The organism is Kitasatospora sp. GP82, from assembly GCF_029892105.1.
Taxonomy (GTDB): domain Bacteria; phylum Actinomycetota; class Actinomycetes; order Streptomycetales; family Streptomycetaceae; genus Kitasatospora.
Genome location: NZ_JARZAJ010000002.1, coordinates 1 through 225,211 on the forward strand (window position 1 = coordinate 1; position 225,211 = coordinate 225,211).

216 protein-coding genes, 6 tRNA genes, 1 other RNA gene, 4 pseudogenes and 1 riboswitch are annotated in these 225,211 nt (G+C 70.3%); of the genes and pseudogenes, 120 read left to right on the plus strand and 107 right to left on the minus strand.

Annotated elements, in window-relative coordinates; translation table 11 throughout:
• Positions 1-172: 172 nt before the first annotated feature.
• From P3T39_RS01600 to P3T39_RS01610, 3 genes are all read right to left on the minus strand, one after another.
• Complete coding sequence (locus tag P3T39_RS01600; RefSeq protein ID WP_280695417.1) at positions 173-466, minus strand: 2Fe-2S iron-sulfur cluster-binding protein; 294 nt, start codon at positions 464-466, stop codon at positions 173-175.
• A gap of 101 nt (positions 467-567) precedes the next feature.
• Positions 568-1,587 carry an NAD(P)/FAD-dependent oxidoreductase gene (locus P3T39_RS01605; RefSeq protein WP_280695418.1) on the minus strand — a complete coding sequence of 340 codons (1,020 nt, stop codon included), beginning with the start codon at positions 1,585-1,587 and terminating at the stop codon, positions 568-570.
• Positions 1,588-1,731: 144 nt separating this feature from the next.
• Complete coding sequence (locus P3T39_RS01610; protein ID WP_280695419.1) at positions 1,732-2,664, minus strand: 2-dehydropantoate 2-reductase; 933 nt, start codon at positions 2,662-2,664, stop codon at positions 1,732-1,734.
• An 897-nt stretch (positions 2,665-3,561) separates the two neighbouring features.
• On the opposite strand from P3T39_RS01610, the gene P3T39_RS01615 reads away from it, so the two are divergent.
• Positions 3,562-4,410, plus strand: coding sequence for a LuxR C-terminal-related transcriptional regulator (locus tag P3T39_RS01615; RefSeq protein ID WP_280695420.1), 849 nt, complete (start codon positions 3,562-3,564; stop codon positions 4,408-4,410).
• Positions 4,411-4,680: 270 nt separating this feature from the next.
• Here the strand turns inward: P3T39_RS01615 and P3T39_RS01620 are convergent, their stop codons facing one another.
• Together P3T39_RS01620 and P3T39_RS01625 are read right to left on the minus strand one after the other, a co-directional pair.
• The gene (locus tag P3T39_RS01620) at positions 4,681-5,865 is read right to left on the minus strand and encodes a thiolase family protein (RefSeq protein ID WP_280695421.1); all 1,185 of its coding nucleotides are present in this window, start codon (positions 5,863-5,865) and stop codon (positions 4,681-4,683) included.
• Between the two features lie 123 nt (positions 5,866-5,988).
• Positions 5,989-8,952: a LuxR family transcriptional regulator gene (locus P3T39_RS01625; RefSeq protein WP_280695422.1), complete on the minus strand. Its 2,964-nt coding sequence runs from the start codon at positions 8,950-8,952 to the stop codon at positions 5,989-5,991.
• A gap of 138 nt (positions 8,953-9,090) precedes the next feature.
• Here P3T39_RS01625 and P3T39_RS01630 point away from each other — a divergent pair, with 138 nt between their 5' ends.
• Both P3T39_RS01630 and P3T39_RS01635 read left to right on the plus strand, forming a co-directional pair.
• Positions 9,091-9,453: a nuclear transport factor 2 family protein gene (locus tag P3T39_RS01630; protein WP_280695423.1), complete on the plus strand. Its 363-nt coding sequence runs from the start codon at positions 9,091-9,093 to the stop codon at positions 9,451-9,453.
• Between the two features lie 123 nt (positions 9,454-9,576).
• Complete coding sequence (locus tag P3T39_RS01635; protein WP_280695424.1) at positions 9,577-11,433, plus strand: prolyl oligopeptidase family serine peptidase; 1,857 nt, start codon at positions 9,577-9,579, stop codon at positions 11,431-11,433.
• Positions 11,434-11,453: 20 nt separating this feature from the next.
• Here the strand turns inward: P3T39_RS01635 and P3T39_RS01640 are convergent, their stop codons facing one another.
• From P3T39_RS01640 to ffs, 10 genes are all read right to left on the minus strand, one after another.
• On the minus strand, positions 11,454-12,239 hold the full coding sequence (locus P3T39_RS01640; protein WP_280695425.1) for an SURF1 family protein: 786 nt from the start codon (positions 12,237-12,239) through the stop codon (positions 11,454-11,456).
• A gap of 200 nt (positions 12,240-12,439) precedes the next feature.
• Positions 12,440-13,474, minus strand: coding sequence for a hypothetical protein (locus P3T39_RS01645; protein ID WP_280695426.1), 1,035 nt, complete (start codon positions 13,472-13,474; stop codon positions 12,440-12,442).
• Between the two features lie 277 nt (positions 13,475-13,751).
• Complete coding sequence (locus tag P3T39_RS01650) at positions 13,752-14,273, minus strand: SigE family RNA polymerase sigma factor (RefSeq protein WP_280695427.1); 522 nt, start codon at positions 14,271-14,273, stop codon at positions 13,752-13,754.
• Positions 14,274-14,505: 232 nt separating this feature from the next.
• Positions 14,506-15,558 (minus strand): aspartate-semialdehyde dehydrogenase, encoded by a 1,053-nt coding sequence (locus tag P3T39_RS01655; RefSeq protein ID WP_280695428.1) that lies wholly within the window; start codon positions 15,556-15,558, stop codon positions 14,506-14,508.
• Positions 15,555-16,835, minus strand: a complete 1,281-nt coding sequence (locus P3T39_RS01660) for an aspartate kinase (RefSeq protein ID WP_280695429.1) — start codon at positions 16,833-16,835, stop codon at positions 15,555-15,557. Before P3T39_RS01660 ends, P3T39_RS01655 begins: the two co-directional genes overlap by 4 nt.
• Positions 16,836-17,137: 302 nt before the next feature.
• Positions 17,138-17,812, minus strand: coding sequence for a DUF5063 domain-containing protein (locus tag P3T39_RS01665; protein WP_280695430.1), 675 nt, complete (start codon positions 17,810-17,812; stop codon positions 17,138-17,140).
• Positions 17,805-18,404 carry a recombination mediator RecR gene (gene recR, locus P3T39_RS01670; RefSeq protein WP_280695431.1) on the minus strand — a complete coding sequence of 200 codons (600 nt, stop codon included), beginning with the start codon at positions 18,402-18,404 and terminating at the stop codon, positions 17,805-17,807. The genes P3T39_RS01665 and recR overlap by 8 nt, the downstream gene beginning before the upstream one ends.
• Positions 18,405-18,583: 179 nt before the next feature.
• Complete coding sequence (locus tag P3T39_RS01675) at positions 18,584-18,925, minus strand: YbaB/EbfC family nucleoid-associated protein (protein WP_280695432.1); 342 nt, start codon at positions 18,923-18,925, stop codon at positions 18,584-18,586.
• A gap of 72 nt (positions 18,926-18,997) precedes the next feature.
• The gene (locus P3T39_RS01680; protein WP_280695433.1) at positions 18,998-21,217 is read right to left on the minus strand and encodes a DNA polymerase III subunit gamma and tau; all 2,220 of its coding nucleotides are present in this window, start codon (positions 21,215-21,217) and stop codon (positions 18,998-19,000) included.
• A 68-nt stretch (positions 21,218-21,285) separates the two neighbouring features.
• An RNA gene (ffs, locus tag P3T39_RS01685) (signal recognition particle sRNA small type) lies at positions 21,286-21,382 on the minus strand.
• A gap of 129 nt (positions 21,383-21,511) precedes the next feature.
• Here ffs and P3T39_RS01690 point away from each other — a divergent pair.
• Both P3T39_RS01690 and P3T39_RS01695 read left to right on the plus strand, forming a co-directional pair.
• Positions 21,512-21,599, plus strand: a tRNA-Ser gene (locus tag P3T39_RS01690).
• Positions 21,600-21,699: 100 nt separating this feature from the next.
• Positions 21,700-22,980, plus strand: coding sequence for a site-specific integrase (locus P3T39_RS01695; RefSeq protein WP_280695434.1), 1,281 nt, complete (start codon positions 21,700-21,702; stop codon positions 22,978-22,980).
• A gap of 60 nt (positions 22,981-23,040) precedes the next feature.
• On the opposite strand, the gene P3T39_RS01700 is transcribed toward P3T39_RS01695, so the two are convergent.
• Complete coding sequence (locus P3T39_RS01700; protein ID WP_280695435.1) at positions 23,041-23,364, minus strand: hypothetical protein; 324 nt, start codon at positions 23,362-23,364, stop codon at positions 23,041-23,043.
• Positions 23,365-23,428: 64 nt separating this feature from the next.
• Complete coding sequence (locus P3T39_RS01705) at positions 23,429-23,845, minus strand: hypothetical protein (protein ID WP_280695436.1); 417 nt, start codon at positions 23,843-23,845, stop codon at positions 23,429-23,431.
• Positions 23,846-24,135: 290 nt separating this feature from the next.
• Here P3T39_RS01705 and P3T39_RS01710 point away from each other — a divergent pair, with 290 nt between their 5' ends.
• The 12 genes and pseudogenes from P3T39_RS01710 (at position 24,136) to P3T39_RS01765 (ending at position 30,335) form a co-directional block, all read left to right on the plus strand.
• Positions 24,136-24,354: a hypothetical protein gene (locus P3T39_RS01710; protein WP_280695437.1), complete on the plus strand. Its 219-nt coding sequence runs from the start codon at positions 24,136-24,138 to the stop codon at positions 24,352-24,354.
• On the plus strand, positions 24,351-24,521 hold the full coding sequence (locus P3T39_RS01715) for a hypothetical protein (RefSeq protein ID WP_280695438.1): 171 nt from the start codon (positions 24,351-24,353) through the stop codon (positions 24,519-24,521). The genes P3T39_RS01710 and P3T39_RS01715 overlap by 4 nt, the downstream gene beginning before the upstream one ends.
• On the plus strand, positions 24,518-24,988 hold the full coding sequence (locus P3T39_RS01720) for a hypothetical protein (protein ID WP_280695439.1): 471 nt from the start codon (positions 24,518-24,520) through the stop codon (positions 24,986-24,988). Before P3T39_RS01715 ends, P3T39_RS01720 begins: the two co-directional genes overlap by 4 nt.
• Positions 24,985-25,188, plus strand: coding sequence for a hypothetical protein (locus P3T39_RS01725; protein ID WP_280695440.1), 204 nt, complete (start codon positions 24,985-24,987; stop codon positions 25,186-25,188). Before P3T39_RS01720 ends, P3T39_RS01725 begins: the two co-directional genes overlap by 4 nt.
• A 227-nt stretch (positions 25,189-25,415) precedes the next feature.
• Positions 25,416-25,781: pseudogene (locus tag P3T39_RS01730) on the plus strand (DNA cytosine methyltransferase); the annotation flags it as partial.
• Between the two features lies 1 nt (position 25,782).
• Positions 25,783-26,247, plus strand: coding sequence for a hypothetical protein (locus P3T39_RS01735; RefSeq protein ID WP_280695746.1), 465 nt, complete (start codon positions 25,783-25,785; stop codon positions 26,245-26,247).
• Between the two features lie 23 nt (positions 26,248-26,270).
• On the plus strand, positions 26,271-26,429 hold the full coding sequence (locus P3T39_RS01740) for a hypothetical protein (protein WP_280695748.1): 159 nt from the start codon (positions 26,271-26,273) through the stop codon (positions 26,427-26,429).
• 65 nt (positions 26,430-26,494) lie between these two features.
• Complete coding sequence (locus tag P3T39_RS01745) at positions 26,495-27,424, plus strand: mucin-2 (RefSeq protein ID WP_280695441.1); 930 nt, start codon at positions 26,495-26,497, stop codon at positions 27,422-27,424.
• Positions 27,421-28,104: a hypothetical protein gene (locus P3T39_RS01750; RefSeq protein WP_280695442.1), complete on the plus strand. Its 684-nt coding sequence runs from the start codon at positions 27,421-27,423 to the stop codon at positions 28,102-28,104. Before P3T39_RS01745 ends, P3T39_RS01750 begins: the two co-directional genes overlap by 4 nt.
• Positions 28,101-28,535, plus strand: coding sequence for a hypothetical protein (locus P3T39_RS01755; protein ID WP_280695443.1), 435 nt, complete (start codon positions 28,101-28,103; stop codon positions 28,533-28,535). The genes P3T39_RS01750 and P3T39_RS01755 overlap by 4 nt, the downstream gene beginning before the upstream one ends.
• 83 nt (positions 28,536-28,618) lie before the next feature.
• A complete protein-coding gene (locus P3T39_RS01760; RefSeq protein WP_280695444.1) occupies positions 28,619-29,446 on the plus strand; it encodes a hypothetical protein in 828 nt (275 codons plus the stop codon).
• 109 nt (positions 29,447-29,555) lie between these two features.
• Positions 29,556-30,335, plus strand: coding sequence for an AbiV family abortive infection protein (locus P3T39_RS01765; RefSeq protein WP_280695446.1), 780 nt, complete (start codon positions 29,556-29,558; stop codon positions 30,333-30,335).
• A gap of 238 nt (positions 30,336-30,573) precedes the next feature.
• Here the strand turns inward: P3T39_RS01765 and P3T39_RS01770 are convergent, their stop codons facing one another.
• Entirely contained in the window at positions 30,574-30,834 is a 261-nt protein-coding gene (locus P3T39_RS01770) for a hypothetical protein (protein WP_280695447.1), read from the minus strand.
• A 165-nt stretch (positions 30,835-30,999) separates the two neighbouring features.
• Here P3T39_RS01770 and P3T39_RS01775 point away from each other — a divergent pair, with 165 nt between their 5' ends.
• The 12 genes from P3T39_RS01775 (at position 31,000) to P3T39_RS01830 (ending at position 39,930) form a co-directional block, all read left to right on the plus strand.
• Positions 31,000-31,239 carry an HNH endonuclease signature motif containing protein gene (locus P3T39_RS01775; RefSeq protein WP_280695448.1) on the plus strand — a complete coding sequence of 80 codons (240 nt, stop codon included), beginning with the start codon at positions 31,000-31,002 and terminating at the stop codon, positions 31,237-31,239.
• 219 nt (positions 31,240-31,458) lie between these two features.
• Positions 31,459-32,052, plus strand: a complete 594-nt coding sequence (locus tag P3T39_RS01780) for a hypothetical protein (protein ID WP_280695449.1) — start codon at positions 31,459-31,461, stop codon at positions 32,050-32,052.
• Positions 32,053-32,072: 20 nt separating this feature from the next.
• Positions 32,073-32,558 (plus strand): hypothetical protein, encoded by a 486-nt coding sequence (locus tag P3T39_RS01785; protein WP_280695450.1) that lies wholly within the window; start codon positions 32,073-32,075, stop codon positions 32,556-32,558.
• Positions 32,527-34,083, plus strand: coding sequence for a terminase TerL endonuclease subunit (locus tag P3T39_RS01790; RefSeq protein WP_280695451.1), 1,557 nt, complete (start codon positions 32,527-32,529; stop codon positions 34,081-34,083). The genes P3T39_RS01785 and P3T39_RS01790 overlap by 32 nt, the downstream gene beginning before the upstream one ends.
• 12 nt (positions 34,084-34,095) lie before the next feature.
• Positions 34,096-34,251, plus strand: a complete 156-nt coding sequence (locus tag P3T39_RS01795) for a hypothetical protein (RefSeq protein ID WP_280695452.1) — start codon at positions 34,096-34,098, stop codon at positions 34,249-34,251.
• A complete protein-coding gene (locus P3T39_RS01800; protein ID WP_280695453.1) occupies positions 34,248-35,510 on the plus strand; it encodes a phage portal protein in 1,263 nt (420 codons plus the stop codon). The genes P3T39_RS01795 and P3T39_RS01800 overlap by 4 nt, the downstream gene beginning before the upstream one ends.
• 5 nt (positions 35,511-35,515) lie before the next feature.
• Positions 35,516-36,211: an HK97 family phage prohead protease gene (locus P3T39_RS01805; protein ID WP_280695731.1), complete on the plus strand. Its 696-nt coding sequence runs from the start codon at positions 35,516-35,518 to the stop codon at positions 36,209-36,211.
• Between the two features lie 103 nt (positions 36,212-36,314).
• Positions 36,315-37,682: a phage major capsid protein gene (locus P3T39_RS01810; RefSeq protein WP_280695454.1), complete on the plus strand. Its 1,368-nt coding sequence runs from the start codon at positions 36,315-36,317 to the stop codon at positions 37,680-37,682.
• Positions 37,683-37,749: 67 nt separating this feature from the next.
• Positions 37,750-38,046 (plus strand): hypothetical protein, encoded by a 297-nt coding sequence (locus P3T39_RS01815; RefSeq protein ID WP_280695455.1) that lies wholly within the window; start codon positions 37,750-37,752, stop codon positions 38,044-38,046.
• Between the two features lie 5 nt (positions 38,047-38,051).
• Positions 38,052-38,546, plus strand: a complete 495-nt coding sequence (locus tag P3T39_RS01820; RefSeq protein ID WP_280695456.1) for a hypothetical protein — start codon at positions 38,052-38,054, stop codon at positions 38,544-38,546.
• 20 nt (positions 38,547-38,566) lie between these two features.
• Positions 38,567-39,451: a hypothetical protein gene (locus P3T39_RS01825; protein WP_280695457.1), complete on the plus strand. Its 885-nt coding sequence runs from the start codon at positions 38,567-38,569 to the stop codon at positions 39,449-39,451.
• Positions 39,448-39,930: a hypothetical protein gene (locus tag P3T39_RS01830; protein WP_280695458.1), complete on the plus strand. Its 483-nt coding sequence runs from the start codon at positions 39,448-39,450 to the stop codon at positions 39,928-39,930. Before P3T39_RS01825 ends, P3T39_RS01830 begins: the two co-directional genes overlap by 4 nt.
• A gap of 358 nt (positions 39,931-40,288) precedes the next feature.
• On the opposite strand, the gene P3T39_RS01835 is transcribed toward P3T39_RS01830, so the two are convergent.
• On the minus strand, positions 40,289-41,032 hold the full coding sequence (locus P3T39_RS01835) for a hypothetical protein (protein WP_280695459.1): 744 nt from the start codon (positions 41,030-41,032) through the stop codon (positions 40,289-40,291).
• 59 nt (positions 41,033-41,091) lie between these two features.
• On the opposite strand from P3T39_RS01835, the gene P3T39_RS01840 reads away from it, so the two are divergent.
• The 13 genes from P3T39_RS01840 (at position 41,092) to P3T39_RS01900 (ending at position 52,254) form a co-directional block, all read left to right on the plus strand.
• A complete protein-coding gene (locus P3T39_RS01840; protein ID WP_280695460.1) occupies positions 41,092-41,295 on the plus strand; it encodes a hypothetical protein in 204 nt (67 codons plus the stop codon).
• Positions 41,288-42,262, plus strand: a complete 975-nt coding sequence (locus P3T39_RS01845) for a phage tail tube protein (RefSeq protein ID WP_280695461.1) — start codon at positions 41,288-41,290, stop codon at positions 42,260-42,262. Before P3T39_RS01840 ends, P3T39_RS01845 begins: the two co-directional genes overlap by 8 nt.
• Before the next feature lie 10 nt (positions 42,263-42,272).
• Positions 42,273-42,701, plus strand: a complete 429-nt coding sequence (locus P3T39_RS01850; protein WP_280695462.1) for a hypothetical protein — start codon at positions 42,273-42,275, stop codon at positions 42,699-42,701.
• Positions 42,702-42,748: 47 nt separating this feature from the next.
• Entirely contained in the window at positions 42,749-42,904 is a 156-nt protein-coding gene (locus P3T39_RS01855) for a hypothetical protein (RefSeq protein WP_280695463.1), read from the plus strand.
• On the plus strand, positions 42,897-43,367 hold the full coding sequence (locus P3T39_RS01860) for a hypothetical protein (protein WP_280695464.1): 471 nt from the start codon (positions 42,897-42,899) through the stop codon (positions 43,365-43,367). Before P3T39_RS01855 ends, P3T39_RS01860 begins: the two co-directional genes overlap by 8 nt.
• 72 nt (positions 43,368-43,439) lie before the next feature.
• The gene (locus P3T39_RS01865; protein WP_280695465.1) at positions 43,440-45,776 is read left to right on the plus strand and encodes a phage tail tape measure protein; all 2,337 of its coding nucleotides are present in this window, start codon (positions 43,440-43,442) and stop codon (positions 45,774-45,776) included.
• Positions 45,777-45,793: 17 nt separating this feature from the next.
• Positions 45,794-49,246 (plus strand): hypothetical protein, encoded by a 3,453-nt coding sequence (locus P3T39_RS01870; protein WP_280695466.1) that lies wholly within the window; start codon positions 45,794-45,796, stop codon positions 49,244-49,246.
• A gap of 12 nt (positions 49,247-49,258) precedes the next feature.
• The gene (locus tag P3T39_RS01875) at positions 49,259-49,798 is read left to right on the plus strand and encodes a hypothetical protein (protein WP_280695467.1); all 540 of its coding nucleotides are present in this window, start codon (positions 49,259-49,261) and stop codon (positions 49,796-49,798) included.
• Positions 49,791-50,207 (plus strand): hypothetical protein, encoded by a 417-nt coding sequence (locus P3T39_RS01880; RefSeq protein WP_280695468.1) that lies wholly within the window; start codon positions 49,791-49,793, stop codon positions 50,205-50,207. The genes P3T39_RS01875 and P3T39_RS01880 overlap by 8 nt, the downstream gene beginning before the upstream one ends.
• Before the next feature lie 54 nt (positions 50,208-50,261).
• The gene (locus P3T39_RS01885) at positions 50,262-50,693 is read left to right on the plus strand and encodes a DUF1003 domain-containing protein (protein WP_280695469.1); all 432 of its coding nucleotides are present in this window, start codon (positions 50,262-50,264) and stop codon (positions 50,691-50,693) included.
• Positions 50,693-51,634, plus strand: a complete 942-nt coding sequence (locus P3T39_RS01890) for a glycoside hydrolase family 25 protein (protein WP_280695470.1) — start codon at positions 50,693-50,695, stop codon at positions 51,632-51,634. The genes P3T39_RS01885 and P3T39_RS01890 overlap by 1 nt, the downstream gene beginning before the upstream one ends.
• Positions 51,635-51,661: 27 nt before the next feature.
• Positions 51,662-52,009 (plus strand): hypothetical protein, encoded by a 348-nt coding sequence (locus tag P3T39_RS01895; protein ID WP_280695471.1) that lies wholly within the window; start codon positions 51,662-51,664, stop codon positions 52,007-52,009.
• Positions 52,006-52,254 carry a hypothetical protein gene (locus P3T39_RS01900; protein ID WP_280695472.1) on the plus strand — a complete coding sequence of 83 codons (249 nt, stop codon included), beginning with the start codon at positions 52,006-52,008 and terminating at the stop codon, positions 52,252-52,254. Before P3T39_RS01895 ends, P3T39_RS01900 begins: the two co-directional genes overlap by 4 nt.
• Positions 52,255-52,331: 77 nt before the next feature.
• Here P3T39_RS01900 and P3T39_RS01905 read toward each other — a convergent pair whose 3' ends face one another.
• Together P3T39_RS01905 and P3T39_RS01910 are read right to left on the minus strand one after the other, a co-directional pair.
• Positions 52,332-52,856, minus strand: a complete 525-nt coding sequence (locus P3T39_RS01905; protein WP_280695473.1) for a GNAT family N-acetyltransferase — start codon at positions 52,854-52,856, stop codon at positions 52,332-52,334.
• Positions 52,841-54,103, minus strand: a complete 1,263-nt coding sequence (locus tag P3T39_RS01910) for an XRE family transcriptional regulator (protein ID WP_280695474.1) — start codon at positions 54,101-54,103, stop codon at positions 52,841-52,843. The genes P3T39_RS01905 and P3T39_RS01910 overlap by 16 nt, the downstream gene beginning before the upstream one ends.
• Before the next feature lie 490 nt (positions 54,104-54,593).
• On the opposite strand from P3T39_RS01910, the gene P3T39_RS01915 reads away from it, so the two are divergent.
• The 5 genes from P3T39_RS01915 to P3T39_RS01935 all read left to right on the plus strand — a co-directional run bounded on the left by P3T39_RS01915 (position 54,594) and on the right by P3T39_RS01935 (position 57,680).
• Positions 54,594-55,043 (plus strand): ATP-binding protein, encoded by a 450-nt coding sequence (locus P3T39_RS01915; protein ID WP_280695475.1) that lies wholly within the window; start codon positions 54,594-54,596, stop codon positions 55,041-55,043.
• A gap of 50 nt (positions 55,044-55,093) precedes the next feature.
• Positions 55,094-55,609, plus strand: a complete 516-nt coding sequence (locus tag P3T39_RS01920; RefSeq protein ID WP_280695476.1) for an NUDIX hydrolase — start codon at positions 55,094-55,096, stop codon at positions 55,607-55,609.
• 257 nt (positions 55,610-55,866) lie between these two features.
• On the plus strand, positions 55,867-56,106 hold the full coding sequence (locus P3T39_RS01925; RefSeq protein WP_280695477.1) for a hypothetical protein: 240 nt from the start codon (positions 55,867-55,869) through the stop codon (positions 56,104-56,106).
• 89 nt (positions 56,107-56,195) lie between these two features.
• Complete coding sequence (locus P3T39_RS01930) at positions 56,196-57,056, plus strand: cupin domain-containing protein (RefSeq protein WP_280695478.1); 861 nt, start codon at positions 56,196-56,198, stop codon at positions 57,054-57,056.
• A 318-nt stretch (positions 57,057-57,374) separates the two neighbouring features.
• Positions 57,375-57,680: a DUF6087 family protein gene (locus P3T39_RS01935; RefSeq protein ID WP_280695479.1), complete on the plus strand. Its 306-nt coding sequence runs from the start codon at positions 57,375-57,377 to the stop codon at positions 57,678-57,680.
• Positions 57,681-57,782: 102 nt separating this feature from the next.
• On the opposite strand, the gene P3T39_RS01940 is transcribed toward P3T39_RS01935, so the two are convergent.
• Positions 57,783-58,049, minus strand: coding sequence for a winged helix-turn-helix domain-containing protein (locus P3T39_RS01940; protein ID WP_280695480.1), 267 nt, complete (start codon positions 58,047-58,049; stop codon positions 57,783-57,785).
• A gap of 303 nt (positions 58,050-58,352) precedes the next feature.
• On the opposite strand from P3T39_RS01940, the gene P3T39_RS01945 reads away from it, so the two are divergent.
• Positions 58,353-58,745, plus strand: a complete 393-nt coding sequence (locus tag P3T39_RS01945) for a hypothetical protein (RefSeq protein ID WP_280695482.1) — start codon at positions 58,353-58,355, stop codon at positions 58,743-58,745.
• Between the two features lie 1,039 nt (positions 58,746-59,784).
• On the opposite strand, the gene P3T39_RS01950 is transcribed toward P3T39_RS01945, so the two are convergent.
• On the minus strand, positions 59,785-60,174 hold the full coding sequence (locus P3T39_RS01950) for a hypothetical protein (protein WP_280695483.1): 390 nt from the start codon (positions 60,172-60,174) through the stop codon (positions 59,785-59,787).
• 59 nt (positions 60,175-60,233) lie between these two features.
• Between P3T39_RS01950 and P3T39_RS01955 the strand changes: the two genes are divergently transcribed.
• Together P3T39_RS01955 and P3T39_RS01960 are read left to right on the plus strand one after the other, a co-directional pair.
• Positions 60,234-61,658 (plus strand): SWIM zinc finger family protein, encoded by a 1,425-nt coding sequence (locus tag P3T39_RS01955; protein ID WP_280695484.1) that lies wholly within the window; start codon positions 60,234-60,236, stop codon positions 61,656-61,658.
• Entirely contained in the window at positions 61,655-64,279 is a 2,625-nt protein-coding gene (locus P3T39_RS01960) for a DUF6493 family protein (protein ID WP_280695485.1), read from the plus strand. The genes P3T39_RS01955 and P3T39_RS01960 overlap by 4 nt, the downstream gene beginning before the upstream one ends.
• A gap of 368 nt (positions 64,280-64,647) precedes the next feature.
• Here P3T39_RS01960 and P3T39_RS01965 read toward each other — a convergent pair whose 3' ends face one another.
• Positions 64,648-64,950 carry a hypothetical protein gene (locus P3T39_RS01965; RefSeq protein WP_280695486.1) on the minus strand — a complete coding sequence of 101 codons (303 nt, stop codon included), beginning with the start codon at positions 64,948-64,950 and terminating at the stop codon, positions 64,648-64,650.
• Positions 64,951-65,684: 734 nt separating this feature from the next.
• Positions 65,685-66,482 carry a maleylpyruvate isomerase family mycothiol-dependent enzyme gene (locus P3T39_RS01970; protein WP_280695487.1) on the minus strand — a complete coding sequence of 266 codons (798 nt, stop codon included), beginning with the start codon at positions 66,480-66,482 and terminating at the stop codon, positions 65,685-65,687.
• 524 nt (positions 66,483-67,006) lie between these two features.
• Here P3T39_RS01970 and P3T39_RS01975 point away from each other — a divergent pair.
• Positions 67,007-67,351 carry a hypothetical protein gene (locus P3T39_RS01975; protein ID WP_280695488.1) on the plus strand — a complete coding sequence of 115 codons (345 nt, stop codon included), beginning with the start codon at positions 67,007-67,009 and terminating at the stop codon, positions 67,349-67,351.
• Positions 67,352-67,824: 473 nt separating this feature from the next.
• Positions 67,825-68,730, plus strand: a complete 906-nt coding sequence (locus tag P3T39_RS01980) for an oxidoreductase (protein WP_280695489.1) — start codon at positions 67,825-67,827, stop codon at positions 68,728-68,730.
• A 466-nt stretch (positions 68,731-69,196) separates the two neighbouring features.
• Here P3T39_RS01980 and P3T39_RS01985 read toward each other — a convergent pair whose 3' ends face one another.
• Positions 69,197-69,916, minus strand: coding sequence for a TetR/AcrR family transcriptional regulator C-terminal domain-containing protein (locus P3T39_RS01985; protein WP_280695490.1), 720 nt, complete (start codon positions 69,914-69,916; stop codon positions 69,197-69,199).
• A gap of 109 nt (positions 69,917-70,025) precedes the next feature.
• Here P3T39_RS01985 and P3T39_RS01990 point away from each other — a divergent pair, with 109 nt between their 5' ends.
• A complete protein-coding gene (locus P3T39_RS01990; protein WP_280695491.1) occupies positions 70,026-71,105 on the plus strand; it encodes an alpha/beta hydrolase in 1,080 nt (359 codons plus the stop codon).
• A gap of 329 nt (positions 71,106-71,434) precedes the next feature.
• On the opposite strand, the gene P3T39_RS01995 is transcribed toward P3T39_RS01990, so the two are convergent.
• Positions 71,435-73,891, minus strand: a complete 2,457-nt coding sequence (locus P3T39_RS01995) for a sodium-translocating pyrophosphatase (protein WP_280695492.1) — start codon at positions 73,889-73,891, stop codon at positions 71,435-71,437.
• Positions 73,892-74,231: 340 nt separating this feature from the next.
• On the opposite strand from P3T39_RS01995, the gene P3T39_RS02000 reads away from it, so the two are divergent.
• Positions 74,232-74,714 (plus strand): inorganic diphosphatase, encoded by a 483-nt coding sequence (locus P3T39_RS02000; RefSeq protein WP_218205006.1) that lies wholly within the window; start codon positions 74,232-74,234, stop codon positions 74,712-74,714.
• 460 nt (positions 74,715-75,174) lie between these two features.
• Here the strand turns inward: P3T39_RS02000 and P3T39_RS02005 are convergent, their stop codons facing one another.
• A complete protein-coding gene (locus P3T39_RS02005; RefSeq protein ID WP_280695493.1) occupies positions 75,175-75,837 on the minus strand; it encodes a response regulator transcription factor in 663 nt (220 codons plus the stop codon).
• Positions 75,837-77,042: a sensor histidine kinase gene (locus P3T39_RS02010; RefSeq protein ID WP_280695494.1), complete on the minus strand. Its 1,206-nt coding sequence runs from the start codon at positions 77,040-77,042 to the stop codon at positions 75,837-75,839. The genes P3T39_RS02005 and P3T39_RS02010 overlap by 1 nt, the downstream gene beginning before the upstream one ends.
• Positions 77,043-77,175: 133 nt before the next feature.
• Between P3T39_RS02010 and P3T39_RS02015 the strand changes: the two genes are divergently transcribed.
• A complete protein-coding gene (locus P3T39_RS02015) occupies positions 77,176-77,925 on the plus strand; it encodes an ABC transporter ATP-binding protein (RefSeq protein ID WP_280695495.1) in 750 nt (249 codons plus the stop codon).
• Positions 77,922-80,252: an FtsX-like permease family protein gene (locus P3T39_RS02020; RefSeq protein ID WP_280695496.1), complete on the plus strand. Its 2,331-nt coding sequence runs from the start codon at positions 77,922-77,924 to the stop codon at positions 80,250-80,252. The genes P3T39_RS02015 and P3T39_RS02020 overlap by 4 nt, the downstream gene beginning before the upstream one ends.
• A 297-nt stretch (positions 80,253-80,549) precedes the next feature.
• Here the strand turns inward: P3T39_RS02020 and P3T39_RS02025 are convergent, their stop codons facing one another.
• From P3T39_RS02025 to P3T39_RS02050, 6 genes and pseudogenes are all read right to left on the minus strand, one after another.
• Positions 80,550-81,185, minus strand: coding sequence for a hypothetical protein (locus tag P3T39_RS02025; RefSeq protein WP_280695749.1), 636 nt, complete (start codon positions 81,183-81,185; stop codon positions 80,550-80,552).
• 46 nt (positions 81,186-81,231) lie between these two features.
• The gene (locus P3T39_RS02030) at positions 81,232-81,855 is read right to left on the minus strand and encodes a PASTA domain-containing protein (protein ID WP_280695498.1); all 624 of its coding nucleotides are present in this window, start codon (positions 81,853-81,855) and stop codon (positions 81,232-81,234) included.
• Positions 81,855-82,529 carry a SigE family RNA polymerase sigma factor gene (locus tag P3T39_RS02035; protein ID WP_280695499.1) on the minus strand — a complete coding sequence of 225 codons (675 nt, stop codon included), beginning with the start codon at positions 82,527-82,529 and terminating at the stop codon, positions 81,855-81,857. Before P3T39_RS02035 ends, P3T39_RS02030 begins: the two co-directional genes overlap by 1 nt.
• Before the next feature lie 245 nt (positions 82,530-82,774).
• Positions 82,775-83,543 (minus strand): annotated as a pseudogene (locus P3T39_RS02040) (GNAT family N-acetyltransferase).
• A 222-nt stretch (positions 83,544-83,765) separates the two neighbouring features.
• Positions 83,766-84,179 (minus strand): DNA-binding protein, encoded by a 414-nt coding sequence (locus P3T39_RS02045; RefSeq protein WP_280695500.1) that lies wholly within the window; start codon positions 84,177-84,179, stop codon positions 83,766-83,768.
• Complete coding sequence (locus P3T39_RS02050) at positions 84,161-84,445, minus strand: hypothetical protein (protein WP_280695501.1); 285 nt, start codon at positions 84,443-84,445, stop codon at positions 84,161-84,163. Before P3T39_RS02050 ends, P3T39_RS02045 begins: the two co-directional genes overlap by 19 nt.
• A gap of 593 nt (positions 84,446-85,038) precedes the next feature.
• Between P3T39_RS02050 and P3T39_RS02055 the strand changes: the two genes are divergently transcribed.
• Both P3T39_RS02055 and P3T39_RS02060 read left to right on the plus strand, forming a co-directional pair.
• The gene (locus tag P3T39_RS02055; protein WP_280695502.1) at positions 85,039-85,254 is read left to right on the plus strand and encodes a type II toxin-antitoxin system VapB family antitoxin; all 216 of its coding nucleotides are present in this window, start codon (positions 85,039-85,041) and stop codon (positions 85,252-85,254) included.
• Complete coding sequence (locus P3T39_RS02060; protein WP_280695503.1) at positions 85,251-85,673, plus strand: PIN domain nuclease; 423 nt, start codon at positions 85,251-85,253, stop codon at positions 85,671-85,673. The genes P3T39_RS02055 and P3T39_RS02060 overlap by 4 nt, the downstream gene beginning before the upstream one ends.
• Before the next feature lie 391 nt (positions 85,674-86,064).
• Here the strand turns inward: P3T39_RS02060 and P3T39_RS02065 are convergent, their stop codons facing one another.
• Positions 86,065-86,985, minus strand: a complete 921-nt coding sequence (locus tag P3T39_RS02065; protein WP_280695505.1) for a CAP domain-containing protein — start codon at positions 86,983-86,985, stop codon at positions 86,065-86,067.
• Between the two features lie 187 nt (positions 86,986-87,172).
• Between P3T39_RS02065 and P3T39_RS02070 the strand changes: the two genes are divergently transcribed.
• The 3 genes from P3T39_RS02070 (at position 87,173) to P3T39_RS02080 (ending at position 90,814) form a co-directional block, all read left to right on the plus strand.
• Positions 87,173-88,792: a sigma-70 family RNA polymerase sigma factor gene (locus P3T39_RS02070; protein ID WP_280695506.1), complete on the plus strand. Its 1,620-nt coding sequence runs from the start codon at positions 87,173-87,175 to the stop codon at positions 88,790-88,792.
• Positions 88,793-89,063: 271 nt separating this feature from the next.
• Entirely contained in the window at positions 89,064-90,056 is a 993-nt protein-coding gene (locus P3T39_RS02075; protein WP_280695507.1) for an ATP-binding cassette domain-containing protein, read from the plus strand.
• Positions 90,053-90,814: an ABC transporter permease gene (locus P3T39_RS02080; RefSeq protein ID WP_280695508.1), complete on the plus strand. Its 762-nt coding sequence runs from the start codon at positions 90,053-90,055 to the stop codon at positions 90,812-90,814. The genes P3T39_RS02075 and P3T39_RS02080 overlap by 4 nt, the downstream gene beginning before the upstream one ends.
• On the opposite strand, the gene P3T39_RS02085 is transcribed toward P3T39_RS02080, so the two are convergent.
• Positions 90,789-93,947 carry a BTAD domain-containing putative transcriptional regulator gene (locus P3T39_RS02085; protein ID WP_280695509.1) on the minus strand — a complete coding sequence of 1,053 codons (3,159 nt, stop codon included), beginning with the start codon at positions 93,945-93,947 and terminating at the stop codon, positions 90,789-90,791. The two genes, P3T39_RS02080 and P3T39_RS02085, sit on opposite strands and share 26 nt — an antisense overlap.
• 219 nt (positions 93,948-94,166) lie before the next feature.
• On the minus strand, positions 94,167-95,675 hold the full coding sequence (locus tag P3T39_RS02090) for an alpha/beta hydrolase (protein WP_280695510.1): 1,509 nt from the start codon (positions 95,673-95,675) through the stop codon (positions 94,167-94,169).
• Between the two features lie 112 nt (positions 95,676-95,787).
• On the opposite strand from P3T39_RS02090, the pseudogene P3T39_RS02095 reads away from it, so the two are divergent.
• The 4 genes and pseudogenes from P3T39_RS02095 to P3T39_RS02110 all read left to right on the plus strand — a co-directional run.
• Positions 95,788-96,000, plus strand: a pseudogene (locus P3T39_RS02095) (MerR family transcriptional regulator); the annotation flags it as partial.
• A 238-nt stretch (positions 96,001-96,238) separates the two neighbouring features.
• Entirely contained in the window at positions 96,239-96,919 is a 681-nt protein-coding gene (locus P3T39_RS02100) for a hypothetical protein (RefSeq protein WP_280695511.1), read from the plus strand.
• Positions 96,920-97,034: 115 nt separating this feature from the next.
• Positions 97,035-100,286: a cytochrome P450 gene (locus P3T39_RS02105; protein ID WP_280695512.1), complete on the plus strand. Its 3,252-nt coding sequence runs from the start codon at positions 97,035-97,037 to the stop codon at positions 100,284-100,286.
• Between the two features lie 200 nt (positions 100,287-100,486).
• On the plus strand, positions 100,487-101,602 hold the full coding sequence (locus P3T39_RS02110; protein WP_280695513.1) for a hypothetical protein: 1,116 nt from the start codon (positions 100,487-100,489) through the stop codon (positions 101,600-101,602).
• Positions 101,603-101,633: 31 nt separating this feature from the next.
• On the opposite strand, the gene P3T39_RS02115 is transcribed toward P3T39_RS02110, so the two are convergent.
• Together P3T39_RS02115 and P3T39_RS02120 are read right to left on the minus strand one after the other, a co-directional pair.
• Positions 101,634-102,221, minus strand: coding sequence for a hypothetical protein (locus tag P3T39_RS02115; protein WP_280695514.1), 588 nt, complete (start codon positions 102,219-102,221; stop codon positions 101,634-101,636).
• Between the two features lie 9 nt (positions 102,222-102,230).
• Entirely contained in the window at positions 102,231-103,109 is an 879-nt protein-coding gene (locus P3T39_RS02120; RefSeq protein ID WP_280695515.1) for a hypothetical protein, read from the minus strand.
• A gap of 212 nt (positions 103,110-103,321) precedes the next feature.
• On the opposite strand from P3T39_RS02120, the gene P3T39_RS02125 reads away from it, so the two are divergent.
• From P3T39_RS02125 to P3T39_RS02140, 4 genes are all read left to right on the plus strand, one after another.
• On the plus strand, positions 103,322-104,614 hold the full coding sequence (locus tag P3T39_RS02125; RefSeq protein ID WP_280695516.1) for an MFS transporter: 1,293 nt from the start codon (positions 103,322-103,324) through the stop codon (positions 104,612-104,614).
• Between the two features lie 75 nt (positions 104,615-104,689).
• Complete coding sequence (locus P3T39_RS02130) at positions 104,690-105,718, plus strand: permease (protein WP_280695517.1); 1,029 nt, start codon at positions 104,690-104,692, stop codon at positions 105,716-105,718.
• Positions 105,703-106,521: a TIGR03943 family protein gene (locus P3T39_RS02135; protein WP_280695519.1), complete on the plus strand. Its 819-nt coding sequence runs from the start codon at positions 105,703-105,705 to the stop codon at positions 106,519-106,521. The genes P3T39_RS02130 and P3T39_RS02135 overlap by 16 nt, the downstream gene beginning before the upstream one ends.
• 140 nt (positions 106,522-106,661) lie before the next feature.
• Complete coding sequence (locus P3T39_RS02140) at positions 106,662-107,918, plus strand: hypothetical protein (protein ID WP_280695520.1); 1,257 nt, start codon at positions 106,662-106,664, stop codon at positions 107,916-107,918.
• A gap of 16 nt (positions 107,919-107,934) precedes the next feature.
• Here P3T39_RS02140 and P3T39_RS02145 read toward each other — a convergent pair whose 3' ends face one another.
• The 5 genes from P3T39_RS02145 to P3T39_RS02165 form a co-directional block, all read right to left on the minus strand.
• Entirely contained in the window at positions 107,935-110,016 is a 2,082-nt protein-coding gene (locus P3T39_RS02145; RefSeq protein ID WP_280695521.1) for a transglycosylase domain-containing protein, read from the minus strand.
• Positions 110,017-110,176: 160 nt separating this feature from the next.
• Entirely contained in the window at positions 110,177-111,592 is a 1,416-nt protein-coding gene (locus tag P3T39_RS02150) for a DUF4407 domain-containing protein (protein ID WP_280695522.1), read from the minus strand.
• A 64-nt stretch (positions 111,593-111,656) separates the two neighbouring features.
• Positions 111,657-112,979 carry a hypothetical protein gene (locus P3T39_RS02155; RefSeq protein ID WP_280695523.1) on the minus strand — a complete coding sequence of 441 codons (1,323 nt, stop codon included), beginning with the start codon at positions 112,977-112,979 and terminating at the stop codon, positions 111,657-111,659.
• A complete protein-coding gene (locus P3T39_RS02160; protein ID WP_280695524.1) occupies positions 112,976-115,141 on the minus strand; it encodes a hypothetical protein in 2,166 nt (721 codons plus the stop codon). The genes P3T39_RS02155 and P3T39_RS02160 overlap by 4 nt, the downstream gene beginning before the upstream one ends.
• A complete protein-coding gene (locus P3T39_RS02165) occupies positions 115,138-115,905 on the minus strand; it encodes a hypothetical protein (RefSeq protein WP_280695525.1) in 768 nt (255 codons plus the stop codon). The genes P3T39_RS02160 and P3T39_RS02165 overlap by 4 nt, the downstream gene beginning before the upstream one ends.
• Positions 115,906-116,136: 231 nt before the next feature.
• On the opposite strand from P3T39_RS02165, the gene P3T39_RS02170 reads away from it, so the two are divergent.
• Positions 116,137-116,652, plus strand: a complete 516-nt coding sequence (locus P3T39_RS02170) for a hypothetical protein (RefSeq protein ID WP_280695526.1) — start codon at positions 116,137-116,139, stop codon at positions 116,650-116,652.
• 25 nt (positions 116,653-116,677) lie between these two features.
• Here P3T39_RS02170 and P3T39_RS02175 read toward each other — a convergent pair whose 3' ends face one another.
• Positions 116,678-117,418, minus strand: coding sequence for a Crp/Fnr family transcriptional regulator (locus P3T39_RS02175; RefSeq protein ID WP_280695527.1), 741 nt, complete (start codon positions 117,416-117,418; stop codon positions 116,678-116,680).
• A 192-nt stretch (positions 117,419-117,610) separates the two neighbouring features.
• On the opposite strand from P3T39_RS02175, the gene P3T39_RS02180 reads away from it, so the two are divergent.
• Positions 117,611-118,246 (plus strand): HhH-GPD-type base excision DNA repair protein, encoded by a 636-nt coding sequence (locus P3T39_RS02180; RefSeq protein ID WP_280695528.1) that lies wholly within the window; start codon positions 117,611-117,613, stop codon positions 118,244-118,246.
• 24 nt (positions 118,247-118,270) lie between these two features.
• Here the strand turns inward: P3T39_RS02180 and P3T39_RS02185 are convergent, their stop codons facing one another.
• The gene (locus P3T39_RS02185) at positions 118,271-118,480 is read right to left on the minus strand and encodes a KTSC domain-containing protein (RefSeq protein WP_280695529.1); all 210 of its coding nucleotides are present in this window, start codon (positions 118,478-118,480) and stop codon (positions 118,271-118,273) included.
• Positions 118,481-118,521: 41 nt separating this feature from the next.
• Here P3T39_RS02185 and P3T39_RS02190 point away from each other — a divergent pair, with 41 nt between their 5' ends.
• Positions 118,522-119,211, plus strand: coding sequence for a nucleotidyl transferase AbiEii/AbiGii toxin family protein (locus tag P3T39_RS02190; RefSeq protein ID WP_280695530.1), 690 nt, complete (start codon positions 118,522-118,524; stop codon positions 119,209-119,211).
• 51 nt (positions 119,212-119,262) lie between these two features.
• Here the strand turns inward: P3T39_RS02190 and P3T39_RS02195 are convergent, their stop codons facing one another.
• From P3T39_RS02195 to P3T39_RS02205, 3 genes are all read right to left on the minus strand, one after another.
• On the minus strand, positions 119,263-120,027 hold the full coding sequence (locus P3T39_RS02195; protein WP_280695531.1) for an SDR family oxidoreductase: 765 nt from the start codon (positions 120,025-120,027) through the stop codon (positions 119,263-119,265).
• A gap of 110 nt (positions 120,028-120,137) precedes the next feature.
• Entirely contained in the window at positions 120,138-121,184 is a 1,047-nt protein-coding gene (gene pyrB / locus P3T39_RS02200; protein ID WP_280695532.1) for an aspartate carbamoyltransferase, read from the minus strand.
• Positions 121,185-121,384: 200 nt separating this feature from the next.
• Entirely contained in the window at positions 121,385-121,906 is a 522-nt protein-coding gene (locus P3T39_RS02205) for a YbhB/YbcL family Raf kinase inhibitor-like protein (RefSeq protein WP_280695533.1), read from the minus strand.
• Positions 121,907-121,981: 75 nt separating this feature from the next.
• On the opposite strand from P3T39_RS02205, the gene P3T39_RS02210 reads away from it, so the two are divergent.
• From P3T39_RS02210 to P3T39_RS02230, 5 genes are all read left to right on the plus strand, one after another.
• Positions 121,982-122,695: a rhomboid family intramembrane serine protease gene (locus tag P3T39_RS02210; protein ID WP_280695535.1), complete on the plus strand. Its 714-nt coding sequence runs from the start codon at positions 121,982-121,984 to the stop codon at positions 122,693-122,695.
• A 95-nt stretch (positions 122,696-122,790) separates the two neighbouring features.
• On the plus strand, positions 122,791-123,966 hold the full coding sequence (locus P3T39_RS02215) for a hypothetical protein (protein ID WP_280695536.1): 1,176 nt from the start codon (positions 122,791-122,793) through the stop codon (positions 123,964-123,966).
• Between the two features lie 112 nt (positions 123,967-124,078).
• A complete protein-coding gene (locus tag P3T39_RS02220) occupies positions 124,079-124,546 on the plus strand; it encodes a hypothetical protein (RefSeq protein ID WP_280695537.1) in 468 nt (155 codons plus the stop codon).
• Positions 124,547-124,886: 340 nt separating this feature from the next.
• Positions 124,887-125,183 carry a type II toxin-antitoxin system VapB family antitoxin gene (locus P3T39_RS02225; RefSeq protein ID WP_280695538.1) on the plus strand — a complete coding sequence of 99 codons (297 nt, stop codon included), beginning with the start codon at positions 124,887-124,889 and terminating at the stop codon, positions 125,181-125,183.
• Positions 125,184-125,466: 283 nt separating this feature from the next.
• Positions 125,467-126,189, plus strand: coding sequence for a LytR C-terminal domain-containing protein (locus P3T39_RS02230; RefSeq protein ID WP_280695732.1), 723 nt, complete (start codon positions 125,467-125,469; stop codon positions 126,187-126,189).
• 91 nt (positions 126,190-126,280) lie between these two features.
• Here the strand turns inward: P3T39_RS02230 and upp are convergent, their stop codons facing one another.
• Positions 126,281-126,916 carry a uracil phosphoribosyltransferase gene (upp, locus tag P3T39_RS02235; RefSeq protein ID WP_280695539.1) on the minus strand — a complete coding sequence of 212 codons (636 nt, stop codon included), beginning with the start codon at positions 126,914-126,916 and terminating at the stop codon, positions 126,281-126,283.
• Positions 126,917-127,021: 105 nt separating this feature from the next.
• On the opposite strand from upp, the gene P3T39_RS02240 reads away from it, so the two are divergent.
• From P3T39_RS02240 to P3T39_RS02280, 9 genes are all read left to right on the plus strand, one after another.
• Positions 127,022-127,237 carry a hypothetical protein gene (locus tag P3T39_RS02240; RefSeq protein ID WP_280695540.1) on the plus strand — a complete coding sequence of 72 codons (216 nt, stop codon included), beginning with the start codon at positions 127,022-127,024 and terminating at the stop codon, positions 127,235-127,237.
• A 256-nt stretch (positions 127,238-127,493) separates the two neighbouring features.
• Complete coding sequence (locus tag P3T39_RS02245) at positions 127,494-128,027, plus strand: hypothetical protein (RefSeq protein WP_280695541.1); 534 nt, start codon at positions 127,494-127,496, stop codon at positions 128,025-128,027.
• A gap of 29 nt (positions 128,028-128,056) precedes the next feature.
• Complete coding sequence (locus P3T39_RS02250; protein ID WP_280695542.1) at positions 128,057-128,605, plus strand: nucleoside deaminase; 549 nt, start codon at positions 128,057-128,059, stop codon at positions 128,603-128,605.
• Between the two features lie 56 nt (positions 128,606-128,661).
• A tRNA-Ser gene (locus tag P3T39_RS02255) sits at positions 128,662-128,751 on the plus strand.
• Between the two features lie 123 nt (positions 128,752-128,874).
• Positions 128,875-129,051, plus strand: coding sequence for a hypothetical protein (locus tag P3T39_RS02260; protein WP_280695543.1), 177 nt, complete (start codon positions 128,875-128,877; stop codon positions 129,049-129,051).
• A gap of 468 nt (positions 129,052-129,519) precedes the next feature.
• Complete coding sequence (locus P3T39_RS02265) at positions 129,520-129,684, plus strand: hypothetical protein (protein WP_280695544.1); 165 nt, start codon at positions 129,520-129,522, stop codon at positions 129,682-129,684.
• A 64-nt stretch (positions 129,685-129,748) separates the two neighbouring features.
• The gene (locus P3T39_RS02270) at positions 129,749-130,042 is read left to right on the plus strand and encodes a Dabb family protein (RefSeq protein WP_280695545.1); all 294 of its coding nucleotides are present in this window, start codon (positions 129,749-129,751) and stop codon (positions 130,040-130,042) included.
• A 256-nt stretch (positions 130,043-130,298) separates the two neighbouring features.
• Positions 130,299-131,132, plus strand: a complete 834-nt coding sequence (locus P3T39_RS02275; RefSeq protein ID WP_280695546.1) for an RNA polymerase sigma factor SigF — start codon at positions 130,299-130,301, stop codon at positions 131,130-131,132.
• 248 nt (positions 131,133-131,380) lie between these two features.
• Positions 131,381-132,208, plus strand: a complete 828-nt coding sequence (locus P3T39_RS02280; protein WP_280695547.1) for an RNA polymerase sigma factor SigF — start codon at positions 131,381-131,383, stop codon at positions 132,206-132,208.
• Between the two features lie 47 nt (positions 132,209-132,255).
• On the opposite strand, the gene P3T39_RS02285 is transcribed toward P3T39_RS02280, so the two are convergent.
• Positions 132,256-133,149 carry a tyrosine-protein phosphatase gene (locus P3T39_RS02285; protein ID WP_280695548.1) on the minus strand — a complete coding sequence of 298 codons (894 nt, stop codon included), beginning with the start codon at positions 133,147-133,149 and terminating at the stop codon, positions 132,256-132,258.
• Positions 133,150-133,591: 442 nt separating this feature from the next.
• Here P3T39_RS02285 and P3T39_RS02290 point away from each other — a divergent pair, with 442 nt between their 5' ends.
• Positions 133,592-133,777, plus strand: coding sequence for a hypothetical protein (locus P3T39_RS02290; protein ID WP_280695549.1), 186 nt, complete (start codon positions 133,592-133,594; stop codon positions 133,775-133,777).
• A gap of 5 nt (positions 133,778-133,782) precedes the next feature.
• Here P3T39_RS02290 and P3T39_RS02295 read toward each other — a convergent pair whose 3' ends face one another.
• On the minus strand, positions 133,783-133,980 hold the full coding sequence (locus tag P3T39_RS02295; RefSeq protein ID WP_280695550.1) for a hypothetical protein: 198 nt from the start codon (positions 133,978-133,980) through the stop codon (positions 133,783-133,785).
• 197 nt (positions 133,981-134,177) lie between these two features.
• Between P3T39_RS02295 and P3T39_RS02300 the strand changes: the two genes are divergently transcribed.
• Together P3T39_RS02300 and P3T39_RS02305 are read left to right on the plus strand one after the other, a co-directional pair.
• Complete coding sequence (locus tag P3T39_RS02300; protein WP_280695551.1) at positions 134,178-135,146, plus strand: aldo/keto reductase; 969 nt, start codon at positions 134,178-134,180, stop codon at positions 135,144-135,146.
• 295 nt (positions 135,147-135,441) lie between these two features.
• Positions 135,442-135,768, plus strand: coding sequence for a hypothetical protein (locus P3T39_RS02305; protein WP_280695552.1), 327 nt, complete (start codon positions 135,442-135,444; stop codon positions 135,766-135,768).
• Here the strand turns inward: P3T39_RS02305 and P3T39_RS02310 are convergent.
• Together P3T39_RS02310 and P3T39_RS02315 are read right to left on the minus strand one after the other, a co-directional pair.
• A complete protein-coding gene (locus P3T39_RS02310) occupies positions 135,707-137,044 on the minus strand; it encodes an SPFH domain-containing protein (protein ID WP_280695553.1) in 1,338 nt (445 codons plus the stop codon). The genes P3T39_RS02305 and P3T39_RS02310 overlap by 62 nt on opposite strands.
• A 150-nt stretch (positions 137,045-137,194) precedes the next feature.
• A complete protein-coding gene (locus tag P3T39_RS02315; RefSeq protein WP_280695554.1) occupies positions 137,195-138,589 on the minus strand; it encodes an Ig-like domain-containing protein in 1,395 nt (464 codons plus the stop codon).
• Between the two features lie 44 nt (positions 138,590-138,633).
• On the opposite strand from P3T39_RS02315, the gene P3T39_RS02320 reads away from it, so the two are divergent.
• On the plus strand, positions 138,634-138,957 hold the full coding sequence (locus P3T39_RS02320) for a hypothetical protein (protein ID WP_280695555.1): 324 nt from the start codon (positions 138,634-138,636) through the stop codon (positions 138,955-138,957).
• A gap of 10 nt (positions 138,958-138,967) precedes the next feature.
• Positions 138,968-140,197, plus strand: coding sequence for a globin domain-containing protein (locus P3T39_RS02325; protein ID WP_280695556.1), 1,230 nt, complete (start codon positions 138,968-138,970; stop codon positions 140,195-140,197).
• Between the two features lie 53 nt (positions 140,198-140,250).
• Here the strand turns inward: P3T39_RS02325 and P3T39_RS02330 are convergent.
• The 3 genes from P3T39_RS02330 to P3T39_RS02340 form a co-directional block, all read right to left on the minus strand.
• Positions 140,251-140,326, minus strand: a tRNA-Arg gene (locus tag P3T39_RS02330).
• Positions 140,327-140,362: 36 nt separating this feature from the next.
• Positions 140,363-140,438, minus strand: a tRNA-Arg gene (locus tag P3T39_RS02335).
• A 131-nt stretch (positions 140,439-140,569) separates the two neighbouring features.
• Positions 140,570-140,660 (minus strand) — tRNA-Ser (locus tag P3T39_RS02340).
• A 220-nt stretch (positions 140,661-140,880) separates the two neighbouring features.
• Here P3T39_RS02340 and P3T39_RS02345 point away from each other — a divergent pair.
• A complete protein-coding gene (locus P3T39_RS02345; protein WP_280695557.1) occupies positions 140,881-144,408 on the plus strand; it encodes a PAS domain-containing protein in 3,528 nt (1,175 codons plus the stop codon).
• Between the two features lie 127 nt (positions 144,409-144,535).
• Here the strand turns inward: P3T39_RS02345 and P3T39_RS02350 are convergent, their stop codons facing one another.
• From P3T39_RS02350 to P3T39_RS02360, 3 genes are all read right to left on the minus strand, one after another.
• Entirely contained in the window at positions 144,536-146,197 is a 1,662-nt protein-coding gene (locus P3T39_RS02350; RefSeq protein WP_280695558.1) for a long-chain fatty acid--CoA ligase, read from the minus strand.
• Between the two features lie 345 nt (positions 146,198-146,542).
• Entirely contained in the window at positions 146,543-146,953 is a 411-nt protein-coding gene (locus tag P3T39_RS02355; protein WP_280695559.1) for an SSI family serine proteinase inhibitor, read from the minus strand.
• 250 nt (positions 146,954-147,203) lie between these two features.
• Entirely contained in the window at positions 147,204-148,175 is a 972-nt protein-coding gene (locus tag P3T39_RS02360) for a glycoside hydrolase domain-containing protein (RefSeq protein WP_280695560.1), read from the minus strand.
• Between the two features lie 128 nt (positions 148,176-148,303).
• Between P3T39_RS02360 and P3T39_RS02365 the strand changes: the two genes are divergently transcribed.
• Positions 148,304-149,236: an EamA family transporter gene (locus tag P3T39_RS02365; protein ID WP_280695561.1), complete on the plus strand. Its 933-nt coding sequence runs from the start codon at positions 148,304-148,306 to the stop codon at positions 149,234-149,236.
• A gap of 180 nt (positions 149,237-149,416) precedes the next feature.
• Here P3T39_RS02365 and P3T39_RS02370 read toward each other — a convergent pair whose 3' ends face one another.
• From P3T39_RS02370 to P3T39_RS02425, 12 genes are all read right to left on the minus strand, one after another.
• Positions 149,417-149,749 carry a hypothetical protein gene (locus tag P3T39_RS02370; RefSeq protein WP_280695562.1) on the minus strand — a complete coding sequence of 111 codons (333 nt, stop codon included), beginning with the start codon at positions 149,747-149,749 and terminating at the stop codon, positions 149,417-149,419.
• A gap of 426 nt (positions 149,750-150,175) precedes the next feature.
• Positions 150,176-151,540: an FAD-linked oxidase C-terminal domain-containing protein gene (locus P3T39_RS02375; protein WP_280695564.1), complete on the minus strand. Its 1,365-nt coding sequence runs from the start codon at positions 151,538-151,540 to the stop codon at positions 150,176-150,178.
• A gap of 319 nt (positions 151,541-151,859) precedes the next feature.
• Positions 151,860-152,474 carry an FMN reductase gene (locus P3T39_RS02380; RefSeq protein WP_280695565.1) on the minus strand — a complete coding sequence of 205 codons (615 nt, stop codon included), beginning with the start codon at positions 152,472-152,474 and terminating at the stop codon, positions 151,860-151,862.
• On the minus strand, positions 152,471-153,559 hold the full coding sequence (locus tag P3T39_RS02385; protein WP_280695733.1) for an LLM class flavin-dependent oxidoreductase: 1,089 nt from the start codon (positions 153,557-153,559) through the stop codon (positions 152,471-152,473). The genes P3T39_RS02380 and P3T39_RS02385 overlap by 4 nt, the downstream gene beginning before the upstream one ends.
• 221 nt (positions 153,560-153,780) lie before the next feature.
• Positions 153,781-154,965, minus strand: a complete 1,185-nt coding sequence (aroC, locus tag P3T39_RS02390; RefSeq protein WP_280695734.1) for a chorismate synthase — start codon at positions 154,963-154,965, stop codon at positions 153,781-153,783.
• Positions 154,966-154,967: 2 nt separating this feature from the next.
• A complete protein-coding gene (locus P3T39_RS02395) occupies positions 154,968-156,164 on the minus strand; it encodes a 3-hydroxybenzoate 6-monooxygenase (protein WP_280695566.1) in 1,197 nt (398 codons plus the stop codon).
• Positions 156,165-156,280: 116 nt separating this feature from the next.
• On the minus strand, positions 156,281-157,534 hold the full coding sequence (gene aroA, locus P3T39_RS02400; protein ID WP_280695568.1) for a 3-phosphoshikimate 1-carboxyvinyltransferase: 1,254 nt from the start codon (positions 157,532-157,534) through the stop codon (positions 156,281-156,283).
• A gap of 11 nt (positions 157,535-157,545) precedes the next feature.
• Positions 157,546-157,839 carry a transaldolase family protein gene (locus P3T39_RS02405; RefSeq protein WP_280695569.1) on the minus strand — a complete coding sequence of 98 codons (294 nt, stop codon included), beginning with the start codon at positions 157,837-157,839 and terminating at the stop codon, positions 157,546-157,548.
• Complete coding sequence (locus tag P3T39_RS02410) at positions 157,839-158,606, minus strand: SDR family oxidoreductase (RefSeq protein ID WP_280695571.1); 768 nt, start codon at positions 158,604-158,606, stop codon at positions 157,839-157,841. The genes P3T39_RS02405 and P3T39_RS02410 overlap by 1 nt, the downstream gene beginning before the upstream one ends.
• A gap of 170 nt (positions 158,607-158,776) precedes the next feature.
• Positions 158,777-159,265, minus strand: a complete 489-nt coding sequence (locus P3T39_RS02415) for an AtaL-like protein (protein WP_280695572.1) — start codon at positions 159,263-159,265, stop codon at positions 158,777-158,779.
• 193 nt (positions 159,266-159,458) lie between these two features.
• A complete protein-coding gene (gene wrbA / locus P3T39_RS02420) occupies positions 159,459-160,073 on the minus strand; it encodes an NAD(P)H:quinone oxidoreductase (RefSeq protein ID WP_280695573.1) in 615 nt (204 codons plus the stop codon).
• Positions 160,074-160,248: 175 nt separating this feature from the next.
• Positions 160,249-161,688 carry a multicopper oxidase domain-containing protein gene (locus P3T39_RS02425; RefSeq protein ID WP_348534298.1) on the minus strand — a complete coding sequence of 480 codons (1,440 nt, stop codon included), beginning with the start codon at positions 161,686-161,688 and terminating at the stop codon, positions 160,249-160,251.
• 393 nt (positions 161,689-162,081) lie between these two features.
• Here P3T39_RS02425 and P3T39_RS02430 point away from each other — a divergent pair, with 393 nt between their 5' ends.
• Positions 162,082-162,957 carry a shikimate dehydrogenase gene (locus P3T39_RS02430; protein ID WP_280695575.1) on the plus strand — a complete coding sequence of 292 codons (876 nt, stop codon included), beginning with the start codon at positions 162,082-162,084 and terminating at the stop codon, positions 162,955-162,957.
• A gap of 18 nt (positions 162,958-162,975) precedes the next feature.
• Here P3T39_RS02430 and P3T39_RS02435 read toward each other — a convergent pair whose 3' ends face one another.
• Positions 162,976-164,106: a transposase gene (locus tag P3T39_RS02435; RefSeq protein WP_280695576.1), complete on the minus strand. Its 1,131-nt coding sequence runs from the start codon at positions 164,104-164,106 to the stop codon at positions 162,976-162,978.
• Between the two features lie 398 nt (positions 164,107-164,504).
• On the opposite strand from P3T39_RS02435, the gene P3T39_RS02440 reads away from it, so the two are divergent.
• Positions 164,505-165,266: a ScbR family autoregulator-binding transcription factor gene (locus P3T39_RS02440; protein WP_280695577.1), complete on the plus strand. Its 762-nt coding sequence runs from the start codon at positions 164,505-164,507 to the stop codon at positions 165,264-165,266.
• Between the two features lie 62 nt (positions 165,267-165,328).
• Here the strand turns inward: P3T39_RS02440 and P3T39_RS02445 are convergent, their stop codons facing one another.
• Complete coding sequence (locus tag P3T39_RS02445) at positions 165,329-166,003, minus strand: ScbR family autoregulator-binding transcription factor (protein WP_280695578.1); 675 nt, start codon at positions 166,001-166,003, stop codon at positions 165,329-165,331.
• 172 nt (positions 166,004-166,175) lie between these two features.
• Between P3T39_RS02445 and P3T39_RS02450 the strand changes: the two genes are divergently transcribed.
• Positions 166,176-167,135: a ScbA/BarX family gamma-butyrolactone biosynthesis protein gene (locus tag P3T39_RS02450; protein ID WP_280695580.1), complete on the plus strand. Its 960-nt coding sequence runs from the start codon at positions 166,176-166,178 to the stop codon at positions 167,133-167,135.
• 199 nt (positions 167,136-167,334) lie between these two features.
• On the opposite strand, the gene P3T39_RS02455 is transcribed toward P3T39_RS02450, so the two are convergent.
• From P3T39_RS02455 to P3T39_RS02510, 12 genes are all read right to left on the minus strand, one after another.
• Positions 167,335-168,108: a glucose 1-dehydrogenase gene (locus P3T39_RS02455; protein ID WP_280695581.1), complete on the minus strand. Its 774-nt coding sequence runs from the start codon at positions 168,106-168,108 to the stop codon at positions 167,335-167,337.
• A gap of 51 nt (positions 168,109-168,159) precedes the next feature.
• Positions 168,160-168,879: an HAD family hydrolase gene (locus P3T39_RS02460; protein WP_280695582.1), complete on the minus strand. Its 720-nt coding sequence runs from the start codon at positions 168,877-168,879 to the stop codon at positions 168,160-168,162.
• A 157-nt stretch (positions 168,880-169,036) separates the two neighbouring features.
• Positions 169,037-169,168, minus strand: a complete 132-nt coding sequence (locus tag P3T39_RS02465; RefSeq protein WP_280695583.1) for a type II 3-dehydroquinate dehydratase — start codon at positions 169,166-169,168, stop codon at positions 169,037-169,039.
• Positions 169,165-169,791, minus strand: coding sequence for a shikimate kinase (locus P3T39_RS02470; protein WP_280695584.1), 627 nt, complete (start codon positions 169,789-169,791; stop codon positions 169,165-169,167). Before P3T39_RS02470 ends, P3T39_RS02465 begins: the two co-directional genes overlap by 4 nt.
• Before the next feature lie 68 nt (positions 169,792-169,859).
• Complete coding sequence (locus P3T39_RS02475) at positions 169,860-170,195, minus strand: hypothetical protein (protein ID WP_280695585.1); 336 nt, start codon at positions 170,193-170,195, stop codon at positions 169,860-169,862.
• Positions 170,196-170,387: 192 nt separating this feature from the next.
• Entirely contained in the window at positions 170,388-172,328 is a 1,941-nt protein-coding gene (locus P3T39_RS02480; RefSeq protein ID WP_280695586.1) for an anthranilate synthase family protein, read from the minus strand.
• 75 nt (positions 172,329-172,403) lie between these two features.
• The gene (locus P3T39_RS02485; protein WP_280695587.1) at positions 172,404-173,039 is read right to left on the minus strand and encodes an isochorismatase family protein; all 636 of its coding nucleotides are present in this window, start codon (positions 173,037-173,039) and stop codon (positions 172,404-172,406) included.
• A gap of 350 nt (positions 173,040-173,389) precedes the next feature.
• Positions 173,390-174,163, minus strand: a complete 774-nt coding sequence (locus P3T39_RS02490; RefSeq protein WP_280695588.1) for a 2,3-dihydro-2,3-dihydroxybenzoate dehydrogenase — start codon at positions 174,161-174,163, stop codon at positions 173,390-173,392.
• Positions 174,164-174,268: 105 nt separating this feature from the next.
• Complete coding sequence (locus P3T39_RS02495; RefSeq protein WP_280695589.1) at positions 174,269-175,492, minus strand: 3-deoxy-7-phosphoheptulonate synthase; 1,224 nt, start codon at positions 175,490-175,492, stop codon at positions 174,269-174,271.
• A 513-nt stretch (positions 175,493-176,005) separates the two neighbouring features.
• On the minus strand, positions 176,006-178,123 hold the full coding sequence (gene tkt / locus P3T39_RS02500) for a transketolase (RefSeq protein WP_280695590.1): 2,118 nt from the start codon (positions 178,121-178,123) through the stop codon (positions 176,006-176,008).
• A 387-nt stretch (positions 178,124-178,510) separates the two neighbouring features.
• Positions 178,511-178,598, minus strand: a tRNA-Ser gene (locus P3T39_RS02505).
• A 63-nt stretch (positions 178,599-178,661) separates the two neighbouring features.
• Complete coding sequence (locus P3T39_RS02510) at positions 178,662-180,314, minus strand: trypsin-like peptidase domain-containing protein (protein ID WP_280695591.1); 1,653 nt, start codon at positions 180,312-180,314, stop codon at positions 178,662-178,664.
• A gap of 218 nt (positions 180,315-180,532) precedes the next feature.
• Positions 180,533-180,679, plus strand: a riboswitch (TPP riboswitch).
• Between P3T39_RS02510 and P3T39_RS02515 the strand changes: the two genes are divergently transcribed.
• From P3T39_RS02515 to P3T39_RS02530, 4 genes are all read left to right on the plus strand, one after another.
• Positions 180,672-182,057 carry a cytosine permease gene (locus P3T39_RS02515; protein ID WP_280695592.1) on the plus strand — a complete coding sequence of 462 codons (1,386 nt, stop codon included), beginning with the start codon at positions 180,672-180,674 and terminating at the stop codon, positions 182,055-182,057. (Overlaps the previous riboswitch by 8 nt.)
• Before the next feature lie 133 nt (positions 182,058-182,190).
• On the plus strand, positions 182,191-183,000 hold the full coding sequence (locus P3T39_RS02520) for a glycerophosphodiester phosphodiesterase family protein (RefSeq protein WP_280695593.1): 810 nt from the start codon (positions 182,191-182,193) through the stop codon (positions 182,998-183,000).
• 360 nt (positions 183,001-183,360) lie between these two features.
• Complete coding sequence (locus P3T39_RS02525) at positions 183,361-183,792, plus strand: ATP-binding protein (RefSeq protein ID WP_348534299.1); 432 nt, start codon at positions 183,361-183,363, stop codon at positions 183,790-183,792.
• Positions 183,793-183,891: 99 nt separating this feature from the next.
• Positions 183,892-184,893, plus strand: a complete 1,002-nt coding sequence (locus P3T39_RS02530; RefSeq protein ID WP_280695594.1) for a DUF5926 family protein — start codon at positions 183,892-183,894, stop codon at positions 184,891-184,893.
• 229 nt (positions 184,894-185,122) lie between these two features.
• Here the strand turns inward: P3T39_RS02530 and P3T39_RS02535 are convergent, their stop codons facing one another.
• Entirely contained in the window at positions 185,123-185,863 is a 741-nt protein-coding gene (locus P3T39_RS02535) for a bifunctional DNA primase/polymerase (protein ID WP_280695595.1), read from the minus strand.
• Positions 185,864-186,455: 592 nt separating this feature from the next.
• Between P3T39_RS02535 and P3T39_RS02540 the strand changes: the two genes are divergently transcribed.
• Together P3T39_RS02540 and P3T39_RS02545 are read left to right on the plus strand one after the other, a co-directional pair.
• Positions 186,456-188,021: a PP2C family protein-serine/threonine phosphatase gene (locus tag P3T39_RS02540; protein WP_280695597.1), complete on the plus strand. Its 1,566-nt coding sequence runs from the start codon at positions 186,456-186,458 to the stop codon at positions 188,019-188,021.
• 303 nt (positions 188,022-188,324) lie between these two features.
• Positions 188,325-189,839: an aminopeptidase P family protein gene (locus P3T39_RS02545; protein WP_280695598.1), complete on the plus strand. Its 1,515-nt coding sequence runs from the start codon at positions 188,325-188,327 to the stop codon at positions 189,837-189,839.
• A gap of 60 nt (positions 189,840-189,899) precedes the next feature.
• Here P3T39_RS02545 and P3T39_RS02550 read toward each other — a convergent pair whose 3' ends face one another.
• Entirely contained in the window at positions 189,900-190,367 is a 468-nt protein-coding gene (locus tag P3T39_RS02550; RefSeq protein WP_280695599.1) for a rhodanese-like domain-containing protein, read from the minus strand.
• Positions 190,368-190,503: 136 nt separating this feature from the next.
• On the opposite strand from P3T39_RS02550, the gene P3T39_RS02555 reads away from it, so the two are divergent.
• Together P3T39_RS02555 and P3T39_RS02560 are read left to right on the plus strand one after the other, a co-directional pair.
• Positions 190,504-191,544, plus strand: coding sequence for a helix-turn-helix domain-containing protein (locus P3T39_RS02555; protein WP_280695600.1), 1,041 nt, complete (start codon positions 190,504-190,506; stop codon positions 191,542-191,544).
• 423 nt (positions 191,545-191,967) lie between these two features.
• Positions 191,968-192,921, plus strand: coding sequence for a nitroreductase/quinone reductase family protein (locus P3T39_RS02560; RefSeq protein ID WP_280695601.1), 954 nt, complete (start codon positions 191,968-191,970; stop codon positions 192,919-192,921).
• Positions 192,922-193,171: 250 nt separating this feature from the next.
• Here the strand turns inward: P3T39_RS02560 and P3T39_RS02565 are convergent, their stop codons facing one another.
• The 7 genes from P3T39_RS02565 to P3T39_RS02595 all read right to left on the minus strand — a co-directional run bounded on the left by P3T39_RS02565 (position 193,172) and on the right by P3T39_RS02595 (position 200,245).
• The gene (locus tag P3T39_RS02565; RefSeq protein WP_280695602.1) at positions 193,172-193,930 is read right to left on the minus strand and encodes a MerR family transcriptional regulator; all 759 of its coding nucleotides are present in this window, start codon (positions 193,928-193,930) and stop codon (positions 193,172-193,174) included.
• 552 nt (positions 193,931-194,482) lie between these two features.
• Complete coding sequence (locus P3T39_RS02570; protein WP_280695737.1) at positions 194,483-194,917, minus strand: PPOX class F420-dependent oxidoreductase; 435 nt, start codon at positions 194,915-194,917, stop codon at positions 194,483-194,485.
• Between the two features lie 53 nt (positions 194,918-194,970).
• Entirely contained in the window at positions 194,971-195,303 is a 333-nt protein-coding gene (gene trxA / locus P3T39_RS02575; RefSeq protein WP_280695603.1) for a thioredoxin, read from the minus strand.
• Positions 195,304-195,306: 3 nt separating this feature from the next.
• Positions 195,307-195,747: a MerR family transcriptional regulator gene (locus tag P3T39_RS02580; protein WP_280695604.1), complete on the minus strand. Its 441-nt coding sequence runs from the start codon at positions 195,745-195,747 to the stop codon at positions 195,307-195,309.
• A gap of 95 nt (positions 195,748-195,842) precedes the next feature.
• Positions 195,843-197,138 (minus strand): RNA polymerase sigma factor, encoded by a 1,296-nt coding sequence (locus P3T39_RS02585; protein WP_280695605.1) that lies wholly within the window; start codon positions 197,136-197,138, stop codon positions 195,843-195,845.
• Between the two features lie 1,322 nt (positions 197,139-198,460).
• Positions 198,461-199,309 (minus strand): ABC transporter permease, encoded by an 849-nt coding sequence (locus tag P3T39_RS02590; RefSeq protein WP_280695606.1) that lies wholly within the window; start codon positions 199,307-199,309, stop codon positions 198,461-198,463.
• 15 nt (positions 199,310-199,324) lie between these two features.
• Positions 199,325-200,245 (minus strand): ATP-binding cassette domain-containing protein, encoded by a 921-nt coding sequence (locus P3T39_RS02595; RefSeq protein ID WP_280695607.1) that lies wholly within the window; start codon positions 200,243-200,245, stop codon positions 199,325-199,327.
• Positions 200,246-200,389: 144 nt separating this feature from the next.
• Here P3T39_RS02595 and P3T39_RS02600 point away from each other — a divergent pair, with 144 nt between their 5' ends.
• Both P3T39_RS02600 and P3T39_RS02605 read left to right on the plus strand, forming a co-directional pair.
• On the plus strand, positions 200,390-201,571 hold the full coding sequence (locus tag P3T39_RS02600; protein ID WP_280695608.1) for a sensor histidine kinase: 1,182 nt from the start codon (positions 200,390-200,392) through the stop codon (positions 201,569-201,571).
• A 58-nt stretch (positions 201,572-201,629) separates the two neighbouring features.
• The gene (locus tag P3T39_RS02605) at positions 201,630-202,289 is read left to right on the plus strand and encodes a response regulator transcription factor (RefSeq protein WP_280695609.1); all 660 of its coding nucleotides are present in this window, start codon (positions 201,630-201,632) and stop codon (positions 202,287-202,289) included.
• 148 nt (positions 202,290-202,437) lie between these two features.
• On the opposite strand, the gene P3T39_RS02610 is transcribed toward P3T39_RS02605, so the two are convergent.
• Positions 202,438-202,617, minus strand: a complete 180-nt coding sequence (locus tag P3T39_RS02610) for a hypothetical protein (protein ID WP_280695610.1) — start codon at positions 202,615-202,617, stop codon at positions 202,438-202,440.
• A 697-nt stretch (positions 202,618-203,314) separates the two neighbouring features.
• On the opposite strand from P3T39_RS02610, the gene P3T39_RS02615 reads away from it, so the two are divergent.
• From P3T39_RS02615 to P3T39_RS02645, 7 genes are all read left to right on the plus strand, one after another.
• Positions 203,315-204,454 carry a cupin domain-containing protein gene (locus P3T39_RS02615; protein WP_280695611.1) on the plus strand — a complete coding sequence of 380 codons (1,140 nt, stop codon included), beginning with the start codon at positions 203,315-203,317 and terminating at the stop codon, positions 204,452-204,454.
• A gap of 101 nt (positions 204,455-204,555) precedes the next feature.
• Positions 204,556-206,331: an ABC transporter ATP-binding protein gene (locus tag P3T39_RS02620; protein WP_280695612.1), complete on the plus strand. Its 1,776-nt coding sequence runs from the start codon at positions 204,556-204,558 to the stop codon at positions 206,329-206,331.
• A 5-nt stretch (positions 206,332-206,336) separates the two neighbouring features.
• Positions 206,337-207,632, plus strand: coding sequence for a pitrilysin family protein (locus P3T39_RS02625; RefSeq protein ID WP_280695613.1), 1,296 nt, complete (start codon positions 206,337-206,339; stop codon positions 207,630-207,632).
• Between the two features lie 4 nt (positions 207,633-207,636).
• Entirely contained in the window at positions 207,637-208,980 is a 1,344-nt protein-coding gene (locus P3T39_RS02630; RefSeq protein ID WP_280695614.1) for a pitrilysin family protein, read from the plus strand.
• A 1-nt stretch (position 208,981) separates the two neighbouring features.
• Positions 208,982-209,164: a hypothetical protein gene (locus P3T39_RS02635; protein WP_280695615.1), complete on the plus strand. Its 183-nt coding sequence runs from the start codon at positions 208,982-208,984 to the stop codon at positions 209,162-209,164.
• A 32-nt stretch (positions 209,165-209,196) separates the two neighbouring features.
• Positions 209,197-209,754: a nitroreductase gene (locus P3T39_RS02640; RefSeq protein ID WP_280695616.1), complete on the plus strand. Its 558-nt coding sequence runs from the start codon at positions 209,197-209,199 to the stop codon at positions 209,752-209,754.
• A 113-nt stretch (positions 209,755-209,867) separates the two neighbouring features.
• Entirely contained in the window at positions 209,868-210,047 is a 180-nt protein-coding gene (locus P3T39_RS02645) for a hypothetical protein (protein WP_280695617.1), read from the plus strand.
• Between the two features lie 244 nt (positions 210,048-210,291).
• Here the strand turns inward: P3T39_RS02645 and P3T39_RS02650 are convergent, their stop codons facing one another.
• The 3 genes and pseudogenes from P3T39_RS02650 to P3T39_RS02660 form a co-directional block, all read right to left on the minus strand.
• Positions 210,292-210,705 (minus strand): YciI family protein, encoded by a 414-nt coding sequence (locus P3T39_RS02650; protein ID WP_280695618.1) that lies wholly within the window; start codon positions 210,703-210,705, stop codon positions 210,292-210,294.
• 12 nt (positions 210,706-210,717) lie between these two features.
• Positions 210,718-210,936 (minus strand): annotated as a pseudogene (locus P3T39_RS02655) (SDR family oxidoreductase); the annotation flags it as partial.
• Between the two features lie 62 nt (positions 210,937-210,998).
• Complete coding sequence (locus P3T39_RS02660; RefSeq protein ID WP_280695738.1) at positions 210,999-211,874, minus strand: hypothetical protein; 876 nt, start codon at positions 211,872-211,874, stop codon at positions 210,999-211,001.
• Between the two features lie 577 nt (positions 211,875-212,451).
• On the opposite strand from P3T39_RS02660, the gene P3T39_RS02665 reads away from it, so the two are divergent.
• Together P3T39_RS02665 and P3T39_RS02670 are read left to right on the plus strand one after the other, a co-directional pair.
• Positions 212,452-212,826 (plus strand): VOC family protein, encoded by a 375-nt coding sequence (locus P3T39_RS02665; RefSeq protein WP_280695619.1) that lies wholly within the window; start codon positions 212,452-212,454, stop codon positions 212,824-212,826.
• A gap of 298 nt (positions 212,827-213,124) precedes the next feature.
• Positions 213,125-213,538: a VOC family protein gene (locus P3T39_RS02670; protein ID WP_280695620.1), complete on the plus strand. Its 414-nt coding sequence runs from the start codon at positions 213,125-213,127 to the stop codon at positions 213,536-213,538.
• Between the two features lie 195 nt (positions 213,539-213,733).
• Here the strand turns inward: P3T39_RS02670 and P3T39_RS02675 are convergent, their stop codons facing one another.
• The 3 genes from P3T39_RS02675 to P3T39_RS02685 all read right to left on the minus strand — a co-directional run bounded on the left by P3T39_RS02675 (position 213,734) and on the right by P3T39_RS02685 (position 215,145).
• Positions 213,734-213,973: a hypothetical protein gene (locus P3T39_RS02675; RefSeq protein WP_280695621.1), complete on the minus strand. Its 240-nt coding sequence runs from the start codon at positions 213,971-213,973 to the stop codon at positions 213,734-213,736.
• Between the two features lie 127 nt (positions 213,974-214,100).
• Positions 214,101-214,322, minus strand: coding sequence for a DUF397 domain-containing protein (locus P3T39_RS02680; protein ID WP_280695622.1), 222 nt, complete (start codon positions 214,320-214,322; stop codon positions 214,101-214,103).
• Complete coding sequence (locus P3T39_RS02685; RefSeq protein ID WP_280695623.1) at positions 214,309-215,145, minus strand: helix-turn-helix transcriptional regulator; 837 nt, start codon at positions 215,143-215,145, stop codon at positions 214,309-214,311. The genes P3T39_RS02680 and P3T39_RS02685 overlap by 14 nt, the downstream gene beginning before the upstream one ends.
• Positions 215,146-215,270: 125 nt before the next feature.
• On the opposite strand from P3T39_RS02685, the gene P3T39_RS02690 reads away from it, so the two are divergent.
• The 3 genes from P3T39_RS02690 to P3T39_RS02700 are packed head-to-tail and all read left to right on the plus strand — an operon-like array spanning position 215,271 to position 216,072.
• Positions 215,271-215,573: a hypothetical protein gene (locus P3T39_RS02690; protein ID WP_280695624.1), complete on the plus strand. Its 303-nt coding sequence runs from the start codon at positions 215,271-215,273 to the stop codon at positions 215,571-215,573.
• A complete protein-coding gene (locus P3T39_RS02695) occupies positions 215,570-215,752 on the plus strand; it encodes a hypothetical protein (protein WP_280695625.1) in 183 nt (60 codons plus the stop codon). Before P3T39_RS02690 ends, P3T39_RS02695 begins: the two co-directional genes overlap by 4 nt.
• Before the next feature lie 14 nt (positions 215,753-215,766).
• On the plus strand, positions 215,767-216,072 hold the full coding sequence (locus P3T39_RS02700; RefSeq protein ID WP_280695626.1) for a hypothetical protein: 306 nt from the start codon (positions 215,767-215,769) through the stop codon (positions 216,070-216,072).
• 95 nt (positions 216,073-216,167) lie between these two features.
• On the opposite strand, the gene asnB is transcribed toward P3T39_RS02700, so the two are convergent.
• Positions 216,168-218,021 (minus strand): asparagine synthase (glutamine-hydrolyzing), encoded by a 1,854-nt coding sequence (asnB, locus tag P3T39_RS02705; protein ID WP_280695627.1) that lies wholly within the window; start codon positions 218,019-218,021, stop codon positions 216,168-216,170.
• Positions 218,022-218,464: 443 nt separating this feature from the next.
• Here asnB and P3T39_RS02710 point away from each other — a divergent pair, with 443 nt between their 5' ends.
• Entirely contained in the window at positions 218,465-219,160 is a 696-nt protein-coding gene (locus P3T39_RS02710; protein WP_280695628.1) for a PhzF family phenazine biosynthesis protein, read from the plus strand.
• Between the two features lie 162 nt (positions 219,161-219,322).
• Here the strand turns inward: P3T39_RS02710 and P3T39_RS02715 are convergent, their stop codons facing one another.
• The 3 genes from P3T39_RS02715 to P3T39_RS02725 form a co-directional block, all read right to left on the minus strand.
• Positions 219,323-220,981 (minus strand): LCP family protein, encoded by a 1,659-nt coding sequence (locus P3T39_RS02715; RefSeq protein WP_280695629.1) that lies wholly within the window; start codon positions 220,979-220,981, stop codon positions 219,323-219,325.
• Entirely contained in the window at positions 220,974-221,585 is a 612-nt protein-coding gene (locus tag P3T39_RS02720; RefSeq protein ID WP_280695630.1) for a DUF6542 domain-containing protein, read from the minus strand. Before P3T39_RS02720 ends, P3T39_RS02715 begins: the two co-directional genes overlap by 8 nt.
• Positions 221,586-221,907: 322 nt before the next feature.
• Positions 221,908-223,599 carry an alkaline phosphatase family protein gene (locus P3T39_RS02725; RefSeq protein ID WP_280695631.1) on the minus strand — a complete coding sequence of 564 codons (1,692 nt, stop codon included), beginning with the start codon at positions 223,597-223,599 and terminating at the stop codon, positions 221,908-221,910.
• 312 nt (positions 223,600-223,911) lie between these two features.
• Between P3T39_RS02725 and P3T39_RS02730 the strand changes: the two genes are divergently transcribed.
• Positions 223,912-225,117: an alpha/beta hydrolase gene (locus P3T39_RS02730; protein WP_280695632.1), complete on the plus strand. Its 1,206-nt coding sequence runs from the start codon at positions 223,912-223,914 to the stop codon at positions 225,115-225,117.
• The last annotated feature ends 94 nt before the right edge of the window (positions 225,118-225,211 follow it).

Sequence of the window (225,211 nt, forward strand, 5' to 3'; positions counted from 1 at the left end):
ACCTCACGCAGCTCGGCCGAAGCCGCAGCGTTCAGGAACGGCGTACGGTCCCCATAACCCACATTGCTCACTCGGTTCTGCATGATGCTCCCTTTTCTTGTGAATACGAACAGCCGACCAGGACGACTGGCGGCAGTCGGAGACGAGCCGGCCCCTTGTGGACCGTTTCCGGTCAGTCCGCGGCGCGAACGGTCGCTTCGCCCCACAGACGGCATTGGCAGGCCAGGCGGTAATTGCCGTCGCCCCGGCCGAGGTCTTCCAGGAAATCCAGCTCGTCGAGGTCCTTCTCCCCCAGCGAATCGAGGCCTTCCACGACCTCGACCACGCACGCGCCGCACGCTCCCGAGCGGCACCCGAAGGAAATCAATCGCTGCGGCGTCTCGTACTCGATGTCCGTCAGGGGTGAACCGTTCGGCAGCAGTATCTCGACGCCTTGCGGCAGCACTGTCAGTTTGTTGAAGGCCATCGCTCTAAAAGTCTCCTCTGGGCATGTCGAATTCCTCGCCTTTTCCGGGACGGGTTTTGAATCACCCCGGCCGGGGCGCCTGGCCGACGGCCCTCGTCCGCTCAGGCGGGGACAGCGGTGGGGACGAGCGCGGCGGCGGGGAAAGAGGTGTCGGAGGAGTGTTCCGGGGCGAGGCGCGAGCCGGGTCGCAGCGCCACGGCGGCGTGGTTCACCGCGGTGGCTGCTTCGCCGAAGCCGACGGAGATCAGGGGGACGCGGCCGGTGTAGGCACACCCGTCTCCCACGGCGTACACCTGGGGCAGGTCGGTCCGCATCGCGGCGTCGACCAGGACCTGGCGGTTCTCCAGCTGCACGCCCCAGTCGGCGATGGGGCCGAGGTTGGAGGAGAAGCCGAGCGCGGCGACCAGGCTCTGTGCGGGCAGCATCAGTGAGGTGTCACCGGCCCGCACCTCCACCTGCTCCAGCCGGACCGTGCCGTGACAGGCGGTCACCTGGGCGTCGGTGATGACGCGTACCGGCGCCGCGTACATCTGCTGCACGCTGTGCTCGTGGGCGCGGAACACGGCACGCCGGTGGACGACGGTGACGGACCGGGCGATCGGGACCAGTGCCAGCGCCCAGTCCACGGCGCTGTCCCCGCCGCCCACGATCACCACGTCGCGATCCTGGTGCTCTTCGAGACGGGGGACGTGGTAGGCCACGCCTCTGCCCTCGTACGGCAGTGAACACGGAAGTGTGCGGGGTACGAACCTGCCGAGCCCGGCGGCGATCACGACAGCACCCGCGTGCACCCGGCTTCCGTTGTCCGTGCCGATCGTCCACCCTGCGCCATCGGGTGTCAGGGTCGTCGCGGTCTGCCCGAGCAGGTAGCGCGGGTCGAAGGGCGCTGCCTGCTCGAGCAGGTTGTCGATCAGGTGCCGGCCCTTGACAGCGACGTGGCCGGCCACGTCGTACAGCCGCTTCTCGGGATACAACGCGGCGACCTGGCCGCCCGGTTGGGGCAGTGCGTCGATGACCGCGGTGGACAGGCCCCGGAACCCCGCGTAGTAGGCGCCGTACAGCCCGGCGGGGCCGGCTCCTACGATGGCGATGTCCACAGTGGACTCAGTGGGTCGGGCCACGCCCGTCTCCTTTGCTGTGCTGTCGGTTCCCTGTCTGCCCCGGCGCTGTCGGGAGGGCATGACAGCCTCCGTCAGCGGCGAAAGGCGCTCGGAGCGCTGCCACTGACGACCGCCGGTGCCCGGAGCACCTGCTGGGGTTCGGGTTCAGGAGGTTGTCGCGTCCCGCTGCGCTTCGCGCAGGCTCAACACCTCGTACAGGAAGCTGTTGACCGGGGTCGCTGTCGCGGTGCGGGCGCCGAGGCGCACCACCGCACCGGTCCAGGCCTCCAGCTCGGACGGGTTGCCGGCGCGGATGTCGCGTTGCAGGGAGGAGGTGCCGACGGCGGGCTGCTGGTCGAGGAAGGCCATCGTCGAGGGGACGATGTCGTCCGGCAGACGGATGTCCATGGCCTGTGCCACGCGCTGGATCTCGGTCATGCCGTCGACGAGCATCTGCCGTGTCCCCGGCCGGGAACGCAGCGCGCCGACCGGCGCGTCCGTCACGGCGCCGACTCCGCCGAACGGCACGACGAACAGGAACTTGGCCCACAGTTCGGCCCAGATGTCCTCGGCCACCACCGCGGTCACCGCCGCGTCGTCGAGCGCGGCGCGGAGCTGCTGGACGCGCGCTGTCGCGCTGTTGTCCCACTCCCCGAAGGTCAGCGAGCCCTGCCCGCCGACATGGTGAACCCGGCCAGGCCCGTCCAGGTACGTGATGATCTTCGCGATGCCGGGCACCACCGCATCCCGCCCGACCACCTCGGCGACCTCGGTCGGCGCCTCGACACCGTTCTGCAGGGGCATCACCGCCGTGCCTGACCCCATCAGCGGCTTCAACACCGTGAGCGCGGGTGCCAGTTGCCACGTCTTGACACACAGGAGCACGAAATCGACCTCGCCGATCTCCCGCGTGTCACCGGTCGCGTGCACCGGTGCCACGGAGAAGTCACCGGCGGGGCTCTGAACGGTGAGCCCGTCTCGGCGGAGCGCTTCGAGGTGCGCACCACGTGCGACAAAACTGACGTCGTGCCCGGCGGCGGCGAGACGGCCACCGAAATAGCCGCCGATACCACCGGCACCTATTACTGCAATCCTCACGGTACTTCCTCCGTCTTCCCTGTCGGTCCGGCACGCGACAGCAGCCCGCGCCCACCCTCGTGACGGCAGCTCCTGCCGCCCTCGTAACAGCACCCCGCAGTCCGTGACGGCCCGTGCGAGCCCACGGCCGGGTCTTCGACCGACCTCGTGATCACGCCGGAACACTCCGACCTGACGCACTTTCCGGGCTTGAGCTGTTTCGGTGGGACGCGACTCCAGTGCGCGCACTACTGTGCGATCGAGCCGAGCACAGCCCTCGTGAATCACGGAGTTCTCGTACGGCTACCCGGGGGTCAGGACGATGCGGGAGCGCTTCCCCACTGCGAGTCGGCCAGCACGCGCCCGGTGACTGGGTGGGCGGCCACGGCGCCCGAAGCGCTCCACGCAAAACCGGCCAGGGCCAGGGAGCAGACCGGTACGGCCACGACTGCGGTCAGGCGAGAAAACGTTAACTTACGCATGATCAGTCCCCGTGGGTGAGATTCGGCGGGCGTCTTTCCCGCAACGCCATCCTGCACACGCCCACAGGCTCGCTGCCAGCACGTCCACGTACACGAATATGCGGTGCACTGTTGTGAACCAAGATCGGGACCGTTCGGGATCGGACAAAGAAGGATGATCCGTTCCATTCAGGTCCAAGGCCGTTGCAACCGGCCGATTTTGACCCACAGAACCCGAGGCGAAAGGGCTGCCGTTCCGAAGTCTAGAGACATACGATGCATGATCATGCGCTGCACTCTTGTGAACCAAGAACAAGCCTGCCCAGATACGGACACTCCGGACGACCCCGAGCCCTCCGCGCTGTGCGAACGAGCGCTGCAGGTCTACCGAACTGCGGTAGCCGTACAGAGCATCCCCCGCTCCGAGACGCCCGACTGTCTGATCGCCCTGGGCCTTATGTCGGAGCTTCCGAACCGGCCCGGCCTCGCTTATCCGGTGCCGCCCTCCACCGCGTCGGGCTTTGTCCTCCGCCCGCTGGAGAAACGCATCGCGGCATACGAGGAGGAGGCCCAGTCCACCCGGGCCACCTTCGCCGCACTCGAGACCGTCTACACGGAGGCCAGGCGGCGTGAGAAACCCGGATACTCCCTGCTGCGGGGCGCCTCGACCATCAGTGACGTGCTCGCCGCAGCCGTCGACGCCTGCCGCACCGAGCTCCTCACCGCCCAGCCCGGCGGGAGCAGGTCCCCGGAGCTCCTGGAGCGGGCACTGGAGCGGGAGCTCCCCCGCCTGCGGGCAGGCATCAGCCAACGGACCCTCTACCAGCACGCGGTGCGCTTCGACCCGCCCACCGTGGCCTACATAGAGCAGATAACCGGCGCCGGCGCCCACGTGCGGACGGCGGCCGAGATCTTCGAGCGGCTCATCATCATCGACCGGGAGGTCGCCTACATCCCCGTCCAGGACGAGCGGAGCAGCACCGCCCTGGAGATCAGGCAGCCCGGAATCGTGCGCTACCTGGTCCAGGTCTTCGACCACCTGTGGGAGCATGCCGTGGCCATGAACGGATCCCTCCGCAGAAGCGCCCCGATCACCTGCGACGTCCAGCGCACGATCCTCCGTGCGGTCGTCTCCGGGGAGACGGACGAGAGCATCGCGCGGCGCATCGGCATGAGCCGGCGCAGCGTCGCCGAGCACGTACGCAAGGCCTCCGAGCAGCTCGGCAGCAACAGCCGGGCGCAGCTCGGCTATCTCATCGCCACAACCGGCTTACTCGACGCTCCGGCGCGCCGGAGCACCCCTTGAATGCCAGACCGGGCGGCGTTGCTTGAACGACCGGCGCGCCGGTAGTCCTGGACGACGCGGCCCTGGGTTCAAGTCACCCTGCCCGAAGCAGATCAGAGGCTCTGTCGGAGAGATCCGGCAGAGCCTCTGACGTCCTGCGGCCGGCGTCACCCCGCAGGCGCCGGACCTCGCCCGACAAGGACCTGGGGACGATCGAGAGCGAGGAGCTCCCCAAGAGCCCGAGCTGACCGCCCCGGGAGCAGGCGGAGGGCTACGCGCCGGCCGTCACGGTCATCGGACGGCCTCCAGGATGGTGGCGTTCGCCAGCCCGCCGGCCTCGCACATGGTCTGCAGGGCGTAACGGGCGCCGCGCTGCTCCATCGCGTTCACCAGGGTGGCCATCAGGCGGGTGCCGCTGGCGCCCAGGGGGTGGCCGAGAGCGATCGCGCCACCGTTCACATTGACCTTGCCCCAGTCCGCGCCGGTCTCCTGCTGCCAGGCCAGCACCACGCTCGCAAAAGCCTCGTTGACCTCGAAGAGGTCGATGTCCGCCAGTTGAAGCCCTGCTCGTCGCAGCACCTTCTCGGTGGCCGGCACCACCCCGGTGAGCATCAGTACGGGGTCGGATCCGGTGACGGCGAAGCTGTGCAGCCGGGCCCTGGGGCGCAGGCCGAGCCGGGCGGCGTGCTCGCTGGTGGTGATCAGGACGGCGGAGGCGCCGTCGTTGGTCGGGCTGCTGTTTCCCGCGGTGACGGACCAGTTGATCTGCGGGAAGCGCTCGGCATACGACGGGTCCACGAAGGACGGGCGCAGCCCGGCGAGCACTTCGGGCGTGGTGCCGGGGCGTACGGACTCGTCGGTGGCGACCGTCCCCGCCTCGGTCACGATCGGGGCGAGCTCGGCTGCGAAGCGGCCTTCGGCGTGCGCGCGGGCCGCCTTGCGGTGCGATTCGACGGCGAAGGCGTCGAGCTGCTCGCGGGTCAACGACCATTTGGCGGCGATGAGTTCGGCGCTGATGCCCTGCGAGATAAGCCCGTCCGGGTAGCGGGCGGCGACGCCCGGCCCGAAGGGGTCCGCGCCCGGCGGAACGTTGGACCACATCGGCACCCGGCTCATCGACTCCACTCCGCAGGCCACCACCAGGTCGTACGCCCCCGCGATCACGCCCTGGGCGGCGAAGTGCACGGCCTGCTGGGACGAGCCGCACTGCCGGTCCACCGTGGTGGCCGGGACGCTCTCCGGGAAACCGGCCGAGAGCAGGGCGTACCGGGTGGTGTTCATGGCCTGCTCGCCGACCTGGTCGACGCAGCCGCCGATGACGTCGTCGACGTGTGCGGGGTCGATGCCGGTCCGGTCGACCAGGGTGCGCAGGGTATGGGCGAGCAGCTGCACCGGATGGACTCCGGACAGCGCCCCGCCGGGCTTGCCCTTGCCGATGGGAGTGCGAACGGCTTCCACGATCACGGCGTCACGCATCAGGACCGCCTCCATGCAGCGGATCGGATGTTACGAGCAAGTAGGTTTGAAAACTGAACTCACTATACCGCCAGGGTTTGGAAAACAAACCCAACCGGCCAGGCCCTTCGCCCCGGCGCCCGTTCAGCGGACGTCCAGCACACCGTCCAGGTCGCCGAGCTCGGAACGCGAGGCCACCCCGAGCTTCGGATACGCCTTGTAGAGGTGGTGGCCGACCGTGCGCGGGCTGAGGAAGAGCTGAGCCGCGATGTCCCGATTGGTGAGGCCCTGGGCGGCGAGGCGGACGATCTGGAGCTCCTGCGGGGTGAGGGTCGCAAGAGGCCCGGCCACCGGACCGGCGGGGGCGGTGGAGCCGGTGGCGGTGAGCTCGGTACGGGCGCGGTCCGCCCAGGGGGTGGCGCCGAGCCGGTCGAAGATCTCCAGGGCGGCGGCGAGCCGGGAACGGGCTTCGGTCCGTCGCCGCTCACGGCGCAGCCACTCGCCGAACAGAAGTGCGGTACGGGCCTGTTCGAAGGGACGGTGGTCCCGCTGATGCAGATCGAGCGCGGACCGGTACGCCCACTCCGCCAACTCGTCGGGGCCGAGCAGCGCTTGGCAGCGCAGCACCAGCGACTGCGCCCAGGGCTGACCGGCAACGGCGGCCCAGCGCGCGAAACGCTCGTACGCCTCGGCCGCACGCTCCGGCTCGCCCAGCCGGACCGCCGCCTCGACCAGGTCGGGCACGGCCCGGGTGGCGGAGACATGGTGTCGGTACGGGCCGCCGGTGAGCCGCTCCAGCCGGTCGGCGGCGAGTCCCGCCCTGCCCTGCCCCAGATCGGACATGGCCAGCGCCCACTGCGCCCACGGATGACCGGCCGCCGGGGCGGCGCCGGGGCCGTCCAGCGCGGCCGCGGCCGACTCCGCACAGGACTCCGCGGCGCCGGCGAGCGCGGCCGAGTAGGCCAGCAGACTCTGCAGTTGACTGATCCACTGCCGCTGCCCGGTGTCACGGGCCAGGTCCAGGGCCTCGGTGGCCGTGACCTCGGCGTCCCGGTGCCGGCCGTGGAAGAGCTCGGCCTCCGCGAGGAAGTACAGCAGGGTCGGCAGGGGGCCGACGGCACCCTCGGCACGTGCCTCGGCGACCAGTTCGGCGGCGAGAGCGTACGTCTCCTCGTCCCGCCCGAGGATCAGGGTGGCCCCACAGACCTGAACCAGGTCGCGGACGGCGTCCACGCCCGCGCGGCGGGCCGCGGCGACGGTCTCGCGGACCGGCGGCAGAACCGGAGCCGGACGGCCGATCATCGGCAGCGCGGCGGCGAGCAGGTAGTGCGCCAACGGGGCGGCCGGGTCGTCCTTCGGCAGCTCCAGTGCGGACAACCGGTCGAGTACGGCCGCCAGTTGCTCCTCCCCCAGGTACCAGGCGGCATGGAAGGCCTGGAAGAGCATCCGGGCGGCGTGCGGCGCCTCGACCTCGGAAGCGGCCGCCTCCAGCAACAGCTCGTACGCCGCCGGGTACTCCCCGCGCCAGAACTGGGCGGTGGCCCGGACGTGATCCAGCAGCGCGATCACCCGGGGGTACCCCGGACCGGCGGCTCGGGACACATCGCCGGTACGCGCCAGCGCGCGCTCGGCCAGTTCGGCCGCCCGTTCCAACTCCCCCGCATCGGTGGCCGATTCGGCGGCCAGGACGAGGCGCCGGGTGGCGGCGGACCGGTCCGGGGTGAGCCGGGCGGCCCGTTCGTACGCCGAAGCCGCACCGCTGGGGCCGCCCCGGGCCCCGGACCGTACGGCCGTACGCTCCAGTGCGTCGGCGAGCTCGGCGTCGGGGCCGGTGGCGGCGAGGGCGAGATGCCAGGTTCTGCGGTCGCCGTCGCCCAGGGCCTCGCCGATAGCGCGATGTGCGGCCAACCGCTGCGGCAGCGGCGCTCGTTGGAGAACTGCGGCGCGCAGCAGCGGATGCCGGAAGGCCAGCCGCTCGTCCGCCGAGAGCCGGACCAGGCCGAGCCGTTCGGCCGGAGGCACACTGTCGGGGCCCGCCCCGAGGGCGGCTGCGGCGGGCAGTACGACCCGGAGGTCGCCGGTCTCCTCGGCCGCGGCCACCAGCAACAGGGTCTGGGTGGCGCCGGGCAGCCTGGAGACCTGTCCGTGGAAGGCGAGTTGGAGACGGCTGGTGAGCGGTACTCCGCCCACCGTGCCGGGCCGCTCGTCGGCGAGTGCGGCGGGCAGTTCGGTGAGCGCCAGCGGATTGCCGTGCGCCTCGGCCAGAACCCTTCGGTGAACGGCGGCGCTCCGGGCGGGATCCGCATCCCGAGGGCGCGCCGTCGGCAGCTCGGCGAGCAGAGCGGAGGCGGCGGACGGAGACAGCTTTCCGAGCGGCAGTTCGGCCAACCCCGGCGTCGGAAAGGCTCCTTCACCGTCGCGGGCCGCGAAGAGCAGGACCACACCCTCGGTACGCAGACGCCGGGCGGCGAGCAGCAGTGCCTCCGCCGAGGAGTGGTCGAGCCACTGGGCATCGTCGATCAGGCAGAGCAGCGGGCCCTCGGTGGCGAGTTCGGCGAGCAGAGCGAGGGTGGCAAGTCCCGTCAGCAGCCGGTCGGTTGGACGGATCGCTGGCCCGGCGGCCACCGAGGCGGAGGAGGCGGGCCCGCTCGCGGAGCCGGTGGCCCCGGACGCGGGACCGGGGCTCTCCTCGGTCAACCCGAACGCGGCTTCCAGTGCCCGGCGCTGCGGCGCGGGCAGGGCGGGCAGCCGGTCGAGCCCGGGAGCGAGCAGCAGGCTGAGTCCGGCGAACGGCAGGTCCGCCTCGCACTCGATCCCGGTGGCCCGGATCACCCGGAACGGCAACGGCGCAGGGGCCCCCGAGCCCGCACCGCTCGCCCGGTCCGGATCGGCCGCCGCACCCGAGGAGCCCACCGCAGCCCCGGCATCCGCCGGACATGAACCCGCTCCCCGCGAGAGAGCCGGCGCCGCCGACTCCGCATAGTCCAGCAATGCGCTCTTGCCGATGCCCGGTTCACCGCGCAGCACCAGCGCCCCGCTGCGGCCCGCCCTCGCCCCGTCGAGCAGCCGGTCGATGACCGCCTGCTCCTCCGCCCTCCCGTACAGCATGACCTGCACCCTACCTACGCCCCGCGGGCACGCTCGGCCGCGGTGACCTATGGCCGACTGATTCGGCACCGTGCCACTGCGCCATACCTTCGTCTCATCGGCGGAACACCCGCCCGAGAGAAGCGAAGGAGCAGGACCATGAGCGACCTCCAGCAGCTGGCCGAGCGCTACATCGCCGCCTGGAACGAGACCGACCAGCCTGCCCGCCGCAAGCTGATCGACGAGCTGTGGGCCGAGGACGGCCGCTACACCGACCCGCTGGTGGACGTCCAGGGCCGGGAGGCGATCGACGCGACCATCGGTGCGGTGCAGGCGCAGTTCCCCGGCCTGGTGTTCAGCCTCGGCCCGGTGGACGCGCACCACCACCTGGCCCGCTTCACCTGGGACCTCGGCCCGGCCGGCGGCGAGGCCCTGGTGGTCGGCTTCGACGCCGTGGCCGTGGACGAGGACGGCCGGATCACCTCGGTGCTCGGCTTCCTCGACAAGGTGCCGACCGCCTGACCATGCCCCCATGGCCCCATGCCCCCCTGCCCGCCGCCCCGCCGGACAGCGGGCAGGGCGGAGGCGGGCAGGGCCACTCCCGCAGCATTCCGCTCCGCGCCCGACATGAGGTTGGATGGGGAGATGAGCGAGGAGCAGAGCGCAGTACCGGCGTGGGAGCAGCGCTTCCGGGCAGCGCGGGTCACGCTGCCGGAGTGGGCCGATGATGCCGCTGAACGGGCCCTGTACGTGTCCAACACCACCGGCACGTTCGAGGTCTACGCCTGGGACCGGTCCACCGACCACCACCGGCAGGTCACCGACCGCCCGAACGGGACCACGGACGCCGAGCTGAGCCCGGACGGCGAGTGGATCTGGTGGTTCGACGACACCGACGGCGACGAGTTCGGCATCTGGCGCCGCCAGCCGTTCACCGGCCGCCCCGCCGATGGCTCCGCCGGGAGCCCGGGCGAAGGGTCCGCCGGTCTCGACGAGGAGGCAGTCCCCGGCGTGCCCGCCGCGTACTCGGCCGGTCTGGCGATCGGCCGTGACGGCACGGTGGCGGTCGGCACCTCCACGGACGACGACGGCACCACCGTCTACCTGCGCCGCCCCGGCGCCACCACCGTCGAGACGCTCTACCACCACGCCGAGTACGGCGGCATCGGCGACCTCTCCTACGACTCCGCGCTGCTGGCCGTCGAGCACACCGAGCACGGCGACGCGATGCACTCGGCGATCCGGGTGGTCCGCAGCTCCGACGGCTCCACCGTCGCCGAGCTCGACGATGTGACGGGCCGTCAGAATCCCTGCGGGGTGGCCTGCCTGGGCTTCGCCCCGGTCGACGGTGACACCCGGCTCCTGGTCGCCCACCAGCGGCGCGGCCGCTGGGAGCCGATGCTCTGGGACGTCGCGACCGGTATCGAGACCGAGCTGCTGCTCCGCGACGACCAGGGCCGGGAGTTCCCCGGCGACCTCTCCGCACAGTGGCGTCCCGAGGCGCGGGCGCTGCTGGTCGAGCACGAGTACGAGGCGCGCAGCGAGCTGTTCTCGTACGACCTGGAGAAGGGCGAACTGGTCCGCCTGGACACCCCGCGCGGCACCGTGGCGGGTGCGACCGCCCGTCCGGACGGGACGGTCGAGTTCCTGTGGTCCTCCGCCGCCGAGCCCTCCGCCGTGCGGTCCACCGCCGGGACGGTCGTGCTGCGCGCGGCCGGACCGGTGCCGCCCGGCTCGGTGCCGGTCGAGGACGTCTGGGTCGAGGGGCCCGGCGGACGGGTGCACGCACTGGTCCAACGCCCGGCCGGGGAAGGCCCGTTCCCGACCGTCTTCGAGGTCCACGGCGGCCCGACCCACCACGACAGCGACTCCTTCGCGGCCGGTCCGGCCGCCTGGCTGGATCACGGTTTCGCCGTCGTCCGGGTCAACTACCGCGGCTCCACGGGCTACGGCCAGGCGTGGACGGACGCACTGCGGCTGCGAGTGGGCCTGATCGAGCTGGAGGACATCGGCGCGGTCCGCGACTGGGCGGTGGAGTCCCAACTCGCCGATCCGGCGAAGCTGGTGCTCTCCGGCGGCTCCTGGGGCGGCTACCTGACCCTGCTCGGGCTCGGCACCCAGCCGGACAGCTGGACGCTCGGCCTGGCCGCCGTCCCGGTCGCCGACTACCTGACCGCGTACGCGGACGAGATGGAGGCGCTCAAGTCGCTGGACCGGACGCTCTTCGGCGGCACCCCCGACGAGGTCCCGGACCGCTGGCACGCCTCCTCCCCGCTCACCTACGTCGAGCAGGTCGAGGCACCGGTCTACATCAGCGCCGGGGTCAACGACCCTCGCTGCCCGATCCGCCAGATCGACAACTACGTGGCGCGGCTGGAGCAGCTCGGCAAGGTGCACGAGGTGTACCGCTACGACGCGGGGCACGGCTCCCTGGTGGTCGAGGAGCGGATCAAGCAGCTCCGGCTGGAGATCGACTTCGCCCTTCGGCACCTCGGCGGCTGAGCACTTCGAGCGGAGGCCGCTCAGTCCAGGGCCGGGTCCAGTCCAAGGGCCCGGTCCTGGAGCATCTCGGCCTCGCGGCGCACCAGGCGGAACCACATGAAGACCACGAAGCCCGCGAAGACGAACCACTCCAACGTGTAGCCGAGGTTCTGGAAGGCCCGCAGGCTGAGCCCGTCGCCGCCCTGCGGCTGGACGGTCGGCACGGCGGTGAGCCCGCTCGGCGCGGCGTCGGCGGCCACCCAACCGTCGTACGAGCGGTACGGCAGCACGTTGACCAGGGTTGCCGGGCTGATCGTGCCCAGCTGGCCGGACGGGAGCCCACCGGCCACCGCTCCGCCGCTGCCGCTGCTCTCCGGCGCCTGGAGCCGCCCGGCGACGGTGACCTGCCCGGACGGCGCCGCAGGAAGCTGGACCGACGCGTCCGGCGAGCCCGGCACCCAGCCGCGGACGATGGCCGCGGCGGGGCCGTCGGCGGTGCGCAACGGGGTGAGGACGTAGTACCCGTTCCTGCCGTCCACCGTGCGGTTGGGGACCAGCAGCTGGTGGGCGGGGTCGTAGCTGCCGGTGACGATGACCTCGCGGCCGACCGTGTCGGTACCGACCTGGTCCGCACCGCCGTGCAGTACGGAGGCCAGTGGGGCCGCCGTACCGGGGGCCTTCGCCGAGCTGCCGCCGTCCTTGTGGGTGGAGGCCCGGTCCTCGAAGCGGCCGAGCTGCCAGGAGCCGAGCCAGAGACAGACCGCGATGGCGACCAGGGCCACGACGGTGCCGCCCAGCCAGCGCGAAGTCAGGAGAAACCGGTACACGTCCCCCACGGTAACCAGTCCTCACACCCGACCGGCCCCCCGGGGTCGACCCGGCCACCCCGCGTCGCCCGGATCCGCCGGCCTCTCACCGGGGTGCGGAGCACCTGCCGGCACCGACTCGGAGTCCTCGCGACGACCGGCCCAGGCTCAAGCCGACCCCGGCACCGACCCGGCGCCGCCCCGGCCACCCTGTGGCCCGCTCACCCGCTGCCCGAAACCGTCGGCGTCCCGCTCGGCTGCGGGGTGGCTGCCGGGACCGCCTCGGGAGCGGCGCGGTAGACCGTGCCGGAGCAGGCGCCGCCCACCTTGGCCGTCGCGGCCGCGGGGTCGCCCGCCTGGGGGGTGTGCGCCAGCGTGATGCTCGCGGGGGCCGCGGGCGACGGAGAGACGCTGGGGCTCGGGCCGGTGCTGGGGGAGGCCGAGGCCGCGGGCGAGGCAGCGGCGTCCGGGGCGGCCGAAGCGGCGGTCTGCGGGGCAGGCGCCCCTGGGCTGGCGCCACCACCGGGGTTCGGGCAGGGTGCGTCCGGAACCCAGCCGAACCGCACCTGGTACCCGGCCTTCGGCGGCAGTACCAGCGGCCCGGCTCCGGCGACCGGGGCCGGCAGTCCGGACGCCGGGTCACCGGCGGTGTGGTCGACCACCTTCACCTTTGCCGGGTCGGTGCCCTCCGTCGCGCTCACCACGACGGCGCCGGGACCGGTCAGCTTGCAGCTGCGCCCGGAGACGTTGAGCACGGTGAACCAGCCGTACACCTTGCCGCTGCCGTCCGCCGTGCCGAGGTGCGAGCTGCCCTCCCCGAGGTCCGTCCTGACGCAGTCCGGCGCCGGCTCGACTCCGACGGGGCTGCCCACCGCCCCGGGAGAGGGGCTGGCGGCCGCGGAGCTGACCTCGGTGCCGGGCACGGCGCTGCCGGACCGGTCGGCGGAGCTGACCGGCCTTGGCAGGTGCGACCTGCCGGGAACGGTGTCCTCGGACGGCATGTCCGGGCTGTGGTGTTCGGCGTCGGCGATGGTCCGGCCGGCGGCGGGGCCTTCGGCGAGGTCGAGGTTCTGGACGCCCTTGATGGTCGGTACCGCCGCGGCGACGAGCAGCACCGCCGCGGCGGTACCGGTCCACACGTTGCGGTGCCTGGCGCGGCGACGCGGAACCGCCCGCCGGATACGCAGCAGCGCAGCCGGATCGGGCTGCACCCGGTCGACGGACTGGTGGAACCTCATCCGGAGCTGCTGCTCCATCAACTCCCCGGCCGGTTGGCCCGATTCCCGACCGGAATCGGCCGAATTCCGCCCTGCCCCGGGCAGTTCACGACCACAGTCGGTCAACTCCGAGTCACAGTTGGTCATTCCTCGGCCCTGGTCGGCCGACGCCCGCTCGCAGCCCCCGGGGACCGCCGGGATCCCGGGCTTGCCGTGGTCCGCCGAGTCGCACCGACCGTCCGTCAGCCCGTCCTGATCCGGCTCCTGCTGCCCCGGCGGCCGGCCGGCCCTCCCCCGCCGCTCCGGGCTCTGATCGTCAGTCATCCTCGGCCTCCATCAGGACCCGCAGGGCGGCCAGGCCGCGCGAGCCGTACGCCTTCACCGAGCCGAGGGAGATCCCCAGCACGTCGGCGACCTGCGCCTCCGTCATGTCCGCGTAGTAGCGCAGTACGAGCACCTCCCGCTGACGGCGTTGCAACCCCCGTAGCGCGGACTTCAGCTGATCGCGCTCCAGCGCATCGTAAGCGCCTTCTTCTGCACTGGCCATGTCAGGCATCGGCTTCGGCAGCAACCGCAGGCCGAGGATGCGTCGGCGCAGGGTGGAGCGGGAGAGGTTGACCACCGTCTGCCTGAGGTAGGCGAGGGTCTTCTCCGGTTCGCGGACCCGGCGCCGGGCGGCGTGCACCCGGATGAACGCCTCCTGGACTACGTCCTCACAGGTCGAGAGGTCGTCAAGAAGCAGAGCAGCCAGGCGCAGCAGGGAACGGTAGTGCGCCTGGTAGGTCTCGGTGAGGTGATCGACGCTGGCTCCCGCCGCGTCCTCTGCGGCCGTGCCCATCCGGCTATCGACCGGCCGCCCCGCTCGCGGTGGCAGAGCCACCACGGGCGCCATGGCCACCGCGGGCACCGCCAGCGCCACGGGAACCGCCCCCATTACGTTCGCCACGCCTGTTGGACACTCGATCCCCTGTCATGGTTGCCCGACCGAAGGCATATTCTCCCGCACACGCAGAATCCCCCTCCAGTGCCCCGGAGGGGGATCCGGACCGTCCGTTTCCGGACAGTGCGTCTCAGGCGGTGAACTCGGCCGCGACCAGCTCGGCGATCTGCGCGGTGTTCAGCGCGGCGCCCTTGCGCAGGTTGTCCCCGCAGAGGAAGAGGTCCAGCGCACTGGGATCGTCCAGCGATCGGCGGACCCGCCCGACCCAGGTCGGATCGGTGCCGACCACGTCGTTCGGGGTCGGGAACTCCCCGGCCGCGGGGTCGTCGTACAGGACGACGCCCGGCGCGTCCCGGAGGATCTCCTGCGCGTGCTCCTGGCTGACCTCGCGTTCGAAGACCGCGTGCACGGCCAGCGCGTGGGTGGTGATCACCGGGATCCGGACGCAGGTCGCGGAGACCTTGAGGTCCGGCAGGCCGAGGATCTTGCGGGACTCGTTGCGGACCTTGAGCTCCTCGGAGGACCAGCCGCCCTCCCCCAGTGAACCGGCCCACGGTATCGCGTTCAGCACCAGCGGCGTCGGGAACGGTCCGTTGTCGGCGATAACCGCGCGCAGGTCACCGGTCTGCTCGCCGACACCCGTGCCCGCCACCTGCTCGATCTGGTCGCGCAGCGCGTCCACGCCGGACTGTCCGGCACCCGAGGCGGCCTGGTACGAGGCCACCACCAGCTCCCTGAGCCCGTACTCGGAGTGCAGCGCGGCAAGGCCGCACATCATGGTGAGCGTGGTGCAGTTGGGGTTGGCGATGATGCCGCGCGGCCGGAGCCTGGCCGCCGCCGCGTTCACCTCGGGGACGACCAGCGGGACGTCCTCGTCCATCCGGAACGCGCCGGAGTTGTCCACCGCGACGACGCCCTTGGCGGCGGCGATCGGCGCCCACTGGGCGGAGACCTCGTCCGGAACGTCGAACATCGCGATGTCGATGCCGTCGAACGCCTCCTCCGAGAGCGCGACGACCTCGACCTCCTCACCGCGCACGGTCAGCCGGCGGCCGGCCGATCGCGGCGAGGCGATCAGCCGGATCTCGCCCCAGACGTCCTCCCGCGCGGAGAGGATGCCCAGCATCACGGTCCCGACGGCACCGGTGGCACCGACAACCGCGAGGTTGGGCTTACGGGTCATCGACCCGTCCCGCCGTAGACCACGGCCTCGTCGGTGGTGCTGTCCAGGCCGAAGGCGCTGTGGACGGCACGTACGGCCTCGCTCACGTCGTCGGCGCGGGTGACCACCGAGATGCGGATCTCGGAGGTGGAGATCAGCTCGATGTTGACCCCGGCCTCGGAGAGCGCCTCGAAGAAGGTCGCGGTGACGCCCGGGTTGGAGCGCATGCCCGCGCCGACCAGCGAGATCTTGCCGATCGCGTCGTCGTAGCGCAGCGACTCGAAGCCGATGCCCTCACGGACCCGGTTCAGCGCGTCGATCGCCCTCTGGCCCTCGGCCTTCGGGCAGGTGAAGGAGATGTCGGTGAGGCCGGTGGACGCGGCGGAGACGTTCTGCACCACCATGTCGATGTTGACCTCGGCGTCCGCGATGGCGCGGAAGATACGGGCCGCCTCGCCCGGCTTGTCCGGCACACCCACGACCGTGACCTTGGCCTCGGACGTGTCATGGGCGACTCCGGAGATGATCGCCTGCTCCATTTCGCCCCCTTCGGGCTTGGTCGGGTTGCTCCCACTCACAATCGTCCCCGGAAGTCCGGAGAACGACGAGCGTACGTGAATCGGGATGTTATAGCGCCGTGCGTACTCGACACACCGGTCGAGCAGCACCTTGGAGCCGGACGAGGCCAGCTCCAGCATGTCCTCGAAGCCGATCCAGTCGATCTTGCGGGCCTTCTTCACCACGCGCGGGTCGGCGGTGAACACCCCGTCCACGTCGGTGTAGATCTCGCAGACCTCGGCGTTCAGGGCCGCCGCGAGGGCGACCGCCGTGGTGTCCGAGCCGCCCCGGCCGAGGGTGGTGATGTCCTTGCTGACCTGGGAGACGCCCTGGAAACCCGCCACGATCGCCACATTGCCCTCGTCCAGGGCGGCGCGGATCCGGCCCGGCGTGACATCGATGATGCGCGCCTTGTTGTGCGTCGAGTCCGTGATGACACCGGCCTGGCTGCCCGTGAAGGACTGGGCGTCGAAGCCCAGCGTTTTGATCGCCATGGCCAGCAGCGCCATGGAGATCCGCTCTCCAGCGGTCAGCAGCATGTCGAACTCGCGGCCGGACGGAATCGGGGTTACCTGTTCCGCGAGTTCGATGAGCTCGTCCGTCGTGTCGCCCATCGCGGACACCACGACGACGACCTCATGGCCGGCCTTCCTGGCATCTACGATTCGGCGGGCAACGCGCTTGATGCCCTCGGCATCCGCAACGGATGAGCCGCCGTACTTCTGCACGACAAGGCCCACGTGCGCTCCTCGACTTGTGTCGTTCAGGGGGACTGGTGGCCCCTTCTGCGGTCCGAGCCAGTCTATCCAGCGGTTTCGGCGCCTCAGCCGCGTTCCGTATGATGAGACGTCGGTATCGAGTGCTGGTCAGCCCGTTTGGGCAGGTCTACGGATCCGCTCCCGGCGGCCCAGAAGAATTGCCGGAACCGCGGCCGATGGGCTCCGAATTTCCCGGCCGAAGAATTTTTGAATTCTTCGTCACAGTCCCGGCCACAGTCGTGGCCCGGCCCCGGCCCCGGCCGCAGTCCCGGCCGGGCGTGAGCTCAGAGCCCCAGTTCGGCCGCCATCAGGTCACCCGCCTGCTGCTCCAGCTGCTCGTCCGTCAGCCCGTCGTCATCCGTGTCCGCGCCGTCCGGCACCGCACCGATCGGGCTGTCCAGCCGGACGTGGGCGACCAGCGACTGCAGCGCCCGCAGCACCGCCGAGCAGGTCGAACCCCAGTTGGACAGGTACGAGAACTGCCACCACCACAGCGCCTCGCTGACCCGCCCCTCGCGGTAGTGGGTCAGACCGTGCCGCAGCTCGCTCACCACACCGGCCAGGTCGTCCGAGATCCGGAAGGCGTTCGGCTTCGTGGGCGGACCGTACGGGTCGAAGACCTCGTGGTAGACGTCGATCGGCGCGAGCAGCTCGGCGAGGCGCTCGCGCAGTTCGACGCCGTCCGGCTCGGGGCCGGTGTCCGGCTCGAAGCGGTCGTCGGGGAGGACGTCCTCGATCGCGCCCAGCCGGCCGCCCGCCAGCAGCAGCTGGGAGACCTCCAGTAGGAGCAGCGAGATCGCGCTGCCTGGCTCGTCGCCCTTGGCGACCTCGGTCACGGCCAGCACGAAGCTCTCGACCGAGTCCGCGATCTGCACCGCGAAGTCGTCCGGCGCCTCGGCCTGGGTGTGTGAGTCGATGGGTGGGTGGGCGTGCGGCTGGTCAGTGGTGTGGTCAGACATCGAGCAGTCGTCTCCCTTCGAAGGCCCGGCCGAGGGTGACCTCGTCGGCGTACTCCAAGTCCCCGCCGACGGGCAGACCGCTCGCCAGCCGGGTCACCTTCAGGCCCATCGGCTTGCACAGCCGGGCCAGGTAGGTGGCGGTCGCCTCCCCCTCCAGGTTGGGGTCGGTGGCCAGGATCAGCTCGGTGACCGTGCCGTCGGCGAGCCGACCGAGCAGCTCGCGGATCCGCAGGTCGTCCGGGCCGACGCCTTCGATCGGGCTGATCGCGCCGCCCAGCACGTGGTAGCGGCCGCGGAACTCCCGGGTGCGTTCGATCGCGACGACGTCCTTGGGCTCCTCGACCACGCAGATCACCGTCAGGTCGCGCCGCGGGTCCAGACAGACCCGGCACCGCTCGGACTCCGCGACATTGCCGCAGACCACGCAGAACCGGACCTTCTCCTTGACCTCCAGCAGCGCGTGCGCCAGACGGCGGACGTCGATCGGGTCGGCCTGAAGGACGTGGAAGGCGATCCGCTGCGCGCTCTTGGGCCCGACGCCGGGCAGCCTGCCCAGTTCGTCGATCAGGTCCTGAACCACGCCCTCGTACACTTCGCGCCTTCCCTCGATCAACTGACGGCTTCCGTTCCGGTGCCATCATCCAACGAATCGGGCGCCGGACACACCGTCCGACGCCCGACTCACCCATAAATCTCACAGCGCGGCTGCGGTTCTGCCACCTGCTCCGCACCGGCCGCCTGCGACAGCGCGCCAGTACCGGAACAGCAGGACTAGAACGGCAGGCCGGGGATACCGCCGCCGCCGAGGCCCTGGGTCAGCGGGCCCATCCGCTCCGCCTGGAGCTTCTGGGCCGCCGCGTTGGCGTCCCGCACGGCCGCCAGCACCAGGTCGGCAAGGGTCTCGGTGTCCTCCGGGTCCACCGCGGCGGGCGCGATGGTCAGCGCCACCAGCTCACCGGCACCCGTGACCGTCGCCTCGACCAGGCCGCCGCCGGCCGTACCGCTGACCTTCGTCTCGGCCAGCTCCCGCTGCGCCTTGCCGAGCTCCTCCTGCATCTTCTGCGCCTGCTTGAGCAGCTGCTGCATATTGGGCTGGCCACCACCAGGGAACACGGCTCACTCCTGCCTGTGCACGGAAACGTCGCCACGAGCCTACGCGCCACGGCCCGGCGCGCAGGTGCCTCCTCACCTGTTGTGGTGGATCTCCTCCAGGACCGTCGCCCCGAGCTCGCGGATGATCAGATCCTGGCCCGAGTAGACGTCCTCCTTGAGCTCCGGATCGTCGTCCTCGGGGATGTCGTCCTCGGGTGCCACCATCGGCGTCGGCGGGACCTGCGGCCGGGCCGCGGACGACTGCTGCACCTGCGACTGCGGGCGGGGTGCTGCGGGCGCCTGTACGGAGGCCGAGGCGGGCGCCTGTGCCGGGGCGGCCTGGACGGGCGACGCGGGGCCGGACGGCTGAGCGACGGGTGCCGGGGGCCTGGCCGCCTGCGGCGCACCGCCCCAGCCACCGCCACCGCCACCGCCACCGGCCTGCGGAGCGGGAGGCGCGTAGGAGGACCCGCCGCCCCCGGTACCGCCGGCGCCACCGGACGGATCGACGATGCACTCGATCCGCCAGTCCACCCCGAGGGAGTCGGCGAGCGCCTGCCGCAGTACGTCGTCGCTGTTGCTGCTGACGAAGCTGTCCCTGGCGCCCGCGTTGATGAACGAGACCTGGAGCACGCTGCCGTCGAAGCCCGCGACCTGGCCGTTCTGGCTCAGCAGGATCCAGGTGAAGCGGCGTCGGTTCTTCACCGCGTCCAGGATCTGCGGCCAGAGCTGGCGCACCTGCGCCGCGCCCTGCTGCGCTCCCGGCGAGGGCTGGCCGCCCGTCGGCTGCGGCGCAGCCTGCACCGGGGCCGGTGCCGGGACTGGAGCCGGGGTGGGAGCGGGAGCAGGCGGCGCGGGCGTCGGTTCGGGCGCCCCACCGGCGGGAGAGAAGCTGCGCGCGATCGGCCACGCGCCGGGCGCGGGACTCGCCTGTGCGGGCGCGGGCGTCTGCGCGACCGCTGCCGACGGCTGCACTGCGGGCGCGACCGGGGCCTGGGCAGCCGGAGCAGCCACCGCCTCGGCCGCCGCGCCCGGGGGCACCGCCGCTGCGGGCACGGCCGCCGAGGGCACGGCTGCGGTGGGCACGGCCGCAGCCGGCCCGGCTCCCTGCTGCATCGCGGCGAAGCCGCCGACCGGGGCCGCGAGTGCCCCCGCCGCCGCCCGCCGCTCCAGCTTGTCCAGGCGCGCCTGGAGCGACAGCTCGTCGTCGTACGCGCCGGGCAGCATCACCCGCGCACAGATCAGCTCCAGCTGAAGCCGGGGCGCGGCGTTCCCCCGCATCTCGGTCAAGCCGGTGTTGACGATGTCCGCGGCCCGGCTCAGTTCGGCCGCGCCGAACCGGTCGGCCTGCGTCTGCATCACTGCGACCCGGTCGGCGGGCGCGTCGATCAGACCCTTCTCACCCGCATCCGGGACTGTGGCGAGGATCACCAGGTCGCGCAGCCGCTCCAGCAGGTCCGTCACGAAGCGGCGCGGATCGTGCCCGCCCTCGACCACCCGGTCGACGACCTGGAAGACCGTCGCCCCGTCGTGCGCGGCGAAGGCGTCGATCACCTCGTCCAGCAGCGCCGAGTCCGTGTAGCCGAGCAGCGCCGTCGCCATCTGGTACGTGACGCCGTCGTCGCCCGCGCCCGCGAGCAGCTGGTCCATCACCGACATCGAGTCACGCACCGACCCGGCACCGGCCCGCACCACCAGCGGGAAGACCGAGTCCTCGACCTGGATCCCCTCCCGGCCGCACACCTGGGCCAGGTAGTCGCGGAGCGTGCCGGGCGGCACCAGCCGGAACGGATAGTGGTGGGTCCGGGACCGGATCGTCCCGATCACCTTCTCCGGCTCGGTGGTCGCGAAGATGAACTTGAGGTGCTCCGGCGGCTCCTCCACCACCTTCAGCAGCGCGTTGAAGCCGGCCGAGGTCACCATGTGCGCCTCGTCCAGGATGAAGATCTTGTACCGGCTGTGCACCGGCGCGAAGAACGCCCGCTCGCGCAGCTCGCGGGCGTCGTCTACACCACCGTGCGAGGCTGCGTCGATCTCGATCACGTCGATCGAGCCCGGGCCGCCCGTCGCCAGATCCCGGCAGGACTGGCACTCACCGCACGGTGTCGGCGTCGGGCCCTGCTCGCAGTTGAGGCAGCGGGCCAGGATGCGGGCACTCGTCGTCTTCCCGCAGCCGCGCGGGCCACTGAAGAGGTACGCGTGGTTGACCCTGTTGTTGCGCAGGGCCTGCTGGAGCGGAGCGGTCACGTGCTCCTGCCCGATGACCTCCGCGAAGGTCTCGGGGCGGTAGCGGCGGTACAGGGCTAGGGACACGCCACCGACGATATCGGGACGGACGGACAAACGCGTCGCCCTGCCGCTCTCGACCCCTCGCCCGCAAACGCAAGGACCCCTCGTGCACCCGCCAGAGCTCTCCTACCCTTGCTGCCTTCCGGCCCTGGGGGGGTTCAGAGAGATAACGCCACACGAGGGGCTGCCCCCAGAGTAGCGGATCCCAGCCCCACTCTCCGCACTCCGCTCCCATCTCCGATCCGCAGGCAGCCACCCGCGACCACCTGCGAGACAGCTGGTCGCGAGCACCCCTAAACATGTACTAAGCTCTCCCACGGAGGATTCGCCTAGAGGCCTAGGGCGCACGCTTGGAAAGCGTGTTGGGGGCAACCCCTCACGAGTTCGAATCTCGTATCCTCCGCCAGCACCACACAGGGGCTGACCTGCGAAAGCGGGTCAGCCCCTTGTGTTTGCCCGCCGAAATTACAGCACCGATGTCAGCACGGACCGGGTAGGTTCGTCACATGGCATCCATTCGCGTTCGCGAACGCAAAGACGGCGGCACCACCCACACGGTCACCTGGCGTGACGGCGGCGCCAGGACCGGCAAGCAGGAGTCCGAGAAGTTCGACGACATGAAGAGCGCCGAGCGCTTCCGTGACCTCGTGCAGGGGCATGGCGAGCAGTGGCCGCCCGGCTGGGTGAAGGGCAAGGGGTTCGTCGAGGAGCAGCCGGCCGAGCCCGAGCCGGATGTCGACCCCGAGACGATGTTCGGGGCGTACGCGCTCAACTTCGTCGACCTGCTGACGGGCGTTCAGGGCGGCACCAAGGCGAAGTACCGGCAGATGATCGAGTGCAACATGGTCCCGTGGTTCCGCGACTTCTCGGTCGCCGACGGGCCGGAGTCCATCACGGGCGACGCCATCAAGCTGTGGGTCAACGACCTCGAAGAGGGTCGGTGGGGACCATATCCGCCCGAGGGCGCTCGGAAGCGCCGCAAGTACCGGGCGAAGACCACCCGGGACAACCACGGCTTGCTGTCGAGCATCCTGCAGGCCGCCGTGCTGGGCGGGAAGCGCGCGACCAACCCGTGTGTGGGCACCCGGCTGCCGCGCGCGGACGACACCGACAGCGATGAGATGTGCTTCCTGGAGCACTGGGAGTACGCCCTCGTCCACAAGCACCTGAAGGCCGACGCCTCCGACATCGTGGAACTCGCGGCCGGGACCGGGCTGCGGTGGGGTGAGCTGACCGCTCTGCAGAAGCGGGACATAGTCCGCCGCAATGGCCGCCCCGCGCTGCGAATCCAGCGGACGTGGAAGCTCGACGAGCACGGCAAGCGGTACATGGGGCCGCCGAAGACCAAGCGGTCCCGGCGCACCCTCGTCCTGACACCCCGCCTGAGTGCGATCGTCCAGCGTGCCGCCCGGGGCAAGGCCACGGACGCGTTGCTGTTCCCGGCGCCCGAGGGGGGCGCGTGGCTGCCGGCGACGTTCCGCCGCCAGCGGTGGTTGCCCGCCATCGCGAAGGCCCAGCAGGAAGAGGGGCTGACCAAGACGCCGCGCGTCCACGATCTGCGCCACACGCACGCCTCGTGGATGATCGCCGCGAAGATCCCCCTTCCGGCGATCCAGGCGCGGTTGGGCCACGAGTCGATTCAGACCACGGTCGACCGGTACGGGCACCTGCTCGACATCCTCGACGACGAGGTGATCGCCGCCGTCGACCAGGCGTTCGCCCTGACCCGGTGTCCGGCCCCGGCTGATGTCCTGCTGGCCCGTGAGGATGTCGCCGCGGCGGCCTGACCCCGGCAGCACAGTGCCCCCCGGACCGTCGATCGGTCCGGGGGGCACTTGTGTGACGACTTACGCCGCAGGCAGGGCGAGGGGCTCACCCTTGATCAGGCACTCGATCTGACCGGCCAGCACATCCGCCGCCCGGTTGGCGTCGACCCCGTCGGCCATCCACGCCCGGATGTCCGCGGTGTGCCGCGCCAGGTGTTCGGCCGAGACGATCCGGGGGTCTCCCACGATCACCATCCGGCCATAGAGAACCACCAGCATGAGCGGAACACCGTCGTCGAGTTTCGCCAGCTCGTGGGTGACACTGTCCACGCAACCCCCTCTTTCGAGCAGCGCGCGGTCGGCCCCCGCGGCTGCGCCCACCTGCGCAAATGCCAGATCGACCATACGCCCGCGTTAACGCTCCGTGCGAGGATGATCTGATCTTGAAAGAGGCGTGTATCGGAGCTAACTAGGACTCTTCGGGCGAAGATTCGTTGAGCCTTGAACTGAGCGCTTCAATCACCGCGCGGGCGCGGGAGACGTCCCCCGGGGTCATGCCTTCGAGGTGGCCGAGAATCACCCGGACATCCTCGGGCAGCCCCGACAGCTCGGTGTTGGTGTACTGCAGCCACTGCTCAGCCGCGGCCCGCTTGACCTCCGGCAGAGGCCGCCGGAGCCCGACGGCGAGGCCGCGCAGGACTCGCGGCTCCGGCGCCCGGACGACGTTCCCCTTGACGAGCTTGTGCAGCCACGTGCCGCCGACCTTTGCGCCGGTCTCCGGGTCGATCGAGGCATCGCTCAACACCTGATAGGACATCCCCGGCTGGTCTAGAGCGGCACGCACAAGTTGCGTCAGGGCATCGCTGCCCGCTGTCCCGTTGGACATCCCCGGTTCCCTTCGCACGCTTCCCCCGGCGCCCTACGACGGCCCCGGAGTACTGGCGGTGGGTCTAGACAACTACCTACCGCGTTCGCGAACGAGGCTAACAGCCAACAACAGGTGATAACCACACGGGCTTGCGCCAATGTCGTGGCGGAGGCGTCGAACTTTGACGGACATACGCCAACATCCACGCCACATGCACGCATGCTCAAATCATTCGCGTTCGCGAATGCGTCGCTATAGTGTCGCGAAAGCGAACGGAAGTGACACGAACGGACGTGAAGGAGCCCGCATTGGCCCTGCTACACGACTACACCGCCGCCGCAGAGGCTCTGTCTCTGCCCGAGACGTGGCTGCGGCGGAACATCAACCGAATTCCCCACGAGAAGTACGGCAAGTACGTGCGTTTCGGACCCGAGCACCTTGAGGCGATCCGGGCCATGCACGCGGTAGTGCCAGCCGCCCAGCCCGCATGCGGCCCGGCCAGCCTGGTCCCGCGGGGTGCCCGATGACCCAGACCCAGCGCCGCACGGGGAACATCCGGATCAGCGCCGACCCGGCACTCGTCGAGGCCGTACTCGCCGCTCTCCGGGCAGACCCGGCCATCTCGATCGCCCGCGTCTCCAAGGCGCACCCGGAAGCCGACGGCCGCCAACGTCTGTACGTGCGGGTCCGATGATCCGCGCGTACCTGCACCCGGACGGCTACACGGTCCGCCTCGACGCCACCGACGCCGCCGAGCACCTGCTCGACCTGGTCGCGCTCGCCTTCGCCGAGGACGGGCAACACGTCGGCAAACTGCTTCGCACCCTCGCCGCAGCGGCGCAGCACCACCAGGCCCGGCGCGCCGACCCGTCGACCACCGATTACGGGCTCGACTCGGCCGGCGCCGCCCGCGACACCGCACGCGATGCCGCCCGCCACGGCCTGCGGTCCGCACTGTTGCGGCTGCGCCGCCGCGGTCGCCGCCTCGCCCTGGTGCAGCAGCGACAGGCCGCGCTGCTCGACCAGTTGCCCCCGCTCGACGGCCTACTCGCCGTCGACCTGTCCCACCGGACCGCGACCGCACTCGGCGACCGCCTGCGCGCCCTAGCAGCGCAAACGGTCGCCGGCCGCCGCGCCATCGAACTGGAGCACGAGAAGTGAGCAACGTCCGCGCCCTGGGGGTGCTCCCCCGGTCGGGCCGCCTGTTCATAGCCGAGGCTGCCGCCGCGGTGGACGTCGAGCAGGTACGGCAGGTCTGGCACGCCGCGCGCGCCGCCGGGGAACCCGGGTGGTACCTCGACCGGATCGCCGCCATCGGCCGCACCAGGTCCAGCGCCCGTACGGCCGGGGTCGCCGCGTGAACGGCCCGGCAGTGGTCGCGCTGCAGCTGGCCGTTGACGGCGGCGCCGTCCCGTACCCGCAGACGGTGGCCGAGCCGGGCCGACCGAGCGCCCACCGGTCCGCGACCGGGCCCGCTTCCGGCGTCGAACTGTCCGTCGTTCCTGGACAGTTGGACGCCCTGGACGCCATCGAGGCCGTGGACGGTCCCCGGATCGGGTCGCTGTGCACCGGTTACGGCGGGCTCGACATGGCGGTGCAATCCGTCCTCGGCGGCTCAGTGGCGTGGCACTCGGACATCGACGCCGGCTCGCGACTGATCCTCTCTCATCACTGGCCCGTAACGCCCAACCTCGGTGATCTGACGGTCGTCGACTGGGCCGACGTCGAGCCGGTCGACATCATCACCGGCGGATACCCGTGCCAGCCGTTCAGCACGGCGGGACGCCGGAAGGGAACCGAAGATGCCCGCCATATCTGGCCGTACATTGCCCACGCCCTCGGCGTACTACGACCCCGACTCGCACTCTTTGAGAACGTGTCAGGGCACCTTTCCTTGGGATTCGACGCCGTTCTCGCCGACCTTGCCCGTCTCGGGTGGGATGCGGAGTGGATCTGTGTTCGAGCGTCCGATGTCGGCGCGGCCCACCAGCGTCGGCGCCTGTTCATCCTTGCCTGGCCTGCTGCCAACCCCGACGGCGTCGTTCATCCAGGACGTGATCTCGCCCGAGCGCTGGGAGGCGCGCCGGGCCAGGATGCGCGAGCGGCACGGGAGCGGCGGCCACATGGGTCTGCCGTTGGGGCTGGCGGTGCGACTGCTGCCGAGCCCGACGGCATCGGAGCACACCGGCCCCGGGCACGCGGCGCAAGGCGGCCTCAACCTGCGAACCACGATCAGCCTGTTGCCGACACCTCGGGCAAGCGACGGAGTGCACGGCAGTCCCAACCAGCATGGCAGCCGGGGGGATCTGACCCTGTCGTCGGCGGCCTATCGGATTGGGGCCCGTACGGCCCGGCAGTTGCGCGATGGGAAGCGCTCACCCGACCCGCACCCCGGCCAACTGACGATCGGGGACGTCTGAGCCCGCACCTGGTCGAGTGGTTGATGGGCCTGCCCCAGGGTCATGTGACCGCCGTCCCCGGCCTCAGCCGTCCCGCGCAACTGCACGCGCTGGGCAACGGCGTGGTGCCGCAGCAAGGGGCGTACGCGCTGCGCCTGCTGCTGGAGCGCGCCGGGTTCACCGCGCGCCCAGCGGACGCCTGACCCCCTCCACTGCCACCTCTCCCTTTATCCGCCAATCCACCTGATTCTCAAGGGAGTTCACGCCAGTGACCTGGTTCAAAGTCGACGACACGGCCTACTCGCACCCGAAGCTGATCAAGGCCGGGAACGCCGCGCTCGGGCTGTGGCTGCGCTGCGGCGCTTACACCGCGCAGCACCTGACCGAGGGCCGTATCCCCGGCGTGGTGGCCGCCATGTTCGGCACCGGGCCGCAGGCCGCCAAGCTGGTCACGTCCGGGCTGTGGCACGAGAGCGGGCACGTCTGCCCGCAGTGCCCGGCCGTGGTCACGGGCGAGTACCTGATGCACGACTTCCTGCGCTACAACCCGACCCGCGCGAGCGTCGAGGGCAGCCGCAAACGCGAGGCGGACCGGAAGCAAAGGGGGCGCAATCGCCAGCGATCGGGGGCCGATTCGCCGGCCGATCCGCCTCCGTTCGGCGCCGATCCGGAGGCGGACGGCGACGAATCCGGTCCGGATTGGCCCCCGGATTCCGGCGAAAGCGCAGGTCACGGCCCGGTGTCCCAGGGGGACGGTCCGGGGGTGTCCCACCTGTCCCGGCCCGGCCCGACCCGACCCGTAGAGAGTGGTGGGGATAGTAGAGAGAGTTCAGGCCGTAGCGGGCCTGCGCCCGGACCTGCTCTCTGCGCTCTGCCCGCCGGCTGGGAGCCCGACGACGCGCTGATCGGCTGGGCGTCGGCGGCCGGTCACCTGCAGCGGCTGGGACTGGACGGCCTCGACTACGCCACGGCCAAGTGGCGCGCCCGCCGGGCTACCGGCCCGATGCGGAGCGTGCAGCAGTGGCGGCTCGACTGGCAGCAGTGGATCACCAGGGAGAGGCCCGAGGCGCCGGCCGCCGGCCGCCACCTGCAGGCCGTGCCGGGTTCCCGTCCTTCCCGCGCCGAGCAGCACGCCGCCGCGCTGCAGGCCGCCCTCGACGAGATGAACACCGCCAGCAACGAGGAGGACAGCGCGTGACCCGCGAAGAGTGCGCCGCGCTGCTCGCCTACGCCGGCCGCATCGACCCGCGCGCCGCCCTGCTCGACCCGGCGGAGACCGCCGGGCAGCTGGCCACCTGGTGCGAGCTGCTGCGCGACGTGCCCGCCACGGCGCCTGGCGGGTGGGACGCCGCCGCTGCGGTGCGCCGCCACGTCGAGTGCAGCCCGTACCCGGTTCTGCCCGTGGACATCACCCGCCCGTGGGCCGCCCACCGCCGGGAGCTGCTCGCCCGGCACACCGACCCGCGCCCGGCCGTCGACCCCGACGACGTCGCCGCCTACCAGGACGCGATCCGGGCGCAGCGGAACGCGGTCGCCACCGGGCAGGCGGCGCCGAGCGGCTCCCGGCAGCTGACCGGCGGCCCGCACCCCACGGTCGCCGCCCGCATCGCCGGCCGCGCGCTGCCCGCCGACGCCGCCGAAGCACTCGCCCCGTACCGGCCCGCCCGCGCCGCCCGCCAGGCCGCCGCAGCGGCGGGCAGGCCCGACGCCCTATCCGTGCCGTGCGGCTGGTGCCGCGCACCCGTCGGCGAGCAGTGCCGGCGCCGCACCAACGCCACCCCAGACCGGCCCGGCACCTGGACCCGCCGCCGCACCCCGCACCCGACCCGCACCGACGACGCCGCCGCCCGGCCCGCCCGACAGGAGCACGCCGCATGAGCACCCACCACCACACCGCCCCGCGCGGCCACGGCGCCGACGCCGAGGCCCTGCTGCACCTGATCGACCGCGCCGAGCGCGGCGCCCTGCTCCCGGCCGAGGCCGCGCTGCTGCGCGCCGGAGTCCGCGACATGGCCACGTACCGGGATTGGTGCACCGAGTGGTCGCGCCTCGCCGCCGAGGGCCGACGCCGCGCCCACCTGCTGCGGCGCGCCCTGCGCCGCGCGGTGGCACGGGCGCAGCGCGGCCGACAGGCCGAGGCCGAACTCGCCGCCTGGCACGCGGTGCTGGACGGCAAGCCCGTGCCGGTCCGGATCAGCCAGCAGGCGTACGAGCAGATCCTCGCCGCGCAGCTGCTGCACAGCCTGACCTTCGCCGACGCCGCCGACCGACTCGCCGGTCTCAACCCGCCGAAGCCGTCGGCCCGATGACCGGCCTGGGCGCCCCCGTACCTGCAAGAGGGGCGCCCAGGTCACCCAACTGCCCATGCACCGACGCCTGGAGAGAGCGCACCGTGTACCAGCCCGCCCAACTGCACCGAGCCGTCGCCCAGCTGCGCACCGTCCGCCAGGAGTGGGCCGCTTTGATGGTCGCGATCGAGACGCCGCCGCCCGCCGCGTGGCCGCCCGCGCAGCTGTCCACGCACCTGGCGCAGCAGCAGGCCGCCGACGACGCCGCGCTGCCGGTCACCGACCGGACGCCGCTCACCCTGCGCCAGCACCCCGCACCGGCCAACCTGACCGCCCTCGACGCCGCCGTGCGCGTCGAACGGATGCTGTTCGACCTCGCCGACACCCTCGCCGCCGCCGTGCAGCGCCCGATCGCCCGCCAGCTGGCCAGCAGCCCCGGCCGGGTGCCCGTGTGGGCCGACGATCCGGCCGACGCCGACGACCCGCGCCGCTGGCGCTACCCGAGCCCCACCGACCCCGGCAGTCGCCGCCACGGCGCGCACTGGGCCGCCGTGTGGGTCGAGGGCCGCCTGCTGGACGACGACACCGCCCCGGAGCAGCAGGCGGACTACACCGCACGGCCGGCCCTGTTCGGCCTGCTGCCGGGCCACCTGCGGCACGAGGCCGTGCGCGTCGCCGGGCAGTGCGAGCGCCTCGTGCTGCACGCCCTGCAGCTCGACCCGCGCTCGACCCCCGTCGAGGACCGGCCCTGCCCGTGGTGCGGCGGCGAGCTGACCGTGCACACCGCCCCCGGCGAAGCACCGAGGGCCACCTGCTCGACCGGCCCGTCGTGCACAGCGCCCGTGCCGGTCGACCCGGACGGGCTGCGCGTCTGGGGCATCACGGACCTGCCCGCGCTCGCTACCGCCCTGGCGAGCAGAGCGGCGGCCTGAGCCGCCCGGTGCGGTGCGGCGGATTCCCGCCGCACCGCCCGTACCGTTCGACGACATGTGGGGAGAATTCGGGTGCGCGCTGCTGGCATCCGGGCCCATCCTGAGACCCATGACTGCACCGATCCCAGACGCGCCTGAACTCCTCCGGATCATTCCGGCCGTGATCAATAATGCCGACGATCTCCTCGGTGATGCGAGGGTGCTCATGGAAGCCGGGCGAGTGCCGCGCGCCTACTCACTTGCCGTGCTGGCCCTCGAAGAGTTCGGCAAGGCAAACCTGTGCCTCTACGCGATCGGCGCTGGCCCCGGATTCGCACCGGAGTTCTGGAAGTCATGGCGCACGCACCCGAGAAAGCTGATCGAGAGTCTCGGCATGCAGTCGCTGGCGAACGGCCTCGGCGGCCAGACCGTCCAGAGTCGACTGGCCGAGATCGTAACGAACTCCAAGGGGACGCACGATCTGAAGCTGCGCGGCCTGTACGTCGATTACGACCAGGCGGGACAACTTCAGCTGCCGCAGTCCATCACCAGAGAGGCCGCCGAGGCCGTGATCGAAGTCGCGGCAGACGCCTCGGCGATGGCCCAGGTGTGGCTACAGCCAGACGTGCCCGAGGCATTGCTCAGCGTCGCCACACCCGAGACCCTGGACAGGGTCCGGGCCATGGCGGAGCAGGCCGCTCTAGCGGACCCCGAGGGCGCGTTCGAGCGGGCGCGCGAACTCCTCGCCCGCGGCACAGGTCAGCCATATGTTGCGGGCGAGGTCAGTCCATCGCCTGATCCCCTGGCCAACATCGTTACGGAGATGGCGGCAGCGATGGAGAGCTTTCAGGCCGAGCCCGCTCAACAAGAGGCTGACACCCGTCAGGCCCAGAAGCCCGACGACCAGTAGGCAGTAGAACGCTCTTGCGCCGTTACCTGTCCGTGATCTAAAGTTCGAAGCGCTTCCGGCGTGCCCGGAAGTCCATCGGCACCAGCCCCGCCTACCGGCGGGGCTGTTCGCGCTTCACGACACCATCGCAGGGCGCGCATGCACCTCGACCGGCCAACGCTGTTCGAGGGCCGCATCCACCAGTACATTCCGACCTTCGTCAAGGGCAGCCCGGAGCGTACAACCACCAACCTGCTGGCTACTGGTCGAAGTCCGTTCCCGTGACGTGCACGTTGTATCCGTCTCCCAGCCGGAATACGTTGCCGTGCCCGGGGACGTCCATCGCGGAGGGAGTCGAGACGGTGAACTGCGCAGTGACCTTGCACTCATGATCGGCGCGCCCATCGTTCCACGTCAGCTTCAGACCGGAGATCGTCGCCTCGTAGGTGTAGCTGCCGTCCGGGTTCGCCGTGGAATCGATTTCCGTGGCGATGCCCTGGCTGTTGAAGGTAGTGGACATGCGGTCTCCTCGAACTACTCGATGCGCTGCTATCACTAGAAGTAACGAGCATTGCGAGGTGATGTGACGATGCGTCGGCGTCCATGCCTGGTCTGCAGCGTGCTCACACGCAATCCGAGTCGGTGCGACCGGCATCAGGCCGAATGGCAAGCCAGACAAGACCAGTTGCGCGGCAGTGCCTCACAGCGCGGCTACGGCACCGCCTACCGCCGCACGGCCGCCGCCGTGCTGGCGAAGCACCGAGCGCAGTACGGCGGCTGGTGCCCCGGCTACGGCGTTCCTGCTCACCCAGCCGAGGACCTGACCGCCGACCACGTCCTACCGAAGTCGCGCGGCGGCGGCGACCAGCGTGAGAACCTCACCCCGCTGTGCCGCTCGTGCAACAGCCGCAAGCGCAACCGGTGACCCCCGACGGGTGACCCACGGTGACGGACACCCCGCCCGGTAGCCGCATACCAGGGGGTGGGTAGATGCCGCGGGGGTGATCATCTCCGGACCCTGCCCCCCGCCCCAAAACTTCCTGTACGGGTTCTGAGTGGATTTTTCGGGAACCGACAGATCCCGGCAGACGGCAGCACATCACGGCCGGTGGCCGTTCCACCTCGTTTGCGCCAGCATTGGAGTATGAGACTAGAAAAGAGTCGAAAAGCGCTGGAGCTAGCAGAACGCCATTACGGCCTGCTTGAAGATGCAGCGTCCGACAGCGAATTGTTCCGTGTCGAATTCATCTCCGGCATTGCCATGATTAGGCGAGTTGGATCAATCCTAAACGACGAAATCAGGGAATGTCATCCGCCCAATTCCGTTCTTGACTGGTGGAAGGGCACAAATGAAGACGTCTTGCTCAAATTCATCAAGGATGTACGGGATGACGAATTCAAGGCCGGACAGGATCGGAAGACCGCCCACCACTTCATCCACGTTTATGACAGCGCGGGAGCGACAGACTCAGCGAGCGTTGGAGTTGTGGCATCGGTAGACCTGACCATCAAGCGCAAAGATCAGCCCGACGAAGAGCTCTCCGTTATCAGCTCAGAACCAGAGCCGGAAGCCGAGTCAGCGGATATATCGCCGCCCGAACCTCCGTCGAGCCACCGAATTGAGTGGCATTTTGCGGGAGGCGTATACAAGGACAGGGAAGTTCTCCCCATTGTGCACGAGTACATTAACAAGATTTCGACTTTGATTGATCAGGCGGAGGGACGTCTTTCGAATTGAGCATGAGGGGCGGTGGTTCAGTGCCTGGACCGCTGCCCAAGCCGCCCGAGGAGCGGCAGCGCCGCAACGCCCGGGACCTGGGCGCCGTCACAGCGCCCACCGGGGAGGCACCAGAGCCGCCCGCCGACCTCGTCCCGGCCGCCACCGCCGGGTGGGCCGCGTACTGGGGCGACGTCGTCGCCGGGGCGATCCGGCCGAGTGACGCCTCACTGGTCGACCGCTGGGTGCGCAACCTCGACCGCTACCACCGAATGCTGAGCCTGGCCGACGCCGACCCGGTCGTGACCGGCTCGACCGGCCAACTCAAGCCCAACGGCCTGTACGCGCTCGCCTACCAGATCGAAGCGTCGATCAAGCAGGACGAGCAGCAGCTCGGCATCGGCCCCCTGAACCGGCTCCGCCTCGGCGTGAAGATCGCCGAAGCGCAGACGTCCTTGGCCGACCTGACGGCCGACGCGGAGGGGGGCGCCGACGATGACGACCCGCGCGCCTTCCTCACCGGCTGAGGTACTGCCCTGGCCGGCCGCAGTGCCCCGGCCGCTGTCCGCACCGCCGCTGACCACCGCGCGCAGCGACGGCCCGAAGGTCATCCGGTGGATCGAACGGCACTGCCGCTACGGGGAGGGCGACAAGTTCGGCCAGCCCGTCAAGCTGGAGCTGTTCCAAAAGCTCTTCCTGATCTGGCTGTTCGAGCTGAAGGCCGACGGCAGCCGCCGTTACCGGCGCGCGCTGCTGGAGGTCCCCAAGGGCAACGGCAAGACCCCGATAGCTTCATGGGTGGCCGCCTACCTGCTCGCGACGCAGCGGTCGGCGATCATCCCCGTGGCCGCTGCCTCGTACTCCCAGGCCGAGCTGTTGTTCGGCGACCTGCGGACCACGATCGCCGAATCCCCCACCCTGTCCGGCCTGTTCCACGCCTTCGAGGGCGAAGTGCAGGTCGCCGACGGCCCCGGCCGCGCGTACAAGATCGCCGCCGTCGCGGGCACCAACGACGGCCAACGGCCCTCGGCGTTCTTCGCCGACGAGATCCACGAATGGACCGGCAGCAAAGCGCGTGTGCACCTGGTCATCGCCAACGGCGCGGCCAAGCGCGCCGGTTCCGTCGTGGTCAACACGACCACCCCGGGCGCCGACCTGGACAGCATGGCCGGGCGGCTGCACGAGTACGGCCTGAAGGTCAACGCCGGCGAGATCCAAGACGACGAGATGCTGTTCGTCTGCTGGGGCTGCCCGGAAGACCGCTACGACCTCGACGACCACGAGCAGCTGCTGCAGGCGATCCGCGACGCCAACCCGGCCGCCGACAAGTTCCTGTCAGTGCCGGACGTCGCCGCCCGTTACTACCAGATCCCCCGGCATGAGTTCGCCCGCTACCACCTCGGCGTCTGGACCACGGTCGCTGAGCGGTGGCTGCCCACCGGGGCGTGGGAGGGGTGCGAGCAGTCCGGGCCGGTCCCGGACGGTGTCGAGGTCTGTCTTGGCTTCGACGGGTCCTACAACGGCGACAGCACCGCGTTGACGGTCGTCTCCTGTCCGGCCGACGACGGCGACCTGCCGCACGTGGACGTCGTCGAGGCGTGGGAGCGCCCCGACACCGTGGTCGGCGACTGGCAGGTGCCGATCCTCGACGTCGAGGCCGCCATCCGTGCCGCCTGCCGAAAGTGGACGGTAAGGGAGATCGTCTGCGACCCCTACCGGTGGGCGAGGACGTACCAGGTGTTGGAATCCGAAGGTCTGCCGATCGTGGAGTATCCGCAGTCACCGGCCCGCATGATCCCGGCGACGCAGAGGTTCTACGAAGCCGTCGCCAACCGGCAGTTGAGCCAGTCCGGTGACCCGCGCCTGGCCCGCCACATCGGCAACTGCGCGATCAAGACCGACGCGCGCGGCTCCCGCCTCACCAAGGAACACCGCCACAGCACGCGCCGGATCGACCTCGCGGTCAGTGTCGTGATGGCGCTCGACCGCGCCTGCCAGCCGCCCGAACTCCCACCGCCCGCACCCCAGTTCTTCAGCTGGGCCGACCTGTAGAGGGGGTGCCAGATGCGGTTCCGCATCTCCCGCAAGGCCCTGTCCGAGGTGCTCGACATGGCGGGTCTGGTTGCCCTCGACGCCGCCGCCTGGTCGTGGTGCACGACTGCCGGTCTGGTCGTTCTGGGCGGCGCCCTGCTGGTCGCCGGGGTCGTGATCGAACGGTGAGCCTGCTCCGGCGCGCGGCCCAGGCTCTGCCCGACCGACGGTTCTTCGCGCCCAGCGGGGCCGGAGACCCGTGGTCGATCCCCTCGAACGGGACGCTGGCCGCCTACACCCCGGCCGGTGTGCCGGTGACCGAGGACACCGCGCTGCAGCTGCTGGCGGTGTCCGCGTGCGTGCGGATCATCTCCGGTGCCATCGCGAATCTGCCGCTCTACTCGGTCCGCCAGCAGAACGACATCTTCGTGCGGGTCGGCAAGCCGCCCCTGATCGTCTCCGACCCCTTCGGCGGGCAGAACGACATCGCCGGCATCACCCGGCGGGTCGGTATCCGGCAGATGATGGTGAGCCTGCTGCTGCGCGGGAACGCCTACGCGCTGGTGACCGGCTGGGACAGCCGGATGCGCCCCGTGCGGTTGATGCCGCTGCACCCGGACACGGTTCGGGTCAGCCGGGACGGGACCCGCCGGGTGTACGAGGTCAACCGGCAGGAAGTGCCGCCCGGCGCCATGCTCCACATCACCGGCATGAGCCTGCCCGGCATGGACACCGGGCTCTCGGTCATCTCCTACGCCCGGAACTCCATCGGGCTGGGTTTGGCCGCCGAGCAGTTCGGCAGCCGGTTCTTCGGTGACGGTGCCCACCTGTCCGGCGTGATCGAGGTTCCCGGCGACCTCGACCCCGAGCGTGCCAGGCACCTGAAGGAGAGCTTCACCGCCAAGCACGGCGGTATCGCCAACTCCCATGCCATCGGAGTACTTTCCGGCGGCGCCAAGTGGGCGCCGATCTCCGTGTCACCCGAGGATGCGCAGTTTCTCGGCACGAGGGCCGCCCAGAACCTGGACATCGCGATGACCTTCGGTGTGCCCCCGCACATGTTGGGCCAAGTTGACCGAACTACCAGCTGGGGCACTGGAATTGAGCAGCAGTCCTTGGGTTTCGTCCGCTACACGCTCGCCGACTGGTTCGGCCTGCTGGAGGACGCCTGGTCGGCGATGCTGCCCGAACCGCAGCTCGCGCAGTTCGACGTCGACTCGCTGCTGCGCACCGACACCGCCGGGCGGTTCGCCGTCTACACCCAGGCCCGTACTGCGGGGCTGATGACCCGCAACGAGATCCGCGCGAAGGAGAACATGCCGCCGGTCCCGGGCGGCGACGACATCAGCGCCCCTCTCAACTCCTCCACCACCACGACCAAGGCGGATGCGGAAGACCCCGGCGCGCACACCGCCAAGGCCGACGCCGAATCAGGAAAGGAGCCGTGACCGTGATGGACCTGCGCGTGCGGGCCGAGCAGCCCGCCCAGGCCGAGCGCCGCTCGCTGCCCTTCTGTGGCGTCGAACTGCGGGCCAAACCGGACGGGACCGGCGGCGAGACGCTGCTGTTCGAGGGCTACGCCTGCATCACCGAAGCCCCTTACGAAATGCAGGACTGGCTCGGCCCGTTCGACGAGGTCGTGCGCTCCGGCGCCTTCCGGCAGACCCTCGCCGCGTGCGCGGATGTGCCGTTCCTCGTCAACCACAGCGGGTTGACCCTGGCACGGACGAAGTCGCAGACGCTGCGGCTGGCCGAGGACTCCACCGGCCTGCACACCTCCGCCGACCTCGACCCCGCATCCCCGCACGTGCAGGCCCTGCGCTCCGCGATGACCAGGGGCGACGTGGACGAGATGTCGTTCGGGTTCTGGGTGACGCGTCAGGTGTGGTCCCCCGACTTCACCCAGCGCGACATCCTCGAAGTCGACCTGCACAAGGGCGACGTCTCGATCGTGAATTTCGGCGCGAACCCCAACACGGCCGGGGCGCAGATGAATTCACGCGACCTGGCCGCGCACCTTGAGCGGCTCGACTCCGCCGAACGGCGCGAGGTGTTCGACCGGCTCGCCGCCGAGTTCGCCACCGGTCCCGCCGGCCCGTCCGCCGGGCTGGACGTGTTCGCCGCCCGCGCCCGGCTGCTCGACCTGTAGCAGCACCGCCTTACCGCCCACTCGACCGCGCACCCGCCGGCCGGGCGCTTCCGCCTGCCCGCGCGCAGGCGCACCCACCCCACCCAGCACCCAGGAGACACCGTTGTCAGCTCTGCTGATTCAGAACCTCCTTGAGCGGCGCGGCGTGCTCCGTAGCGAGCTTGACGACGTCCTCAAGGCCCCCACCGACGCCAAGCGCAGCCTGACGACCGACGAAGAGGCGAAGTTCGCCGAGTACGAGGCCGAGATCCGCGAGATCGACGAGCGGGTCAAGACGCTCAACGACCAGGCCCTGCGCGATGCGCAGGCCGACGAGATCGCCCGCCAGTTCGTGCCGCGCGCCCACATCACCAGCGAGCCGGCCGTCTACCGGTCCGGCCCGCGCGGTCAGTCGTACTTCAAGGATCTGCACCTGGCCACCCGCAAGGGCGACCGCGACGCCGCCGAGCGGCTGGAGCGCAACAGCCGCCAGGTGGCCGACGCCCGCGCCAAGGCCGACGGCGGCGCCGAGCAGCGCGCCATCTCCACCGGCATGGGCGGCGGCGGCGAGCTGGTGCCGCCCCTCTGGCTGGAGACCGAGTTCATCAAGTACGTCCGCCCGGGGCGCACCACAGCGAACCTGTGCCGTCAGGGGGAGGTGCCGCCGGGTACCGACGTCATCACCCTGCCGAAGATCAACAGCGGCACGGCCGCCGCCCCACAGGTCAACCAGAACACTGGCATCGTCCAGCAGGACCTGACCACGTCGAGCATCTCCAGCCCGGTGGTCACCATCGCGGGCGGGCAGACGATCAGTCTTCAGCTGCTCCAGCAGAGCCCGTTGAACATCGACGACGTCGTGCTGCAGGACCTCGCCGAGGACTACGCGATGAAGTACGACCTGCAGGTGCTCTCCGGCACCGGCACCAACGGGCAGGTCACCGGACTGCTCACCCTGGCCGGTACCACCACCGTCACGTGGACGTCCGCCACCCCGGCCGTTGCCGGGCCGAACAGCCTGTTCACGAAGATCGCCTCCGCGATCCAGGGCATCCACACCAGCCGCTTCCTGTCGCCCAACGCGATCATCATGCACCCGCGCCGCTGGTGGTGGATCGTCTCCGCCGTCGACACCGCCAACCGCCCGCTCGTCGTCCCCAACGCGATGAACCCGATGAACGCCCTCGCGGTGTTCGACGACAACGTCGCCCAGGGCCTGGCCGGTTCGATCCTGGGCCTGCCGGTCTACCTCGACCCGCTGCTGCCCACCACGCTCGGCGCCGGCACCAACCAGGACGAAGTGATCGTCGCCAAGATGGACGACCTCTGGTCGTGGGAGGGCAACGTCAGGGCCGAGACCTTCGAGCAGACCTACGCCGGTCAGCTCTCCGTCCTGTGCCGCCTCTACAACTACGCCTCGTTCCAGGCCGGCCGCTACCCGCAGTCCATCGCCACCATCTCCGGAACCGGCCTCATCGCGCCGACCTTCTAACCACCCCTCCCCGAGGCCCGGCCGGTCCGCCCCCGGCCGGGCCTTCCCCATGCCCAGGAAGGCCAGCATGTCCAACATCATCAACTACGCCAAGGGCCTGCTCACCGAGCTTGAAGGCGCCATCCGCAACGGCGAGAAGACCATCCAGGCGGACATCCGCGCCGAACTCTCCCGCATCCGCGAGGGCGTGCACCAGGCCATCGCCTCCGGCGCCGGGGTCGTGCCTGCCAGCGTCAAGCGCCTGTCCGACGCGCAGAGCGTCGAGGACACCGCCGCCAGGGACCTGCACGAGGTCGGCACGAAGCTCGACGCCGCGCTCGACACCGCCACGGCGAAGCCAGCGGCCGACCCCGCCGCAAAGTAGCCGCCGTGGCCGCAGAACTCGCCCGGCACCTGCGCCGGGTCCGCTCCCAGCAGCGGACCCGGCGCGGGCACGCCCAGCACCGTGGCCACGTCTCCGGCCCCCGGCGACGCAGCCGCCTGCACTCCCACCACCACAGGCGGGCCCACCACTCCAAGCGTCACCACCGCAAAGGCCCACGCCTGCACCACGTCAAGCACCGCGCCAAGGGCAAGCACCTCAAGCACCACCACCAGCTCAAGCACCGCCACCGCACCCACCTGCACCACCGCCGCCACGAGCGCCACCGCATCCGGCACGCCAAGCACCTGACCCGCAAGCGTCACAAGGCCGCTCACCGCCGTACCCTGCACCACCAACGGCTGCACGCCTCCCGCCAGCGGCACGCCCGCCGCCGGCACCTGCGCCACCACCGCAGCGCCCGCCACCAGCAGCACCACCGCAGCGCCCACCACCAGCACCGCAGCGGAGCCCACCACCGCCAACACCGCCGCTACCGCTGAACCGAAGGGGGTGACCGCCCATGGCGCTCATCTACTTCACCGGTCAGGACGTCGGGCTGACAGCCACCGTGCTGACCGACATCGGTCAGCCGGCGACCGGCGCCCTGGCCGTGGTGCTGACCGTCACCGACCCCACTGGGCAGATCACCACCCCGGCGGCCGGCCCCCAGGGCGGCGGCACCTACGCCGCCGTGGTGCCCGCCGTGGCCGCCCCCGGAGTGTGGCTGTACCGGTGGACCGCCACCGGCCCCGGCACCGGCTGGGTCAGCGAAGGTCAGTTCCAGGTCCGCGGCATGGGCCTCGAACAGATCGTCGACATCGCCAGCGTCCGCGCCCACCTCAACATCCCGCAGACCACCCAGACATCCGACGACGAGCTGCAGGGCTTCATCCTCGCCGCCGGTGAACTGGCCAAGGACGTCTGCGGCCCATTCGTCCCCGAGCAGCACACCCAGACCTTCGACGGCGGCACGGGCACGGTCGTCCCCGACTGGCACCCGGTCCTGTCCGTGCAGTCCGTCGTCGAGTACTACGGCCTGTACGGGTTCGCGCTGACCGAGCAGCCGCTCGGGTCGCAGATGAACGCGTTCTCCTACACCGTCGACTACCAGACCGGCGAGATCACCCGCAGGACGTTCGGCGCGCAGGCCGCCGTCTTCGCGCTCGGGTCCAAGAACATCCGGATCACCTACACCGCCGGCCGCACCACCGTCCCATGGTCCGTACGCCTCGGCTCACTTGAGCTGATCAGACACCTGTGGCAGATGACCCAGCAGGGCGGCCGGCCCCGGTTCGGCGGCGCCGCGATGGACGGCGGCGAAACGCACATCCCGATGGGCTTCGCGCTCCCTGACAGGGTCCTCGAACTCTGGGCCCCGTACCGCCGCGCGCCGGGGATCGCATGACGACCCCCATCGGTGCCGTCCCGGCCAGCAGCATCCCCGCCGCCCGCGCCTGGCTGTTCGCCCAACTGCAGGCCAACCTCGCCCCCGACCCGCTGTCCAAGTCGTCCGAGCTGCTCGTGTGCCTCGACGAACCCGGGCCGTACCAGCCCGACGACATCGTGAGCATCGGGGAAGTCCACCAGACCTACAGCCCCGAATCCGGCGTCGGCTCGGGCGGGGCGGGGTGGCTGCGCGAGGACTACCAGGTGCACATCACCGTGGACACATTCCGGGGTGGCGACGACCCCGCCGGAACCTTCGCCCGCGCCCGCGCACTGGCCGACCTGGTCGTCGCTGTCGTGCGCAGTGACCCGTCCCTCGGCGGCGCCGTCGACCGCGCCCGCCCCGCCAGTGCCACCCACACCGCCGGGTGGGACGACGAGCACCGGGGCCGGCACGTCTCGATCGAGATCGTCGTCGACTGCCTGAAGACGCTTTAGGCAAGGTTCAACCGACATCCCGCTCGTCGGACTCCGGCCCGCGAAGCACAACGACCTTTCGCCCAATCATCGTCAGCCGGTCATCATCGAACGGCGATGGAGGAGGCCGCCACCACATCACGACTGCCAGCACCCGTCGGCCCTTCCGCTCCTTTGAGCGCCTGGGGCGATTCCAAAACCCTTCCCACCACTTCAAGCGGTCGCCTGACTCCGACGGCATGACCGCACGGACCAAGCGGATGATGAAGAGGAGGAACAGGGCTGCCAGGGACAGCACGCAAACGGCTGGCCATGGCGTGTTCTGTGGAAGATCGATCGGAAACACGTGTCACCTTCGGTTAGGAAGGGACACCGGCCTTTATGCCGCCAGACAGAACCACCTGCGCGGCTGATCCCGGCGCCCCTGCGGACAGAACGTCAGCAGAGGTGCGCCTTGGGGCGCGCGAGGAATCACCGGGCCAGCCAGTCTTTCCGAGCCACAAGCACAAGCCCAGGTCCGGGGGTAGTGCGTCGGTCGCATCACGGCCCGACGCGGACGAACTGCTGGGATAGCTAGCAGGAGAAGCGCATACCGGACGTTGGCGAGCGCCTGCTCAATGCTGCGGGTGATGCCACCGGAGAACGGACCGTGGACGTGCCATTCGCTGGTGCCTTCGCTCGTCGAGCCAACCTCCGAAGCGGGCTCAACAGTCTGGAGAAGCCAAAGTGCGGCTTTGGTCGTGCTGTAACGCTTGCCCGACGCCGACTCAAGACCAGGCAGATCAATAGAGTCAGGACGGTCTGATCGTTCCTCGCCACCTGCCCCGCCGCTGACCTGGTGGTTGAGCCAGGCCTCGGTCTCATAAGCCCACACCCCAACAACACACCGGTTGGACGCAGTTGAGACGATCTGCCGAGCAGGGAAGTGCTCGGCGGCCACCTCACGCTGGTGCGCCAGGTCCATTGCCGTGGACCTGAGCAAATCTTGAAGGTGGTCCCGATCCTGTTGCGGCAGGGCCGCAACCCGCTGCACAAGCTTCGCAACCTCGCGCGGATGCAGATCGACGCCGGAGGCACCCAACAGCGCACCGAGCGCTTGAGTGTCAATCAGCGATAGCCCCATGCTCCGATGATACGCCCGGCCGCGCCTCGGACCGTCAGCTCTCTCTGAAACAGGTAGGCATGCCCTCATTTACCTACAGCGGGCCGGACGACGGCCGCTACTACCCGACGCTTGGCCTGGCTCCCGTGCCGGGCCGGGCCTACGACCTCGGCGCCGACCCCGGGGACGGCGCGTGGACGCCCGCCCCGCCCACGGCGACGGCCGCCACGACCGCACCGGCCGCGCCGGCCGCGCCGGGGAAGGAGGCACCAGCCAATGCCTAAGCCAACTCACCTCGCAGCGGTCGGAGTCGGGACCGAGGCCACCGCCACCCCCGGCACGCCGGCCCCGCCGTCCATGTGGGTGCCGTGGAAGACCTTCACCCCGAAAGACCTGGTCGGCAACCAGGAAGACAAGGGCATCCGGGGCGCACCGGTCGAGGTCTACGGCATCGTCCAGGGCCAGAAGGGCGCCCAACTCGACCTCGGCGGCGACGTCTTCGCCGACAGCATCGGGCACGTCCTGGCCGGCCTGCTCGGCGACATCGTCGTGACCGGTTCGGCCGCCCCCTACGCGACCGCGTTCGCCGCGCTCTGCACGGGCGACACACAGGGCGTCTCGAAGACCTGGACCGTCGTCGACCCGAACCTCGGCGCGTGGCAGTACCCGGGCGTCCGCCTGAACGAAATCAGCTTCAAATGGAACGCCGACGGGCTGTTCACCTGGACGGCGAAGGGCGACGGCTGGTCGTACACCGTGCTCGCCTCACCGCCCGCCCCGGCCCAGGGCGCGCTACGCCCGTTCGCCACCTGGGCCATCGTGACCAAGCTCGCCGGAACCCAAGTCGCCGTGCTCGATGGTGAGTTGACCATCAAGCGCAAGGTGGAGGTGATCAAGGCCGCCAACGGGACGCAGAACCCCTACAGCGTGTGGGGCGGCGACATCGGCGTCGAGGGCAAGCTGACGATGGTCATGGAGGACTCGACACAGCGCACCGCCTACCAGGCGTCCGCCGTGCAGAGCCTCGACGTGTCCTGCACTCAGGGCAGCGGCGCCGCAGCGAACGGGCTTGTCCTGCACTGCTCGCAGGTCTACTACCCCGAGGCGACCCCGTCGCCGAGCAAAGAGTACTGGGAGCTGCCCATCTCCTTCCGCGCCATCGCCAACGCCACCGACGCCGGCACGTCCGGCGGATACAGCCCGATCAAGGCCACCTTGACCAACGCCCTGCCCAGCGGCACCTACAAGTAGGAGACCACCAGTGAAGCGCGAAACCCTGACGGCGGGCGGCTGGGCCGACCTGCGCGACCCGGGCGAGATCCCCGAGCGGCTGCGCCGCCCGGTCCGCAAACTGCAGATGCTCATGGCCGGGAACCCGGCGTTCTCGACCGTGGTCGAGCACGCCGCCGACGGCGCCGCCCCGGCGGTCGACGAGAAGCAGGCCGCGCAGATGGCGGCGCAGATGGGCGAGGACGGTATCGACCTCGTGTTCCAGCTGCAGGACCGTTCCATCCTGCAGCGCGTCATGGGCTGGTCCTACGGCCCCGACGTGACGCTCGACGCCCTGCAGAACCTGCCCGGCGCCGTGTACGACGAGCTGAGCGAGCTGTGCAAGGACTCGGCGGCCGGCAGCGTCGACCTGCGCCCGACGATGGACGAGGCGTCCCCTATCGTGCCCTCTACCGCCTGAGGGCTGCGGTAGAGGGGCGTTTCGACTACCGCGCCGACCAGCTGCCGATGGAGCACTACCGCACGTGGCGGCTGTGCCAGGTCGTCGGCCCGCCGGATACGTGGCTGGACCTGCCCGCCGAACAGCTCGACTGGCTGCTCGCCGTCGACGATGCGGTCGCCCAGGCCCGCGCCAACGTGCAGGAGAGGGCGGGCAGTGGCTGAACTCGGCATCCACATCGAAGGGTTGGCCGAGCTGCACGCCGGTCTGGACCGGATGAGCCGCGACGTCGACCGCGCCACCGTCGCAGCGCTGAAGGCTACGCAGAACATCGCCAAGGGGAGCGTGCGGGCGCAGATGCGCGGCCGGCCCCGGTGGGACCACCGTGGCATGTCCGAACGGACCGGCGAGGCAGTCAAGTTGGGTCTGTCCCCGCACCACCAGCCGCGCGCGGGTGGGCCCGGGCGGCTGACCGGCACGCTCGCGAAGGGCGTCGGCGGCGTGCGCAAGCCACGCAAGACGCCCCAGGGATTCGCTGGCGGCGTCGGGGTCGGCGGGCAGGTCCGCAACCTCTACAAGGGCCGTACCGAAGGCCGCTTCCCCTACCTGAAACCCGGGATCGACAAGGCCACCCCGAAGTTCGGGGCGGTCTGGCTCAAAGCCTGGAACCGCGCCGTTCACCGCTGACCGGGTGCCGCCGCACTGCCCCGACTCGCTGACCAGAGACGGGGGTGAGCGGTCGTGCCGAGCTTGCCCCCGGTGTTCGTCGAGTTCCTCGGCAAGTCCGACGGTGTCCGCCGGGCGATGGCGGACGTCAAGCAGGAGACCAGCCGCACTGCGGCCGAGGGCGAGACCAGCTTTCAGCAGTTCGGGCGGGTCTCGGGCGCGGCCGTCGCCGGTATCGGCCTGGCCGCCGCAGGCGCCGCGGCGGGCGCGGTCAAGATGGCCGCCGACTTCCAGTCGCAGATGACGCGTGTCCGTACGGGCGCGGGCGAGACGGCCGCGAACATGGCGACGGTCTCGCAGGGCGTGCTCGCCATGGCCGGGCAGGTCGGCCAGTCCACCGGCGAACTCACGGCCGGGCTCTATCAGGTCGAGTCGGCCGGCTACCACGGTGCGGACGCCCTGAATGTCCTGAAGATGTCGGCGATGGGCGCCAAGGTCGGCGCGGCCGACCTGAAGACCGTGGCCGACGCCGTCACGACCGGGCTCAACGCCTACAAGTTGGGCGCCGGTCAGGCGGCCGAGGTCACCAACGCACTGGTGGCGGCGGAGGGCCAGGGCAAGACCACCATGGAGGAGTTGGCCGGGTCGCTGTCGACGATCCTGCCAAGCGCCGCCGCCGCGCACGTCGGGCTGCACGAGGTACTCGGCGCGATGTCGACCATGACGAGCCAGGGCACCCCGGCCGCCGTCGCCGCGACCTACCTCCGGCAGACCATCGGCGCCCTGGAAAACCCAAGCGGAAAAGCTGCCCAGGAAATGAAATCCCTGGGACTTTCGTCCGTCCAGGTCTCGCAGAACCTCGGCAAAAATGGGCTGGCGTCGACCCTGGAAATGCTCACCAACGCTATTCAGGCGAAAATGGGGCCCGCCGGAACGGTATTGATCGAGCATCTGCAGAAAGCGGCCAAGAATACCAGCGATTATCAGAAGGTCCTGGCGAACCTCGCGCCGGACCAGCAGACGTACATCGGTGCTCTCGCGACAATGGTCGGCGGCACCAAATCCATGCAGGCCGCATTGGAATTGACCGGCCCGCACATGGCGGATTTCAAGAACAACACCGCCGTCATCTCCGAGCACGTCAAAGCGGGCGGGAAAAACATTGAAGGCTGGGCCGATGTCCAGAAGAACTTCAATCAGAAGATGACCGAGGCGAAAGCCAGCCTTGAGGCCGTCGTCATCCAGATCGGGCAGTACCTGCTTCCCGTCGTAACGAAGATCATCGGCGGGATCGCCGAGTTCACGGGTTGGCTGGCCAAGCACCAGAGCGCAGCCGCGGCGGTCGCCGCCGTGATCGGCGGCATCCTGGTCGTGGCGATCGTCGAGGCCACGATTGCCGCCTATGCGTGGGCCGTCGCCCTGGAGATCAATCCGTTCACGTGGATCGTTCTCGGGATCGTCGCGCTGATCGCCGGAATCGTGCTTCTCGTCCAGCACTGGAAAACCGTGTGGGCGGCGATATCCGGTGTGGCGGGTGAAGTCGGCCATTTCATCGCCGGAATCTGGCGGTGGCTGGCGAAGGAGGCCGAGCACATATGGCGCGATGACATCGCCGGGCCGATCATGGAAGTTGTCCATTCTGTCGTGGGATTTTTCCGCAAATGGTGGCCGCTTCTGCTGGTCATTTTCGCGCCGCCGATAGCCGCGATCCTGGCTGTCTGGAATCACTGCCACAAGGAAATAGAGTCCGTGGCGCGGTCCGTCTGGGGGACCGTGACCGGCTTCTTTTCCGCGACCTGGCAGAAACTGTCGGAGGGGGCCGATTTCGCCTGGCGGTGGATCAAGAAACTGATCATCACGCCGATCACCGAGACCTGGCACGAGCTGGTGCACATCGGCGGGCAGATCTCCGACGCCGTGACTGACGCCGTGTCAGGTCCGCTGCGCGAGGTCGAGCACATCGGTGACCAGTTCCTCGACGTCGGCCACAACATCGTGATGGGCGTGGTCCACGGGATCGAGCGCGCCGAGCACTGGGTCACCGACAAAATCAAGAACTTGGCGGGCGACGCGCTCAACAGCGCCAAGAGCTTCCTTGGCATCAGCAGTCCTTCCAAGGTCATGGCCGACGAGGTCGGGCAGTGGATTCCGCACGGCATCGCCCAGGGCGTCGCCGACCACGCCCATGTGGCCGTCCGTGCGGTGGCCGCCATGTCCGCCGGGCTGTCCGCCCAGACCATCGCCCCGGGCCTTGCCTTCGCCAGCGCCCCCGGCGCGGCCGGGTACGGGGGCGGCGCCCAGGCGGCCGAGGTGACGACCGTCGTCAACCTCGACGGCGCCGAGTTGTTCCGGGCCGTCCAGACGCACGCCCTGCGCAACGACCGCCGCAACCCGAAGGCCGGTCTGATCTACGTCCGGACCGCCCACTGACCCAAGGAGGTACCCCGGTGGCGCAACTGACCGGCCTTGCCGACCAGTTCACCGGTCCCGCGCTCAATCCGGCGCTGTGGAACATGTCGGCCGCCGGGTCGACCGGCATCGCGGCGCCCGGCCGTGCCTACGTGACCGTGTCGGCCGCCTATCCGGCGCTCGGCTCGGGCACGTGGGACGCAACCCGGCAGGCCGTCTACGCCAAGGTCACCCCCGCTGCCGCCGGCAGCGGGGGCGCCGGGGTGCAGACCATCTTCAAAGTCCAGGTGGACGCCAACAACAGCGCGTACCTGATCTGCCAGCCCGGCGTGAACTTTCAGGCGTTCGTCTACAACGCCGGCACGGCGAGCGCGGTGAACCTGCCCGCCTACAGCCCGACTTCTCACGCCTGGTGGCGCATCCGGGAGACCGGCGGGAACTTCGTGTTCGAGGCGAGCCCGGACGGCTTCGCCTGGTCGACCCTGGCCACGCTCGCCCACACCTGGCCGGTGACCGCCGTCGCGTTCTTCTACATCGCCGGCACTTTCGACAACACCACCGGCGGCGCCGCCTACCTGGAGCACCTGAACACCCCGCTCGGCAGCGCGGGCGGCCTGCTGCCGTCCTGGCCGCGCATCAGCTTCGCCCTGGCGTTCAACGTCGGCGGCCCCCAGAGCGGCACCCCGTACTGGACCGACCTCACCGCCCGTCTGCGCGACACCTGGACCGCGACGCAGGGCGGGAGGCAGTACGAACTCGACGCCGTCCAGGCGGGAACGGCCACGTTCACGCTGGACAACACCGACGGCATGTTCGACAGCACCAACGCGGCCGGCCCCTACTACGGGGCCATCCGGCCGTTCCGCCGGGCCAGACTCACCGCCACCTGGCCGCCGAGCCGCAACATGCTGCCCCAAGGGCTGGCGAACGGCACCTCGACCGCCGACACCCAACTGACCACCGGCAGCCGGACCGTGGCCGCCGTCCCGCCCGCGCCGACCGGCCACACACAGGCCGTCGCCTGGAACTACCCGGCCGCCTCCGGCGCCTTCGCCCTCGGCCTCGGCGCCACCACGGGCGCGTTCTCCGTCGGCGACTCCGACGCCGTCCCCGTCATCGGGCAGCCCGGCCAAGTGACGGGCCAGCCATGGACGTTCAGCGTCTACGCCGCCGTTGCCGCCGGGGCACAGGCCGGATTGCAGCTGGGCGGCCGGATCAGCTGGTACCGGCAGGACGGCACCCGCATCACGCCCACCGACGGCGCCGCCGTCACGCTGCCGGTCGCCCCGGGGTGGGCGCGGATCACCCTGACCGCCACCGCCCCGGCCGGCGCGGTCTGGGCACGCCCCGCCGTCATCAGTCCGTCCGGCACCGTGACCACCGTCGCGAGCGTGGCCTACCTGACCGGCTGGCAGTTCGAGCAGGCTGCCGCCCCGACCCCGTGGACGGACCCCGGCACCACGTACCCGCTGTGGGGCGGCTACGCCGAAAGGTTCCAACAGCACTGGACCAAGGGCCCCGCCTACGGCACGGTGACCGTACCGTGCGTGGACGCCCTCGCCGGCCTCGCCCGCCTGCAGCTGCAGCAGAACTTCCTCCAGTCGCTGACCGCGCTCGGCCCCTCGTCGATGTACGCGTTCAACGAGCCTTCCGGAGCGGCACAGTTCGCGGACTCCACCGGCCACCGGCAGCCCCGGATGGCCATCGCAGCACCCGCCGGTCCGGGAAGCGCGACCGTCACGGCAGGCAACTCCGTGACGGGCGCGGGGTTCATCGGCGCGACCGGCCCCGTGGTCACGCTCAACAACCCCGCCTACGGGCAATTCAACAACCAGCCCGGCATGATGATCGGCGCCCCGTTCGCCGGTCCGTTCGGGCCGCCGTCGTCCGGCGGCTGGACACGGGTCCTGTGCTTCCGGACCACGACCAAGCCAAGCGTGGCGCCCATGATCCTGTGGGTGTCGTTCGCGCCGGGCGCCGTGTCCGGCGGGTCCGGCCCGAAGTCGTTTGTCGAGCTTTACATCGACACCTCGGGCATCGTGAACGGCGGGATCTGCAACGCGGACCGGTCGGCCAGCGGCTCGACCTACGTGTCCGACGTCATGGTCTGCGACGGGAACTGGCACATCGTCATCGCCCAACTCAGCCCAGACGGACAGACGTTGACCGTCGCCGTCGACAACTTCGGCTACATCGCGACCACGAGCGGGGACTTCCACACCTCCGGGTGCCAGTCCGACACGATCGGCGGCGTCGCCTCCGGCGCCTTCAGCCAGTCCCTGTACACGGGCGACATCGCCTACGCGGTCGAGTACCCGACCGCCATCGGCAACAGCGCGGCCTACGACCTGGGTTACGGCTTCGCCCTCGGCTGGTCCGGGGAGACCAGCGCGCAGCGCGCGCAACGTCTGCTGACGATGGCCGGGTATCCCGGACAGCTCGCCACGCTGGACACGCAGACCGTCATGGGCGCGGCGAACGTCGGCGGGCAGAACGCCGGCTCGGCGCTGCAGGTGGTCGCCGACTCGGAGGCCGGGCAGGTCTACGCGGACCCGGCCGGGACCGTCACCCTCGCGGGCCGCCGCTGGCGGTACCTGCAGACCACACCCGCCGTCATCTTCGGCGAGAACAGCGGCGCCGGGGAAGTCCCGTACCTGGGCGACGTCGAGGTCGACCTCGACCCCGACCACGTCTACAACACGGTCACCGTGACCAACCAGGTGGCCCCCAACGCGCAGCAGCGGCCCGACAGTTACGCCAGTAATGCGACCAGCCAGCAGGAGTACTTCCCGAGCAGTCTCGCCCGGACGATCAACGTGAAGGACCCGAACGAACCCGCCTACGCCACGGCCTATCTCGCCGGGCAGTACGCGGAGCCGCTGCCACGTGTCGCCCGGATCACCGTCGACCCCTCGGCGAACCCGGCCGTCTGGCCGGCGGTGCTCAGCCTGCAGTTCGGCACCAGGTCGCGGGTCATGCGGCGCCCCAACGCCGCCCCCGCGATCGGCCTCGACACCTTCGTCGAGCAACTGGAGTGGAAGGGGGACGACCAAGGGCGCCTGCAGCTCTCCCTCGAACAGTCCCCGGCCGCGCCGTACCAGAACTGGCTGATCGCCGCCGCACTGCACACGACCCTCGCCGCCCCGGCGACCGCCGGCGCCAGGACCATCACGCTCGGCGCGCTGAACGGCTCGGCCGCCAACCGGGCCGCCTCGGTGCTGCCCGGCGGCACGCAGCTGACTGTCGGATACGGCACCCCGGCGGCCGAGACCGTGACCGTGGCGCCCGGCGGCGTGGGCGCGACCAGCCCCGGCTACACGCAGGTGGTCGTCACCCTCACCGCCGCTCTGACCGGCAACCACGGCACCGGGGACGTGGTCTGCCAGCCCCTGCCCGCCGCCGTCACGCTGCCCGCCGCCACGACCTACCCGGCCAGCCTCGACCCGGCCGCCACCATCGCCGCCGCCGGCGGCCCCCGCGCCGCCTACTGACCGGAGCCGCCCATGGCCGGACTCGCCCTCACCACCCCCTACAGCTGGAGCGTGGCCGACGCGTTCACCGCCGCGATCGGCAACAGCGTCCGCGACCAGCTCACCTACCTGCAGAACCCGCCGAGTTTCGTCGGCACCCAGGGGACCTCCCAATCCCTCAGTAACCAGACGTGGACGCCGCTCGCCCTCGACACCAGCCAGACCGACCCGTACGCCGGGCACAGCACCAGCACCAACACCGCGCTGTACGTCTGCCAGCCCGGCGTACCCGGCTGGTACACCGCCTGCGGCGTCTACGCCCCGAGCGGCAACAGCGCGGGATTCCGGGCGGCGCGCCTGCAGGTCAACGGCGCATCGGTCCCGGGCACGGGCGCATACCTGCCAGCGAACGGAGGCGTCGAGATGGGCGTCGTCACCCCGGTCCGGGACGTGTACCTCAACGTCGGCGACTCAATCGCGGTCGCCGGCTGGCAGAGCTCCGGCGGCAGCCTCGGCACGGCCATCGACGGCGACCTTCGCTGCGGACTGTGGCTGAGGTTCTCCCATGCCTGAGCCGACGATCCTCGACCCCGGCCCGCCCGCCTGCGGCCACTGCGGCGCCCCAGCACTCGTGCAGTGGCAGCGCCGCCCCACCGACACCGAACTCGCCGACGTCGTCGCCGCCGAACAGGAACTGCGCACCCGCGCCGCCCAACTCGCCGACCCCGAGCGTCCCGTGACTTTCGGACCGATCCCGACGGCCGCCGACACGACGCTCGCCGTCCAGGCCTGCGCCGACCACGCGATCAACCTCGACACCGCCGCGAAGATCCACGCCGCCGACTGCCCCGCCCCGCACCCCGACCACCTACCGGCCTGCGGCTGCCAGCCCGAGCCGCACCCCGAGCCGGAACCGCACCCCGGCGCCCAGGTAGTCACCCTGCCGACCGGCTGGATCGTGCCCGCCCAACCCGCCCACTGACCGCACGCCCCCGGCGCCGCACCGGCCGGGGGCTTTCCCATACCCGGAGGCAATGTGGCCACCACCTTGCAGGACACCATCTCCGTCTCGCCAGCCACCGCCCACCCACAGGTCCCGCACCCGCACGAGTCACTGAACAACCGCCTCGGCGACCGAATCAGCTCCATGTTCGGATCGATGACGACGTTCTGGATACTCGTCGCCTGGCAGCTCGGCTGGATGACCCTCGCCACCGCCGGCGCCCCGCTTCTCAGCAAGGACCCATACCCGTTCACGTTCTGCCTGTTCCTCTCCAACCTGCTGCAGCTCTGGGCGTTGCCGGTACTCGGCAACACGCAGAACCGGGCCGACACCAAGCGCAACGCCAAGGCGGACGCCGACCACATCGCCCTCACCTACATCGCGGGCCTCGCCGACTCCATCGCACTCAAGGTCGGGGCCACCGTCCCCGCACAGCCCGCACCCACCGGCAAGGCGACCCTCTGATGGGCATCTACGGTCAGGACTGGTCGTCCTACCAGGACGACCAACCGGACGTGTCCGGCCTGTCATTCGCGTTCGTCAAGATCACCGAAGGGCTCGGCTACACCAACCCGCGCTGGGTCGCCCAGCGCGATCACGCCAAGGCCGCCGGCCTCGTGTGGGGCGGCTACCACTACCCGCACATGGCCAACTCCGTGCAGGGCGAGGCCGACCGGTTCCTCGCGCAGGTCGCCTGGCAGCCGGGCGACCTGATCATCCTGGACTGGGAGGGCTACGACCCCACCAACTCGACTGTCAGCCACGCCGACCAGCTGGCCTACAAGGACTCCTGGCTCCGGTACGTCAAGACGAAGATGCCCGACCACCCGGTCGGCCTGTACTGCAACACCGACTACTGGCGAAACGTCGACACCAGCAGCTACTACGCCGACTTCCTGTGGATCGCCACGGCCGGACGCGCCCCCGGCGACCCCGGCATCCAAGCACCGTGGCTGTTCCACCAGTACACCGACACCCCGGTTGACTCCGACTACTGCCACCTGGGCAGCACCGACGAACTCCACTCGTGGGCACTGTCGTTCACCCCCACCACCCAACCCACCCCGGCCCCGCCGGCAGAGGAGGACCCCTTGCCGTTCAGCGAGCAGGACATCCGGCGCTTCATCCACGAGGAGACCCTCAACACGGTCACCTCCATCCCCGCCCGCGACACCATCGCCTACGCCGTGCACTGGTGGCTCCACAAGGCGCTGACCGCCACCCCGGTCCCCGCCGTGGCCGGCCAGTCGTGGGGCGACCTGCTCCCGGAACTGACCGCTGCGCTCTCCCAGCTGCCTCCGGCGGCACTCACCCAGCTGCAGACCGCCGTGACCGCCGCCATCAAGGACGCCACGGTGCACGTGCAGGTCGACGTCACCGCACCGACCGCCCCCACCACTCACTGAACCCTGCACCCGCAAAGGAACCGTCCCGTGGCCACTCCCTCCGCCCCCGTCGAGACCAAGATCAGAGCAGCGACCGCCGTCGCCACTGTCCTCGGCCTGGTCGTCACCGTCCTCAACGCCGTCGGCACCAATTCGGCGCTGCTCGGCTCCACCCCGCCGTGGATACAGTCGATCGTCACCCTGCTCGCACCGCCGCTCGCGGTGTTCATCGCCGGGTGGATCGCCCCGCACACCCCCCGGCCCACCCCGGCACCCGCACCCGTCGCGGCCGTAACCGTCGTACCGGCGGCCGTCGCTACCGCCCCGGTCGTCCCGCAGGCGGTGGACCCGGCACCCGTGAGCGCCGTACCGCCTACCCCGCCGGCGGCCGGATGACCAGCCCCCCAGCCGATCTGCACGCCGCCCCCGACCCCGTCTACCGGGAGATCCAGGGCATCCGGGAAGCCCTGATCCGGGTCGACGGCAAGCTTGACGCCCTCGCCGAGCACAAGAGCCAGATCAACGACCACGAGACCCGGCTGCGCGCCCTGGAGGAACGCCGCCTCCCGCACTCCGCACTCAGCATCGCCTCCGCCGCAGCCGCCGCCATCGCCCTGATCTGGCAGGCCACTGGCCACTGAACACCACAGCGCCCCCGCACCGGCAACACTGCCGGTGCGGGGGCGCTCTTGTCGTTTACGCGCGGGCAAGCCGTATGTCAGTGCAGGTCCCGGAGCATGACCGCGTACTTGGGAGAGTCCGGGAACGGCTGCCGGTCGCCGACCTTGCGGTACCCCCATGACTCGTACAGAGCCTGAACCTTAGGGTGGTCCGGGTCGACCAGCAGTACGGCAAGGTCTTCGGGCCGACGGTCGATCAGCTCGTCGTGAAGCCGTTGCGATATACCGGTCTTGCGCCACCGGGGCCGCACCATGATCTCGGACAAGCCGAACGTGCTCGCCGCCGCTGGCGCCGGGTCGATGTGCTCGCGCCACCACTCACGACCTGCCCCGAGCGGAGCACCGTACGCGAAGCCGACCGGCTGCCCGTCGTCGAAGCCGACCACGCATGAGAACCCGTCCAGGCCCGACCAGTGGTCGACGAACCATGGGAAGCGCTGAATGAAAGGGTCGTCCATCTGATCGGCGTAGGCATCCGCATGGACGTCGAGCAGCAGTTGACGAAACTCGTTGGGCAGGTCGCCCGCGTGGTAGTGGCGTAGCTCAATCACGGTCGGCTCCATTCGCTTCGGAAGCGGTCAGCCCACTCTCGCGCAGTCGCTGAGTTCGGCGCCAGGGTGAACAGATCACGTTGGAAGTCGCCGAGCCGGGTCCGCAAGCGGCCCGGGATCGGTGCACCGGCCATCAGGTCGAAAACGCTCGACGCGGACGCTGTCGCCTGGTCGACGTCGCGTTGGTGGAGCTGTGCGAGGGCCAACCGTGCCATTGCTAGTGCCCGGTTGCGGCGGAACTGCTGGGGGATCTCTGCGAGTGCTCTGTGTGATGCCCCTTCGGCGCCCTCCGGATCACCGAGACGATCCCGGACGATCGCAGTGAGCGCGTGCAGCTCTGCTGGCCCGTAGAACGCCACCCACGAAGGCCGCAAAGTTGCCTGAGTCTTCGTCAGTGCTTCGGCCGCGTTTCCGATCGACCTAAGCGCCGCCTGCCGGTCGCCCCGGTTCGCGTGCCCGACCGCCGTCCTGGCGTGCCCGAGGGAGGCGAACAGCGGATCTCGACGAGTGATCCCGGTCGCCTGCGCGGCATGCGCCGCAGCCACCGCCTCGCCGTGCCGGTGTCGCTGGTGGGCGAGCATCGCGATCGAGTTCCACACCCGGAACTGTGCAGTTGGGTCCTGCGCAAGGCCGGCGAGCGTCATGCAGTGGTCGAGGTGCTGCTGCGCACGGTCGAGCTCGTGAGCGTCGATGCACGACCACGCGGCTACCGCCGTGTAGTCCGCCGCGACGCCAAACAGTCGGCGGCGCACGCGCTCACTGGCGCTGCCCTTCTGTTGAACGTCGAGAACCTGCCGGGCTCCGGCGAGCGCGGCCCGCTCCAGCGCCGCGTGGCCGCCCTGGTGGTCGTCGAGTGCATCCAGCGTTTCAAGCCCGGCACGCAGCCGATGAACGTCGGATGCGCCAACTGTCGCTCTGGAGACCAGGAGCGGGACGGCGACCGCTGCGGCGGCGGTCGGCCCGGACGTCAGGAAGGTGCGACGTCGCACGGGGACCTCCGGTGGTTCGGGGCGGTTGGCGCCCGGTGGGGTGAAGCCGAGTTCTTCGGCTGTGCACCCGAATACTGCCGTCAGCGCGGCTCTGGTTTTCGACTGGGGCCAGCGGGTCACACCGGCCAGCAGGTTGTGGATGGTCCGCTCCGAGACCGTGCCTAACTTCCCGGTGAGCCGCTGGATCTCATCGTTCATCAGGCGCACTAACTCGGCCTGCTTCAGGTCGAGATCAGCCATGCGGGCGCGCAGCGCGACGTTGTCACCCATGAGCCCAAAGTAGCGCCGTCATCACGCCACGCGCAGACAGCTGGGTAATCCCGAGGTCAAATCTTCCGATCGCCCGCGAGCAGAACACCCCGGCTTTTTCCTGACTGTCGTTGCCCTGACGGTCGTTGACTGGTCATGCCGCTCGGGACGACAGGCCGAAGCGCCGGGCCCTGTCGGGAAGCCACCAGGTGGCATAAACGCGGCGGTCTCGTCCCTGCCCCCGGCGGGGACGAGACTGCCGACCAGGTCAAGGGAGTTCGCCCATGTTCGCCGCCGTCGTCGATGTGCTGCCGCGCCGGGTGCCGGGTTCCACCGGGCACCTTGAGATGCGTCGGGCGCCGGCCGCCTACTACGGCGCACTGGCTACGTGGCAGTCGGCTCAGACCCTCGCGCTTTACGTGCCGGACGAGTCCCGGCCACGCGCTCGGGCTCGGGTCCTGTCGCAGCTCGCCGAGGGGCGACGCAGGCGAGCGGCGTATCGGGGCCAGCGGTGACCACCGCGACCGCCACGGCACCCATCGAGCGGTCGGCCGCGCGGCGCGTGGCCCGGCGTGATCTCTCCATGGGGCCGGGGGTTGGCTGCAGGGCCCGTGACTTCGTTTCTGACCGGCTGGGCGCATGGGGGCTGGCTCACCTCATCGACACGGCTGAAGGGCTCATCACCGAGCTTGTGAACAACGTCCATCGGCACACCGGTTGCACCCGCACCCGCGTGCTGCTGGACCTGAGCGGCCCTGTTGTACGCATCGGCGTCCGCGACTCTTCCGGGGCCTATCCGGTCCTGATCACGGCTGGCCCTGACGACGAGAACGGGCGCGGCATCGACATGGTCGCGAAGCTCTCGCACCGGTGGGGAATCGAGCTCGAACCTCGCGGCAAGGTCGTGTGGTTCGAACTCCGAACCGGTGACGGGCGCGGCGCCCACCAGGCCGCCGCGTAACAACCAGGCTCTCCCCACTGTGGGGAGGCCAACAGGAGAGGAAGACCACCATGACCCACGATGACAACTACTTCACCAACCCGCCCAGCTGTCGCCTCGGTGCACTCGCCGTCTTCCTGGACGAGAAGGAGGGCGACGACGCTGGTGTTCTCATCGTCCGCAAGGTCTACAAGGACGCGAAGGGCAACCCGTTCCCGTGGGGGCTCGTCGGCGGGTCCGTCCTTGGCCACGAGCGGATCAGTGACGGGTGGTCGCGCGAGATCGGCGAGGAGACCGGGTTCACGGACGTGGAGCCCGGCGAACTCCTGGTGGTGGACGACGTTCCCGCCTCGAACGGCTACGCGAAGGGCGTGAACTTCGTGTTCTTCGGCGGCCGGATCAAGGAAGGCACGCCGATCACGCTCCCGGCCGACGAGTTGTCGGAGTACAAGTTCGTCTCGCGCCGTGACTGGGCCGAGTACCTGAGCGCGCACGACGTGCGGCGCGTGGGTGAAGCGCTGAACGCCCTGACGACCGGCCACACCGTCTACCTGGTGCACGGGCACAAGATCGCAGCTGTCGCATAGCCGCCCAGAAGACTCCGCCCGACCCAGCAAAGCAGCGAGCGCGGCTCACGCGAAGCGCGCGACGCCACCAACCCCAGCGTACGGCGTGCCGTGCCTCCCCTAGCCATGACCAGGGCAGGCCCCAAGACTCCCGTTCCGGCGAACGGGCAAGCCGATCCATCGCCGGAACGGGGCGCCACCCGCTACGCCGAGCGGCGCAGCGGCAGTAACACCGGGCACGGCACCCGCCGTTCCCGTGGACAAGAGGAGGTAAGCACGTGAGCAAGTCCGTCGAGTTCAACCCGGCGTCGCACCCGGGCCTGGAGTGGTCGGTGGCGTCGTTCTCCCACCTGGACGACAAGGTGGAGTGCTTCGCGGTCGCCGACGCCGGTAACGGCCTGGTGGCGCTCGCCAACATCAACAACGACGGCGCCGTGATCACCGGCACCCCCGGTGAGCTGCGCAAGCTGCGCGACGCCTTCGCCGCCGGCCAGTACGACCGCCTGATCGGCGCCTGACGCACCAGCAAGTGAACGAGAGGCGACCGCCCCAATTGAGGTGGGGCGGTCGCCCCTCTTGCCCCACCTTACGAGAAGGGAGCGCCACCGTGCAGACTGCACTTTCAAGGCTGGTCACCGACCCGGACACCTTTCGGGCCGCGTGGCCCTCGGTGCCCACGGTGTACGACCGTGATGCGGCGGACCTGCAGCAGCTCGCCACCAGGCAGGCGGCCCGCGAGATCCTGGGCGACCCGGATATCCGTCCGGGCGGGTTCGGCATGGTCCGTGACGGCGTGCTGACCGCCGAGCGGCCGTCCGCTGACCACCCGACGGACACCCTCGTTCTCAACGGCCTGCACCGGTCCTACCCGCCGATCATGGAGTTCTGCAAGGAACTGTCATCCATGCTTGGCCACCCCGTGACGGGGAACTTCTACCTCACCCCGGCCGACAAGGCGCGGGGGTTCGGGTGGCACTGGGACTGTCATCACGTCTTCATCGCGCAGGCCGAGGGCGCGAAGGAGTGGCGGCTGTTCGCCCCGACGTTCGTCAACCCGCTGGAGCACCACAACTGGTCGAAGATCGGGTTCTCGCCGGAGGACAAGCTCCGATTCGCAGTGGACGCCCCGGACTTCTCGGTCACCCTCCGGGCCGGGCAGGTGCTGTTCATCCCGCGCGGGTGGGTGCATGCCGGGCAGAGCACCGAGGAACACAGCCTTCACATCACCTTCGGTGTGCAACTCCTGACGAGGCACTGGGCGTTGCGCAAGCTCTGGGAGCTGGGCGAAGACAGCGAGGCCCTGCGCGAGGCGCTTCCGCCGAACCTCGGTGGGCAGGACTTCACCAGGCTGGCTGGCGGACTGGTCGAGATGTTCCGCGACTCGCTGGCCGAGCTTCCGACCGATACGGTCGCTCTGCGGCTCCGCTCGGCACAGCGTCTCTCGGTGCTCGGCCAGGAACCCAAGTAGAGCGGCGGATCAGCGGAGCATGGCGGGGCGGAAGAACGGCGGAAAGCACCGTAGGCGGTGCCAGTGGTCCGGCTGTCAGCACTACGCGACTCTGCGGGACTTGGACACCGGAAAGGACTTCTGCCTTAGCTGCGCCCTCGCCATGCTCTACGCGGCGGAAGACCCGATCACCAACTTTCGGGAGTTCGACGACTCGACCGCGTACGCCGAGGCTCTGAGGAAGCGCCCAATCCTCGGGCTGTTCGGCTGGCCCGGCACTATCCCGCCGGACGACGCTGGCCGATAACCTCGGAGTGACGCCGAGCGAGAGGATCAGCCGTGCTCGAACCCGACGACGAACCCATGTCCGACTGGTACGCCGCGCGTGCCGACTGCACCCGGCCGCCGGGAACACGAGACGCACTGATACTCGCATCGGACGTACGACGGGGGCACCTGTTCCAAGACACCCCGCGCCTGGTGGTGGAGTGGGACGGTGGGCAGTGGCAGCCGGTAGGTGTGGCCGACACCTACGCCGACGCCTACCCGATGATCGTTCGGCGTGGTACCAGCTTCGCCCCACCTCAGGATGACACCCCTGTTGCTCTACTGCGCAAGGGCAACGGGCGGCACCGCAGGAACTAGGCGACTTGGACCCAAGCAGCGCGCGGTGCTTCCTGGGATTACGCCCTCGCTTTCGCTGCGATCCCCGGCCTCGTCCCGCTGCTGTTCCCGGCAGGGCGGGGCCTACTCGTTCCCGTCGACCTGGTCGACGCGCTCGGCGACGAACGTGCCTCGCTGCGGACGGGTATGAACCCACCCCTCGTCCCGTAGGTACTCGACTGCGTGGCGGGCCGTGTTCCGCGCGACGCCGTACGTCTGGATCAACTTTGCCTCGGACGGCACGCGACTTCCGACCTTGAGTTCGCCGGACCGGATAGCGCGGATGATGTCCGCTGCAATCTGCTGGTACGGGTGTTCCTCGGCGTCAGGGTCGATCGGAGTTGCGTCCATACGGAGAGGGTAGGGCGCCAAGAACGTCCCCGCGCGTTCTGGTACGAGCCTGAACGTACCTAGACGTACCTATAGGAGTTAGGTACGGTCGGTGACACAAAGAAACCCCCGGAAGCCGATTAGGGCCGGCGACCGGGGGCGAATCGTCGACAGCTTTAGGGAGCTGCCAACATGTCCGACCTTACATTCTGGGCCTGGTTCTACACATGCGCCGGAGCCTTGGTGCTCGCGTTCGCCTCGGCGCTATACCTGAGCGCAACGAACGCCCCCACTGGCCGCCACCGCGCTGGGGCATCTCGACCCATGCGGGTGGAGCTGGACGGGCTCCGCGTGCCGGCCTACTACCGCCGTACCCCGGAGCCGTTCCCGGCGACCGCGTCCGAGCTGAGTCCGGCGCCCGTCCACCTGCCGACTCCCGAGCGAACCCCGCCGGTCAGTCCGACCCGGCAGCAGATCGAGGCAAGGGTGATCAAGCGGGAGCAGCGGGCACGTCTAGTGGTCGAGCCGGTCGTCGAGCCGGCGGCTACCCCCGAAGCCGAGTACCGACCGATCACCGGCCGCGTGGTCCCGCTCTGGGACAGGACAGAGGAACGGCTGCGACAGGTACGACTCCAAGCCCTCACGGCATTGGCCGAAGGACTGCCCGATCCTGAGTACACATACGAGGGCGCGCACTGCCTCGGGGCGGTGGCGTGATGACCCTCGCCGCCACCAGGAAGCCCGCATGCGGCGCACCACGCCCCGGACAATCCGACGGCGCCCCGTGCAACCGTGAGCCGTTCCACCGGGACGACCACACGAACGCCCTCGGTGAGACGTGGCCCCGCCTCGCCCCGGTGCACTGCGCCCGGTGCGGCGCAGCCGTTCCCAAGCCAGCCCCGATCGGCTACCAGGAAGCCCCGAGCGGCCCCGGGCACACCCTGTGGGCTTGTTCGCCGACCTGCCCCGAGTAGCCCCCCGCCAGGCCAACCGACACAGCCCCGTCCAGCACCCGGGCGGGGCTTCGTGCATCCGGGGCGTGGGGGCTGCTTCGCACCAGAGGCGGCCGACTCTGCGCTACGGTGCGTCACGAGACCCATGGGCAGTGAGCGCCAAGCTCAGGCCGTGGCCTCATGATCATCTGTGTTGTCACGTCAGCACACGGGGGCATCCGGCAGCACTCGCCAGCATCGAGCAACATGCACACTGTGGCGGTTTGTCCGGATTCCGAGCATCGTCGCAGGTCAAATCTGGGCAAAAGACGAGTTCGAATCTCGTATCCTCCGCCGGCAGATGGCCCGGACCGCACAGCGGTCCGGGCCATCGTCGTTTCTGCTCCTGGGACCGCCGTCACTCCTGGTTGGCTGGTCGGCCTGCCCCCTACCGCCGGTCGCCAGCGACTGCCCGCCGGAAGTGGCACCAAGCGGGGCCCCGCGTCTGTCCCCTTCCTGATCGACCTGTCGGTACGGCTCGCACGGACGACTGTCAGCACTGTTGTCCGGGTCTCGATTTCGCAACTCCGGGTGTTCGCAGAGGCAATCACGCTGGACCATTGCCTTCCGCAACCGTTCGGTCGCCGACCGTGGGAGAAGTACATGGTGGTGCCGACGGGACGAACCGAGGGTGAGGCCCGTCCTGTTGTACCGATTCAATCCACCGCCAGGCTGGCCCGTTCCCCCACCGGGCTGGCTTCCCCCACCTGGCTGGCAACCCCCATCCAAGGCGCTTCAACGACGTAAACGACGTAACGTCATCGCTACAGAGCCTCGTCCCGGATCTCCTGCGCGGTCATGTAGAAGCGGGTGCTGAAGGAAGGCAGCACGCGGGCCAGCTCCTGGAACGCGACGGCCGGATCGCCGGCCTCGGTCTCCTCCAGGAAACGGACCAGCCGGCGGCGCAGCGCGTCCGCCAGGCCGAGCAGGCGCCGGGCGTCACCCTCCCAACGCTCCTCGGCCGGGACCGCTGCAACGCGTGCAGCAGGTGCAGCAGCCGGGATGACAGCAGCGGCGGGATCCGGCGCAGCAGCAGCAACGGGTGCAGCAGGATCCGGCTCGGGCGGTGCAGCGGCAGCAGCGCCCGGTGCAGCAGCGGGTGCAGCAAGTGCAGCGGCCTCGGCCTCACGAGCCTTGACGCGGGCCCGTTCCACCTTGCTCTTGCACGACTTGGCATCGCGTGCTGTCTGTGTCCTGATCTAGCGTTCCTCGCATGACGCAAGCCGCTCACATATACAGCTACCTGCGGTCCTCCGTGCTGGACGACCGGCGCGGGCGCCTCGGGCTGGAGACTTCCGGTGGGGCCACGCCGTTCGGCGAGGCCGCCCATCCCCGTTTCTTCGAGGGGATGCTGACGGCCCCTTCGGCCGCGGCCGCCGCGCTGTTGGCGGTCGCGGACGTGGCCGCCGCGCGCTACTTCCAGCCGCAGCTGCTCGCGTCGCTGGATCCGGTGGTCACCGCCAACGGCGATCGGCTGCGCTTCGAGTCCTTCTCCGGCTGCTGCGGTGTCTACGCCCGCCTCGACGTGCTCGAGTCCGGCGTCGACGGCGGCGAGATCGGGCACGGTACCACCAATGTCGACGTCAACATCCCGTTGCGGGACGCCCTTGGGCGGCTCGGCCCGGCCGAGCCGCTGCGGCTCGCGGTCGGTCCGGAGTCGCTGGAGGTCACCACGCTGGACGGGCCGCTGGTGGAGAAGAAGGTCCCGCTGCCGGACCGCTGGCTGCGCGGCTTCGCCGAGACGCAGGTGGTGGCCGCCGGCTTCGATCTGCGCGCCGAGCTTCCGGCCGCCGACGCGGTCCGCTTCCTGCGCACGCTGACGGCAGGCGGGCGCGATGCGACAGGCCCGACGCGGTGGGTCGTCCCGGCCGGGCGGCTGCTGCGGCCCACCAGCCGGCCCGTGCCGGGTGCGGTCTGCCTGCCGGGCGCGCAGCGGCTGGTCGCATTGCAGCGGGTGCTGCGCCACGCCCGCGGGCTGCGCGTCTACGGCCCGGTGCTGACGGCCGGGGACACCCGGCCGGCCAGCTCAGCCTGGGAGGTCGAGCTGCCCGGGATGCGGCTGACGCTCACCCTCTCGCCCGAGGCGGCCCGCGGCTTCTCCGGCGAGGGCGGCGTGCTGGACGCGCTGGCCTTGGCCGGCGGCGAGCAGGACGCGGACCTGGTCGCGGCGCTGCTGGCGTGGGAGCCGCGGATCGACGTGGCGGAGCTGGCCGAGCAGGCGGGTCTGTCGTCGCAGCGGGTCCGCGCGGCGCTCACCCGGCTGGGGACGGCCGGGCAGGTCGGTTACGACGCCGCCGAGGCGGCCTTCTTCCACCGTCAACTCCCCTACGACGCGGGCCGCGCCGAGGCCCGCAACCCGCGGCTGCGGGCCGCCCGCGCCCTGGTCGCCGCGGGAGCTGTCCACCCGGAGGCCGACGGCGGCGCACTGGTGCACGTGGAGGACCATGTGCAGCGGGTCCGACGTGCGGCGGACGGCTCGCTGGGGTGCACCTGCCTCTGGTGGGCCAAGTACCGGGGCGGGCGCGGGCCGTGCAAACACGTGCTGGCGCTCGGGTTGGCGACACAGGCCGCTGCCCCGAACAATGCGGCCCCGAACAATGCGGCCTCGAACGATGTGACGGAGGTTTCGGCGCGATGAGCCTGCTGGACTGTGTGGACCGCGGTGATGTCGACGGTGTGGTGGCCGCGCTCGCCGGGCTCGGCCCGGCGGAGCGCCGCGCTCTGCTGCCCGAACTCACGCGCCGCCAGAAGGAGCTCTCCGCCGACTGGTGGAAACGCTCGGAGGACTGCAGGCTGGCCCTGCTGGTGGCGGGGCTCGGCTGCCACACGGCGCCCTCCGCCGCGTTCTCCTGGGTGAGCGGCAGGCCCTTCAACACCCCCTACAGGGTCTGGGAGAAGCAGGCGGTCCTGGCCGTCGTCGGCCAGCACAGCCCCGAGTGGCAGGCGGAGGTGCTGCGCCGGATCGCCGAACGGCGTCCCGACGCCTGGGCCGACTCCGAGTACCTGGGGGTCGAGCGCCTCGCCCGTGCCACGGGCCAGCCGGTGCCGACCACGGACCGCGTGGTGGTGGCGTGGCAGCAGCACCACCACTGCGGGTGGACCGCATCCGACGCACAACTGCGCGGGCTGCTGCCCCGGCTGGCCCAGGAGCCGTCGACCCCGTCGATGGTCCTCGCGCTCTTCGACATCGTCGGCATCAGGCCGGTCGGGCTGAGCCCCTCACGCAACCAGCTGGGCCCGGCCTGGCGGGCCGTGATCCTCGGGCTGATCGAGGCCGGCGTGGTCGCGCGCGAGGAGATACTCGACCGCTGCCTGGCCCGGCTGGCGCGCGGCGGACGCCCCAGCGACCAGCGCGGCTTCCTGCATCTGCTGGAAGACCTCGCACCCACAACGCAGGAGAGCGCCCCCCGGATCCGCACCTACCTGCCGATGCTGGACGCCCAGTCCACGGTGGCCGCCCACGCCCAGGCGCAGCTCGCCGAGCTGGACGCCGCCGGCCTGCTCGACCTGGAGCACCTGGTGGAGGCCTCGGCCAGCGTCTTCTTCCGCAGCGAGAAGACGCTGCTGCGCACCCAGCTCGCCTGGCTGGACCGCTCCGGGCGGCGCTCCCCCGACTGGGCCGCGGCGGCCGTGCGCGGCGCGGCCCTGGCCTTCGGGAACGCCGACGCCGAACTGCACGAGCGGGCGCTCAAGCTGGCGGCCCGTCACCTTACGGCCGCCGGGCCGGCCCTGCTGCCCGAACTGCGGGCGGCGACCAAGCTGCTGGGCCCGGCGCAGGCCGCCCGCGCGGCAGCGCTCTTCGGTCTCGACGCGCCCGCCGGCCCGGACGGCACCGCGCCCTACGAGGAAGTGCCGCCGCCGATCCCCCCACGGGTGCCGCTGGCCGGTCCCCTGGACGGGCCGGTCGCGGTCGCGCAGGAGCTTGCCGCCGTGATGCTGGCAAGCGACGAGAATGTCGCCGCCTTCGAGCGCACGCTGGACGGCCTGGTCCGCGAGTCCTACCGGGACCCCGAGTCGCTCCGGGCAACACTGAATCCAGTACTGCGGGACCTCGCGTCGCGCGAATCGCTCAGGGGGGAGCGCACCTGGCTCGGGCGGGTGGCCGCCGCGGCCGTGGGGGAGGTCCCGCCGAAGCGGGCCCATGCCATGCTGCAGGGGGAGGACCCGCTCTGGGTGAACCCCCAGGAACGGTTCCGCACCGTGCTGGCGGCCCGGGTGCAGGAGGCCGCCGCGCTGATCGTGCTGCGACGAACGCCCTTCCTCCTCGCCACGCCCAGCTACGCCTACGGCGGGCTGGAGGCAGCCGCCCTGGTGGAGCGCCTCGCCGCGCTGGAAGCCGTGGACGGCCGGGCCGGCGCGGCCGACTTCAGCCAGGCACTGCTCCGCGTCCTGCCGACGGACGATCCTTCGGTGCTAGCAGCCGCCGGGCAGCTCCGCTCTGCGGAGGGCCGGCACCTGGCCCGGTGGCTGGCCGAGGGCGGGCTGCCCGGCCAGCACACCGAGCGGCTTCCCGCCGAGGGCCGCTCGCGACCGCTGGTCACCCAGCCCGGACTCGCACCCGAGCACCAGGCGCTCCTCCACCCGGACCTGGGCCGGATACTCGGGCCGCTGGTCGATCCGGAGGGACGCCGGGTGGCGTTCGCCGTCCGGGACGCGGTCACACCCCACGCGCTCGCGATGCTGCCGTGCCACCGTGAGGAGTTGGCGGCCAGGCTCGGCAACGCGATCCTCGACGCCCGCAAGTTCTACTGGCCGAAAGGCAAGGCGCTGCTGGCGCAGCTGGTCGAGGCAGGCGGCCCGGCCGGCCCCGCCGTCCACCTCACCCTCGCCTGCGCACTCGGCTCGGCCTCGGCGCCGGAACGCACCGCCGCCGTGGACGCGCTGCTGCTGCTCGCGGCCCAGGGCGCGCTCGACCCTGACCGCCTCGGCACCGATCTCGCCGAGACAGCCCGCAACGGCACGGCCCTGCTGAGCCGCGTGCCGCGCTCCCTGCGCCAGGCCGCCGACGCGGGCGCCTACGGGACGCTCTGGGCGGTGCTGCGCGCCGCGCTGCCGGGCATGCTGACCCCGGAGCCGGTACGCGGCGTGCCGGAGCTGCTGTCCCTCGCCGCCGACTGCGCCGCCCGCATCGGTGCCACCGGCCCGCTGCCGGTGGTCGAGGCACTCGCGGCCCAGCACGGCTCCTCCCGCCTGCTGAAGGAGGCCCGAACGCTGCACACCGTGCTCACGGCGGGCCCACGGGATCGCAACGGCGGGTAGTGGCGGTGACCACCCGGACCGGCAGGTTCTGAGGGCCTGTCACGACGCCCCGCCACCCGGCGGAGCGTCACCGGGCGGCAACACGTCGGGCGGCGCCCGGGCGTGGGGGATGTGTGGGGCCGTGCCCAGATAGAAGTGGCACACGGGCGGGACGAAGCTCACCAGGTGCCCGGCGCGGTTGCGCAGCCGCTCGAGGTCAGCGGCTTCGGCCTCGCAGGTGGTGCTGGAGCTGCGCTCTCGGATGGGCGGCGAGGGCGCTGTGACCAGGTGCAACGCGGATTGCTTGATGGTCCGTCAAGGGAACCGGCGGCGGTCGTCAAGGTTTCCGGCCGCTACCTTGATGCCCAGCCACGGGCTGGACGGGCGGCCTACCCGCGGGCGAGCCGGCGGCGGCGCCGGCGCTCGCGCAGGGTCCCGGGCCGGGGGTGCTCGGCGTCGAGCATCCGCTCCAGCCCCTGCTCGCGCTCGGAGGCGGCGTGGGGATCGGCGAGGTGGGTGACGACCAGGTCCTCGCCGTCGCGGGCCAGTCGGTGGCCGGCCGCGGTCAGCACGATGTGGAGCGCCAGGGCCTGGACCGAGGCGAGGGTGGGGCGCCGGGCTTGCTCTCCGCGGGTGCAGGTGTTGATGCTGAGCACGCTGGCGGACAGCAGCGCCCCGGCGCAGCCTGCCATCGCACCTGCACTCCGCCCGGGACCGCCCCGGCGACGGCCAGCCCGGTGCCATTCTGCAGTCCCCGAGGAGGAGCCGCCGATGGTCTCGACGAGGAACACACACTGCCATTCGCTGTGCTGCAGCTATTCGTGGCGATCGTAGCCTCGCGGCTGGAAGGCACCGGAGGCGTAGACCAGCAACAAGCCCAAAGCCGACATCACGCATTCAAGTTCAGTAGTCGCTCGTTTGTTGTTGAGGACCTATCGCCTGGTCCTCAACAACATGATGCGACAGGAGGTGGCATGGCCTACGTCCTGTCCTTGCGCCCACCAGGGGGGCCGCGAACGTGGACCGTGGTGGACTGCGCCTACAAGACGGTCCAGCCGGTGGGTACACCGATGGCGAGAGCAGAGGTCGCCGCTGAGCGGGTTGGGGAGGAGAGCAGCTACCTACGGCCTACCTGACAAATGATCATCTGGCGGGTTCGTGGGACCAGGAGCGCGGCCAGGGGCGCGACCCAGAACCGCCGGCTCGCTGGATACGGAGAGCGAGCCGGTCGGCGGTTGCCCGGCTATCGATGTACTCGTCTCTGATCGTGCGGAGGTCGTGAGTTCGAGCTCTGACCAGGTAGACGGTCGGCTTGGTGACGCCCCGAGGCCGCCTCGCGGGTTTGAGCCCGGTGCCGCGACTGACGAACCTGGCGAAGAGTCGTGTCCTACCGGCTCGAGGCGCGGCCAACCGCCCCCGCTACGTCCTACTCCTCCGGCTCCCAGGCGCGGAGCAGGTCGAGCAGCCCTGCGTCTCCGTCAACGTGCAAGGAGTCGGCCGGGATACGGTCGTACAAGTAGAGGACCAACTCACTGGCCGTACCATGGATGGAGGCGCCGGCTGCGTCCGAGTCCTCGCCGGTCGCGGCAGTGGGCGCGGGGATGCGGGTGGAGCGTGCGCCGTCGCCGTCGACCGTGAGGCGCCAGGAGCGGCCCTCGGCGGTGTGGAAGTCGAAGGCCGTGGGCTTGTGCGGCCAGGCGCTGGGCGTCGCGACGCAGGTGAACAGGAACTCCTCGACACCGTCGAGGGCGACCTCGGTCGGCAGCGGCTGCGGGGCGCCCGCGGCGAGCTGGGCGTCGTAGGTGTGCACCGCGCTCTCCTGGACCCGGTGCCGGGCGACTCCGCCGGAGGTCCGCGGCGTCTGCAGGGCACTCCACCACGCCCAGCAGCCGACGTCCGGGCCCGCCTCCCGCAGGGCGCTCAGCAGAAGCTGCGTCGACGCGGCCAGCCAGGCCAGCAGGGCCTCACGCTCCCGCGGCACTTCCAGAGCGGCGCGCGCAGCGGTGGCCTCGGCCGGGGGAGCGTCGGCAGGCCCCGCGCCGACGATGGCGGCCCAGAAACGGTCTCCCCCACCCAGGTGCTTCACCAGATCGAACAGCGTCCACCCGGGGCAGGTCGGCACCTGTGCGTCGAGACTGGGCGCGGCGGCGACCGCGGCGCGGAAGGCGGTCGACCGTTCATCGATCAGTCGCAGCAGGTCAGGGAACTCAAGATTCTTTTCCACGCCGGATGTCTATCACCGTGCTCCGGTGATCGGACAGCGATTTTCACAGTCGCCGCCGGTTGGCCATTGCGGACGTCCTCGCCTCCCACCGCTCGGGTGACAAGCTGCGCACTGCTGCGAGGACGCTGGTGGTGGCGGGACGCCAGGCGTCGTGCCTGTGGGTGCTCTGGCCTCGCCGCGCGGCCGGGCACCTCGGCGACGTGACGTCCACCCGGTGCGCGCGGTCATGCTGCCGCTCGATGTGATGGACGCGGAGGTCACGACGGCGGGGAGGACCGGTCGGGTCGGGAGTTCATGTCGCGCCAGGAGAACCGGCCGGGCCGGGTCCGGCGGGTCCAGCGCCGTCTGGGCGCTGGCGGGGGCCGGGGACACCAGCCACCCGGCGACCCGAGCTTCCACCGCAAGGCATCGCTGTTGCAATGGAACAAACGTCACGAACTGGGAAGACAGCCATTTCAGCCATGCGAACCGTTGATAGCCGGAGGAGCCCCCGCCGGGGCTCCGCGCGGCTGGCCACCGGCCAGATGAAACCACCCACCCGCTCGGCGACGTCCGTAGGCCCGCCCGCCTCAGTGGCCGCCGCCCAGCCGCCGGGCCAATACCCGGCCTCGCTCGGCCTGCACTGCTCCGGCCTTCCCAGTCGCATAGCGGAGGAGGCCGAACGGCGCGTGCAGCCGCAGTCGATCGACCACCAGGGAGCCGCCGTCGCCTCGGGCCCCGCAGTCGGACACCACATGTGGAACGGCCTCGACGACAACGACCAACGGGCCGTCGCCGCGATCGCCGCGTTCCTCCAGGACACGCCGGCGCCCCTGCCGAACTACCCGACCCGCAGTGACATCGCCGCGTTCCTCCGCGACCACAAGTGACGAGGACTGGCGGCGTGCGTTCCTGAAGCTCATTGTGGCGGGCGACGACCGAACTTGCCGGCACCCAAGATCGACAACCCCAAGATCATTCACGGAAGTGCGATCAGAGCCTTGAAAATCCCCACCCTGTACTCAGGTACGGGCCAGACCTGCTCGCCTCGATTCCCCACCCCCGGCGCGCCGGAGCGCCGCGTGTCGCGTCGGGGTGAGCCGTGTCTGGCCGGTGTGGGTGGTGATCGCCTTGCCCGGGTGCGGTGGAGCGGTGCCGCCGTGGTCTATCGCGTCACCAGGACGGGCGGCGCCGTCACCGGAACGACGTCCTGATCGAACGTCTCTCGGCAGGTCCAACGGCTGGGCGGTGACGGTTCGTTCCCGATTCGGATGTGACGCTTCGCCCAGCCCGTTGACCTGTCGCAGCACCCCGCGGTCGCCCATACTCCAGGACCTGACGAACCAACGGGTGAAGGAGCACGGTGAACACAGCGGCGGCAGCAGGGACCTGGAAGCTCGGGGATCTGGAGGTGAACCGCGTCGGCTACGGCGCGATGCGGCTGACCGGCAACGGAGTGAGGGGGAACTCCGACGGCACGCCGATCGACCGCGATGTCGCCGTTCGGCTGCTGCGCGACGCGTTCGAGCAGGGCGTCAACCACATCGACACGGCCGCCTTCTACTTCTCGCCGCTGCGGTCCGCGAACGAGCTCATCAACCGGGCGCTCGCCTCCTGGCGAGACGACGTGGTCGTGGTGACCAAGGTCGGCCCAGGGCGCGATCCATCCGGTGAATGGCTCCCCATGGCGCGCCCCGACCAGCTACGCGGCCAGGTCGAGGAGAACCTGCGCCAGCTCGGCCGCGACCACCTGGACGTGGTGAACCTGCGCTGGACCGGCCCCGAGACGGCCTCGATCGCCGAGCACTTCGGCGCCCTCGCCGAGCTGCGCGAAGCGGGCCTGGTCCGCCACCTCGGGCTCTCCGCCGTCCGGCCGGAGCACGTGGCCGAGGCCCGGACCATCGCACCCGTGGTCTGTGTGCAGAACTCCTACGGCCTGGACTGGCGCCGCGCCGACGAGAGCGGACTGGTGGACCTGTGCCAGGAACAGGGCATCGCCTTCGTCCCGTTCTTCGCCATCTCCGGCCTGCGACGAGAGGCGGCCGCAGCCCAGGAACAGGACGCGCGAGTCCACACGGTCGCCCGCGCCCACGGCGCGACGCCGTCCCAGGTACGGCTTGCCTGGACCCTCCACCGTGGTCCGCACGTACTGGCCATTCCCGGCACCACGAACCCGGCGCACCTCGCCCAGAACATCGCCGCCGGCGCCCTGCGCCTGACCGAGGAGGAGCTGACCTTCCTCGACAAGCCGGACGAGGGCGCCACCTGAGCCCCGACGAGTATCCGGGCCCCGGCCGGGGTTCAGACAGACAGGGTCTGAGCTGCGACGAAGCATCAACACGCTCGGACTCGGCACCGATAGGCTTCCTGCCAGTCCTTCCTCGAGGCACTGCGGTCGACTCCGGCCCCGGTTCTTGGTCTCAGTTTTGGTCTCATTCATCGCCGTTCAGGCCGGTTCAGCCGCCTACCCAGCGGCCGGAAAAACGCAGGTCAGGACGTGTGCGACCCTGCCGAACGGCACCCCGCAGAATTGGAAAGCGTGTTGGGGACAACCCCTCACGACTTCGAATCTCGCATCCTCCGCCTTCGCGAAGGCCCGGACCGCGTAGCGCCGTCCGGGCCTTCGTCGTTTCACCGCAGGCCGCACCCCCTCGCGGCCCAGGTGCTTGGGACCGCTGCGAACCCGTGGACCCGGCCGTCGGCACCGGCCAGGACGCTTTGGGAGCGAGACCTCGCTAGGCGCGGTCGATGAGGGTCTGGACGCCGTCGAGGATGCGGTCGAGGCCGAACTCCAGCGGGTCGACGGTGTCGGGTGCGAAGGCGCCGGCGGCGATGGCGCGGGTCAGGGCGGGGAAGCGGTCGGCGTGCCGGCCGAGCAGCTCGCCGGTGAGGCGGATCCACTCCTGGCTGTGCTCCTCGTCGAAGTCGAGCTGCTGCTGGACGAGGGTGCGCACGAGACCGGCGACGAGAACGAAGACCCGATGCTGCTGGGCCGCGGTCAGGCCAGCCGGCTCCAGGGCCGCGAGCGCCGCGTCGAGCCAGGCGAGCTGATTGGGACCCATGAGCTGGCGGCGCATCGCGGTAGCGGCCAGCAGCCAGGGGTGGGACCGGTGGATCTTCGCGGACCGACGGGCCCACTCGATGATCTGCGGCCGCCAGCCCTCTCCCACCGCCGACAGGTCGGGCGCCGGAGCGAGGACGGACTCGACCATCAGCTGGACCAGTTCGGCCTTGCCGGGCACGTAGCGGTACAGGGCCATCGCCGAGACGCCGAACTCGGCGGCGACCTTGCTCATGGCCACGGCATCCAAGCCCTCGGCGTCGGCGATGGCCACAGCGGCCTCGGCGATGCGATGCGGGGTGAGGCTCGGCTTGGGGCCGCGAGTCGGCTGGTCCTGCTCGCCCCACAGCAGCGCGACGCCCGCACGCAGGTCACGCGCCTTCTCCTTGGCCATGCGGCCCTCCGTCTCGACGGCTGTCGGCAGTACCGGTTGACACCGCCTCAGAACTGTATATACCTTAAACGCAACTGCTGATGAGATAAACAGTTTTGGGGGAACACTCATGCTCGGCGTCATCGTCACCGTCTCCGCCACCGCCCTCGCCGCACCTGTCGTCGCCCTGCTGGGCTACCGCCAGCTCAAGCGCAGCACGAACGCCAGGCGACTGCGTATTACGACCCCGAACGGCATCGACGAGTCCGGGTTCGTCCGCATCGGCGGCATCGACCAGTGGGTCTCCGTCCGCGGCGAGGACCTGCGCAACCCGGTGATCCTGGAGATTCACGGCGGCCCCGGCGCATCCAACCTCGTGTTCATCCCCTGCACCCGGGCCTGGGAGCGCCACTTCACGATCGTGCGGTGGGATATGCGCGGGACCGGCAAGACCTTCGCCGCCACCGGCCCCGCCGGGCAGGGAGAGATGAGCCTCGACCGGCTCCACCGGGACGCACTGGAGGTGACCGAGCACGTCCTCACCCGGCTCGGTGTCCCGAAGGTCCTGTTGGTCGCCAACTCCTTCGGCACAGTCCTCGGCCTGCGCCTGGCCCGCAGCCACCCCGAGCTGTACTCCGCGTACGTCGGAACCGACCAGAACATCATCGCGGCCGGACGTGACCGCTCGGCCTACCACACCCTGCTCGGCCGCCTGCGGAAGGCGGGCAAGCACAAGGAACTCGCCGCCGTCACCGCGATGGGCCCCGACGCCACGGCCTGGAGCGCACATCAGTGGGCGGAGTACGCCAAGATCGTCGTCACCACCGACCCGCTGACCTTCGACACCATGAAGACCGTGGTGGTCCGCTCGCTGTGGTTCTCTCCCCTGCACACACTGCGCGAGCTGCGGGCCTACCTGAAGGGCATGACCTTCTCGGAGCGACTCGGACCGCAGGCCACGGCTGTCGACGAGTGGGCCGAGGGCACCGCGTTCTCGCTCCCGTTCTTCGTCTTCCAGGGTGACAGCGACGTCCTCACGCCGCCCGAGCCGGCCCGGCGGTTCCTCGACGACGTGACCGCCCCGGTCAAGGACTTCGCACTCATCCGGAACGCCAGCCACTTCGCCTCCTTCCGCCACCCCGACCAGTTCCTCGACCTGATGCTCACCAGGGTCCGCCCGGCGATCACCCGCGAGCCGCTCGCCGGCTGAAGCACCGCTCGCCACATCGCGACACCCTGACCAAGGACAGCCGGCCGAGCCTGGTTGCAGTTCTGGTTGCATTCACCCCCGTCCAGCGCCGTTCAGAGCCCAGCCAGTGGACCGCTCCACCGCAGGTCAGGGCGCCTGCAGCCATGCCCGGACAGCCGGGCGAACAGTTGGAAAGCGTGTTGGGGGCAACCCCTCACGAGTTCGAATCTCGTATCCTCCGCCACGGCTGACCAGCCGAAACGAAGACCCCGATCGCGATGCGGCCGGGGTCTTCGCCGTTTCCTGGTCTCAGTGGTGCGCAGGCTTGCTCCCCGCACTCAGGATGCGGACTACGGGACGGGGGCGGGCTCCTCCGGCGCTCGGGTGTCAATGGATGTTTCGTCGGGGCCGACGGTGATGCTGCGGCGTTTGGAGATCCACACTGCGGTGATGACGACGGCCAGGGCCACCAGGGCGATAGTCAGCCGGAGGCCGAGGTTGGCGTGCGAGCCGAAGCCGAGTTTGACGATGGCTGGGGCGACCAGAAGGGAGACCAGGTTCATCACCTTCAGCAGCGGGTTGATGGCGGGTCCTGCGGTGTCCTTGAAGGGATCCCCTACGGTGTCACCGATGACGGTGGCGGCGTGGGCGGGGCTGCCCTTGCCTCCGTGGTGGCCGTCCTCGACCAGTTTCTTGGCGTTGTCCCAAGCGCCACCGGAGGTGGCCAGGAAGACGGCCATCAGGGTGCCGGTGCCGATGGCGCCCGCCAGGTAGGAGCCGAGCGAGCCGACGCCGAGGAGGAAGCCCACGGCGATCGGGGCCAGCACGGCGAGCAGACCCGGGGTGGCCAGTTCGCGCAGTGCATTGCGGGTGCAGATGTCCACCACCCGGCCGTACTCGGGCCGCTCGGTGCCGTCCATGATGCCGGGGCGGGTGCGGAACTGGCGACGGACCTCGTAGACCACTGCGCCGGCGGAGCGCGAGACGGCGTTGATGGCCAGGCCGGAGAAGAGGAAGACGACGGCAGCGCCGAGCAGCAGGCCGACCAGGTCGTTGGGCTGGTCGATGGCCAGGCTCAGGCTCGAGCCGTGGGCGGCCGGGCCGATCTGCGCCTCGGTGGTGTTGATGGCGTCGGTGTAGGAGCCGAACAGCGCGGTGGCGGCAAGCACCGCCGTGGCAATGGCGATGCCCTTGGTGATCGCCTTGGTGGTGTTGCCGACCGCGTCCAGCTCGGTGAGCACCTGCGCGCCGGCGCCGGTGACGTCGCCGGACATCTCGGCGATGCCCTGGGCGTTGTCGGAGACGGGGCCGAACGTGTCCATGGCCACAATCACGCCCACGGTGGTCAGCAGCCCGGTGCCGGCCAGTGCGACCGCGAACAGGGACAGGATCAGGGAGCCGCCGCCGAGGAGGTAGGCGCCGTAGACCGCGGCGCCGATGGCCACGGCGGAGTACACGGCCGCTTCCAGGCCGAGCGCGATACCGGAGAGCACCACGGTGGCCGGCCCGGTGAGTGAGGTCTTGGCCACGTCCCGCACCGGCCGGCGGGTGGTCTCGGTGAAGTAGCCGGTCAGTTGCTGGATGGCGGTGGCCAGCACGATCCCGATGGCCACCGCGGCCAGGGCGAAAAGCCGTGGGCTGCCCGCGTGCCGGGTGATCTCGGCCGGTACACCGTGCAGACCGGAGAAGTGGGCCGGTAGGAACGCGAAAACCGCGCCGGCCACCAGGGCGAGCGAGACCAGCGCGGAGGCGAAGAACCCGCGGTTGATGGCGGTCATACCGCTGCGGTCCCCGGGCCGTGGGGAGACCGCCACAATGCCCAGCACTGCGGTGAGCACCCCGATCCCGGGTACTACCAGCGGGAAGGCCAGCCCGAGGTCACCGAAGGCGGCCCTGCCCAGGATCAGCGCGGCGACCAGGGTCACCGCGTAGGACTCGAACAGGTCGGCCGCCATCCCCGCGCAGTCCCCCACGTTGTCGCCAACGTTGTCGGCGATCGTCGCCGCGTTGCGCGGATCGTCCTCCGGGATTCCCTGCTCCACCTTGCCCACCAGGTCCGCGCCGACGTCTGCGGCCTTGGTGAAGATCCCTCCGCCCACCCGCATGAACATCGCCAGCAACGCCGCACCGAAACCGAACCCCTCCAGCACCTTCGGCGCGTTCGTCCGGTAGATCAGCACCACCGCGGCCGCCCCCAGCAATCCCAGCCCCACGGTGAACATGCCCACCACCCCGCCGGTGCGGAAGCCGATCCGCATCGCGCGATGCGAGACCGTACGGACCAGCGGTGCCGCCGTCGGCCCCTCCCGATCGCCTGCCGCAGGAACCGGCGGTGTTGCCGCCCGCGCCGCTGCCGCTACCCGCACATTGCTGCGTACGGCCAACTGCATTCCCACGTACCCGGTCGTCGCCGAGAACGCCGCCCCGACCAGGAAGAACACCGAACGCCCCACCCGCTGCCCCCAGTTGTCCGCCGGGAGCAGCAGCAGCACGAAAGGCACCACCCCGGCGAACACCCCCAGGGTGCGGAACTGGCGCGCCAGATACGCGTTCGCGCCCTCCTGGATCGCCGCGGCGATCCGCCGCATCGCCGGCGTGCCCTCGTCCGCAGCCAGCACCTGCCTCACCAACACCCAGGCCACCACCAGTGCACCGGCCGCGATCAGCGCGACCACCACCACCAGGGTTCGGCCCGACGCGGTCAGCACAGGTGCCACTGCGGCTGGAGCACCGAGCCGGCTCCGCCCAGGGACAAGCGCGGCGGTGTACTGCACAGCGGATGCGCCGGCGAGAACGAACCCAGCCATTCCGTCCTCCTCGACGTCGTGCTGGTGCGCCGGGCGCACTGAACCGCTCGGCTGCGCGGGCGAGTCGCGCGATCTGCGAATAGCCTGGCTTACTTCGACCGGATCGCTGCCGGAGAATCCCTCTGTGCCGACTCCTGCGGAGTGGCTCTGGCGAACGCGCCGCCCGGGGACAAAGCGGACGAAGCCCTGTTCAGACAGAGGCTAACCCGGGGCGTTGAAGATCTGCAGAGCTAGAGAGTGCAACCGGGTGGCCGCGATGCGGCTGCGGCTGATCCGCCGGAGAATGAAGACCTGAGTTCGTCGCGGCACCGGACGCCCGGGATCGCGGAAGGAGGCCGACATGGACTTCGAGGTGATCGTCGAGATCCCCCAAGGCTCGCGCAACAAGTACGAGATGGACCATGCAGCCGGGCGGATCCGCCTGGACCGGATGCTGTTCACGGCCACCCGCTACCCAGCGGACTACGGGTTCATCGAAGACACCCTCGGTGGGGACGGCGACCCTCTCGACGCCCTCGTCCTCGTCGGCGAGCCCACCTTTCCGGGATGCGGCATCACATGTCGCGCCATCGGCATGTTCGTCATGACCGACGAGAAAGGGCCGGACGAGAAAGTGCTCTGCGTGCCCGCTCACGACCCGCGCTTCGCACGGCTGCAGGACATCGACGACATGCCTCCGTTCGACCTGCAGGAGATCACCCACTTCTTCGAGGTCTACAAGGACCTCGAACCCGGAAAATCCGTCGAGGGCTCCCACTGGGAGAACAAGGCCGGCGCCTACGCCGAGATCGAAGCCTCCCGTTCCCGAGCCGCCGCCGCGTAGCGGGTGACCTCCGCCGGTGTCACGGGGAAGCTCTCTGGGTCCTCAGTTCAGCAACCCGGCGGGCTTGTGCACGGCCGGCCCCGAGCGGCGATCGCGCTCGGGCAGCAAGAGCGCCCGTACGTCTGCCTGATGCTCAGGAAGCGGTCGGGGGCGGATGCCTCTGTTGCTGCACCTCGTTGGTTCGGTGTGGTTGCAGTTCTGGTTGCTTTCACCCTCGTCCGGCGCTGTTCGCAGCCCGGCGAACGAGCCGCTCCACCGCAGGTCGGGACGCCCGCACCCGCCCCTGGACAGCCTGACGAACAGTTGGAAAGCGTGTTGGGGGCAACCCCTCACGAGTTCGAATCTCGTATCCTCCGCCTGATTGAAGGCCCCGACCGCTCAGCGGTCGGGGCCTTCGTCGTTCCGTGGTCTCAGTTGGGATTTTTGGGCTCGGGCGGCGTCTTCGCCGGGGCATCGGGGCCTATCCGGTCGGCGCCACCAGGCCGTTCTCGTAGGCGATGATGACGAGGTGGACGCGGTCGCGGGCGTCGAGCTTGGACAGCAGCCGTGTCACGTACGCCTTGACGGTCGCGCCGCTGATGAACATCGCCTCGGCGATCTGGGCGTTCGACATCCCCCGGCCGATCAGCGTCAGTACCTCGCGCTCGCGGTCGGTGATCCCCTGGATCTCCTTGGGCCGGGGGGCGGCGGCCCGCTGGGGACGGTCGGCGAACTCCTCGATCAGGCGGCGCGTCACCTTCGGTGCGATCAGCGCGTCCCCGGCGGCCACGACCCGCACCGCCGCGATGATGTCGTCCAGGGCCATGTCCTTGACGAGGAATCCCGAAGCCCCGGCTCGCAGGGCGTTGTAGACGTTGTCGTCGTCGTCGAACGTCGTCAGGACGATGACGTGCGGGGCGCCGACGTCCTTCGTGATCATCCGGGTGGCCTCGATGCCGTCCATGCCGGGCATCCGGATGTCCATGACGACGACGTCGGGATTGAGATCCCGGACCAGCTGCACTGCCTCGGCGCCGTTCCCGGCCTCCCCGACGACCTCGATGTCCGGGATGTCGGTGATCACCATGACCAGACCGGCGCGGATCAGCGGCTGGTCGTCGGCAAGCACGACGCGGACCGGCATCAGACCTCCATCGGGATGGGGAGACGGGCAGTCACGCGGTAGCCGCCCTCGGGACGCGGGCCGGCAGTGAAGTCGCCGTTTAGCAGCTTCACTCGATCACGCATCCCGGCGATACCGTAGCCGGTGCCTTCGCCCCTGCCGCTTCCGGGCCCGCTGTCGACGATCACGACGGACAGGTCGGCCGGATCGAAGACGACGGAGACACGGCACTGCTCTGTCTTGGAGTGCTTCACCACGTTGGTGACGGACTCCTGGATGATGCGGAACGCGGACAGGTCGACCTCCGGCGGCAGCGGACGCCTCTCGCCGCGCCACTCGACGTCCACCCGGACGCCGGCGTTCCTCACGTTCGCCACGAGCTTGTCGACGTCTTCCAGCCCGGCGAGCGGCTTCTCGGCGTCAGCGGACTCGGCGTCATGGAGCGCGCCGAGCATGCGCCGCAGCCCGGCGAGCGTCTCCCGGCTGGTGTCCTCGATCACGCCGAGGGCCCGGCGGGCGCCCTCCGGCTGGGTATCAATGACGCGCTTGGCGGCCCCGGCCTGGATCGCGACGACCCCGATGCTGTGCGCGACCATGTCGTGCAGCTCGCGGGCGATCCGCAGCCGCTCGGCCGTCACCGCCTGCTCTGCCGCCCGGGTGCGCAACTCCTTTGCGTGCACGCGTTCCTGGCGTTGCGAGTTCCCGATCACCCACGCGACGACGACCATCATCAGGACGACGGCCTCGACCGAGGTGCCCACGCGGAATCCGACCGCAAGGCGCACACCGATGTAGCCGAAGAGCCCGGCCAGGGCCACCCCGCCGGCGAACAGCGAAGTCCGCCGTGGCTCGGCGGCGGCAACGAAACAGAGGGCGACAGAGACCGGCAGGTACTGCTCGGGCGCGATGCTGATCGTGTGGAACGGACCGTTGGTCAGGACCAGTGCGCTGAGCACCAGCATCGTCATCGATCCCAGCGGTCTGCGGGTCAACAGCCGACAGGCGAAGGACAGCAGGACCGCCGCGACCAGCAGTGCCGCCTTTTCCTGGGGGCGCATCGCGAACGGGGCGGCGCGGTGGCTCTTCTCGCCCCAGGGCCCCCAGGCCTCTCCCGGCCAGCGGATCTGGACGATGAACGAGTAGAACGTGGACACACACCAGGTGAGCGCCGTTGCCACGCCGGGCGTCACACGTTGGAGCAGCGTCGGAGGCGGGGCCGTGGACATGACGCGATCGTAGCCGCGTGATCATCCGGGGACATCGGAGCGAGGGTGTACAACCCGGGTCGGTATCCGCGCCTCCGAAGTACGGACGACGCTCCGATGCCGGTGGACCAGGGTGATCGTCACTGTTCTCCCCATGACGAACACTGGCGGTTACGAGGAACGGGAAGTCGTCGTCCGACTCACGGACGTGCGGAAGGACTTCGGGGATTACGCGGCTCTGGACGGTGTCTCGCTGGAGATCGGCGCGGGCGAGTCAGTCGCCGTGATGGGGCCGTCCGGCTCCGGGAAGTCGACGCTGCTGAACATGGTGTCCGGGCTCGACCGGCCAACCGGTGGATCGGTCGTCGTCGGCGGGGAGGATTTGACCAGGCTCAACGAGAAGGGCCTGGCGCTGTTCCGCCGCCGCCGGATCGGCATGATCTTCCAGTTCTTCAACCTGCTGGACGACCTGCCGGCCCTGGACAACATCGCCCTGTCCGGACAGCTGGTCGGGCTGAAGGCCTCGGCTGCCCGCAAGCGCGCCTTGGAGCTCATGGGCGAACTCGGAATCGCCGACCGGAAGAACATCTACCCCGCCTCGCTGTCCGGCGGCGAGCGGCAGCGGGTCGCCACGGCACGGGCCTTGATGAACCGTCCGTCGCTGCTGCTGGCCGACGAGCCGACCGGCGCCCTGGACAGCCGGTCCGGTGACCAGGTGATGCAGCTGCTCATGGACCTGAACCAGCTCGGCCAGACGCTGCTGATCGTCACGCACGACCCGCGGCTCGCCGCGCAGTGCGCGCGCCGGGTCATCGAGGTTGCAGACGGGCGCATCGCCCGGGACAGCTCGGTGAACGCCGCAGTGGTTGCGAACGGCGCAGTGGTCGCGGGGGTCGCACGATGAGCGCGGTGTGGCGGGCCTCCCGCGCAGCGGTGAAGCGGCGCAGGTTCCAGACCTTCATCCTCGGCGTCGTCGTCATGGTCTCCAGCGCGATGGCCATCGCCACGCTGGGCCTGCTGGCGGCCGTGTCGGGCCCCTTCGACCAGGCCTACAACGCCGCGAAGGGCGCACACGTCGTCGCCGAGTTCGACAGCTCGAAGGCGACCGCCGCGCAGATCGCCCGGGCCGCGAACGCCCCCGGAGTCGAGGCCGTCGCCGGTCCCTATCCCGAGGCCGTCCTCCACTCGCCTTCCGAGACCGGCGACCATCCGATGGGGCTGGCCGGTTCGTTCACCGTCGTCGGCCGCGACCGGCCGGACACGCCGGTCGACGCCCTCGAGCTCAGCGCCGGCCGCTGGGCGACCGGTCCCGGCGAGATCGTCCTGAACGAGCCGTCGTTCATCGGTCTGCTGGCGATCAAGTCCGAGCACGAGGTCGTCACCCCGGACGGCGTGCAGCTGAAGGTCGTCGGCTACGCCGCCTCGGCCAGCCAGTCCGCGGGCGGCTGGGTCACGCCGGACCAGGCCAGGGCCCTGCACTCGGCCTCGCTCCAGATGCTGTACCGCTTCAAGGACGCCGGGTCCGACTCGGCGCTGAAGGCCGGCATGGCCGCCGCTACGAAGGGCCTGCCGTCCGACGCCCTGACGGGGACCAGCTCCTACCTGGCCATCAAGGCGAACCTCGCCAAGGGCCCGAACACCTATGTGCCGTTCCTGACGGTCTTCGGCGTCCTGGGCCTGATCGTCTCGGTCCTGATCGTCGGCAACGTCGTCAGCGGCGCGGTCGTCTCGGGCTTCCGGCACATCGGAGTCCTCAAGGCCCTGGGGTTCACGCCGAACCAGGTGACGGCGGTCTACCTCGCCATGGTCACCACCCCGGCGGTGATCGGCTGCGTGCTCGGCTCGGTGATCGGCGGCCTCGTCGGCAAGAAGCTGGTGCACCAGGCGTTCTTCGGCATCTTCGGCGGCGATCTGGTCATGGACAGGGCGACCGTCCCGACGTGGGTCTATCCGGTCGTGCTGATCGGGATGCCGGTACTCGTCGCGCTGTCCGCGCTCATCCCGGCGATGCGCGCCCGCCGCCTGCCCGCCGCCGTCGCCATCAGCGCGGGCGGCGCCCAACAGACCGGACGTGGTCTGGCGGTCCAGCGCAGGCTCGGCGGATCGCGCCTGCCGCGCCCGGTGAGCCTGGGCCTGGGCTGGCCGTTCGCCCGGCCGGGCCGCACGGCCCTGACACTGTCGACCGTCGTGCTCGGCGTCATGACGGTGACGATGGCGCTCGGCCTCTCCGCCTCGGTCGTCAAGTTCGGGCAGATGCAGAAGCAGACCGACAAGATCCAGGTGATCGTCGACGTCAACGACCCGAAGTGGAACCCTCCCGGCCCGACACACTCCGACGACCAGCTCTTCGCGCTGCTGCGCTCGCTGCCCGGTGCCGTGCACGTGTCCGCCGAGGCCCCGGCGGTAACCCGCATGGCGGGCTCGTCGGGAATCGTCCGGGTAGGCGTCGAGAGCGGCGACACGGCGGAGCTGCGCCCGGATCTCGTCCGGGGGCGCTGGATAGAGGGGCCGAACGAGGTGGTCGTCTCATCGGAGTTCTGGCACCAGCACAAGGTGTCTCTCGGCGACACGATCACGCTGGACACGAGCGACGGGCCGCAGCCGGAGAAGATCGTCGGCGAGGGCGTCGGAGGCTGGGACGTGACGACCCTCGACTGGAACCGGTTCATCCCGCTCAGCATGGTCCAGCGCGCCCAGAGCTTCTCCGTCCAGCTCGCGAAAGGCACCGACCCGCAGGCCTACGCCACTGCGGTCGCGCGTATCGACCCGGGGCTGGAGGCGACGGTGAACGGCGCCTCCGACACCATCGAGAAGGTCATCATCAGCGTGGTGTCGACGCTCACCACGATGCTGATCATCGTCTCGAGCCTCGGCGTGTTCAACACGGTGGTCCTCAACACCCGCGAACGCCGCAAGGACCTGGGGATGCTCAAGTCGATCGGCATGACGCCGCGCCAGGTGATCGCCATGGTCGTGACCTCCGTGGCGGCACTCGGAGCGGTCGGCGGGATCGTCGGCGCCCCGCTCGGGATGCTCGCGCACCGGATCATCATCCCGATCACCGGACACGGCACCGGACTCGACCTGCCGGACTCGATGCTGCACGTGTGGAACTGGCCGATGGTGGCACTGCTGGCCCTCTCGGGCTCCGTGATCGCCGCGCTGGGGGCCTACCTCCCGGCCCGGGGCGCGGCGAAGGCACCCGTGGCGGAGGTGCTGCGGACGGAGTAGCGGGGTAGCAGACGGCGAAGGGCACGGCAGCAGGGTTCTGATCCCGGTCTCAGTTCTGGTCTCATTCATCACCGTTCAAGCACGGTCAGCCACCTCTCCGGAGAACAGAAAGCCGCACGTCAGAACGGGGACGGACCCCGCCGAACGGCTCCGTGCAGAATTGGAAAGCGCGTTCGGGGCAACCCCTCACGAGTTCGAATCTCGTATCCTCCGCCATGGCTGACCAGCCATAACGAAGGCCCCGACTGCTCAGCAGTCGGGGCCTTCGTCGTGCCCTGGTCTCAGTTTTGGTCTCATTCATTTCGGACACATCGGGATAAATCTTCCCTTGGCCCTGCCGGGGTCACAGAAGTAGACCAGGACGTCAATAGCGACGGGGAGCGAGCCGTGTGCGGCCATCTCGGCTCCCTGGACCCAGGTGAGCGAGCGTCGCGCGTGGCCGGGCAGGGTCTGGACGGTGGCCACGAGGGCGTCGCGCACGCGTTCCGCGCTGCGGCCAGCGGGCAGGTGCAGGCTGGCTGAGGCGATAGGGCTGCGCGCCGCCATACGGAAATCGCAATAACGATCACCGGCAGATGATCTGTCTGGGATGCTCGCCGGGTGACGGCACCCATCACACGCCTCCCGCACATCTCGACCCCGAGCGCCCGGGCGCTCGGGTCGCTGAGTCTGGCCTTCGCAGCGGCCGCGCCACTGCTGCTGGCCGAACCCGGCACCCGGCCCGGCGCTGCGGGCCCGGCGGAGCTGGCCGACGCGACGCTGGCCGCCGCCCGGGACGGCTCCGTCGACCGCGTCGCCGGCCGGATTCCGCTCGGGTCTGACCCAGGTGGCGGTCGCGATCGAGGACGGCGTCGCGCTGTGCTCGGGCATGCACCAGCCGGTCGGCACCGCCCCGATCGCCGAACCGGCCTGACGCGACCGGTCGGCGCTCACCGGGGGCGACCCGTAGGACCGTCCGCCGGTTCCGGGGCCGGTGACGTCAGGGCTTCCCCTTTGAGACGAAAAGGGTGACGGCGGTGCCCGGGGCGACGGCGGTGCCGGGCCTGGGCTCGCTGCTGATCACCGCGCCGGCCGGGGCCTTCCAGTCGGTGAAGTTCTGGACGTGCTCGATCTTCAGTCCGACTTCCGTGAGGACCTTCTCGGCCTGGGCCTGGGGCATGCCGAGGACTGCGGGGACGGTGACGGAGGGGTCACCGGGCGCTGGTGCGGTGCGGGTGCCGGGGGAGGGCGTGGCGCTTCCCATCGGAGCCTCGGGGGAAGCGGTGGCGGAGGTGTCGGGGGCGGGGGAAGCGGTGGAGGTCGGCTCCGGCGGCGCGGGCGAGGGCGTCGCGGAGGCTACGGGCGCGGCGGCGGTGTGCCGGACCGGGGGCTGGTCGGAGCCGTGCAGGGCGAAGGCGGTGCCCGCGGTCAGGACGATGGCGGCCGCCGATGCCGTGACCGCGAGCAGTCCGCGCCGACGGCGGGTGCGGCGCAGGATGGCGGTGCCGTCGAACGCGGGGGGTTGTGCGTCGTTCGCGAAGTTGTCCATGGCCTGGATCAGTGCCTCTCTCAGGTCGGGGTCCGGGGTGGAGCCGAGGTGGCCGTCGGGCGGGAACGAGGTCATCACGCACCTTCGAACTGGGGCAGAGGAGTGGGCCGGCCGTCGTCCGGTACGGGCGCGGGCGGTTCGGACCGGGGCACCGCGGTGCGCAGTTTGGCCAGCCCGCGGGCGAGTTGCGAGCGCACGGCGGAGGGTGAGATCCGGAGTGTCTCGGCGATCTCCTGGTCGCCCATGTCATGCAGGTAGTGCAGCACCACGACGGTGCGCATACCGATCGGCAGGACGTGGAGCGCCTGTACCAGTTCGTCGCGAAGGTCCACGAGCCGGTACGGGTCACGGGGGTCTGCGTGGTCCGCGAGGTCCGAGCGCTCACCGGCCCGGCGGAGTCTGCGCCACCGGTCGTTGGCCAGGTTGACCACGATCCGGCGCACGTAGGCCTCCGGCGAGTCCGCGACGGCTACCCGGTTCCAGTGCCGGCATGCCTTCTCCAGCGCCTCCTGCAGCAGGTCCTCCGCACTGTCCTGACTTCCAGTCAGGATGTAGGCGGTCCGGAACAGTGCCGCGGAGCGCTGCTGGACGAACTCGACGAAGTCGATCCGCCGGGTGTCCCTGCCGCGCCTGCCCAGCCTCACCAGCCGCCCGCCGATGCACTCATGTTCTCCTCCTTCAGCGTTCCCACACCCATGACGGGCCCTCACCGCGTCCTGCTGCACCGAACCTCCCGAAGTGACACGCATCACTTGGGCCGGCGGCCCTGAACGCCCGACGCCCCCCGCCGAGAGCCCGTCAGGGCCGGTGGAGGCGTCGAGTTGTCGCGGCGCGGGCGCCCGGCGGACCGGGCCCCAGCGCTGCTCCGCAGAGGTTCTTGGAGGGGTGTCGATCAGGGCATGGGGTCGCCGAGACAGAGGCCGAAGGTGTAGTTCACGGCTTTCTCGGGCGGCTGAAGGGGAGATCAGGAGAACTCGAGGTTGTGGGGGCCGGGTCAGGATGACGGCCCGGCCCGGCCCCCACCGTCCTGGAGATCGAGCTGGTACTCGAATGAATGTTGTGTGCGTCGGCACATAGCCGAGCGCGTCGTTGATGTGCCTCATATACGGATTGTTATCGGCGGTGTCGGTAAGCAAGCCGCCGAGGTCCGGGTGCCGCTCAAAGGCATGCCGGATCGAGGCGGCCTTCATCCAGAGGCCGAGGCCATGCCCGCGATGATCAGGGAGGACACCGGTGCCGTAGTGCTGGCCATCGCCCTTGCCATCGCCGGGGACCACCAGTTCAGTGAACCCAGCGATCGAGCCGTCCGACTCGTCGATGGCAACGACGGTGTGCAGCACGTCACCCCGCCTTTCGATGGCCGCAGCTGCGGCCCGGACCCGTTCCAGGTCCCAGGTCACCGTGCCGAAGTCGGTGCTGCCCATCGGCATGTCGTCCATGACGTGGCGCGACGCGACAAACGTCTCGGCGAAGCCGTCCGGAACCGTACCCTCCCATGACGCCAGCCGATATCCCGGATGTGACTGTTCGGTGATCTCGGCGAGAGCGGTGATGTCCACCTCGGCCAATGGGAGGCGGGTGAAGGTCAGGGTCAGGACCCTGCGGAAGCCCCGGGCCGACAGGAATCGGTCGCCGGGAGTACCCGCCTCTGCCTGGGTGATGACACAGCGTCGGCCGTCCTCGCGTGCAGCGGCCACGGCTGCCTCCAGGAGCCGGGAGCCGGTGTGGTTTCGCCGCTCGGCCGGATGCTCTGCGGTGCCCACCCCGACCGCCTTTCATGTGGTCCAGCACAGCGGTGATCGCAATGATCACCTGTCCACCAACCGCCTCCCGCTGCACAGTCTCCAGCTGCAGTTCCAGCGTCCAGTCAGATCTGACCTCCATGTGGGCGATTGTGACGAGAGTCCCTGACAACCAGTCGGGCGTCACACGGAGAGCGCCAGATGGCGCGAATGGGCAAGGCAACCACCGCGTGCCTCGATCGACTACACGAGCACGAGCCGCACACGATCACCGCAGAGTTTGGTCATGTCGTCGATGTCCGACGTCAGCAGGACGACCGGCCGCTGCTGTCGCAGCGCCATCTCGGCCACTGCCGCGTCAATCGCGCACTTGTGGCCATGAAGACCTGCGGCGATCAGCATCGCGGAAGCCGCCCGGGCGTCCTCGTCCCCCACCTGCACGATCCGCAGCCCGGACAGAATCCAGCGGAGGCGGGCCCGGTCGGTGCGACTGAGCGCGGCTTCGATGATGGTCAAGGCACTGATCACCACCTCCATGCCCCGTTTGCGGGCCTCCGCGACCAGCGCGACGGCGGGTTCGTGGTCGTTGACCAGCTTGGACAGGCCCTCGGAGTCGAGCACCAGGGTGCCCTCGTGGCTCAGCTTGCGACGGGCCATCCGCCCTCCTCGCCGAACACCTCGTCGAAGACCTGCCGTGCGCGCTCCTGCTCCGCCGGCGAGATCGATCCCTTCCGGCGTTCATAGTCGGCCAGGTACTCGTCCAGGATCCGACCGCGCAGCTCGCGCTCGACGGCTGCGGTGATGAACGCCGAGAACTCGCGCTTGCCCACCCGCTGGCGGATGGCCTCGGCCGTACCTTCGGGCAGGGAGAGGCTGACCCTGGTGGCCGGCCCCTCGCCGATGCTGTAGGGCATCTCAGTCATGGGTCCAGATTGTCAAAGAAGTAGGAATTCCGATCCGGTCTCCAGACAGGCTTGCTCTGATTGCAGTTCTGGTTGCATTCACCCACGTCCGGTGCCGTCCGCAACCCGGTGAGCGAGCCACTCCACCCCAGGTCAGGACACTCAAACACGCCCCCGGGACAGCCGGACGAACAGTTGGAAAGCGTGTCGGGGGCAACCCCTCACGAGTTCGAGTCTCGTATCCTCCGTCGGCAGAAGGCCCGGACCGCACAACGGTCCGGGCCATCGTCGTATCCCGCCCGAGACAGGCGGAGGTGGCGCGCGTCCGTTGCCGACCTGCCACGACGCTGCCGCCGCGGGAAGCCCCATGGTTTCCAGGGCGGGGCGCCCCCGCGAGACACCTCGACATCCTCACGGCGACGTGGGAGGGGCCGCCCCGCGCACCCACGGGCACTGTGAGGTGGCGGATGCCCCATCAGTGGATCAGCCTTCGCCCGCTCCGACACGGCACGGCCAACGGCAGCACCGGGCATCGCCGCCCACGCAACACCTCTCCGCTTTGATACATAGGGCGATATACTTGAGGTGCGAGTTGATACCAGGAGGTGTATCGCATGAGCCGGACCGTGATCGATCTGGATGACGAGCTCCTCGCCGACGTGGCTCAGGCTCTCGGCACCAGCACCAAGAAGGAGACGGTCAACACCGCTCTTCGCGAGGTACTGGAGAACAGACGGCGAGCGCTCGCCCTCACACGACTGCGCGCCGCAGCCGATGCCGGGGCATTCGACCTTGAGATCTTCGAGGACAAGAGGAACTACCGTCGGTGAACGCGGCGCAATTCCTGATCGACACCAGCGCGCTCGCGCGTTTCATGCGCGGCGACGCCGAGCAGTACGGCTGGGACCAGGCCGCAGCGGCCGGCCTGATCGCAACCTGCCCCATCACCGAACTTGAGTTCTTCTACAGCGCACGGACAGCCGCCGACCGCGCTCAGGGGATCGAGGACATGCGCTTGCTGTTCAGCTGGGTACCGGTCGATGACCGCGCCTACGACCGTGCCTGGCAGGTCCAGGACATGCTGACCAGACGAGGCCAGCATCGCAGCGCCGGAGCTGTAGACCTGATCGTCGCCGCCACAGCCGAACTGCAGGGCCTGACCCTCCTGCACCGAGACCGCGACTTCGAGTGCATCGCGAACGTCACGGGACAGGCCCTCCAGTGGTACGGGCCACAGGCCGGCAAGTGAATCAGGCTCCGTCCAGTCCATGGCCGGGAGAAGGAAGAGGGCTCTGGTTCGAAGAGGGCTCTGGTTCTGTGATGACGTGCCCGTGAAACGGCAGAACACGGCGCACCGTGGTTGCGGTTCTGGTTGCATTCATCCACGTTCGGCATCGTCCGCCACTCGGCAGCCAGGCCGCTCCGCCGCACCCATGAGGCTCCCCGGGGCGGTTTTTCGGGGCTTCCCGGCAGCCGCTCGACATGGTTGCCGCGTGCGGGGGGTCCAGTTGGAGCGCCCGGAGGCCGCGAGGGATGAGCGGGCGAGGACGATCGGGAGCAGGCCGGCGCACGGTCCTTGATCGGCCACAGGCACGCCCGGGCCTGCGGCCGCTGTTGGCTGCCGCAGGCCCGGGAGCCGATCATGCGGGTGTGGCGAAGACCTGCGTCCACCACGGGCCATTCGCACCGGAGTTGACGCCTACGCCGATGACCTTGAAGTTGCAGTTGAGGATGTTCTCGCGGTGCGGCGGGCTGTGCATCCACTCGTCCACCACGTGGGCCGGGTCCGGCTGACCGTAGGCGATGTTCTCGCCCCAGGAGCCGGCGTCGTAGCCCGCGGCACGCAGCCGGTAGTCGGCGTGGTGGCCCTCCGGGTCGGGGTGGGAGAAGTAGTGACGGGCAACCATGTCGTCCGAGTGCACCTGGGCTGCGGTCTGCGCCTGGGCATTGACGGTGAGCGGGCCGCAGCCGGCCTTGGCCCGCTCGATGTTGGTGAGGTCGGCGACCTGCTGCGCGAACTGCGCGGTGCTCCCGGTGGCCGGCGGCGCGTTGGTGACGGGCGCGTCGCCGCCCGCCACCGCGCTGTCTGCGGCCGTGGCGGCCGGCTTGGCGGCCGGGGCCTTGGACGCGGTCTTGCGAGCGGAGGACGACGCGACGGCCGACGCCGAACTGCGCTGCGGGGCCGAGGCCGAGGGCGACGGGGTGGCGGACGCGGACGCGGATGCAGACGCGGACGCGGACGCGACGGGGAAGGCGGACGCCACCGCGCTCGGCGCCAGCGGTACGTCACCGGCCACCGCGACCTGGGCCACGTCCTTGCCACCACCGGAGTGGGCGGAGGACAGCACGGCGTATCCGGTGACGCCGGCCACGACGAGCGCGGCGGCCACCGCGCTCGCGAAGACACCGCGGCGCCCGGCTCCGCGATGCCGGGGACGTCGACGGTGCGTCCCACCGTCCGGTGCCGACGCGGGCACGTGTGCCTCGGTCGCCGGGCCGTGCCACGGTCCGTCCCCCCGGTGCTGCGACCTGGCGAACTGGGGCGTGGGGTCGTCGTTCATACTGGTCTGCTTCCTGAGCGGGTTCGAGTCGGTGTCCGTTCCGACGCCCTGGGAGAACCTGCGGACCGAAGCGGGATAACGGAAAGAGTCCGACGGAAAACCCAGCCGGGATTCCTGTTATCCGCCCAGCCGCGACCGGTCTCCGACGCATGGGGGTCCGTGCGATCGGGACGAGTGAGGAGAGCGGATGCGGGTCGAAGACGGTGTGGACACCGAGGTGGTCGCGGCCGCGCGCGCCGGTGACGAGCAGGCCCGGGACCGGCTGATAGCCGGACATCTGCCGTTGGTCTACAACGTCGTCGGCCGCGCGATGAACGGGCATCCGGACGTGGACGACGTCGTGCAGGAGACCATGATCCGCGTGGTGAACGGGCTCGGGGGCCTGCGGGACCTGTCCTCGTTCCGCTCCTGGCTGGTGGCGGTCGCGATGAACGAGGTGCGCCGCTGCTGGTCCGCCCGGCGGACCGGGTCCGTCTCCGCCTTGGACGGGATGGAGAAACTCGCCGACCCCGCCGGGGACTTCGTCGGGCTGACGGTGCTGCGCCTCGGCCTGTCCGGGCAACGCCGCGAGATCGCCGAGGCGACCCGCTGGCTGGACGAGCACGACCGGGACCTGCTGTCCCTCTGGTGGCAGGAGGCGGCGGGCCGGCTCACCCGAGCGGAGCTGGCGACGGCGATGGAACTGTCCCCGCAGCACGCGGCCGTGCGGGTCCAGCGTATGAAGGAGCAACTCGAGCTCAGCCGCACAGTGATACGGGCGCTCGCCGCCACTCCGCGCTGCCCGGGGCTGGACGAAGTCGTCGCCGCCTGGGACGGGCGGCCGAGCGCGCTGTGGCGTAAGCGGATCGCGCGGCACACCCGTTCCTGTCCCGAGTGCTCGGGCCTCGGCCGGGACCTCGTGCCGGCCGAGGGGCTGCTCGCCGGCCTCGTTCTGGTGGTCCCGCTGCACGGCTTCGCCGCCCACGGCTCGCTCGCCGGCTGGCCTGCGGCACCCACCACCCACGCGGCTTCCGGCTCCGGCGGCACTCCTGCCGCTACGCCTCACCCGCTGGCCCCGGCCGCGCAGTTCCCCGCACACGGGTCGCCGGGCCCCTACCAGCCCTCCCCCGGCAGGTCCCACTCCGGCGGAGCGGATCGGGCGGGCGACTCCCATGCGAACGGCACGTGGCGCGGCACGAGCCGGCGGCTGCGGCATGGCGCGCAACTGGCCGGCACGCTCGCCGTCGCCGTCGCCGTACTCGGCGTCGTCCGCGCGCTCCCGGATCAGGCCGGCACGCCGCGGACCGCCGCACCTGTCTCCGTCCCGTCGACCGAGACGGCCACGGCCCTCGCCACACCGCTGCCGGTACAGGCCACGACCACCTCCGCCGGACCGACGCCCAGCTCGACTCCCTCCAGCACACCGACCGCCACCGCCCCGGCGCGGAGCCTCGAACAGCAACTCATCGACCTGATCAACGCCGAGCGAGCCAAGAACGGGTGTCGAGCGCTGCACGTCGACCCGAACCTGCACACCGCCGCCCAGCAGCACTCGCAGGACATGGCCACTCAGCACTACTTCGACCACGTCGACCAGCAGGGCCGCCATGCAGACGGCCGGATCACCGCGGCCGGGTACCAGTGGAGCCGGTGGGGCGAGAACCTCGACCGGAACACCAAGGCACCCGCTGCCGTACTGAACGACTGGTTGGACGGCGCGATCCACCAACAGAACATCCTCGACTGCCAGTTCACCGACGCCGGGGTCGGCATCGCCCCCGCGACCGGCGGTCGGCTGTGGACCCTCGACCTCGCCGCGCCCCGCTGACCGCGCCCGAGTCCGCAGGCGCCCTCGGAAAGCGTGTTGGGGGCAACCCCTCACGAGTTCGAATCCCGCATCCTCCGCCTCTGCCCGCCGGGCAGCTCGAAGGCCCCGACCGCCCGGCGGTTTCCAGCGGTCGGGGCCTTCGCCGTTCCGTGGTTGCAGCGTGGAACGCGATCGACAGCACGGCCGGCCCCGTCCCCTGGTGAAACCGGGCCGAGGCCGCTGAAACCGAGCTGAGGCCGCGCTGAAACCCGCGCGCCGCAACCTCTGTTCCATGAACACGACGACATCCCGAACCGCGATCGAGGTCTCCGGTCTCCGCAAGACCTACGGCAAGCAGGTCGTCCTCGACGGCATCGGCTTCGAGGTCCAGGAAGGGACGGTCTTCTCGCTGCTGGGCCCGAACGGCGCCGGCAAGACCACCACCGTGCAGATCCTCACGACGCTGCACGCTCCTGACGGCGGCGCCGCGAGCATCATGGGCCACGACACCGTCCGCGAGGCCGATGCGGTCCGCCGGACGATCGGCGTCACCGGCCAGTTCTCGGCCGTCGACACCCTCCTCACCGGCGAGGAGAACCTCCAGCTGATGGCCGACCTGCACCACTTCGACCGGAAGAAGGGCCGCCGCCGCGTCGCGGAGCTGCTGGAGCAGTTCGACCTCGTCGACGCCCGCAAGAAGCCCCCGGCGCAGTACTCCGGCGGTATGAAGCGCCGGCTGGACCTGGCGATGACCCTGGTCGCCAAGCCGCGCGTGATCTTCCTGGACGAGCCGACCACCGGCCTGGACCCACGCAGCCGCCGAAGCATGTGGCAGGCGATCCGCGAGCTCGTCGACGGGGGTGTCACCGTCTTCCTGACGACCCAGTACCTGGAGGAGGCCGACCAGCTCGCCGATCGCATCGCCGTGCTGAACGGCGGAAGCATCGTCGCGCACGGTACGTCCGCCGAGCTCAAGCAGCTCATCCCCGGCAGCCACGTCCGGCTGCACTTCGCCGACGCGAACGAGCTCGCCCTGGCCGCCTCGGCCTTCCGAGGCTCCAGCCGCGACGACGCGGGCCTGACCCTGAGCGTTCCCAGCGACGGGAGCATCGGGTCCCTGCGAACGGTGCTGGACCGGGTCGAGGACTCCTCGATCGACGCCCAGCAGCTCACCGTCCACACCCCCGACCTCGACGACGTCTTCTTCGCCCTGACCGGCGAGGCTCCCGCGGCGACCGGGACGACCGGCATGACCGACACGACCGAGAAGGCGGCGACCCGATGAGCACCGCGAGCCACACCCTCCGCGACACCCGCACGATGTTCCGCCGGGACACCAGGCTGTCCCTGCGCAACCCGATGATGACGATCAGCGGCATCATCAGCCCGATCGTCATGTTCCTCCTGCTGAACTACGTCTTCGGCGGCGCCGTCGCCACCGGCGGCAGGTACGTCGACTACCTGGTCCCCGGCATCCTCGTGATGGCCGTCGGCTCGGGCGCGGCGACCACCGCCGTGAACCTGTCGGCCGATGTCCACGAGGGCATCGTCGCCCGGTTCCGCACCATGGCGATCGCCCGCTCGGCGATCCTCGGCGGGACGGTGGCCGGCTCGGTGATCAGGACCCTGATCAGCCTCACGCTGATCACCGGCGCGGCCCTCGCCGTGGGCTTCCGCCCGCACGGCAACGCGCTGGCCTGGTGCGGCGCTGCGGGCCTGCTGGCCCTGGCCGCCTTCGCCCTGACCTGGATCGCGGTCGGCATCGGCATCATCGCCAAGACCGCCGCCGGTGCGAACAGCCTGACACTGCCCTTCCAGTTCCTGCTCCCGTTCCTGTCCAGCGCGTTCGTCAGCCCGGCGACGATGCCGAGCGGCCTGCGCTGGTTCGCCGACAACAACCCCTACACCCACATCATCGACACGCTGCGCGGCCTGCTCCTGGGCGGCCCGATCGGCAGCCACGCGGCCTGGGCCGTCGGCTGGTCGCTCGCGATCGCGCTCCTCGGCTTCGCGTGGGCTAGGTCCGCGTTCGAGAAGGCCTGACCGACAGGAGCGCCAGGGCCGCCTCCCTGAGCGAGTCACGACTCAGACCGGCATACTCCGAGACGGCATCGGAGTAGGCCGGTCCGTCGGCGTTCTCGGCGTCCTGACGGGCCGTCTGCGGCCGCATCGTCGGCTGGAAGCCGCACACGAACCGGAACCGCTCGGCCAAGGCGATCATTCTGGCGCCGGAGCGCCTGGTCGCCTCGGACTGGATGTCGGCCATGCCGAGCGCGAGAAGCATCGCTCCGCAGACCGGGATGGCACCCGGCGACGACGGCGACGCAGCCTCCGGCGAGGACAGCAGCGCGTCGAGGAACCGTGGCAGATCCCTGACGATGTCCTGCACCGCGTCGATCCGACCGTGCCGGGCGTGCGCGGCGACCGCGACGGAGAGGATCTCCGACGCCCCGGGATCGGGGATCGGATCGAGCCGGAAGAACCGGCTCTCGTCGTTTCCCAGGCGCCCGGCGCACCGGCGCCACAGGGCCAGTCCTTCCTCGATCCGGCCACGGGCCAGCTGGATCTCGGCCCGGACGCCGAGACTGAACGTCTGCACGCCCCGCGACTCGTCCTGCCGGCCCTGGGCCGCCAGCTCCAGCCAGCGCTCGGCCTCGTCGACGTCGCCGACCTGGAGGTTGCCCATGACCATGCCCCACCGGATGCCGACGGTGTCGGACCAGTGGCCCAGCTGCTCGGTCGCGTCCATCGCGGTGTGCATGTGGTGCAGGGCTTCGGCGCCCCTCCCGGCTTCCAGATACAGCTCGCCCAGACGGGAGTGGACGACGATGCCGAGCCAGGGCGTGCCGAGGGCGTCGACGGCACCGCGCATCCGCTTCGCCGCCTCCAGCGCCTGCTCGGACTCACCCTGGCCGGCCAGCAGATAGCTGGTGATGCCGTTGGCGATCCCGGCCAGCAACGGCTGGTCGCTTTCGCAGAGCTCGAAGAGCCTGACCGCGACGTCGGCGCGCGGTTCGATGACGGTCCGGAAGACGTGCGCCATCGCCCGGGCCAGGGAGTCCGGCGGGGCCGGCGGCAGACGGCGGAGCGTGGCGAGGTGGCGAAGGGCGTTCTGCGGGTTGGTGAAGAACGAGTGGATGGCGCAGAAGGTCGCGGCGGCCCGGGCCACGTCGACGGACCCCGGCTCCGGCCGGTAGTGGGACAGGAACCAGGACGTCTCCTCGGCCACCGCGGCGACGCGGCCGAGATTGGACTCGACGGTCCAGGTCGAGCAGAGGACCGCCGTCGCGGCGGCGACCGCCGCGCCGTCGTCACGGGCGAGGCCGTGGCGCAGGGCCGACAGGAGGTTGTCCTGCTCGGGTTGGATGACGTCCAGGGCCCCCCGCAGATCCGCCCCGAACACCTCCTCGTGGTGCCGGAGCCCGAAGTCCCCGGCCCAGCACAGGAGTCCACCGACGGCGGCCTCCGTCTCCCCGGCCTCCTCCCGCAGGGCGCTGCTGAACTCCCGCACGGTCTCCAGCATGCGGAACCTGGCACCTGACGGCTGATCGGCGACCTTGAGGAGCGACTGGTCCACGAGGTGTTCCAGGGTGTCCAGGACGTCGTCACCGCACAGGTACTGGGCCGCGTCGGCGGTGAAGCCGCCCGGAAAGACGGACAGCGCACGCATCGCGGCCTGGTCGCCGGGGGTGAGGAGGTTCCAGCTCCAGTCGACCACGGCCTGCAGAGTCCTGTGACGCTCCGGGGCGTCGCGGGCCCCGCCGCGCAGGAGGGAGAACCGGTTCTCCAGGCGCCGGGCGATGTCGGCGACCGACATGACGCGGATTCGCGCGGCCGCCAGTTCGACGGCCAGCGGGAGCCCGTCGAGGCGGCGACAGAGCTCCTCGACGACGTCGCGCGCAAGGACGGCGTCCGGTCTCGCGGCTCGCGCGCGCTGCTCGAAGAGCTTGACGGTCGTCGGCAGCGACAGCTCCGGGAGCTGGAAGACCGACTCGGAGAGAAGGCCCAGCGGGGTGCGGGTCGTGGTCAGGATGCCGAGATCCCTGGTCCGGGAGACCAGGGCCCGCACGAGCTCGGCGGCGCCGCGCGTGACGTGCTCGCAGTTGTCGAGGATCAGCAGCGCCGTCCCCGACCCCAGCACCTCGGCGATCCTCCCGACGTCGTCGACGGGACCGGGTATCCCCATCGGTCCCGCGCCCTGGGCGCCGATCGCGGAGGCGACCTCGGCGGCCACCTCGTCGTCCGCCGCGACCCTGGCGAGCTCGACGAAGTGGACGATGCGGTGTTCGGTCCGCCGCGCGACGACGTGGGCGAGCCGTGTCTTCCCGAGCCCGCCGGGGCCCACGATGGACGCCACCCGCGACGTCCTCAGCAACTCGACGACGGCGGCGACTTCCTCGTCCCTGCCGAGGAGGGGATTGGGCTCGTGGACGACGCCGTGCCGGACCGGCGGAGCCTCGTTCTGCAGGAGCTGCCGGTAAACCGCCTGGAGCGCGACGCCGGGTTCGGTTCCGAGCTCGTCACGGAGCTCGCGACGGTAGCCGTCGTAGGTGGTCAGGGCTTTCGACGGACCCTGAGTCGCAGCCTCGGCGTGCAGCAACTCGACCAGGATCTCCTCGTCGCGGGGGCTCTCCCGCAGCAGCGCGCCCAGTGTCTCGTACGCCTCGGCGTACCGGCCGAGCCCGGCCAGTGCGAGCCCCCGAGCCTTCGCGAGGCGCCGGTACGTCGCGGCCCTCTGACGCCTGAGTGTCGCCAGCGGGTCGTCCGACTCCGCGTCGTCCACCGGTCTGCCGTCCCACAGGGCGATCCCCGCCTCGGCGCGATCGAGCGCGGCGCGGTGATCACCGGCGCGGGCCGCCCTGGCGGTCTCGGCGACAGCGACGAGCACGGCAGCGGCGTCGACCTGTCCCTCGCCGACCCCGAGCCGATAGCCGCTGGGCGTGCTGACGATGACCTCGGCCCCGAGCTGCGCCCGCGCCCGCGAGACCAGAACCTGCACCGCCTTCGTCGGATTCTCCGGCATCCTGTCCGGCCACAGTCCCTCGACGAGCAGCGCCGTGCTGCACCCGGTCCGCAGATCGTCGGCGAGCAGCGCGAGCAGCCCGCGGATGCGCGGACTGGTGACCTCCCGGCCACGGAAGGACACGCGGGACAGAAGCATCAGGTCGGTGGCCACCGGGCGATCTTAAGACCGACCGGCAGTAGGGAGCGCGGGTCAAGGAGCGGCGCTCCCTACTGCCGGTCGGTCCAAGTGCCGGACCATCGGGCGAGCGGTGCCCGTGACCCATGAGCGAGTTCGTCGATCCCGAGAACCCGGACGGGATCGTCAACGAGCGCCTGCCTATGGTGGTCCGGGCCTTCGTCGTTCACCGCCTCACCGCGATCCGGTGATGCCTCAGCTGTTCAGGTGCCCGAGTACGGATCGCACCGCGCGCTCCACGGCGTCGCGTGCCTGCTCGGTGTGGTCGATCGTGTCGAACCCGTGGTGGCCGAGCGGCACGTCGACCACCTCGATATTGGCCTTGCAGTCATTGGCAGCGGTCATGAACTCCTCGACCGTCGCTGCGATCTCCGCCTGCTCCAGCCCCACCCGGGTCAGCACGACCGGGAGTTGACCCGCCGAGCCCACCGTGGCCGCGGGGCGGAACCGGGAGTCCACAAGCCCCCACCAGCTCGGCAGCGGCGCGAGTATGGGATAGCTCGCCGCCAGGCACCGCAGCCACGGCGGGGGCGCCGAGAGCCAGTCCGCCGACAGCAGCCCGCCCCCGGAGAAGAACCACAGCGCGACGCGTTCCCCGTCGACACGCGGATCGGCCCGTACGAGCTCGACCGCTGCGGCGACGTCCTCGGCAGCGCGCGGGTAGTCGGCGAGGCCGTGCAGCCGGTGATCCAGCGTCGCACCGACCGCTCCCAGGCTCGCCGCGTACCGGCCGTAGCCGACGTAGGAGGGCCAGTCCCGCGGCGTGGGCTGCAGGTCGGCGGGAATCGGGCCGCCATGGACGAACACGATCGCCGGACGAGGGTGGTCGGCGTCCGGCAGATGGAGATCGACCCGTCCCACCCGTTCGCGAGGCCGCTCCGAGACATCCATGAGGAAGGGCTGGAGGTGTGCCTGCTGCCTGCCCTCCGAAGCCGCCACCCGGTGCCCTTCCCCTGCGGCGGCCCGCAGCAGCACCTCGGCCAGCTCGTCGGGGGCGGAGAGCATCGGCCAGTGCCCGGTGTCGAGATCGAAGAAGCTCACCCGGGGGTCGGCGAGCGCCTGGAACTGCGGCAGCCCCGATTTCACCAGCGTCTCGACCACGGTGATGCTCGACCCGTTGGCGGTGCAGAAGACGCCGGTGATCGGCAGCCCGGAGGCCGCACCCGACAGTCGGAGCGGCCGGGTGAGCGTGCCCGACGGCTGTGGTGCGGCCAGGCGGTCCAGCCGTGCCAGCGCGTCCGCGGGGATGCCCGCGATGCTGCCCCAGCGCTGCCACTCGCCGAGCGGCGGCGGGATCCGCCAGTCGCCCTCCGCCTGATCGGCCCGGTGCCGCAGCCGGTCGCGGACCACCTGGTCGGGCACCAGTGCCAGAGCCGAGTCACCGTCCCGGGGCATACCCGCATCCAGGTAGACGATCCGCGCGATCCGCTCCGGACGCCGGTCGGCGGCGCCCAGCACCGGATGGATACCGTAGCCGTGGCCGACGACCACCACCTCCGGCGCGTCGACCTGGTCGATCAGCCGCACCAGATCCCCGATGTGCGTCTCCAAGTCCGTGTCCGGCCCCGCCAGATGGCGACGCTCCCCCATGCCCGTGAGCGTCACCGGACACACCTCGGCCCCCGACTCCCGCAGCCGGACCGCCACTTCCTCCCACACCCAGCCCCCGGTAAAGCTCTCCGACACCAACACGAACACCGTCATAGCCGCCTCCTCGCACACCTCGGTCCGCGCGGCCGGCCTCACAGGCCGCCCGCGCACACCAGTACGGTAGGAACTCCCCCTGAGGGAGGTTCAAGCCTTGTCCCCTGACGGCATGTGGAGCATCGGAGAGCTCGCCGAACACGCGGGCGTCACCGTCAAGACCGTCCGCTTCTACTCCGACCGCGGCCTGCTGCCCGAAACCACCCGCAGCACCGGAGGCCACCGCCGCTACGGTCCCGAAGCCCTCGACCGACTCCACCTGATCCGCTCCCTGCGCACCCTCGACCTGCCCGTCTCGGAGGTGGGCCGGGTCCTCGACCACGAGGACCGGCGCGCGCCGGCTGCCGAATCCGACCCCCGCGAAGCCGGAGACCTATCCGACCGAGTAACTCATGGAACCACCTCTCGTCGCCGTCCACCCTGAGGCCTGACGTGGGATCAGGGTCAAAACAGGCTTGCGCGGCCGGGGTGCGGATCCCGCCTCTCTCACCCGCCTGGGCGGTCCGGCTGGCGGTGGGGGCCGGGCGGGGGCTTGGCTGGTGTCGCGTGGGAAGGAGCAGGCGATGCGGACGAGCCCCGGGACGACGGAGAGGGCGCTGCGCACGCCGCGGGCCGCAGCGGTGGCGGGGATCGTGTTCTCGGTGCTGCTGGGGATCGTGATCGTCCTGGTCCGCAACGCGCTGCCCGAGCATCCCGGCGACGCGGCCGAGTGGTTCACGAACCCCTCGCGGCGGACCACCCTGCAGGTGGCCTTGAACCTCCTCCCGTTCTCGGGGATCTCCTTCCTCTGGTTCATGGCCGTCGTCCGGAGCCACATCGGTGCGGGGGAGGACAAGTTCTTCGCCACCGTCTTCCTCGGCAGCGGCCTGCTGTTCGTCGCGACTGCCCTGGGTCTCGCGGCGACGGCGGGCGGCCTGCTGGCCCTGGCCGACGTACCCGGCACGCTCGCGGTGGGCCCACCGGACCAGGTGTGGCAGTTCGGGCGTTCCACGTACGTCCTGCTGACGACGTACGCGATGCGGATGGCGGCGGTCTTCACCCTCTCGACCTCGACGATCGCGCTGCGTCTTGGCATCGTCCCGCGCTGGCTCGCCGTCCTGGGCTATCTGGCAGCCGTGGTCCTGCTGGCCGTGGTCGGCAGCGTCGCCTGGTGCGAACTGGCCTTCCCCGTCTGGACGCTGGTGATCAGCAGCTACATTCTCGTCGCCACGCTCCGTGCCGAACCCGCGCGCGCCGGCTCTTGAACCGCCCCGGCCCTCGGTTCACCGGCCCCCCCGCTCGCGCCTGCCGCCGTGCGGCCCGTGCGGAGCGGGCGCATGCTCGGGAGAGAGGCCCGAGGCCCGCCCTGGAGGACTTGTCATGACGACAGTGACAGGCCCGGAGCCGATCCCAGGCCCGCAGGGGCTTCCGGTTCTGGGCAATATCCGCGAGATCTCGCACGGCAACCCCATCGAGAACATGATGGGGCTGGCGCGGGAGTACGGGCCGATCTACCGGCTGCGAACACCCTCCGGTGACCGTCTGATCGTCTCCGGAGTCGATCTGGTCGACGAGGTGTGCGACGAGACGCGGTTCGACAAGCTCGTCGGTGGCGGGCTGGCGAACCTGCGTGGTTCGGGCGTCAGTACGGGGTTGTTCAGTGCCGACACCGACGACCCTCTGTGGCACCGTGCGCACAACATCCTGATGCCGCCCTTCGGTACGCAGGCGATGCGCGACTACCTGCCGATGATGCTGGACCTGGCCGGGCAGCTGATGGACAAGTGGGCCCGGCTCAACCCCGACGACGACGTCGACGTCCCTGCGGACATGACCCGCCTGACCCTGGACACCATCGCGCTGTGCGGGTTCGGCTACCGCTTCAACTCCTTCTACCGCGAGACGCCGCACCCCTTCGTCGACGCCATGGTGCGGACCCTGCTCGAGGCGCAGAAACGAGCCCGTATCCCCGACTTCGCCGCCCGCCTGCGCAAGGGCGCGCAGCGCAGGTTCGAGCAGGACACCGCGTACATGAACGCGACCGTGGACCGGATCATCCAGGAGCGCCGCGCCGCCGGGGACACCGGGACGCGGGATCTGCTCGACTGCATGCTGACGGGCGTGGACCAGCAGTCCGGTGAGCGGCTGCCGGACGAGAACATCCGGGCGCAGTGCATCACCTTCCTCATCGCCGGTCACGAGACCACCAGCGGTCTGCTGTCCTTCGCCGTCGACTTCCTGCTCAAGCATCCCGAGGTCGTCGAGCGGGCACGGGCCGAGGTCGACGACGTCCTCGGCACGGACCCGGGAGTCCCGCCCGGCTACGAGCAGGTGCACCGGCTGACCTATGTCACCCAGATCCTGGAGGAGAGCCTGCGGCTGTGGCCGACCGCTCCCGCGTTCAACCGCACGCCGTACCAGGACACCGTCATCGGCGGCCGCTACCGGGTCGCCCACGGGGTGCCGCTGACGGTCCTGATTCCCGCGCTCCACCGGGACCGGCAGGTCTGGGGCGCCGACGCCGAGGAGTTCAACCCCGAGCACTTCAGCCCGCAGCGCCGGGCCGGGATCCCGCCCAACGCCTTCAAGCCGTTCGGCACCGGGCAACGGGCCTGCATCGGGCGGCAGTTCGCGATGCAGGAGGCACAGCTGGTACTCGGCATGCTGCTCCAGCGGTTCGAACTGATCGACCATCTCGGCTACCGGCTGAAGGTCAAGCAGACCCTGACGATCAAACCCGACGGCCTGCGGATCCGGGTCGGGCCGCGCGCCGGCCGCACGCTCACCGCGCCGTCCGCGACCGCCGCCCCCGATGCGCGCGGCGGCACCCCCGAGCCGTCCCCGGCCACGGCCCCGGCGCCCGTGGTGGAGGGCCACGGCACGCCGCTGGCGGTGCTGTTCGGCTCGAACCTCGGCACCGCCGAGGGCATCGCCACCCAGATCGCCAGGGAGGGGACGGAACGCGGCTTCGCCGTCACCCTCGCACCCCTGGACGAACACATCGGTGAACTCCCCCGGCAGGGAGCGGTCGTGGCGGTCTGCTCGTCCTACAACGGCGCACCGCCCGACAACGCCGCCGGCTTCTGCGCGTGGCTGCGCGACTCCGCCACCTCACCGGAGAGTTGCGACGGCGTGCGGTACTCGGTGTTCGGCTGCGGGCACAGCGACTGGGCGGCGACCTACCAGGCCGTGCCCAAGCTGATCGACGCCGAACTGGGCGCGCACGGCGCGGCCCGGGTCCACCCGCGGGGTGAGGGCGACGCCAGAGGGGACTTCGACGGCCAGTACCGCACCTGGCACGCGGGACTGTGGCCCGCGATGGCCGAGGCCCTGGCACTGCCGGCGGAGGTGGGCATGCAGGCCAGGACCGGGCCCCGGCTCGCGATCTCCATGGTCAACAAGCGGGAGACGAACCCCGTGGTCGTCTCCTACCGCGCCTGTCCGGCCTTCGTCCGGGTCAACCGCGAGCTGCAGCACCACGACGGCCGACCGCCGGACCGCTCCACCCGGCATCTGGAGATCGCCCTGCCCGCCGGGACGACCTACCAGGCCGGGGACCACCTCGGTGTACTGCCGCGCAACAGTGCCGAGCTGATCTGGCGGGTGCTGCTGCACTTCGCCTTGGACCCCGGCACGTACATCACCATCACGCCCGGGCCCGGCGTGCCCACGCATCTGCCCACCGGCGAGGCCGTACCGCTGATCGGCGTACTGGCAAGCTGCGTCGAGCTCCAGGACGTGGCCACCCGCTCCGATCTCGAAACCATGGCCGCCCACGCCGGGGACCCCGCGCAGCGCGAGGAACTGCTCGCGCTGGCCGACGACGACGCCGAGGGGCGCGCCCGGTACCAGGACCGGGTCTTCGGGCCGCGCAGGTCCGTCCTGGACCTCCTCGACGAATTCCCCTCCTGCGCCCTGCCGTTGGCCGAGTACCTGGATCTGCTCCCGCCGCTGCGTCCCAGGTACTACTCGATCTCCTCCTCGCCGCTGGTGTCCCCGGAGGTCTGCAGCATCACGGCCGGGGTGGTGGACGCCCCCGCCAGGTCCGGGCAGGGACGGTTCCACGGCGTCTGCTCCACACACCTGAACGAAAGCGGCCCCGACAGTACGGTGTTCGCGTTCGTCCGCAAGCCCACCATCCCGTTCAGGCCGACCGAGAACCCCCACCAGCCGATGATCATGGTCGGCTGCGGCACCGGCCTGGCCCCGTTCCGGGGCTTCCTGCAGGAGCGGGCCGCACAGCAGCAGCAGGGCGTCCCCGTCGCCCGGTCACTGCTCTTCTTCGGCTGCCGCAATCCCGAGCAGGACTTCCTCTACGAGGAGGAACTGCGCGGCTTCGAGGCCGCCGGGATCGTACGCCTGCGCCCCGCCTTCTCCCGGCAACCCGGCCACCCCAAGAGCTACGTCCAGCATGTGATCGCCCAACACGAGGACGAGGTCTGGCAGTTGCTGCAGGACAACGCGGTGATCTTCGTCTGCGGGGACGCCACCTCGATGGCCCCGGACGTGCGCCGTGCCTTCACCGAGGTCTTCAGCCACCGGACCGGCACCGCGACGGCGGACGCCGAGGCATGGCTGTCCGGCCTGCGAGCGGCCGACCGCTACCTGGAGGACATCTGGGGCGGCGGCTGAGACTGTGTGGGAGATGTGCAGATCCCTGTTACATGCTGAGGACATCACGCACACGGAATGGCGATCTCGGCCCGACAGGATTCTCACATCGCACAGAGCAGCAACCAGCCGAACGGGTGCACCAAGGCCCCGAAGGACGGCGGACGCGGCTCACGCGAAAGCGATCCACCGCACCGTCAACGTTCCTGGGGGAACCACTCATGTCTGCTCGCACCCGTCTGCGCAGTGCCGCCACGATCGCCCTCACCACCGTCATCGCCACCAGCGCCGTGGCGCTGCTGTCCGCCTGCGACCCGACCCCCACCTCGAAGGCCGGCGCCGGCGTACCGGTCAACTCCGCACCGGCCACCACTGGTTCGACCCCTTCCGCGCCGGCCGCCACCACTCCCGCCCCGGGCGGCTCCGCCTCCGAGAGCGCCTCGCCGTCGGCGGCCGGCACCCCCACCAAGGCCGCGCCCTCGGCCACCTCGCCCCACGAGCCGACCGCCCCGGGCACGCCCTCGGACCTGAACGGGACGGAGAGCAACGGACTGACGATCAGCAACGGCACCCGGTACGTCCTGATGAACGGCGCCTCGGTCGACTTCGGCACCATCGTCCGGGACCTCACCTGGTCCCCCGACGGCGCCAAGGCCGCGTTCATCGACGGCTCGGGCAACCTCGTCGCCTCGAACCCCGACGGCAGCGGCCGGGTCGTCGTCGCCCGGAACCCCGGCGGGCAGACCTGGTCCCACCCGACCTGGCAGGTGGCGCCCGCCTACGGCAGCAACATCCCGGCCAAGAACAACCTCATCTTCGCCGCGGACAAGGACGGTGTCTCCCGTCTGGAGCGGGTGCCCGCCACCGTCGTCGGAGGCACGCCGACCACGCTGGGCCTTGAGCCCCCCTTCGACCAGGAGGACAAGCCGCTGCCGCAGACCGGCAACGTCTGGCCCAACGCCAATGGCGGCCACGGCACCGCCCTCTACGCGAACACCGGCAACGGTGAGGTCTACATCCGCGACGACTACCTGCGTCAGCAGGGCGGCGTCATGACCGAGGGCTCCGAGCCCGCACTCTCGACCGACGGGGAGGACGTCGTCTTCGTCCGCTCGGTCCACGGCCACGACCACCTGTTCGAGATGCGCCTGGGCGACAGGACCGCCAAGGACCTCACCCCGAACGCCACCACCGACTACACCGAGCCGGCCTTCTCCAAGGACGGCAGGACCATCGCCGCCCGGACGCCCAAGGGCATCGTCACCGTCCCGGCCAACGGCTCGGCCGCGCCGAAGCTGATCTCCACCCACACCGGCCTGCCCAGCTTCCGCCGCTGACGCTCCCGGCACAAGGACCGACCTGGCCCGGTCAGTTCCCGGCCAGGCGGTCCAACTCGGCTCGCAGTTGCGCCAGATGCTCGTCCGCGTCGTCGTGCGGCAGGAACTCGACCACGTCGAGGAACCGGAACAGGACGCGGCTCTCGGTGACCGCGTACTCGTAGTCGCCGAACCCCACGACCGCACCCGTCGCACCACGCACGGCGCCGCGGACGACATGCCCGGTCAGCTCGTCCGGCTGGTCCGCCGACAACCCGCGCCGCGCGTTGGGCCGGGCCAGATAGGGGCACACCATCGAGGCGTAGAGCATGCACGCCCGGTGCCCAGGGCCCTCCAGGGTCGGCGCGAGGTTGCGGTAGGGACGCCCTGCGGCCAGCGCCTCACCGATCGCGGCGCTCTCCGCGGCGCCAACCACCCGCCACACCGTGCCCCGGGGCATCACGGTGTTGCAGACCGAGCAGAGCCGCATCCGCGCGCACTCGGCACTGCGGCCGTAGTCGGTGAGGGCGAACTGCGGTGCGTCGCCCTCCCACGGTGTGATGGCCGGAACGGGATAGCCGCGAGTGTCGCGGGGCCGGCCATGGACGGCCGGCGGCATCGGGACGGTGTCAAAGCGCACGGACCATGCCTACCAGGATCCGTCCGCACAGCGCACCACCGGGGGCGCTGCGGCGCGGAGTCGGCGCAGCGTCCAGCCCCGGCCCTCGGGGTCGAGGGGGCGGGTGGCCGCCGTGAACAGCTCGGCGGCGCGGCGGTAGGAGAGCCGGCCGCGGCCACTGTGCGGGCACAGGTCGGCGGCGGGAGTGCCGGCGGTGGCGCGGCGGTCGGTGAGGAGCAGCGGGCCGCCGGTGCGGCCGACGAGAAGGAGGGGCAGCAGGCGGGCGCTGCCGGATCCCCAGTGCAGCGGTGGCCGGCCCGCCTGCGGGTTCGCCTGCCGGTCGGGGCGGGGGCGGGTGCGGCGGCGAGAGAGGTCGAGGTCGTCGATGTCGAGGGCGAGGACCTGCTCGATGGCGGCGCCGGTTTCGTGCAACAGATGCCAGGTGGCCTGTTCGCGCAGCGGAACACGCAGTGCGAACAGGGCGCGCAGGTCTGCGGGGTACAGCGGCGACGTCCCGCTGCCGGGGAGCGCACACGGGCGCAGCCGTGCCACCGGATCGCCGTGGATCCAGCTCTGGGCGCGCCACCAGAGGACCGCACCGCGCAGGATGGAGAGCTCCCGGTTGACGGTTCGCGGATCGGCGTCGGCGGCTCGCTGCGCGAGCCCCAGCCGGAGCCGCTCGGCGGCCTGCGGGCCGTCGAGGAGCGCCAGCGGGAGGACCGGCGGCAGCGCGCGGCGCCGGTCGCGTCCGACCGGGACCGGCCGGTCCACCAGCGCCCAGGCCCAGGTGGCCAGCGCGATGCGGTAGATCCTGCGGGAACCCTCACCGAGGTCGGCGGCGGCGAGATAGCGCTCCACCGCGACCGCGTACTCCACCGGCTGCGCCGCCCCCCGTGCCGTTTCCGCCATGCCGTACTCCGCTCGGTCTTTTCCGCAGTAAACAGCTTCCGGAAGTACATCATGGAAGCCGCGGGAAGCGGAGCTTCATCACTGTTCAGAAGCGTTTCCGAGAGTCTTTTACTGCGACAGATACCCGATTTCCAGAATTGCCTCGCCCAGACTCAACTCTTTCCCCGAAAAGCCTTGTGGGGCGGTCCGTGCGAGAGGCAGACTTGCCGCCCATGGCAATGGATGTGCAGAGCAACGAAGCGAATGCGCCCGGCCTGAAAGGCCGTCTGTCCGTGTTGGCGGAACCCGACTTCCGCCGGTTCTTCATCGGCTACGCCACCTCACTGCTCGGGTCCTCCATGGCACCCGTCGCGGTGGCGTTCGCCGTACTCGGCAGCGGAGGCGGCGGCACCGAGCTCGGCTGGGTGATGGCGGCCAGAATCCTGCCGATCGTGCTCGTGCTGCTCGCCGGTGGCGTCGTCGCCGACCGACTGGGCAGCAGGCGCGTGATGCTGACGGCGGATCTGCTCCGCTGCCTCACCCAGACGGTGTTCGCCGCCGTCCTCATGGCGGGGCACCCCCCGCTCTGGGCCATGGTGGCGCTGGTCGGCGTCTGGGGCATCGGCGAGGGGTTCTTCCTTCCCGCCCTGGGCGCGCTCGTACCGGAACTCGTACGCAACCGACGCGGCCTGGCCGACGCCAACACGCTGCTGGGGCTGGCCAGATCGGTGAGCACGGTCGCGGGCCCGGCTGCCGCCGGGATCATCACGGCCGCCCGGGGGCCCGCCGCGGTGCTGTTCGTGGACGCGGCCACCTACGCGATCGGCGCCGTGGCCCTGTTCCGGCTCTCCGTCCCGCTCACCGCCCCGGCGCGTGCGGCCGAGGATCGCCCGAGGTCCATGCCGGCCGATCTCAGGGAGGGCTGGTCCCAGTTCCGCTCACGGACCTGGCTCTGGGCCACCACGGTCCACATGGGGCTGTTCAATCTGCTGGTCTGGGCGCCCTTTCTCGTCCTCGGCCCGCTCACCGCGCAGCAGCGGCTCGGCGGCGCCCGGGCCTGGGGGCTGGTCATGGCCGTCTACGGCACCGGAGCCGTCCTGGGCGGGCTGGCCGTGCTCGGCCGCCGACCACGCCGGCCCCTCCTGGTGGCCGTGATCGCCTCCCTCGGCTGGGCACTGCCCTCCGCCTCCCTCGCCGCCGGCCTGCCGCTGCTCTGGACGGCGTTCGCCGCACTGCTCGCGGGCGTCGGCGGCGCCGTCGTCGACACCCTCTACACCACCACGACCCAGCAGAACGTACCGTCCGAGGTCCTGGCCAGGGTCAGTTCCTTCGGCGCCCTGGGCGCGTTCGTCCTCGGCCCGGTCGGCCTGGCAGCGGCCGGTCCGGTCGCCGCCCGCACCGGCACCTCCTCGGTCCTGGCCTTCGGCGCCCTGTGGCAACTGGCGGCGGCCGCCGCCGTCCTGACCGTCCCGGCCGTACGGAGGATGAGCACCCGCGCCGCCGGCCGGCGGCCGGTGCCCCGCTGATCACGGTATGGAAAGCCCCTCTACACTCGGCGGGTGGTTACCGGGGCAAGGCAACCTGCCGATACGGCAGACGAGATGACCATCGCACCTGAGCACCCGTCCGAAGGCAGGACATCCGCCGGGAGCGGGACGCCCGCCCGGGCCGGCGCCCGGCGGCGGATCGGCTCGCTGGAAGTGGTGGTCGTCGGTCTGGCGGGGCTGCTGGTCGCGCAGCGGCTGTCGGGCGGCTGGACGGGACCGCCGTGGTTGCAGGCGTGGACCACGGTGTTCGTGGCGATCTGCGTGCAGGCGCTGCCGTTCCTGCTGTTCGGCACGCTGCTCTCGGCCGCGATCGCGGCCTTCGTCCCGGCCTCGTTCCTCCAGCGGGCGCTGCCGCGCAACCCGGTGCTCGCGGTACCGGTCGCGGGTGTGGCGGGGGTGGTGCTGCCGGGCTGCGAGTGCGCGTCGGTACCGGTGGCGGACCGGCTGATCGCGCGCGGGGTGGCTCCGGCGGCGGCGCTGGCCTTTCTGCTCTCCTCGCCCGCGATCAACCCGGTGGTGCTGGCCGCGACCGCGGTCGCCTTCCGGGGGCATCCGGAGATGGTGCTGGCCCGGTTCCTCGCCTCGCTGGCGACCGCCGTGGCCATGGGGCTGCTCTGGGCGCGTTTCGGTCGGCCCGAGTGGCTCCGGCCCCGGGCCCGGCGCGAACCGCCACCGGGGACCGGCCGTCTCGCGGTGTTCCGTTCGACGCTGGAGCACGATCTGCTGCACGCGGGCGGGTTCCTGGTGATCGGCGGGATCACGGCGGCCACCCTCAATGTGCTGGTCCCCCGGGACGTCCTGAAGGGCGCAGCGGGCGTGCCCGGGGTGTCCGTCCTGGTGCTGGCACTGCTCGCGGTGGTGCTGGCGGTCTGTTCGGAGGCGGACGCCTTCGTGGCGGCGAGCCTGAGCGTCTTCCCTCCCTCGGCGCGGCTGGCCTTCATGGTGGTCGGGCCCATGGTCGACACCAAACTGATCGCCCTGCAGGCGGGCACCTTCGGGCGGGCGTTCGCATGGCGCTTCTCCTCGGCCACCTTCCTGGTCGCGGTGGTGTCCTCGACGCTGCTGGGATGGTGGCTGCTGTGAGGCGCGAGGTACAGGCGATTCTGCTGGTGCTGCTGGGGACGGCGCTGCTGCGGATCTCGCTCTTCAGCGATGCCTATCTCCGCTACGTCCGGGCGGGGCTGCGGCCGTACCTGGTCGCGACCGGGGTGGCGCTGGTGCTGCTCGGCGTGGTCAGCGCGGTCGCCGCTGTACGCGCCATGAGCGGTGCGGCGGCGGCGACCGGCGATCCGGACGGCCACGCGGACGGCCCGGGCCACGGACAGCCCGGCGACCACAGCGACCACGACCACCACGGGCACCATGACCACCACGGGCACCACGGCGGGCCCCGGATCGCCTGGCTGCTGACGCTGCCGGTGCTGGCCATCGTCCTGATCACGCCCCCGGCGCTGGGCACGTACACCGCGCAGCGGTCGGAGAGCACCGCGACCAAGCCCGCCTCCGCCGACGCCGCGTTCCCGCCGCTGCCGACCGGGGACCCGCTGGTCATGGCGCTGGGCTCGTTCGACGCCCGCGCGGTCTGGGACACCTCCGCGGCGCTGCGCGGCCGCCGGGTCAAGCTCACCGGCTTCGCCACGCCGAAGAAGGGTGGCGGCTGGTACCTCACCAGGCTGACCATCAGCTGCTGTGCCGCCGATGCCCTGGCCTCCAAGGTGGAGATCCGCGGCCCGTACGCGAGCACCGAAGCGCCGCCGCAGGGCTCCTGGGTGGAGGTGGTCGGCACCTGGCAACCGGACGGGCAGACGGCCCAGCCCGATACGATTCCGGCGCTGACGGCCACGCAGCTCACCCGCATCCCCGAGCCCCGGAACCCGTACGAGTGACCGCATACGATCAACGGTGACAGCGTGAGCGGGCCGATCTGTTCCAGGATTGCGACAGAAAGCTCAAAGAGTTCTCATCATTGCGCAGTAATACTGGCCACCGAAACATCATCTGACTGTTGTTCTGAGAATCGGGGGCCATGACGGTGCGGACTGCTCGCGGCGCGGTCGTCCTACTCGCGGCAGGGGTCGTCGCGGCCCTCGCCCTGGCACCGGGAGGCCACGACTCCAAGGACAGACCGACCGCCGCCGACGGTGCCACTCCCGGCCAGAGCCAGAGCCCCGGCCAGAGTGCCGACCCCAGCCCGAGCCCCTCGGCCAGCTGGGACGGCAAGGTGAAGGTGATCGGCGACGGCTCCACCTCCGACACCGGTCCACAGCCCAAGCAGCCCAAGGCCGAGAAGCTGAAGCCCGGGGAGAAGCCACCGCAGTTCGTGGTGTTCTCCTGGGACGGTGCGCTGGAGAACGACGACCACCTGTTCTCGCGCTTCCGCAAGCTGGGCGAGGAGAACAACGCCCAGATGACGTTCTTCCTGAGCGGCATCTACACCCTGCCCAACTCCAAGCGCGCGCTCTACCACCCGCCGCAGCACGACGTCGGCACCGCCGCCATCGACTTCCCCACCGACGCCCACATCAAGGACACCCTGGAGCAGGTACGCCAGGCCTGGCTGGACGGGGACGAGATAGGCACCCACTTCAACGGCCACTTCTGCGGCACCAAGGGCGGCGGCGACTGGAGCACCCAGGAGTGGCAGAGCGAGCTCGACCAGGCCGTCTCCTTCGTGACCAACTGGAAGACCAACACCGGTTTCAAGGACGTCCCGCCGCTGCCCTTCGACTACCGCAAGGAGCTGGTGGGCGGCCGCGCGCCCTGCCTGGAGGGTCAGAACACCCTGCTCCCCGCCGAGAAGGCGTCCGGCTGGCGGTACGACGCCAGCAACCCGGGCGATTTCCAGGTCTGGCCGTCGAAGAAGAACGGCATCTGGAACTTCCCCCTGCAACTGCTGCCCTACCCCGGAAAGCCCGTCCAGGTCCTGTCGATGGACTTCAACTTCCTTGCCAACCAGTCGGGTGACAACACCAAGGGCGACCCGAAGAAGTACGACGCCTGGGAGAAGGAGACCCGCAACGGGTACCTCAACGGCTTCGAACGGGTCTACAACGGCAGCCGGGCACCGCTGTTCATCGGAAACCACTTCGAGACCTGGAACGGCGGCATCTACATGCAGGCCATCGAGGACGTGATGAAGAGCGTCTGCAAGCGGGACGGCGTCCGCTGCGTCTCCTTCCGCCAGCTCTCCGACTGGCTGGACGCCCAGGACCCCAAGGTGCTCGACAAGCTGCGCCAGCTCGACCCCGGGCAGCCTGCCGACTGGTCACGTCTCGTCAAGTAGCCCTTCCGCCCGCACCTCAGCGGCCCTTTCCGACGGACTTCGTATAGGCGGTCCAGATCCCGGTCGGGAGCGCGGAGTCCGGGGTGGCCGAGTCCGCCCCGCCGACTCCCTCCAGCGGAAGCAGCTTCAGGTCCTTCGGATCCATCCGGAAGACCGCGACGGCCGTGGACGACTGACCGTCGTAGCCGACGAACCAGCCGGCCGTACGGTCCGGGGTGGTACCGGTCTTCCCGGCCACCTCGGACCCGGCCGCGCCCGCCGCGCGAGCGCTCCCGTTACGGACCGCGCCCTTGAGCGCGTCGTCCACCTGGCCGGCGACCTTGGGACTGAGCACCTGGACGGAGGACGGCAGGCTCAGGGCGATCGGATCGCCGTTCCGGGTGATCCTGAGCACCGAGTACGGGTCCGTGTGGTGGCCGCCGGCGCCGAAAGCGGCGTAGGCGTCGGCGGTCCGCACCGCACTGGGCGTGGAGTTGCCGAGCGCGAAGGCCGGTACCAACTCGCCCATACTGTCCGGCAGCAGGCCCAGATCACCGGCCGTCTTCCGGACCCGGTCCAGGCCGACATCCATCCCGAGCTGCATCATCGGCCCGTTGACGGACTGCTCGACGGAGGTCCGCAGACTGACCGGACCCCAGTCCTTCTTCCCGTCGTTGGCCGACTTCACGATCTTCCCGTCCCGCCCCCAGTACGGTCCCTCCGGCGTCATCACGTTGGCGCCGTCGTTGCCGTTGTAGGTGGTGGTCGGGAGCACCTGGGTCCGGCCGCCGTCACGCTGGCGCTGGACTCCCTGGTCGAGCCCGGCGGCGTACACGAACGGCATGAAGGCCGAACCGACCGGTACGTTCGATGTGTTGGCGTTGTTGAAGCCCTGCTTCAGATAGTCGGGCCCGCCGTAGACCGCGAGGATCCGCCCGTCGGGTGCGACCGAGGCGGCTCCCACCCTGACGTGCTGATCCACCGGACGGTGCTCGGGGTCGAGGTTCTTGGTGGCGTCCTGCACGGCCGCGGTCAGCGCCGCGACCTTCGGCTTCTCGAAGGTGGTGTAGATCTGGTGGCCGCCCAGGTCGAACTGGGCGGCGGTGATGTTGGTGTGGCTCTCCACATAGGTCCTGGCCATGTCGACCAGATACCCGACCTGTCCGCCCAGCCCGGCCGCCTTCGGCGGAGCCTTCGGCTCGGGGAACACCGTGTACTTGGCGCGCTCCGCGGCCGAGAGCTTGCCGTTCTTCACCATCCGGTTCAGGATCCAGGACCACCGCTCCACAGCCCGCTGACGGTTCTCCGCACTGAGCGCCGGATCGAACTGCCCGGCCCCCTTCAGCAGGGCGGCCAGGAAGGCCCCCTCGCTCGGGTTGAGCGCGGACACGTCCTTGCCGTAGTACGCCTCGGAGGCCCGCTCGATGCCGTAGCTGCCCCGCCCGAACCAGCTGGTGTTCAGATAGCCGTCGAGGATGTCCTGCTTGCTCATCTGCCGGTCCAGCTTCACCGCGATGACGATCTCGCTGAGCTTGCGGGAGACGTCCTGCTGCTGGTTGAGGTAGATGTTCTTGACGTACTGCTGGGTGATCGTCGAACCGCCCTGGGTGTCACCACCCGTGCTCATGTTGTACACCGCGCGCGCGATTCCCGAGACGGACACCCCGGGGTCGGAGTAGAAGGTCGCGTTCTCGGCGGAGAGCACCGCCCACTGCACCGCGTCCGGCACCCGGTCCAGCGGCACCTCCTGCCGGTTGGTCTCCCCGATGCGCGCCATCTCCGTGCCGTCGGCCCAGTAGTAGACGTTGTTCTGCTGGGTGGCGAAGGCATTGAGATCGTCGGGGACGTCCGTGGTCAGGTAGAACCAGCCCACGAATCCGGTCAGCGCGGCGACACCGGTGAGCAGCACCACGACCAGCTGCCGCCACGAGGGCAGCCAGCGGCGCACACCGCGCCGGCCACGGCGCGGGTAGTCCGGCCGCAGCCGGCGCCGCCTCCGCCGGCGCGGCTCGGCGAGCGCGTCCGGCGCAGCCGCCGGCCCGGCAGGCCCGTCGGCCGCAGCGGCCGACGCCCCGCCGGGTATCTCCTCCTCGGCCCCGCCACCTGGGTGAGCACGCACAGTCCGGTCTCCGATTCGGTCGTGGGACGAACTCCTCCACAGACTGAGACGCATCGGGATATGCGCAGCGTTACCGATACGCGTGTGATCAGCGTCATACCGCGCGCCGGTCGACCCGGCTGTACAGGGAAAACGTCACCCCGGGCGCACCGGAGAACCGTCAGACGAGCAGGTCCGGATCGGTGACGGGGGTCCTCCCGGCCCTGCTGCCCTGACGGCGGAAACGGGCCGCAAGTGCCTCGATCCGCGCGTCCACCTCCGCCGCGTCCCGCGCTTCCTTGTCGGCATCGGCCTGATGGAGCGCCTTGATGCGTTCGCGGTACTCATGTTCCAGCCGTTGCCGCCGCAGCTCCGCCTCGATCACGCCGTGGCGCTCCTCCAGGTCCTTCTGAGCGTTGTGGACGCTCTCGTCCGCCGCCAGCTGCCGTGCCACCCGCCGGTCGTAGGCGGTGGTCCCGTTCATCACCTTGACCAGGACCGGGAGGCAGTCGAGGACGATCAGCAGCAGGCGGAGCAGCCACTCGTTCACCCGGACGGTCAGGCTCCGATCGGCCAGCCGCTGAAGCGCGCTGCCCTCCTCCAGGATGTCGATCCGGCCCTGGGTGGCCTTCCTGGCCGCCACCGCCTTGTCGATCTCCGCGCTGACCTGCTCGGTGTACGTCCGGGTAGCCGTGCCGGCATCGCCGATGAGTGTGATCACCTGAGCATCCAGAGCATCCAGCTTCTGTTGCTGCTCGGCGTACTTGGCCGTCGTCCGGTCCGCTTCCTCCCGGTCCCGCAGGCAGTTGGGCCCCTCCCCTGCTCGTCCCGTGGTGCCGGTGACCGGCCTTCCCGTGCACTCGTCGTGGGAGAGAGCCTCCTTCTCGTCCTTCTGCTTCTTCAGATCCGCGACAACGGCCTTGAGCTTGTCCCGTTCGGCGGTGGCATCCGTGAGTCGCTGCTGCGCACCGAGCGGCGGGTTCCGCACGGTGACCGGGTTGTCCAGGCACTCGCCCGTGCTCAGCCGCTCCCCGGAGTACGGATTGCAGCGGTGCAACCGGTCCTGGAAGTCGCCGATGTCCTTCAGCCGCTGCTCCTGGACCTCCTGGTGGATGGCCGGCTGGAACACTCGGAGAACGAGTGGCTCCGCGATGAACAGCCCCATCAGGACGGAGAGCGCAAGCCGGGGCAGGAGCACCCGCCACAGACCCCCGGTCACCCGCCCGTGGGAGCTGGTGATCAGCAGACCGTCCAGGCACATGATGGCCCAGGCCCACACCAGGGCCGGCAGAAGCAGCAGATACCAGGACACGCCCAGGAACCGGTTCATCGCGCTCAGCAGCGAAGCTCCGGCAAAGACACCGGTGTTGATGACGATCAGGCCGACCCAGGTGTACCGACGCCGCTCCTCCGGCACCCAGTCCAGGATGTCCTCGTCCACGCCCGCGATCCTGCGGATGCGGCGGCCGAGCGGACCGGACGGCGGTGCGGGGCGGACCAGCAACGGCGGCATGACCAGCACGTCGGGCCTGTCCTCGCCGCCACCGAACAGCGTTCCGGCGAAGGGCGGCTGCTCTCCGTCCCGAGAAGGCTCCACGGCCGGAATCTGCTCACCGGCAGGTCCGGAAGGAGAGTCCGGAGCCTCAGGGCCCAGCCGAAGCTCAGTCGTCATCTTCTTCCCTCAGCACGTCCGAGTTCTCGTATGCCAGGCGCTTGCGCTCTGCCGCAGGGCCCTCCAGCGCCTCCGGTTGCTCCGGCGCCGGACCCAGCTCCTGCTGTGCTTCGAAGCCTCCGAGTTCAGGCGTGGTGATCAGCTTCGCCAGCAGCCGCTCGAAGTCGACGGGCGCCTGGTCGCCGTAACCTCGCTTGAAGAGTTCACGGACGACCTCCAGGGTCGTGGTCCGGTCCCACTGCAGGTCCGCACGGCGGCCTGCGTCCAGCTCCTTCTCCAGCTCACGGTCCAGCGCCTCCCGCTCCTTCTGGTCGGACCTGATCCGTTCCTCCAGCTCCTTCCTGCGCTGCTGCTTCTGCTCGATCAGCTCCTGCTTCCGCTCCCAGCGCCGATCCGCCAGTTCCCGGCGGTCCTCGCGCTTGAGCGCCGCCTTCGCCTGCAACTGCGCCAGCACGTCTGCGGTGGTCATCTCCCCCGATGCCTGTGCCAGGTAGGCCGCCGCCTCCGGGCTGTCACCGATCAGCCGGTGCAACTGGGCGGTCTGGCGGAGCCGGAACTCCTGCTCCTCCCTCGCCAGCAGCTGCTCATGGGTCTGGTTGTCCAGGTCCCGATCCTGGTCGAACCTGCGCTGGTCCTCCTGGATCTCCTGGTCCTGCTGCTGCCGCTGGACGTCCAGGGTGTGGTTCTGCTGCTGCTTCTCGTAGGCGAGGACATTGGTGCGGTCCTGGTCACGCCGCTGCCGCTGGAAGCCGATCAGCTCGTCCGGCTCCAGTACCTCGACGCTGGCGAGCGAGACGACCAGGCCGGGAATGTGCGGCGGCACCTCCGCCGTGTACGCCATCACCTGGGCGTTGACGTTCCGCCGGACGGTGGTGATCTGGCCGATCCGGTAGTCCAGACCGAGCTCGAAGAACCGCTTGTGCCTGCGCAGGTACGCCAGCAGTGACCGCTGCGCATCGTCCTGCCCTTCCGTGACGACCACGGCCGGGTCGATCACGGAGCAGAGGAAGGTCACCTCGACGGTGAACTCCGCCGCCTCGGCCGACGGGATGCTGAGCTGCACCGTCACCGGGGCGTTCCGTCGTAGATCGACCACACTCACGTGGTCGGCGGCGACCAGTTGCTCGTCGTCCAGCCTCCGCCGGCCGGTGTCCAGCACCTGTCGGCCCGCCACCCGGTAGACGAGGACCTCGTGCCCTGCCACCAGGGGGAGTTCCTCCGGCGATCGCCGACGGGTGCCGAGGCCGAACGGGCCGCGCTTGGGCGGGTCGGCCAACGGGCGCTGCTCGACGACGGGATACGGCTTGATCATGCTCCATCCTCCACAGCTGTGCGCCGGTGGCTTCTGCTCACCGCCGCCAGGAGTACCTCGGTCAGCACGTCGGCCTCGGGCCGACGGTGGGAGTTGGCCATCACCTTGGCCAAGTCCGCTGTGAACAGGTCTCGTTCACGAACAGGGAGCGCTGCGGCGAGCGCCTCCCCGAGCCGGCCGGCGGTCATCGCCGCGGTGTCCCGGTCGATCAGCTCCAGCTCTTCCAGACCTCCCGCAAGTGCGGTCAACGCCCCTCTGCGCAGCGGCCGGTAGCAGATGACTGCCGCCCAGATACGAGCGATCTGCTCGGTCTTCTCCGGCCGGTCGCACAGGTACGACATCACCGCGGGGCCGCCGCTCCGCTCGTCCGGTGTCGACAGCAGGGCGTGCAGCACCTCCAGCAGCACAACGGGCGGACGCACCACGGCTGTTCTGCTGTCGACGGGCGGGAGCTTGCGCTCCAGGTACCCGGTGATGACCGAAGCCTTGGCCCCGGCCGAGGCGAGGATGCCGAAGAGCCTGGCCAGCGCCTGCTGAACGGACTCGCGCAGGCGCGGATCACCGCTCTCCAGCATCGCCCACAACTGCTTCACCGCCTCATGCGGGTAGCGCAGCCCGAGCTCCCCGGTGAAGGCGACCACGGCCGACCACCGCCTGGCCCGGCTCCGGTCGGCGGCCCACTCCTCCGCCACGCTCAGCGCCACCGGCGCGAGCCCGTCCTCGGCCAGGCACATCAGCCAGAGGGTGAACACCGCCGTCTGCTGGCCGACCCAGCCCAACTGCCCTCCGGACCATGGCCGCAGGTACGAGCGCTCTACTTCCTGCACCTCCAGCCGGGCGAGCAGCGCAAGGCCGGAGGCCACGGACATCTGGAGCTGCGGGTCCACGGTCAGCCCGGACCGTACGGTGCCGGAGAGCCATCTGCTGACTCCGTCCCAGAAGGCGCTGTCGAAGCGTGCGCAGAGCTCGGCGAGCACACACTCGCGGTACACCGGGTCGCGGAAGGCCACCACGGTACGGGTACGGACGCCGTCCGGGACCTGCCTGGTGCAGATGAGGCCGCCGTCGCGCACCAGCGCCTCCCGGTTCGCCGGCAGGGTCGGCACGGCCGGTTCCTCCGGCTCGGCATCGGGTGGCGGCGCGAGACCGGGCACGGACCGGGCCATCCAGGTCTCCAGCCCGGCCAGTCCGGCCTCGTAGGTCCGCACGCCACTGCCTGCGGTGAACGCCAGCGCCGTCACCTCCAGCACCGCACGCGGGTTCGGACCGGCCCGGAACCACTCGGCGACGGTGGCCGAGGCGGACAGCGCGAACTGCTCCAGCGCGTCCTCCGGCGTTGCCCCGGCAGCCAGCCTGCGGGCCACCTCGACGAGATCCTGTGGGCGGAAGTCCTCGGGCACCTGCTCCAGGACCTGGTCGATCACTTCGGCAGCCACCTCGGCACCACCCAGCGCGGCCAGTACCAGGCGGCGCGGCGCGGGCCGCTCCCAGACCACCCGCCAGCGCGGTCCGGCAGCCTGTACAGCCGTGGTGACGACCAGGAACGCCCCGGCATCCCTGACCGCGTTCCGGAGCCGCCGCCACAGGTGGTCGGCATCCTCGGCCGAGGTGGCGTCCGCGACCCGGCCGGGCACCACATAGCCCGTCCCCCGCTGGTACTTGCGAGCGGCCAGCTCCTTGAGCGTGAGCGTCGGGGACAGCAGCATCACCGAGCCGTCCACGAGCTCGGAGATCAGGGCGATCGCACCGGTCCGCTTGCCGATTCCGGCCGGGCCCCAGAGCTCGACCAGATGGTGCTTCGACAGGGTGTCGAACGCGCCTCCATAGGCATCCGGCCTGGCATACCCGGTGACTGCCTCGACGACCTCCTCGTCCGTCAGCCTGCCCGTCTCGGCCGGCCTGCGCTGCGGCGCGCGATTGCCCCGGGCTTCACCCACCCCGCCGTGGCCGAACACTCCGCCCCGCGCGTCGACCGTCCCGTTGAAGACCTGCATGACGAACTGCTGCTGCACATGGCCGAGTCGATCGCCTGCCGCGCCCTCCGGCGGCACACCGTCATCGAGCGGCTGGTCGGACGGCTCCCCGAAGGCGTCCTCGGACTCCTGGTCCGTCTCCGCTTCTTCCGGTTCGGGCTCCTCGGGGAGCGGCTCGTCCGCACTCATCGAAGCGCCCCGTGGTTGTTCACCGTGCCGTTGTTGATGCCGAACACCGATCCCGGCGCGCTCACCCGGCCACTGACGGCGACATGCATCGAAGCCTGGTCCGCGGCCCGCCCTGCGGAGGCAGCCGGTCCGGCCCCCGAGGCGGGCCCGGCCGCAGCGGGCGCGCCGGGCTCGGCCGGCCCGAGGTCCAGGGCGTGGACGTCCACCCCGGGCACGCGGAGCCAGGCCGTGACACTCCGCTCCTTCTTCTGCACGTGCACCTCGCGGAAGTCCTTCGGCGAGAGCTTGGTGTGCCGTTGCAGCACGGTGTCCGTGTAGACCTGGTCCGAGAGGAGCACAGCCAGGCATGCCTGCGGAGCCGCTTCCAGGGCACGGCGCGGCGGGTCGCTGTCCACAAGCCGGCTGACCAGCACCACCCCCTGGCCCGCGTATCCGTTCTCGGCGGGGATGGCGGCCCCGAAGTGGACTGCCAATCGCAGACGGAGCCAACGCTCCGGGTAGCGGCCGTCGTTGTGCCGTTCCAGGGCCGCCTGGAGTTCGGCCACGTAGTCGTCCACCACCCGGGCCTCCGAGATCGCGACGGGCGCGATGGCCAGTTCGCCGTCCCCGCCCGGCTGCCTGATCCAGGACTCGCGGTCAAGACCGGCGGCCGCGGAAGCCTCTTCGAACACTCGAATCAGATCACGCTGGACGTCGAGGTGGGAGCGCTCATCACCTTTGCCGTAGCCCTTGACGTCGCTCGACAGCAGGAGCCTACGAGTCATTTCCCTGATCTGCTTCAAGTCCGCTCGGCCTTCCATGCAGTGGTGCACACGATGAGTCGTCAGTCTCGTGCGTTCGCGGCGACGGGATTCCGGATCCATACGGCTTCCCCTGGTTCGATCAAGCTGGGAGCGAGTGACCATGCTCACACAGAAGATCCCTGATTCATGCGGGGTCGCCGATTCGTTATGGAGGTGCCATGGGTTGACCAACCTTTCGATCAGGAGGCTACATTGACTGATCATCAAGACCGCTTGGCGTCCGATCCGTCACCGCTGGAGGTGGCTCTCAGTGCCCTGACGTCCTTCCAGGGGTACGTCCAGCAGGCCGACAGCAAGGTGAACACCCTGCTGGTGGTGCACACCGGCGGGGCAGTGGCAGTTGTGAGCGCTCTGGGCGGGCGCAGCGGACTGCGGCACCCGACGCCGACCGTGCTTCTGCTGGCCGGGTTCGTCGTGGCCTTCCTGGTCTCCGGCTACCACGTGGCACAGGCACTGCGGCCCAGGCTCGATCCGCCGACGCCGCCGAGCAGGTTCGCCATCACGGGGATGGTCCCCGACAGCCCCGACGGTGTCGGTCCCGAACACGCGGCGACGGATGCCGCTGCTCAGCGGACGGAGGCCTGGGCGATGGTGCGCCTGCTCTCCCGGACCGCGCTGGCCAAGAACCGGCACCTCGCCCGGGCCGTTCCCTGGACGGCCGCGATGCTGGCACTCGGGGTGGCGACGGCTCTCGTCGGCGCCTGGTGAGGACCAACCGGTCGGCGCTGCAAGGTCATTCCTGTTCGGCGAAGCCGCGCAGCGCCGCCAGATCGGTCACGGTGACCTTCCGGTAGTGCGGGCGGACCAGCCCTTCGGCCTTTAGTCTGCGCATCGCCAGGCCGACCGCGTCCTCGCGTGCACCGATCAGTCGGCCCAGCTCCAACTGCGAGAGGTGCACACCGATTTCATGACCTGTGTCCACTCGCTGGCCGTGCCGTTCCACCAGTTCGACCAGTACCCGGGAGAGCCTGCCGACAACGTCGAAGGCGGCGAAGTCCAGCCGGCGCCGGTTTGCCGAGTCGAGCCGGTCGGCCATCACACTGCCGACGGCCTCCCAGGCGTCCGGATGCTCGCGGAGAAAGCCCAGGAAGCGTTCCCGGGTGACCACGTTCACCAGTACGGCACTGCAGGCGGTCACGGTAGCCGCCCTGGGCACCATGCGCAGGGCCGCCTGCTCACCGACCAGATCACCGCTGACCCGAATGCTGAGCAGGGTCTCGGTTCCGTTCTCCAGCGTCGCTGTGACCTTGGCGCAGGCCACACCGCCCGGATCCACCGGTTGCAGCAGGCACACATGGGTTGTCCGCTCGCCCTGGCTCAACAGGACGCTCCCCGCCTCGTACCTGACCGCTCGTGACATCCCCAGAAGCTGTTCGGCCTGGTTCTCCGCCAGCCGTGCCAGAAACGTCCCCTTCGCCCAGATCGCGCTCTGCATCCCGTCGGAGTCCACGCCGGCCACCCTGTCTCGCCTCATGTCCGCATTGAACCGGCCGACCGACAGGAGGAGAACCCCCGAATCGGGTGGTACTTGCCCCGCCCGCTCCGACACACCGGCCGGACGGGGCGGCAGCCTTGCCGCACATCGGTCGCTACAGGAGTGGCGGGCACGAGCGATGCCGCGTGTTGAGCGGCGGCGGGCCGGGCGGAGGCGGGGAGAATTGCGGGTATGGACATCACCATTCGGCTCGCGCAGCAGCCGGACGCCGACGAACTGCTCGGGCGCAGCCCGCTCGCCGCACTGGTCGGCATGCTCCTCGACCAGCAGGTCCCGATGGAATGGGCCTTCCTGGGCCCGTTCACCATCAGCCGGCGGCTCGGCGAGGACGATCTCGACGCGCACCGGATCGCCGCCTGCGACCCGGAGGCCTTCGCGGCCCTGCTCTCGGCGAAGCCCGCCGTGCACCGGTATCCGGGGTCGATGGCCAAGCGGGTGCAGCAGCTGTGCCAGTACCTGGTGGAGCACTACGACGGCGACGCGGCCGCCGTCTGGCGCGACGCCCGCAGCGGGAAGGAACTGCTCGACCGGCTCACCGCGCTGCCCGGCTTCGGCAAGCAGAAGGCCCAGATCTTCCTGGCCCTGCTGGGCAAGCAGTACAAGGTGACGCCGGACGGCTGGCGCGAGGCCGCGGGCGCGTACGGGGAGGCCGGCTCCTACCGCTCGGTCGCCGATATCACCGGGCCCGAGTCGCTCGACAAGGTCCGCGCCCACAAGCAGCAGGCCAAGCGCGAAGCCAAGGAGGCCAAGGAGGCCAAGGAGGCCGCAGCGGGCAAGGCCACCGCCCCGGGAAGAACCCGAGGATGAAGCAGCCGTGACCGCGCTCGGGGTTCAGGACACCTTGCGGTACTCGTACCGCCCCCTGACCTCCCGGTTGAAGTAGCGGCCCAGGCTGTCGGCGGCGAGCAGCGCCCGATGGACCCGCCGAGGCACCGCCGTGTACCGGTAGACCGTGCTGGTCACGAACTCGATCTCCAGTACGTGCTCCTCGGCGTCGTACCCCACCGACCTCAGACATGAGGAAACGACATGATCGCGCACCACCGTTCCATCCTGCGCCCGCGCCCCACGGAGCGCGCGGCATGAAGCTCGGCGTCGTGCACGAGCGGCTGCTGGCCGATCTGCTGGCGGTCGGTGCGGCGTACGGGCCCGTACTCGGCGGCGGCTGCGCGGTGCAGGTGCACGGGCTGGTCGAGCGTCCGGCCCACGTTCTGGGTGTGGCCACCGAGAGTCCGGTGCCGATGGCGGAGATCGCGGCCCGGATGCGGTCCGGACTGGCCGGGCGCGGGTGGGCGGTACGGCAGCTGGAGACCGGTGCGGTGTCGGCCCGGCTGGCCGTACTGGATCCGGTGAGCACCGAGGGGTGCGAGGTCGAGTTGCTGAAGGAGGTGTTCTGGCGGCCTCCGGTGCAGACGGAGTACGGTCCGGTGCTCGCGCTCGAGGACGTGGTCGGCACCAAGGTCCGGGCGCTGACCGACCGGGGGCTCGCCCGCGATCTGATCGACGTCCACGCGGCCGCCGACCGCTGGAGCCACCTGGAGTTGGAGGAGCTCGGACGCCGCCACGCCCGGGGCGAGTTCGACCTCACCGAGTTGCAGGCTCGACTCGCCAGGGCGGACTGGCTGGACGACCGCGAGTTCGCGGCGTACGGCGTGGACGAGGACGGCCGGGCCCGCCTCCGCGCCTGGGCGCAGTCCTGGGTGGACGACATCGCCGAACGGCTCATCGAACAGGCCCCGCCCGAGGACGACCTTCCTCCCGAACAGGACTGAGAGCGACCGGCGACAGGGCCCGCGCCCCTTGGGGTGGAATCCGCCGGGCCGTCAACGGCCGAGCACCGCACCGCCGTTGACGCCGATCACCTGGCCGGTGAGATAGCCGGCCTCCGGGGAGGCGACATAGCCGACCAGCGCCGCCACGTCCTCGGGGGTGCCCGCCCGGCCGACCAGGGTGTCGGCGATCTTGGCCTCGTGGAACTCCGGCGACCACTGCTCTCCGAAGATGTCCGTGTCGACCACGTAGCCGGGAGCGATCACATTCACCGTGATGCCGTCCGGACCCAGTTGACGGGCCAGGCCGAACGCCCAGCCGTGCAGCCCGGCCTTCGCGGCGGCGTACGCTCCGGCCGAGTGAGCCCCGGCGCCGCCGCGCTGACCGGCGGCCGAGCCCACCACGATCAGCCGACCGCCGGGGCGGCGCAGCCGGTCCTGCAACGCGCTGGTGAGCAGCACGGCCGACATCAGGTTGAGGTCCAGGCTCCTGCGCCAGCCGGCGGCCAGTGCTTCGAGGCTCTCGTCCGCCGGGGGACCGGAAAGGGCCCCCGCGTTGTTGACCAGCACGTCGACCGGGCCGAGTCCGGCCAGTTCCGCCGCCGCCCGCGCCACCTGCCCGGCATCGGAGAGGTCGGCGGCCACCGGAATCACGGCTGCCCGGCCGACCGCCTCGTCGATCTCCTTGCGGGCCTGTTCCAGTGTCTCGGCCCGACGGCCCAGGACGACCACCCGGCAGCCGTCGGCGGCGAGCCGCCGGGCGACCGCCTTTCCGATCCCCGTGCCGCCGCCGGACACCACCGCAAGCCGCTCCGCCATGGCCGTCTCCCCCGCTGTACGATCCCCGCCCGTCCGGCGAGCCTACCGACCGCCCCTAGGCCCTGTCCGGCCGATCTTGCCGGGCGCGGCCTGGCGGCGGATCCCCCGGCTCAGCGGGCCGCGTTCCGGTAGAACGGAGCGTCGTCCGGCCCGGTGTACTCGGGGCGGTACCAGGTGGACGGGCGCATCGAGTTGCGCACCTCGCCGTCCACGCCGAGCACCGAGGCGAACAGGGCCATCCGCATCGGGATACCGGCGTCCGTCTGCCGGAAGATCGCCAGACGCGGGTCCTGGTTCAGGTCGGTGCTCAGGTCGTTGGCCCCGGGACGGCTGTCGCGCGGCAGCGGGTGCATGATCACCGTGTCCTGGTGGCAGACCCGGTCGACCAGCGCGAGGTCGATCCGGAACTCGTCGCTGTACGGCAGCGGCTTGTCCGCGAAGCGCTCGGTCTGGAGCCGGGTCGCGTAGACCAGGTCGGCGTCCTTGAGGCCGCTGCTCGGCTGCTCGCTCTCCTCGACCTTGTGGCCCCGGCTCACGGCCAGCTCCACCAGTTCCTGCGGCATCCGCAGCTCCGCCGGGGAGACACAGGCGATGGTCAGGTTCTCGTAGCGGGAGAGCAGCTTCATCAGCGAGTGCACGGTACGGCCGTGGCGCAGGTCGCCGACCAGGGCGATCCGGCGGCCGTCCATGCTCCTGCCCAGGCGGCCGAACTCGCGGTGCAGGGTGAACATGTCGAGCAGCGCCTGGGTCGGGTGCTCCCCGGCGCCGTTGCCCGCGTTGATCAGCGGGACGTTGGTGGCCGCCGCGAACTCGTTCATCGAGCTGACCTCGGGGTGCCGCATGACCACCAGGTCGCAGTAGCCGCTGACCACACGGGCGGTGTCGGCCAGCGACTCGCCCTTGGAGATCGAGGTGACCTCGGAGCCCGTGGTGCTGGTCACCGCACCGCCCAGCCGCAGGAACGCGGTCTCGCAGCTCAGCCGGGTGCGGGTGCTCGCCTCGAAGAACAGGCTGGCCATCACCGCGCCCTCCAGCACCCGGGTCACCTGCTCACCCCGGGCCACCGGCACCAGCACGTCGGCGAGTTCGAAGAGCCGCTCCAGTTCGTCCCGATCGAAGAGATCGCTGGACAGAATGTGCTTCCCGGTCAGTGACATGGCGGCTCTGACTTCCTCAGGTAGTGCTGCTCGGCGCCGACAGTGTACTTCGCCCGGCCCGTACGGGTGCCCGTGAGCGCTTCCCTTGAATCCTTATTCCATTTGCATTCGATATCGCCGAACGGCCGGATTGTCCACCGTCCCGAATTCGGAATTCGTGATCGTGCCCGGCCATTCGGCGTTCGGAGGTTTCTCCGGCCTCAGCCGGAGGCGTACTCGCCGGTGATCAGCGCACGGGCGACGGTGTGGAACGTGATGTTGAAGCCGATCGCGGCCGCCGGGGTGTCCGGGGTGACGTCAAGGGCCGGGACGTCCAGCGCGTGCACCGCGAAGACGTAGCGGTGGGCCGGTCCCGGCGGCGGGGCGGCGCCGTCGTACTTGTGGTCGGGGAAGTCGTTGCGGCCGTGGAAGGAGGCCTTGCCCGGCAGGGTGTCGTCGGAGGCGCCTGCACCGCGCGGGAGTTCGGTGGTGTCGGCGGGCAGGTTCACGGCCAGCCAGTGCCACCAGTCGCTGCCGGTGGGCGCGTCCGGGTCGTAGCAGGTGACGGCGTAGCTCCGGGTGCCGGCGGGGGCGCCGGACCAGGAGAGCTGCGGCGACTCGTTCGCACCGGAGTAGGTGAAGGCGTCGGCGAGCGTGTCACCGTCCGTCAGATCACGGCTGGTCAGCTCGAACGAGGGGACCTGGGGCAGAAATTCGTAGGGCAGGGGCGGGCGGACGCTCATCGCAGCACCTTCTTCAACCGGCAGGGCAGTGAATAACCACGCAGCAGTCTAGGAGGCCGCCGTACAGTCGGGGGCATGGCCACGGACACCCCGCCCGACAGTTCCCCCGCACTCGACCCGGCCCGGATGATCGCCGAGGCCCGGCGCGCCTTCTTCGTGATGTTCACACTGCTCTGCGTCATCTGGGCGGTGCAGCTGGCCAACTGGGCGGACGACTACCGGCTCACGCTCGACTACGGCATCGTGGCCCACCTCCCCATCCGCCTTCCCGACGTCCTTGCGGCACCCTTTCTTCATGTCAACTGGCAGCACCTGGAGGGCAATTCGGGGCCGCTCTTCGTCTTCGGCTTCCTCGCCGCATACCGGGGCGTGAAGAAGTTCCTCTGGCTGACCCTGCTGGTGGCGCTCACCAGCGGAGCGGCGGTCTGGCTCTTCGAGCGCGATCACGTGGTGACGGTCGGCGCGAGCGGGGTGATCTTCGGGTACTTCGGTTACGTCGTCCTGCGCGGCCTGTTCGACCGGAACCTGGTCGACACCCTGATCGGCATGGTGATGGGGGCCTCCTTCGCCTACATCCTGAACACCGCCGTGCCCGGCACCCCCGGCGTCAGCTGGCTGGCCCACCTGGGCGGCCTGGTCGGCGGTCTCGCGGGCGCCTGGTTCTTCCGCGAGCGCGGCGACCGGCCCCGCGACGCAGCGGCAGCTGCCACGCCTTCGCCCGCAGCGGGCCAGGGTGCCGACCCCTCCCGCGCCCAGCTGCTCAAGGAACTGGACGACCTCGGCCTCTGACCCGGCCAAGCAGGTATAGACCAATACCCGACCGCCCGGCTAGCGTGGCCGGACCCGCACCACCAGACCAGCACCACCTGCCTCGGAGCCGCCCCGTGGAGTCGTCCGTCCTCGCCTTCGCCACCGACCTGCTCGACGAGGGCGCCGACACCTTCTTCGGCAACCTCACCGACCGGGCCGGGGTCGGCGGCGTCACCCTCGCCTCGGTCTACCACGAGGCCCGCGACGTCTTCCCGCACAACCCGAACCGGGTGATCCGCTATCTGGAGCCCGGCGCCGCTTACTTCCGCCCGGACCGGGCCCGCTGGGCCGGGCGGCGGCTCGCGCCCACCCCCTCCACCGCGATCGGCGACCGCGACCCCTTCGCCGAGGCGGCGGCACAGGCCCAGCGGCGCGGCCTCAGGCTTCATGCCTGGACGGTCTTCTGCCACAACGACCGGCTCGGCTTCCAGCACCCGGACACCGCCCCGGCCAACGCGTTCGGTGATCGCCAACTGACCGAGCTGTGCCCGGCCAACCCGGAGGTCCGCGGGTACGCGACCACCCTGGTGGCCGAGTTCGCCCGCTACGGCGTGGACGCGATCCGCGCCGAGTCGCTGCACTTCCACGGCCTGCGCCACGGCTACCACCACGAGCGCTACTTCGAGGAACTCGGCCCGGTCGCGGAGGCGCTGCTGGGCGTCTGCTTCTGCGCCCACTGCCGGGCGAACGCGCTCTCGGCGGGCGTCCCGGCAACCGAGGTCCGGCAGGCCGTACGGGACGAGCTGCGCGCCCGGCTCGCGGACGAACGGCGGGCCGCCGAACCGGCAGCCCTGGACGAACTGGCCGACGGCGCGGTGGCGGCCTACCTGGACGCGGCCGCCCTCTCCGTCACCGCACTGGCCACCGAGGTGGCCGAGGCGGCGGCGCAGCACGGAATGCGGCTGAGCTTCATGGACACCGGCGGTCCCGGCAAGGGCTGGCTCTCCGGAATCGACCTGCCCGCCCTCGCCAAGGCGGCGCACCAGATCGAGACCCTCGGCTACGCGAAGACCCCGGAGGCCGTCCGCGAGAAGGTCGCCGCCTTCGCCCTGCACGGGGTGCACCCCAAGGACATGGCGGTGATCCTCCGTCCGATGGCCGAGGACTGCGACGGCCCGGCGAACCTGGCCGCCAAGATCGACACACTGCGCCAACTCGGCGTGCCGGAGGTCGAGTTCTACAACTACGGCCTGATGCGCCTGTCCTCCATGGACCGCATCGGCAAGGCCCTGCACGGTGACCGCCCGTGACAACCGTCATACCGATCGGATGACCCCTGATCCTGTTCCGCAGCGGCGGCCGGACGGCAGAATCATGGTCACCGGCGCGAGGCCGGTACCAAGAACCTCGGGGGACCAGACCATGAGCAGCACCGCCGCCACCGCCCAGCCGCAGACCGCCGCCGAAGCGGGTGCCGCCGCCGAGCCGCTGCCGACCGTCGCGGAGATGCAGCTGCCCACCTGGTTCTTCGGCTTCGAGGGTGTCCTGGCCGGTGCCTTCGACATCCTGCACGCCTTCCCCTGGGCCTGGCCCGCGCTGGTCGTCCTCGCCCTCGTCAACATCGGCGTCTCGCTCACCCTGATGCGCAAGCGGCTCAGGCTGGCGAAGATGCTGTGGCGCGGCAAGGGCACCCGCAAGGTCGCCTTCATGCTGCTCGGCCTGCGGCTCGGCAGCCACGCCCTGCTCGCCATGATCGGCATCGCCGTGACCTCCGTCCTGGTCCACGTCGCCTTCGCCGTGGTGATGGCTGCACTGACGGTGGGTCTGCTCGCCTACACCCAGCGGACCGCCCTGCGTGCCCTGGTCACCGCCGGCAAGATCACCGCCTGAGCCCCGCAACCGCCGAGCCCCCGCAGCCCCAGGACCCTCGCAGCCCGGGTGCCCACCAGGCACCCGGGCACTCGCCCGTCTCCGGCGCCTGGACGCACCGGGGCTATTGCGCGAGATCTCCCGCCCCAGCCGGGCACCGGCCGGGCGGGCCGAAGCCGATCGCAGCTGTGAGGTCCTTGACGTCGGCAAGGAAGACCGGGGCGCCCTGGGCCGAGAGCTGTTCGGCGATCAGCACGGAGCGACAAAAAAGACATCTCTCATGAAATCGCCTCATCCGTCCGCTCGCAGGGCCTCGTCGCGCTTGCTGTGCCTGCGGGCAGCGTGACGGTACGCTTTCCGTGTGATCTTCAAGCGCATCGGCAATGGACGGCCGTACCCGGATCACGGCCGGATCAGCACCCGCGAGTGGGCGGACGTAGCGCCGCGCCCGGTGCGGCTGGACCAGCTGGTGACCACCAAGGGACAGTTGGACCTCGAAACCCTGCTGGCCGAGGACTCCACCTTCTACGGGGACCTGTTCGCCCACGTAGTGAAGTGGCACGGCGACCTCTACCTGGAGGACGGGCTGCACCGGGCGGTGCGGGCTGCCCTGCAGCAGCGCCAGGTGCTGCACGCACGCGTGCTCGAAATGGACTGAACCCGAAGGGGGAGAGCGGGGATCGAACGCGAACCGAACGGCGCTGCCGTGCGTCCTGAGCATCAGTCATCGCCGGTGGCGAGCACTCGGGGCTCCGGTACATCCTTTCGAGTGCCCGCATACTCCAGATGATGATCATTTAGTACCTTCGCGGCCACTCTGGCACTAATCTGCTGAGTACGGCCGAACTGTCCGGCGGTCGCCACCCTCCGGCCGAAGATCCGTCGCTGGCCGTACCCATCACCGAGCCTGCCCTGGCACGAGGGGGAGACTGACTGTGAGCATGTTGACTCCGCAGGGGTTGAAGGGGAAGCAGTACCGGATCACCGGTAACTCCTACCCCCGCCTCGGACGCCCGCCGCGCAAGAGCCGCAAGGTGCTCGCCGTGATCGGCGCGGTCCTCGCACTGGCCCTGATCGCGCTCGGCGGCGTGCAGCTGGTGGGCATCTTCAGCGGCAGGACCAAGCCCTCCAGCTCCCAGGCCTGCGCCTCCCCCGCCGCCGGCAAGCCGCTCGCCGCGCCGGCCTCCGGCTCCGCGTCCGGCTCGGGATCACCCGCCGCCTCCGGATCACCCGCCGCCTCCCAGAGCCCCGCGAGCGCTCCGGCCGCCCCCGCCGCCACGAGCACCGCCGTCCCGCAGCCGCAGGCCGTCACGGTGAACGTCTACAACGCCACCGCCAAGGCCGGCCTCGCCGCGCGCACGGCGGACGAGCTGAAGAAGCGTGGCTTCACCATCGGCAAGGTCGGCAACGCGCCGAGCGCGATGGACAAGAAGGTGCCCGGCACCGTCCAGGTGATCAGCGGCCCGGCCGGGATCGGCGCGGCCACCCTGCTCGGCTCCCAGGCCGCCGGCTCCGCCGCCACCACGGACAGCCGGACCGACGCGAGCGTGGACTTCGTACTGGGCGACACCTTCGCCGCCCTGCTGGACCCGACCCAGGCGGCCACCGCCCTCGAAGCGGCGACCAAGCCATCCCCGGCCGCCTCGGCCCCGGGCAACTGCTGACACACACCCGCAGACGCGGCACGCGAAGGGGCCCCGGTCCAGTACCGGGGCCCCTTCGCGTGCGTCTGTGCGCCGGGCTGTACGCCCTGGGTCAGCCCGCCGTGCCGTAGAGGCGGTCGCCCGCGTCGCCCAGGCCGGGGACGATGTAGCCGTTCTCGTTGAGCCGCTCGTCGACGGCGGCCGTCACCACGGTGACGGGCAGGCCCGCCAGCTCCTTCTCCATCACCGCGACGCCCTCCGGCGCGGCCAGCAGCACCACGGCGGTGACGTCGGTGGCACCCCGGGCGATCAGCATCCTGATCGCCGCGACCAGCGTGCCACCGGTGGCCAGCATCGGGTCGAGGACATAGACCTGGCGGCCGGAGAGGTCGTCCGGCATCCGGGTGGCGTAGGTGGACGCCTCCAGCGTCTCCTCGTTGCGCACCATGCCGAGGAACCCGACCTCCGCGGTCGGCAGCAGCCGGGTCATACCGTCCAGCATGCCGAGCCCGGCGCGCAGGATCGGCACCACCAGCGGGCGCGGGTAGCTCAACCGGGTTCCGGTGGTCACGGCGACCGGTGTGGTGATTTCCACCTGGTCGGTCCTGACGTCCCGGGTGGCCTCGTAGGCGAGCAGGGTGACCAGCTCGTCGGTCAGGCGCCGGAAGGTCGGCGAGTCGGTGCGCTCGTCGCGCAGGGTGGAGAGCTTGTGAGCGACCAGCGGGTGGTCGACGACGTGGAGACGCATGGTTCGACGATAACGGGCTCGGGCACATACGTACGACCCGCCGCGAACCTCCGGCAATGTCCGAACCGAGACCTTTTCTGTGGTATCAACCGAACACTTCTGGGAATGTCGCACCTTATGAAGAGCAACCCGGACCCCGGGCCCGGCTCGACAGACGAGTCCCCGGCCGCACCCGAGACCCCGGCGGAGCGCCGCAGACGGCGCGCCGTCTTTCTGCGCGAGCTCGCGGAGGCACGCGAGCTGCGTGAGCGGGTGCAGCCCCGTCGCACCAAGGAGCGCCGTATGCGTGAAGCAATGCGAATGCGAACCTTCCGCATCTGACGGACCTGCCGCCGATCGGTCGGCGCTCGGTCGGCCATTCCGACACGACCTGCAAAGACGCGCTGCCGAACACCCCCCGCAGCGGCAGCCTTTCTGTCACGATGCCGGTGGGACGGTCCGAACAGCGGACCGCCTCTGGCGCGGGGGCGGCCAGACCGCGTTCGCCCGAGATCGCCTACAGCCGAGACCAATCTTGGGAGTGTCCCTGGTGGCGTACTTCGCTGCAGTGCTTGCTCGCACCGATGGCGGGTGGGATGTGAGCGAGACAGAGCTAGACGACGTCGAGACCTTGGCCGATCTGGCCGACCTGGCCCGCGAGGCCGCCCAGGACGACGACAGCGTCCTGGTCTTCATCGAACAGGAAGACTCGTGGTTCGCCGTCATCCGGGTGGACGGCGAGGACGACCCCCGGATCTTCGTCTCCGACGGCGCGGCCGCGGCCCGCAGCTCGTACGGCTCGGTGCTCACCGACGAGCTGGTGGAACGGGTCGGCGACAGCGACTTCGACGACGATTTCGACGCCCTGGTGTCGGAGCTGGACGAGGAGGACGCCGAGAGCCAGACCGACGGCCAGGCGGACGAGGAGGACGAGGAGGAGGACGACCGGGCCGCCGCCGGTCCGGGCGGGGTTCCGGTCGGCCCGCTCGGCGACTGTGAGCTGCTGGCCGACCTCGGTGTCGCCGCCCGTGAACTGCTCGACCTCAGCGGGGAGGGCGCCGTGCCCGGCGACGCACTCACCGAGATCGCCGAGGCGCTCGGCTGCGGCGAGGTGCTGGAGGCGGTGCGATAGCGGCCCCACCGGTGTCCGACACTGGTGCCATGCAGATCGTTCCCCTCCCGGCCCCCGTACGCCCCGATCCGGTACGCGACCGCTGGACTGACCTGATGCGCCTCGCCATCGACGAGGCCGCGCTGGCCACCGCCACCGGAGACGTACCGGTCGGGGCGCTCGTGTTCGGGCCCGACGGCACGGTCATCGGGCGCGGGCACAACGAGCGCGAGGCGGTCGGCGACCCGACCGCCCATGCCGAGATAGTGGCGATCAGGGAGGCCGCGGCGACGTTGAACGCGGCCGCGCGCAGCGCGTCGGACCAGGACGGCGGTGAGCGGCGGGCGGGCGAGTGGCGGCTCGGCGGCTGCACCCTGGTGGTGACGCTGGAGCCGTGCACCATGTGCGCGGGCGCGATCGTGCTCTCCCGCCTCGACCGGGTCGTCTACGGCGCACTGGACGAGAAGGCCGGTGCCGCCGGTTCGCTCTTCGACGTGGTCCGCGACCGGCGCCTCAACCACCGCCCCGAGGTCATCCCCGGTGTGCTGGCCGAGGACTGCGCCGAGCAGCTGCGCGACTTCTTCGACACCCAGCGCTGAGTGCTCCCCGGATACGGATTTCGTTCCGGCCGGACCCGTCCGGTAGAGTCTCCCTCGGTAGCGTGTCCGAGCGGCCAAAGGAGCACGCCTCGAAAGCGTGTGTGGGGGCAACTCCACCGTGGGTTCGAATCCCACCGCTACCGCCATGAGCAGTAACGATGATGAGCCCGGACTGTGACAGTCCGGGCTCATTGTCATATATCCGGGGCCTCTATGCTGATCCCCGCATCGTCAGCACAGGGCGGGCGTGCAAGAGGGAGGAACCCGCTATGGAGAGCCAGATCGTTCACAAGGCCGCATTCCTGCTGCACGAGTGCAACGAGCCGGAGCAGGTCGTGGTGCAGCGGCTCAAGGAGTACTTCCCGGGCCTGAGCCTGATCGAGCGCGAGCGCTACGTCTCCGAGGCCTGGGACCAGGTGCACGGCCAGGGCGTCCCGGAGGCGTAAGGCCCCGCGGCGCAGGCAGCGGCGACCTGCCCGCCGGCCTGCCGGCCGACACGAGAATGGCTCCGCACTCGTCCGGGCTTTGACCACCATTGCCCGGCGAGTGCGGAGCCGTTTCGCGACCGGTGTCGGTCTCGGAGGGGGAGCGACCCCGGGGGGACGGGCCGCTCCCCCGGCGGAGGTCCCACAACCGGTGCCGCATCGGGGGGAAGCCACGGCACCCGGTCCCACAGCGGGGAGCTCCGGATCCACGCACCGGGGATTCCTGCCAGATCCTCGGTACACAACCCATCGTGCGGCACCGGACGACCCGCGGCATCCGGAGAAAGGGCCCCAGTCCCAGGGACCTTCGCCCCGCCGGGTGAACGCGCCACTCACCCGATCGGCCATCCGGTGGATAAGCTGCCGAACAGAAGCAGCGGGGCGCCCGGGGTGGGCCGGCGGCCCATGGCAGGGAGGCAGGCCCGGGCGATGGCGCAGGCGAAGAAGATCGGCACGTATCTCCTGCTCATCTTCGTGATCTACACGATCATCACATCACCCGCCAGGGCGGCGGAACTGGTGCAGTCGGGGTTCGTGGGGATCTCCGACGCCGCCAAGGCGGTGGGAACCTTCATGACCGGGCTGGTGAGATGACCGGCGCCCGGGGCGGATACGGTGGCGGGGTCCGCCCACACCCTCGGCCGCTAGGAGTGGCACCGTGATCCGGCACCTGGTCCTGTTCAAGCTCAACGAAGGCGTCAGCAAGGACGACGAGCGCGTGCTCGCCGGCGCCAGGTCCTTCGAGGAGCTCGGGTCGCTGATCCCCGAGCTGCGCGAGTGGGAGTGCGGCTGGAACACCACCGAGCGCGACATCGCGTACGACTACGCGATCAACAGCCTGGTCGCGGACCGCGAGGCCCTGCAGGCGTACATCGGCCATGAGGCCCACCAGGCTGCGGCCGCACGGTGGCGTGAGTTCGCCACCTGGGTGATCGCCGACATCGAGGTCTGAGGCACCGCCCGCAGGACAGATCGTATCCAAACGACCCTTTGGCCCCCCGACTCCGCGACGAGCCGGGGGGCTTCTGCATGCCCGTGGAACCGCCGGCAATCAGCCAACACGCCTCGATGCGGTACTTGCCGGGACTATGCACGACTTGTGATGCTATGACCGGTTTTGCCGGATCTGATGGGGTGGTGGGGCGACCCAAGCAACCACGCAGAAGCGACTCGACCGCAGGACTCGACCAAGGGAGGGGTGACGTTCCATGCGGATCCAGGACAGCACGCCGGAGGCCGGCGAGGAGGGGTCACCCAAGGACCGCCAGGCCGGTGGGCGCGGCTCGGTGGACGTCCGGACGCTGACCCGGGTCCTGTTCGAGCGGCTGACCGAGCTGCCCTCCGACGCCCCCGAGCGCGAACGGGTCCGAGCTGCCCTGATCGAGATCAACATCCCGCTGGTGCGGTACGCCGCAACGCGCTTCCGCAGCCGCAACGAGCCGATGGACGACATCGTCCAGGTCGGCACGATCGGCCTGATCAACGCGATCGACCGCTTCGACCCGACCCGCGGGGTGCAGTTCCCGACCTACGCGCTGCCGACCATCCTCGGCGAGATCAAGCGGTACTTCCGCGACAACGTCCGCACCATGCACGTGCCGCGCCGCCTCCAGGAACTGTGGGTCCAGGTCAGCGGCGCCATGGAGGAGCTGACCGTGATGCACGGGCGGGCACCCAAGGTGCCCGAGATCGCCGCCAACCTGCGGATCCCCGAGGAGGACGTGCGCGCCTGCCTGGACGCCGGACGGGCCTACAACGCCGCCTCCCTGGAGGCCGCCCAGGAGCACGAGGGCGGCCTGGCCCTGCTGGACCGGCTCGGCTACGAGGACTCCGCACTGGCCGATGTCGAGCACCGGGACATGGTCCGCCATCTGCTGGTCCAACTCCCCGAACGGGAGCGGCGGATCATCATGCTCCGCTTTTTCGCCAATCTGACACAGTCCCAGATCTCCACCGAACTCGGCATGTCCCAGATGCACGTCTCCCGGCTACTGTCGAGAATCCTCACCCGCCTGCGGACCGGAAACTCCTGGGAGGAGTGAACCGAACCGAGCAGAGGGGTTGCAGCGCGTTACTACCGCGTGACATCTTGCGACGGTCGGGTTTGCCGAGACGCGTGTTCCGGTATGGAGCTGGAGGGCCGCCCAGCCGGGAACTGTCGCTCGGTAGTGCCCGTTGTACTGTCAGTCACGAGGGGGTGGGGTGCATGTCCGCAGAGCTGGGCGCTGCCGCGATCCAGGGCACGACAACAGTCGCCGAGATTCCTGTGCAACAGAGTCATACACCGCCGGTGCCCGGGGTTCAGGCACCGGGGGCCGTTGCGGAGTTGGCGCCCGACGCCCTGCCCGAGGGCAGGTCGCTGGATACCCGTACGCTCTCCCGTTCGCTCTTCCGGCGGCTGGCCACGCTGGAGCCCGGCAGCGACGAGCACACCTACGTCAGGGACACCCTGATCGCGCTCAATCTGCCGCTGGTGCGGTACGCCTCGGCGCGCTTCCGCAGCCGCAACGAGCCGATGGAGGACATCGTCCAGGTCGGCACGATCGGCCTGATCAAGGCGATCGACCGCTTCGACCCGGAGCGCGGGGTGGAGTTCCCGACCTTCGCGATGCCGACGGTGGTCGGCGAGATCAAACGCTTCTTCCGGGACACCAGCTGGTCGGTCCGGGTGCCCAGGCGCCTTCAGGAGCTGCGCCTCGCGCTGACCAAGGCCGGTGACGAGCTCTCCCAGAAGCTGGACCGCTCCCCCACCGTGGCGGAGCTGGCCGCCTTCCTCGGCGTCAGCGAGGAGGACGTGGTCGAGGGCCTGGCCGTCGGCAATGCCTACACCGCGAGTTCGCTGGACTCGACACCCGGCGAGGAGGAGGGCGAGGGCCCGCTGGCGGACCGGCTCGGCTACGAGGACCTGGCGCTGGAGGGCGTCGAGTACCGCGAGTCGCTGAAGCCGCTGCTGGCCAAACTGCCCCCGCGCGAGCGGCGGATCATCATGCTGCGGTTCTTCGGCAATCTGACGCAGTCCCAGATCGGGGAGGAGATCGGCATCTCGCAGATGCACGTCTCCCGGCTGCTCACCAAGACACTGACCCAGCTGCGGGCCGGACTGATCAGCGAGAGCTGACCGGCCCGGCCCGCAGCGGGCTTCAGTCGGCGGGTTTCAGCCAGGGGCTAGTCGGTGAGGAGGTTGCGGCGCAGGCCGTCCAGCACGTCGTCGTCCAGTCCCAGGCCGTCCCGCCAGAACTCCTCGAAGGAGGCCCAGCCGGTGGCGACCTCCTCGAAGGCCGCCTCCAGGTAGCTGCGCTCCGCACGGAAGACCGGGAGCAGCAGGCCGGGGTCCTTCATCAGGCCGCGGGTGCCGAAGCTGTCCACGATGTGCTCGATCAGCGCGGCGGAGCGCTCGTTGGTGAGCAGGTAGTCCTCGAACACCGTCTCGCGGTCGACGCCGAGGGCGGTGAGCAGCAGGGCGGCGACCCAGCCGGTGCGGTCCTTGCCGGCCGAGCAGTGGAAGAGCATCGGCGCGCCGTCGGGCTCGGCGAGCAGGCGGAGCACGGTGGCGAAGCGCCCGCGGGCGACGGGGTCGGTGACGAACCAGCGGTAGAGGCCGACCATCATCTGCCCGGCCTTGCCGTCCCCGAGGATCGCGCGCTGCTTGTCGGCGTCGCAGTCGGCCAGGGCGTTGCGCATGGCGATGTAGATGTCGAAGTCGGCCGCGAAGATCGGCACATGGTGCAGGGTCGGGCCGCCCTCTTCGGCGGAGTCCACCGGGGCCAGCAGCTTGGCCTCGTCGGCGCCGTCGAGCTCGGCGACGGGCAGACCGGGGATCCGGTCGGGGCCGGCCTCGCGGACCTCCTCCAGGCTGCGCAGGTCGACGACCCGGCGCAGGCCGCTCGCACCGAGGACAGCCAGGTCCTGCCCGGTGGGCCGGTTCATGGCGTCGGCGCGCAGCGCGATGCCGTGCCGCAGGGTACGACCGTCGCTGGTCCGGTAGCCACCGAGGTCGCGGGCGTTGGCCGCCCCCTTGAGGCCGAGGCTGCGGGCGGTCTCGGTGGTCTGCTGGGTCACGGGGTGTCCTCCAGGGGCACGGTCGTCCGGGGATGGCACGAGAGCGGGCGATGGTCGGATTGGGGACGGAGTACGAAGATGAAGTGCGAAATTCGTACGACCCGATCAGTGTAGGGGGCGGCCGTTTGACGGCGGTCGGCCGTGGCAGGGCCTGCCCTGGGGGGGTCGAGTCGCCGCGTGTGCGCGGGGTCCGGTGGAGCTGTCGCGGCAGAGCGCGTGAGCCCGTCGGCGGGTGTGAAGTCGCAGCTGAACGGCCCCGTGGACCGGTCGGTGAGAATGCCCGGGTACGACGTCGAGGACCAGCGCGGCCGTGGTCATCGCACTGCGCACCGGGGGCGGAGGGCGGTCCACCGCGTCAACAGGACCGGCTGCCACCGGCCGTACCACTACCGGTCGGCCGGTTCGGCTCCGGGGCGAACGAGCAGTGCAACGAGATCGGCGAGTGCGCTCGGCCGACCCCGTCCGCCAAGGCGGACAGGCGGTACCGCGCATCGAGCACAATCTGACGATCACACAGCTCCCCGGCCGGGCCGAGGCGCTGGATCCCGGCCCGATGGCCGAGCACCTCGGACTGGACGCCTGGCGGGGGCCTGCTGAGGCCGGCCGCCAGGCGCGGGAGATACGGTGAAGTGGTTACTTGACGGCGAGCCAGATCACAGCGCCCACCACGGCGATCACCACGACGGCGATGCCGACGATCAGACCGGTGCGGCCGCTGTTGGAGCTGCCGTAGGTGGACACGGAACCCGGGGCCTGGGGAGCGGGGGTCTCCTCCACGAACGCCCGGAACATCTGGGTGCTGCCGGCGGGGTCGTAGTCGTTGTCAGCCATGGCAGGGACTCTAGCCAACCCGGCAGGTCAAAGGACACCCCGGACCCCCACAGGAGTGAGCGGGCCACGACACGTCCGCAACTCGTCCAGAAACCGGCCCCGTCCGACGAGCGGCTCACACAACTCGCGTACGACAAGCTCGTGAAGACTTGGCCGCGTCGGGATGAGAGCGCGCCCGGATCAGGTTGAATCCGCTCATGACCGACAATCACAGTGACGCTCCCCACAGGGTGACCCTCGGCACGTCGGACCTGGCCGTCTCCCCGCTGTCGCTCGGCGGCAACGTCTTCGGCTGGACCGCGGACGAGGCACAGTCCTTCGCCGTACTCGACGCCTACGCGGCCGGCGGCGGCAACTTCGTCGACACCGCCGACGTCTACTCGGCCTGGGTGCCCGGCAACACCGGCGGCGAGTCGGAGACCATCATCGGCAACTGGCTGCGCAGCCGGGGCAACCGTCAGGACATCGTGGTGGCCACCAAGGTGGGCGCGCACCCGGAGGCGAGCGGCCTGAACGCGGCGAACATCAGGTCCGCCACCGAGGAGTCGCTGCGCCGCCTCGGTGTCGACCACATCGACCTGCTCTACACCCACCGCGACGACCCCGAGACCCCGGTCGAGGAGTTCGTCACCGCACTCGACGAGCTGGTGAAGGCGGGCAAGATCCGGGCGGTCGCCGCCTCCAACATCAGCCCGGAACGGCTCACCGAGTCGCTGGAGTTCGCCGCGCGCGAGGGCCTCGCCGCGTACGTCGCCATCCAGCCGCACTACAACCTGGTGTCGCGCTCGACCTACGAGGGCCCGCTGGCCGAGGCGGTCGCGACCCACGGTCTCTCGGCGGTGCCGTACTTCGCGCTCGCCTCGGGCTTCCTCACCGGCAAGTACCGGCCGGACGGCGGGGCGGTCGAGAGCGCCCGCGCCCAGGGTGCCGCCCGCTACCTGGAGGACCCGCGCGGTCCGAAGGTGCTGGCGGCCCTGGACCAGGTCGCCGAGGCCCACGGCGTGGAACTCGCCACCGTCGCCCTGGCCTGGCTCTCCGCCCAGCCCACGGTCGCCGCGCCGATCGCCAGCGCGCGTACGGTCGAGCAGTTGCCCCCGCTGCTGGCGGCCGCCCGGCTGCGGCTGACGGCGCAGGAGCTGGCCCTCCTGGAGTCCGCCTCCGTCTGACGGGCCCGCCGGGCGCTGCCGCCACGGGCTGCACGGGCTGTGGACGGTCCACCGGGGTGCTGTCCACAGCCTGTGGACAGCACCCCGGGGTTGCGACCGGATCCACGCCAAGGCACCCGGGGCGAGGCTGCTCACGGTCGGCTACCCCACGATCTTCCCCAAGCACCCTTCAGCTGCATGCACTTGGGGCGACACCCAGGCCGGCGACAGCAGGGAGCTGCTGAACTTCGGCACCATCACCTTCCAGGACCTCCACTGGCTGCGGCGCGACGTCCTCGAACCGCTCAACGCCGTGATGGCGGAGCCGAGCAGCAAGCACCGGGCTACCTTCGTCGACCTCTACGGCTCCAGCACCGACCACGACGTGTGCAGCAACGACCGGTGGGTGGACGGCATCCTGAGCTCCCTCGCACCGGACCCGCTCGCCCTCGCCTTCGTCCATTCCAACGCCAAGGGCCAGGAGAATGCGGCCGACCAGGTGGCGAGCGCCCGTGACGGACGCCGCCCCCACCCGCCGCATCGGCTCGACGCGAGGGGTGGGGGCGCGTCGGTGGCTGTCGTCATGCACTCTTCCCTTCCCGGCGACCGGCCCGGGCGGCCGAGCCGGGTACCGGGGCGGTGACCCCGGCGGGGGCCACGAAGGCGAGCAGCAGCTGCTCCATGAGCGAGCGGCGGCCCGCCTCGTCCAGTTCGTGCGCCGTGGCCCGCTCCAGGCGCCGTACGGCGAAGGCTGCGGTCTCGACCGCGTCGTCGACCAGGACGGTACGCAGGCTCGCGTCCAGGTCGGCGAGCCGACGGCGGCGCATGCTGTCGGCCACCTCGGGCGCGTAGTCGAGGGAGAGTGGCTGCACCGAGTAGACCTCGATCCCGGTCGGCGCCACCTCGGCGGCCAGCGCCCGGGTCAGCTCGTCGGAGAACCACTGACCGGCGCGCAGGGCAGGCCCGGGAGCCGAGTCCCCGTCACAGGGCAGCGCGGACGCGGTGCGCGTGAGTACCGCGTGCGCCTGCTCGCGCAGATACTCCTCGTGCTCGGCGATGCCCAGCACCGCGCGGGCGGTGTCCTTCACCCGCCAGACGATCAGCAGGCGGACGACGATCGGCGTCCCCGTCCCGTCGGCGACACCGACCGGCTCGCTGCGCCAGTGGCGCAGCCGGACGTCGACCCGGCGGCGGCGCAGCAGCGGGCTGACCCAGACCAGACCGGTGCGGCGGACGGTACCCCGGTAGCGGCCCCAGCGGGTGAGCACCCGGGTCTGACCGCCCGCGTTGACCAGCAGCCCGGCGAAGGTGACCACTTTCACCAGGGCGACCGCGCCAACGGCGGCGATCGCCAGGCCGTCGATCTCGGCGTGCCCGCTCTCCTTGGCGGCCGCACCGCGGAGGTCCGGCAACGCGGCGAACTGCGGGGTGACACCGCTCCGGGCCAGCACCAGGAGCAGCGCGGCGGTGGAACCGAGCAGCGCGAGCACGGCGAGCCAGCCGGGCAGGGACCGGGCGCGCTGCTCACGCAACGACGGGTCGCTGCGGGGCGGACGACGCGCGGTGTGCGGCTCGCTCGGCGCATCCGCCCGCTCGGACCGGCCCCGGCCGGGCGTGTCGCGCGCGTCGGACGGCGGCAGGGCCGCTCCGGCGGTGACGGGCCTCGGGTCGGCGGACGAACCGGCGCTCGGCCTCCGGCTCTCGACCGGCACCGGATGCAGCACCAGGGGCAGGGTCTCGGGTCCGTCCACCTCGTCCTCCACCGGCACCGGGTGCGCCTTGATCAGCGGCTTGACCACCGCCGCGGCCACCGCCTCGGCCACCGCCCGGCGGAGCTGGGCGGATTCGGCCGACGTCGGCTCGGGCTGGGACTGCGGCCAGGAGTCGGGACGCGGCGAAGAGTCGCGGGTGATGTCCATGCAGATCCTCTGGTCGGTGTGGCGCGCGATGGACGGCCTGGACCCGACGAGCTCAGTGCCGGACCCAGGCCAGGTTGAAAGGTCATCAAAGGGACATCGAATGCAGGAGACCCCGCTGCCGTCTGCGACGGTCGGCCTTCCGGCACTCCGTCAGCGCCTGCGCGAGCCCGAGCCGCGTCCGAGAATCCGACGGGTCACCAGACCGATGGCGGAGAGGACGAGAAGCCCGGCGCACAGAACGCTGCGCCAACCGTCCGTGGCCGAGCGGCGTGCGACGGCTGTCCGCGGAGTGCCTGGCGGAGCGGCGAGCGCGCTGGCCGGCCCCTCGACGGCCTTGCCGGGAGATCCCGACGGCACAGCGGAAGGTGCCCCGGACGGGCTTGGCGGCGCCGGCACGGACGGCGGTGGGCTACCGGACGGACTCCGCCCGGTGGAAGCCGAGTTGGGATCTCCCGGCAAGGCCGTGGAGGCAGGAGCTTCCCGGGTCGCCGCCGGGACAGGATCGGACGGCGCCGGTGGGACAGCCGGAACGGCCTCGACGGGCACGGACGGCGGCTCGGGCATCGCGGGCATCGCGGGTAACGCGGGCGGGGCAGGCGGGGCAGCCGAGGTGTCCGGTGCACCTGGCGAGTCCGGGGGCGGCGTCGGTCGCTCGGGCGCGGCGGTGTCCACCACCAGGGTCACCGGCGTGCCGGCGGTGCGGTTTCCGGCCTCGTCCACGGCGGTGGCGGTGATCTGGTGCCGACCGTCGGCGAGGTTCTCGACCGGGAGGCAGGACCAGGTGCGATCGGCCGCGACCGCCGTACTGCACAGTTCGCCGCCGCTGCGGGCGGCGCCCGGGGCGGCGGGCGCGTCGGTGACGGAGACCGTGGTGTCCGGGTCGGCGGTGCCGGTGAGCAGCAGTCCCGGGTCGTTGGTGAACTCGGGCAGGGCGAGGACGGGGGCGGACGGCGGAGCGGTCTTGCCGGTGGCGAGCCCGGCCAGACCGCTGAGGTGCAGGCGGGGGTTGCGGACCGCACGGGAGAACGAGATCCGCAGGGTGCCCATGGTGCGCCAGGAGCCGTCGGCCTGCGGGCGCTCCTCGGCGATCCGGAAGGTTTCGGCCGGCTCTCCCGAGCGCAGCCCGTCGGCGTAATCCGAGGAAACGGAACTCTGTGTTCCGGGAGTCGAAGCCCCGGAGGCGGAGCCTTTTCCGCCATTTTCGTTTCCTCTGTGGCCGATTCCACCCGGGCGGGTTCCACCCGAGGCGGTTCCGGTGCGGGCGGCGAGGCTTCCGGGCGTCGCCGTGGAGCTCACGCCGGGGAGGGGGGAGAATTCCATCTCCACCGCCAGACCGGACGGCAGCACGGCACGGCGCTCGACACTCCAGGTGCCCGGTGTCTGCTGCGCAGCGGCGAAGTCCGGTGCAACCGTCGAATTCCAGCCAAGCAGCAGAGCGGTGGCCAGCGCGGCGGCGGCCCGGCCGACTCCTCGACGCCTGCGCGCAACCGGCCCGCACTGCTTCGAGCAGGACGCTGGTGCGGTACGGCGGAACTGTCGGCTCATCCGGCCCTCCTTACGGACGTCTGCCGCCAACAGGCGCCACGGACATGGGTTCTGACAGCCATAACATCCGACAAAAGGGAATCACGATCGCGAGTCCGGCATACTGCGACACCTGGATGGATGCCCATTGCCACCCGACCGGCGGCAATTCGCCGAACAGCACGGGACCTACCCGTCACCGGTACTTTCCGGCCATTCCCGAGCAGCGGCAACCGGACGCCGGCCGCAGATGCCCGCCCATTCACCAGTTCCGCCTGTTCGAATTGGGCGCCGCCTCAGTAGAGTCAGCAGCCGTGACGATTATTCCCGTTCTCATCCAGAGCAGTTGCACCACGGTGGAACCGCACGGCGCCGAGACCAGCGGCTGAGGACCGCGCGGTGCCCCTCGACCCCGCGGTCGTCCGCGCCAGCTTCGCCGTCGTCGAGTACCGCGCCGACCACCTGGCCAAGTACTTCTACGCCCACCTGTTCGCCCACAACCCGGGCATCCGGTCGCTGTTCCCGGCCGAGATGGCCGAGCAGCGCGACCGCCTCTTCGCCGCGCTGACCCAGATCGTGCTCCGGCTGGAGAACCTCGAACAGCTCACCGCCTACCTGCGCGCGCTCGGCCGCGACCACCGCAAGTTCCAGGCCGCGCCCGAGCACTACCCGGCCGTCGGCGCCAGCCTGATCGCCGCCGTCCGGCACTTCTCCGGCCACTCCTGGACGCCCGAGATCGAAAAGGCGTGGAGCGAGGCGTACACGGTGATCTCCCAGGTCATGATCGAGGCCGCCACGGTCGAGGACCCGGCATGGTGGGAGGCCGAGGTGACGGCCCGCCACCGGGCGGCGCCCGACGTCGTACGGCTCACCCTGCGCCCCGACCGGCCGTACCCCTTCCTGGCCGGTCAGTACCTCTCGCTCTGCTCTCCCCGACGCCCCCGGGTCTGGCGGCCGTATTCGATCGCCAATGCCCCGCGCCCCGACGGCACCCTGGAGCTGCACGTCCGGCGGGTGGCCGACGGGCTGCTCAGCCCCGTCCTGGTCAACGATCTGATGCCCGGCGAGCGGCTGCGGCTCGGCCCGCCGGTCGGCGACGCCGTCCTCGACCCGTACTCGGTGCGTCCGCTGCTGGCCGTGGCCAGCGGGACCGGCTGGGCACAGATCAAGGCCCTGGTCGAGCAGCGCGCCGCCTGGGCCGCAGCCGGCGCGACCGGCTCAACCGGCGCGGCCTGCACGGCCCCGGAGACCACGGTCTTCCTCGCCGCCCGGGACGACACCGACCAGTACGACCTGGACGCGGTCCGCGAGCTGGCGGCCCGGCACCCGTGGCTCACGGTGGTGCCGGCCGCCCCCGCCCACGGCAGCGGCCGGGAGCGGGCGGTGCGGCTGCTGCGCGACGGACTCCGCCGCTGCGGCAGCTTGGCCGACCACGACATCCGCCTCAGCGGCCCGCCGGACCTGGCGCCCTCCATCGCCGAACTGCTGCTCGACCTGGACGCCGAGCCCGAGCTGATCCGCCACGACCCGGTGCCGCTGACCTTCAACCGGGCACGGCCGCTGTCCTCGTCCGACTGGTTCCTGGACCGGCGCAACATCCCCTGGATCAACCGCACCGAACTCGGCTGAGTCTGCGACGGGAGAACGACGAAGGCCCCGGACTCTCGTCCGGGGCCTTCGGCTGGTGCGCTCAGCAGGATTCGAACCTGCAACCTCTTGATCCGTAGTCAAGTGCTCTATCCGTTGAGCTATGAGCGCTAGGGACGTCCCCCGAGGGGGCGCCTTCGCGATGGTTGGTGCGCTCAGCAGGATTCGAACCTGCAACCTCTTGATCCGTAGTCAAGTGCTCTATCCGTTGAGCTATGAGCGCTCGCCCTGCCGGACTGGCCGGCGGGGCGTTGCGTGGACAACATTACATGACCCTCGACCTGGGACGAAATCCATTGCCACCGGGTGCACGAAGGGCCCCGTCGGCATGTTGCCGACGGGGCCCTTCCGAGGCGGAGGCTGAGGGATTTGAACCCTCGATGGGCTTTAAGGCCCAAACCGCATTAGCAGTGCGGCGCCATAGACCGGACTAGGCGAAGCCTCCTCCACGCGAACCGCACCGGCGAGCCGGTGCACTCCGTGCGAATGCGATGATGCCACAGCCAGAGGCTCTGACACCAACCACCGACAACGTTACTAGGCGGGTCATCCGCAGCGCAAAGAAGAATGAGATACTTCGGTCTCCCGAGGAGAGCGCGAGCCGCGAGCCGCACGCCGTGACGACACAACCGTCAGTGACGCAAGCCGTGAGGAGACCTGTCGACGTGAGCAGCAGGCCGATCCGAGGCGCTGCTCGCCTCGCCGCAATACTCGACGCCCTGCCCGATGCGCTGCTGCTGGTCAACAGCAACGGCACCGTCGTGGACGCCAACAAGGCAGCCGTTCAGGCCATGCAGGCCCCCGGCACCTCGCTGGTCGGGCGCGGCGTGCTCGACCTGCTGCCCGAGTTCGACCCCAGCCGGATCCCCGGGTCGATGCGCCCTGCGGCCAACGAGTCCGAGGGCCTGGAGCACCCGGTCCGGATGACGGCCCGACGGACCGACGGCTCCACCTTCCCGGTCGAGGTGTCCGGCAACGACTTCACCGACGACGGCGCGGGCGGCTCCTACACGGGCGGCGGCTTCGACCCGTACCGGGACTCCGGCTCCAGCAGCCGGGACCTGCTGCTGCTCCTGGTCCGCGACCTCTCCAGCCGGCTCGGTGTCGAGGCCGAGCTGCGGCGGCAGCACAAGCAGACCGAGATGATCCTGCGGGCCGCCGCCGAAGGCGTGCTCGGTGTCGACCTGGAAGGCCGGGTCGTCCTGGTCAACCCGGCCGCCGCGCACATCCTGGACTACCGGGCGAGCGAGCTCGGCGGACGCGAGCTGCACCCGCTCATCCAGCACTCCCAGGCCGACGGCAGCCCACTGGCACTGGAGGGCTCGGCGCTGCTGGACACCCTGGTCTCGGGCCGTAAGCACCGGGTGCGCGGGGCCGTGCTCTGGCGCAAGGACGGCACCCCCGTAACGGTGGACCTCACCACCGCTCCGGTCCGGGACGGCGAGCAGCTGGTCGGCGCGGTGATGACCTTCACCGACCGGACCAGGGAACTCGCGCTGATCGCCCGCAACGAGCATCTGACGGCGGTGCTGGAGGGCGAACTGGGCAGCGCGCTCAACGCCCTCCACGCCCGGATCGACGCACTCGCGGCCGACCCCGCCGGGCAGCTCTGGCCCGAGGCCAACTGGACACTGCGGCGGCTCGCGGACGAGTGCCGCCGCTTCGGCACGCTGATAGACGGGGTGCTGACGCACCAGAAGTTCGAGAACGACGTCGAGTCCGGAAAGCGGGCACTGGAGCGCTCGGCGGTCGGCCTCGACAAGGTCGTCCAGCGGGCCGTCGAGCTGGCGGGCGACCTGGTCGGCGCCGGACGGGTGCGGTACTCGGTGCACGCGGCCGCCGTCGAGGTGACCGCCGACCGGGAACGGCTCGCACGCGCCCTGGCCCACCTGGTGGCCGACGTCAGCGGGATCGGCCACACGGTGGCCGCGGCTCCCGGGGCCGGTACGGACGGCAAGTCGGGTACCGCCGACGGCACCGGCAGCGGGGCCCCGCTGAGTGTGCCCGCACTGCCTCCGGTGGGCGGCGACTCGCCGATGGTGGTGCTGGCCGCCGCGCAGCGCGGCGAGGTGGCGCGGATCGAGGTCCGCGGCCCCGCCCGCACCAGCAGCCCCGTACACCTGCCGATCGCGCGCAGCACCGTCGAGCACCACGGCGGCGTGTTGCAGCGCCATGAACTGCCCGGCCGAGCCGGGACGACCTACGTGGTCGAACTGCCGCTGGACCCGGCGGCGGCCGCGCGGGCGGCCGCGAAGTCGGCGGCCGACGGGGGCCGGAGCGTCCCCAAGGAGACGGACACCGCGATGCTGCCCGACCTGCCCGAGATGCCGCCGGCACCCGGCGCGTCAGCCGGCACGGCGGCCGGTACGGCACTTGGCACGGCGGCCGACGGCGGGCGGGCGGACCGGGCCGGCGCACCCGAGGGCGGCGGCAGTGACGGCGGGCCGGACAAGGGCGCGGGCTCGGCATCCGGCACCGGCACCGGCACCGGCACCGCCGAGGCTGAGACCGAGGCCGGGAACGGCGATGCGGGCCCGAGTGCGGCCGGCGCTGCCGCAGCCGACGACGGCCCGAGCCCGGCGAGCGCACGCGGACCGCTCGCCCTGGGGCCGGGCGACTCCGCCGGGCCCGACGCGCCCGGTACGCCGGTGGAGAAGACCCCGGCTGCCGACGAGCGTGGACGTACGGGCCGGCGGCGCCGTGGCGTGCCCGCGAGCGACGAGCCTTCGAGCGCACTGTCCCTGCCTGGCGTCCCCGAGCCCGGTACACCCCTGTACCCCGGCCTGGAGCACGCTCTCCCGGCAACGCCCGCCGCACCGCCGGCACCGGCCGCACCGCCGCAGCCGACGGGGCGCCGCCGGAGGCTTTCCCTCCCCGCGCAGCCGCAGGCCCCGGCGGAGGACCCGGCAGCCGCCGGTACCGCGCTCGAGCCCAGCAGGCCGAACGCTCTTGAGCAGGCCCCGGCACGGCCCTCGACCGAACCGGCCGGGCTTCCCGTGCCGTTCGGGCAGCCGAACGCTCCCCAGGCGGGTGCCGGGCTGCCGGTGCCGTTGGGGCAGCAGGAGTCGCAGGGCGGCGGGCAGCCGTCCGAGCAACGGGCGGCAAGCGATCAGGCGAAGCCGGTCGGCAGTGGGCTGGGCGAACTGGCGCCACCGCGTCCGCTCGGCGGCTTCGCCTCGGCCTTCCCACAGGCGTTCGCGCAGGCGGCGGGCGCGCCCGGGCAGACGTCCGGACCGGCGGCGGGTCAGGCGCAGGGGCCGACGGCGAATGGCGAGCGTCCGGCACTGCCCGCGCCGGTGAGTGCTCCCGACGCTCCGGCGCACGTGGAGCCTCGTACGCCCCCACGGCCGATGGCCGAGCTGGCCCGTTCCAGCGCCGAGGGGCCGGGCCAGGAGACGCCGCCGAACCCGGCGAACCCGGCGATGCCCGATTTCCCGACCATGGTGACGCCCACCGTGGACGGTGGCCCGCGCCGTCTGCTGGTCTGGCCCGAACCCGACCCCTCCACCAAGGCCGCGCTCCAGGAACGCGGCTACCGTCCGGTGATCGTCCGTTCCCGGGAGGAGGTCGACGCCCAGGTCTCCGGCTACCCGGCAGCCCTGTTCGTGGACCCGCTGACCGGCCCGATCACCCGGACCGCCCTCCAGTCCCTGCGGACGGCCGCGCTGAACCAGCGGGTGCCGGTCCTGGTCACCGCCGGTCTCGGCCAGGCCACCAAGGACGCCGCGTACGGGGCCGACCCGGCCGTACTGCTGCGCGCCCTGGCACCGCGCGACAGCGAGAACCACGCGGCCCGGGTCCTGCTGGTCGAGTCCGACCCGGACATCGCGGCGGCGCTGATCAGCAGCCTGGAGCGGCGCGGCATGCACGTGGAGCACGCCGTCTCGGAGAGCGACGCCGTCTCCCGGGCCAGCAGCGTGCAGCCCAACCTGGTGGTGATGGACCTGTTGCAGATCCGCCGCCGCCGAGTCGGGCTGCTGGACTGGCTGCGCGCCAATGACCGCCTGCACCGTACGCCGCTGGTCGTCTACACCTCCGTGGACCTCGATCCGCAGGAGCTGCCGAGGCTGCGCACCGGGGAGACGGTCCTCTTCCTGGCCGAGCGCTCCACCACCGACGACGTCCAGGCCCGGATCGTCGATCTGCTGGGCCGGATCGGCGCGATGGGCGAGATCAGTACGGCGGGCCGCTGAGGCCGGTCCGGCGCGCTCCACGGACGGCGACCGTGCTGTACCTGAGGGGCGCGGGGCTCTGTCCGATCAACAGAGCGCCGCGCCCCTCAGGTGGTGCATGGCTGATCCGCCGGGCCGCCTTCGGGGATCACTCCTTGCCGAGGACGGTGACCGCCAGCCGGTCGGCGGCGTAGTCGGCGCGGATGACCTTCTTGTCGAACTTGCCGACCGAGGTCTTGGGCACCGACTCCACGAGCGCCCAGCGCTCCGGGAGTTGCCAGGAGGCGACCCGCCCGGCGAGGAAGACGCGCAGCTCGGGCAGGCCGGCGGCGGCATGCGGCCGCAGTACGACGGTGGCCAGCGGCCGCTCGCCCCACTTCTCGTCCGGGACGGCGACCACGGCGGCCTCGGCCACCTCGGGGTGGGCCATCAGGTGGTTCTCCAGCTCCTGCGAGGAGATCCACTCACCGCCGGACTTGATCACGTCCTTGGCCCGGTCGGTGAGGGTGAGGTAGCCGTCCGGGGTGATGGTGCCGATGTCTCCGGTGCGCAGCCAGCCGTCCTCGCTGAACTTGTCGTCGGGCTGCTCCGGGTCCTGCCCGGCACCGCCGAAGTACGCGCCCGCGATCCACGGCCCGCGAAGCTCCAACTCGCCCGCCGCGACGCCGTCGTGCGGCATCCGCTCGCCGGCGGGGCCGGTGAGGCGGGCCTCGACGGAGGCCGGGAAGAGCCCCTGGGTGACCCGGTACTCCCACTCCTGCTCGGGGGTCAGAGCGCCCGGCGGGAGCGAGAAGGTGCCGAGCGGGGAGGTCTCGGTCATGCCCCAGGCGTGCACGACGTTGATGCCGTGGCGCTCCTCGAAGGCGCGCATCAGCGAGGGCGGACAGGCCGAACCGCCGATCACCACCATCCGCAGCGAGGAGGTGTCGTAGCCGCCGTTGTCGAGCTCGTCCAGCAGACCGGTCCAGATGGTCGGGACGGCGGCGCTGACGGTCGGCCGGACCTGGCTGATCATCTCGGCGAGCGGCTTCGGCTGGAGGTGGCGGTCCGGCATCAGCAGGTTGGCGCCCGACATGAACGCCGCATGCGGCATCCCCCACGCGTTCACATGGAACATCGGGACCACCGGCAGCGCGATGTCACGGGCCGTCAGACCGAAGGCGTCGGCCGCATTGCCCTGGAGGCAGTGCAGATACACCGAACGGTGGCTGTAGAGCACACCCTTGGGGTCGCCGGTGGTGCCCGAGGTGTAGCAGAGGGTGGCCGCCTGCCGCTCGTCCAGGTCCTCCGGCCACGCGTACTCGGTGGGCCGGTCGGCGATCAGCTCCTCATACTCGTGGACGGTGCCGCCGAAGCCGTCGAGCAGCGAGCGGTCGCCCGCGCCGCTCACCACGATGTGCTTGAGGGTCGGGTTGAGCTGCGGCAGCACGCCCGCCAGCAGCGGGAGCACGCTGCCGTTGACGATGATCGCGTGGTCGGCAGCGTGGTTGACGATGAACGCCAGCTGCTGGGCGGGCAGCCGGAGGTTCAGCGTGTGCAGCACCGCGCCCATCGACGGCACGGCCAGGTACGCCTCCAGGTGCTCCGCGTTGTTCCACATCAGAGTCGCTATGCGCTCGTCGCCCGAGACCCCGAGCTCGTCGCGCAGTGCGTACGCCAGCTGGGCTGCGCGGGCGCCGACCTCGGCGAACGTACGGGTGAGGGGGCCGTTGCCGTCCCAGGTGGTCACGGTGGACCGGCCGTGGATGGTGGAGCCGTGCGCGAGGATTCGGGAGACGGTGAGCGGTACGTCCTGCATCGTGCTGAACACGCGGGTCCTCCTTGACCGGCAGGTTGAGACACCACCTGCCTACCGGCGGGTAGCGGGAGCTGCTTGGCCTGATTCTGGCGAAATGTCGCCCCCGTTGTCAGCAGTTCGGCCACAGATGAGACCAGGAGCTCACACAGCCTGGACGGAAGTCCGAGAAGTGCGACAGCCGGACGGCCCGTCGGGGCGGGCCCGCATACGATCCCTGCGAAATCTTCCTGATCGGCCATCATGTGTGTTCCGGGACGGGGTCTTTGGGTGCGGCGGGAAGCAGGGAAAGCCAGGGGCGCGAGGCGCCGAGGGGGAGTTGGGCGCCCGCCGGAGGGCAGGCGCCCGTTGCGAGGGCGGTCAGAAGACCGGGGCGGTCGCGCGGCTCAGGTAGCAGCGGTTGGGGAAGGTCCTCTGCCAGATGATCTGCTGACCGTTCCAGTCGCCGTAGACGGTGGCGGTGACCGGGTCCTCGAGGTGCGGGCAGATGCGCTTCGGATCTCCGGCGAGGCGGTCGAAGTCGCCGTTCGCCGCAGTCAGGGCCGCACAGGCGGCATCCGGGTCGGGGTGGGTGTCGCCGTTGGGGTTGCAGGTGAGGTCGTAGACCTCCTGGCGGGAGTCGTCGGCGTCGTGGACGACGAAGAGCTGGAGGAAGGTGTTCGAGGCGGCCGGGGCGACGGAAACGGGGAGCGGGGCGATGCCCAGGGTCGTGGCGGCGACGACGGCAACAGCGGCGGAGGCGAGGAGCCCGCGGAGCGCAGTGGTGGTCATGCCCAAACCCGACCATGGCCGGATCCTGTGGCCAAAGCGAATCTCCATCGAACGAGTGATCCCCGCAAGGAAGTTAGCGCGAAGGGCTCAAGACCGACCGGCAATAGGGAGCGCGGGTGAAGGAGCGGCGCTGGGGTGCGTGCATCGCAAGGCGGAGGAGGGAGTAGCAGCGGAGCTGCGGCGACCGACGACAACGCGGCGAGGTGCGTTCCCCGGGGGCGCGACGCCGCGGGCCCTGTTGCCGGTCGGCCTAAGACCGACCTGGCCGCCGGTCGGCGGCGGGCGGGGCGCCGAGCGCCACCAGGCCGTCGAGCTGGTCGCGGTCGACATTGAGCGCTGCGCCGCCGTACGTCTCGGCGCCGCCGCCCCGGTACTGGTGGATGCGCTGGTGGCCGACCCACAGTTCCTCGGGCAGTGCGCCCTGCCCGTCGGTGACGGCTCGACCGTCCCAGTGGGCGTACCAGATGACGTCGGGGAGCGGGTAGGCGCCCGCCTGTGCGGCGCCGACCAGGTCGGCGACCCCCGAGTTCGCGCTGGAGTAGAAGCCGGAGTGGTACCCCGCGGCGTGCAGGGCCTGGGTCCAGCCGATGGTGAACTCGACCACCGCCTGACTGCAGACCGGGTCGCCCGGTGCATAGGCCTCGATGTCCAGGTAGACCGGGCTGCCCTCACCCAGACCCAGTTCCCGCAGGCCGGACACCGCCTCGGCCGCCTCGTCCTGGCCCTGCTCGACGGCGCGGGCCGGGTCGATCCGGTGGGGCTTGGTCCTGACACTGCTGCAGGGCGCCTGCAGTCCGACGTGGGTGGGCACCAGCTCCCAGCCCATCTCCCGCACCTGCCGCACCCAGTCGGCGGTGAGCCGGGGCTGGTCGCAGCCGCGCTGGGTGCCGCTGGTGTAGATGCCGACCGCGCCGTACGGGGAGGTGGTGCGCCATACCCGCATGGTCTCCAGGGGCGGAGCGGTGCAGGCGTCGAAGCCGCGGCCGGTGAAGCTCCGCTTCGGCAGCTGCGACCGCCTACGGGCCGAGTCGGGAAGGACGGTGCGCGGCGGCGCCGGGGACCGCTTCCCCTGGGAGGCGGTGGCCGCGACCGGCTGTACCTCGGCCACCCGCCCCCCTGGCAGCGGCAGACTGCGGTCGGTGGCCAGAAGCAGGACGAGGGAGGCCGCCGAGAGAGCAGCCGGGCCTAGGTAGCGCACCGCCCCTTGATACTGACCAGTCATCGGACAATGGTCTCGCCACGCCGGAGAGTGATCGTGATTCACCCTCTCGGTGACAGCGATCCGCACAGCGGGAAACAGTGCGGTAATGAGTTTGGTGGCCGTTAGGGTATTACGTCACACTCGTCACCATGTCCACAGTCAGTTCCCGCGAGACCGCCGTCCCGGTCTCGCCCGGCCGCTCGTCCGTCCACCCGCTCCGGCGTCGGCTGGGTGTCCCGGCGCCGGTGCTCTGCATCACGGCCATGTTCGCCGTCCAGCTCGGCATCGCACTCTCCCAGCCGCTTTTCGGGCCGCTCGGAGTCGGCGGCGCGACCTTCCTGCGGCTGGCGGCCGCCGCAGTGATCCTGCTCGCCCTCACCCGGCCCCGGCTGCGCGGCCGCAGCCGACGCGACCTGGCCTCGGCCGGGCTGCTCGGGGTCGTCTCGGCCGGGATGACCCTGTGCTTCGCCGGTGCCGTGGACCGGCTGCCGATGGGAACGGCCGCCACGATCGAGTTCCTCGGACCGCTGGCCGTCGCACTGGCCTTCGCCCGGCGGGCCAGCCACCTCGTCTGGGCACTGCTGGCCGGTGGCGGGGTGGCGCTGCTCACCCTGTTCGGCGGCGACGGCGGCGGAGGCGGCCTCGACCCGGTCGGGCTCGGCTTCGCCTTCGCTGCGGCCGCCTGCTACGCCGGGTACATCCTGCTGACCGACAAGGTCGGCGCGGCGTTCAAGGGCTTCGAGGGGCTGGCGGTCTCGATCGGGGTCGGCGCACTGGTCACGCTGCCCCTGGGGATCGGGCCGGCCTGGCACGGGCTCTCCGGGGCCGGCAGCCCCTGGCTGCTGCTGCTCACGGTGACGGGGGTCGCGCTGCTGCTGCCGGTGATCCCGTACGCGCTGGAGATGTCCGCGCTGCGGCGGCTGCCGCAGCGGGTGTTCAGCGTGCTGGTGAGCCTGGAGCCGGCGGTGAGCGCGCTGGTCGGTCTGGTGGTGCTGCAACAGGTACTGGGCGTGGTGCAACTGGCCGGGATCGCCTGTGTGGTGGCGGCCAGCGTAGGAGCCACACTCACCGGGCGGCACTAGCGCCCCCTCCGGCGAATCCTGGCGCATGGTCAGCCATGCACCCTGCGGGGCGCGGGCTGAGGCGGTGCGGAGCGTGGCTGTGGGCGGTGCCGGATCCACCGGCACCGCCCACAGCTGTTCCTGCCCGCCTGGGCTGCCCTTTCCCCGCGTCTCCTCTATCGGCGCCCCCGCCGACCGGGATCAGCCGAAGGTAGGCGCGAAGACGAGGTGGGTGTTCTCGTTCGACTGCTCGGTGAAGACGAAGCCCGTGTTGTCCTTCACCTGGGAGCTGTTGTTCTGGTTCGAGGCACCGGCGCCGGTGGCGGTCTGCTGCGCGGTGTTGTAGTTGCCGCCCACGTAGCCGAAGGTGTTGCCGCTGTCATGGTTGGAGACAACGCTGCTGTTCGATCCGTCGCCGGAGAGAGCACCGTTGTCGGCCGCTGCCGCGGAGCCTGCGCCGGCGAGCAGCAGACCGGCGGCGAGTGGAGTGGCGACCAGAAGTCCGACCATCCGTTTGGTGCGGGAACGAGCCATGAAGTCCTCCGTAGGGCTGACAGTCCACCGGGACTGCACATCAGGTGCTGCACAGGGGAATTCGCGGCCAGACGGACCCCTGTTGGCCGCGATGCCGATGGAAAGACTTCCTCAATAAATCGACATGGCACCAGCGACAGACCCGCTTTTCGCCCGTTTGCGTGACATTTCGAGGGCGGCGCATAGTCCGTCGACACACCGCCCATCGGCCGACACACCGTCTCCCACCTGCGAGTTCAGTCGAACGGTGGGCGGACTCGGAAGCCAACCAAAGCGGCGCACTCCAACGAGCTTCGCGCCCCCTGCAATACCGAGGGCGCCGAAAGCCCGCACACGCCCCCGGCCCGCCGGTCGGCCATTGCGGCCGAAGAATGTCGACCTGTCGCTATCGACATATGACAGATAAGAAGGTGATTTGAATGACTGTCAGAGAGTCTTACCCGGATTCAGGATCCCCAAAGGGTCGAAGACCGACTTGATCCGACGCTGCAACTCCAGTCCCACCGGCCCCAGTTCGCGAGCCAGCCACTCCCGCTTCAGCAGGCCGACGCCGTGCTCGCCGGTGATGGTGCCGCCGAGTTCCAGGCCGAGCGCCATGATCTCGTCGAAGGAGGCCAGGGCCCGTGCCGACTGCGCCTCGTCGGTGGCGTCGAAGACCACCACGGGATGGGTGTTGCCGTCCCCGGCGTGGCAGACCATGCCGATGGTGAGCCGCTGCCGGTCGGCGATCTCGGCGACCCCGCGCAGCATTTCGGCCATCCGGGAGCGCGGGACCGCCACGTCGTCGATCATCGTGGTGCCCATCCGGTCCAGCGCGGGCAGCGCCAGCCTGCGGGCCTCCAGCAGCAGGTCCGACTCGGCCCGGTCCTCCGCCGGAACCACCTCGCTCGCCCCGGCAGCCCGGCACAACTCCCCCACCGCCGCCAGCTCCTGGGCCTGCTCCGGGCCGTCGAAGGCGATCAGCAGCAGCGCCCTGGTGGCGTCCGGCAGGCCCATCTTCGCCATCTCGTTGACCGCACGGACGGTGGTGGCGTCCATCAGCTCCAGCAGCGAGGGTACGAATCCGGCGGCCATCACCTCGCAGACCGCCGCGCAGGCCGCATCGGTGCTAGGGAACTCGGCGGCCAGCGCCAACTGCGGCGGGGGCGCGGGCCGCAGCGCCACCACGGCCTGGACCACCACGCCGAGCGTGCCCTCCGAACCGACCAGCAGCCGGGTCAGGTCGTAGCCCGCCACGCCCTTGGCCGTCCGGCGGCCGGTGCGCAGCAGCTGCCCGTCAGCCAGCACCACATCGAGACCCAGAACGTACTCGCTGGTCACGCCGTACTTCACGCAGCACAGGCCGCCTGCGCCGGTGCCGATGTTCCCGCCGATGGTGCAGGACTCCCAGCTGGACGGGTCCGGTGGATAGGCCAGCCCGTGCTCGGCCGCCGCACGGGACAACTGGGCGTTCACCACGCCTGGTTGGACGACGGCGATCCGGTTGACCGGGTCCAGCTCCAGGATCCGGTTCATCTTGATCAGGGAGAGCAGGATGCAGCCGTCCACCGCGTTGGCGCCGCCGGAGAGACCCGTCCTGGCGCCCTGGGGCACCACGGGAACCCGCAGTTCGGTCGCCGTGCGCAGCACGTGCTGCACCTGCTCGACCGTCTCGGGCAGGACCAGGACGGCGGGTTCGCCCGCCGCGCAGAACCCCGCCATGTCGTGGCGGTAGGCGGACGTCACATCCGGATCCACCACCACGGCCGCCTCCGGCAGCCCCTCCAACAGCCGTCCCGCCAGATCAACCACGGCAGCCTCCGCTCCTCGTGCTCGTCGGCCCGATGCGTGCCCGGCACCAGGCCCGGCCCGAACTCTGCCGCGCCGCCCGAGCCGGGGCAAGGGGACTCTTCAGGAGGCAAAGGGTAGAACGATCAGGGGCGCGGGGCTCTGCTTGATCAACTGCGTGCGCGAGACGGAAGGCACCGGTGCCGCACCGACCTCCGGTGAGCAAGGTGCACCGCCCGATCGGGAGGTCGCGAGGTGCAACTGGCCCACCGGGCCCGACTTCACGCAGTCACCTTCCGATCTCGCGCAGTTCCCCGCGCCCCTGCGAACCACTCCCTCGCCACTAGGACGGGTCGATGCCGAGGTTGGCCAGTTGCTGGGCGAAGGGGACGACTGCATCGGGGGAGAACTCGGGCGCGGTGGGGGTGGCCTGTGGGCGGCTGCGGACGGCCTCGGCCAGCTCCCGGCCGGCGCGGGCGATCCGGGGTGCCAGCTCCTCGTGGCCGTCGCCCCAGTCCTCCGAGGCCGCGTACACGGCGGTGGGCAGGACGGTGGCACGCAGGTAGGCGAAGAGCGGGCGCAGCGCGTGGTCGAGCACCATCGAGTGGCGGGCGGTGCCGCCGGTCGCGGCGATCAGCACCGGCTTGCCGGTGAGCGCGGTGTTGTCGATCACGTCGAAGAAGGACTTGAACAGGCCGCTGTAGGAGGCGGTGAAGACCGGCGTCACCGCGATCAGACCGTCGGCCTCGACGACGGCCTCGAGCACCTTGGCCAGGGCGGGTGAGGGGAAGCCGGTCACCAGGTTGTTGGCGACGTCGGCGGCCAGTTCGCGCAGCTCGACGTTGAGCACCTCGGCGGGCAGTTCGCGGGTGGCCGCCTCCGCCAGCCGGTCCGCCAGCAGCCGGGTGGAGGAGGGCTGGCTGAGCCCGGCCGAGACCACGACCAGCTTGCGGGTCACTTCTCCTCCTCGGCATTCCGCTTGGCGAGGCGCTCGGCGTGGGTCGGACCGGCCGGGACCTCCGCCGGGCGGCCACTGGCGAACTCCTTGCGCAGCACCGGAAGGACGTGCTCACCGAGCAGGTCCAGCTGCTCCAGCGCGGTCTTCAGCGGCAGACCGCCGTTGTCGACCAGGAAGAGCTGGCGCTGGTAGTGGCCGAAGTGCTCGCGGAAGGCCAGGGTCTTCTCGATCATCTCCTCCGGGCTGCCGACCGTGAGCGGGGTCTGCGCCTGGTAGTCCTCCAGCGACGGACCGCCGCCGTAGACCGGGGAGTTGTCGAAGTACGGCCGGAACTCGCGGATCGCGTCCTGCGAGCGCCTGCGGATGAAGAACTGGCCGCCGAGGCCGACGTACGCCTGCTCGGCGGTGCCGTGGCCGTAGTGGGCGTACCGGGCGCGGTACAGCTCCACCAGCCGGACGAAGTGCTCCTTGGGGAAGAAGATGTGGTTGGCGAAGAAGCCGTCGCCGTAGAAGGCGGCCTGCTCGGCGATCTCCGGGCTGCGGACAGAGCCGTGCCAGACGAACGGCGCCACGCCGTCGAGCGGACGCGGAGTGGAGGTGAAGCCCTGGAGCGGGGTGCGGAAGCGGCCCTTCCAGTCGACCACGTCCTGGCGCCAGAGCTGGTGCAGCAGCGCGTAGTTCTCGATGGCGAGCGGGATGCCCTGGCGGATGTCCTGGCCGAACCAGGGGTAGACCGGTCCCGTGTTGCCGCGGCCGAGCATCAGGTCCACCCGGCCGTCCGCCAGGTGCTGGAGCATGGCGAAGTCCTCGGCGATCTTCACCGGGTCGTTGGTGGTGATCAGCGTCGTCGAGGTGGAGAGGATGAGCCGCTCGGTGCGCGCCGCGATGTTGGCCAGCAGCGTGGTCGGCGAGGAGGGGACGTACGGCGGGTTGTGGTGCTCACCCGTCGCGAAGACGTCGAGGCCGATCTCCTCCGCCTTCTGGGCGAGGGCGACCATGCCCTTGATCCGCTCGTGCTCCGTCTGCCGCCGTCCCGTGGTGGGGTCGGGGAAGACGTCGCCGATGCTGAAGATCCCGAACTGCATTGTGTTCACTCATCTCCGTCGCAGGTGGAAGACATCCTGTTGGGGTCGGGAGTCCGGGCGAAAAGCGCAGCGGAGACTTCGTCAGATCGGACGCCCGGCAAGGACTTTGGCCGGCGCCCGGCCCGGCACGGAAGGGGGGTCCGTGTCGGGCCGGGCCGTCCGGGGAGTGGCCTGCCGCCGGCGAGGGGGGATCGGCAGACCGGTGGTTCTCGTGGGGCGGTTCAGCGGATGACGAGGGCGTCGAGGTAGCCCTCCAGGTTGCGGCGGGTCTCGGTGACCGAGTCACCGCCGAACTTCTCCAGCACCGCGTCGGCGAGCACCAGGGCGACCATGGCTTCGGCCACGATTCCGGCGGCTGGGACGGCGCAGACGTCCGAACGCTGGTGGTGCGCCTGGGCGACCTCACCGGTCCTGACGTCCAGGGTGGCCAGGGCCCTGGGGACGGTCGCGATCGGCTTCATCGCGGCCCGCACCCGCAGCGGGTCTCCGGTGGAGAGTCCGCCCTCGGTTCCGCCGGCCCGGCCCGACCGGCGGCGGATGCCCTCGGAGGTGGGTTCGATCTCGTCGTGCGCCAAGGAGCCCGGCACCCGGGCGAGTTCGAAGCCGTCGCCGACCTCGACACCCTTGATGGCCTGGATGCCCATCAGCGCGGCGGCGAGCCTGGCGTCCAGGCGGCGGTCCCAGTGGACGTGCGAGCCGAGGCCCGGCGGAAGGCCGTAGGCGAGGACCTCGACCACACCACCGAGGGTGTCGCCGTCCTTGTGCGCCTGGTCGATCCCGGCGACCATCGCGGCGGAGGCGGCCTCGTCCAGGCAGCGCACCGGGTCGGCGTCGAGGCGCTCGACGTCGGCGGGTTTCGGCAGCAGCCCGGCCGGGGCCTTGGCGGTGGCCAGTTCGACCACATGCGAGACGATCTCGATTCCGGCCGCCTCCAGCAGGAAGGACCGTGCGACGGCCCCGAGCGCGACCCGGGCGGCGGTCTCCCGCGCCGAGGCCCGCTCCAGCACCGGGCGGGCGTCGTCGAAGCCGTACTTCTGCATCCCGGCCAGGTCGGCGTGGCCGGGCCTGGGCCGGGTGAGTGCGGCGTTGCGGCCGAGACCGGCCAGGATCTCCTCCCCGACCGGGTCGGCCGACATCACCTGCTCCCACTTGGGCCACTCGGTGTTGCCGACCATCACCGCGACGGGGCTGCCGAGCGTCAGTCCGTGCCGGACGCCGCCGAGGAAGGTGACCTCGTCCTGCTCGAACTTCATCCGGGCACCGCGGCCGTACCCGAGCCGGCGCCGGGCGAGGGCGTCGGCCACGGCCGCGGTGGTGATCGGGACCCCGGCGGGCAGGCCCTCCAGGGTGGCCACCAGCGCGGGGCCGTGCGACTCCCCCGCCGTCAGCCAGCGCAGGTTGCCCACGGTCACCGGCCCTCGCCTTCGAGGGGCAGGCCCGCCTTGGCCCCGTGCAGCCACTCGACCTTGTCGTACAGCTCGTCGGCGGTGAAGGCGGAGAGCATGGCGTTGCGCTCCTTCGCCCCCTCGCCGATCGGGTGGTAGAGCTGCCTGCCCATCTCACGGGCCGTCAGCTGGGTGGCGGCGGTGCGCTCGCGGCGCTCGCTGTTGAACTTCTCGAAGCGCTGCTCGAAGTCCTCCGGCTCGGCGCCGATCAGGTCGCCGAGCCAGACCGCGTCCTCCAGGGCCTGGCAGGCGCCCTGGGCGGCGTACTGGAGCATCGGGTGCGCGGCGTCGCCGACCAGGACGACCTTGCCGTCGGTCCACTTCTCGACCGGGTCGCGGTCGCAGAGCACCCAGGACTTCCAGTCCTCGCCCAGCTCCAGGAGCTGGCGGGGGATCTCGCCGAGGTCGGGGAACTCGTTCAGCACGAAGTCCTTCTCGACCGGCTTGCCGACCACGGCCTCCGTCGCGGCGTCGTCCCGGGTGGCGGCGAGGTTGAAGTACTTGCCGCTGCCGATCGGGTAGTGGACGAAGTGCCACTTCGGGCCCGCCCAGAGGGTGACGGTGTTCCAGCGCAGCTCCTCGGGCACCTTCTCCATCGGGATCACCGAGCGGTAGATGGTGTGTCCGGAGGCCTTGGGGTAGCCGTCGCCGACGAGCTGCTTGCGGACGTAGGAGTTGATGCCGTCGGCGCCGATCAGGGCGTCGCCGTGCACGCTGTCGCCGGAGGCCAGGTGGGCGGTGACCCCGAAGGCGTCCTGGGAGTAGTGGGTCAGCTTGGCGTCGGTGCGCAGCTCGACGCCGGACGCGGCGCGGCAGGCGTTCAGCAGCGGCTCGTAGATGTCGATCCGGTGGACCACCGCGTACGGGTTGCCGAAGCGGGTGCGGTACTCGCCGGTGAGCGGCATGGAGGCGACCTTCTCGCTGGTCGTCCCGTCCATGAAGCGGAGCTCGTCGATGAAGACGGCGCGCTCGCGGACCTCGTCACCGACACCGAGCCGGTCGAGGGCGTGGAAGGCGTTCGGGCCCAGCTGGATACCCGCACCGATCTCGGTGAAGGTGTCGCGGGCCTCCAGCACCACCACCTGGTGGCCGCGGCGGGAGATGCTGAGCGCGGTCGCCAGCCCGCCGATACCGCCGCCGGCAATGACTATCTTCGCCATCCTGGCTCGTGTTCCTCTCGTGTGGTCATCGTCTGGGTCGTGCGCCGAGATCGGGCACGTGGTCGGCCATGCAGCGCCTTGGGTTCGCCCTTGCTCCGAGGGGTTCTGAGAGCTCGCTAGCGGGCCTGCTCCCCGAAGAGGCGTTGGAGTTCCTGGTGGAAGCCGGGGAAGGTCTTCCCCACGCAGTGCGGGTCGTCGAGCGTGATGCCGGGGGCCCTGAGCCCGAGCACCGAGAAGGCCATCGCGATGCGGTGGTCGCGGTGGCAGGCGATGGTGGCCGGCCCGGGGGCGCCCGGGTGGACGGTGATGCGGTCCGGGCCCTCCTCGACCTGGATGCCGAGGGCGCGCAGGTTCTGCGCGACGGCGGCGATCCGGTCGGACTCCTTGAGGCGGGCGTGGCCGATGCTGTGGATGGTGATCGGCGCGTCGGCGAGAGGGGCGATCGCCGCCATGGTCATGAACGTGTCAGAGATGTCCCCCATGTCGACCGAGAAGCCCCCGCGCAGCTGCCCGGTGCCGGTGACGGTGGTGGAGTCCTCGCCGATCTCGACCCGGGCGCCCGCCTTGGCCAGGACGTCGACGAAGCGCAGGTCGCCCTGGAGGCTGGTGCGGCCCAGGTGAGGCACCGTCACCTGCTCGCCGGTGACCGCCGCGGCGGCGAAGACGTACGAGGCGGTGGAGGCGTCGGGTTCGATCCGCAGCTCGGTCGCGGTGTACCCGCCGGTATCGACCCGCAGGGTCAGGTCACCGTCCGGCTGCTGCTCCGCCGTCACCCCGGCGCCGAAGCGCCGCATCAGGGCGATGGTCATCTCGATGTACGGGCGGGAGACCAGGCCGGAGACGGTGACGCTCAGCGGCTCCCGCATCAGGGGTGCGGAGAGCAGCAGACCGGTCAGGTACTGGCTGCTGGCGGAGGAGTCCAGCCGCAGTTCGCCACCGCGCAGCCCTCGCGCGGCGATCCGCAGCGGCAGTCCGCCGCCCTGGGCCGCCTCGACCTCGGCGCCGAGTTCGGCCAGGGCCCGGGTGAGCGGGCCCAGCGGGCGGGCCGTCAGCTGGGCGGATCCCTCGAAGAGGAACTCGCCCTCGCCGGTGGCCGCGAGGACCGGCAGGAAGCGCGCGGCGGTGCCCGCGTCGTTGCACCAGATCCGGGCCGGGCCGGCAGGGCCGTGGCCGCAGCCCTGGACCTCCCAGTGGGCGCCGTCCACGGTGACGTCCAGGCCGAGGTCGGTGAGCGCGGTGCGGAAGGCGACGGTGTCGTCGCTCTCCAGCGGGTCGAGCAGTCGGGTACGGCCGGTGGCCGCCGCGGCGAGCAGCAGAACCCGGTTGGTGATGCTCTTGGACCCGGGGATCCTGGCGGTCTTGCCTGGCACGGTCCTACCTGTCACAGCTTGGCTCCGGTCGTCGCTGGCTCCGGCGTGATGTCATGGGTGGTCAGCTCTCGGGCGGCCTCCTCGGCGCTTGCGCCGCGAAGTGCCAGGTCCTGCAACTGCTCGGCGTACGCCCCGGTGTCGGTGGCCAGGGCCTGCGCGAAGATGGTCGGGTTCGAGGTCACCCCGACCACATGGCGCTCGCGGATCAGCCGCTCAAGCCCTCCGCCGGCCAGCCGTTCCCGGCTGATGTCGTCGAGCCAGACCGACACGCCTTCGCGGGACAGTCTGCGCGGGATGTCACCCATCAGAAGGTGACCGCGACGTCGAGCACCATGTCGTGCCCGACCACGAAGGCGGCCTCGTCACTGGCCAGCCAGAGGATGGTGGAGGCGACCTCGTCGGTCTTGGCGACCCGGTCGGTCGGCAGCTCGGCACCGGCCCAGGCACTCCGGCCGGCCGGTACGGTCTGCTGGGCCAGGGAACGCTCCAGCTCGGGGTCGACCGAGCCGGGGCTGATCGCGTTGATCCGGATGCCGTCGGCGATGTACTCCTGGGCGGCGGCGCTGGTCAGGGTGGAGAGCGCGGCGGTGGAGGCGGCGAAGGCGCCGAAGCCGGTGTTGCGGGCGTGCAGGCCGACATTGGCCGCGCTGTTGATGATGACGCCGCCGCCGTTGTCCTTCATGTAGGAGATCTCGTGCTTCATCAGCTGCCAGACGGCCGTGAGGTTGGCTGAGAGCAGGTCGCCCCAGGCGGCCTCGCAGACCTCCGCCAGTGGGCTCGGATTGCCCTTGGCGCCGGTGTTGTTGAAGGCGATGTCCAGCCCGCCGTGACGCTCGACGGTGGTCCGCACCACCTTCATCACGTCCATGCTGTGGGTGACGTCGGCCGGGATGGCATCGACGACGCCACCCTCCTTCTCGATCAGCTCGACGGTCTCCATCAGCTCGAACGGCTCCCGCCCGGCCACCATCACCGTGGCACCCTCACGGGCGAAGGCCAGCGCGGTGGCCCGGCCGATGCCGGTGCCGCCTCCGGTGACCAGGGCGACCTTGCCGGCGAATCGTGCGGTCATCAGGTTCCTCCTGTGGTGGGGCTGGGGCTGTGCGCCCGGAGCGAGTCGTAGGGCGCGCCGGTGTCGAAAGCGACGAGCGAGCGCAGCGAGTGCCGGGGCGAGGAGTGTCGGCACCGGGTCAGAAGCGCCCGGAGACGAGCGCCACCAGCGCCGGGAGACGAGCGCAGACGTCAGGCCGCTACGGGCTGGCCGGCGAGCTCACCCACGGTGGTCCGGATCTCATCGACGACCGCCCGCAGCGCATCGGTGAAATAGGCGTCGGCAGCCTCCAGGAACCGGCTCTCCCGGATCACCTTCTCGATGCCTTCCGGGGCAAGGTTCACGGAAATGGTCAGCGTCGGTCCGCCGTGGTCGTCCCGGCCGACCTGGTTGACAATGGATTCGACTTCCAGGTCACCAGGCTGGTGGTAGACGATCGACTTGCCGGGGTCGATCTCGACCCGCTGGAACACCCACTTGCCGTCCCGGATGATCTCCCGGTTGAAACCGCCGGGAAAGCGCTCCAGGACCGTGCACTCGGTGATCGCGGGAACGTAGGGCACCGGGTTCTCGGCCTTGCGAAGGAGCTGCTCCCAGAGCTGGAACGCGGTGATCCGGGCCGCGTCCTGAGCGCTCCCGGAATTCACCGGTACGTCCCAGGAGATCACCATCGCCGACATCGCACTCCCCCTGTCGAATCAGCCGGAATCCTTTTCAGGTAAAACTGTGCGGCAGTCGCATGGAATGCGGCAACAGGTCGTCGGCGACTTCGTCAGCTGTTGTCGGAAAGCGCCGAAAAGCAGCACAGGGGATCCCGGCGCACCGGAATCCCCTGTCTGCTGCGAATACCGCGAGTACCGCGATCGCGGTGGATCAGGCGGCCTGCAGGCCGACCTTCAGCGCCGTGGCGATCTCGACCGCGCGCCGGGCCTGGAACTCGACCGCGCCGAGGTTCTCCTCGCCGGGACGGTTGGTGTTGTTCGAGACGTGGCTGGCACCGTACGGGTTGCCGTTGCTCTCCGCGAACTGGATCGGGTCCGCCCAACCGGGGGCCACGATGATCGCACCCCAGTGGTAGAAGGTGTTGTTGAGGGCGAGCAGGGTGCTCTCCTGGCCACCGTGGACCTGGCTGGTGGAGACGAAGGACGAGGCCACCTTGTTCACCAGCTTGCCCTGGAACCACAGGCCGCCGGCGGTGTCGATGAACTGCTTGAGCTGGGCGGCCGGCAGACCGAATCGGGTCGGGGTGCCGAACAGGATGACGTCGGCCCACTCCAGGTCGGCGAGGGTGGCCTCCTCGACGTCGGCGGTGGCGGCGGCGTGCTCGGCCCAGGCCTGGTTGGCGGCGATGGCACCCTCGGGCGCGAGCTCGCGGACCTTGCGCAGCCGAACCTCGGCACCCGCCTTCTCGGCGGCCTCCGCAGCCGCCACGGCCAGGGTGTGGGTGTGCCCGGTGGACGAGTAGTAGATGACGGCGACGTTGGTCACGTCCGCACTCCATTTCGGGTGTATCCGGTGGCCGGATGCAGAGAAGTCCTGGGCTCGACTCTCGCCCGGGCCGGCAGGGCCCGGCAAACCTGCGCCGTTGACTTCATCACCTTGCGGCGCAGTGGAGTTGGGGCATGCAGGAGGCCCTGGCGCGGTCGGCGGCTTCGGGGGCCGCTCAGCCCATCTGCATATTGCCCATCATCCCCATCGCCCCGTGGTCGAAGAGGTGGCAGTGGTAGGGGTAGGTGCCCTCGTAACTGTCGAAGGTGATCAGCAGCTTGACGCTCTCGCCGGGGAAGAGCCGGACGGTGTCCTTGAGCCCGCCCTCGTCCGGTGTCGGCGCCTTGCCGTTGCGCTCCAGCACCCGGAACTGCACCTGGTGCAGATGGAAGTTGTGCGGCGCGTACTGGTTGGCGTTGGTGACCGTCCAGAGCTCGGTGGTGCCCCAGTCGATCCGGGTGTCGATCCGGTTGGCGTCGTACGTCTTGTCGTTGATGTAGGCGGCGGCGCCCTGACGGCCGTCCTCATCCATCCGCAGCACGAAGGTGCGGTTGACGGTGGCGGTCTGCGGGGGCGCCAGCTCGCCGAGGGAGTCGGGCACCGAGCTGCGGTCGACGGCGGTCCTCGTCACGTCGAAGCGCATCACCTGGCCGGTCTCCGGCGTTCCCGGCATCCCCGGGTTGGTCAGCACCAGCTGGGTGCCGAGCGGGTAGCCCGAGAAGTCGATCACCACCTCGGCCCGCTCGCCCGGGGAGAGCATGAGGTTGGCCGTGGTGTACGGCTTCTCCAGCAGGCCGCCGTCCGAACCGATCTGGATGAAGGAGGTGTTGTCGGAGAGCTTCAGTGAGAAGATCCGCGAGTTGCTGGCGTTGAGGATCCGGAAGCGGTACTTGCGCGCCGCCACCTGGAAGTACGGCCATGGGCGTCCGTTGACCAGGATGGTGTTGCGCTGGGTGTGGTCGTCCAGCTCGTAGACCAGCTTGCCGGTGGCGTCGAACCGGCCGTCCCGCAGGATGAGCGGGACGTCGTACTCTGCGGAGGGCAGCGGGAGCGAGCGCTCCAGGTCGTCGCTGAGCAGGTACAGCGAGGTCAGGCCCCGGTAGACGTTCTCCGACTCCATGTGGTGGGCGTGGTCGTGGATCCAGAGCGTCGCGTTGTCCTGGTCGTTCGGGTAGGTGTAGTTCTTCGCACCGCCGGGATCAATCAGGTTCATCGGCGAACCGTCGCTGTCCTGCGGGACGTTGCCGCCGTGCAGGTGGACCGAGACCGAGGAGTCGAGGTTGTTGATCTGCTTGATCACCGCGCGCCGCTGGAATCTGGCCTTGATGGTCGGTCCGGGGAAGCTGCCGTTGTAGGTGTACACCTCGGTCTTCGTACCGGGGACGATCTCGGTGTACGCCTTCTGCATCGTCACCGTGTAGTAGTCCGTGGTGGCGGAGGTCGAGGTCGGGCTGAGCACCGGCGGGATGGTCAGCGGAACGCCGAACTGGGGGATCACCGCGGGCGGCGCGGCGCCGGTGGCGGTCGGCATGGCGGTGGTGCCGGTGGTGTCGGCCGCCGCGTGCGGCAGGTACGGCACCAGCAGGCCCGCACCGCCGACCAACCCGGTGGTCACACCGGCCTTCAGGGCACTTCTCCGTGACAGCATCGCTTCCCCGTTCGTACTGCTTCAGCCAGGACCGGCTGGATCCAGCCGATCCGGCGGAAACGATGCAGAACTTGTGAAGATGCGATCAACCGTCTATGGCTGATGGTGTCAGATCCGTGAAACGCCATGACAATTCCTGGACAAACGGACTGGTGGCACAGCCGGACGGTCGGAGTCCGGACAGCCACCGGTCTGGCGAAGTGCAGTGCCGGATATGTCAGGTCTCGAATGAAGCTGACTCTGTGTAAAGACATTCCCGTGGAGGGCCTTCCGGCTGCCTAAGCTGTGGCGTACCAGGGGGAAAGGCGGGCCGAACCCAGTCCGGCCCCGTCCCCCCTCTGCGGAAGGAGTTCCACCGACATGCGTGCAGATCACAAACCCGTGGTGGACCACACGAGGCCGTCCCGCCGGACGGCCGCCCGCGCGGCGGTGCTCGGCTCCTCGATCGGCCAGTCCCTCTCGCCCACCCTGCACCGGGCCGCCTATGCGGCCATGGGTCTCGACTGGGACTTCGAAGCGATCGAGTGCGACGAGAGCACACTGCACGGAATGCTCGACGCCAGGAACAGCAGCTGGGCCGGCCTCGCCCTCGCCATGCCGCTCAAGCGCGCCGCGCTGCCCTGGATCGACGAGGTCACCGACCTCGCCCTGGACGTGGGCGGGGTGAACACCGTCGCCTTCCGCAAGGGCAGGACCTTCGGGGACAACACCGACGCCCACGGGATCGCCCTGGCACTGCGCGAGGCCGGGGTGGACACACCCTCCTCGGCGCTGGTGCTGGGCGGCGGCGCCACCGCCTCCTCGGCACTGGCAGCACTGCGCGAACTCGGCATCAGGGAACCCGGCGTGGTGGTCCGCGAACACCGACGGGCAACCGAGGCACAGGCCGCGGCGGGCCGACTGGGGATGGCCGTGGACGTCCACACCTTCGACCGACTCGACGAACTGCTGCACAGCGCCGGCCTGGTGATCTCGACCCTGCCCGCCGGAGCGGCGGACCAGTACGCGGCCGCGATCATGCACTCGCGGGCTGCGGTCCTGGACGTGGTGCCCTCGGCCTGGCCGACCAGACTCGCCAAGGCCGCCGGTTTCGCCGGCAGCACGGTGGTGGACGGCCTGTCGATGCTGGTCCACCAGGCCGCACGCCAGGTGGCGTTGATCACCGGCCACAGCGATGTCCCGGTGGCCGCGATGCGCGAGGCCGGACAGACCGAACTGGCCCGGCGAGCAGGCTGACCCTGCCCGCCAGGTCAGTCAGGCGGAGAGCTCCTGCGACTTGTCGAAGCCCTGTCGCCGGGCCGAGGAGAGCACCGAGATCGCGTGCGCCACCGAGCAGAGGGTCGCATGGCGGTGCCAGCCCGCGTAGCTGCGCCCCTCGAAGTCACGCATGCCGACCTTGGCGCTGACCTCCGAGAAGTCCTTGGCCACCCGGCGGGTGAGCCTGCCCAGCCGCAGCAGCGCCACCGGCGGGACCTCCACCATGTTGGACAGCCACAGCTCCGGCGGCTGCCCCTTGGATCCCGACCAGCCGCCGACCAGGGTCAGCGCTCGCTCCGGCATGCCGGGTGAACCCGGGCGGCGGATCGAGGGCATGGTTACCCGGGTCCCGCTGACCAGGATCGAGCGGGTGATCGAGTAGTCCGGGTCGACCCAGCCCACCGGCCGGGAGAACCGCTTCGCCCACTCGATCAACTGCTGGGCCTGGAAGAGCCGTTCGCCGCGCCCGGGCAGGCTGAGGTCGAACCCGACCAGCCTGGTGGAGCCGCCGACCCGCATCACAAAGGGAACGCCCCGGCGGGTGAACTCCTCGACCAGCGCCGTGGCATCCAGCTCTCGGGCGTCCAGAACGGCCGGACGACGCCGCAGGCCCCAGTCCCCACCGGCCAGTTCCACCACGGTGTTCACGGCGCACAGCTCGGGGCTGGCCGCGGCGACCTCGTCGGGTATCTTCGCGCGCTTGCGGCGCTCCTCGTTGTCCAGCCACCCCGGCGGCAGGAACAGGCCCCAGTTCACCGGGGCGCTCATGTCCTCGTTGGCGAGCCAGACTCCGTACGCCTGCTGACTGTTGACGACCCGCCCGAGCTCGGTGCGGAAGGACTCCTCGACACCGACGGAGTGCGCACCCGCCTTCGGGACGGCCATCGAACTCAGCACCCATGCCTGGGGCAGCAGTACGCGGTCCAGGTGGCGGGCCAGCGTGTGCCTGACCTTGTCCCAGTCCCACGAGGAGTCGCTGATGAAGTGGTGCAGACTCTGCTCCGCGGCACCGTACCCGGCCACCGAGGCGAGCGCTCGCATGGACTTGCGCCCCGGCACCGAGAGCAGGCCGGAGATGTACCACTCCCCACGGGCTCGCTGGTCACGGCGCTTCAGCGAGGCAAGCATCCGACGTGAGAAATCCGTGACGAAGTCGTCCGCCACATCTCCCCAGATCCGATCCGGAACATCCTTCTCAGCTCGTTCCACAGCCCCCGTCCCCTCTTCTGCGGTTGCAATCACTCGCACCTCCGGCCTTGGCGCCGGGAGGCCGAACGTGTGGTGCTAGCAGGAGCACCATACCGAACCGACTGGTTGGTTTTGAATACTCCGTCAGAAGATTTACGGAGACCTGATGGAAGTGGACTCGAGGGGTGGATACCGCACAGTTGGTTTGTTAAAGTGCTGTACACGTACATCCGCCCCGACCGGACGGCCGTTCGCCGGGCAGCAGAGTGACGGGTACACGGCGACCAGGTCGGCTCCACGATGGTCACAGCCGGACCGCCCACCAAGAGGGAGAGGCCATGCGCCAGGAACGGGCCGAACGCACCCGACAGTTACTGGTCGAAGCCGCCGCTGCCTCCTTCGACACCGCCGGCTACACCATGACCGGGCTCGGGGACGTCACCAAGCTCTCGGGCATGTCCAAGGGCGCCCTGTACTTCCACTTCGGCTCCAAGGAACAGCTCGCCGAAGCCGTGCTGGCGGCCTCCCGCGAAGGGCTGCGCGAGATCGTCGGCGAGGCCCGCCGCTCCGGCGACTCGACCGTCCAGTACCTGATCGACCTGTGCCACGCACTGGCCCGCCGGGTCGACGAGGACGTGGTCTTCCGAGCGGGCCTCAGGCTGACCGGCGACCCCGGCCTCGACCGGGCGATCTGCCCGTCACCGCAGGGCAGTTGGGTGAAGATGGTGCGGCTGCTGCTGAACCGGGCGGCCGGCCGGCACCAGGTGCGGGTGGATGTCCCGGTGGAGGTGACGGCGACCTTGCTGGCCGCCGCCATGACGGGCGTCGAGGTGCTGGCCCGGCAGGACAGGCAGTGGCTCGGCCGCGAGGTGGTCACCAGGCTCTGGCAGGCCGTACTCCCGACCCTGGTACCGCCGGAGGAGCTCCGCCGGCTGCACCCCGCCGGACCGAAGACCGAGCCGGAGGCCATCCCGACGGACGCCCCGGACGCCCCGGGTGCCGAACCGGAATCGCTGTTTCCGGGGCTGCCCGCCAAGGGCCGCCGCTACGAGCCGACGGCCCTGTTCCTCGAACCGGACGGCGCCGGCCCTTCCTTCTGAGGGGCCGGATGAAAGACCGGGGGCGCGGCACACCTGTGCCGCGCCCCCGTCACATCACCCGCCTACTGCGGCTCGTCGCCGGCCTCGCCGCTCTCCTCGGCGGCGGCCTCGGCGAGCGCCAGGGCGCGTCCGCCCCGGCCCGGCGCCGTGTCGATCCGGGCCAGGGCGGACGGCACCCCCACACTCGGGAGGATGTGCTGCCACAGGGCGGAGATGCGCTGCTCCAGGTCGGCCAGTCCCGACGTGACCTGGGAGAAGGCCTGCAGTCCGGTGAAGGAGCCGACAATCAGCTCCGCCGTCTCCTTGGAGTTGACGTGGGGCAGCGCCTCGCCGCGCTCCTTGGCCTGGTCGAGCAGTCCCTCGCAGAGACCGGCCCACGCCAGGAAGGGGCTGCTGTCCGAGAAGTCGACCGACCCGCGCTCCAGAGCGAGCCTGGATCCCGCGCGCAGCATCGCATCCGCCGGAAGCGCATGCGCCACAGCCATGGTGACATCCACCAACTCCTGTAGCTTGGACGTGCCTTCGGCAATGTCCAGATGGAGGGTCTGCTCGCGGAGCACTCCTCGGGCCAGGTCCTCCTTGGAAGGGAAGTGGAAGTACAGCGCTCCCTTGGTCACCTGTACCCGAGCAAGGATGTCCTTGATCGACGCGGCGTCGTAGCCGCGCTCGTCGAAGACCTCAGCCGCCCCCTGCAAGATGATCTGACGCGTGCGGATCGCGCGTTCCTGCTGTGCCATCGGGGCTCTCCTGTCTTACCACCGCAACGTTCAGTCGGTCGCCGGAAACTTGAGGGCGAAACGACTCTACAAATAAACCGGCTGACCTGTATTGTGCTTCTGGGGTCAGCCGGACCCCTCTCCATACTCTTCGTGGTCCTCGGGGGGGAACATGATCGAGTCTCCACCTGCCATGGCAGCACCTGGGTGCGCACTGTTCGGCCCACCACCCTTCACCCCCGGCCTTGGCCGGCTGTCCACGACAATGGCCCATTTCAGCACCACCGTTCCCAAGGAACTCGTCCACCGCGCCGCCGTCGCCGAGGTCCTGCTGACGCGTTGGCTCCGACTCGACGACACCCACTTCAGCGCCTCGGCCCAGTGGCCAAGAGGGCACAGTTTCTTCACATCTCCTGACGGACTTCACCATGACCCCGTCCTCACCGCAGAAACCATCCGACAGGTCGGTACCTTACTTGCTCATGCCGAGTTCGGTGTGCCGATGGGCAACTACTTCGTGTTGGAGTCTCTGCACTTCAGCGTCGATCTTCCCGGACTCGAGCTCCGCAACAGCCCGGCGGACCTGGAGCTGGCGGTCTCCTGCCACGACATCCGGCGCAGCGGGAGCCAGGTCAGCGGTATCCGCTACGTCGTGGAGTTCTTCCGCGACGGCATCCGGGTGGCGACGGGCGGGGTGCGCGCCAGCTTCCTCAAGCCGACCGTGTACCACCGGATACGCGGCGGCCGGCTGCCCGGCCAGCCGACCACGGCGGCGCTCCCCGAGCCGGTCGATCCCTCGCTGGTCGGCCGGCGGGACGAGGCCGACGTCGTCCTCGCGCCCACCGAGGAGCCACGGCGCTGGCTGGTGCGGGCGGACACCCGGCACCCGATACTCTTCGACCATCCCTGCGACCACGTCCCCGGGATGGTGCTGCTGGAGGCCGCGCGTCAGGCAGCGCTGATCATGGCACCGGGCGCCACGACCCTCACCGCAGCACAGAGCTCCTACTCCCGCTACGTGGAGTTCGACGCACCGTGCTCGATAGAGGCCCGGGAGGAGCACACCGCCGATCCGACCAGCCGACAGTTCCTGATCAGGGCGGAGCAGAACGGCAGGACCGTCTTCACCACCACGCTCTCGACTCCCGCCTAGGCGATCGGTCCGCACGACCGACGGGGGTGGGAGAGGCGCTGGAACAGCGAAGAGGTGTGGGGCCGGTTGCCGGCCCCACACCTCTTCGCCACATTCCGGGACGGCCGGCCGCTGCCGTCACGCGCCGCCCCCGTCGGCTGATCACCGAGCGCGGATCACCGTTTCACCGTGCGGATCGACGGACCGATCACCTGGCCGGTCACTGGGCGGTGAAGCCTCCGTCGACCGGTACCACGGCGCCCGTGACGAAGGAGGCGCGGTCGCTGCACAACCAGGCCGCGGCCTCGGCCACTTCCTCGGGTTCCGCGGTCCTGGGCTGCGGGGTGAGCTGGTGCAGCATCTCCTCCACCCCCGGGTTGCTCGCGAACCAGTCGACGACCATCTCGCTCCTGGTCGTCCCGGGCGCCAGCGCGTTGACCCTGATGCCCTGCCTCCCGTACTCGGCCGCAGCAGCCCGGCTGAGACCGATCACCGCGTGCTTGGAAGCGACGTACGGGGCGCTGACCGGCGTCGCGACCATGCCGCCGACGCTGCTGGTGTTGACGATGGCGCCGCCGTTGCCGGCCTCCAGCATCACGGTTATCTCCTGCTGGAGGCAGTTCCAGACCCCCCTCACATTGGTGTCCATGATGGTGTCGTAGAGCTTTTCGTCGATCAGGTGCATCGGGGTCTGCGGCACCCCGAAGCCCGCGTTGTTGAACGCGACATCCAGTCGGCCGAAACGCTCCACGGCGGTGCGGACCGCCCGCGCCACCTGGTCGGCCCGGGCCACATCGGCGGCCACGTACTCGGCGGGATGCCCCTGTTCTCTCAACTCCTCGACTATCGCTTGGAGTCGGGACTCCCGGCGCGCCACAAGCACGACCGATGCCCCCTCACGGGCGAACACCTTTGCGGCGGCCGCCCCGATACCGCTGCTCGCGCCCGTGATGAGCGCGACCTTGCCGGACAAGAGACCTGTCTGCTGTGTCATGGCGGAATTCTTGCAAAATGATCACTTCGGTGCCGGACAGTCCCGGCTTTCTCATCCGACGGCGGCCGTGGCCAGCAACGGCCAGAGCTCGCCCTCGGCGGCCGCCTCGTCCAGCGTGCGGATCACGGCCTCGTCGATCTCGTCGAGCGAGTCGGCGATGTGGCGGACACCGGCCTCGTGCATCAGTTGCCGCTGGTGGCCGTGCTCGAAGGCCGAGGGATGGCCGATGAACGGGACACCCAGCTCCCTGGCGTGCTCGGCGACCCTGGCCACGTCGTCGATGAAGAGCACCTCGTCGTAGCCGAGGCCGAAGACCTCGGTGGTGATCTCCTTGACGCCGGGGCGGAAGTCGTTGGTGCAGACGTAGCCCGGCTGGTCGAAGAGGCCGACGTGCTCGCCGAGGTAGCGGTCGAAGTGGGGCTGCTCGAGACCGCCGTAGCAGACGGTGCGCAGACCGAGCGCGCGCAGTCGCTCGACCAGTCGGAGGGCGCCGTCCAGCACCCGGATCGGGTGCCGCTCCAGGTACTGGGCCCGCTCCCGGAAGTAGACCTCCAGGGTCTTGTCCACCGGCCAGTCCACCCCCGCGGCCTCGGCGATCACCACGGCGGCGTCGGCCTGCCGCTGGGAGAAGATCCGGCGTTCCACCTCGGCCGAGTAACTGCCACCACGGCTGGTGATGAAGTGGTGGATCACCGGGCTGAAGGTGTCGTTCAGCAGCACGCCGTCGATGTTCACGGCGGCGGCCTTGAGCCGTCTCAGTTGTCCTGCCATGTCCTGCCCCCTCTGGTCCGGGCCCATCGTAGAGGGGAGGGAGCAGTCAAGATCAACTGGTGGTGTACGAGCCGCTTTCCGCTGCCGCCGGCGTCCGCGGCCTCGTGGATCCGGCCGATCAACTCGCCTTCGCTGTCCGTCTGTCGGGCCTCTGCCGTCAGGCCGAGCTCGCAGCGGTCCGGTGGCAGAGCGCCACCAGATCCTGGTAGGTCCGCGAGCCGTACACCGAGGGCTCACGGGCGCCGAGCCGGGAGAGGTTCGGTCCGTTGAGGACGTACACCGTGGTCATCGGACGGTCTCCTGGTAGGCGGTGAGCTGCGATGCGGGCTGCGGCGGGAGCGGTGGTGTGAGCGGTGGTGTGAACTCGGCCGCGTACCGGGCCGCGTAGGCTGCGTCGACGGCGGCGGCACGGGCCGTGAGCAGGACCGCGATCCGCCCGGCCACCGCGCGGGACGGGCCGTTGGCCGCCACGGAGTAGGTGGCCAGCCTGCGGTAGATCGGCGTCCGGACGGCGATCACCGTCCGCAGTCGTCCGCGCGGGTCGTCCGCCAGCAGCGGGCGGGTCTCGGCTGCGCCGATCCTGGCCGCCAACTGTTCGGCCTTCACGGCGAGATGGACCACGGTGTGTCCGCGCAGCAGTCGCTGGGTGGACTCCTCCAGCACCGCACCACCGCCCAGCGCGAGCACACCCCGGTGCTCGCTGAGCGCCCGGCGGACGGCCTCGCGCTCGCGCACCCGGAAGTGGGCCTCGCCCTCCTCCTCCAGGATCTCGTGGATGCGCCGACCCGAGGCCAGCTCGATATCCCTGTCGGTGTCCCTGAAACCCACCCCGAGATGGTTGGCGAGCAGCCGCCCGACGGTGGTCTTGCCGGAACCGGGTGCGCCGATCAGGACGGCCGCCGGCTTGTTCATCTGAACTCCCAGGAAGACAGGAAGGTAACCGCTCCGACGGCGACTCGGGCCATCGGTTCCGACTCGACTCAGGCGCTTTCGAGGGCCAGCCCGAGCCCGGCGAGCGCGGTGAGCCCGTGCACGCCCTCGGCGGTCGCCTCGACATCGAAGGAGAAGCGCCGGCTGGGCGGGTAGCCGATCAACTCGGCGGCGCGGGGCGGGATCTGCTGCGCGGCGGCCTCGGCCGACTCCCAGAGGAAGATCGCACCCCAGCGCTCGTTCTCGCGGTCGGAGATCCAGGTCTTGAGCACCAGTCCGGGGAAGCCGGTGAAGCGCTCCACGGCTTCCTCGCGGAGAAAGACCCGGAGGTCGTCGATGCTCCGGTCGGATTCGGCCAGATCCCACCAGACGACTACGGCACGCATGGTTCTCCTCAGGAGGATTGCAGGGCAGGGATGTTGCGAGGGCCGGCCGCCTTCCTCCGCCGAGGGGACCATGCACCGTCCAGGGGTTGGCGGGCAGTGCATGGCCACCGTCTGCGGAGAGGTCACCCGGCAAGATCGGCCGGTCAGGGCCCAGGAGGGAGGCCAGGCCTAGCCCAGGAGGGAGATCAGCGCCTAGCCCAGGAGGGAGGTCAGGGCCTCGCTGATGATGCTCAGGCCGTCCTGACTGAGCACCGACTCCGGGTGGAACTGCACCGAGCGGAAGCCGGGGCCGCGCAGGGCGTGGACCTGTCCGGTCGCCGGGTCGCGGCTCACCTCGACCTCCGCCTCCAGACCCGGGAGGGAGACCGCGACGCGGTCCGCCTCGCTGCGCCCGGCGAAGGTGTTGTAGAAGCCCACGAGTTCGGTCCGGCCGAACAGGTCGATCTTCTTCGCCACGCCCTGGTTCGGCAGCTCCCTGCGGACCAGGTCGAAGCCGAGGGCCCGGCACAGCACCTGGTGGCTCAGACAGACCGACAGGAACGGCAGTTCGCCGCCCAGGAGTTGCTCGGTCGCCCGACGCAGGTGGGCGATCTTCGGGTGGTCCGCCTCCTGCGGGTCGCCCGGCCCCGGGCCCAGGATCACCAGGTCGTACCCGTCGAAGCTGTACTCCTCGTCGAACCGCCGCACGGTGACGGAGAGTCCGAGCGAGCGCAGCTGGTGGTCCCACATCGCGGTGAAGGTGTCCTCGGCGTCCACCACCAGCACCTTCTTGCCCTCCAGCGCCGGGACCGGACGGTGGCGCTGCTCGGGCGTCTCCAGCCAGAACGGCGCGAGCGCGATGTTGCGCTGCTGCAACGCGGCCAGCACGTCGGGGTGCTGGGCCAGGCTCGCACCGGTCGCCGTGCCGCCGAGGCCCGACGCGAGTGCACCCTGTGCGCCGAAGGCGGCGAGCAGCCCGGCGGCCTTGGCGGCCGTCTCGGCCACCTCGGACTCCGGCTTGGAGTCCCGGACCAGGGTGGCGCCGACGCCGATCTGCAGCCGCCCGGAGGCGTCGATGTCCGCCGTCCGGATCAGGATCGAGGAGTCGAGGGTGCGGCCGCCCTCGGCGTCGCGCCCGATCAGGGCCACCACGCCGCTGTAGTAGCCGCGTCCGGCCGGCTCGTAGCGGCTGATCACCTTGGCCGCGCTCTCCAGCGGGCTGCCGGTGACGGTGGGCGCGAACATCGTCTCGCGCAGGATGTCCCGGACGTCGCGGGTGGTGCGGCCCTCGATGAAGTACTCGGTGTGGGCGAGCCGGGCCATCTCCATCAGGTGCGGGCCCGTCACCCGGCCGCCGGACTCGCTGATCCGGGCCATCATCTTGAGCTCTTCGTCCACCACCATGTAGAGCTCGTTGGCCTCCTTGGGGTCGGCCAGGAAGGAGAGCACCCCGGTGAGCGTCGGGCCGGTCTCGGGATAGCGGTAGGTACCGCTGATCGGGTTCATCACCGCGACCCCGCCGGAGAGGCTGACGTGCCGCTCGGGTGTGGCTCCGACGAAGGTCCGGCCGCCGGTGTGGATGACGAAGGTCCAGTACGCGCCGCGCTCCCGCTCCAGCAGCCGGCGGAAGAAGGTGAGTGCGGAGGCCGTGGAGTACCCGGAGATGTCGGCCACGAATGCGCGCCGGATCACGAAGTTGGCGCCCTCGCCCTGGCCGATCTCCTTGGCGAGGATCTCCTTGACGATCCCGGCGTACGCCTCGTCGTCCACGTCGAAGCGGCCGTCCACCAGCTCGATCGGCAGATCGGGCAGGCGGCCTACGGTCTCGTCGACCGACAGCGCGCCCTGCTCCGTGACGGTCAGGGTGATCAGCCCGGAACCGTCCTCGGCGGCCGCGAAACCGCGCTCGGCGATCTGCCGGTACGGGATCAGCGCCAGCACCTCGTGCTCGGCCCGGCCGGTCGCCGCCCGGCTTTCGGCCAGCGGGATGTCCGCCAGCTTCTCGACCTGGGACACCTCACCGATCAGTACGTCGATCTCGTCCGCCGCACCCGTCTCCGGACGGTGCAGCAGGGCGAACGCCGGCGGCTGCTCGACGAGGATCCGTTCCAGCAACGCGTGGCTCTCCGGGCTCCCGGCCCCCGTGTACGTCATGGTGTTCCTTCCGTTGTCAGGGTGCGGTCGATGGTTCACGAGGTTTCACTGACGGACAGTCAGAGATGATTCTGATCAGCCGAGTTCGTCGAGCACCGTCTTGGCGGTGACCACCATCGCGCAGCGCTCCGCCGCGTACGTCAGGGCCAGTCGGTGGTAGTCCAAGGTGAAGTCGGCGATGGCGTCGCCGACCAGGAAGGGCTGGATGTCGAGGGTGAAGGCGTCGCAGGTGCTCATCAGCACGCCGACGTGCGCGTACACGCCGCAGACGATCAGCTGGTCGCGGCCCTGCTCCCGCATGAACTGCTGGAGTTCGGTCTTGTGGAACGCGCTGTAGCGCCACTTGGTCAGCAGCAGGTCGCCCTCGACCGGCTGGATCGGGTCGACCACCTGCTTGTGCTCCGGGTCGATGGTCATCCCCGGGCCCCAGAAGTCGTTGAGCAGGCCGCGCTGCTCCGGCGTCATCCCGCCCGGCTGTGCGGTGTACGCCACCGGGACGCCGAGTGCGGCACACCGCTCGCGCAGCAGGGTGACGTTGTGGACCAGATCGGTCACCGGTGACTCACCGGCCGGGAAGGGCTTCAGGAAGTACTTCTGCATGTCGTGGATCAGCAGGACCGCGCGCTTGGGGTCCACCGTCCACTGGGCGATGTTCTCCGGCAGGTCGCCCTGCCCTGGCATCGGATAGGCCGTGATGGCGGGGATTCCCATGGAGATGTCCTCTCGACTCGAAGGTGTTGCCGGGCGGGGCTTTTCAGGGGCGCGAGCGTTGGCTTTCAGGGGCGCGGGGAACTGCGCGAAATCGGAAGGTGACGTCGTTCAGCCGGGCCCGGTGGGCCAGTTGCACCCCGGGACCTGCCGGTGGATGGTGCAACTGGCTCGACGGATGTCACTGCGGCGCGGATGCCTTCCGACTCGCGCAGTTCCCCGCGCCCCTACCGGTTCACCGGTGCCCCTGAAGGTTCCACCGTTGCCCGTGAAGCGTCGCCGGCGTCCTGGAGGTTCACCGGTGCCCGTGAGGGTCTGCCTGTGCCGTGAGGTCGCCCTTGGTCTGGGGATCCTCAGTGGCCGAGCGCCGCGCCGCCGTCGACGGTGAGTTCGTGCATGGTGATGTGTGCGGCCATGTCGGAGAGCAGGAACAGCACCGCGTCCGCGATGTGCTCCGGCTTGGCGATCCGGCCGAGCGGGATACCGACCCGGTAGGCCGAGGCCACGCCCTCGATGGAGGCCCTGGCCGCGCTGCTGTCCTCCCACAGGGAGCTCAGCATCGGAGTGTCGGTCGACCCGGGCGCCACCACGTTGGCACGGATGCCGAACTTGGAGACCTCAAGACCGAGAGTCTTGGTGAACATGGTCGCCGCGGCCTTGGAGGCCGAGTACGCCGACATGTCCATCCGGGCCGTGCCGGCCGCGTTCGACGCCACGGTGACGATGGCGCCGCGCCGGCCCTGGGCCACCATCCGGTTGACCACCGCACGGGAGGTGAAGAAGACCCCGGTGGTGTTGACCGCGAAGGTGGTGGTCCAGTCGTCGTCGGTCAGTTCCCTGGCCTGGCCGAGCCGCAGCACGCCGGCACCGTTGACGAGGTAGTCGATCCCGCCGAGATGCTCCTCGACCTCGGCGACCACGCGCTCGACGGCGCCGCTGCTGGTCACATCGACGGGGAAGGCCTCGGCCCGTCCACCCTCGTTGCGCAGCTCCTTGGCGAGTTCCTCCAGGCGTTCGCGGTTGCGATCGACCAGAGCCACCGTGACATCACGCCCGATCAGGGCTCGCGCCACGGCCTCACCGATACCACCAGCCGCACCGGTGACCAGTGCGACCTTGTTTTCCATCCCATGGACATTCATAGCGACCTCACCGATCGAAGATGATCGACCATTGCCGGCCGGATATTCCTGAGGCGGCTGCGGTCACCGCTCAGCTTGTGCGTACCGCGACTAGACCTGCCAGGCACCGGCGACCTCAAGGGCCTGCTCCGGATTGAGCCGGGGGTCGCAGAAACTGGTGTACTTCTCGCCGACGCCCGACACGCAGTCCGCGTTGTGCGCGCACTCCGTGACATCGTCCGGCGTGGTCTCCAGGTGGATTCCACCGGCTATTGCACCGGCTTCGCTAACCGCCTTCTGGAACTCCGTGACCTCGCGGATCACGGTCTCCACCAGACGGGTCTTCAGGCCGTCCGGACCGCTCACGGTGTTGCCGTGCATCGGGTCGGTGAGCCAGATGGCCGGGTGCCCGGCCGCCCGGACCGCGGCCGCCATCCCGGGCAGGCGATCGGCCACCGCGGCGGCACCCATCCGGGCGATCAGGGTGAGCCGACCGGGCTCGCGGCCCGGGTCGAGCTTCTCGCAGAGGGTGAGCAGGTCCTCGATGGACATGCTCGGGCCCACCTTGCAGGCCACCGGGTTGGCCACCGAGGCCAGCAGGGCCACATGCGCCCCGTCCAGCTGGCGGGTCCGGTCGCCGATCCACGGCCAGTGGGTCGAGGCGAGGTAGGTACGGCCGAAGTCGTCGTACCGGATCAGCGGCACCTCGTAGTCGAGGAGCAGTGCCTCGTGGCTGGTCCAGATCGGTGCGCCCACGGCCGACAGGCGGGAGGCGGCCCGCTTGCGCAGGGTCTCCATGGCCAGGTTGGCGGCGTCGTACCCGGCCAGCAGACGGCGCGGGTCGGGACGGCGCAGCTCGGGGTCGGGCTCCGGGCTGTTGACCATGTGGCCGCGGTAGACCGGCAGCTCGACTCCGTTGACCACCTCGGTCGGGTTGGAGCGGGGCTTGCCGAACTGGCCCGCCATCCGGCCGACCCGGATCACCGGGCGCAGGGAGTTCATGGACATCACGCCGGCCAGCGCGTCCAGCAGGCCGACCTTGCGGGCGACATAGCCGGGCTCGCACTCGGCGGGGTCCTCTGCGCAGTCGCCGGCCTGGACCACCTGGACCCGGCCGGCCGCGACCTCGGCCAGCAGGCCGCGCAGCTCGGCGACCTCGGTGGAGTTCACCAGGCCGGGGCGGTCCGCGAGCTCGGAGGTGACCTCGGCCAGCAGGGCCTGGTCCTCCCACTCCGGCTGCTGCTTGGCGGGAAACGACTTCCAGTAGTCGATCCCGCTTTCCGACAGCGTCGGACCGGCGGTAGCCGGTCGCGTCGCGATTGCGTCGCTACTCACTCATTGCCTCCGTGGTCATGAATTGATCACTTGCCGGAATACTGAGATCGCCGAATTTGCCCACACCGCCGAGTGCACCGCTCCGGCCAGGCTGCCCGCATTCACACCGGCTCGCATTCGCACCGGCTTTGCAGGGAGGGTCAACCTTTTCCACGAGTCTGAGCAGGCAAAACACGCGGGTCAACGGCCGTCAGGCATCTTCGTCAAGTATCAAACACTCTGTCAATTTCACCCATGAACGCATTATGAATAGTTCGGCAACCCTTCCCGACAAAACCCACGGAAATCATCAGGTCGGCATTTCCCCGGGAAATCGACCGGACTTTCAGTCAATTATCGTGAAATGGGAGGAGCAGTCGGCCGACTCCGGCAGAACAGCCGGACGGCACGGAGTGGGCGGGGCACTCCATCACCTCCGGCGGCCACTGCGGGTCCGGCGGGTACGCCGAAACGGCCGAGGGCCCGATCACCCCGGTGGGGTGATCGGGCCCTCGGCCTTCGGTACGGCGGCGGTCAGTCCCGGGTGCGCGCCTTCGCCAGGCTGCTGCGCGCATGGGCGGCCACCCGCTCGGGAGTGAAGCCGAACTGCTCGTAGAGGGTCTGGTACGGCGCGGAGAGACCGAAGCGGTCCAGGCCGACCGATTCGCCGGCCTCGCCGACCAGCGCGTACCAGCCGAGCGAGGAACCGGCCTCGACCGAGACCCGGGCCCGTACGCCGCGCGGCAGCACCGACTCGCGGTACTCGGCGTCCTGTTCGTCGAACCACTCCACGCACGGCATGGAGACCACCCGGGTCGCCGTTCCCTCGGCCTGGAGGATCTCCCTGGCCCGCAGGGCGATCGGCACCTCGCTGCCGGTGGCGATCAGGATCACCTCGGGCGTACCGCCGGACGCCTCGGCGAGTACGTAACCGCCCCTGGCCACACCCTCGGCGGCGGCCAGGCCGGTGGCGGGGGTGCGGTCCAGCACGGGCAGGTTCTGCCGGGAGAGGCAGAGGCCGGCGGGCCGGTCGGTGTTCTCGATGATGGTCCTCCAGGCGACGACGGTCTCATTGGCGTCGGCGGGACGGACCACGTCCAGGCCGGGGATGGCACGCAGGCTGGCCAGGTGCTCGACGGGCTGGTGGGTCGGGCCGTCCTCGCCGAGCCCGATCGAGTCGTGCGTCCAGACGTAGGTGACCGGCAGGTTCATCATCGCGGCCAGGCGCACCGAGGGGCGCATGTAGTCGCTGAAGACCAGGAAGGTGCCGCCGTAGGGGCGCGTACCGCCGTGCAGGGCAATGCCGTTGAGGATGCCGCCCATGCCGTGCTCGCGGATGCCGAAGTGCAGGGTGCGGCCGTAGCGGTGCCCCTTGAAGGCGGCGGTCTGCACCTCCTCGGGGACGAAGGACGGCTCGCCCTTCATCGTGGTCAGGTTGCTCTCCGCCAAGTCGGCCGAGCCGCCCCACAGTTCGGGCAGCACCGGGGCCAGCGCCGAGAGCACCTCGCCGGAGGCCTTGCGGGTCGCCATCTCGGTACCGGCCGGGAACTCGGGCAGTGCCGAACTCCAGTCCTCCGGAAGGGTCCTGGTCGAGATGCGGTCGAACTCGGCCGCACGGGTGGGCTCTGCGGCGCGCCAGTCCAGGAAGGACTTCTCCCACTCCTGGCGGGCCGCCGTGCCGCGCTCGACCACCTTCCGTGCGTGGCCCAGGAGTTCGGCCGCAACGTCGAAGGACTTCGCCGGGTCCAGGCCCAGTGCCTGCTTGGTCGCGGCGACCTCGGCGGCACCGAGTGCGGCGCCGTGGATCTTTCCGGTGTTCTGCTTGGTCGGCGCGGGCCAGCCGATGATGGTGCGCAGCGCGACGATCGACGGCTTGTCCGTCTCGGCGCGGGCCGCCGTCAGCGCGGCGTGCAGCGCCTCGACGTCCTCGACGTACTCCCCACTCGCCGTCCAGTCCACCCGCTGCACATGCCAGCCGTACGCGGCGTACCGGGCCAACACGTCCTCGGAGACGGCGATCTGGGTGTCGTCCTCGATCGAGATGTGGTTGTCGTCGTACAGCACCACGAGGTTGCCCAGCCTCTGGTGTCCTGCGATGGCACTGGCCTCGTGGCTGATGCCCTCCTCCAGATCGCCGTCGGAGGCGAAGACCCAGACGGTGTGGTCGAACGGGCTCTGCCCGGCCGCCGCCTCGGGATCGAACAGCCCCCGCTCGCGGCGGGCGGCCATCGCCATGCCGACCGCGTTGGCGAAGCCCTGGCCGAGCGGCCCGGTGGTGGTCTCGACGCCGGGCGTGTGACCGTACTCCGGGTGGGCCGGGGTCAGGCTGCCCGCGGTGCGCAGCGCCTTGAGGTCGTCCAGGGTCAGCCCGTAGCCGGACAGGAACAGCTGGATGTACAGCGTCAGGCTGGAGTGACCGCAGGAGAGCACAAAGCGGTCCCGGCCCGCCCACTGCGGGTCGTTCGGGTCGTGCTTGAGCAGCCGCTGGAACAGCAGGTACGCGGCCGGGGCCAGGCTCATCGCGGTGCCCGGGTGGCCGTGCCCGGCGGCTTCGACCGCATCCGCCGCCAGCGCCCTGGCCACGTCGACGGTCCTGCGATCCAGCTCGGTCCACTCGAACCGGCCGGTGGTGCGCGCTATCTGAGTAGTCATCCGAAGGCTCAGGGCTCCTCTTTAGGGTGCTGCTGCGCGGCGTCACAGGAGTCTGCAGAACAGGCGTAGGGCACGGGAAAAGCCACCATGAACGCTCATGAACGCCGCTGTCGCAGCTCTCGCTGTTGCCGCCTGAGACACGACGGGCAGGCCACGGACCGGCGGATCCCACGGCCCTGCCCCACGCCCCGGAACTCTGCTTCAGCCCCGTCGAGGCCGACAACCGCCCCCGGCTGACTTCGTCACGTGAACCGGCCACGGCCCACACCTGGTCCACCCGCAGCGGCCCGGGCCGGGAAACCGGTGGCACAGGGTGAGCCGACATGCGTCAGGGCGGGCACCGGCTGCTAGCCGGTACCCGCCCTGAGCTGGGATCACTCCCACGTGCGGAGGGTGTGGGATTTGAACCCACGGTGACGGGTCACGCCACGACAGTTTTCAAGACTGTTCCCTTAGGCCGCTCGGGCAACCCTCCTGGCGGAGGTCAGCCTAACGGGTCCCGGGGGGTTCGGTGCACACCCTTTTCTTCTCGCGGGGGTCAGGGAGTGTCGCCCTTGCGCTCGCCGAGCGTGATGGTGGTCTTGGCGGTCTTGCCGTCGCGGATGTACTCGACGTCGACCTTGTCGCCGGGCTTGTACGTCCAGATCTCGCTGACCAGGGTCGGGGAGCTGTCGATCGGGTGGTCGCCCAGCTTGGTGATGACGTCGCCCGCCTTGAGGCCGGCCTGGTCGGCGGGGCCGCCGGGGGTGACGGCCGGGGTGCCCTGGACCGGGCCGGTCTGGATCTGGGCGCCGTCGCCCTTGAAGTCGTCGTTGCGCAGGACGCCGATGATCGCGTAGACCGGCGTGCCGGTCTTGATCAGGTCCTGGGCGACCCGGCTGGCCTGGTTGATCGGGATGGCGAAGCCGAGGCCGATGCTGCCCGCCCGGCCGTTGGAGCCGCCGGTGTTGGACTGGATCGCCGAGTTGATGCCGATCACCGAGCCGGAGGAGTTGAGCAGCGGGCCGCCGGAGTTGCCCGGGTTGATCGAGGCGTCGGTCTGCAGGGCGTTCATGTAGGACGCCTGCGCGCCGGTCTCGTCGCCGGAGGCCACCGGACGGTCCTTGGCGCTGACGATGCCGGTGGTGACGGTGCCTTCGAGGCCGTACGGCGCGCCGATGGCGATGGTGGCGTCGCCGACCGCGGTCTTGTCGGAGTCCCCGAGCGGGAGCGGGACGAGCTTGTCCTTCGGCGGGTTGTCGAGCCGGATCACGGCGACGTCGTAGCCCTGGGCACGGCCGACCACCGAGGCGCTGTAGGCGGAGCCGTCCGAGAACTTGACGGTCAGCTTGCCGCCGTTGGCCGCCGGGGCGACCACGTGGTTGTTGGTGAGGATGTGGCCCTCGGTGTCGAAGACGAAGCCCGTACCGGTGCCGGACTCCTGGGAGCCCTGGGCCTTGATGGTGACGGTGCTGGGCAGCGCCTTGGCCGCGATCCCCGCGACGGAGTCGGGGGCGCGGTCGATGATCTTGTCCCCGGCCTGGATGGTGGTGCTGGTGCGGCTGGTGCCGGAGTTGGGCGCGCTGCTGCTGTCGCCGTTGACGGCGGCACCGACCGCGCCGCCCGCGAGACCCGCCACCAGGGCGACCGCCGCGATCATGGCGACCAGGCCGCCACGCTTGCGGCCCGGGGCGGGCGCCGGCCCGCCGGGGAAGTCACCCGGGTAGCCGGGGACGCCCGGACCTGCCGGGGGCGCCCCCCAGCCGCCGAGCGGCTGGCCTGCGCCGAAGGGGTGGTGCTGCTGCCCCTCGGCCGCGTGCGCGGCCGGAGCGGCCGGCGGCGGCCCGTCCAGGTAGGTCTGCGTGGTCGCAGCGCCGGCCGGGCTCGCGTACGGGTTCTCAGCGGGCGGCACGTTCGCGGCGGGCCCAGCGGCGGCCGGGGCAGCCGGGGCAGCCGGGGCAGCCGGCGGCGGCGCGTCCAGGTAGGCCGGTGCGGCGGGAGCAGGGGCCGCAGAAGAGGCGGGAGCGGCGGAGGCCGAAGGCTCACCGGTCTCCGGAGCACTCAGCTTGGTGAGGGCGAGCGTCGGCGCGGACTCGACGACCGGCGGGGCATCAGCCGACGCGGCGCCAGGAGTCGGACCTACCGCCCCCTGACCGTCGGAGGGACGCTCCTCCTCCGGCCCGGTGGACCCACTCGCGTGCTCGGTGCTCACGGACGACCTCCATAGCTGACAGGACCTTGGCCCATAGTTTTTCGCATCCGGGATTCAGTTGCCGTAAGGAGCCCTCTGAATAACTCGTGAGAATCCTTAGCTGCTCCCGACATGCCCCCGACAGGTGGCTCCGACAGAGTGCACCGTCCGTCCGCGATCCGGACAGCCGCCCCCGCGCCTTGGGGGTTCCGGCGCCCGGCGGTTACCCTGGCCGCTCCAAACTGACACGCGGGAGCTTGGACCGTCCAGGCTGAGAGTGCGCTGATCGGACCGTACGCCATTCACCACGGCGGCGGGACGAGGGAGCGCAGACCGCTCGAACCTGTCCGGGTAATGCCGGCGTAGGGAGCTTCGGCCATGACGGCTGTCTCTTCACCCCCCACCGAACCCCCCGCTGACGCGTCCACGACCGTCTCCGCGCGCTCCGAGGCGCCGCTGACGCTGGACACCGCGCCGCCGCGCACGCTCGGCTTCCGCGACCAGTTCGCGCTCTGGGCCAACCTCGGCGTCAGTCTGATGGGCTTCAGCGGCGCGGCCACCGTGCTCGGCACCGCCGGTTCGGAACTGTCCTTCGCGGCGTCCGTGACGGCCGTCGTGGCGGGCACGGTGATCGGTACGGCGATGCTGGGCGTGGCCGCGCTGATCGGCGCGCGCACGGGCGCCCCGGCGATGGCGTCGCTGCGCGGGCTGTTCGGCACCAGGCTCTCCTACCTGCCGACGGTGCTGAACATCGCCCAGTGCGTCGGCTGGGGCGTCTACGAGCTGACCGTGATCGCGATGGGCGCACAGGCCGTGGTCGGCACGGAGAACTGGCGCTGGCTGTTCGTGGTCCTGGCGGGCGTGCTGACCACGGTGCTGACCATCTGGCCGCTGGGCTCGATCGCCGTGCTGCGCAGGTACGTCGCCGCCGCGGTCGGTGTGTCGATGGTGTACTTCACCGTCCAGCTGGGCCGTCAGGGCTTCCCCGACCCGGGTGCGGGCAACTGGAACGGCTTCCTGCACGCGACGGACGCGATCATCGCCGTCTCGATCTCCTTCGTCCCGCTGGCCGCCGACTACACCCGCCACTCGCGGACCGGATCCGGCGCGTTCCGGGGCACCTTCTCGGGCTACACGGTGGCCCAGGTGTGGTGCTACGTGGTCGGCCTGATCGCGCTGCTCCAGTCGGGTGGCGACGTGTCGAAGATCTTCTCCTCGTTCACCGGGGTCACGGCCGGCTGGCTCTTCCTGCTGGTGCTGGTGCTGCGCGAGACCGACCAGTCCTTCGCGAACGTGTACTCGACCGCGATGTCCGTCCACAACCTCCTCCCCCGGGTGGACCGCCGGCTGCTGACCGGCGGGATCGGCGTGCTGGTCACCGTGCTGGCACTCCAGATCAAGGAGTTCACGGACTCGTACTACAACTTCCTCGGGCTGATCGGCTCGGTCTTCGTGCCGCTGCTGGCCGTGCTCGCGGTGGACTACTTCTTCGGTGCGGGCCGCCACGGCTGGAACCTCGACCAGGACGCCCCGACCCGCTGGCTGATGCTGGCGCCGTGGCTGCTCGGCTTCGCCACGTACCAGTTCCTGGCACCGACGCCGATCACCGACTGGTGGACCCGGCTCTGGACGGACGCCCAGTCGGCCGTGCACTTCACCCCGCAGACCTGGAGCTCGGCCTCGCTGTTCGGCTTCCTGGTGCCGGCGCTGGCCACCTGGCTGCTGACCCTGCTCCGCAAGACCGAGCCCGTCGGCCAGGCCTGACCCGACCTGCCCTGATCCGTCCCGATCCACCCCGATCCGTCCCCGTGCTGCAAGCCCGGGGGCGGATTTTCTTCACCGCGAGTTTGCGGTGGCGTCGGCTGCGGGCCATCAGGGGCCTCGTAGGGTTGACGGCGTGGAAACCCGGAACCTCTCAGCCCCCGCGCCAGCGCCCGTCGACCGCTCGACCGTCCGGGTCATCGCGCACCGGGGCTCCTCCGCCGCCCTCCCCGAGCACACCCTCGGGGCCTACCGCCGGGCGATCGAGGAGGGCGCGGACGGTCTGGAGTGCGACGTACGGCTGACCGCCGACGGGCAGCTGGTCTGCGTCCACGACCGCACGGTGCGGCGCACCTCCGACGGGCAGGGCACGGTCTCCGCGATGACGCTGGCCGAGCTGTCCCGGCTGGACTTCGGCTCCTGGAAGTCGCCCGGGGCACCCGAGCACAGCAGCATCCTCACCCTGGCCGAGCTGCTGGAGCTGGTCGCCGACTCCGGGCGGCGGATCGAGCTGGCGATCGAGACCAAGCACCCGACCCGCTACGCCGGCAAGGTCGAGACCGAGCTGCTGCGGATGCTGGGGCACTACGGCCTGCTGCCCGCCGCACCCGCCGAGTCCACGGTACGGATCATGAGCTTCTCCGAGCTCTCGCTGCACCGGGTCCGCCGGGCCGCACCCGCCGTCCCCACCGTCTACCTGCTGGAGCGCCGCCTGCCGCTGCTCGGCCGGACCAGGGCGCTGCCCGGCGGCGCGGGGATCGCCGGCCCCGGGATCGAGCTGGTCCGGGCCAACCCCGGTCTGGTGCCCGCCCTGCGGCGCGCCGGTCACCGGGTGCACGTGTGGACGGTGGACGATCCGGCGGATGTCGAGCACTGCCTGGAGCTCGGCGTCGAGGCGCTGATCACCAACCGTCCGAGCGAGGTACTGGCCCAGCTCGGCCGGTGACAGTCGCCGCGTCAGGTAGACGAATTGGTGTGCGCGGGCGCGGAACAGGGCGCTCAGGACAGCGCAAACAGGGCTCAAAGCGCCGACGTTGGCGAATTCCCCATGCTTTCACAACAGTGCGTGAGCAGGTAATCACCATTTGCGTACCGTGAGTTGCGACGCTCGGAAATGTCCGGCCGCGATCCCCGACCGGTCGTTTCCGACGGATTCCCAGGGGGCATCCATCCCTCGGCGAACGCTGAAGGAGGTCCGGGGGTGGCGTTGATGGTCGCGCACGCTGTGCTTGTTAAGTCCGGTCCAACTTCATCAACCATGGCCGTACCGCACGGCCCTGCGAGTGTCGCAGTGGCGCGGCGGCGGATGCGGCGTGATCTGGGAGACCGCGACATACCGGATGCGGTGATTGACGACGCGGTACTGATCCTTTCCGAACTGCTCAGCAATTCCTGTCGATATGCCCGTCCACTGACCGTCCTGACGACTCTCGGCGACGAGGCCAGGGCCGCTCTGCTCGATCCCGAACTGGGCGACGACGGGGGCATCCTGGTCCACTGGCAGCTGCACGGCGACGGACTGCTCGGCCTGGAGGTGACGGACGGCGGCTCGACCACCCGGCCGGTACCGGCCCGGCCGTCGAGGACTTCGCACGGTGGGCGCGGCCTCGGCATCGTCGGGCAGTTGGCCGACGACTGGGGCGTCCGCGACGCACCCGGCCAGGTGACGGTCTGGGCGATGCTGCCCGCCCGGGAGCACTGCGCCTCCCACACCTCGCCCGGAGCCAGGAGCGCCTGACCGTGCACTGCCCCGGGGTGGCGGCCTGCCCGACATCCGCGCCAAACGTCAGTAGGCTGCCCCGGAGCAAGTCATCGCCGTTCCCGGGAGAGCCGCACCATGGCCAAGAAGGCCGCGAAGAAGTCGCCGCAGCGCCGTCCGTCCACCACCGTGAGCGCGGGAGAGATCCCCGTCGTCGGTGCCCGTGAGGACTGCCCCTGCGGGTCGGGCCGCCGATACAAGGCCTGCCACGGCCGCGAGGCCGCGCACGCGGTGCAGGAGCTGGTGCACCGTCCGTTCGAGGGCCTGCCGGGCGAGGCCGACTGGGTCGCGCTGCGCGAGCTCGTCCCGGCCGCGACCGTTGCGCTGACGCTGAACGCCGAGGCCGCCGGGAGCGCGGTCGGCGAGGTGCCGTCGGTGACCCTGGCGACCGTACTGCCGCTGGCCTGGCCCGCGCTGCGCCGTCAGGACGGCTCGATCCTGCTCGGCCTGCAGACCCAGTCCTCCTCCGGCGACCTGAGCCGCGACCTGGCCGACGCCCTCGAACTCGCCCTGGCTACCGAGCCCGGAACCCCCGTGCCGGCCCGGCGGACCGTCCCCGGTGGTCGCCGCCTCCAGGAACTGCTGGACGTGACAGCCGAGTTCACCCCGACCGTGTACCCCGGCTTCGAGTTCTGGCTGGAGGACGCCGAGAGCGCCACCGGCGAGGTCGCGGCCTCGCTGGAGCGTGCCAACGCCTCCGCCATCCCGACCGAGAAGCTGTCGAGCGTGGACTCCGCGTACTGGTGCGCCGCACCCGACAAGAACCACCTGCGCTGGGTGATGACCGTCCCCGAGGAGCGGCTGCTGGACGCACTCGCCCGGCTGACCGCCGCCGACCAGTCCTCCCTCGGCCAGGACACCCGCCTGGTCGGCTCGTTCCGCGCGCACGGCCTGACAGTGCCGGTCTGGGACCTGCCCTCGACGATGACCGCCACCGACTGCGAGAAGCCCGCCGCCGAGTTCGCCGAGCGTCTCGCGGACACCCTGGCCGCCCTGGACGCGGGCGATGCGGCCCCGCTGACCGGCGACGAGCGCAAGGCCCGCGCCAACCTCGTCAACCGCCAGGTGACGCTCAACTGACGATCGGTCAGACAGGAAAGTGACTCGCGTCACATTTCCCTGCGTTCGGGGAAATTGCCAGGTGGCAAGCCACATGGACAAATTGGCGCGGACGCGGATCTTTGTTAGCATTTAAACAGTCCGGTCGCTGGTGCATCCCCCGTCGCCAGCGGCCGGATCTTTCATTTCCCACGGTATGCGAAGCTTCCGCCGAGCGGAATTGCGCGGCATGCCACTCGGCAGACCCGGGTCAGAAGGCCAGCCGACTGCCGTCGGGCGCCCGGCGGCTGGCCGCGATCAAGGCCCCCAGCAACTGCTCGACCCGGGGCAGCAGGAACTGCCCCTCGACCGGCGGTCTGATCCAGCGCACACATCCCGCCCCGGTCTGCGAGGGCGGCAGCAGCAGATAACCGTCCGGCCCGTGGAAACGCAGCGACCCCGGCACCCAGGGCAGTTCGGCGAGCAGTCCGCCGAGCCCCTCCAGCGAGTACGGCGCCACCAGCACGACATACCGCCGGCCGCTCGCCAGTACCGGTCCGATCGGCAGTCCGAGCAGCCCGAAGTACTCCAGCGCCCGCTCTCCCGCCTCCGCCGGGAGGCTCACCGCGCAGACCGTCCGTCCGGTGGCGAGCAGCACCGGGGAGCCCTGGTTGCGCTCGCCCCACCACCAACTCACCATCCGGGCATCGGTGCTGGCCGCCAGCAGCGGCGGGTCGTGCGGGTGCGCGCCCGGCACCGGGCAGCACGGGTCGGCGCAGGAGCACGGCCCGAGCAGACCCGGCACGGCGTGTGCGCCCGGGACCACCGGCCAGCCGCGGTCGGCCGCCGCCAGCGCGGCGCCCAGCAGCGCGGCCCGCTCGCGGCGCCGACTGCCGGGCCAGCGCAGCCAGTTGCGACCCGGCCGGTCGCGGTGCGGCCAGCGGGTCCCCGTGGGAGTACCGCGCGGGGTGTTGCGGCCCGGCCAAGTCCGCCGGGGGCTCGTACGTTGCATGAGAGCTCGTTCCTTTCCGCGACCGTTGGCTCAGACGCGACCGTTGGGCTCGGGGCCGTCAGTCCGCCGGATCGTCAGACCGGTTCGGACTGCTCGGGCTACTCGGACTGCTCGAACTGCTCAGGCTGTTCGGACCGTTCGAACTGACGAGGCGTCACAACACCGGAGGTGAACAGACTGGCACGGCACGGAGGTGCAGGAGCCCCCGCCTGGTCGGCCACCGATACGGACGTCGGTTCGACCCCTAGAACGAGAATCCCCCATGCCACTGGACGGACGCCGCAAGGAGCCCAATGGTTCCACCGTACGGGTGAGTCAGTTCCGGCCGTGGCGGACGACGGGTGGCCGACGCCTACGATCCGGCCCGCCACGGACGGCCGCCACCGCACACGGCCGGGCACAGATCAAGCCATCCGGCCTCGCCCCGATTCTGGACATGCCCCGATCGGCCTGTGTACAAGTGGTGGATTGGTGCCGACTAGTGACATAGCAATCCTTTTGCACGGTGCAGTCCTTTTGTGCAGTGAAGTCCTTCTGTGCGGTCTTGGGGGTCCTGCGTGGCACATACCAGTCTGTGGGGAGTTGGGGCAGCATGACCGACGCCAAGCCGCTCGACCTGCCGCTGCCGGGTCCGGCAGGCCCGGCCGGTCCGGAGTCGGTGCCGGAGTCCGCGACCGAGGCCGCGACGGCAGACACGGTGAACGTGACGGCGAACATGACGGCCGAGGCATCGGGCGGCCTGCCGCCGGGCCTGCCGCCGGGTCTGGCCCCCGGCCTGGCCCTGCTCGCACTGGGCGCCGACCGCTGCGGTGCGGACCGGCCCCGTACGGAGCCGGTGCTCCACCCCACCGGCACGGCCGACGAGCCGCGGGTGCAGGACCGTTTGACCGACCTGCTGTCCGATTTCACCAACCTCTACGAGCACACCCGCCAACTGGCCGAAACCCGTGGGCTCTCCGCCACCCTGACCGCCGTGCTGGACTCCGGCGCCGCCCTGCTCGGCGCCAACCGGGGCCTGATCACCACCACCGTCCCCGGCTCCGGACGCCCCGTCGGCCTCGGCCTCGACCGCGCCAGCCTCGGCGCGCTGGAGACCGTACCCGCCGAACACGGGCCGTTCGCCGGGCTGCTCAGCCGCCCCGGCGCCACCGGACAGCTGCTGATCACCGATCTCGCCTCCGACCCCACCGTCGGCCCGCGCTTTCGCGACGTCGCCGAGCAGCTCGGCCTCGGCGCCTGCTACACCCTGCCCCTGGCCACCGAGGACGAAGGACCGCTCGGCACCGCCGTCTGGTTCTACGACGAGCCCGCCGAACCCGACGAGCGCCAACGACACCTCGCCCAGCTGTACTGCGAGTTCGCCGCACCGCTGGTCGCCAGAGCGCTGGAGACGGACCGCTCCCACCGGGCCACCGAAGCCCTGCGCCGGGGCCTGCTCCCCGACCGGCTGCCCACCGTCCCCGGCCTGAAGCTGGCCGCCCACTGCATCTCCGCCGGACTCGACCGCTCCACCGGCAGCGACTGGTACGACGCCATCGCCCTGCCCGACGGCACCCTCGGCCTCACCGTCGGCAGCGTCTCCGGCGACGGCCCGGGGGCCGGACCCGCCTCCGCGCCCGGGGCCGCCGCCGCGATGGGGCGCGTGCGCGCCGCCCTGCGCGCCTACGCCGTCCTGGAGGGCGAGGACCCGGTCTCCGTCCTCGGCGACCTCGAACTACTGCTCAAGACCACCGAACCCGCCCGCACCGCCACCGCCGTCTACGCCTGGGTCCAACCCGAGGAACGGCAGATCACCCTGGCCGGCGCCGGACACTGCCCGCCCATCCTGGTCACCCGCTACGGCGCCAACTTCATCGAGACCTCGCTCTCCGCCCCCCTCGGCATGCTCACCTGCTGGGAGGCCCCCGGCGTGGAACTCGACGCCGAACGCGGCGACCTGCTGCTCCTCTACACCGAGGGCCTCGCCCGCCGCTGCGGCCCCACCCTGCACGCCGGACAGGCCGCGCTGCGGCGCGCCGCCGCGGACGCCCCGCGCGACGCCCGTCTCGACCCTGACCGCCTCTGCGTCCACCTGCTCTCACTCTGCCCACCAGCCCCCTCCAACGGCGACCCCGAACCCACCGACGACCTGGTCCTGCTCGCAGCCCGCTTCGAGTAGAAGACAGCGGCGCGGGGGGTTGCTTCTTAGGGGCGCGGGGAACTGCGCAGCTTCTCGTGGGGCGCGAGCGTTGGTTTATAGGGGCGCGGGAACTGCGCGGCTTCCCGTGTGGAGAGTCGGCCCCGGGCCGGTGCCGCGCAGGCGTTCGGCCGGGCATCCGTGCCATGGGAACCACCATGGCACCTACCAAACGTTTGTTATGTACTGTTCGGCCGGGCATCCGTACCATGGGGCCCACGGCCGCCCACGCGTGTCGCGATCCGACGCGTCCGGGGCGGTACCACTCGCGAGGAGGCGACGTACGTGACCGAGGACCGTACCCCGGCGGCAGCCGAGAACCCCGAAGGCGCTGCGGACGGCGACCAGGAAGCCGCCGAGCAGCCCGTCAAGGGCCGCAAGAACGGTCTCTACGGCGAGATCTCCGACGAGCTCGCCGCGTCGATGAAGACCGGCTGGGCCGACACCGAGCTGCGCGACCTGCAGCCCGTCGAGCAGGCCCCGTACGCTGCCGAGCGGCGCGCCAAGCTCTCCGCCGCATTCCCGGGCGAACGGCTGGTGATCCCGGCGGGCAACCTGAAGACCCGCTCCAACGACACCGAGTACAACTTCCGCGCGGCCAGCGAGTACGTGCACCTCACCGGTGACCAGACCGAGGACGCCGTACTGGTCGCCGAGCCGACCGGCGACAGCGGCCACGACTTCCACCTCTACCTGCTGCCCCGCTCCAACCGCGAGAACGGCGAGTTCTGGCTGGACGGCAACGGCGAGCTCTGGGTCGGCCGCCGCCACAGCCTCACCGAGGCGGAGCAGCTGCTCGGCCTGCCCGCGCGGGACGTCCGCGAGGCCGCCGAGGAGCTCAAGGCCGCCGCCGCGGCCGGTGGTGTCCCGACCCGCATCGTGCGCGGCTACGACGCCGGTCTCCAGGACGCGCTGGCTGATGTCCTGGACGCCGACAAGGACGACGAGCTGAAGATCTTCCTCAGCGGTCTGCGCCTGGTCAAGGACGAGTGGGAGATCGGCCAGCTGCGCGCCGCCTGCGCCGCCACCGTCAAGGGATTCACCGACGCGGTGCGGGAGCTGGGCCAGGCCGTGGCCACCTCCGAGCGCTGGATCGAGGGCACCTTCTGGCGCCGCGCCCGGGTCGAGGGCAACGACGTCGGCTACGGCTCGATCTGCGCCGCGGGTCCGCACGCCACCACCCTGCACTGGGTCCGCAACGACGGCGAGGTCCGCCCCGGCGAACTCCTGCTGCTGGACGCGGGCGTGGAGACCCGCACCCTCTACACCGCCGACGTCACCCGCACACTGCCGATCAACGGCCGTTTCGATGCTCTGCAGCGCAAGATCTACGACGCCGTGTACGCCGCCCAGGAGGCCGGTATCGCGGCCGTGAGGCCGGGCGGCCGGTTCCGCGACTTCCACGAGGCCTCGCAGCGTGTGCTCGCCGAGCACCTGCTCGCCTGGGGCCTGCTGGACGCCTCGGTCTACGACGTCGACAAGGTCATCGAGCTCGGCCTCCAGCGCCGCTGGACCCTGCACGGCACCGGGCACATGCTCGGCCTCGACGTCCACGACTGCGCGGTCTCCCGCCGCGAGGAGCACGTCGACGCGCTGCTTCAGCCCGGCATGGTCCTGACCGTCGAGCCCGGCCTCTACTTCCAGCAGGACGACCTGACCGTCCCCGAGGAGTACCGCGGCATCGGCATCCGGATCGAGGACGACATCCTCGTCACCGCCGACGGCAACGAGAACCTCTCGTCCGGACTCCCGCGCACCTCCGACGAGGTCGAGACCTGGATGGCCGGCTTCACCGCCTGACACCACGCGCACCCAACGGCCGGACCTCCCCGAACAGTCGGGGAGGTCCGGCCGTTGGGTTCAGCAGACCAGACCGAGGTCGGCCGGGGTCGCGGTCTTCGGGTCGATCGGACGGCGTCCCTCGGTGGGCCAGCCCTCACGGACCCAGTACTCCAGGCCGCCGATCATCTCCTTGACCTCCCGCCCGAGGGCTGCCAGCTTCATCGCCCCCTTGGTGGAGCCGTTGCAGGCCGGGCCCCAGCAGTAGACGACCAGCAGTCCCGACGGAAGTCCGGCGACCCGCTCACCGGTGATCTCGGCGATCGGGAGGCTGATCGCGCCTGGCAGGTGCGCCTTCCGGTACGCCCCCTCGGCGCGGACGTCCACGACCGTGAAGTCCTGGACCGCGCCCTTTTCCCGGCTGTCCCGCATCGCGTACCAGACGTCGGCCGGGTCGGCCTGGCAGCCGAGGCGCTCGGCGAAGAACGCGAAGGCGCGCTCCGGCGAGACGGCCGGGATGGCGGTCACGGGGGAGGTGGTGATGGTCATCGTCGTTCTCCTGCTGGTCGGTTGCCGTGTTCTTCCGCTGCTTGCGACACACCGATCCTCCTGTCCGGGCGCCCGGCCCCGACAGTGGCGCGAACGACTACACTCGCCAAGATTCCGCCAGAAGGGGAGCAGGCCGATGTCCGCGCAGCAGTCCCCGGGTGGCCCGGTCGCCGTGACGATCGGGCGCCGCCCGGAGCCCGTGCACACCATCGCGGTGTACGCCTTCGACGGCATGGCACCGTTCGAACTCGGCGTGGTGGTCGAGGTGTTCGGCCTGGCTAGACCCGAACTCGGCGGGCTGCTCGCCGCGCCCTGGTACGGGCTCAAGGTCTGCGCCGACCGGCCCGGGACACCGCTCGCCGCGGTCGGCGGCTTCTCGATCACCGCCCAGCACGGACTGGACGAACTCGCCGCCGCCGACACCGTGATCGTGGTTGCCGTGCCCAACACCTTCAGCGGCGAGGTCTCCCCCGGCCTGGTCGCCGCGCTCCGTACGGCCTTCGAGCGCGGCGCCCGGATCGTCTCGATCTGCTCCGGCGCCTTCGCCCTCGCGGCGGCCGGCCTGCTCGACGGCCGCGAGGCCACCACCCACTGGCGGTACGCCGAACTCCTCCAGCAGCGCTACCCGTTGGTCAAGGTCAACCCCGACGTCCTGTACGTCGACAGCGGCAACGTGCTCACCAGCGCGGGCAGCGCAGCCGGGATCGACCTCTGCCTGCACCTGGTCCGCCGCGACCACGGCGCCAAGGTCGCCAACACCGTCGCCCGCCGCTTCGTCGTACCGCCCCATCGGGACGGCGGCCAGGCCCAGTTCATCGAGGCGGCGGTCAAACCGGTCGAGGAGGAGGACGACGGCATCGCCCGCTCGATGCAGTGGGCCCTCGACCACCTTGCGAGCCCCTTGACCATCCCCCTGCTCGCCCGCCAGGCCCGGATGTCCGACCGCTCGTACCTGCGGCACTTCACCGCCCGCAACGGCACCAGCCCGATGCGCTGGGTCATCACCCAGCGCATCGCCGCCAGCCTCCCCCTGCTCGAATCACCCGACGGCACCGTCGAGGAGATCGCCGCCGCCGTCGGCTTCGAGAGCGCAGCCACCTTCCGCCACCACTTCGGCCGCACCATGCACACCTCCCCCACCGCCTACCGCCGTACCTTCGGCCGCGGCGCGGCATAGCTCCCCCAGGATCTCCCCAGAGGCGCGGGGGTGGTTTTCAGGGGCGCGGGGCTCTGCTTGATCAACTGCGTGCGCGAAATCGGAAGCTGGATCCGCAGCCTCCGGCCCACCGGGCGATCTCCAGCCGACTCGAGATCGGGCCCAACCCCGGTCCACAGGCTCCCGGTTGCACCCGTCAAGGTGACGTTGCTCGATCAGCGGGGATGGTGTTACGGTCCCACCGAGCCCCGTATGGGCCTACGCATGGAGGTAGCGGCTACTCAGCCATTGCAGAGATCGGCACGTTCCGTCTCTCGCAGCTCGTCAATCCCTGTCCTGGGATTGCTGCGCCCATCTTCACTGCGTAGGCATGCGGGGTATTTCTGTGTCGATTTCCGGTGGCGTGGCCCTCCTTCGCGATCAATCGACACGGAGAGGCAGTGCATGAGCAAGGAACAGGCCGAGACCTGGGAAGCACAGGCCGAGACCTGGGCGGGCTTCGACGTCAATGAGTTCCAGCGTCAGGTCATCGCCGAGTTCCGGGCGAACAACGGGAAGATGAGCGGTATGTTCGAGGGCTGGACATTGGCCGTGCTGACGACCGTCGGAGCCAAGAGCGGCCTGCGCCGGGAGAGCATCCTGGGGTATCTCGAATTCGACGGAAAAGGGATCGTCGTCGCGTCCTCGAACGGCGCCGACAAGCACCCCGCGTGGTACCACAACATCCGCAAGAACCCGATCGTGACGGTCGAGACGGGTGCCGGCACCTATCAGGCGATCGCCGCCATCCCGCCGGGCCAGGAGCGTGACAAGCTCTTCGACCGCGTGATCGCCGAGGCGCCGGGGTACGCCGACCACCAGGCCAGGACGGCCCGGGAGATCCCGGTCGTCGTACTGCATCGGATCGGCCCCGAGCCCGGCGAGGAGCGGGTCAAGGGCATGGGCGACTGGATCGTTGAGGTGCACGACTGGCTGCGCAAGGAGCTCGAGACGCTCCGCGCCCAGGCGGACCGGGTGATCGAGGGTGGCGCGGACACGATCGAGCGGACGCCGCCGGACCTCGCCCAGCAGATGCGCACCCACTGCCTCAACTTCTGCGGGGCGCTGAAGAAGCATCACGGCGGCGAGGACATGGCCGTGTTCCCGGTGCTGGCCAAGCAGTTCCCCGCACTCGCTCCGGCGCTGGCGCAGCTCGGCGAGGAGCACAGGGTGGTGGCGCGGCTGCAGGACGACATCCAGCAGCTCGTCGACAGCTTCGTACCCGGTGAAACCGACCCCGTGCAGCTGCGCGCCGACCTGGAGCGGCTGGCGAACCAGCTGGAGTCCCACTTCAGGTACGAGGAGGAGACGGTCGTGACGGCGCTCAATGCCACGGCCCCGGCTCCCGACTTCGGCTGATCATCCACCAGCACCCCCGGGCCGATACCTTCCTCGGCCCGGGGGTGTCGGCTGCGCGCCGGGTCCCGGCAGGAGCATGCCGCGGCCCGGAGATCCCGGTTCCGGTCGCCCTCGACAGCAGGCGTTGAGCTGTCCTCAAACGGGGGTTGCCCAACCGCGAAGAGGGGGCAGAATCCGAAAACCTGGCTCCCGAACAGGAACAGGCCCTGAAAGCACCCCGTGCGCCACGGAGTTCCCGCCTGAGGCCGTGTCAGTGGCTCGCCGCGTTGGCGAGGATGGCGTCGTGGAGCCACTGGGCCAGGCCGGGGGCGAGGTCCTCGTAGGTGGCGGTGAAGCGGGGGTCGGAGAGGTACATGGCGCCCAGGCAGCGGTGGATCTCGTAGGTGCAGTCGTAGAAGTTGTCGCTGATGTGCTGCCGGTGGGCCTCGGCGGCCTCCATGGCCTCGGCGCTGTCAGGGGCGGAGCCGGCGCTGAAGACCTCCACCAGGCGGGAGTTCAGCGAGTCCATCTCGGCCTTGATCCGCTGCCAGTCGGCTTTGTCGTACCGGGCCGTGCGGCGCTGGGACTGCTGCCAGGCGTCGGTGTTGCCCCAGCGCTGCTCGGCCTCGGACTCCCAGCTCTCCTGGTAGTCGGCGCCGAAGACCTCGAACTTCTCCTCGGGTGTCAGCGAAATGCCCATCTTCTGTGCCTCCATGGCGTGTTCGACGGCAGCGGCCAGCTCCTGGAGGTGGGTGATCCTGGCGCTGATCAGCTGGTGCTGACGGCGCAGGTGCTCGGTCGGGCTGACCGAGTCGTCGTCCAGGATGGCCGCGATCTCTTCGAGGGGGAAACCGAGTTCGCGGTAGAAGAGGATCTGCTGAAGCCGGTCGAGGTCCGCGTCCTCGTACCGGCGGTAGCCGGCCGGGGTGCGGCCGCCGGGCGACAGCAGTCCGATCTCGTCGTAGTGGTGCAGGGTCCTCACGGTCACCTTGGCGATCGCCGCGACCTGACCCACCGAGTACGTGCTCACGGGGTTCCTCCCTCCTTGCTGCCTTCAGCCTGCTGCCTCACGTCGCGTGAGGGTCAAGTCATGGGTCATCACCTGGTGGCAATGAGAGCTTCACAGCGGAAGTCCGGCCCGCAGGCCCGCCCCGAACAGACTGTTCAACAACTTGTTGCAGCGGCTGATCCGCCGGAGTACGGTGCCCGGGGAATCGTCGGCACCGCTCACGAGTATGGCGAGCCGGACCGGCCGGCGGCCCTTCGCCATGCCTGGAGGACCATCGGGGGGAATGGTGCGGAACACGGATCGCGGCACCGGCGGACAGGAAGCCTTCGAGGCCATCCGCCCGCCCGCTGTCGGGTCGCCGGCCCTAGGGTCGTTAGGGCTCAGGCTGCCGGCCCCGCCGCCACCAGCACCCCGCCACTTCCTCGGCGCGAAGCGGATCGGCCGTCTGGCCAACGCCCGTCCACGACTTCTGCGGAGCAGTGATCATATAGACCGGCCCCATTGGCCCTCAGGGCTGTTCTCGGGGCCACCAACAACCTTGGAGCGACGGCCGGCACGGTCACCGGACAGCGCTCAGTCCGCAATGTCACCCATCGCGACCACGTGCTCGATCCTGACCCTGACGAGCAGTTCGCCGGGCACGCCGTTGCGGGCCGCGTACTCCTCCCGCCGGTCCTCGCCCATGTAGCGCGCCCCGATCCGCCCGGCCCACTCCCGTACCTCGGCCAGGTCCTCGCCGAGCGTCGCCGTCCCCCGGACCAGGACGAAGGAGAAGGGCGGCCGGTCGTCGTCCACGCAGAGCATCACCCGGCCGTCCCGGGCCAGATTGCGGCCCTTGACGGTGTCGCGGCCGGTGTTGAAGACGAGGTCGCCGCCGTCCAGCAGGAACCAGATCGGTGCCACATGCGGGCTTCCGTCGGCCTTGGTGGTGGCCAGCTTGGCGGTACGGGTGCCGGCGGAGAGGAAGTCCCGCCACTCGGGTTCGGTCATACGGGGCATGCGGCCCATGCTCACCCAGACGCCGTCGGCACACCGCAACGACCCGCCGGAGCGACCGATCGTCAGATGACCTCGGCCAGCTCGCGCAGCAGCTTGGCCTTGGCCCGGGCACCGACCATGCTCTTCACCGGCTGCCCGCCCCGGAAGACGATCAGCGTGGGCATCGACAGCACCCCGTACGCCGCCTGGGTCTCCGGGTTGGTGTCCACGTCCAGCTGAACGATCTTCAGCCGGTCCGCCTCCTCGCGGGCGACCTCCGCCAGCACCGGGGCGATCATCCGGCAGGGCGAGCACCAGGCTGCGGTGAAGTCCACCAGCACCGGCAGTTCGGACTCCAGCACCTCGGTCGCGAAGGTCCGGTCGGTGACCGCCTCGACTCCCTTTGCCTGCACCATGGTTCAGTCCTCCTCTGGGTTGTTCTCCGGGTCGATCGGACGTGTACTCAGCTCGCAGTGCGGCTCGGGCCCGCCGGGCTGTGCGGCCTGCACCTCCAGCTCCGCCCTGGCCAGCTGCGCGCCCACCTGGTCGCGGACCTCCTGGAGCCGGGCGATGCACCGGTCCAGTTCCGCCAGCTTGCTCCGGTAGACCTGGAGCGAGGCCGGGCACGAGTCCCCGGCCGGGTGGCCCGCCCGCAGGCACTCCACGAACGGCCGGGTGTCCTCCAGCTCGAAGCCGAAGTCCTGGAGCAGCCGGATCTGGCGCAGCAGCCGCAGGTCGTCCTCGTCGTACGCCCGGTAGCCGTTTCCGCCGCGCCGGGCAGGCAGCAGTCCGCGCGACTCGTAGTAGCGCAGGGTGCGCGTGGTGGTGCCTGCCTTCTCCGCCAGTTCGCCGATCCGCATGGCACCGACCGTAGACCTTGACCCTGACGTCAACGCCAGCGGTCCGCCCCTGCCGGGCCGGTGCGTTCCTCAGCGCAGGATCGGCCGGACGGCCCCTACCGCTCGCACTCGGCGGCCCGTCGGAGCAGCAGCTGCCGCTCGCGGGCGTTGCGGGTGAGTTCGGCGGCCCGTTCGAACTCCGCTCCGGCCTCGGCGAATCGGCCCAGCTTCGCCAGCAGGTCGCCACGCACACTGGGCAGCAGGTGGTAGCTGCGCAGAGCCGGTTCCGCAACCAGCCCGTCCACCACGGCCAGGCCCTCGGCGGGCCCGTACGCCATCGACAGCGCGACCGCCCGGTTCAACTCGACCACCGGCGACGGCGCGAGCTCGGCGAGCTGACCGTACAGCGCGGCGATGCGCGGCCAGTCGGTCGCCTCCGGGGTACGGGCGCGGGCATGGCAGGCGGCGATGGCGGCCTGGAGCGCGTACGGTCCCAGCGGCTCCCCGGTGCGCGCGACCAGCGCGCCGGCGCGGTCGAGGGCGGCCAGGCCGCGCCGGATCAGCACCCGGTCCCAGCGGGAGCGGTCCTGGTCGAGCAGCAGAACGGGCTCTCCTCCCGACCCGACCCTGGCGGCGGACCTGGACGCCTGGATCTCCATCAGCGCGACCAGGCCGTGCACTTCGGGCTCCTCCGGCGCCAGCCCGGCCAGGATGCGGCCGAGGCGCAGCGCCTCCTCACAGAGCGCGGGACGCAGCCAGTCGTCGCCGGCGGTCGCCGAGTAGCCCTCGTTGAAGATCAGGTAGACCACCTCCAGAACGGAGGCCAGCCGAGGCACCAGCTCGTCCCCGTACGGGACTTCGAACGGGACCCGGGTGTCGGCGAGGGTCCGCTTGGCCCGGCTGATCCGCTGGGCGACGGTCGCCTCGGGGACCAGGTAGGCGCGGGCGATCTCCTTGGTGGTCAGGCCACCGAGCAGCCGCAGGGTGAGCGCGACCCGGGCGTCCGTGGAGAGCACCGGGTGACAGGCGGTGAAGACCAGCCGCAGCAGGTCGTCCTCGATACTGCCCATCGCCTCGTCGAGAACGGCTTCGAGAGCCGCATCGCCCTCCGTCACGCTGCTCGCGAGCGCGGTCTCCAGGCCGCGTCCGAGCTCCTCCACCCGCTGGTTGAGCCGCTGCTGCCGACGCAGCACGTCGATGGCACGGTGCTTGGCACTGGCCATCAGCCAGGCCCCCGGGTTGCGCGGGATGCCGTCCCGAGGCCACTGCTCCAGCGCCGCGACCAGCGCATCCTGGGCAAGCTCCTCGGCCAGCCCGAGATCGCGAACAATCCTGGTGAGCCCGGCGATCAGTCGCGCCGACTCGATCCGCCAGACAGCGTCGATGGCGCGGTGGGTGTCGGAGGCCGTCATGTCCGCCCATCACACCACTCCCCACCCCACCACGCCACACCATCCCCCTGCGCCACGCCGAACCCTCCCCCAGGGGCAGGGGGCAACTTTCTCAAGGCGGCGCGCCGCCCGCATGGCCTCGGGTGGAGACGCGGCGTTTGGCTACTGCGTGCGCGCAGCCGACCTTGCCGAAGGCCGCTACGCCCACGACGCAGCGGCTGATCTGCTCGTCACCGCGCTGGACTCCTGCGGGCGATTGGGACGCAGAACGCATCGACCTGCTGGGCAGACTGCTGCGCGCTGGTCCGGGGCGCCGGGCCGGTGCCCGCACGCACGCGGCGGGAGGTCCGGGCGGCTCTCGAGACCCTTATACGTACGTTAGGGGCCCTGACGTGGGTCCTGTTAGGGGTTCTTTTGGGCGTCGCGCCTCCGCGCGAGCCGGTCTCGAAACAGCGGGTCAGAGCCCCGGCCCCGAGCTGTGGTCGGGCAATATCTACCGAGCGATGGATCAGCATCCCGGGGGATCAGCACCGAGGACCTCCCCGAGGAGACCGGACTGACTCCGGCCCAGATCGCGCTCGGGGTGCTGTGACAGGACCTGGGCGACCGGCCGGACGCCGAGCAGTCGGGGGATGCGCTGCCACAGTCTGGTCGTTGCCGCGTGCGCGGCGCCGCCCGGCATTGGGTATTGCGATCGCAAGCAGCACCCCGACCACCAGGGCGACCGTGTGCCCGATTGCGGGGACGGTCAGCTGTCCCAGGTCCGCGAAGAGACCCGGGGACAGGGCGGCGAGGGTGCCGAGTGAGCCAATGCGCAGGACTGGCTTCCTGCCGGCCACGACGAGCGCCGAGAGCGCGGCCACCAGTACGTACGAGGGGCCGATGTCCGTTGCCGTGCGCAGTGAGTCTGGGGCTGATCCGCTGGCGATCCTTAGCTCGGTGACGTACTGGCTTATCAGGCTCCCGAGAGTTTGTGCGGACCCGACGATCACTGTCGCCGGCAGATTGTCGAGGCGTGCTGTCAGCAGGAACAGGGCGACTGTGGTGAGCGCCAGGTCCCCCCATGGTGCCGGGCCGCCGAGGAAGGGGGAGGCGAGCATAGCCTCGAGGGGATGGCTGTGCAGGTTGGCGAGGTTGGTCGATGCCCATAGGTCGAGGCTGGCTCTGGATCTTGGGCTTAGCAGGAGTGTGTAGCTGATCGAGAGTGCGGTCGAGATGCCGAGGAAGGCGAACGGCATGGTGTAGGTGCGAAGGAACGCTTCTGCCCAGGAGTTGGTCTGTCGCTTCATCACTGGCCTTCCGTCGGTTGTGCCGACGGTTGTGGAAGTGGTTCGGGACTTGCTCTAGACGTCGCGGCGATCGACCATGAGGACCGCTGCCGCGAGCAGAACGATCGGGTAGACGACCAGTGAGGCCCAGGCCATCGTGCTGGATGGCGCGAGTGAGTCCAGGTGGGCGACTGTCAGACGGTGAAGGGCGGTGCTGGGGAGTGACTGGTGCACTCGAAGCATCCAGCCGTGATCGCTCTGCAGGAACGGCGGAAGGACGAACAGCAAGCCGAACGCCACGCAGATGGATCCGGCGCCGTGGCGGATGAGCGCGGCCAGAGAGAGGCTGATCAGGGTCACCGAGGCAAGATGCAGGCCGGTCGCGAGTACGGCACGAAGCACGCCAGGGCTAGTGATCGAGAGGCCGAAGTGTTCAGTCGCGAACATGGCCTGGGCGATGCCGAAACTCGTCAGGGCGGTAACCACACCGATGGTGAATGAGGTCATCCCGGCCACAGCTGCTTTGGCAGCGACAACCGGACGCCGGCTGGGAACGGCGGCGAAGCTCATCCTGATGAGCCCGCTGGAGTACTCACCGCTCATCGCCAGGGCGCCGACCACGACCATGGCGAGTTGCAACAGGGAGAAGCCCGAAAAGGAAGCAGCGATCGGATCGAAGCCGGCTCGCTGTTCCAGCGTGCGTTGATCCCACTTGTCCACGGTGGTGTTGCAGAAGAGGAGGGTGACACCGATGGCGACCAGGACGCCTGACATGGTGATGGTCCAGACCGGACGGAGTGACCGGATTTTGATCCACTCCGATCCGAGGACATTCATCCACTGCACCAGCCGGCCGTCCGGAACCTCCGAGTCGACCGCCCGCTGATTCTCCTGCGCATGGTCTTTCTGAAGGGAAGAGTTCATTGTCGGCATTCCTGTTCAGCGGGAGGCGGTGGCGTTGGACCCTGCGCGGTGCTCGCCGGTCTCTGCGGTGAGGTCCATGAAGGCTTGTTCGAGGCCGGCGCTGTGCGGTACCAGTTCATGGACGGCGATTCGGTTGGCGAGCGCCAGGTCTCCGATCCGCGCGGCGTGCAGGCCGGACACTTCCAGCAGGTCACCGACGGTGGTGACCTGGGCGTCCGCCGCCCGGAGAACCTGCTCCAGGGCTTCCTTGGACGGCGTACGTACGGTGACCGTGTCGGACGAGCCCCGGCGGATGAAGTCCGCCACAGTGGTGTGGGCGAGGAGACGGCCGGCTCCGATGACGATGAGCCGGTCGGCTGTGTGCTCCATCTCGCTCATGACGTGGCTCGACACCAGGACTGTTCGGCCCTCATCGGCCAGGCGGCGGAACAGGAGCCTGATCCAGCGGATCCCGTCCGGGTCCAGGCCGTTGATCGGCTCGTCGAAGATGAGGACGGGCGGGTCCCCGAGCAGTGCGGCGGCGATGCCGAGCCGCTGCTTCATCCCCAGCGAGTAGCTGCGGACTCGCCGCCGGGCCACTGATGCCAGACCGACCTCGTCGAGTACCGCCGACACCCGCGATCGTCCGATGCCGTTGGTGCGAGCGATGGCGGCCAAGTACTGGAATCCGCTGGGACCCGGCGGTACAGCGGACGCGTCTAGCAGCGCGCCGACGTGGTGGAGCGGGCGCCGCAGTTGCCGGTACGGCCGACCGTCGATCAGGGCGGTTCCCGCCGTGGGCCTGTTAAGTCCCATGACCATGCGGAGGGTGGTGGACTTTCCGGCACCGTTGGGGCCGAGGAAACCGGTGACCGAACCAGGGCGGACCTCGACTGACAGGTTGTCGACTGCCACGGTGGCGCCGTAACGCTTGGACAAGGCCTCAGTTGTGATCACGACTCATCCTCGATCGATGCAGGCTGATGCTGGCAGCAGCAACCTTGCCGTGATCATCGAGGATGCGCGTCTGGCTGCGGGCCTATCTCGGATAGGTCTCGGGACAGATGTGGGACCGACTCCACCCCACCTAGCATCGGCGTCGTGGATCTACACCTGCAACCGCCGCTACTGGGCCTGGCGGCACGCCGCCTGGTGATCGCCGACGCCGGAGTTGCTGCGGTCCTGGCCGCGATTCTCCTCTGTAACGCCTCAGGCTCTGTCCACCCGGCCGAGGTGGTCATGGCACTGGCCTCGGTCGGCGCGGTGGCAGTACGCCGGCTCAGTCCGGTTGCCACACTGGCCGTGACCATCGCGGGCCTGGCCGTGACCGAGTACGGAGGCCTCGCAGCCTTCGTCGGCGTCGCGCTGGCCCTGACTTCGTACACTGCGGCGGCCAGGCCGGCTCGTGCGTCCTTCGGCATGCTGGCCGCGACAGTGGCCGTGGTGTTCGCAACCGGTGCGCTGGGCCACCCGACGGACTTCCGGGACCACCTGGGCCTGGTGGCATTCTCCTTGGCTTCGATGATGCTGAGCTCGATCTGGACGGTGAGCTGGTGCCTCTTCCGCGGACGCGCCTACAACGAAGCGCTGCGCGAGCATGCGGAGCAGCGAGCGCACGCCGCAGTGTCGGAGGCCCGGCGTACCGTTGTCGAGGAACGACTGCGTCTCGCCCGCGAGTTGCACGATGTCGTCGGCCACAGCATGAGCATCATCGCGATCCAGTCCGGAGTCGCTCGCCACGTCATCGCCACGCAGCCCGAGGAGGCAGCGAAGTCTCTCGCCGCCATCCAGGAGACCAGCCGTACGGTCCTTCGTGAGCTCCGGTTGCTGCTCGGCGTTCTGCGGGACAGCGACGAGGTGGAATACACACCGGGCGGCCTCGACGAACTCCCGAGGCTGGTGGACGAGGCGCAGCTCGCCGGAGTCAAGGTCGAGTTGACTACCGAGGGGGACTCGCGCCGGCTGACGCGCGGGCTCGACCTTGCGGCCTTCCGCATTGTGCAGGAGGGGCTGACCAACGTCATCAAACATGCCGACGCCGACTGGGCGAGGGTGACCGTCACCTACCGCGACACGGACGTCGTGGTCGAGGTCCTCGACCACGGCAGGGGGCTCGGTCCTGGTCAACCCGTCAGAGGGCACGGGCTGGTGGGAGTTCGGGAGCGGGTTGCACTCTACGGGGGAGACATGGTCGCTGAGAAGGTGTCACCGCTCGGGTTCCGGCTGATGGCGAGCCTCCCCACTGAGTCCCCGACCGAGCCCGTCGCGAGCGGCGGCCGGTGACCGCGGCAGGACAAGTGAATCCGGCTTCGCACACTTTGACTCAGCCCCGGAGGGTTACATGACAATCACGGTACTGATCGCAGACGACGAGGAACTGGTCAGAGCAGGCTTCCGTGTGCTGGTCAATTCTGCCCCTGACCTCGACGTTGTCGGGGAGGCTCGGACTGGCGAGGAGGCTGTCGCCCTGGCCCGGGCCGAGCAGCCCGATGTCATCCTGATGGATGTCCAGATGCCTGTCCTCAACGGGATCGAAGCCACCCGGAACTTGCTGGCCGGACCGACGCCCGCTCAGGTCCGGGTGCTCATCCTCACCACCTTCGACCTGGACGAGTACGCCTTCGAGGGCCTGCGAGCCGGTGCCAGCGGCTTCCTGCTGAAGGACACTCCGCCAGAGGAACTGATCAGCGCGATCCGGGTCCTGGCGGCAGGAGAGTCGCTGCTGACTCCCCGGGTCACACGGCGGCTGATCGAGGAGTACACCGCCGGCCCGGCGGCCACCCCCCAGCCGCGGAAGCTGCCGGGGATCACGGCCCGAGAGTTGGAGATCCTCCGGCTGGTTGCCCGGGGCCTGTCCAACGCGGAGATCGCCGAGCAGCTCTTCCTGAGCATCGGGACCGTCAAGATTCATGTCAGTCGGCTGCTCGCCAAGCTGGACGCCCGGGACCGCACTCAGCTGGTCATAGCGGCCTACGAGGCAGGGCTGGGCTCGCTCACCTGACACCTGACCATGCAGAGAGGGAAAGGTCCCGCCGGGTTCCTATTGCGTTAACGAGTCCCATGGGCGGTGCGGCCAATGCCGACACCACCCATGGGACCATTCGAGGTTAAGCTACGGCGATTTTCTCCGCATTAGCGGATGCCGTGGCTCAGTCGTTGTCGTCGACCGGCCCCGTGTAGTTTCCGAGCGTCCGCTGGTAGGCGTCCTGCAGGCCACTGTCGGAGCTGTCCTGGTCGTCGTACTTGCCGCGGCTGCCGTCGTGAGCTGAAGCTCCGGCGTCGGCGGACTGAACGACGGTGATGTCCTCGGGATTGAGCGACGTTGCCATGACTCTCCCCTTGCTGATTGATTTCGAACCACCGGTCGGCGGCTCGGCATAAACATAGGTCGAGGGCCTCCAGGCGTGTCAATCAGTGATTGATATCCGGCCGATCACGACAACGTCCGATTTGAGAGTCGTTGGGCGAACTTTATGACCGGTTTGTACATCTTGCCGAGTCAAAGAACGTGACCCATGTCACACTAGCCGCACCCTGCAGCCGGCGGGGGGCGTTCATCAAGAAGTGTGGAGAGTGTAGCTATGCATACAAACGAAGCATATACAGCAACGCTCTTCCGTTCACGGTAGAAGATTCGAGCCTCCAATGCCCGGCCGGGGGCAAGGTCAGAGGGACTCTGGTGTGACGTAGGTCACTTTGTGAAAGTGATGTTCGAGCCAAATGGGGCAACCCTGCAGAATTTCTCTGAAGAAATCGGACCTATCCACCCACTCTGTGTCAGAGAAAAACTCGTTGACAGGTGCAAGGGGGCGTCAGGTAGCGTCGAGTCGATTCGAAACTCCGGCCGCTTGAGTACCACCCTTTCCAAATCTGCTGAGTGATACCGGGAATATGTACCCAGGTGCTTCAAATCAGCGAGGTGGCGCTTACCCTGAAGGGGAGACAACGATGAATGATTCCGTGCACGGTGTCGAGGCGGGGAACGAAACTGATCTGTACTTCGGGCTTGCACGACTCCTCTATCCCATGGACTTTGCAAAGTTCCAGAGAGAGAACTGGGAGCGGAAGCCGCTGCTGGTACAGCGGGCGGACCGCGACTACTTCTCCGAGCTGATGACCATCGCCGATTACGACAGCTCACTCAATCTGGCGGGGGACAACCTGGAGCACCTGAGGGTCGTGCAGGACGGCAAGGAGACGCCAGTCTCAGAGCTGGGATCGGGCAGCTCGCACACCGCCCTGGAGGCCGTCTACGCTCGGTACCGCACGGGCGCGACCATCGTCATGAACTCCATCCAGGACCGCTTCCCGTCGATGAACCGGCTGATGCGATCGCTCGGGTCCGAGATCGGCGCCCGCATCCAGGTCAACTCCTACCTGACGCCGGCCAACGCCAGGGGCTTCGCGCCGCACTACGACATGCACGATGTCTTCATCGTCCAGGTGCACGGGACCAAGCGCTGGCAGCTCTTCGACTCGCAGCTGCCGCTGCCGCTGCGTACCCAGCCGTACGACCGCGCCCAGCCCGACCCCGCCCTGGTGTCGGAGTTCGAGCTGAAGGCTGGGGACCTGCTGTATCTGCCGCGGGGCACCGTGCACGCCGCAACCTCCACCGATGAGGCTTCACTGCACCTGACCGTCGGTGTACACCCGATCCTCTGGGCGAACGTGCTCTACGAGGCCATCCAGAACGTGGTCGAGACGGACGCCAGGTTCCGGGCCGGTCTGCCGATGGGCTTCACGGGCAGCGAGGAGATACAACAGCAGGTCCGCGACACCCTGACGGAGTTGGTCGCCGATCTGCCGTCGAAAATCGCGGTCGACGACGCGGTGGCGACGGCGGTCACCCGAGGAGTCTCCATGAACGCGCCGGCTCTGCGGGGGCACCTGCTGGACCTGGAGCGGCTGGACGAGATCACGGCTGGGACCAAGGTGCAGAGGCGCCTGCCCATCCAGTGGGACGTCACCGTGGACGAGCAGACGGTGTTGGGGTTCCACGGCAAGACCGTCCGCTTCCCCGCCCATGTGGCTGACGAGGTGCGGTTCACTGCCCAGCGCAGTAGCGGTGTGTTCACCGCCGCCACCATCCCGGGCGAGCTGGACGAGGCCGGGCGCCTGGTCCTTGTCCGGACGCTGGTCAATGAGGGTTTCCTGACCTTCGCCTGACAGGTCGTCCTGACTGGGAGTCGATCGCGCGCCGCCTTCTCCACGCGCGGCGGGCGATCGACTCCCCAAGTCGCGGTCTCATCGCTTTGAGGGGGAGAGCTATGGAAGAGCAGGCGGCCACGCAGACACCAGTGTCCGTGCGACGCGTGTTCGGCCTGTTCCGGCCGCACCTAAGGCGGGTGGCACTCATGCTGCTGCTGGTGGTGCTCTCCTCGGCCGTGGCGATGGTGTCGCCCTTCCTGCTGCGGAAGATCCTGGACGTCGCACTGCCACAGGGGCGGACCGGACTACTCAGCCTCTTGGCAGGCGCGATGATCGCCGTGACCGCGATCAGCGGAATGCTCGGGGTATTTCAGTCCTACATGTCGACGGTGATCGGCCAGCTGATCATGAGCGACCTCCGGTCTGCTGTCTACAGCCATCTCCAGCGGCTGTCGCTGGCCTTCTTCACCAGGACCCACACCGGTGAGGTGCAGTCCCGGATCGCCAACGACATCGGAGGAATGGATGCCATCGTCACCAGCCTGATCACCAGCCTGGTCGGCAGCGCCGCTACCGTGGCCGCCAGCCTGACCGCCATGGTTCTCCTGGACTGGCGGTTATCCCTGGCCTCGCTGGCAATCCTCCCGATCTTCATCTGGGTCAACCGGCGAGTGGGCAAGGAGCGCCGGGCCCTGGTAGAGGAGCGCCAACAGCAGATGGCAGTGCTTTCCACGCTGGTGGAGGAGACGCTCTCGATCTCCGGCTTTCTGCTCGGGCGTCTCATGGGACGCAGCCGCGACCTCACGGAGAGGTTCTCGAAGGAGTCGAAGACGCTGGGCAACATCGCGATCCGGACCACCATGGCGGGGCGGTGGCGACAGTCTGGGCTGCAGGTCGTGGTGGCTGCTATGCCGGTCCTGATCTACTGGACAGCTGGCCTGGTCAGCGGCCACGGCTCCACGTCGATCACGGTCGGCACGCTCGTGGCCTTCACTACGCTGCAGCAGTCCCTGCTCAACCCGGCGGTCCAGCTCATCCAACTCGGCGCAGTGGTCCAGGGCTCGTTCTCGCTCTTCGGCAGGGTCTTCGAGTACCTCGATCTGCCGGAGGAAGTGCCGGAGCCCAGGAACCCCGTTCTGCTGCAACAGGCACGTGGAGATCTCAAATTCGAGAACGTCTCCTTCTCCTACGGCGACGACCTTGTCCTGCGCGACATCACGATCGACGTGCCCGCCGGGACGAGCCTGGCCGTGGTCGGGCCGACCGGCGCTGGTAAGTCGACACTGGGGTACCTGGCACTCCGTCTCTACGATGCCACCATCGGCCGAGTGACCATCGACGGTGTCGATGTGAAGGATCTCGACTTCGCCACGATCGCGCGGAACGTGGGGATGGTGTCGCAGGACACCCATCTCTTCCATGCGAGCGTTGCCGAGAACCTTCGATTCGGCAAACCCGACGCCACCGATGCCGAGCTGATCGCTGCGGCCGAACTAGCACAGATACACCAACTGATCCAAGGGCTTCCGGACGGCTACGACACGATCGTCGGAGAACGCGGATACCGGTTCTCGGGCGGGGAGAAGCAGCGGCTTGCGATTGCCCGGACGATGCTCAGGAACCCGCCCATCCTGCTCCTTGACGAGGCCACCAGTGCTCTGGACACACGGACGGAGCGCGCTGTCCAGGAAGCGTTGGCCGAGCTGGCGAAGAACCGGACCACCATCACAATCGCCCATCGGCTTTCCACGATCGAGAACGCCGACCAGATTGTCGTCCTGGGCAGCGGACGAGTGCTGGAGCAGGGGACGCACACCTCCCTTGGCTCCCTCGGCGGTGAGTACAGCGCCCTGCTGGCCGGGATCTCCCGGGCAGCGACTGTGATCGGCAGCTGAAGGGGATGACCATGACGAAGGCATTTCCGTGGGCCATCGCCGAGCACCGCCTCGGCAATGGCCTGCGGGTCACAGTCAGTCGCGACCCTCGCGTGCCGGTGGCTGCCGTCAATCTCTGGTACAACGTCGGGTCGCGCCACGATCCGGCCGCCGGGCACGGCTTCGCCCATGTTTTCGAGCATCTGATGTTCGAGGGATCGGCGCAGGTCGGCAAGGGCCAGCACAGCGCCATGCTCAGTGCCGTCGGCGGTGCGGAGATCAATGCAACGACGACGATGGACAGGACCAACTACTTCCAGACGGTGCCGACGACCGCGCTGGACCTCGCCCTCTGGCTGGAGGCCGACCGGATGGGTGGGTTGAGGATCTCCCAGGAGGTCTTCGACAACCAGCGTGTGGTGGTCGGGAACGAACGGATGCAGCATTACGAGGATCAGCCCTTCGGGTTGTGGATGGAGTTGGGGCTGGCCACCGTGTTTCCGGACGGCCACCCCTATCGACGGTCTTCGATGGGATCCCCCGACCAACTGGCGCATGCCGAACTGTCCTTACTCGACTCCTTCCGACAGGCCTACTACGTGCCTGACAACGCGGTGCTGACCGTGGTGGGCGATGTCATTCCCGAGGATGTGTTCGCCAGGGCGGAGAAGTACTTCGCTGGGATCCCCGCCTGCGGGCGGCAGCGGCCCCGGGACGTCGCAGTCGAGGACTGGCCCATGCCGGGAAGGACAGTGCGGACGGCGATCGATGCCAAGGCGTCGGCCGACCGGATATTCGTCCTCCACCGAATCCCGCCCGCGTACACCGCTGACCATGACGCGCTGACCGTTCTGGCCACGGTCCTCGGCCGCGGTCGCGGCTCTCGGTTCTACCGGTCCTTCATGACGGAGAACAACCTGGCGCAGACGGAGGAGAAGACAGCGTTCGCCTGGGACCTGGCGTACGGCTCCTCACTCTTCGCCACCGGTATGACCGTGCGGCGGGGTTCTTCCTACCAGGAACTGCTGGCGGCTCAGGAGTCCCTGCTGGATGAGCTTGCCATCGAGCCAGTGAGCGAGCACGAACTCCGCCGGGCGAAAGCGATCCTGGAGGCTGGCTGGTTGAGATCACTCACCTCGTTCGGAGCCCGCGCCGACCTGTTGGCACGCCATGCGACTCAGCTGGGTGAGCCCGCGGCGATCCACGACCGGCCGACGCGCCTGTCAGCAGTCTCGGCGGCGGATCTGTGTCGCGCTGCCAGTCGGTATCTCCGGCCGGAGAACCGATCCGTCCTGATCCTCCGTCCGACTTCGGGAGCCTGATTCCGTGCGAGCCGAATTGATTCCCGGGCCGCCTGCCGCAGGAATCGGCCGGCCCTACATATTCCCCGAGGTGATTCGCCGCGGTGGTCTGCTCGCGGCAGACCTTCCCGGGTGCCCCACCGCATATGCTGCGCTGCTGTTCGACCATGGGATATTCCATGAGCCGACCGGGAAAGAAGGCCTCCTCCAGCTGCTGTTCGCTGTGCTTCGCGAGGGTGGGGAGCGACTGGGGCGGGACGAGTTGGCCTTCGAGCTGGAGGGGCTGGGGGCGACCTGGTTCACCACGGTGGGCGATGACTTCGTCCAGGTCGCCACGGTCGCGCCGACCGCTTCTATAACGGAAGCCGTCAGGATCATCTCGGAGACCGTGCGCCGCCCCCGGCTTGCGGCGGAGGCGGTTGCCAGAGTCCGGGACAACCAGGTGTCCGCACTCGCCACGAACTGGTCGAACCCTGGCCGGCGGCAGACGGAAGCACTGGCCCGGGCGCTCTATCGCACCGGTCGGCAGACCGTTCTTCCAGGCGGGACCACAGCCTCCCTTAGCTCGATCTCGGCGCGGGTCCTAGGCGAGTACCACCAGCAGCACATCGCCGAAGCGGGCCGACTGGTACTCGCCGGAGATATAGACGGCATCGACCTCGACGAGGTTGCCACGCTGAGCCCGGTGGAGCGCATCCCTCCGGCGGCCAGCACACCCCGAGCCGTTCCGAGGGAAGCGATGGGCCGTGACATCGTCGTCGTCAACAGACCTGGTGCAGTGGGCGCGCGGATCACCCTGGCGCACCACGTCCCGCTCAACTCCGGGTCCCTCCACTCCGGTCTCACGGTGGCCACCCACATCCTCGGCGGGACCACCCACTCCCGGCTGACCCGGGAACTCCGTGACCGCCGAGGACACGTCTACGCAGTGAACGCCGGGCTGCAGCTCTCCAGCTGCACAGGTGTCTTCTCCGTATCGACACAGACTGCCATCGAAACAGCCGGTGAAGTGGTCAAGACGGTCTTCCACGAGATCGAGAGTATGCGCCTGGAGGGTGTCACACCGGAAGAACTCAAATCGACGCTGGTGTTGTTGACTGGCCAGTTCCCCATCACATACCTGACGCCGCAGGCGGTGGGCATGGCGCTCGGTGGAATGGCGTCGATCGGAGCCCGCGATGACTTCTACACCCAGAAGTATCGAGAGCTTGCCTCACTCGACCGCGCTGCGGTGAACGAGGCCGCGCGAAACCACCTGAGCAGTTCAGACCTGACGGTGGTGGTGGAAGGACCGGCTCCACAGCTGACGGAGATCCTGAGCTCCGCAGAACTGGGCCCGGTTCGAATTGACAACGAGGGAGTTGCATGACATGGCGAAGTCGCTGAATCCAGAGGACATCACCGTGACCCAGTCGGCCGGGGAGACGTTCGCGTTCCACGACGCAAGTACCGGCCCGCACGACGACAACGACACCAACGACTCGGGCGGCGGTGACGCGGCCGCCTGGATGAGGAGCGGCCATCGAGGCCGAGGCGGAGACGACACGGACTGAGTGCGAGCGGCGAAGACGGCAAGGAGGATCGAATGGATGTCATGACCGCAATCCTGACCCAGGAGAGCGAGCAGGCCCTGGTACAGCCGGCGCCGGGTGCGGGAGAGTTCGCCTATCTGCTGCGCGGAGCAGCGACGGTTTCGGATCTCGGTGAACGGACGTCCTGGCGCTGGATCCTGGTGCAGGCATCTGATCAGCATGGTCTGGCCGACTGTCTCGGGTCGGCGCTTCGGAACCGACAACAGAGCGGTGCGGCGGCCGCCCTGGGAATCCCGCTGTTGGCGGTCCTGGTGTACTCACCCGACACGGCATCCTCCGAGCGCGAGCAACTGACGGCGGTCAATTCGGTTGCCTGCACGATGCAGCTCCTGCTGCACAACCGGGGCTACGCCGCCAACTGGCGGGCGGAAGTCTTCACTGACCTCGCAGAAGCGCGCTCCCGCCTGGGCGTGCGCGACGAGGAGCAGGTGCTCGGCGCAATGGAGATCGGAACACCACTCGCCAGGAGGCGCATTCGGAAGCCCACGCGCGACGTGGCAGACCGGATGTCGTTCTTCAGCGCGGCTGCCGTTGACCTGAAAATCGCTTGAGACCCTCGAAAACGGTCGAGCGTGATTGAAACACTTTCAGCTTTCGCAGATTGCGATGGAGCCCGCTGCCCAGCCTTCCTGCGGCAGGTTTGAGACAACGAAAGGAGATAAGAATGACACACTCGCTGAACCCCGAGGACATCACCGTGGTCCACTCAGCCGACGAAGGCCAGGAGGCCCACGACCGGTCCCGCGGAAACTTTGACGACAACGATTCCAACGACAGCGGCGGTAGGGACTTCCAAGCGTTCCTCCTGCACCAACTCAACGGCCCGTACGACGACACCGACTGAGCCGTCGGCCTGATCCGCTGAGAGCCGGGCTTCCTCCCGGGCGCAGTTGCCCACGTAGGGAGCCCGGCTTTGTCGCGCCTCATTTGCAGCCGTCCATCAACGGAGTTTCTGCCAAATCTTGCGCGCGCGCCGACGGGACCATGTGTGTGGCACGAGGAGCGGTATCGGTCACACGCTGGAACCTGGAAAGGGCCGCGCCGTTCCGCGCGCCCGTTGAAAATGGTGTCCCTTTGCCCCTGCCGGCTTACGCCTCGTGCTCCTCGCGCCAGGCGAGCTCGCGCTCGGCCGCCTCGGGCGGCAGGATGTCCGCCGGGAAGTCCGAGGGATCGAAGACCTGGCGGATCTCGACCTCGCCGTCCTGGAAGGGGACGCGGGTGGCCCACTCGATCGCCTCCTCCCTGGACTTCACCTGGATCACCCAGTAGCCCGCGATCAGCTCCTTGGTCTCGGCGAACGGCCCGTCGGTGACGGTGCGCTTCTCGCCGTCGTAGCTGATCCGCGCGCCCTTGGAGCTGGCCTGCAGTCCGTCGAGGGCGAGCAGGACCCCCGCCTTGTCGAGCTGCTCGTTGAACTTGCCCATCTCCGCGATCATCTCGGCGGTGGGCAGGACGCCCGCCTCGGACTCCTCGGTCGCCTTGACCAGCATCATGAATCGCATCGCCGTATCTCCTTACCGGTTTCCGGCCCGTCCTTTCGGGGCCCCACCTGCACGTCGAACGGGAGACGGCGTTCTCGACAGCGGGTCCGAAGTTTTTTCACGGGGGCTTCGCTGGACCGGACAGCCGCCGTCCACGGGCAGGACCGCCCCGGTGGCGCTCCTCGTCTCGTCCGAGGCCAGGAACAGGATCGCCCGGGCCACCTCCTCGGGCTCGCCGAACCGCGCCATCGGATGACGCCGGCTGCGCGACCCGCTCGGTCCGACCGTTCCTGCCCGGCGTCCTCCTCGGCGTCCTACTCGGCGGTCGCGAGTCTCCCGATGCCCATGCCCGGGCCGTTCCTGCCCGCTCTCATCGCGGCCCGGGCCCGCTCGACCCCCCGGGAGGTGGCTCTCGCCCCGCCGCCGACGGCGACCACCCGAGCGCCGAGCCCGGCACACAGCCGGCAGATCCCCGGCCGAGCCACCGGGTCGTGGCACTTCGCGCACTCCGCCATCTGCTGCGACGGCTCGACCCGGACCGGTACCGGCGGCATCTTGCGCTCCAGACGGCTGCGCAGCACCCCTACCGACGAGTGGATCAGTACCGGCAGGCCGGGAAGCAGTGCCCGGGCCAGGTCGTCGGCGGTACTGCCCCGCTCGACCCATCGCGCGACCAACGGCGCCAGCGCCAGCGCCTCGGCCTCACCGAGTCGCAGACGCGGCTCCGGCCTGATCACCCGGAACAGCGTCGCCACCGCCGCCCGCAGTTGTTCGTCCGGCACCGCAGCGTCCTCCCGAACCGGGACCTCGCTCTTCGCCCGCCCGGACGGCTCGCCGCCGCCCTGGTCGCCGGCGGCCTGCTCGCCATCGGCGGGGAGGGTGGGTTCTTTCTCCGGGTTCTTTGAAAGAGCGCCAGCGCCACCGGCTTCCGCTCGACCGGCGCCCGGACGGGTGACATCCGGCGCGACCAGCTGCGGGGTGTCGAAGACGTGGACCTCCGAGCGGATGGTGCCGTCCGGTATCCGCACCTTGACGACCCAGTAGTACCCGGCTGCCATCAGTTCTTTGATGGCCCTGCGGATCGCGGCCCGGCCCTGCGGGCTGGAGTCCGCCATGTGTCGCCCGTCCTCCCGCCAGCCGTCCGGCCGCGAGAGCAGATCGGCCAGCAGGCCGCGAGCGGTGTAGCTCAACCGACGGTCCTGCACCATGCCGTTGTGAAACCACGTGTAGTTGCGCAGGCGAGCAGTACGATGGATGCGCATTGGGAGTCACTGTCCCTGGTGCCGGGCCCCGGGGTGTTGGCGCACCGCCGGGGTCAACTACGTTCTCTTGATGCCGGAACGTAACACAGAGCCAGACCCTGAACGCGGTGCGCGGTTGTGCCGACCCGATCGCGCGCCCCCTCGACGGCGAACACGCCCAATGCCGCCCCTGGAACGACATATTGACCAATCGTCACAAACGCCGCACTCCAGTCGGTCCGTCGGATTGCACGGCAGCCCCTCGCCGCTGCACCGATTCCCGCTGCTCACGGCACGTCAGCAGACCGGATCCGGCGAGGCCGCGTGCCCCTGGTCCGGTGTCCCAGGCACCCCGTCGGACCGGCCCCCAAGCACTGCCCCGACACCGCCTGCCCCGGAGGAAAGCGCCAGGAAGGGTGTTCACTCAAGAGTGTTCGCTCAGCGGAGTGTTCAACGGATGGAGCGTCCAAGCGGTGGGGGCGCAAAAGGCTGGACCGTGCCACCGTCCGCCGACATAGTGTCGCGCATGGCATCTCTCGTACGACACGTGACCATCGACTGCGCCGACGCCTACCGCCTCGGCGGTTTCTGGGCCGAGGCCCTCGACAGCACCCTGCACGAGGACGACAAGCCCGGCGATCCGGAGGCACTGGTCGCCGCCACGGGCATCACACTCCTCTTCGTCACGGTCCCCGAGGCCAAGACGGTCAAGAACCGGGTGCACCTGGATCTCCAGCCGCAGGACCGCACCCGCGACGAGGAGGTCGAGCGCATCCTGGCCCTGGGCGCCACCCTGGTCGCCGACCAACGCCGCCCCGACGGCACCGGCTGGGTCACCCTCGCCGACATCGAGGGCAACGAGTTCTGCGTCGAGCGCAGCGCGGCCGAGCGCGCCGCCTGAGCATCCGTCATCCCCATGGGCCGGCAATCTGCTCGGCGCGCGCTCGCGAGCTCTCGGCGGGCGATGACGCCGGTGTCGGTGACGAGGAGGTCCGATGGGCGATCGAGCACGCGTCGCCGGCAGTTCGCGAGCCAGTGCGGCAGATGCCGGCTTGCGAGCCTGGTCGCAGTTGGCTGGACGCGCTTCGCTACCAGCGGGACGCAGCCCTTCGCCGCTGACCAGCGAGGCGCGCAGCGTCGCCGGAAGGAACCGCGATTCGAGCCGGAACCGGAGTCGGAAATGGGCTAGAAAGGTCACCATGGAACTCACCCAGATACGCCTGTTGGTGTCCGACTTCCCCGCCGTCTACCGCTTCTACCGGGATGTGCTCGGGCTCAAGCCGCAGTTCGAGGCCGAGAGCGGCCCGTACGCCAAGCTCAGCCCCGACATCGGACACGCCGCGATCGCGCTGCAGGACCGGGCGCAGATGGCGGCCGTGCTGGGGCGGTTGGGGGCCGAGCCAGAGGGATGCCGCGCGCTGGTGGTGCTGCGGGTGGACGACCTGGACGCCGCCCACGCTGAACTCACCTCGCGGGGAGCCGAGTTCACCAGGGATCCTGGCCCGATGGGCGAGCGGATACGGGTCGCGTACCTGGAGGACCCGGAAGGGAATCTGATTGAGCTTCAGGAGTGGCTGGCGCTGCGCGAGCAGGCTGATAGCGCGCCGGCCTAGGAGGTAGCGGCGGAGCCCGTCCGCGACCGAGCTTCCGCCGCGAAGCCAGCTGGCCGACGTGCGGTCGTCGGGCCTCGCTGCGGTCGGCGAGCGGCTGGGCCGGGGGCGGATGTTCTGCGTAAATGCCTGACACAACGAAGAGCCCCTGGCAGGCCAGGAGTTGTCTACGCTTCAGCCCTGCCAGGAGCTCTCGTGTCATTGCCGCACGGTCAACACGCCGACGGACAGGACGTCCACCAGGCCCACGATCCTGACCTTCCCCTGCGACGGGGCAGCCTCGACGGCGCCCTGGACGGCAGGGTCCGCCTGGACGGCAGGGAGCCCGGCAAGCTTCCACGGGGCTGGAGCACCGGCAGGCTTCGAGGATGTGCACGCAGCCGCGAGCGCGACGGTCGCCAGGACCGCTGCACCCGCGGAGAGCTTCAACCGCTGCATCTGTCGATGATGGCACCAGTCCGCCTGCGATCCAGGCACTACCGGAGACTTCGCAGGTACTCGCGGTCAGCACGAGGCCCGAGCAGGAACGGGTGTCCGGTCAAGGCCTCGATGGGTGGAACGGCCGTCAGGCTGCGCCGAACTCGCCTCGCGCCGTGGCTGCGGCGAAGGCCGACCAGGCGTCCTTCGAGAAGCGGAGCTGCGGGCCCTCGGGGTCCTTGGAGTCCCGCACGGGGATGACGCCGTGGGTAGCGGCGAACTCGGGGGCGAACTCGATGCATTCGCCGTTCGCGCCGCCGCTGTAGCTGCTCTTGCGCCACTGCTCCGGCTGGTGATCAGTCTTGCTCATGTGCGAAATCCTCCGCTGCTGACTCGATCAGGGCTAGGGACGCTTCCGGCGACAGCGCGGCGGCCCGTACGAGATCGTAAGACCACGAGCACTTCGCGACGAAGGCTGGATCATCAAGGAGTTGACCCCAGAAGGGGCCTTCGGAGTAGGCCACGGGCGGGGCATCGACAAAGGTCAGGAGGATGAGGGATCCCTCCAGCAGGGCGTGTGCACCCGCCGAGAAGGGCAGCACCTGCACGATGACCCGCCTGCTGTGCACCAGGTGGGCAATGTGGCTCAACTGCCCATGCATCACTGCCGGTCCACCAACGGGCCGCCGGAGGATGCTCTCGCCCAGGATGGCCCAAAACTGGGGTCTTGTTGGACCGTCAAGTATCCGTGCCCGCGCCGTACGCAGGCGCACAAGCTCCTCGATGTCCGATGCGGCTCTCAAGGGATTCCACGAACGGAAGATCTCTCGCGCGTAATCGGCGGTCTGTAGGAGACCCGGCACCAGATCAGGCTCGAAAGAGCTGAGTGTCTCTGCCATCGTCTGCAGTTCGGGGATGCCCGCGAAGTAGTCGGCGAACCGGCTACGGGTGACCATCGGGTACAGCCGAGCGAAGTACCCGTCCGTATCAAGGGCTGCGTCGAGGCGCTCGGACAGGTCCTTCTGCGGCTGCCTGGTCGCCGCCTCCATCTGCCCGATGTACGCACCCGAGCAGAAGACCAGCTCGCCCAGCGCGTCCTGGGACAGCCCCTTGGCCTCTCGGAGGCGGCGAAGTTCAGCCCCGTAGAAAGCCTTTGGGGACTCGGAGGGGTCGAGGCTCCTTGGGCTGGCCACGGCGCAGCACCTCCTGACAGTCCTGTTGTTGGGCTTCCCCTGCTTCACAGGCTAACGCCGGAGCGCAACGCTTGGAGCACAGAACGTGAGGAACGGGGCGCGAGCCCCCAACCCAGGAGCGCGCCATGCCGCCGAGCACCAGACCACCTTCGATCAGCCGTTTGAAGCGCCAACGGCCGCTGCTCCAACGCCTCGTGGCCGCCGGGCAGGCCAATGCCAGGGCAGCGGAGGAGGAGCTGGCGTCCGCCCTGAAGGTGGCGGGGATCGTGCTGCCGTCGCTGGCGGCGGACTGCCGGTCGGGCTGCCTCTCCGGCGTCTTCCTGGTCGACCTCGGCGGCGCTCGCCCGGACGTGGTGATGCGACTCGCGGCGGTCGTGAGGCGCGGCGCGGCTGCGGAGTCGGCGGAGCAGCGGGCGGCGCCCGGATGACCGCCGACGAGTTGGAGCCCGTGAACCCGTGGCCCCCGCTCCCGCCCCTGCCACCGCCTCCGGAGTTCCGTCCGGTCCTCACTCCCGAGGAGCACACCGACCGGCCGCTGAGCCCGGAGGAGTACGCCCGGCGGGCGAACCTGCTCCGGAGAGTCCGGAACGCCAACAAGCTGACGTAGTAGGGAGATTACGCGTGAATCGACTGACGCTGCCGATCCGCGAACTGGGGGATGCGACGCGTGGCTCACCGCCGTCCCAGAAGTGCCTGGAGACCGCCGAGGCGATCGGCAACGCGCTGAGCCGGAGGCCGTGGGTGAGCAGACGGGACTCCGGGTGGCGGATCTACTGCCGCTACCAGGGGGAGTTGCTGTCCGAGCAGGCCGCGGAGGCTCTGAACCTGGCGGTGGGCGACGCGCGGTGGGGCAATCGCTGTTCCGGCGATCTGGAGACCGTACGGCTCACCCTGTGGGTCGACGTCCCCGCCGGCGAAGAGGGCTGAACCGCCGAGACCGGCGCAGAGCCCCGACCGGACGCCAACGTCCGGTCGGGGCTCGCTCAGCACTCGCTACTCGCTCGACAGAGCAGCCGGACCGGTCAGATGTCGACCGTCACGTTGTACTCGGTGACCCAGTTGTTGAACTCGATCAGGCGCTCGAGGATGGCGCGGGCGCTCCAGGGACCGCCGACGTTGTAGGAGCCGGCCGGGACGTCGAGGAGGCGGCGGACCTCCTCCTCCGAGACGATCTTGAAGACCGGAGCGCCCTCGACCAGGATGCCCTCGACCCGGTCGCGCAGGGCGAGCTCGTACTTCTCGTCCTGGGTCGAGGGGTACGGGTTCTTCTTGCGGTCCAGGACCTCGTCCGGCAGCAGGCCGCGCATCGCGGCACGCAGCAGGCTCTTCTCGCGGCCGTCGAAGCTCTTGATCGACCACGGGGTGTTGTAGACGTACTCGACCAGGCGGTGGTCGGTGAACGGCACCCGGACCTCGAGGCTGACCGCCATGCTGATGCGGTCCTTGCGGTCGAGGAGGAAGTTCTCCCAGCGGGTCAGGTTGAGGTAGGTCAGCTCGCGCATCCGCTCCTCGAGGCCGCTCTCGCCCTCCAGGCGCGGGACCTCGGCCAGGGCCTGCTCGTAGCGCTGCTTGACGTAGTCGGTCAGGCCGAGGCGGTCCCACAGGCCGACCGTGCGCAGGGCGCCGATGCCGCCGGCCTGCTCGAAGGGGTGGTGCCACGGGAAGGTGTCGCCGTTGACGGCGCCCTCGTCGTGGAACCAGGTGTAGCCGCCGAAGAGCTCGTCCGACGCCTCGCCGGAGAGGGCGACGGTCATCTGCTCCTTGAGCGCGCGGCACAGGATGAGCAGCGAGTACTCCATGTCGCCGGTCGAGACCGGGAGGTCCTGGGCGCGCAGCACCTGGTCGCGGACGTCGTCGTCGAGGATGTCCTCGTTGTTGAGCTCGACGACGATGTGCTCGGCGCCGACGTGCTCGGCGACCTGGATCGCGTACGGGGTGTCCGGGTCGGCCCACTGGACGTTCGACTGGAAGCGGGTCTCGTGACCGGTGAAGTCGACCGAGAACGCCTTGATCGGCGTCTCGACGCCCTGCTTCTTCAGCGCCTTGGCCGCCAGCGCGGTGACCGCGCTGGAGTCCAGGCCGCCCGAGAGCAGGGTGCCGACGGTGACGTCGGCGACCAGCTGGCGGTCGACGATGTCCTCCAGCAGGTCACGGACCTTGGCGATGGTCGTTTCCTGGTCGTCGGTGTGCGGCACCGCCTGGAGCTGCCAGTAGCGCTCCTCGCTCCGGCCCTCGCGGGTGAAGCGGACGATGGTGCCGGGACGGACCTCGTGCATACCGCGGAACACCGCGTGACCCGGGGTCTTGACGATGGAGAAGATCTCCTGGAGGCCCTCGCGGTCGATGACCGCCTCGGCCTCCGGGTGGGCCAGGATCGCCTTCGGCTCGGAGCCGAACAGCACACCGTCGGTGGTCGGGTAGTAGTACAGCGGCTTGACGCCCATCCGGTCGCGGACGAGCAGCAGCTCCTCGGTGCGGGCGTCCCAGATCGCGAAGGCGTAGATGCCGTTGAGCTTCTCGGCGAAGTCGGTGCCCCACTCGACGTAGGCCCGCAGCACCACCTCGGTGTCGCTGGTGGTGCGGAACTCGTGGCCCAGGCCCTTCAACTCCTCGCGCAGCTCGCGGAAGTTGTACACCTCGCCGGTGTAGGTCAGGACCGCCTGGGTGATCTCCGCGTCAGCGGCGATCATGGGCTGCTTGCCGCCCTCAAGGTCGATGATCGCCAGTCGGCGGTGGCCGAGGATGGCGTGCTCGGAGGTCCACAGGCCGCCGGCGTCCGGGCCGCGGCACTCCATGGTGTGCGTCATTGCATCGGCAAGGTCCGAGAACGCCGACAGGTCACGCCCGTAACTCACCCAACCGGTAAGGCCGCACATGAGACAGGATTCCTCTCGTCAAGAATTGTCGTGTGATGCGTGCATCAGCACCCGGCGGGCCCGCGGGCCCTGCTTGGCGCAGGCAGCTTTACGAAGACATGGCGCAGATCCGTGTCAACGGCGCATCGGAAGGGCGCATTCGGCCGTCATCGCCTTCCGAGGCGTGCTCGACGTTCCGTTCAAAACCTCTGCACCGACCCCGTTCTCCCTGCTCCATCCACGGGTGTGGTGCTGCCACCCCGGGCCGAATCCGCAGTCCGATCGTGCCGTCCTGCGGAAATTCCGGGCAAGCCATCGCGCCCAACACCGTCAGGTCGAGGGTTCACCGCCGTGAACTGCCCGAGGGTCTAGGGTCGAGCGGGACAGGTGCCGAGTGGAAGGGGCGACTTGAGGATGCGCACGGGGACGAGCACAGAAGCCGGGGACCGGACGGGGGCGGCGGTATGACCGAGCTCCACGTGCTCCGCGTCTTCTGCGGCCCGGACGGCACTGCCGGGAATCTGCTGGGCGTTGTTCTCGACGGCCCGGCCGTTCCGGGATCGGCACAGCGGCAACGGCTCGCGGGTGAACTGGGCTTCTCCGAGACGGTCTTCGTGGACGACGCGGCGCGCGGCGTGGTGGACATCCACACGCCGAGCGTGCAGCTTGCCTTCGCCGGACATCCACTGGTCGGCACCGGCTGGCTGCTGCGGCAGTCGGGCCTGATCCCCGGCCCGGGGGTTGACGGCCCTGCGGTACTCCAACCGCAGGCCGGGGAGGTACCCGCCTGGCAGGACGGCGAGTTCAGCTGGATCCGTGCCCGCGCCTCCTGGGCCTCCGGCCGGCGCACCCTCCGCCACGACACCCCCGCCGCCGTGGACGCGCTCACCGTCCCACCACCCGGTACCGGCTGGCTCTACGCCTGGGCCTGGCGCGACGAGGCCGCAGGCAAGGTCCGCGCTCGCGGCTTCCCGGGACGTGGTGACGGCATCGACGAGGACGAAGCCACCGGCGCGGCAGGAATCATCCTCACCGGCGAACTGAACCGCGCACTCGACATCCGCCAGGGCATCGGCTCCCAACTGCTCACCCGCCCACTGCCGGACGGCCACGTCGAGATCGGCGGCCGCGTGTTCCCACACGAGGTACGCACGCTGTGAGCCTTCGCAGACGGTGAGAATGCACCCTCCCCGGGGTGCGGGAGTGGTTCTTCCAGGGGCGCAGGGCTCCGTTTGACCAACGCTCGCGCCCCACAGAAGCCGTTGCCTGTGCCCCGGAAAACCACCGCTCGCGCGTCCGCAGAAGCCGCGCAGCGGTCCGGGTCAGTCGACGCAGGGGATGCCGCCGGCCTTCACTGCGGGGCCCTGCATCGGCAGGGTGGCTGTGGGGTCCGGCGTGGCGGCGCCGGCGTTCGACGAGGGGGTGGGCTTGTCCGAAGTGGCGGCGACCGTCGAGTCGTTCGGGACCGCGGCGGCCGCAGGCGTGTACGAGGTGCCGAGGGTCACCACGACGCGGCCCGCCGGGACGGCGGAGGACGCGGTCGCGGTGACCCCGTACCTGGCCGCGGCCTGCTCCGCGCCGCTCCTGGCCCCGGAGCCGTAGACCACGGTGGTGGACCTCGGGTGGGTGCTCGCCTCACCGATCCGGCCGGCCTTGAGGCCCAGGTCGGTCAGCGCCCTGGACTCGTTGGCTGCCGCCTTGGACACGTTCGACGCGTTGTAGACGTCCACCGTGCCCTTCGCCGTGGCTGTCGACGGGCCGCTGGAGTCCGCCGCCGGGGAGACCCCGGAGTCGCCGCCACCGCTGTCGGAGGGTGCGGGCATGGGCGCCGGGTCGCGGCCGAACAGCTGCTGGACGATCCGCTTGATCAGCTCGGGGTTGACGGTGTTGACGGACTCCCCGCCGACGGTCTTGAAGCCGCTGATCGGCAGGGTGTTGAACTCGACGTTGCCGCCGGTGAGGTTGGGCGCCTGCTGGGCGAAGTCCAGGATGTCCCACCGGTTGTCGATGACCACGTCCTTCTTCACCACGTCGAACAGCTTCTGCATCTGGCCCAGATCGCCTATCACTCCGTCCTGCTTGAGCTTGTACTCGACGGAGGAGATGAACGCCTGCTGGCGGTGGGTGCGGTCGAGGTCGCCACCCTGCAGGTTGTGCCGCTGGCGGACGAAGGAGAGGGCCTGCGCCGCGTTCAGATCGCTGTAGCCGGCGGGGAGTCTGAGCCCGGTGCCGCCGCCCTCGCGGGTGGCCGTACGGGAGATGATCGGGTCGTCGACGGCCTTGTTGAGGCAGACCCGGATCGGCTGCAAAGCCTGGGCGATGTCGTAGAAGCCGATCAGGTTGACCTCGGCGAAGTGGTCGATCGGGATGTCGAGGAACTTCTGCACCGTCTGGATGGTCGCCGAGCGCCCGGCCTCCCGGCTCTGCCGTTCCAGTTCCGACTTGGACAGGCCCTTGCCGCTCAGTTTGCTCTCGGCGGCGTCCTTGGCGATCCCGTACGCCTCCTTGACCTTGTGCATCCTTCCGTCGGCGCCGACGGTCTGGACGTAGTCGTCGCGCGGGACGGAGAGCGCCATCACCTTGCCGCCGTTGGCCGGGATGTGCAGCACGATCAGGGCGTTGGTGTTGTAGCCGCCGATGTCGCTGCTGCTGCCCGCGTGCAGTTCGTTCTCGACGACGTCCGGGGGCAGGTCGTTGCCGTCCATGTCCTTGCGGCTGTCCAGGCCGATCAGCAGCAGGTTGACCGACTTGTCCAGGTGCGGCGGTGCGTTGCGCCGCGCCTCGTCCAGCGCGCTGGAGGTGGTCAGGCCGTCGGAGAGGTCCTTGAGCTCGTACCAGGTGAAGCCGCTCGCGCCGAGCACCGTCACCGAGACGGCGCAGGCCGCGGCCCGGCCGGCCATCAGCATCGGTGAGAGCCGCGACCGGGCGGTGCGCCCGCCCTGCTGTCTGCGCTTGGCCCCGCCCTGCCTGCTCTCAGCCACGCCGGCCCCTTCCCTCCCGCAGCGTCCGGACCACGACCACCAGCAGGGCGGCCGACACCGCCGCCGCCATCACCGGGAAGGCGTGCACCACCCAGCGCAGTGCGCCGGTCGCCAGCGCCTTGCCCTGGTACTTGTCCCCGTTGACGAGGTACTCCGTTCCCGTGGCCACCGCCAGCACCACCACCGGCGCGGAGGTGGCGACCCACCACCAACCGGCCCGACTGCTGAGGAGCGCGGTCAGGGCCGTGCCCAGCACCGCGCACACCGCGAACACCACGCCCACCCCGGACCCGATCACCGCGTCGATCACGGCCCCGAGCACCGGCAGCCCGAGCGCCGGCAGGGCGGCGGGCATCCGGCCGCGGTTGCTCGGGGAGCTGCGCGCTGTCGCGGCGGCGCGCCGGGCGCTCGGCACGCGGGCGGCGCCAGGTCTGCGCCGGCCCGCCTCTGCCGGGCGCGGCAGCGCGGTTTCGTCCGTACGCGGGCCCGCGGCGGCGCCCGGCCGGCGCGCCATGCCCTCGCCGGAGCGCCGTGCGGGCGGGACCGGGCGCTGACGCCGGAGTTCCGCCTCGTCGTAGGGCGCGCGCGCCCGTTGTCCCGCCATGCCCACACCCCTCGTCAGCTCGGCTGTTGCAGCGGCGCGTCCAGCCTCAGCCCCTGACCATGGCGGACGGCAGGAGAGGGACGCGAGTGCGACCTCGTGACCGCCGGGGACCCCATGCCTGCCGAGACGCACAGCTCTACAGACGTGTAGAGAATCAGCGAAGCATACAAAGGCACTCCAGCAAAGTCACCCGCAGGTGTGTACACCCTGCTCCACCCCGTTACGTGCAACGAGCGACAGCCGCCGGAGTGGCGCTGAAAACCGTCAGAGCCGCACGCCACCCGGCGTACGGCCCCGACGGTAGAGCGACGATCGGCTGCGATCAGCGGATCGGCAGCTCCTTGGTGTGCTCCTGCCGCACCGCCTGCAGCGCGTGCGGGTCCAGGCCGAGCAGGCGCAGGATCGTCGGCGCGATCTGCTTGGTCTGCACGGGCGCGCCGCTGCGCACTCCGCTCGGGGCGCCCGCACCGGAGACCACCAGCGGGACGTTGAGGTCGTCCGCGTGCGCGCCGCCGTGCTCGGCGATCTTCTTGGTGCCGCCGGTGTAGACGACGCCGTACTGGGCGAGACCGAAGACGTCGGGGACGCGGGCGTCCCCCGCCCTGACGCCGAAGTAGTCGGCCGCGGCCGCCCCGGCGTAGACCTTGCTCAGACCGCTTGCGGTGAAGGGCCTGGGCTTGGCGTCGATATCGGTACCGGTGCCGTTCTGCGCCATCAGATAGCTCTTGGCGAAGTCGGCGGCGGCCTGCGAACGGTCGTTCAGCCAGAGCAGCACACCGTCGTCGTCCACGGAGTGCGCCACCAGGTCCCCGGCCGTCGGGTGCAGCTTCTTCCAGGCGGCGTTGAGACCGTCCAGCAGCGGGCCGTCGTCCACCCTGGTCAGCGCGGCGGGGTCGGCGGGCGACTGGCCGTGCTTCGCGGAGAGGATCACCGTCGTGCTCCCGGACAGGTGCTGCCTGCGCAGTTCGGCGGTGAGCTCGCCGATCCGCTCGTCGACGAAGTCCAGGTTCCTGGCGAGCAGCGGGCCGGGCACGTTCGCAGCCGCGTAGCCGCCCTTGAGACCGTCCGAACTCGGCAACTTCTGTGCGGTGGAGACGGATTGGAGGTTCAGCCCGAAGACCGCCGGGGTGCCGACCCGGTGCGTACGGCTGTGGTCGTACCCGTCGATCTGGTTGATGACGGCCTGCACCTTGTAACCGTCGTACTGCTCGGTGGCCTTGTTGTCCTTGGTCCAGTCGCTCCCTGCCGGGTAGCCGGTGGCATCGCTGTTGATCTCCGGCGCGAACAGGTCCTGGATGCCGTTGCCCGACGGGCCGTTGAGGATGTCGTAGGCGGCGTGCTTGTCCGACCAGGCGGTCCGCAGACCGGCCGCGCGGGCGACCTCGAAGACCGTGTTCACCTGGAGGTAGGAGTGCGGGTAGACCGGGCGGCACGTGCTGGGATCCACCGGAAGCCTGGCCGGGTCGATGACCTCCGCCGCCCGTCCGGTCATCGAAAGAATGCTGCCCGGAAGGGCCTTGAGCCCCTGACCGGCATCGAGCGCGCTCTTGTCCTTGTCCAGGTCCTCCGTCAGGTCGACTTCCGCTCCCGGCCTGACGCCTGTGCAGTGCGTGGTGCCGGCCGGGAGCAGCGCGGCGTCGTAGGTGTCGTCGTAGTAGACACCGGTGGTGCCCGGCCCTCCGCCGGTCAACTGGGCGACCATGCCGGGGAAGGAGTCGGAGGGCGTGGTGGTCTTCGCCCCGGTGTACTCCACTCCCCCGCCGACCAGCCGGGCCAGCGCCGACTGCGGGTGCCGGGCGACGTACCACTCCAGGTCCGACTGGTGCAGTCCGTCGACGGAGATCAGCAGCACATGCCTGGCGGCGGCACGGTGCAGCGCACCGGACCGGCCCGCGTCACCAGCGGCATACGCCTGGGCGACGGTCGCACCGGCCAGCAGTCCGGTGGCACTGAGCACGGCGGCGGTTCGGGTGATTCGAGCGGAACGGGCCGATCGGGTGGCTCTACGGGTCACAACGTCTCCTGGAGGTACTCGCGGACGGGCGGCAGGGAGCTCGCGTCAGTAGTAGTGAGCCCCGGTGTACGCGCTGCGGCGTGCATATGAACTCCCCCGGAAGAGCGGGAACTTCGGCCACCTCGCAACGGGGCGGCGAGTTCTCCGTCCTGCCCCGGAGCCCGCTCACCGCCGCTTGCCGGGCCACTGCCCTCGCGCCGGTCGACGCGCTCCCGGCCGCCTCGCACGGTGCCGCACCTTGACCTATACAGGAGCTGGAACGGCCCCCGGCTCCGTCGACCGCCGTGCCCGCCGCTCTCACCTGGAGCAGCCATGCCCGTACGGCTTCGCAACCATCCGCCCCGCGCCACGACCGCCCTGGCCGCAGCCACCGCCCTGGCCATGGGCGCCGCACTGCTGACGGGCTGCACCACCGGCGAGGCCGGCGAAGCAGCTGCCCCTCCCAGCGCCCGCCCGACCACCCCGGCGGCTGCCGCATCGGCCGCCGCCGAGAATCCGGCGGCGAGCGACCACAGCATCTCGTTCGTCGTCGACGGCACCACCACCTACGGCACCCTGCACATCCCCGCACACACCGCCGGCACCAGGCTCCCGGCCGCCCTGCTGCTCCCCGGCAGCGGCCCGACCGACCGCGACGGCAACCAGCCCCGGCTCACGCCCTACACCCTCACCGAGATCGCCCGGCTGATGGGCGACGACGGGATCGCCACCCTGCGCTACGACAAGTACGGCACCGGCCGGACCGGCCTCGGCGCGTACGAGGGCAAGGCAGCCACCCTCGACCTGGCCGCCTACGTCCGCCAGGCCGACGCCGCGTACCGGTTCCTGGCCGCCCAGGCCACCACCGACCCGCACCGGCTCTCGATCGCCGGGCACAGCGAGGGCGGCATGATCGCGCTGGAGCTCGCCCAGTTCGCCCGGCCCGCACCCGCCGGTCTCGTCCTGCTCGAACCGCAGGACGAACGCCTGCTGGACCTCGCCACCCTCCAGCTGGACAGCAGCCTCGACGCCGCCGTCACGGCCGACCGGCTCGACGCCGCCGAGGCCGGGGACATCAAGGCCGATATCGCCCAGGCCGTGACCGACCTCCGGGACGGGCGCCCGGCCGACACCACCGGCATGCCCGCGTCGGTCGCCGCCGTCTTCGAGGACTTCAACGCCAACGCCACCTTCGTGCGCACCGACGACGCGGTCTACCCGCCCAGCCTCGCCCGCCAGGTGGCCGAGGGCACCGAGGTCATGGTCACCTGCGGCACCGCCGACACCAACGTCCCCTGCTCCACGACCGGACCACTGCTCGCCGCCCTCACCGCCGCCGGCACCACCGGCCCCGGCCTGGTCACCCTCCCCGGGGTCAACCACCTCCTCCAGCCCGCCGGCCCCTCTGCTGCTGCCTCCGCCGACGCGTCCCCCTCCGCCAGTGCCACCTCCACCAGCGCCCCGTCCGGCGCTGCCTCCGACAGCCTGGCCCCGGCCGCCCAGCAGGCCATTCACACCTTCGACACGCTCTGGCGCTGAGCGCCCGGTCCACAGCTGCGCACCGGCCCGCGCACGCAGTGTCACGCCATCAAGCGGAAGCCCGGTTGCAGAAATATGATGAACGCGGGGTTTC

Excerpts from the sequence above, each read along its gene's own strand:
- P3T39_RS01600 (WP_280695417.1), bottom strand. The coding sequence starts at position 466 with ATGGCCTTCAACAAACTGACAGTGCTGCCGCAAGGCGTCGAGATACTG.
- P3T39_RS01615 (WP_280695420.1), top strand. The coding sequence starts at position 3,562 with ATGTCGGAGCTTCCGAACCGGCCCGGCCTCGCTTATCCGGTGCCGCCC.
- P3T39_RS01620 (WP_280695421.1), bottom strand. The coding sequence starts at position 5,865 with ATGCGTGACGCCGTGATCGTGGAAGCCGTTCGCACTCCCATCGGCAAG.
- P3T39_RS01625 (WP_280695422.1), bottom strand. The coding sequence starts at position 8,952 with ATGCTGTACGGGAGGGCGGAGGAGCAGGCGGTCATCGACCGGCTGCTC.
- P3T39_RS01630 (WP_280695423.1), top strand. The coding sequence starts at position 9,091 with ATGAGCGACCTCCAGCAGCTGGCCGAGCGCTACATCGCCGCCTGGAAC.
- P3T39_RS01635 (WP_280695424.1), top strand. The coding sequence starts at position 9,577 with ATGAGCGAGGAGCAGAGCGCAGTACCGGCGTGGGAGCAGCGCTTCCGG.
- P3T39_RS01645 (WP_280695426.1), bottom strand. The coding sequence starts at position 13,474 with ATGGAGCAGCAGCTCCGGATGAGGTTCCACCAGTCCGTCGACCGGGTG.
- P3T39_RS01650 (WP_280695427.1), bottom strand. The coding sequence starts at position 14,273 with ATGGGCACGGCCGCAGAGGACGCGGCGGGAGCCAGCGTCGATCACCTC.
- P3T39_RS01655 (WP_280695428.1), bottom strand. The coding sequence starts at position 15,558 with ATGACCCGTAAGCCCAACCTCGCGGTTGTCGGTGCCACCGGTGCCGTC.
- P3T39_RS01665 (WP_280695430.1), bottom strand. The coding sequence starts at position 17,812 with ATGTCTGACCACACCACTGACCAGCCGCACGCCCACCCACCCATCGAC.
- P3T39_RS01695 (WP_280695434.1), top strand. The coding sequence starts at position 21,700 with ATGGCATCCATTCGCGTTCGCGAACGCAAAGACGGCGGCACCACCCAC.
- P3T39_RS01700 (WP_280695435.1), bottom strand. The coding sequence starts at position 23,364 with ATGGTCGATCTGGCATTTGCGCAGGTGGGCGCAGCCGCGGGGGCCGAC.
- P3T39_RS01705 (WP_280695436.1), bottom strand. The coding sequence starts at position 23,845 with ATGTCCAACGGGACAGCGGGCAGCGATGCCCTGACGCAACTTGTGCGT.
- P3T39_RS01715 (WP_280695438.1), top strand. The coding sequence starts at position 24,351 with ATGACCCAGACCCAGCGCCGCACGGGGAACATCCGGATCAGCGCCGAC.
- P3T39_RS01720 (WP_280695439.1), top strand. The coding sequence starts at position 24,518 with ATGATCCGCGCGTACCTGCACCCGGACGGCTACACGGTCCGCCTCGAC.
- P3T39_RS01740 (WP_280695748.1), top strand. The coding sequence starts at position 26,271 with ATGGGCCTGCCCCAGGGTCATGTGACCGCCGTCCCCGGCCTCAGCCGT.
- P3T39_RS01755 (WP_280695443.1), top strand. The coding sequence starts at position 28,101 with ATGAGCACCCACCACCACACCGCCCCGCGCGGCCACGGCGCCGACGCC.
- P3T39_RS01765 (WP_280695446.1), top strand. The coding sequence starts at position 29,556 with ATGACTGCACCGATCCCAGACGCGCCTGAACTCCTCCGGATCATTCCG.
- P3T39_RS01770 (WP_280695447.1), bottom strand. The coding sequence starts at position 30,834 with ATGTCCACTACCTTCAACAGCCAGGGCATCGCCACGGAAATCGATTCC.
- P3T39_RS01780 (WP_280695449.1), top strand. The coding sequence starts at position 31,459 with ATGAGACTAGAAAAGAGTCGAAAAGCGCTGGAGCTAGCAGAACGCCAT.
- P3T39_RS01790 (WP_280695451.1), top strand. The coding sequence starts at position 32,527 with ATGACGACCCGCGCGCCTTCCTCACCGGCTGAGGTACTGCCCTGGCCG.
- P3T39_RS01795 (WP_280695452.1), top strand. The coding sequence starts at position 34,096 with ATGCGGTTCCGCATCTCCCGCAAGGCCCTGTCCGAGGTGCTCGACATG.
- P3T39_RS01805 (WP_280695731.1), top strand. The coding sequence starts at position 35,516 with ATGGACCTGCGCGTGCGGGCCGAGCAGCCCGCCCAGGCCGAGCGCCGC.
- P3T39_RS01815 (WP_280695455.1), top strand. The coding sequence starts at position 37,750 with ATGTCCAACATCATCAACTACGCCAAGGGCCTGCTCACCGAGCTTGAA.
- P3T39_RS01825 (WP_280695457.1), top strand. The coding sequence starts at position 38,567 with ATGGCGCTCATCTACTTCACCGGTCAGGACGTCGGGCTGACAGCCACC.
- P3T39_RS01830 (WP_280695458.1), top strand. The coding sequence starts at position 39,448 with ATGACGACCCCCATCGGTGCCGTCCCGGCCAGCAGCATCCCCGCCGCC.
- P3T39_RS01835 (WP_280695459.1), bottom strand. The coding sequence starts at position 41,032 with ATGGGGCTATCGCTGATTGACACTCAAGCGCTCGGTGCGCTGTTGGGT.
- P3T39_RS01840 (WP_280695460.1), top strand. The coding sequence starts at position 41,092 with ATGCCCTCATTTACCTACAGCGGGCCGGACGACGGCCGCTACTACCCG.
- P3T39_RS01845 (WP_280695461.1), top strand. The coding sequence starts at position 41,288 with ATGCCTAAGCCAACTCACCTCGCAGCGGTCGGAGTCGGGACCGAGGCC.
- P3T39_RS01855 (WP_280695463.1), top strand. The coding sequence starts at position 42,749 with ATGGAGCACTACCGCACGTGGCGGCTGTGCCAGGTCGTCGGCCCGCCG.
- P3T39_RS01875 (WP_280695467.1), top strand. The coding sequence starts at position 49,259 with ATGGCCGGACTCGCCCTCACCACCCCCTACAGCTGGAGCGTGGCCGAC.
- P3T39_RS01880 (WP_280695468.1), top strand. The coding sequence starts at position 49,791 with ATGCCTGAGCCGACGATCCTCGACCCCGGCCCGCCCGCCTGCGGCCAC.
- P3T39_RS01890 (WP_280695470.1), top strand. The coding sequence starts at position 50,693 with ATGGGCATCTACGGTCAGGACTGGTCGTCCTACCAGGACGACCAACCG.
- P3T39_RS01900 (WP_280695472.1), top strand. The coding sequence starts at position 52,006 with ATGACCAGCCCCCCAGCCGATCTGCACGCCGCCCCCGACCCCGTCTAC.
- P3T39_RS01905 (WP_280695473.1), bottom strand. The coding sequence starts at position 52,856 with ATGGAGCCGACCGTGATTGAGCTACGCCACTACCACGCGGGCGACCTG.
- P3T39_RS01910 (WP_280695474.1), bottom strand. The coding sequence starts at position 54,103 with ATGGGTGACAACGTCGCGCTGCGCGCCCGCATGGCTGATCTCGACCTG.
- P3T39_RS01920 (WP_280695476.1), top strand. The coding sequence starts at position 55,094 with ATGACCCACGATGACAACTACTTCACCAACCCGCCCAGCTGTCGCCTC.
- P3T39_RS01940 (WP_280695480.1), bottom strand. The coding sequence starts at position 58,049 with ATGGACGCAACTCCGATCGACCCTGACGCCGAGGAACACCCGTACCAG.
- P3T39_RS01945 (WP_280695482.1), top strand. The coding sequence starts at position 58,353 with ATGCGGGTGGAGCTGGACGGGCTCCGCGTGCCGGCCTACTACCGCCGT.
- P3T39_RS01955 (WP_280695484.1), top strand. The coding sequence starts at position 60,234 with ATGACGCAAGCCGCTCACATATACAGCTACCTGCGGTCCTCCGTGCTG.
- P3T39_RS01960 (WP_280695485.1), top strand. The coding sequence starts at position 61,655 with ATGAGCCTGCTGGACTGTGTGGACCGCGGTGATGTCGACGGTGTGGTG.
- P3T39_RS01965 (WP_280695486.1), bottom strand. The coding sequence starts at position 64,950 with ATGGCAGGCTGCGCCGGGGCGCTGCTGTCCGCCAGCGTGCTCAGCATC.
- P3T39_RS01975 (WP_280695488.1), top strand. The coding sequence starts at position 67,007 with ATGAAACCACCCACCCGCTCGGCGACGTCCGTAGGCCCGCCCGCCTCA.
- P3T39_RS01985 (WP_280695490.1), bottom strand. The coding sequence starts at position 69,916 with ATGGCCAAGGAGAAGGCGCGTGACCTGCGTGCGGGCGTCGCGCTGCTG.
- P3T39_RS01990 (WP_280695491.1), top strand. The coding sequence starts at position 70,026 with ATGCTCGGCGTCATCGTCACCGTCTCCGCCACCGCCCTCGCCGCACCT.
- P3T39_RS01995 (WP_280695492.1), bottom strand. The coding sequence starts at position 73,891 with ATGGCTGGGTTCGTTCTCGCCGGCGCATCCGCTGTGCAGTACACCGCC.
- P3T39_RS02000 (WP_218205006.1), top strand. The coding sequence starts at position 74,232 with ATGGACTTCGAGGTGATCGTCGAGATCCCCCAAGGCTCGCGCAACAAG.
- P3T39_RS02005 (WP_280695493.1), bottom strand. The coding sequence starts at position 75,837 with ATGCCGGTCCGCGTCGTGCTTGCCGACGACCAGCCGCTGATCCGCGCC.
- P3T39_RS02010 (WP_280695494.1), bottom strand. The coding sequence starts at position 77,042 with ATGTCCACGGCCCCGCCTCCGACGCTGCTCCAACGTGTGACGCCCGGC.
- P3T39_RS02015 (WP_280695495.1), top strand. The coding sequence starts at position 77,176 with ATGACGAACACTGGCGGTTACGAGGAACGGGAAGTCGTCGTCCGACTC.
- P3T39_RS02020 (WP_280695496.1), top strand. The coding sequence starts at position 77,922 with ATGAGCGCGGTGTGGCGGGCCTCCCGCGCAGCGGTGAAGCGGCGCAGG.
- P3T39_RS02030 (WP_280695498.1), bottom strand. The coding sequence starts at position 81,855 with ATGACCTCGTTCCCGCCCGACGGCCACCTCGGCTCCACCCCGGACCCC.
- P3T39_RS02035 (WP_280695499.1), bottom strand. The coding sequence starts at position 82,529 with ATGCGTGTCACTTCGGGAGGTTCGGTGCAGCAGGACGCGGTGAGGGCC.
- P3T39_RS02045 (WP_280695500.1), bottom strand. The coding sequence starts at position 84,179 with ATGGCCCGTCGCAAGCTGAGCCACGAGGGCACCCTGGTGCTCGACTCC.
- P3T39_RS02050 (WP_280695501.1), bottom strand. The coding sequence starts at position 84,445 with ATGACTGAGATGCCCTACAGCATCGGCGAGGGGCCGGCCACCAGGGTC.
- P3T39_RS02055 (WP_280695502.1), top strand. The coding sequence starts at position 85,039 with ATGAGCCGGACCGTGATCGATCTGGATGACGAGCTCCTCGCCGACGTG.
- P3T39_RS02065 (WP_280695505.1), bottom strand. The coding sequence starts at position 86,985 with ATGAACGACGACCCCACGCCCCAGTTCGCCAGGTCGCAGCACCGGGGG.
- P3T39_RS02070 (WP_280695506.1), top strand. The coding sequence starts at position 87,173 with ATGCGGGTCGAAGACGGTGTGGACACCGAGGTGGTCGCGGCCGCGCGC.
- P3T39_RS02075 (WP_280695507.1), top strand. The coding sequence starts at position 89,064 with ATGAACACGACGACATCCCGAACCGCGATCGAGGTCTCCGGTCTCCGC.
- P3T39_RS02080 (WP_280695508.1), top strand. The coding sequence starts at position 90,053 with ATGAGCACCGCGAGCCACACCCTCCGCGACACCCGCACGATGTTCCGC.
- P3T39_RS02090 (WP_280695510.1), bottom strand. The coding sequence starts at position 95,675 with ATGACGGTGTTCGTGTTGGTGTCGGAGAGCTTTACCGGGGGCTGGGTG.
- P3T39_RS02100 (WP_280695511.1), top strand. The coding sequence starts at position 96,239 with ATGCGGACGAGCCCCGGGACGACGGAGAGGGCGCTGCGCACGCCGCGG.
- P3T39_RS02105 (WP_280695512.1), top strand. The coding sequence starts at position 97,035 with ATGACGACAGTGACAGGCCCGGAGCCGATCCCAGGCCCGCAGGGGCTT.
- P3T39_RS02110 (WP_280695513.1), top strand. The coding sequence starts at position 100,487 with ATGTCTGCTCGCACCCGTCTGCGCAGTGCCGCCACGATCGCCCTCACC.
- P3T39_RS02120 (WP_280695515.1), bottom strand. The coding sequence starts at position 103,109 with ATGGCGGAAACGGCACGGGGGGCGGCGCAGCCGGTGGAGTACGCGGTC.
- P3T39_RS02125 (WP_280695516.1), top strand. The coding sequence starts at position 103,322 with ATGGCAATGGATGTGCAGAGCAACGAAGCGAATGCGCCCGGCCTGAAA.
- P3T39_RS02130 (WP_280695517.1), top strand. The coding sequence starts at position 104,690 with ATGACCATCGCACCTGAGCACCCGTCCGAAGGCAGGACATCCGCCGGG.
- P3T39_RS02135 (WP_280695519.1), top strand. The coding sequence starts at position 105,703 with ATGGTGGCTGCTGTGAGGCGCGAGGTACAGGCGATTCTGCTGGTGCTG.
- P3T39_RS02140 (WP_280695520.1), top strand. The coding sequence starts at position 106,662 with ATGACGGTGCGGACTGCTCGCGGCGCGGTCGTCCTACTCGCGGCAGGG.
- P3T39_RS02155 (WP_280695523.1), bottom strand. The coding sequence starts at position 112,979 with ATGATCAAGCCGTATCCCGTCGTCGAGCAGCGCCCGTTGGCCGACCCG.
- P3T39_RS02160 (WP_280695524.1), bottom strand. The coding sequence starts at position 115,141 with ATGAGTGCGGACGAGCCGCTCCCCGAGGAGCCCGAACCGGAAGAAGCG.
- P3T39_RS02165 (WP_280695525.1), bottom strand. The coding sequence starts at position 115,905 with ATGACTCGTAGGCTCCTGCTGTCGAGCGACGTCAAGGGCTACGGCAAA.
- P3T39_RS02175 (WP_280695527.1), bottom strand. The coding sequence starts at position 117,418 with ATGAGGCGAGACAGGGTGGCCGGCGTGGACTCCGACGGGATGCAGAGC.
- P3T39_RS02180 (WP_280695528.1), top strand. The coding sequence starts at position 117,611 with ATGGACATCACCATTCGGCTCGCGCAGCAGCCGGACGCCGACGAACTG.
- P3T39_RS02190 (WP_280695530.1), top strand. The coding sequence starts at position 118,522 with ATGAAGCTCGGCGTCGTGCACGAGCGGCTGCTGGCCGATCTGCTGGCG.
- P3T39_RS02195 (WP_280695531.1), bottom strand. The coding sequence starts at position 120,027 with ATGGCGGAGCGGCTTGCGGTGGTGTCCGGCGGCGGCACGGGGATCGGA.
- pyrB (WP_280695532.1), bottom strand. The coding sequence starts at position 121,184 with ATGTCACTGACCGGGAAGCACATTCTGTCCAGCGATCTCTTCGATCGG.
- P3T39_RS02205 (WP_280695533.1), bottom strand. The coding sequence starts at position 121,906 with ATGAGCGTCCGCCCGCCCCTGCCCTACGAATTTCTGCCCCAGGTCCCC.
- P3T39_RS02210 (WP_280695535.1), top strand. The coding sequence starts at position 121,982 with ATGGCCACGGACACCCCGCCCGACAGTTCCCCCGCACTCGACCCGGCC.
- P3T39_RS02220 (WP_280695537.1), top strand. The coding sequence starts at position 124,079 with ATGAGCAGCACCGCCGCCACCGCCCAGCCGCAGACCGCCGCCGAAGCG.
- P3T39_RS02230 (WP_280695732.1), top strand. The coding sequence starts at position 125,467 with ATGTTGACTCCGCAGGGGTTGAAGGGGAAGCAGTACCGGATCACCGGT.
- upp (WP_280695539.1), bottom strand. The coding sequence starts at position 126,916 with ATGCGTCTCCACGTCGTCGACCACCCGCTGGTCGCTCACAAGCTCTCC.
- P3T39_RS02240 (WP_280695540.1), top strand. The coding sequence starts at position 127,022 with ATGTCGCACCTTATGAAGAGCAACCCGGACCCCGGGCCCGGCTCGACA.
- P3T39_RS02250 (WP_280695542.1), top strand. The coding sequence starts at position 128,057 with ATGCAGATCGTTCCCCTCCCGGCCCCCGTACGCCCCGATCCGGTACGC.
- P3T39_RS02260 (WP_280695543.1), top strand. The coding sequence starts at position 128,875 with ATGGAGAGCCAGATCGTTCACAAGGCCGCATTCCTGCTGCACGAGTGC.
- P3T39_RS02265 (WP_280695544.1), top strand. The coding sequence starts at position 129,520 with ATGGCGCAGGCGAAGAAGATCGGCACGTATCTCCTGCTCATCTTCGTG.
- P3T39_RS02275 (WP_280695546.1), top strand. The coding sequence starts at position 130,299 with ATGCGGATCCAGGACAGCACGCCGGAGGCCGGCGAGGAGGGGTCACCC.
- P3T39_RS02295 (WP_280695550.1), bottom strand. The coding sequence starts at position 133,980 with ATGGCTGACAACGACTACGACCCCGCCGGCAGCACCCAGATGTTCCGG.
- P3T39_RS02300 (WP_280695551.1), top strand. The coding sequence starts at position 134,178 with ATGACCGACAATCACAGTGACGCTCCCCACAGGGTGACCCTCGGCACG.
- P3T39_RS02305 (WP_280695552.1), top strand. The coding sequence starts at position 135,442 with ATGGCGGAGCCGAGCAGCAAGCACCGGGCTACCTTCGTCGACCTCTAC.
- P3T39_RS02310 (WP_280695553.1), bottom strand. The coding sequence starts at position 137,044 with ATGGACATCACCCGCGACTCTTCGCCGCGTCCCGACTCCTGGCCGCAG.
- P3T39_RS02315 (WP_280695554.1), bottom strand. The coding sequence starts at position 138,589 with ATGAGCCGACAGTTCCGCCGTACCGCACCAGCGTCCTGCTCGAAGCAG.
- P3T39_RS02320 (WP_280695555.1), top strand. The coding sequence starts at position 138,634 with ATGGGTTCTGACAGCCATAACATCCGACAAAAGGGAATCACGATCGCG.
- P3T39_RS02355 (WP_280695559.1), bottom strand. The coding sequence starts at position 146,953 with ATGACCACCACTGCGCTCCGCGGGCTCCTCGCCTCCGCCGCTGTTGCC.
- P3T39_RS02360 (WP_280695560.1), bottom strand. The coding sequence starts at position 148,175 with ATGACTGGTCAGTATCAAGGGGCGGTGCGCTACCTAGGCCCGGCTGCT.
- P3T39_RS02365 (WP_280695561.1), top strand. The coding sequence starts at position 148,304 with ATGTCCACAGTCAGTTCCCGCGAGACCGCCGTCCCGGTCTCGCCCGGC.
- P3T39_RS02370 (WP_280695562.1), bottom strand. The coding sequence starts at position 149,749 with ATGGCTCGTTCCCGCACCAAACGGATGGTCGGACTTCTGGTCGCCACT.
- P3T39_RS02385 (WP_280695733.1), bottom strand. The coding sequence starts at position 153,559 with ATGCAGTTCGGGATCTTCAGCATCGGCGACGTCTTCCCCGACCCCACC.
- P3T39_RS02395 (WP_280695566.1), bottom strand. The coding sequence starts at position 156,164 with ATGGCGAAGATAGTCATTGCCGGCGGCGGTATCGGCGGGCTGGCGACC.
- P3T39_RS02405 (WP_280695569.1), bottom strand. The coding sequence starts at position 157,839 with ATGGGTGACATCCCGCGCAGACTGTCCCGCGAAGGCGTGTCGGTCTGG.
- P3T39_RS02410 (WP_280695571.1), bottom strand. The coding sequence starts at position 158,606 with ATGACCGCACGATTCGCCGGCAAGGTCGCCCTGGTCACCGGAGGCGGC.
- P3T39_RS02415 (WP_280695572.1), bottom strand. The coding sequence starts at position 159,265 with ATGTCGGCGATGGTGATCTCCTGGGACGTACCGGTGAATTCCGGGAGC.
- P3T39_RS02430 (WP_280695575.1), top strand. The coding sequence starts at position 162,082 with ATGCGTGCAGATCACAAACCCGTGGTGGACCACACGAGGCCGTCCCGC.
- P3T39_RS02435 (WP_280695576.1), bottom strand. The coding sequence starts at position 164,106 with ATGCTTGCCTCGCTGAAGCGCCGTGACCAGCGAGCCCGTGGGGAGTGG.
- P3T39_RS02440 (WP_280695577.1), top strand. The coding sequence starts at position 164,505 with ATGCGCCAGGAACGGGCCGAACGCACCCGACAGTTACTGGTCGAAGCC.
- P3T39_RS02445 (WP_280695578.1), bottom strand. The coding sequence starts at position 166,003 with ATGGCACAGCAGGAACGCGCGATCCGCACGCGTCAGATCATCTTGCAG.
- P3T39_RS02450 (WP_280695580.1), top strand. The coding sequence starts at position 166,176 with ATGGCAGCACCTGGGTGCGCACTGTTCGGCCCACCACCCTTCACCCCC.
- P3T39_RS02455 (WP_280695581.1), bottom strand. The coding sequence starts at position 168,108 with ATGACACAGCAGACAGGTCTCTTGTCCGGCAAGGTCGCGCTCATCACG.
- P3T39_RS02460 (WP_280695582.1), bottom strand. The coding sequence starts at position 168,879 with ATGGCAGGACAACTGAGACGGCTCAAGGCCGCCGCCGTGAACATCGAC.
- P3T39_RS02465 (WP_280695583.1), bottom strand. The coding sequence starts at position 169,168 with ATGACCACGGTGTACGTCCTCAACGGACCGAACCTCTCCCGGCTCGGC.
- P3T39_RS02470 (WP_280695584.1), bottom strand. The coding sequence starts at position 169,791 with ATGAACAAGCCGGCGGCCGTCCTGATCGGCGCACCCGGTTCCGGCAAG.
- P3T39_RS02475 (WP_280695585.1), bottom strand. The coding sequence starts at position 170,195 with ATGCGTGCCGTAGTCGTCTGGTGGGATCTGGCCGAATCCGACCGGAGC.
- P3T39_RS02480 (WP_280695586.1), bottom strand. The coding sequence starts at position 172,328 with ATGACGTACACGGGGGCCGGGAGCCCGGAGAGCCACGCGTTGCTGGAA.
- P3T39_RS02485 (WP_280695587.1), bottom strand. The coding sequence starts at position 173,039 with ATGGGAATCCCCGCCATCACGGCCTATCCGATGCCAGGGCAGGGCGAC.
- P3T39_RS02490 (WP_280695588.1), bottom strand. The coding sequence starts at position 174,163 with ATGGAAAACAAGGTCGCACTGGTCACCGGTGCGGCTGGTGGTATCGGT.
- tkt (WP_280695590.1), bottom strand. The coding sequence starts at position 178,123 with ATGACTACTCAGATAGCGCGCACCACCGGCCGGTTCGAGTGGACCGAG.
- P3T39_RS02515 (WP_280695592.1), top strand. The coding sequence starts at position 180,672 with ATGACGGCTGTCTCTTCACCCCCCACCGAACCCCCCGCTGACGCGTCC.
- P3T39_RS02525 (WP_348534299.1), top strand. The coding sequence starts at position 183,361 with ATGCGGCGTGATCTGGGAGACCGCGACATACCGGATGCGGTGATTGAC.
- P3T39_RS02530 (WP_280695594.1), top strand. The coding sequence starts at position 183,892 with ATGGCCAAGAAGGCCGCGAAGAAGTCGCCGCAGCGCCGTCCGTCCACC.
- P3T39_RS02535 (WP_280695595.1), bottom strand. The coding sequence starts at position 185,863 with ATGCAACGTACGAGCCCCCGGCGGACTTGGCCGGGCCGCAACACCCCG.
- P3T39_RS02540 (WP_280695597.1), top strand. The coding sequence starts at position 186,456 with ATGACCGACGCCAAGCCGCTCGACCTGCCGCTGCCGGGTCCGGCAGGC.
- P3T39_RS02550 (WP_280695599.1), bottom strand. The coding sequence starts at position 190,367 with ATGACCATCACCACCTCCCCCGTGACCGCCATCCCGGCCGTCTCGCCG.
- P3T39_RS02555 (WP_280695600.1), top strand. The coding sequence starts at position 190,504 with ATGTCCGCGCAGCAGTCCCCGGGTGGCCCGGTCGCCGTGACGATCGGG.
- P3T39_RS02560 (WP_280695601.1), top strand. The coding sequence starts at position 191,968 with ATGAGCAAGGAACAGGCCGAGACCTGGGAAGCACAGGCCGAGACCTGG.
- P3T39_RS02570 (WP_280695737.1), bottom strand. The coding sequence starts at position 194,917 with ATGGGCCGCATGCCCCGTATGACCGAACCCGAGTGGCGGGACTTCCTC.
- trxA (WP_280695603.1), bottom strand. The coding sequence starts at position 195,303 with ATGGTGCAGGCAAAGGGAGTCGAGGCGGTCACCGACCGGACCTTCGCG.
- P3T39_RS02580 (WP_280695604.1), bottom strand. The coding sequence starts at position 195,747 with ATGCGGATCGGCGAACTGGCGGAGAAGGCAGGCACCACCACGCGCACC.
- P3T39_RS02585 (WP_280695605.1), bottom strand. The coding sequence starts at position 197,138 with ATGACGGCCTCCGACACCCACCGCGCCATCGACGCTGTCTGGCGGATC.
- P3T39_RS02590 (WP_280695606.1), bottom strand. The coding sequence starts at position 199,309 with ATGAACTCTTCCCTTCAGAAAGACCATGCGCAGGAGAATCAGCGGGCG.
- P3T39_RS02605 (WP_280695609.1), top strand. The coding sequence starts at position 201,630 with ATGACAATCACGGTACTGATCGCAGACGACGAGGAACTGGTCAGAGCA.
- P3T39_RS02610 (WP_280695610.1), bottom strand. The coding sequence starts at position 202,617 with ATGGCAACGTCGCTCAATCCCGAGGACATCACCGTCGTTCAGTCCGCC.
- P3T39_RS02615 (WP_280695611.1), top strand. The coding sequence starts at position 203,315 with ATGGACTTTGCAAAGTTCCAGAGAGAGAACTGGGAGCGGAAGCCGCTG.
- P3T39_RS02620 (WP_280695612.1), top strand. The coding sequence starts at position 204,556 with ATGGAAGAGCAGGCGGCCACGCAGACACCAGTGTCCGTGCGACGCGTG.
- P3T39_RS02625 (WP_280695613.1), top strand. The coding sequence starts at position 206,337 with ATGACCATGACGAAGGCATTTCCGTGGGCCATCGCCGAGCACCGCCTC.
- P3T39_RS02635 (WP_280695615.1), top strand. The coding sequence starts at position 208,982 with ATGGCGAAGTCGCTGAATCCAGAGGACATCACCGTGACCCAGTCGGCC.
- P3T39_RS02640 (WP_280695616.1), top strand. The coding sequence starts at position 209,197 with ATGGATGTCATGACCGCAATCCTGACCCAGGAGAGCGAGCAGGCCCTG.
- P3T39_RS02645 (WP_280695617.1), top strand. The coding sequence starts at position 209,868 with ATGACACACTCGCTGAACCCCGAGGACATCACCGTGGTCCACTCAGCC.
- P3T39_RS02650 (WP_280695618.1), bottom strand. The coding sequence starts at position 210,705 with ATGCGATTCATGATGCTGGTCAAGGCGACCGAGGAGTCCGAGGCGGGC.
- P3T39_RS02665 (WP_280695619.1), top strand. The coding sequence starts at position 212,452 with ATGGCATCTCTCGTACGACACGTGACCATCGACTGCGCCGACGCCTAC.
- P3T39_RS02670 (WP_280695620.1), top strand. The coding sequence starts at position 213,125 with ATGGAACTCACCCAGATACGCCTGTTGGTGTCCGACTTCCCCGCCGTC.
- P3T39_RS02675 (WP_280695621.1), bottom strand. The coding sequence starts at position 213,973 with ATGCAGCGGTTGAAGCTCTCCGCGGGTGCAGCGGTCCTGGCGACCGTC.
- P3T39_RS02680 (WP_280695622.1), bottom strand. The coding sequence starts at position 214,322 with ATGAGCAAGACTGATCACCAGCCGGAGCAGTGGCGCAAGAGCAGCTAC.
- P3T39_RS02690 (WP_280695624.1), top strand. The coding sequence starts at position 215,271 with ATGCCGCCGAGCACCAGACCACCTTCGATCAGCCGTTTGAAGCGCCAA.
- P3T39_RS02695 (WP_280695625.1), top strand. The coding sequence starts at position 215,570 with ATGACCGCCGACGAGTTGGAGCCCGTGAACCCGTGGCCCCCGCTCCCG.
- asnB (WP_280695627.1), bottom strand. The coding sequence starts at position 218,021 with ATGTGCGGCCTTACCGGTTGGGTGAGTTACGGGCGTGACCTGTCGGCG.
- P3T39_RS02710 (WP_280695628.1), top strand. The coding sequence starts at position 218,465 with ATGACCGAGCTCCACGTGCTCCGCGTCTTCTGCGGCCCGGACGGCACT.
- P3T39_RS02720 (WP_280695630.1), bottom strand. The coding sequence starts at position 221,585 with ATGGCGGGACAACGGGCGCGCGCGCCCTACGACGAGGCGGAACTCCGG.
- P3T39_RS02730 (WP_280695632.1), top strand. The coding sequence starts at position 223,912 with ATGCCCGTACGGCTTCGCAACCATCCGCCCCGCGCCACGACCGCCCTG.